The sequence below is a fragment of the Blautia sp. Marseille-P3201T genome, assembly GCF_900120295.1.
Classification (GTDB): domain Bacteria; phylum Bacillota; class Clostridia; order Lachnospirales; family Lachnospiraceae; genus Blautia.
On the sequence record NZ_LT635469.1, the window covers coordinates 288,358 to 519,043 of the forward strand.

The 230,686-nt window shown below is 38.3% G+C and carries 237 protein-coding genes, 4 tRNA genes, 5 pseudogenes, 1 riboswitch and 1 other annotated feature (2 of these 248 running past the window's edge); of the genes and pseudogenes, 219 read left to right on the forward strand and 27 right to left on the reverse strand.

Annotated elements, in window-relative coordinates; translation table 11 throughout:
* The 5 genes from BQ7352_RS06330 to BQ7352_RS06355 form a co-directional block, all read right to left on the reverse strand.
* Positions 1-553: the 5' portion of a Mu transposase domain-containing protein gene (locus tag BQ7352_RS06330; protein ID WP_072447383.1), read on the reverse strand. Its footprint begins 1,019 nt before the window's first position; the window shows 553 of its 1,572 coding nt (coding positions 1-553); it begins with the start codon at positions 551-553; its stop codon lies beyond the left edge, outside the window.
* Between the two features lie 669 nt (positions 554-1,222).
* Positions 1,223-1,309 (reverse strand) — tRNA-Leu (locus BQ7352_RS06340).
* 13 nt (positions 1,310-1,322) lie between these two features.
* Positions 1,323-1,404: transfer RNA gene (locus tag BQ7352_RS06345), tRNA-Tyr, on the reverse strand.
* Positions 1,405-1,596: 192 nt separating this feature from the next.
* The gene (locus tag BQ7352_RS06350) at positions 1,597-3,009 is read right to left on the reverse strand and encodes a uracil-xanthine permease family protein (RefSeq protein ID WP_072447950.1); all 1,413 of its coding nucleotides are present in this window, start codon (positions 3,007-3,009) and stop codon (positions 1,597-1,599) included.
* A 77-nt stretch (positions 3,010-3,086) separates the two neighbouring features.
* On the reverse strand, positions 3,087-3,647 hold the full coding sequence (locus BQ7352_RS06355; RefSeq protein ID WP_072447952.1) for a TetR/AcrR family transcriptional regulator: 561 nt from the start codon (positions 3,645-3,647) through the stop codon (positions 3,087-3,089).
* Between the two features lie 132 nt (positions 3,648-3,779).
* Between BQ7352_RS06355 and BQ7352_RS06360 the strand changes: the two genes are divergently transcribed.
* Positions 3,780-4,676 carry a DegV family protein gene (locus BQ7352_RS06360; protein ID WP_072447954.1) on the forward strand — a complete coding sequence of 299 codons (897 nt, stop codon included), beginning with the start codon at positions 3,780-3,782 and terminating at the stop codon, positions 4,674-4,676.
* A gap of 50 nt (positions 4,677-4,726) precedes the next feature.
* Here the strand turns inward: BQ7352_RS06360 and BQ7352_RS06365 are convergent, their stop codons facing one another.
* Positions 4,727-6,415, reverse strand: coding sequence for an ABC-ATPase domain-containing protein (locus tag BQ7352_RS06365; RefSeq protein WP_072447956.1), 1,689 nt, complete (start codon positions 6,413-6,415; stop codon positions 4,727-4,729).
* Positions 6,416-6,527: 112 nt separating this feature from the next.
* Positions 6,528-6,601 (reverse strand) — tRNA-Arg (locus tag BQ7352_RS06370).
* Positions 6,602-6,806: 205 nt separating this feature from the next.
* Between BQ7352_RS06370 and BQ7352_RS06380 the strand changes: the two genes are divergently transcribed.
* Entirely contained in the window at positions 6,807-7,400 is a 594-nt protein-coding gene (locus tag BQ7352_RS06380) for a hypothetical protein (protein WP_072447960.1), read from the forward strand.
* Between the two features lie 243 nt (positions 7,401-7,643).
* On the opposite strand, the gene BQ7352_RS06385 is transcribed toward BQ7352_RS06380, so the two are convergent.
* Positions 7,644-8,033: a metal-dependent transcriptional regulator gene (locus BQ7352_RS06385; RefSeq protein ID WP_072447962.1), complete on the reverse strand. Its 390-nt coding sequence runs from the start codon at positions 8,031-8,033 to the stop codon at positions 7,644-7,646.
* 152 nt (positions 8,034-8,185) lie between these two features.
* Between BQ7352_RS06385 and asnA the strand changes: the two genes are divergently transcribed.
* Together asnA and BQ7352_RS06395 are read left to right on the forward strand one after the other, a co-directional pair.
* Positions 8,186-9,193 (forward strand): aspartate--ammonia ligase, encoded by a 1,008-nt coding sequence (gene asnA, locus BQ7352_RS06390; RefSeq protein ID WP_072447964.1) that lies wholly within the window; start codon positions 8,186-8,188, stop codon positions 9,191-9,193.
* A 12-nt stretch (positions 9,194-9,205) separates the two neighbouring features.
* Entirely contained in the window at positions 9,206-10,267 is a 1,062-nt protein-coding gene (locus tag BQ7352_RS06395) for an ABC transporter substrate-binding protein (protein ID WP_072447966.1), read from the forward strand.
* A 114-nt stretch (positions 10,268-10,381) separates the two neighbouring features.
* Here BQ7352_RS06395 and BQ7352_RS06400 read toward each other — a convergent pair whose 3' ends face one another.
* Positions 10,382-11,122 (reverse strand): SH3 domain-containing protein, encoded by a 741-nt coding sequence (locus BQ7352_RS06400; RefSeq protein ID WP_072447968.1) that lies wholly within the window; start codon positions 11,120-11,122, stop codon positions 10,382-10,384.
* A 20-nt stretch (positions 11,123-11,142) separates the two neighbouring features.
* The gene (locus BQ7352_RS06405) at positions 11,143-12,510 is read right to left on the reverse strand and encodes an MATE family efflux transporter (RefSeq protein ID WP_072447971.1); all 1,368 of its coding nucleotides are present in this window, start codon (positions 12,508-12,510) and stop codon (positions 11,143-11,145) included.
* A gap of 175 nt (positions 12,511-12,685) precedes the next feature.
* Between BQ7352_RS06405 and BQ7352_RS06410 the strand changes: the two genes are divergently transcribed.
* The 5 genes from BQ7352_RS06410 to BQ7352_RS06430 all read left to right on the forward strand — a co-directional run bounded on the left by BQ7352_RS06410 (position 12,686) and on the right by BQ7352_RS06430 (position 19,058).
* A complete protein-coding gene (locus BQ7352_RS06410) occupies positions 12,686-13,504 on the forward strand; it encodes an FAD binding domain-containing protein (RefSeq protein WP_072448649.1) in 819 nt (272 codons plus the stop codon).
* Positions 13,494-13,964, forward strand: a complete 471-nt coding sequence (locus BQ7352_RS06415) for a (2Fe-2S)-binding protein (RefSeq protein WP_072447973.1) — start codon at positions 13,494-13,496, stop codon at positions 13,962-13,964. Before BQ7352_RS06410 ends, BQ7352_RS06415 begins: the two co-directional genes overlap by 11 nt.
* Complete coding sequence (locus BQ7352_RS06420) at positions 13,961-16,246, forward strand: xanthine dehydrogenase family protein molybdopterin-binding subunit (protein WP_072447975.1); 2,286 nt, start codon at positions 13,961-13,963, stop codon at positions 16,244-16,246. Before BQ7352_RS06415 ends, BQ7352_RS06420 begins: the two co-directional genes overlap by 4 nt.
* 70 nt (positions 16,247-16,316) lie before the next feature.
* The gene (locus BQ7352_RS06425) at positions 16,317-17,726 is read left to right on the forward strand and encodes an APC family permease (RefSeq protein WP_072447977.1); all 1,410 of its coding nucleotides are present in this window, start codon (positions 16,317-16,319) and stop codon (positions 17,724-17,726) included.
* Between the two features lie 63 nt (positions 17,727-17,789).
* Positions 17,790-19,058: a M18 family aminopeptidase gene (locus tag BQ7352_RS06430; RefSeq protein ID WP_072447979.1), complete on the forward strand. Its 1,269-nt coding sequence runs from the start codon at positions 17,790-17,792 to the stop codon at positions 19,056-19,058.
* 154 nt (positions 19,059-19,212) lie between these two features.
* Here BQ7352_RS06430 and BQ7352_RS06435 read toward each other — a convergent pair whose 3' ends face one another.
* Positions 19,213-19,617, reverse strand: coding sequence for a phosphate-starvation-inducible PsiE family protein (locus BQ7352_RS06435; RefSeq protein WP_072447981.1), 405 nt, complete (start codon positions 19,615-19,617; stop codon positions 19,213-19,215).
* A 289-nt stretch (positions 19,618-19,906) separates the two neighbouring features.
* Here BQ7352_RS06435 and BQ7352_RS06440 point away from each other — a divergent pair, with 289 nt between their 5' ends.
* The 8 genes from BQ7352_RS06440 (at position 19,907) to BQ7352_RS06470 (ending at position 27,070) form a co-directional block, all read left to right on the forward strand.
* Positions 19,907-21,277, forward strand: a complete 1,371-nt coding sequence (locus BQ7352_RS06440; protein WP_072447983.1) for a C40 family peptidase — start codon at positions 19,907-19,909, stop codon at positions 21,275-21,277.
* Between the two features lie 97 nt (positions 21,278-21,374).
* A complete protein-coding gene (locus BQ7352_RS06445; RefSeq protein ID WP_072447985.1) occupies positions 21,375-22,058 on the forward strand; it encodes a response regulator transcription factor in 684 nt (227 codons plus the stop codon).
* A 102-nt stretch (positions 22,059-22,160) separates the two neighbouring features.
* A complete protein-coding gene (locus BQ7352_RS06450) occupies positions 22,161-23,078 on the forward strand; it encodes an ABC transporter ATP-binding protein (RefSeq protein ID WP_072447987.1) in 918 nt (305 codons plus the stop codon).
* The gene (locus BQ7352_RS14790; RefSeq protein WP_242948545.1) at positions 23,071-23,250 is read left to right on the forward strand and encodes a hypothetical protein; all 180 of its coding nucleotides are present in this window, start codon (positions 23,071-23,073) and stop codon (positions 23,248-23,250) included. Before BQ7352_RS06450 ends, BQ7352_RS14790 begins: the two co-directional genes overlap by 8 nt.
* Positions 23,223-23,909 carry an ABC transporter permease gene (locus BQ7352_RS06455; RefSeq protein WP_242948546.1) on the forward strand — a complete coding sequence of 229 codons (687 nt, stop codon included), beginning with the start codon at positions 23,223-23,225 and terminating at the stop codon, positions 23,907-23,909. The genes BQ7352_RS14790 and BQ7352_RS06455 overlap by 28 nt, the downstream gene beginning before the upstream one ends.
* Positions 23,910-24,809, forward strand: coding sequence for a sensor histidine kinase (locus BQ7352_RS06460; protein ID WP_072447988.1), 900 nt, complete (start codon positions 23,910-23,912; stop codon positions 24,807-24,809).
* Positions 24,810-25,076: 267 nt separating this feature from the next.
* Positions 25,077-26,168, forward strand: coding sequence for an MFS transporter (locus BQ7352_RS06465; protein WP_072447990.1), 1,092 nt, complete (start codon positions 25,077-25,079; stop codon positions 26,166-26,168).
* Positions 26,169-26,221: 53 nt separating this feature from the next.
* Positions 26,222-27,070 (forward strand): FKBP-type peptidyl-prolyl cis-trans isomerase, encoded by an 849-nt coding sequence (locus tag BQ7352_RS06470; protein WP_072447992.1) that lies wholly within the window; start codon positions 26,222-26,224, stop codon positions 27,068-27,070.
* 108 nt (positions 27,071-27,178) lie between these two features.
* On the opposite strand, the gene BQ7352_RS06475 is transcribed toward BQ7352_RS06470, so the two are convergent.
* On the reverse strand, positions 27,179-28,363 hold the full coding sequence (locus BQ7352_RS06475) for an MFS transporter (RefSeq protein ID WP_072447994.1): 1,185 nt from the start codon (positions 28,361-28,363) through the stop codon (positions 27,179-27,181).
* A 195-nt stretch (positions 28,364-28,558) separates the two neighbouring features.
* Here BQ7352_RS06475 and clpB point away from each other — a divergent pair, with 195 nt between their 5' ends.
* The 44 genes and pseudogenes from clpB (at position 28,559) to BQ7352_RS06680 (ending at position 78,288) form a co-directional block, all read left to right on the forward strand.
* Complete coding sequence (gene clpB / locus BQ7352_RS06480; protein WP_072447996.1) at positions 28,559-31,150, forward strand: ATP-dependent chaperone ClpB; 2,592 nt, start codon at positions 28,559-28,561, stop codon at positions 31,148-31,150.
* Between the two features lie 12 nt (positions 31,151-31,162).
* Positions 31,163-31,336 (forward strand): DUF4250 domain-containing protein, encoded by a 174-nt coding sequence (locus tag BQ7352_RS06485; RefSeq protein WP_072447998.1) that lies wholly within the window; start codon positions 31,163-31,165, stop codon positions 31,334-31,336.
* 252 nt (positions 31,337-31,588) lie between these two features.
* Complete coding sequence (locus BQ7352_RS06490; RefSeq protein ID WP_072448000.1) at positions 31,589-32,257, forward strand: response regulator transcription factor; 669 nt, start codon at positions 31,589-31,591, stop codon at positions 32,255-32,257.
* On the forward strand, positions 32,254-33,267 hold the full coding sequence (locus tag BQ7352_RS06495; protein WP_072448002.1) for a sensor histidine kinase: 1,014 nt from the start codon (positions 32,254-32,256) through the stop codon (positions 33,265-33,267). Before BQ7352_RS06490 ends, BQ7352_RS06495 begins: the two co-directional genes overlap by 4 nt.
* A 95-nt stretch (positions 33,268-33,362) precedes the next feature.
* A pseudogene (locus tag BQ7352_RS06500) lies at positions 33,363-33,500 on the forward strand (ABC transporter ATP-binding protein); the annotation flags it as partial.
* A 326-nt stretch (positions 33,501-33,826) separates the two neighbouring features.
* On the forward strand, positions 33,827-33,964 hold the full coding sequence (locus BQ7352_RS14515) for a hypothetical protein (protein ID WP_159430634.1): 138 nt from the start codon (positions 33,827-33,829) through the stop codon (positions 33,962-33,964).
* Between the two features lie 4 nt (positions 33,965-33,968).
* Positions 33,969-35,084 (forward strand): DUF6017 domain-containing protein, encoded by a 1,116-nt coding sequence (locus tag BQ7352_RS06505; protein WP_072448005.1) that lies wholly within the window; start codon positions 33,969-33,971, stop codon positions 35,082-35,084.
* 33 nt (positions 35,085-35,117) lie between these two features.
* Positions 35,118-35,294, forward strand: a pseudogene (locus BQ7352_RS15145) (helix-turn-helix transcriptional regulator); the annotation flags it as partial.
* Positions 35,291-35,833 (forward strand): hypothetical protein, encoded by a 543-nt coding sequence (locus BQ7352_RS06515; RefSeq protein WP_072448009.1) that lies wholly within the window; start codon positions 35,291-35,293, stop codon positions 35,831-35,833. The pseudogene BQ7352_RS15145 and the gene BQ7352_RS06515, both read left to right, overlap by 4 nt.
* Positions 35,834-35,866: 33 nt before the next feature.
* A complete protein-coding gene (locus tag BQ7352_RS06520; RefSeq protein ID WP_083429865.1) occupies positions 35,867-36,793 on the forward strand; it encodes a ParM/StbA family protein in 927 nt (308 codons plus the stop codon).
* Between the two features lie 16 nt (positions 36,794-36,809).
* Positions 36,810-37,226, forward strand: a complete 417-nt coding sequence (locus BQ7352_RS06525) for a hypothetical protein (RefSeq protein ID WP_072448012.1) — start codon at positions 36,810-36,812, stop codon at positions 37,224-37,226.
* Between the two features lie 13 nt (positions 37,227-37,239).
* Positions 37,240-37,392 carry a hypothetical protein gene (locus BQ7352_RS14520; RefSeq protein WP_155512673.1) on the forward strand — a complete coding sequence of 51 codons (153 nt, stop codon included), beginning with the start codon at positions 37,240-37,242 and terminating at the stop codon, positions 37,390-37,392.
* Positions 37,393-37,522: 130 nt separating this feature from the next.
* Positions 37,523-42,958: a SpaA isopeptide-forming pilin-related protein gene (locus tag BQ7352_RS06530; RefSeq protein WP_159430635.1), complete on the forward strand. Its 5,436-nt coding sequence runs from the start codon at positions 37,523-37,525 to the stop codon at positions 42,956-42,958.
* Positions 42,959-43,105: 147 nt separating this feature from the next.
* Positions 43,106-44,230, forward strand: a complete 1,125-nt coding sequence (locus BQ7352_RS06535) for a radical SAM protein (RefSeq protein ID WP_083429866.1) — start codon at positions 43,106-43,108, stop codon at positions 44,228-44,230.
* The gene (locus tag BQ7352_RS06540; protein ID WP_072448015.1) at positions 44,211-45,272 is read left to right on the forward strand and encodes a DUF3991 domain-containing protein; all 1,062 of its coding nucleotides are present in this window, start codon (positions 44,211-44,213) and stop codon (positions 45,270-45,272) included. The genes BQ7352_RS06535 and BQ7352_RS06540 overlap by 20 nt, the downstream gene beginning before the upstream one ends.
* A gap of 12 nt (positions 45,273-45,284) precedes the next feature.
* Positions 45,285-45,533 carry a hypothetical protein gene (locus BQ7352_RS06545; protein WP_072448017.1) on the forward strand — a complete coding sequence of 83 codons (249 nt, stop codon included), beginning with the start codon at positions 45,285-45,287 and terminating at the stop codon, positions 45,531-45,533.
* Positions 45,523-46,440: a DUF5688 family protein gene (locus BQ7352_RS06550; protein WP_139148846.1), complete on the forward strand. Its 918-nt coding sequence runs from the start codon at positions 45,523-45,525 to the stop codon at positions 46,438-46,440. The genes BQ7352_RS06545 and BQ7352_RS06550 overlap by 11 nt, the downstream gene beginning before the upstream one ends.
* Before the next feature lie 230 nt (positions 46,441-46,670).
* The gene (dcm, locus tag BQ7352_RS06555; RefSeq protein WP_072448019.1) at positions 46,671-48,194 is read left to right on the forward strand and encodes a DNA (cytosine-5-)-methyltransferase; all 1,524 of its coding nucleotides are present in this window, start codon (positions 46,671-46,673) and stop codon (positions 48,192-48,194) included.
* Positions 48,195-48,265: 71 nt separating this feature from the next.
* Positions 48,266-48,532 carry a hypothetical protein gene (locus tag BQ7352_RS06560; protein WP_143143379.1) on the forward strand — a complete coding sequence of 89 codons (267 nt, stop codon included), beginning with the start codon at positions 48,266-48,268 and terminating at the stop codon, positions 48,530-48,532.
* A 173-nt stretch (positions 48,533-48,705) separates the two neighbouring features.
* Positions 48,706-49,029, forward strand: coding sequence for a plasmid mobilization protein (locus BQ7352_RS06565; protein WP_072448023.1), 324 nt, complete (start codon positions 48,706-48,708; stop codon positions 49,027-49,029).
* Between the two features lie 3 nt (positions 49,030-49,032).
* On the forward strand, positions 49,033-50,448 hold the full coding sequence (locus BQ7352_RS06570) for a relaxase/mobilization nuclease domain-containing protein (RefSeq protein WP_072448025.1): 1,416 nt from the start codon (positions 49,033-49,035) through the stop codon (positions 50,446-50,448).
* A complete protein-coding gene (locus BQ7352_RS06575) occupies positions 50,449-51,402 on the forward strand; it encodes a hypothetical protein (RefSeq protein WP_072448027.1) in 954 nt (317 codons plus the stop codon).
* The gene (locus tag BQ7352_RS06580; protein ID WP_021650614.1) at positions 51,403-51,822 is read left to right on the forward strand and encodes a hypothetical protein; all 420 of its coding nucleotides are present in this window, start codon (positions 51,403-51,405) and stop codon (positions 51,820-51,822) included.
* Positions 51,823-51,832: 10 nt separating this feature from the next.
* Positions 51,833-52,996 carry a PcfB family protein gene (locus BQ7352_RS06585; RefSeq protein ID WP_021650613.1) on the forward strand — a complete coding sequence of 388 codons (1,164 nt, stop codon included), beginning with the start codon at positions 51,833-51,835 and terminating at the stop codon, positions 52,994-52,996.
* 42 nt (positions 52,997-53,038) lie between these two features.
* Positions 53,039-54,382: pseudogene (locus BQ7352_RS06590) on the forward strand (VirD4-like conjugal transfer protein, CD1115 family); the annotation flags it as partial.
* Between the two features lie 582 nt (positions 54,383-54,964).
* On the forward strand, positions 54,965-56,785 hold the full coding sequence (locus BQ7352_RS06595; RefSeq protein WP_072448032.1) for a reverse transcriptase/maturase family protein: 1,821 nt from the start codon (positions 54,965-54,967) through the stop codon (positions 56,783-56,785).
* Between the two features lie 107 nt (positions 56,786-56,892).
* Positions 56,893-57,318: pseudogene (locus tag BQ7352_RS15215) on the forward strand (type IV secretory system conjugative DNA transfer family protein); the annotation flags it as partial.
* Between the two features lie 423 nt (positions 57,319-57,741).
* On the forward strand, positions 57,742-58,080 hold the full coding sequence (locus BQ7352_RS06605; RefSeq protein WP_021651237.1) for a hypothetical protein: 339 nt from the start codon (positions 57,742-57,744) through the stop codon (positions 58,078-58,080).
* Between the two features lie 47 nt (positions 58,081-58,127).
* The gene (locus tag BQ7352_RS06610) at positions 58,128-58,964 is read left to right on the forward strand and encodes a hypothetical protein (protein WP_025577460.1); all 837 of its coding nucleotides are present in this window, start codon (positions 58,128-58,130) and stop codon (positions 58,962-58,964) included.
* 56 nt (positions 58,965-59,020) lie between these two features.
* On the forward strand, positions 59,021-59,629 hold the full coding sequence (locus BQ7352_RS06615; RefSeq protein WP_021652487.1) for an MT-A70 family methyltransferase: 609 nt from the start codon (positions 59,021-59,023) through the stop codon (positions 59,627-59,629).
* Positions 59,630-60,130, forward strand: coding sequence for a PrgI family protein (locus BQ7352_RS06620; protein ID WP_021651665.1), 501 nt, complete (start codon positions 59,630-59,632; stop codon positions 60,128-60,130).
* A gap of 130 nt (positions 60,131-60,260) precedes the next feature.
* Positions 60,261-62,627, forward strand: coding sequence for a VirB4-like conjugal transfer ATPase, CD1110 family (locus BQ7352_RS06625; protein ID WP_072448037.1), 2,367 nt, complete (start codon positions 60,261-60,263; stop codon positions 62,625-62,627).
* 173 nt (positions 62,628-62,800) lie between these two features.
* Positions 62,801-62,923 carry a hypothetical protein gene (locus tag BQ7352_RS14970; protein WP_255610470.1) on the forward strand — a complete coding sequence of 41 codons (123 nt, stop codon included), beginning with the start codon at positions 62,801-62,803 and terminating at the stop codon, positions 62,921-62,923.
* Positions 62,907-63,428 carry a JAB domain-containing protein gene (locus BQ7352_RS06630; RefSeq protein ID WP_072448039.1) on the forward strand — a complete coding sequence of 174 codons (522 nt, stop codon included), beginning with the start codon at positions 62,907-62,909 and terminating at the stop codon, positions 63,426-63,428. Before BQ7352_RS14970 ends, BQ7352_RS06630 begins: the two co-directional genes overlap by 17 nt.
* A gap of 134 nt (positions 63,429-63,562) precedes the next feature.
* Positions 63,563-64,159, forward strand: a complete 597-nt coding sequence (locus tag BQ7352_RS06635) for a DarT ssDNA thymidine ADP-ribosyltransferase family protein (RefSeq protein WP_072448041.1) — start codon at positions 63,563-63,565, stop codon at positions 64,157-64,159.
* A gap of 15 nt (positions 64,160-64,174) precedes the next feature.
* Positions 64,175-65,215, forward strand: a complete 1,041-nt coding sequence (darG, locus tag BQ7352_RS06640; RefSeq protein WP_200791374.1) for a type II toxin-antitoxin system antitoxin DNA ADP-ribosyl glycohydrolase DarG — start codon at positions 64,175-64,177, stop codon at positions 65,213-65,215.
* Between the two features lie 94 nt (positions 65,216-65,309).
* Positions 65,310-66,650, forward strand: coding sequence for an LPD25 domain-containing protein (locus tag BQ7352_RS06645; protein ID WP_072448045.1), 1,341 nt, complete (start codon positions 65,310-65,312; stop codon positions 66,648-66,650).
* A gap of 108 nt (positions 66,651-66,758) precedes the next feature.
* Positions 66,759-67,616, forward strand: a complete 858-nt coding sequence (locus BQ7352_RS06650; RefSeq protein ID WP_083429885.1) for a phosphoadenosine phosphosulfate reductase domain-containing protein — start codon at positions 66,759-66,761, stop codon at positions 67,614-67,616.
* A 63-nt stretch (positions 67,617-67,679) separates the two neighbouring features.
* Positions 67,680-68,141, forward strand: a complete 462-nt coding sequence (locus BQ7352_RS06655) for a hypothetical protein (RefSeq protein ID WP_025577477.1) — start codon at positions 67,680-67,682, stop codon at positions 68,139-68,141.
* The gene (locus tag BQ7352_RS06660; RefSeq protein WP_072448049.1) at positions 68,131-70,227 is read left to right on the forward strand and encodes a C40 family peptidase; all 2,097 of its coding nucleotides are present in this window, start codon (positions 68,131-68,133) and stop codon (positions 70,225-70,227) included. Before BQ7352_RS06655 ends, BQ7352_RS06660 begins: the two co-directional genes overlap by 11 nt.
* Positions 70,228-70,239: 12 nt before the next feature.
* Entirely contained in the window at positions 70,240-70,446 is a 207-nt protein-coding gene (locus BQ7352_RS06665; RefSeq protein ID WP_055056107.1) for a DpnD/PcfM family protein, read from the forward strand.
* Positions 70,443-77,330 carry an N-6 DNA methylase gene (locus BQ7352_RS06670; RefSeq protein WP_072448051.1) on the forward strand — a complete coding sequence of 2,296 codons (6,888 nt, stop codon included), beginning with the start codon at positions 70,443-70,445 and terminating at the stop codon, positions 77,328-77,330. Before BQ7352_RS06665 ends, BQ7352_RS06670 begins: the two co-directional genes overlap by 4 nt.
* A 31-nt stretch (positions 77,331-77,361) precedes the next feature.
* Positions 77,362-77,970 carry a septation protein SpoVG family protein gene (locus tag BQ7352_RS06675; protein WP_072448053.1) on the forward strand — a complete coding sequence of 203 codons (609 nt, stop codon included), beginning with the start codon at positions 77,362-77,364 and terminating at the stop codon, positions 77,968-77,970.
* Between the two features lie 78 nt (positions 77,971-78,048).
* Positions 78,049-78,288, forward strand: a complete 240-nt coding sequence (locus BQ7352_RS06680; RefSeq protein ID WP_055056124.1) for a hypothetical protein — start codon at positions 78,049-78,051, stop codon at positions 78,286-78,288.
* Positions 78,289-78,341: 53 nt separating this feature from the next.
* Here BQ7352_RS06680 and BQ7352_RS06685 read toward each other — a convergent pair whose 3' ends face one another.
* The gene (locus tag BQ7352_RS06685) at positions 78,342-79,382 is read right to left on the reverse strand and encodes a sensor histidine kinase (RefSeq protein WP_072448055.1); all 1,041 of its coding nucleotides are present in this window, start codon (positions 79,380-79,382) and stop codon (positions 78,342-78,344) included.
* A 1-nt stretch (position 79,383) separates the two neighbouring features.
* Entirely contained in the window at positions 79,384-80,058 is a 675-nt protein-coding gene (locus BQ7352_RS06690; protein WP_055173314.1) for a response regulator transcription factor, read from the reverse strand.
* Positions 80,059-80,261: 203 nt separating this feature from the next.
* Here BQ7352_RS06690 and BQ7352_RS06695 point away from each other — a divergent pair, with 203 nt between their 5' ends.
* The 27 genes from BQ7352_RS06695 to BQ7352_RS06775 all read left to right on the forward strand — a co-directional run bounded on the left by BQ7352_RS06695 (position 80,262) and on the right by BQ7352_RS06775 (position 100,843).
* Positions 80,262-81,104: a zinc dependent phospholipase C family protein gene (locus BQ7352_RS06695; RefSeq protein ID WP_072448057.1), complete on the forward strand. Its 843-nt coding sequence runs from the start codon at positions 80,262-80,264 to the stop codon at positions 81,102-81,104.
* A 64-nt stretch (positions 81,105-81,168) separates the two neighbouring features.
* Positions 81,169-81,303 carry a hypothetical protein gene (locus tag BQ7352_RS14975; RefSeq protein WP_256280326.1) on the forward strand — a complete coding sequence of 45 codons (135 nt, stop codon included), beginning with the start codon at positions 81,169-81,171 and terminating at the stop codon, positions 81,301-81,303.
* 42 nt (positions 81,304-81,345) lie between these two features.
* Positions 81,346-81,480 carry a hypothetical protein gene (locus BQ7352_RS14980; RefSeq protein ID WP_256280327.1) on the forward strand — a complete coding sequence of 45 codons (135 nt, stop codon included), beginning with the start codon at positions 81,346-81,348 and terminating at the stop codon, positions 81,478-81,480.
* Between the two features lie 156 nt (positions 81,481-81,636).
* Positions 81,637-82,299, forward strand: coding sequence for an ABC transporter ATP-binding protein (locus BQ7352_RS06700; RefSeq protein WP_055173318.1), 663 nt, complete (start codon positions 81,637-81,639; stop codon positions 82,297-82,299).
* Positions 82,300-82,502: 203 nt separating this feature from the next.
* Positions 82,503-84,887 carry an ABC transporter permease gene (locus tag BQ7352_RS06705; protein ID WP_159430636.1) on the forward strand — a complete coding sequence of 795 codons (2,385 nt, stop codon included), beginning with the start codon at positions 82,503-82,505 and terminating at the stop codon, positions 84,885-84,887.
* Positions 84,888-84,952: 65 nt separating this feature from the next.
* On the forward strand, positions 84,953-85,087 hold the full coding sequence (locus BQ7352_RS14985) for a hypothetical protein (protein WP_256280328.1): 135 nt from the start codon (positions 84,953-84,955) through the stop codon (positions 85,085-85,087).
* Between the two features lie 14 nt (positions 85,088-85,101).
* A complete protein-coding gene (locus BQ7352_RS14525) occupies positions 85,102-85,239 on the forward strand; it encodes a hypothetical protein (RefSeq protein WP_155512147.1) in 138 nt (45 codons plus the stop codon).
* A 26-nt stretch (positions 85,240-85,265) separates the two neighbouring features.
* Positions 85,266-85,394, forward strand: coding sequence for a hypothetical protein (locus tag BQ7352_RS14990; protein WP_256280319.1), 129 nt, complete (start codon positions 85,266-85,268; stop codon positions 85,392-85,394).
* Positions 85,395-85,533: 139 nt separating this feature from the next.
* Entirely contained in the window at positions 85,534-86,196 is a 663-nt protein-coding gene (locus BQ7352_RS06710) for an ABC transporter ATP-binding protein (protein WP_072448061.1), read from the forward strand.
* The gene (locus BQ7352_RS06715) at positions 86,193-88,784 is read left to right on the forward strand and encodes an ABC transporter permease (protein WP_072448063.1); all 2,592 of its coding nucleotides are present in this window, start codon (positions 86,193-86,195) and stop codon (positions 88,782-88,784) included. Before BQ7352_RS06710 ends, BQ7352_RS06715 begins: the two co-directional genes overlap by 4 nt.
* Positions 88,785-88,848: 64 nt before the next feature.
* Positions 88,849-88,983, forward strand: coding sequence for a hypothetical protein (locus tag BQ7352_RS14995; RefSeq protein ID WP_256280320.1), 135 nt, complete (start codon positions 88,849-88,851; stop codon positions 88,981-88,983).
* Between the two features lie 91 nt (positions 88,984-89,074).
* Complete coding sequence (locus BQ7352_RS14530) at positions 89,075-89,212, forward strand: hypothetical protein (RefSeq protein ID WP_159430637.1); 138 nt, start codon at positions 89,075-89,077, stop codon at positions 89,210-89,212.
* A 16-nt stretch (positions 89,213-89,228) separates the two neighbouring features.
* Positions 89,229-89,357, forward strand: coding sequence for a hypothetical protein (locus tag BQ7352_RS15000; protein ID WP_256280321.1), 129 nt, complete (start codon positions 89,229-89,231; stop codon positions 89,355-89,357).
* Between the two features lie 137 nt (positions 89,358-89,494).
* Positions 89,495-90,529, forward strand: coding sequence for a radical SAM protein (locus BQ7352_RS06720; RefSeq protein ID WP_072448065.1), 1,035 nt, complete (start codon positions 89,495-89,497; stop codon positions 90,527-90,529).
* Complete coding sequence (locus BQ7352_RS06725; RefSeq protein WP_072448067.1) at positions 90,522-91,565, forward strand: S8 family serine peptidase; 1,044 nt, start codon at positions 90,522-90,524, stop codon at positions 91,563-91,565. The genes BQ7352_RS06720 and BQ7352_RS06725 overlap by 8 nt, the downstream gene beginning before the upstream one ends.
* A complete protein-coding gene (locus tag BQ7352_RS06730; RefSeq protein WP_072448069.1) occupies positions 91,522-92,463 on the forward strand; it encodes an ABC transporter transmembrane domain-containing protein in 942 nt (313 codons plus the stop codon). The genes BQ7352_RS06725 and BQ7352_RS06730 overlap by 44 nt, the downstream gene beginning before the upstream one ends.
* 5 nt (positions 92,464-92,468) lie before the next feature.
* Entirely contained in the window at positions 92,469-93,095 is a 627-nt protein-coding gene (locus BQ7352_RS06735; RefSeq protein WP_072448656.1) for an ABC transporter ATP-binding protein, read from the forward strand.
* A gap of 15 nt (positions 93,096-93,110) precedes the next feature.
* Positions 93,111-94,316: a radical SAM/SPASM domain-containing protein gene (locus tag BQ7352_RS06740; RefSeq protein ID WP_072448071.1), complete on the forward strand. Its 1,206-nt coding sequence runs from the start codon at positions 93,111-93,113 to the stop codon at positions 94,314-94,316.
* A 2-nt stretch (positions 94,317-94,318) separates the two neighbouring features.
* Complete coding sequence (locus BQ7352_RS06745) at positions 94,319-95,023, forward strand: hypothetical protein (protein WP_072448073.1); 705 nt, start codon at positions 94,319-94,321, stop codon at positions 95,021-95,023.
* 87 nt (positions 95,024-95,110) lie between these two features.
* On the forward strand, positions 95,111-95,779 hold the full coding sequence (locus BQ7352_RS06750; protein WP_072448075.1) for an ABC transporter ATP-binding protein: 669 nt from the start codon (positions 95,111-95,113) through the stop codon (positions 95,777-95,779).
* A gap of 17 nt (positions 95,780-95,796) precedes the next feature.
* Positions 95,797-98,400, forward strand: a complete 2,604-nt coding sequence (locus BQ7352_RS06755; protein ID WP_083429872.1) for an ABC transporter permease — start codon at positions 95,797-95,799, stop codon at positions 98,398-98,400.
* Positions 98,401-98,448: 48 nt separating this feature from the next.
* On the forward strand, positions 98,449-98,583 hold the full coding sequence (locus BQ7352_RS15005) for a hypothetical protein (protein WP_256280322.1): 135 nt from the start codon (positions 98,449-98,451) through the stop codon (positions 98,581-98,583).
* A gap of 18 nt (positions 98,584-98,601) precedes the next feature.
* Positions 98,602-98,739 carry a hypothetical protein gene (locus BQ7352_RS14535; protein WP_159430638.1) on the forward strand — a complete coding sequence of 46 codons (138 nt, stop codon included), beginning with the start codon at positions 98,602-98,604 and terminating at the stop codon, positions 98,737-98,739.
* Between the two features lie 99 nt (positions 98,740-98,838).
* Positions 98,839-99,495 carry a P-loop NTPase family protein gene (locus tag BQ7352_RS06760; RefSeq protein ID WP_072448077.1) on the forward strand — a complete coding sequence of 219 codons (657 nt, stop codon included), beginning with the start codon at positions 98,839-98,841 and terminating at the stop codon, positions 99,493-99,495.
* 14 nt (positions 99,496-99,509) lie between these two features.
* Positions 99,510-99,875, forward strand: a complete 366-nt coding sequence (locus BQ7352_RS06765) for a hypothetical protein (protein ID WP_143143382.1) — start codon at positions 99,510-99,512, stop codon at positions 99,873-99,875.
* A 96-nt stretch (positions 99,876-99,971) separates the two neighbouring features.
* Positions 99,972-100,301 carry a winged helix-turn-helix domain-containing protein gene (locus tag BQ7352_RS06770; RefSeq protein ID WP_055173346.1) on the forward strand — a complete coding sequence of 110 codons (330 nt, stop codon included), beginning with the start codon at positions 99,972-99,974 and terminating at the stop codon, positions 100,299-100,301.
* 62 nt (positions 100,302-100,363) lie between these two features.
* Complete coding sequence (locus BQ7352_RS06775) at positions 100,364-100,843, forward strand: hypothetical protein (protein ID WP_072448081.1); 480 nt, start codon at positions 100,364-100,366, stop codon at positions 100,841-100,843.
* 260 nt (positions 100,844-101,103) lie between these two features.
* Here BQ7352_RS06775 and BQ7352_RS06780 read toward each other — a convergent pair whose 3' ends face one another.
* Positions 101,104-101,757, reverse strand: coding sequence for a 4'-phosphopantetheinyl transferase family protein (locus BQ7352_RS06780; RefSeq protein ID WP_072448083.1), 654 nt, complete (start codon positions 101,755-101,757; stop codon positions 101,104-101,106).
* A gap of 248 nt (positions 101,758-102,005) precedes the next feature.
* On the opposite strand from BQ7352_RS06780, the gene BQ7352_RS06785 reads away from it, so the two are divergent.
* The 3 genes from BQ7352_RS06785 to accD are packed head-to-tail and all read left to right on the forward strand — an operon-like array spanning position 102,006 to position 105,457.
* Positions 102,006-102,422 (forward strand): acetyl-CoA carboxylase biotin carboxyl carrier protein, encoded by a 417-nt coding sequence (locus BQ7352_RS06785; RefSeq protein ID WP_072448085.1) that lies wholly within the window; start codon positions 102,006-102,008, stop codon positions 102,420-102,422.
* A gap of 11 nt (positions 102,423-102,433) precedes the next feature.
* Complete coding sequence (accC, locus tag BQ7352_RS06790) at positions 102,434-103,774, forward strand: acetyl-CoA carboxylase biotin carboxylase subunit (protein ID WP_072448087.1); 1,341 nt, start codon at positions 102,434-102,436, stop codon at positions 103,772-103,774.
* 27 nt (positions 103,775-103,801) lie between these two features.
* Positions 103,802-105,457 carry an acetyl-CoA carboxylase, carboxyltransferase subunit beta gene (accD, locus tag BQ7352_RS06795; RefSeq protein WP_072448089.1) on the forward strand — a complete coding sequence of 552 codons (1,656 nt, stop codon included), beginning with the start codon at positions 103,802-103,804 and terminating at the stop codon, positions 105,455-105,457.
* Positions 105,458-105,503: 46 nt separating this feature from the next.
* Here the strand turns inward: accD and BQ7352_RS06800 are convergent, their stop codons facing one another.
* Positions 105,504-105,851 carry a helix-turn-helix domain-containing protein gene (locus BQ7352_RS06800; protein ID WP_025578786.1) on the reverse strand — a complete coding sequence of 116 codons (348 nt, stop codon included), beginning with the start codon at positions 105,849-105,851 and terminating at the stop codon, positions 105,504-105,506.
* A 238-nt stretch (positions 105,852-106,089) separates the two neighbouring features.
* Here BQ7352_RS06800 and BQ7352_RS06805 point away from each other — a divergent pair, with 238 nt between their 5' ends.
* From BQ7352_RS06805 to BQ7352_RS06815, 4 genes are all read left to right on the forward strand, one after another.
* Positions 106,090-106,830 (forward strand): LytR/AlgR family response regulator transcription factor, encoded by a 741-nt coding sequence (locus tag BQ7352_RS06805; RefSeq protein WP_072448091.1) that lies wholly within the window; start codon positions 106,090-106,092, stop codon positions 106,828-106,830.
* Positions 106,808-108,109, forward strand: coding sequence for a sensor histidine kinase (locus BQ7352_RS06810; protein ID WP_072448093.1), 1,302 nt, complete (start codon positions 106,808-106,810; stop codon positions 108,107-108,109). The genes BQ7352_RS06805 and BQ7352_RS06810 overlap by 23 nt, the downstream gene beginning before the upstream one ends.
* Before the next feature lie 84 nt (positions 108,110-108,193).
* Positions 108,194-108,355 (forward strand): hypothetical protein, encoded by a 162-nt coding sequence (locus BQ7352_RS14540; protein ID WP_159430639.1) that lies wholly within the window; start codon positions 108,194-108,196, stop codon positions 108,353-108,355.
* A gap of 29 nt (positions 108,356-108,384) precedes the next feature.
* On the forward strand, positions 108,385-108,711 hold the full coding sequence (locus BQ7352_RS06815) for a carboxymuconolactone decarboxylase family protein (RefSeq protein WP_025578791.1): 327 nt from the start codon (positions 108,385-108,387) through the stop codon (positions 108,709-108,711).
* Positions 108,712-108,941: 230 nt separating this feature from the next.
* On the opposite strand, the gene BQ7352_RS06820 is transcribed toward BQ7352_RS06815, so the two are convergent.
* On the reverse strand, positions 108,942-109,466 hold the full coding sequence (locus BQ7352_RS06820; RefSeq protein ID WP_016289315.1) for a PadR family transcriptional regulator: 525 nt from the start codon (positions 109,464-109,466) through the stop codon (positions 108,942-108,944).
* A gap of 134 nt (positions 109,467-109,600) precedes the next feature.
* Between BQ7352_RS06820 and lanM the strand changes: the two genes are divergently transcribed.
* The 30 genes and pseudogenes from lanM (at position 109,601) to BQ7352_RS06975 (ending at position 140,028) form a co-directional block, all read left to right on the forward strand.
* Positions 109,601-112,567 carry a type 2 lanthipeptide synthetase LanM gene (gene lanM, locus BQ7352_RS06825; RefSeq protein WP_072448095.1) on the forward strand — a complete coding sequence of 989 codons (2,967 nt, stop codon included), beginning with the start codon at positions 109,601-109,603 and terminating at the stop codon, positions 112,565-112,567.
* Between the two features lie 102 nt (positions 112,568-112,669).
* On the forward strand, positions 112,670-114,067 hold the full coding sequence (locus BQ7352_RS06830; protein WP_072448097.1) for an MATE family efflux transporter: 1,398 nt from the start codon (positions 112,670-112,672) through the stop codon (positions 114,065-114,067).
* Between the two features lie 282 nt (positions 114,068-114,349).
* Positions 114,350-114,763 carry an IS66 family insertion sequence element accessory protein TnpA gene (gene tnpA, locus BQ7352_RS06835; RefSeq protein WP_200791357.1) on the forward strand — a complete coding sequence of 138 codons (414 nt, stop codon included), beginning with the start codon at positions 114,350-114,352 and terminating at the stop codon, positions 114,761-114,763.
* A complete protein-coding gene (tnpB, locus tag BQ7352_RS06840; protein ID WP_003023173.1) occupies positions 114,757-115,101 on the forward strand; it encodes an IS66 family insertion sequence element accessory protein TnpB in 345 nt (114 codons plus the stop codon). Before tnpA ends, tnpB begins: the two co-directional genes overlap by 7 nt.
* A gap of 151 nt (positions 115,102-115,252) precedes the next feature.
* Entirely contained in the window at positions 115,253-116,869 is a 1,617-nt protein-coding gene (locus tag BQ7352_RS06845; RefSeq protein ID WP_072446722.1) for an IS66-like element ISRgn2 family transposase, read from the forward strand.
* 586 nt (positions 116,870-117,455) lie between these two features.
* The gene (locus BQ7352_RS06850; RefSeq protein WP_072448099.1) at positions 117,456-118,655 is read left to right on the forward strand and encodes a macrolide family glycosyltransferase; all 1,200 of its coding nucleotides are present in this window, start codon (positions 117,456-117,458) and stop codon (positions 118,653-118,655) included.
* Positions 118,656-118,674: 19 nt separating this feature from the next.
* Positions 118,675-119,628, forward strand: a complete 954-nt coding sequence (locus BQ7352_RS06855; RefSeq protein ID WP_159430640.1) for a tetratricopeptide repeat protein — start codon at positions 118,675-118,677, stop codon at positions 119,626-119,628.
* 4 nt (positions 119,629-119,632) lie between these two features.
* Positions 119,633-120,454 (forward strand): cyclase family protein, encoded by an 822-nt coding sequence (locus BQ7352_RS06860; RefSeq protein WP_072448103.1) that lies wholly within the window; start codon positions 119,633-119,635, stop codon positions 120,452-120,454.
* 51 nt (positions 120,455-120,505) lie between these two features.
* A complete protein-coding gene (locus BQ7352_RS06865; protein ID WP_072448105.1) occupies positions 120,506-120,742 on the forward strand; it encodes an acyl carrier protein in 237 nt (78 codons plus the stop codon).
* An 11-nt stretch (positions 120,743-120,753) separates the two neighbouring features.
* On the forward strand, positions 120,754-121,230 hold the full coding sequence (locus tag BQ7352_RS06870; RefSeq protein ID WP_025578801.1) for an SRPBCC family protein: 477 nt from the start codon (positions 120,754-120,756) through the stop codon (positions 121,228-121,230).
* A gap of 115 nt (positions 121,231-121,345) precedes the next feature.
* Positions 121,346-122,602 (forward strand): beta-ketoacyl-[acyl-carrier-protein] synthase family protein, encoded by a 1,257-nt coding sequence (locus tag BQ7352_RS06875; protein WP_072448107.1) that lies wholly within the window; start codon positions 121,346-121,348, stop codon positions 122,600-122,602.
* 38 nt (positions 122,603-122,640) lie between these two features.
* Positions 122,641-123,879, forward strand: a complete 1,239-nt coding sequence (locus BQ7352_RS06880; RefSeq protein WP_025578805.1) for a beta-ketoacyl-[acyl-carrier-protein] synthase family protein — start codon at positions 122,641-122,643, stop codon at positions 123,877-123,879.
* Between the two features lie 39 nt (positions 123,880-123,918).
* Positions 123,919-124,362, forward strand: coding sequence for an SRPBCC family protein (locus BQ7352_RS06885; protein ID WP_072448109.1), 444 nt, complete (start codon positions 123,919-123,921; stop codon positions 124,360-124,362).
* A 105-nt stretch (positions 124,363-124,467) separates the two neighbouring features.
* Entirely contained in the window at positions 124,468-125,391 is a 924-nt protein-coding gene (gene fabD, locus BQ7352_RS06890; RefSeq protein ID WP_072448111.1) for an ACP S-malonyltransferase, read from the forward strand.
* A 39-nt stretch (positions 125,392-125,430) separates the two neighbouring features.
* Positions 125,431-125,760: a winged helix-turn-helix domain-containing protein gene (locus BQ7352_RS06895; protein ID WP_072448113.1), complete on the forward strand. Its 330-nt coding sequence runs from the start codon at positions 125,431-125,433 to the stop codon at positions 125,758-125,760.
* A 187-nt stretch (positions 125,761-125,947) separates the two neighbouring features.
* Positions 125,948-126,556, forward strand: a complete 609-nt coding sequence (locus BQ7352_RS06900) for a hypothetical protein (protein WP_072448115.1) — start codon at positions 125,948-125,950, stop codon at positions 126,554-126,556.
* A 356-nt stretch (positions 126,557-126,912) separates the two neighbouring features.
* Positions 126,913-127,545: a PBECR4 domain-containing protein gene (locus BQ7352_RS06905; protein ID WP_072448117.1), complete on the forward strand. Its 633-nt coding sequence runs from the start codon at positions 126,913-126,915 to the stop codon at positions 127,543-127,545.
* 96 nt (positions 127,546-127,641) lie between these two features.
* A complete protein-coding gene (locus tag BQ7352_RS06910; RefSeq protein WP_072448119.1) occupies positions 127,642-127,821 on the forward strand; it encodes a hypothetical protein in 180 nt (59 codons plus the stop codon).
* Positions 127,822-128,099: 278 nt separating this feature from the next.
* The gene (locus BQ7352_RS06920) at positions 128,100-128,456 is read left to right on the forward strand and encodes a helix-turn-helix domain-containing protein (RefSeq protein WP_021651039.1); all 357 of its coding nucleotides are present in this window, start codon (positions 128,100-128,102) and stop codon (positions 128,454-128,456) included.
* A gap of 26 nt (positions 128,457-128,482) precedes the next feature.
* On the forward strand, positions 128,483-128,938 hold the full coding sequence (locus BQ7352_RS06925; protein WP_072448123.1) for a sporulation initiation factor Spo0A C-terminal domain-containing protein: 456 nt from the start codon (positions 128,483-128,485) through the stop codon (positions 128,936-128,938).
* Positions 128,939-129,573: 635 nt separating this feature from the next.
* Positions 129,574-130,119, forward strand: coding sequence for a recombinase family protein (locus BQ7352_RS06930; RefSeq protein ID WP_101871518.1), 546 nt, complete (start codon positions 129,574-129,576; stop codon positions 130,117-130,119).
* A 26-nt stretch (positions 130,120-130,145) separates the two neighbouring features.
* On the forward strand, positions 130,146-130,373 hold the full coding sequence (locus BQ7352_RS06935; protein WP_143143383.1) for a DUF6870 family protein: 228 nt from the start codon (positions 130,146-130,148) through the stop codon (positions 130,371-130,373).
* A 150-nt stretch (positions 130,374-130,523) separates the two neighbouring features.
* Entirely contained in the window at positions 130,524-132,191 is a 1,668-nt protein-coding gene (locus tag BQ7352_RS06940; protein WP_159430641.1) for a recombinase family protein, read from the forward strand.
* Positions 132,184-133,875: a recombinase family protein gene (locus BQ7352_RS06945; protein WP_072448130.1), complete on the forward strand. Its 1,692-nt coding sequence runs from the start codon at positions 132,184-132,186 to the stop codon at positions 133,873-133,875. Before BQ7352_RS06940 ends, BQ7352_RS06945 begins: the two co-directional genes overlap by 8 nt.
* On the forward strand, positions 133,865-135,439 hold the full coding sequence (locus BQ7352_RS06950) for a recombinase family protein (protein WP_072448132.1): 1,575 nt from the start codon (positions 133,865-133,867) through the stop codon (positions 135,437-135,439). The genes BQ7352_RS06945 and BQ7352_RS06950 overlap by 11 nt, the downstream gene beginning before the upstream one ends.
* 135 nt (positions 135,440-135,574) lie before the next feature.
* The gene (locus BQ7352_RS06955; protein WP_072448134.1) at positions 135,575-136,045 is read left to right on the forward strand and encodes a hypothetical protein; all 471 of its coding nucleotides are present in this window, start codon (positions 135,575-135,577) and stop codon (positions 136,043-136,045) included.
* A complete protein-coding gene (locus BQ7352_RS14795; RefSeq protein WP_242948547.1) occupies positions 136,039-136,785 on the forward strand; it encodes a hypothetical protein in 747 nt (248 codons plus the stop codon). The genes BQ7352_RS06955 and BQ7352_RS14795 overlap by 7 nt, the downstream gene beginning before the upstream one ends.
* Positions 136,786-136,810: 25 nt before the next feature.
* Positions 136,811-137,332, forward strand: coding sequence for a DUF4314 domain-containing protein (locus BQ7352_RS15220; protein ID WP_072448136.1), 522 nt, complete (start codon positions 136,811-136,813; stop codon positions 137,330-137,332).
* A gap of 61 nt (positions 137,333-137,393) precedes the next feature.
* A pseudogene (locus tag BQ7352_RS06970) lies at positions 137,394-138,026 on the forward strand (ABC transporter ATP-binding protein); the annotation flags it as partial.
* Positions 138,016-140,028: an FtsX-like permease family protein gene (locus tag BQ7352_RS06975; RefSeq protein WP_072448138.1), complete on the forward strand. Its 2,013-nt coding sequence runs from the start codon at positions 138,016-138,018 to the stop codon at positions 140,026-140,028. The pseudogene BQ7352_RS06970 and the gene BQ7352_RS06975, both read left to right, overlap by 11 nt.
* 107 nt (positions 140,029-140,135) lie before the next feature.
* Here the strand turns inward: BQ7352_RS06975 and BQ7352_RS06980 are convergent, their stop codons facing one another.
* Complete coding sequence (locus BQ7352_RS06980) at positions 140,136-140,414, reverse strand: type II toxin-antitoxin system HicB family antitoxin (protein WP_072448140.1); 279 nt, start codon at positions 140,412-140,414, stop codon at positions 140,136-140,138.
* 201 nt (positions 140,415-140,615) lie between these two features.
* Positions 140,616-141,440 carry an Rpn family recombination-promoting nuclease/putative transposase gene (locus tag BQ7352_RS06985; RefSeq protein ID WP_072448142.1) on the reverse strand — a complete coding sequence of 275 codons (825 nt, stop codon included), beginning with the start codon at positions 141,438-141,440 and terminating at the stop codon, positions 140,616-140,618.
* Positions 141,441-141,664: 224 nt separating this feature from the next.
* On the opposite strand from BQ7352_RS06985, the gene BQ7352_RS06990 reads away from it, so the two are divergent.
* Entirely contained in the window at positions 141,665-143,311 is a 1,647-nt protein-coding gene (locus tag BQ7352_RS06990) for an ABC transporter ATP-binding protein/permease (protein ID WP_072448144.1), read from the forward strand.
* 55 nt (positions 143,312-143,366) lie between these two features.
* Here the strand turns inward: BQ7352_RS06990 and BQ7352_RS06995 are convergent, their stop codons facing one another.
* Positions 143,367-143,924, reverse strand: coding sequence for a helix-turn-helix domain-containing protein (locus BQ7352_RS06995; RefSeq protein ID WP_072448147.1), 558 nt, complete (start codon positions 143,922-143,924; stop codon positions 143,367-143,369).
* A 152-nt stretch (positions 143,925-144,076) separates the two neighbouring features.
* Here BQ7352_RS06995 and BQ7352_RS07000 point away from each other — a divergent pair, with 152 nt between their 5' ends.
* Genes BQ7352_RS07000 through BQ7352_RS07010 form a run of 3 tightly spaced genes read left to right on the forward strand, consistent with a single transcriptional unit; the run spans position 144,077 to position 147,682 of the window.
* Positions 144,077-144,856 carry a class I SAM-dependent DNA methyltransferase gene (locus BQ7352_RS07000; RefSeq protein WP_072448149.1) on the forward strand — a complete coding sequence of 260 codons (780 nt, stop codon included), beginning with the start codon at positions 144,077-144,079 and terminating at the stop codon, positions 144,854-144,856.
* Positions 144,857-144,860: 4 nt separating this feature from the next.
* Positions 144,861-145,742: an Hsp33 family molecular chaperone HslO gene (hslO, locus tag BQ7352_RS07005; protein ID WP_003022924.1), complete on the forward strand. Its 882-nt coding sequence runs from the start codon at positions 144,861-144,863 to the stop codon at positions 145,740-145,742.
* Positions 145,743-145,768: 26 nt separating this feature from the next.
* Entirely contained in the window at positions 145,769-147,682 is a 1,914-nt protein-coding gene (locus BQ7352_RS07010; protein WP_072448151.1) for an NAD(+) synthase, read from the forward strand.
* Between the two features lie 147 nt (positions 147,683-147,829).
* Here BQ7352_RS07010 and BQ7352_RS07015 read toward each other — a convergent pair whose 3' ends face one another.
* A complete protein-coding gene (locus BQ7352_RS07015; protein ID WP_072448154.1) occupies positions 147,830-148,261 on the reverse strand; it encodes a hypothetical protein in 432 nt (143 codons plus the stop codon).
* Positions 148,262-148,398: 137 nt separating this feature from the next.
* Between BQ7352_RS07015 and BQ7352_RS07020 the strand changes: the two genes are divergently transcribed.
* The 4 genes from BQ7352_RS07020 to addA are packed head-to-tail and all read left to right on the forward strand — an operon-like array spanning position 148,399 to position 157,170.
* Positions 148,399-149,268, forward strand: a complete 870-nt coding sequence (locus BQ7352_RS07020) for a DMT family transporter (protein WP_072448156.1) — start codon at positions 148,399-148,401, stop codon at positions 149,266-149,268.
* Positions 149,265-150,071, forward strand: a complete 807-nt coding sequence (locus BQ7352_RS07025; protein ID WP_072448158.1) for a Cof-type HAD-IIB family hydrolase — start codon at positions 149,265-149,267, stop codon at positions 150,069-150,071. The genes BQ7352_RS07020 and BQ7352_RS07025 overlap by 4 nt, the downstream gene beginning before the upstream one ends.
* A gap of 18 nt (positions 150,072-150,089) precedes the next feature.
* A complete protein-coding gene (addB, locus tag BQ7352_RS07030) occupies positions 150,090-153,524 on the forward strand; it encodes a helicase-exonuclease AddAB subunit AddB (RefSeq protein WP_072448161.1) in 3,435 nt (1,144 codons plus the stop codon).
* Between the two features lies 1 nt (position 153,525).
* Positions 153,526-157,170, forward strand: a complete 3,645-nt coding sequence (addA, locus tag BQ7352_RS07035) for a helicase-exonuclease AddAB subunit AddA (protein WP_072448163.1) — start codon at positions 153,526-153,528, stop codon at positions 157,168-157,170.
* A gap of 86 nt (positions 157,171-157,256) precedes the next feature.
* Here addA and BQ7352_RS07040 read toward each other — a convergent pair whose 3' ends face one another.
* Entirely contained in the window at positions 157,257-158,093 is an 837-nt protein-coding gene (locus BQ7352_RS07040; protein ID WP_072448165.1) for an AraC family transcriptional regulator, read from the reverse strand.
* 175 nt (positions 158,094-158,268) lie between these two features.
* Here BQ7352_RS07040 and BQ7352_RS07045 point away from each other — a divergent pair, with 175 nt between their 5' ends.
* The 12 genes from BQ7352_RS07045 (at position 158,269) to BQ7352_RS07100 (ending at position 168,861) form a co-directional block, all read left to right on the forward strand.
* On the forward strand, positions 158,269-160,446 hold the full coding sequence (locus BQ7352_RS07045) for an alpha-galactosidase (protein ID WP_072448167.1): 2,178 nt from the start codon (positions 158,269-158,271) through the stop codon (positions 160,444-160,446).
* A gap of 103 nt (positions 160,447-160,549) precedes the next feature.
* Positions 160,550-161,386, forward strand: a complete 837-nt coding sequence (locus BQ7352_RS07050) for a hypothetical protein (protein WP_072448169.1) — start codon at positions 160,550-160,552, stop codon at positions 161,384-161,386.
* 310 nt (positions 161,387-161,696) lie between these two features.
* The gene (locus BQ7352_RS07055) at positions 161,697-162,020 is read left to right on the forward strand and encodes a PadR family transcriptional regulator (RefSeq protein ID WP_072448171.1); all 324 of its coding nucleotides are present in this window, start codon (positions 161,697-161,699) and stop codon (positions 162,018-162,020) included.
* Positions 162,017-162,703 carry a DUF1700 domain-containing protein gene (locus BQ7352_RS07060; protein ID WP_072448174.1) on the forward strand — a complete coding sequence of 229 codons (687 nt, stop codon included), beginning with the start codon at positions 162,017-162,019 and terminating at the stop codon, positions 162,701-162,703. The genes BQ7352_RS07055 and BQ7352_RS07060 overlap by 4 nt, the downstream gene beginning before the upstream one ends.
* On the forward strand, positions 162,700-163,533 hold the full coding sequence (locus tag BQ7352_RS07065; protein ID WP_072448176.1) for a DUF4097 family beta strand repeat-containing protein: 834 nt from the start codon (positions 162,700-162,702) through the stop codon (positions 163,531-163,533). Before BQ7352_RS07060 ends, BQ7352_RS07065 begins: the two co-directional genes overlap by 4 nt.
* Positions 163,534-163,547: 14 nt before the next feature.
* Positions 163,548-163,733 carry a PspC domain-containing protein gene (locus BQ7352_RS07070; protein ID WP_072448177.1) on the forward strand — a complete coding sequence of 62 codons (186 nt, stop codon included), beginning with the start codon at positions 163,548-163,550 and terminating at the stop codon, positions 163,731-163,733.
* A gap of 69 nt (positions 163,734-163,802) precedes the next feature.
* Positions 163,803-164,006, forward strand: coding sequence for a small, acid-soluble spore protein, alpha/beta type (locus BQ7352_RS07075; RefSeq protein WP_072448179.1), 204 nt, complete (start codon positions 163,803-163,805; stop codon positions 164,004-164,006).
* A gap of 35 nt (positions 164,007-164,041) precedes the next feature.
* A riboswitch (cobalamin riboswitch) is annotated at positions 164,042-164,237 on the forward strand.
* A 555-nt stretch (positions 164,238-164,792) separates the two neighbouring features.
* Positions 164,793-165,674 (forward strand): ABC transporter ATP-binding protein, encoded by an 882-nt coding sequence (locus BQ7352_RS07080; RefSeq protein WP_072448181.1) that lies wholly within the window; start codon positions 164,793-164,795, stop codon positions 165,672-165,674.
* Complete coding sequence (locus tag BQ7352_RS07085; RefSeq protein WP_072448184.1) at positions 165,674-166,471, forward strand: ABC transporter permease subunit; 798 nt, start codon at positions 165,674-165,676, stop codon at positions 166,469-166,471. The genes BQ7352_RS07080 and BQ7352_RS07085 overlap by 1 nt, the downstream gene beginning before the upstream one ends.
* A gap of 48 nt (positions 166,472-166,519) precedes the next feature.
* The gene (locus tag BQ7352_RS07090; RefSeq protein WP_072448186.1) at positions 166,520-166,906 is read left to right on the forward strand and encodes a diacylglycerol kinase family protein; all 387 of its coding nucleotides are present in this window, start codon (positions 166,520-166,522) and stop codon (positions 166,904-166,906) included.
* A gap of 16 nt (positions 166,907-166,922) precedes the next feature.
* A complete protein-coding gene (locus tag BQ7352_RS07095) occupies positions 166,923-167,285 on the forward strand; it encodes a phasin family protein (RefSeq protein WP_072448188.1) in 363 nt (120 codons plus the stop codon).
* A complete protein-coding gene (locus BQ7352_RS07100; protein ID WP_072448191.1) occupies positions 167,278-168,861 on the forward strand; it encodes an ABC1 kinase family protein in 1,584 nt (527 codons plus the stop codon). The genes BQ7352_RS07095 and BQ7352_RS07100 overlap by 8 nt, the downstream gene beginning before the upstream one ends.
* 55 nt (positions 168,862-168,916) lie before the next feature.
* On the opposite strand, the gene BQ7352_RS07105 is transcribed toward BQ7352_RS07100, so the two are convergent.
* Both BQ7352_RS07105 and BQ7352_RS07110 read right to left on the reverse strand, forming a co-directional pair.
* The gene (locus BQ7352_RS07105; RefSeq protein ID WP_072448193.1) at positions 168,917-169,339 is read right to left on the reverse strand and encodes a hypothetical protein; all 423 of its coding nucleotides are present in this window, start codon (positions 169,337-169,339) and stop codon (positions 168,917-168,919) included.
* A 114-nt stretch (positions 169,340-169,453) separates the two neighbouring features.
* The gene (locus BQ7352_RS07110; RefSeq protein ID WP_072448195.1) at positions 169,454-170,512 is read right to left on the reverse strand and encodes an endonuclease/exonuclease/phosphatase family protein; all 1,059 of its coding nucleotides are present in this window, start codon (positions 170,510-170,512) and stop codon (positions 169,454-169,456) included.
* 140 nt (positions 170,513-170,652) lie between these two features.
* Positions 170,653-170,864: a binding site (T-box leader), on the forward strand.
* A 90-nt stretch (positions 170,865-170,954) separates the two neighbouring features.
* Between BQ7352_RS07110 and BQ7352_RS07120 the strand changes: the two genes are divergently transcribed.
* The 69 genes from BQ7352_RS07120 (at position 170,955) to BQ7352_RS07455 (ending at position 226,319) form a co-directional block, all read left to right on the forward strand.
* Entirely contained in the window at positions 170,955-173,600 is a 2,646-nt protein-coding gene (locus BQ7352_RS07120; protein WP_072448199.1) for a valine--tRNA ligase, read from the forward strand.
* 87 nt (positions 173,601-173,687) lie between these two features.
* Positions 173,688-175,769, forward strand: a complete 2,082-nt coding sequence (locus BQ7352_RS07125) for an LTA synthase family protein (RefSeq protein ID WP_072448201.1) — start codon at positions 173,688-173,690, stop codon at positions 175,767-175,769.
* A 134-nt stretch (positions 175,770-175,903) separates the two neighbouring features.
* Positions 175,904-177,205, forward strand: coding sequence for a bifunctional folylpolyglutamate synthase/dihydrofolate synthase (locus BQ7352_RS07130; protein WP_072448203.1), 1,302 nt, complete (start codon positions 175,904-175,906; stop codon positions 177,203-177,205).
* Positions 177,198-177,347, forward strand: coding sequence for a hypothetical protein (locus BQ7352_RS14630; protein WP_003022863.1), 150 nt, complete (start codon positions 177,198-177,200; stop codon positions 177,345-177,347). Before BQ7352_RS07130 ends, BQ7352_RS14630 begins: the two co-directional genes overlap by 8 nt.
* Before the next feature lie 9 nt (positions 177,348-177,356).
* Positions 177,357-178,850: a tetratricopeptide repeat protein gene (locus BQ7352_RS07135; protein WP_072448205.1), complete on the forward strand. Its 1,494-nt coding sequence runs from the start codon at positions 177,357-177,359 to the stop codon at positions 178,848-178,850.
* Between the two features lie 105 nt (positions 178,851-178,955).
* A complete protein-coding gene (locus BQ7352_RS07140) occupies positions 178,956-179,156 on the forward strand; it encodes a hypothetical protein (protein ID WP_143143384.1) in 201 nt (66 codons plus the stop codon).
* A 104-nt stretch (positions 179,157-179,260) separates the two neighbouring features.
* The gene (locus tag BQ7352_RS07145; protein WP_072448209.1) at positions 179,261-179,596 is read left to right on the forward strand and encodes an STAS domain-containing protein; all 336 of its coding nucleotides are present in this window, start codon (positions 179,261-179,263) and stop codon (positions 179,594-179,596) included.
* Positions 179,597-179,606: 10 nt separating this feature from the next.
* Positions 179,607-180,050: an anti-sigma F factor gene (gene spoIIAB, locus BQ7352_RS07150; protein ID WP_072448211.1), complete on the forward strand. Its 444-nt coding sequence runs from the start codon at positions 179,607-179,609 to the stop codon at positions 180,048-180,050.
* A 9-nt stretch (positions 180,051-180,059) separates the two neighbouring features.
* Entirely contained in the window at positions 180,060-180,773 is a 714-nt protein-coding gene (locus BQ7352_RS07155) for a SigF/SigG family RNA polymerase sporulation sigma factor (protein ID WP_072448213.1), read from the forward strand.
* A gap of 49 nt (positions 180,774-180,822) precedes the next feature.
* Positions 180,823-181,455, forward strand: a complete 633-nt coding sequence (locus tag BQ7352_RS07160) for a stage V sporulation protein AA (protein WP_072448215.1) — start codon at positions 180,823-180,825, stop codon at positions 181,453-181,455.
* Positions 181,455-181,874: a stage V sporulation protein AB gene (locus tag BQ7352_RS07165; RefSeq protein WP_072448217.1), complete on the forward strand. Its 420-nt coding sequence runs from the start codon at positions 181,455-181,457 to the stop codon at positions 181,872-181,874. The genes BQ7352_RS07160 and BQ7352_RS07165 overlap by 1 nt, the downstream gene beginning before the upstream one ends.
* An 85-nt stretch (positions 181,875-181,959) precedes the next feature.
* Positions 181,960-182,406, forward strand: coding sequence for a SpoVA/SpoVAEb family sporulation membrane protein (locus BQ7352_RS07170; RefSeq protein ID WP_072448664.1), 447 nt, complete (start codon positions 181,960-181,962; stop codon positions 182,404-182,406).
* A complete protein-coding gene (locus BQ7352_RS07175; protein WP_072448219.1) occupies positions 182,406-183,419 on the forward strand; it encodes a stage V sporulation protein AD in 1,014 nt (337 codons plus the stop codon). The genes BQ7352_RS07170 and BQ7352_RS07175 overlap by 1 nt, the downstream gene beginning before the upstream one ends.
* Before the next feature lie 11 nt (positions 183,420-183,430).
* Positions 183,431-183,787 carry a stage V sporulation protein AE gene (gene spoVAE, locus BQ7352_RS07180; protein WP_072448221.1) on the forward strand — a complete coding sequence of 119 codons (357 nt, stop codon included), beginning with the start codon at positions 183,431-183,433 and terminating at the stop codon, positions 183,785-183,787.
* A 183-nt stretch (positions 183,788-183,970) separates the two neighbouring features.
* Positions 183,971-184,705, forward strand: a complete 735-nt coding sequence (locus BQ7352_RS07185; RefSeq protein WP_072448222.1) for a tRNA threonylcarbamoyladenosine dehydratase — start codon at positions 183,971-183,973, stop codon at positions 184,703-184,705.
* A gap of 11 nt (positions 184,706-184,716) precedes the next feature.
* Complete coding sequence (murB, locus tag BQ7352_RS07190; protein WP_072448223.1) at positions 184,717-185,631, forward strand: UDP-N-acetylmuramate dehydrogenase; 915 nt, start codon at positions 184,717-184,719, stop codon at positions 185,629-185,631.
* Between the two features lie 8 nt (positions 185,632-185,639).
* On the forward strand, positions 185,640-186,530 hold the full coding sequence (gene rapZ, locus BQ7352_RS07195) for an RNase adapter RapZ (RefSeq protein ID WP_072448224.1): 891 nt from the start codon (positions 185,640-185,642) through the stop codon (positions 186,528-186,530).
* Positions 186,509-187,468, forward strand: coding sequence for a DNA-binding protein WhiA (gene whiA, locus BQ7352_RS07200; RefSeq protein WP_072448225.1), 960 nt, complete (start codon positions 186,509-186,511; stop codon positions 187,466-187,468). Before rapZ ends, whiA begins: the two co-directional genes overlap by 22 nt.
* On the forward strand, positions 187,465-187,728 hold the full coding sequence (locus BQ7352_RS07205) for an HPr family phosphocarrier protein (RefSeq protein ID WP_072448227.1): 264 nt from the start codon (positions 187,465-187,467) through the stop codon (positions 187,726-187,728). Before whiA ends, BQ7352_RS07205 begins: the two co-directional genes overlap by 4 nt.
* A 202-nt stretch (positions 187,729-187,930) precedes the next feature.
* Complete coding sequence (locus BQ7352_RS07210; RefSeq protein WP_072448228.1) at positions 187,931-189,304, forward strand: aminopeptidase; 1,374 nt, start codon at positions 187,931-187,933, stop codon at positions 189,302-189,304.
* A gap of 93 nt (positions 189,305-189,397) precedes the next feature.
* The gene (locus BQ7352_RS14545) at positions 189,398-190,621 is read left to right on the forward strand and encodes a hypothetical protein (RefSeq protein ID WP_072448229.1); all 1,224 of its coding nucleotides are present in this window, start codon (positions 189,398-189,400) and stop codon (positions 190,619-190,621) included.
* Between the two features lie 489 nt (positions 190,622-191,110).
* Complete coding sequence (gene rpsJ, locus BQ7352_RS07220) at positions 191,111-191,428, forward strand: 30S ribosomal protein S10 (protein WP_003022820.1); 318 nt, start codon at positions 191,111-191,113, stop codon at positions 191,426-191,428.
* Positions 191,429-191,572: 144 nt separating this feature from the next.
* A complete protein-coding gene (gene rplC, locus BQ7352_RS07225) occupies positions 191,573-192,202 on the forward strand; it encodes a 50S ribosomal protein L3 (RefSeq protein WP_072448230.1) in 630 nt (209 codons plus the stop codon).
* Between the two features lie 29 nt (positions 192,203-192,231).
* The gene (rplD, locus tag BQ7352_RS07230; protein ID WP_003022816.1) at positions 192,232-192,852 is read left to right on the forward strand and encodes a 50S ribosomal protein L4; all 621 of its coding nucleotides are present in this window, start codon (positions 192,232-192,234) and stop codon (positions 192,850-192,852) included.
* Entirely contained in the window at positions 192,852-193,151 is a 300-nt protein-coding gene (gene rplW / locus BQ7352_RS07235) for a 50S ribosomal protein L23 (RefSeq protein ID WP_003022812.1), read from the forward strand. The genes rplD and rplW overlap by 1 nt, the downstream gene beginning before the upstream one ends.
* Positions 193,152-193,371: 220 nt before the next feature.
* The gene (gene rplB / locus BQ7352_RS07240) at positions 193,372-194,217 is read left to right on the forward strand and encodes a 50S ribosomal protein L2 (protein ID WP_072448232.1); all 846 of its coding nucleotides are present in this window, start codon (positions 193,372-193,374) and stop codon (positions 194,215-194,217) included.
* Positions 194,218-194,231: 14 nt separating this feature from the next.
* Positions 194,232-194,513 (forward strand): 30S ribosomal protein S19, encoded by a 282-nt coding sequence (rpsS, locus tag BQ7352_RS07245; protein WP_003022807.1) that lies wholly within the window; start codon positions 194,232-194,234, stop codon positions 194,511-194,513.
* A 22-nt stretch (positions 194,514-194,535) separates the two neighbouring features.
* Positions 194,536-194,922, forward strand: coding sequence for a 50S ribosomal protein L22 (rplV, locus tag BQ7352_RS07250; RefSeq protein WP_003022804.1), 387 nt, complete (start codon positions 194,536-194,538; stop codon positions 194,920-194,922).
* An 11-nt stretch (positions 194,923-194,933) separates the two neighbouring features.
* A complete protein-coding gene (gene rpsC / locus BQ7352_RS07255; RefSeq protein ID WP_003022802.1) occupies positions 194,934-195,590 on the forward strand; it encodes a 30S ribosomal protein S3 in 657 nt (218 codons plus the stop codon).
* Between the two features lie 2 nt (positions 195,591-195,592).
* Positions 195,593-196,030: a 50S ribosomal protein L16 gene (rplP, locus tag BQ7352_RS07260; protein ID WP_003022799.1), complete on the forward strand. Its 438-nt coding sequence runs from the start codon at positions 195,593-195,595 to the stop codon at positions 196,028-196,030.
* A complete protein-coding gene (gene rpmC / locus BQ7352_RS07265) occupies positions 196,020-196,223 on the forward strand; it encodes a 50S ribosomal protein L29 (protein WP_003022797.1) in 204 nt (67 codons plus the stop codon). The genes rplP and rpmC overlap by 11 nt, the downstream gene beginning before the upstream one ends.
* Positions 196,224-196,262: 39 nt before the next feature.
* Positions 196,263-196,517, forward strand: a complete 255-nt coding sequence (rpsQ, locus tag BQ7352_RS07270; protein WP_072448234.1) for a 30S ribosomal protein S17 — start codon at positions 196,263-196,265, stop codon at positions 196,515-196,517.
* A gap of 21 nt (positions 196,518-196,538) precedes the next feature.
* Positions 196,539-196,907 (forward strand): 50S ribosomal protein L14, encoded by a 369-nt coding sequence (gene rplN, locus BQ7352_RS07275; RefSeq protein WP_003022791.1) that lies wholly within the window; start codon positions 196,539-196,541, stop codon positions 196,905-196,907.
* A gap of 12 nt (positions 196,908-196,919) precedes the next feature.
* On the forward strand, positions 196,920-197,225 hold the full coding sequence (rplX, locus tag BQ7352_RS07280; RefSeq protein ID WP_003022789.1) for a 50S ribosomal protein L24: 306 nt from the start codon (positions 196,920-196,922) through the stop codon (positions 197,223-197,225).
* A 21-nt stretch (positions 197,226-197,246) separates the two neighbouring features.
* Positions 197,247-197,786: a 50S ribosomal protein L5 gene (gene rplE, locus BQ7352_RS07285; protein WP_009246522.1), complete on the forward strand. Its 540-nt coding sequence runs from the start codon at positions 197,247-197,249 to the stop codon at positions 197,784-197,786.
* Positions 197,787-197,809: 23 nt separating this feature from the next.
* Positions 197,810-197,995 (forward strand): type Z 30S ribosomal protein S14, encoded by a 186-nt coding sequence (locus tag BQ7352_RS07290; RefSeq protein ID WP_003022786.1) that lies wholly within the window; start codon positions 197,810-197,812, stop codon positions 197,993-197,995.
* 227 nt (positions 197,996-198,222) lie between these two features.
* A complete protein-coding gene (rpsH, locus tag BQ7352_RS07295; RefSeq protein WP_003022783.1) occupies positions 198,223-198,624 on the forward strand; it encodes a 30S ribosomal protein S8 in 402 nt (133 codons plus the stop codon).
* Between the two features lie 297 nt (positions 198,625-198,921).
* Positions 198,922-199,461, forward strand: a complete 540-nt coding sequence (rplF, locus tag BQ7352_RS07300; RefSeq protein WP_072448237.1) for a 50S ribosomal protein L6 — start codon at positions 198,922-198,924, stop codon at positions 199,459-199,461.
* A gap of 17 nt (positions 199,462-199,478) precedes the next feature.
* Positions 199,479-199,847: a 50S ribosomal protein L18 gene (gene rplR / locus BQ7352_RS07305; protein WP_003022774.1), complete on the forward strand. Its 369-nt coding sequence runs from the start codon at positions 199,479-199,481 to the stop codon at positions 199,845-199,847.
* Positions 199,848-199,866: 19 nt separating this feature from the next.
* Positions 199,867-200,376: a 30S ribosomal protein S5 gene (gene rpsE, locus BQ7352_RS07310; protein WP_003022771.1), complete on the forward strand. Its 510-nt coding sequence runs from the start codon at positions 199,867-199,869 to the stop codon at positions 200,374-200,376.
* 13 nt (positions 200,377-200,389) lie between these two features.
* Complete coding sequence (gene rpmD, locus BQ7352_RS07315; protein ID WP_003022769.1) at positions 200,390-200,572, forward strand: 50S ribosomal protein L30; 183 nt, start codon at positions 200,390-200,392, stop codon at positions 200,570-200,572.
* A gap of 24 nt (positions 200,573-200,596) precedes the next feature.
* Positions 200,597-201,037: a 50S ribosomal protein L15 gene (gene rplO, locus BQ7352_RS07320; RefSeq protein ID WP_072448239.1), complete on the forward strand. Its 441-nt coding sequence runs from the start codon at positions 200,597-200,599 to the stop codon at positions 201,035-201,037.
* Positions 201,037-202,353, forward strand: coding sequence for a preprotein translocase subunit SecY (gene secY, locus BQ7352_RS07325; protein WP_072448241.1), 1,317 nt, complete (start codon positions 201,037-201,039; stop codon positions 202,351-202,353). The genes rplO and secY overlap by 1 nt, the downstream gene beginning before the upstream one ends.
* A 174-nt stretch (positions 202,354-202,527) precedes the next feature.
* Positions 202,528-203,172 carry an adenylate kinase gene (locus BQ7352_RS07330; protein WP_072448666.1) on the forward strand — a complete coding sequence of 215 codons (645 nt, stop codon included), beginning with the start codon at positions 202,528-202,530 and terminating at the stop codon, positions 203,170-203,172.
* Between the two features lie 2 nt (positions 203,173-203,174).
* On the forward strand, positions 203,175-203,930 hold the full coding sequence (gene map, locus BQ7352_RS07335; RefSeq protein ID WP_072448243.1) for a type I methionyl aminopeptidase: 756 nt from the start codon (positions 203,175-203,177) through the stop codon (positions 203,928-203,930).
* 11 nt (positions 203,931-203,941) lie between these two features.
* Entirely contained in the window at positions 203,942-204,208 is a 267-nt protein-coding gene (locus BQ7352_RS07340) for a KOW domain-containing RNA-binding protein (RefSeq protein WP_072448245.1), read from the forward strand.
* Positions 204,209-204,223: 15 nt separating this feature from the next.
* Positions 204,224-204,442 (forward strand): translation initiation factor IF-1, encoded by a 219-nt coding sequence (infA, locus tag BQ7352_RS07345; protein ID WP_003022750.1) that lies wholly within the window; start codon positions 204,224-204,226, stop codon positions 204,440-204,442.
* A 151-nt stretch (positions 204,443-204,593) separates the two neighbouring features.
* On the forward strand, positions 204,594-204,707 hold the full coding sequence (gene rpmJ / locus BQ7352_RS07350; RefSeq protein WP_003022746.1) for a 50S ribosomal protein L36: 114 nt from the start codon (positions 204,594-204,596) through the stop codon (positions 204,705-204,707).
* Between the two features lie 280 nt (positions 204,708-204,987).
* The gene (gene rpsM, locus BQ7352_RS07355) at positions 204,988-205,359 is read left to right on the forward strand and encodes a 30S ribosomal protein S13 (protein ID WP_003022736.1); all 372 of its coding nucleotides are present in this window, start codon (positions 204,988-204,990) and stop codon (positions 205,357-205,359) included.
* A gap of 72 nt (positions 205,360-205,431) precedes the next feature.
* Entirely contained in the window at positions 205,432-205,824 is a 393-nt protein-coding gene (rpsK, locus tag BQ7352_RS07360; RefSeq protein WP_003022734.1) for a 30S ribosomal protein S11, read from the forward strand.
* A gap of 18 nt (positions 205,825-205,842) precedes the next feature.
* Positions 205,843-206,436: a 30S ribosomal protein S4 gene (gene rpsD, locus BQ7352_RS07365; RefSeq protein ID WP_072448248.1), complete on the forward strand. Its 594-nt coding sequence runs from the start codon at positions 205,843-205,845 to the stop codon at positions 206,434-206,436.
* 40 nt (positions 206,437-206,476) lie between these two features.
* Positions 206,477-207,436 (forward strand): DNA-directed RNA polymerase subunit alpha, encoded by a 960-nt coding sequence (locus BQ7352_RS07370; RefSeq protein ID WP_072448251.1) that lies wholly within the window; start codon positions 206,477-206,479, stop codon positions 207,434-207,436.
* Between the two features lie 91 nt (positions 207,437-207,527).
* Positions 207,528-208,064 carry a bL17 family ribosomal protein gene (locus BQ7352_RS07375; RefSeq protein WP_072448253.1) on the forward strand — a complete coding sequence of 179 codons (537 nt, stop codon included), beginning with the start codon at positions 207,528-207,530 and terminating at the stop codon, positions 208,062-208,064.
* Positions 208,065-208,203: 139 nt separating this feature from the next.
* Entirely contained in the window at positions 208,204-209,124 is a 921-nt protein-coding gene (locus BQ7352_RS07380; protein ID WP_072448255.1) for a diacylglycerol/lipid kinase family protein, read from the forward strand.
* Positions 209,125-209,184: 60 nt separating this feature from the next.
* Positions 209,185-209,733, forward strand: coding sequence for a manganese efflux pump MntP (locus BQ7352_RS07385; RefSeq protein ID WP_072448257.1), 549 nt, complete (start codon positions 209,185-209,187; stop codon positions 209,731-209,733).
* Positions 209,734-209,839: 106 nt separating this feature from the next.
* A complete protein-coding gene (locus BQ7352_RS07390; protein WP_072448259.1) occupies positions 209,840-211,954 on the forward strand; it encodes a glutamine synthetase III family protein in 2,115 nt (704 codons plus the stop codon).
* Between the two features lie 260 nt (positions 211,955-212,214).
* Positions 212,215-213,135 carry an AAA family ATPase gene (locus BQ7352_RS07395; protein WP_072448261.1) on the forward strand — a complete coding sequence of 307 codons (921 nt, stop codon included), beginning with the start codon at positions 212,215-212,217 and terminating at the stop codon, positions 213,133-213,135.
* Positions 213,136-213,143: 8 nt separating this feature from the next.
* Positions 213,144-214,913 carry a cobaltochelatase CobT-related protein gene (locus BQ7352_RS07400; RefSeq protein WP_072448263.1) on the forward strand — a complete coding sequence of 590 codons (1,770 nt, stop codon included), beginning with the start codon at positions 213,144-213,146 and terminating at the stop codon, positions 214,911-214,913.
* Positions 214,914-214,992: 79 nt separating this feature from the next.
* Positions 214,993-215,679, forward strand: coding sequence for a WecB/TagA/CpsF family glycosyltransferase (locus BQ7352_RS07405; protein ID WP_072448266.1), 687 nt, complete (start codon positions 214,993-214,995; stop codon positions 215,677-215,679).
* 142 nt (positions 215,680-215,821) lie between these two features.
* The gene (locus BQ7352_RS07410; protein ID WP_072448669.1) at positions 215,822-216,910 is read left to right on the forward strand and encodes a PucR family transcriptional regulator; all 1,089 of its coding nucleotides are present in this window, start codon (positions 215,822-215,824) and stop codon (positions 216,908-216,910) included.
* Between the two features lie 24 nt (positions 216,911-216,934).
* Entirely contained in the window at positions 216,935-217,621 is a 687-nt protein-coding gene (gene ftsE / locus BQ7352_RS07415) for a cell division ATP-binding protein FtsE (RefSeq protein ID WP_072448268.1), read from the forward strand.
* Positions 217,611-218,522, forward strand: a complete 912-nt coding sequence (gene ftsX, locus BQ7352_RS07420) for a permease-like cell division protein FtsX (RefSeq protein ID WP_072448270.1) — start codon at positions 217,611-217,613, stop codon at positions 218,520-218,522. Before ftsE ends, ftsX begins: the two co-directional genes overlap by 11 nt.
* 18 nt (positions 218,523-218,540) lie before the next feature.
* Entirely contained in the window at positions 218,541-219,797 is a 1,257-nt protein-coding gene (locus tag BQ7352_RS07425; protein WP_072448272.1) for a murein hydrolase activator EnvC family protein, read from the forward strand.
* A 96-nt stretch (positions 219,798-219,893) separates the two neighbouring features.
* Positions 219,894-221,093: a S41 family peptidase gene (locus BQ7352_RS07430; protein WP_072448274.1), complete on the forward strand. Its 1,200-nt coding sequence runs from the start codon at positions 219,894-219,896 to the stop codon at positions 221,091-221,093.
* Positions 221,094-221,110: 17 nt separating this feature from the next.
* Positions 221,111-221,308, forward strand: coding sequence for a maltose acetyltransferase domain-containing protein (locus BQ7352_RS15225; RefSeq protein WP_072448275.1), 198 nt, complete (start codon positions 221,111-221,113; stop codon positions 221,306-221,308).
* Positions 221,277-221,564: a DapH/DapD/GlmU-related protein gene (locus tag BQ7352_RS15230; protein WP_330390422.1), complete on the forward strand. Its 288-nt coding sequence runs from the start codon at positions 221,277-221,279 to the stop codon at positions 221,562-221,564. The genes BQ7352_RS15225 and BQ7352_RS15230 overlap by 32 nt, the downstream gene beginning before the upstream one ends.
* Positions 221,565-221,844: 280 nt before the next feature.
* On the forward strand, positions 221,845-223,254 hold the full coding sequence (locus tag BQ7352_RS07445; RefSeq protein WP_072448277.1) for an MFS transporter: 1,410 nt from the start codon (positions 221,845-221,847) through the stop codon (positions 223,252-223,254).
* Positions 223,251-225,470: a glycoside hydrolase family 2 protein gene (locus BQ7352_RS07450; protein WP_072448279.1), complete on the forward strand. Its 2,220-nt coding sequence runs from the start codon at positions 223,251-223,253 to the stop codon at positions 225,468-225,470. Before BQ7352_RS07445 ends, BQ7352_RS07450 begins: the two co-directional genes overlap by 4 nt.
* A 105-nt stretch (positions 225,471-225,575) precedes the next feature.
* Entirely contained in the window at positions 225,576-226,319 is a 744-nt protein-coding gene (locus BQ7352_RS07455) for a peptidoglycan recognition protein family protein (RefSeq protein WP_072448281.1), read from the forward strand.
* Between the two features lie 194 nt (positions 226,320-226,513).
* Here the strand turns inward: BQ7352_RS07455 and BQ7352_RS07460 are convergent, their stop codons facing one another.
* The 3 genes from BQ7352_RS07460 to BQ7352_RS07470 are packed head-to-tail and all read right to left on the reverse strand — an operon-like array spanning position 226,514 to position 228,407.
* Positions 226,514-227,344 carry a hypothetical protein gene (locus BQ7352_RS07460; RefSeq protein WP_072448283.1) on the reverse strand — a complete coding sequence of 277 codons (831 nt, stop codon included), beginning with the start codon at positions 227,342-227,344 and terminating at the stop codon, positions 226,514-226,516.
* Positions 227,338-228,036 carry an ABC transporter ATP-binding protein gene (locus BQ7352_RS07465; protein ID WP_072448285.1) on the reverse strand — a complete coding sequence of 233 codons (699 nt, stop codon included), beginning with the start codon at positions 228,034-228,036 and terminating at the stop codon, positions 227,338-227,340. The genes BQ7352_RS07460 and BQ7352_RS07465 overlap by 7 nt, the downstream gene beginning before the upstream one ends.
* Positions 228,036-228,407: a GntR family transcriptional regulator gene (locus BQ7352_RS07470; RefSeq protein ID WP_072448286.1), complete on the reverse strand. Its 372-nt coding sequence runs from the start codon at positions 228,405-228,407 to the stop codon at positions 228,036-228,038. The genes BQ7352_RS07465 and BQ7352_RS07470 overlap by 1 nt, the downstream gene beginning before the upstream one ends.
* 166 nt (positions 228,408-228,573) lie before the next feature.
* On the opposite strand from BQ7352_RS07470, the gene BQ7352_RS07475 reads away from it, so the two are divergent.
* The 5 genes from BQ7352_RS07475 to bcp form a co-directional block, all read left to right on the forward strand.
* Positions 228,574-229,338, forward strand: a complete 765-nt coding sequence (locus BQ7352_RS07475) for a nitroreductase family protein (protein ID WP_072448288.1) — start codon at positions 228,574-228,576, stop codon at positions 229,336-229,338.
* A gap of 90 nt (positions 229,339-229,428) precedes the next feature.
* Positions 229,429-229,501: transfer RNA gene (locus BQ7352_RS07480), tRNA-Gly, on the forward strand.
* A gap of 306 nt (positions 229,502-229,807) precedes the next feature.
* Complete coding sequence (locus BQ7352_RS07485; protein ID WP_072448291.1) at positions 229,808-230,230, forward strand: PPC domain-containing DNA-binding protein; 423 nt, start codon at positions 229,808-229,810, stop codon at positions 230,228-230,230.
* Positions 230,231-230,303: 73 nt separating this feature from the next.
* Positions 230,304-230,642 (forward strand): cyclic-di-AMP receptor, encoded by a 339-nt coding sequence (locus BQ7352_RS07490; RefSeq protein WP_003022679.1) that lies wholly within the window; start codon positions 230,304-230,306, stop codon positions 230,640-230,642.
* Positions 230,643-230,676: 34 nt separating this feature from the next.
* Positions 230,677-230,686: the start of a thioredoxin-dependent thiol peroxidase gene (gene bcp / locus BQ7352_RS07495; protein ID WP_072448295.1), read on the forward strand. Its footprint extends 443 nt past the window's final position; only the first 10 of its 453 coding nucleotides appear in the window; it begins with the start codon at positions 230,677-230,679; the stop codon falls past the right edge of the window.

Sequence of the window (230,686 nt, forward strand, 5' to 3'; positions counted from 1 at the left end):
AGATCTCTGCATAAACAAGGCTGCTAAAACCAAGTGTAGTTGTAAAAATGTGAACTTTCCGAAGTTCGCCAGTTGTTGTATCCAATAGCAGTTCCGGCTGGTCACCTACCCAGTCAATATACATCTTTTCACCAGGGATCCGTTCCACAGGCATAGATGTTTTTGAAGTACCATAAGTATCTACCATAAAATCACGATACAGCTTATAAAACTGAGCAAGCTGGTAACCGTTAGGATGCTCTTTTTTATAATCAATCCATAGAAAACTCAAGTCAGCATGTTTTCCCATTTGGATCATCTGCTCATGTATTTTTTCAAAATCAGGCAGTGGAATATCCTTATGTCGAAGGTTTTCTTTTGGATAGATGAGATCAACCACCTTTGAGGCTGGCATTTGTCGAAGATCATCCAATGATAAGCCTGAATCCTTGTAGCGGTTCATGATCAATGCAATCCCGCTCCGTCCGATCCGGTAACGTTTTTGTACAGAGTCATAACTGACTTTACTGAGCCGAAGTTCTATGACTCCAAGAATAGTATTGTAGTCGTGCATAATAGTTCCTCCTTTGCACTGTGATGAATAATAGTTACATCACAATAATAAAGGAAAAACGTACCGTTTTGAGCAGAAAACGCGTACCGCTAAATCAGAATGAATGTACCGCCGATTTCAGAATAGGCGTACCGTTCGAGCAGAATTTGCAAACATGCTGGAAACACATCTAAGGGATGATAGCCTTTCGGTGCATTAGCAAACCTATCTATACTTGCTATACCACATAAATCTGCACCTAACGCAAACATTATTTCCTTTACCTCTTTACTAATCTCTGCATACCCTTTTTCATACTGTATTGCCTTTAAGTATAATCTGCTGTCATATTTCCTTGTTAATCTTTTTATTGGATATTCAGATATTTTCTATTAACATTTACTGCAATGAAGCTGGTGTTCCTTACCATTCCAGTCACAAAATCCGTTTCTACAATGCTTCCACAACCTTTGACGGGAATAATCTCACAACCTTGAGTTATTTAATGGGGCATAGCGAAACGGCAACCACACTTCACTATTTACGGAACGTCAACAAGAGGAAGAATGACCGCTTTGCTTTTCAAAGACTGGGGATTTCCTCATAAGGTGTTCAAAGGTGTTCAAACTTTTGGAAGCAAAAAAATAAGAGAAACGCTGTAAAATCAACGCTTCTCTCTCTTTTAACCAATGCCGCAGACCGGAATCGAACCGGTACGGGAGTATAAGTCCCGCAGGATTTTAAGTCCTGTGCGTCTGCCTGTTCCGCCACTGCGGCAAGTCTTTTATGATGGGCGATGGTGGATTCGAACCACCGAAGGCGTTGCCAGCAGATTTACAGTCTGTCCCCTTTGGCCACTCGGGAAATCGCCCATGTCATTTTGACTAAATAGAATTATAGCATAGTTTGTGAAAATTGCAAGTATTTTTTTACATACATAATTGTTTGAATTTTTGTGAAAATAAGAAGAGACTGTCGCTTCAAACATTATCCACAAGTATTCGGGATATGGTACTTAATGCGACAGCCTCTTCGGTTTTATGTATTATTTAGTGCCGAAATCTTTATTGTGCAGCTTCTTTGTCCTGTGGAATTGCAATATTTAAAATCATAGCAATAATTGCAGCAGGAACAATTCCTGAACCGCCAAAAATCAGTTCTACAAATTGAGGCAAGTTAGAGAGTACTTCAGTATTTGCTCCCAGACCATATCCAAGACCTAATGCTACAGATACAATGGTTACAGTACGATTGCTGACACCGTCTTTGGTTACAAGCTGAATTCCGCTGACAACAATAGAAGCAAACATCATAACAGCAGCACCACCAAGTACACTCTGTGGCATCATTTGCACAATTGCGGCTAATTTCGGGAATAATCCGCAGAGTACCAGAAAAATAGCTCCGGTTGAGATTGCAAACAGATTGACAATTTTGGTCATTGCAATCAATCCCACATTCTGGCTGAAGGATGTATTAGGAAGTACACCAAAGAATGCAGCAATAGAAGAACCAAGACCATCACAGATAACGGAGCCTGACAGTTCTTTATCTGTTGCCTCTCTTCCAAGACCGCCCTCTGTAATAGCAGAAGTGTCTCCAACTGTCTCTACAGCCGTTACAATAAACATGATCACAATTGGAACAATAGCGCGAAGATCAATCATATCCTTGCTGAACCCAAAAGGCATAAATGCAGGAACTGCAAACCAGCTTGCATCCCTTACTTTTGAAAAGTCAAGAACCCAGGAGCATGTTTTTGTGATGGTTTCCTGTGTGTTTGGATCAACATACTGGTAGGTTGTAGGTAAAATCATTCCCATAATTCCACAAACAATATAACCTACAATAATTCCGATTAAAATAGATGCTGTACTGGTAACGCCCTTTGTAAAGTGTTTTAACAGAATGATAGTTACAAGAACTACAGTTCCGACAAAAAGGTTGGGAAGAGAGCCAAAATCGCCATTGTTATTTCCCCCTCCAAAAGAGTTTATCCCAACAGAAATCAAAGAAAGTCCGATTGCCATTACTACAGTTCCGGTCACAAGTGACGGGAAGAAACGGCGAAGTGGTTTGAGAAAAAATCCTAATACGGTCTCAAATAATCCACCAATAAAACTGGCAAAAATGATAGCGCCATAGGTAACAATTCCCTGTCCCATGGTAGCTGCCACACCGCTGCATACTCCGATAAAACCGGAACTTGTTCCCATTACAATAGGAAGCTTTGCCCCCACCGGTCCAACAGTAAAAATCTGTAACAGTGTAATAATTCCTGCCATCAGCATCGCATTTTGAATAATTTGAAGCTGAAGTTCTCCGCTCAGAGCACATGCGCCGGTAATTAACAGAACAGGCGTTAAATTTCCTACAAACATGGCCATGACATGCTGCAGACCATATAAAATCGCCTGCCCAAGGGGAATTTTTCCTTCCAGCTCATAGGGACTGGAATAATTTTGTTTCTTTTGCATTTTCTTTTCTCCTTAGAATTGATATTCTCTTAATTTGTCCAACTAACACTCTATCATTGTTAAGAAAAAGAAGTCAATCATTTTGTAAATTTTTCTTCTCTTTTGTGGATTTCACAAAACCGGTGATTTTTAATATGGTTATAAATTAAAGAAGCAATTACCTCTGCGTCTTCTTTCATGTCTTCCTGGAGCCAGTGCATAAAGATGTTATACAAGGCACCGGAATAGTAGTAGAGTTCGTATCTTTCCAAAGAAGATGTGTTTTGTGTCTGCGTAACTTCTAACATATATAAATCAAGTCCATAGAGAAGAATTTGCGAGCGGTTTGCCTGTGTGATGCACTGTACATAGTCTTTGTACTTTTGAAGATATTTCATGCTGTTTAAAATGTGCTCGTAGGTCTGGAAATTAGAAGAGAAAGCAGGATCTTTTAAATCTTCTACATATTCCTTTAAAATCCGATACATGTAGTCTAATAAAATATCATCTTTAGATTTATAATTCCGATAGTAGGACATCCGGGAAACGCCGGCACGTTTTGTGATATCGGTGATAGAGATATCATTATAATTTTTTATATGCATAAGTTGGAGAAGTGCTTCCATGATACAGTTTTTTGTGAATTCTTTTGTTTCCATGAAACAAAAACCTCCTTTTTGTCACAGTTGGGCTGTTAGATATTGTTTTCGAGAATAGTAAATGTTACAATTGTAACATTTAGTAAAATCATATCAGAATAAAATAGGAAAAGCAAGAAAGGCTGGAAAGAAATGAAATTTGGAATTGTTACAGATAGCTCCTGTGATTTGCCGGAGAGTTATACAGTACAGGAAGAAGTCACTGTAGTATCTTTTTATGTTTCTTTTGATGGAGAAAATTATTTAAGAGAGGGTAAAGAAGCAGGGATTACAGAATTTTATCAGAAGATGGCAGATAATCCTGACTGCTACCCGAAAACCTCCATGCCCTCTGTACAGGATTATATAGATGCCTTTCTTCCGTTGGTGAAGAAAGGGTTACCGGTTTTATGTATTTGTCTTACTAAGAACTTTAGCGGTTCTATGCAGGCGGCAGTGAATGCTAAGGAAGCGGTAGAAGAAGAATTTCCTCAGGCAAAAATAGAGGTTGTAAATTCTCAGCTTGTTACAGCGCTGCAGGGACTTTTTGTAAAAGAAGCGGTGAAATTGCGAAATCAGGATATAGATTTGGAAACTGCAGTGGAAGCATTGAAAAAAATCAGAAATACAGGACAAATCTTTTTTACTACAAAGGATTTAAAGTATTTAGAACATGGCGGAAGAATTGGAAAAGCAGCCTGTCTTGCAGGCAGTATGTTGAATATTAAACCAATTCTCCGTTTTTGTGATGGGGAGTTGGGTTCTACAGAGCTTTGCAGAGGAAGAAAGAAATCCCTTCATAAAATTATTGAGAAATTTTTAGATTATGTAGAAAAAGAGAAAATAGATTTAAATCAATATACACTTGTTACAGGGCTTGGTCTGATGGTACCTGAATTTGATGCTTTCCAGGAAGAACTGCGAGAAGGCTTGAAAAATAAAGGATATAATATTGAAACGTGGGAAACTATGCAAATTGGAGCAACAATCGGTGTACACACAGGACCATATCCAATGGGACTTGGGATTTTGAAAAAATGTGAGATTTAAGTCAGAATAGGCTGTCGTATTGGAAATTCGACAGCCTATTCTGTATGAAATTATGGCCTTCGATATCGGTTGAAACAGGAAAAAATTTCTTCTGTGCGGGGAATAGCCATACCGCAGGGAATATAAGAACAGTTACAAATTTTACTGAAACCATCTTTTTCCAGAGAGTCTTGCAGCGTATGTACAATTTCTGCAAGAGTACGTTTTCCGTCAATCAGATGTTCCCGGGCATATTTTAATAATTCTCCCAGGGTGGCAGTTTGCTCCTTGTCTATCAGTTGTTCTATGTATCTTAAATCGACAATATCTTTTCCAAGAGAAAAAGCATCTTTACCCTGACATTTTATTTTAAAATCTTTGTAAGAAGATTTTTTGGTACTGCTCATAATGCGATGAGAAGACGGCATACAAAAATCAGCGGCGGCAGATGGAGGCAGGGGATATTTAGGGCAAAGTTTTTTGACTTTCTTTGTAATATCCATAGCCTGATAATTGTCCATTTGTATAATGGTGTCTGCAATATGAAAAAAAGCTCCGCAACTGCCGGCTACCAGGATGGTGGAAATATCTGCTTTGGCAAATAATTGTGCCGCACGTTCTAAAAATGGTGTAATTGGTTCTTTATCACGGCTGATGACTTGCTGCATAAAAGCATCCCGTACCATAAAATTAGTGGCAGAAGTATCCTCGTCCAAAAGGAAAAGTTTACTGCCAGCCTCTATGCCTTCTACAATTCCAGCTGCCTGAGAGGTGCTGCCGCTGGCATCTAAAGTAGAGAAACAATGCGTATCTTTTCCGTTAGGTAAATCATTGATAAAGAGGGAAATATCTACATCTTTAATAAAACGTCCATCTTCTGAGCGAAGCTTAACAGCGGATGCATCTGTAAGGACAAATTCTCTGCCATCACCGGAAATATGATTGTATACACCTGTTTCCAGTGCTGTTAAAAGTGTAGATTTTCCATGATAACCGCCGCCTGTAATCAGGGTAATACCCTTAGGAATTCCCATTCCTTTTATTGTGCCTTTATGAGGCAGTGAGATTTCTATGGCAAGAGACTCAGGTGATTGAAATGGAATGGCATTTTGAAGCGGTTTTTGGGAAATTCCGCTTTCTCTTGGGAGAATAGAACCATTTGCGAGAAAGGCAACAAGATGGCGTTTTTTTAGTTCCTGTCGCAGAAACTCCTGGTCTTCAGCGAGGAATACTATATTTTCAATGGTTTTGTGGGGAAGATTTTTATAAAGCAGTGCATTTTCCACACAAGCAGGAAGAAAATCAAAGAGAATTTTTTCCAGCTCAAAGGCATTGATAGTTCTTCCGTTAGCAGGAAAACCTACAGTAAAGCGAACAGTGATAAAGTCAGAGCTTATTTCACAGGCGCTTCTTTCCAGAACTTCTTGTCCGCAGTTGGTAGTGGAAATAGAGCCGCTTTTGCCAGAACCTTTTGCTTTAAAGCTGTAAACAGAAAGCTGATGGGAAAATTTCCGCAAAAGATAGTCCTGTACAGCAATTCGTATTGCTTTTGTGGAAAAACAATAATCAGGAAAATCAGCAAGTTTTGCAGGAACCTGAATACTCAGATGTGAAGGAGAGGCAAAAGGATCTCCCTGTACATGGTCTATGGAGAGCAGATAATATTTAAAATCGTAAATACCTTTTAAAGTTTTGTAAGCAGGATAGCTTTTTCGATTAATAGAAGAAAGCTGCTGTTTGAGTTGGTAGGAAGTAAACATAATAAAATCCTTTCATAGAAAATAAGAAAGAGGCTGTCGCATTAAGTGTAATTCTTGCGGTACGTTCCATACAACAAAAAAATCCCTTATATCCGAAGATATAAGGGATATACGTGCGTTAGAGGATTCGAACCCCCGACCTTTTGGTCCGTAGCCAAACGCTCTATCCAGCTGAGCTAAACGCACATTTGTTAGCTGACTGCCTCAGCAACAAAATTGATTATATGGCATAAAACTAAAAATGTCAATACTTTTTTTAAAAAAAATTTTAGGGAATTAAAAAAACCAGGGATTTTGTATGAAATATGCTGGAAGAATTGTAAAATACGTGATAAGATAATAAAAGATGCAGGGGATAAAATTTTAATTTTACATAAAGGGGAGAATATGCATGGAGAATGAAATTACATTTAAAACCTCAGTAGGAGGCTACAGACGAGATGAAGTTATTGAATATGTAGAAAGTATGAATGAAAAGATTTTTTACATGAAGAAAGAGCATGAAGATGCTGTGGCTAATTATAAAGTCAGAATTAAAGAATTAGAAGATCTTCTAAAACAAGGGGAAATAAATGAGGCTGCACTTATGGAGGAGAAGGGGGCAAAGCTTGAAGCTTGTGAAACAGAAAATACAAAATTAAGAGAAGAATTGGAAAAACTGGAAGAGCAGTATAAAGTGGTGCGTTCTGATGTGACAAAACTGGAAGCAGAAAAAAGAATTTTGAAGGATAAATTAGGACGGGAAGTTTTAAGACTTCGCACAGAAAATCAGGATTTAAAAGAAAAACTGCAGGAGGCAGAGAAGAATATAGGTTCAGAAGCAGATTATGAAGGAGTACGTGATGCTGTTTCAGAAGTACAGTATAAAATCGCAGAATACGTAAATATTATTAATAAAACTCAGCAGAGCCTTGCAGAAACATATCAAAAGATGAATGGAATTAAGAAAAAAGTAGCAGAACAATTGGAGAGTAGTAAAAAATAAAAATGTACTTGTAATGGCAGGGCAGATAGATATGGGGAAAATTATATTATTTCATGGTACACCGGATAAGGATACCGAAAATTTTATGCCTATTACCAATGGTACTATAATATGTCAAGTGCAGAGGTTATAAAAAAGTGCCTGTAGATTTTTTGAAAAAAGCTTATTATGGAAGAGCAACAGCTATCAACGAAATTGCTGATAGCTGTTGTTCTTTTGCATAGTAGACATTATGATGCCTATTTAATTTTCATTGTTATGTTTTTTTGCCATGTTTTGTGTATGCTGTTTAATTGCAAGAAAACTTTCCGTACTGATGACATGTTCCATGCGGCAGGCATCTTCGGAAGCCGTTTCAGGAGCTACGCCCAGTTTTATCAGCCATGTACTTAAGAGTTCGTGGCGCTCATATATTTTTTCCGCAATAGCAAGCCCGGACTCAGTAAGGGTGATATAGCCTTCCTGATTAACATTTATGTATCCGTTTAGTCGGAGATTTTTCATGGCAACGCTGACACTTGGTTTGGAAAAGGATAATTCATTGGCGATATCAATAGAGCGAACCTGAGGTTTGCGTTTGCTGATAACGAGAATAGTTTCCAAATAGTTTTCAGCAGATTCCTGTATTTTCATGCAGCGACTCCTTCCTTCAAAAATATACTGATATTAGGATACCATATTTTGCTAAGAAGTTCAAATGGATAAGAACTTGAAGGTTATTTATGTTTACATTCCAGATATTTTGTACTAGAATAAGACACATAATATTTGACGGAGGAAAGTAAATGGGAACAGTAATCATACCGAAAGACTATCATTCATGTTTATCCAGATACGAAACACAGGAAGCAATTGGAGCAATTAAAAATCTTATGCAGAAAAAACTGTGTATGGCATTAAAGCTGAAGAGAGTGACGGCTCCCTTATTTGTAGACCCTGCTATGGGATTAAATGACGATTTAAATGGCGTGGAGCGTCCTGTAAACTTTGATATTCCTGATGCAGGAACTACAGCACAGGTGGTTCATTCCTTGGCAAAATGGAAACGTATGGCGCTTTATCATTATGATTTTCATGTGGGTAAAGGGCTTTTAACTGATATGAATGCAATTCGCAGAGACGAAGAGTTGGATAACCTTCACTCAATTTATGTGGACCAGTGGGATTGGGAAAAAATTATTACAAGAGAAGAACGTACTTTGGATTATTTAAAGAGTACAGTACAGCGTATTGTAGGTACAATCTGCAATGCATTAGATGAAATAAAATACCAGTATGATAATCTGGACACAGAGCTTTGTAGAGATGTGACATTTATCACATCTCAGGAATTGGAAAATTTATATCCGTCTTTAACACCAAAGGAAAGGGAACAGGTATATACAAAGGAGCATAAAACAGTGTGTATTATGCAGATTGGGGATGTACTGGCTTCCGGTGAAAGACATGACGGAAGAGCTCCGGATTATGATGACTGGAAATTGAACTGTGATATTTTATTCTGGCACGAACCATTGCAGTGCGCTTTAGAGATTTCCTCTATGGGAATTCGTGTAGATGAAAAATCATTGGATGAGCAGTTAAAGAAAGCAGGGTGTGAGGAGAGAAGGAACCTTCCTTTCCATCAAATGCTTTTGAAAGGAGAACTTCCTCTGACTATAGGTGGAGGTATTGGACAATCCAGAATTTGTATGCTCTTCTTGGGAAAGGTGCATGTAGGTGAAGTTCAGGCATCTATCTGGGATGAAGAAACATTGACTGCTTGTAAAAAAGCGGGTATAGAAATTTTATAAAAGGAGAGCGAAGTGGAGCAGAAGACAAAAAAATGGCTTATTGCAGGGGCGATTGCTGCTGTAGTTGCAGGAACAGGGGTATATTATAGTAACATTTCTGAACCGAAGAAAGGAACGGATAAGAAACAAGAGGAAAAAGCAGTAGTAAAAGAAGAAATAGAGGAAACACAACAAGAGGAAAAATCTTACTATCCGCTGACCATAAAAACGATAGGACCAGACGGTAAGGAATATGAGACTGTTTACGAAAAACAGCCGGAAAAAGTTGTAGCTGTTTATCAGGGAAGTGTGGAAACGATGCTGGCTCTTGGCCTGGAAGACAAAATTGCAGCTGTTGCAGGGATAGAACAGCCGGTTTTAGAAGAATATCAGGAGTCCTTTGACAAGTTGAAAAATCTGGAGGAGTTTACACCTTCCAAAGAAACGATTACAGCAGAAGAACCGGATATGATTTTCTCATGGGTTTCTTATTTTGAGGAAAGCACGCTGGGAGAGCCACAGGAATGGCTGGACCAAAATGTGAACGTCTATATCAATACCAATACGGCATCTGAAAAAGATACGCTGGAAAACGAATATAAGGATATTGAAAATATAGGGAAAATCTTTCAGGTGGAGGAAAAGGCAGATAAGCTTGTAAAGTCCATGAAAGATAAGGTGAAAGAGCTTAAGAAAAAAGCAGATAAGATGGAAACAGTGCCATCAGTTTTGATTTTGGAAAAGGGAACAGATGGGTTTATTAATTACGGAGCAGACAGCCTTGCCGGAGATATGGTAACGCAGATTGGCGGAACTCTTGCAAAACAGGAGAGTGCAGTGATGACGGCAGAGGAAGTGGTTCAGGCAGATCCGGATGTACTGTTTGTTACATACACACCATATCTGGATGATGATGAAGAACTGATAAAAGAAGAAAAACAAGATTTGTTCTTGCAGGATGATACTTTTGCTGAAATGAAGGCGGTAAAGAATAATAAAGTAATTCCTGTAATGATGAACGAAATTTTTGCCAGCGGTGTGCGGACACAGGATGGGGTGGAAACATTGGCTGAGGGAATGTTTCCAGAACAGTAATATGAATTTTAGAGCTGTCGTATTAAGCAAAAATCAAGAATAGCTATACATTTTTGATATATGCTTAAATACGACAGCTCTAATATATTATTAGATAATGTAGGAAATGGCTCCTTAGTTTACATAATCTTTCCAGATATAGCCTTTCTGTCCTTCAAAATCGACCTCATACCAGCCGCTTCCATCTATGTTTGTAACGGTTACAGCAGCACCGCTCTGTAAAGTTCCCAGAATTTCAGAACCGCTTTTGGGCTCTGAGCGGACATATACACTGCTGGCAATAGTGGTTTCTTTGGAGTCTCCCACAGCAAATTTGCTGTCATCAGTTTCTTCCTTCTCATCCTCTTCTTTCTCATCTTTTTTGTCATTTTCTTTTGCCGGGACTTTTTCATCGTCCTTTTCTTTTTTATTCTCCTGCTTTTCAGTTTCCTGTTGTTTGTCATCTTCTTCTAAGACAACCGGAGAGCCCGTACTGTTTGGAATGCTTTCTTCTGCCTTTTTGGCCAGAGCCAGAACGCTGGAATTATCTTCGCTGGTAATGATTTTTCTTATTTTTACTTTGCTGGTATCTGTATTGTCAATGGCTCCTACATACATAAGTGTCACTTCATTACCGGGAATAATCCCATTTTCTAAGTCCAGTTGTGCCTTTTCACAATTATCAAAAGATAATTCTTTTCCATCAGAAGTTTCAATAGATATTTCTGTGCCGGTATACTTGAGCAATGTTCCGCTTAAAGAGGAAGAAACTGCGTCCAGTTCGGCTTCTTCAGACTCCTGAGAATTATCTTTTTGGCATGCTGAAAAAGATAAAGTAGTTGCTGCTGCCAGTAGTACAAGTAAAAATTTTTTCATAAACAAAACCTCCTATCTTGCTATGAATTTTCACGTTTTTCTAAGTGCTTGTTAAATAGTAGAAGAAAACCTATTGTTGACATAACTGCGGCAATTCCATCTGCCAAAGGCTGCGCATAGAAAGCGCTCTTTGCCCCAAAGAAAATAGGAAGAAGAATGGTAAAGAGCATGTAATTTCCTTTTCTGGCAAGAGAAAGAAACAAAGCTGTTTTACTTCTTCCAAGAGCTGTAAATCCATCTACAAATACGTATTGGAAGCTGAGAGGGACAATCATTAAGGTGAAAACCCCAATTCCCCATGTGCAAAGTTCAAGCTGCACCGGGTCTTTTGTGAAAATATGAATAAAATACTGAGGTACAATACGGGAAAGTATAAACATTAAGGTGGTAAAGCAAAGGCATAGAATTAAAATGTATTTTTCTGCTTTTTTAACACGCCTGATTTCCTTTGCACCATAGTTGTAACTTAAAATTGCCTGAGTACCGCTGGAAATTCCTAACATAGGACCGGTAATCAGCATCATAAAACTTTGCACAATCGTTGCACAGGTAATTAAAATATCTCCCTGGTCAGGACCGCCGAATTTTTGCAGAACAGAGTTCAACACAATAATAATCATGCTGTCTGTAGCCAGTATCAAAAATGGGGAAATTCCTAACATCAAAATTTTTCGCACAATAACAGGAGAAAAATTTCGTTTTTTCAGTAAAGTAATTTTAATAGGTACTTTTTTGCCAATTAAAAACAGAAAAGCGAAAGTACAGGATGCAAATTGTGCAATAACAGTAGCAATAGCAGCTCCTGCAACTTTCATATCGAGCAGGAAAATGAAAACAGGGTCCAGCACAATATTAGTAACAGCGCCTATTAAAACAGTGAGCATTCCTATTGCCGGAAATCCCTGACAGGTAATAAAATAATTCAGCCCAATAGCCATAAGGGCGAAAAATGTTCCTGCGGTGTAAATGGTAAGATAAGCATCTGCATAAGGGAAGGTTACAGGACTTGCACCAAACCAGTTGAGCAGATATTTTTTACTTACTAAAAATAATATAGTCAGTATGGCGGAAAAAAGAACCAGCATGGCAAAACTGTGGGCAAGAATGGACTCTGCCTGTTTTTTTCTTCCGGCACCCATACGCATGGACATTAAGATGGAACCGCCTAAACCGATCAGTGTACCGAAAGATGTCAATAGTGTAACAATAGGTCCACATACGCCGACACCTGCAAGGGCTGCATCTCCGATTTCTTTAATATTTCCAATAAACATTCGGTCAATGATACTGTATAAAACAGTGACAAACTGTGCAATCATAGAAGGGATTGCCAGCTTTAAAACCAGAATGGGAATTCGGTCTTTTCCTAAATCTGTTTGATGTTTCATTCTATCTTGTTCTCCTTCATGGTTATCTGTATTTAGATTTTAATACGAATTTGAAAAAAAGAAAAGAGAAAAAGCTTGCTTCCTGCAAAATGCCTGTGCTATACTGAATTCATGGGAAACACAACAAGGGGAGCACTGCGTGGGCAGTGCTTTTTATTATGATGAAGGAGCAGACATGTTAAAGATTAAAAATTATGTAAGACCGGAGAGTCTGGAAGAAGCGTATGAATTGAACCAGAAAAAATCTTCCTGTATATTAGGAGGAATGCTCTGGCTGAAAATGGGAAACAGAAATGTAGGAACAGCCATTGATTTATCAAAGCTGGGATTGAATGAAATTAAAGAAACAGAAGAGGAATTTCAAATCGGTGCAATGACTTCTTTAAGAGAGTTAGAAGTACATAAAGGTCTGGCAGCATATACAAATGGAGCCATGAAGGAAAGTCTTCGCCATATTGTAGGGGTGCAGTTTCGAAACCGCGCTACTGTAGGTGGAAGTATTTTTGGAAGATATGGATTTTCTGATGTACTCACCATGTTTTTGGCAATGGATACAGAAGTGGAGCTTTATAAAAGAGGCCGGATTTCTTTAAAAGAATTTGCTGCAGAAAAACCGGACAGAGATATTCTGGTTCGTCTTATTATAAAGAAAACACAGGCAAATATGGCATATATCAGTCAGAGAAACAGCAGTACAGATTTCCCTGTATTGACTTGTGCAGTTTCTGTAGAGCAAACCGGAAAGGTAAATATTGCAGTAGGCGCCTGTCCTTTCCGGGCAAAGCTTGTGGAAGACAAAGAAAATATTTTAAAAGGCTTTTTAGATATGAGTGATTTGCAGAAAGAAAAAGCAGCCTGTGACTTTGCTCTTTATGCGAAAGAGCAGGTAAGAACAGCGGGAAATATGAGAGCTTCTAAAGAATACAGAAGTCTTCTTGTTCAGGTTCTGGTAAAAAGAGCATTGTTAAAAGCAGGAGGGAAAAATGGAAATTAAATTTAAATTAAATGGAAAAGAAATAAAAGCAGAAGCAGAAGCAGATACTATACTTTTAGATTTGTTAAGAGAAAAGGGCTGCTATAGCGTAAAAAGAGGCTGTGAAACAGCAAACTGTGGGCTGTGTACAGTTCTTATGAATAAAAAGTCTGTACTTTCCTGTTCCATATTGGCAGTGCAGGCAGATGGACAGGAAATTGTTACACTGGAAGGAATGCAGAAAGAAGCAGAAGAATTCGGAGATTTTCTTGCCAATGAAGGTGCAGAGCAGTGCGGATTTTGCAATCCCGGTTTTATTATGAATGTATTTGCCATGTTAGAAGAAATAGAAGAACCTACAGAGGAAGAAATTCTGGAATATCTGGCAGGAAATCTCTGTCGTTGTTCCGGTTTTGTGGGACAGACAAGAAGTATTTTGAAATTTTTAGAATATAAGAAAGGGGGTAAAAAAGAAGTATGAGTTATGTAAATCAATCAGTACAGAAAAAAGATGCAAAAGCACTGGTTACAGGACAGCCGGTGTATACAGATGATTTAGCGCCTGCGGACTGTTTAATTGTGAAGGTGCTGAGAAGTCCCCATGCTCATGCCATAATAGAAGAAATTAAAACAGATATTGCGAAAAAAGTTCCGGGAATTGCCTGTATTCTTACTTATGAGGACGTACCTCAAAACCGTTTTACCATGGCAGGTCAGACTTATCCTGAATTAAGTCCTTATGACAGATTGATTTTGGATAAGCATTTAAGATTTGTAGGAGATGCTGTGGCTATTGTGGCAGGAGAAAATGAGAAAGCCGTGGATAAGGCTTTAAAACTCATCAAAGTGAAATATCAGATTTTAGAGTCTGTATTGGATTTCCACAAAGCAAAAGACAGTGAAATTCTTATACATCCGGAAGAAGACTGGGAAGCAAAAGTTCCTGTCGGTGCAGATAATCATCGAAACCTATGTGCATCCGGAGTGGAAAGCAAGGGCGATGTGGAGGCTCTTTTAAAGGAATGTAAATACGTGGTAGAGGGAACTTATCATACAAAAGCAAATCAACAGGCAATGATGGAGACTTTCCGTGCATATACTTATTTAGATCATTTTGGAAGATTAAATGTAGTTGCGTCCACACAGGTTCCTTTCCATATAAGAAGAATTTTAGGGAGAGCTCTGGGCATTGGTGCATCTAAAGTGAGAGTCATAAAACCACGTATCGGCGGCGGATTTGGAGCAAAACAGACTTCTGTAGCAGAAGTATATCCGGCTATTGTTACTTTAAAGACGGGAAAACCGGCTAAAATGATTTACTCCCGCTATGAGTCTCAGATTTGCTCTTCACCGCGCCATGAAATGGAAGTAAAGGTGCGTTTGGGAGCAGATGAAAAAGGACTGTTAAGAGCGATTGACATTTATACGCTTTCTAACACAGGCGCTTATGGGGAGCATGGCCCTACAACGGTAGGCCTGTCTGCTCATAAACCGCTGGGATTGTATCGAAATACGCAGGCATATCGATTTACTTATGATGTGGTATATACAAACCACATGTCAGCAGGAGCTTATCGCGGATATGGAGCAACCCAGGGGATTTTTGCAGTAGAGTCAGCCATTGATGAGCTTGCAGAAAAGATTGGCATGGATCCGGTAGCTTTTCGGGCATTAAATGTGTCAAGAGAAGGAGACGCTTTTGTAGGATATGACGGAAGTCCTGTGGTTACAAGCTGTACCTTGGACGAGTGTATAGCAAAAGCGAAAGAAATGATTGACTGGGACAAAAAATATCCCTGCTATGAGACAGAAGATGGAAAAATCCGTGGTGTAGGGGCAGCTCTTGCTATGCAGGGGTCTTCTATTGCCGGTGTTGACGTAGGTGGTGCAACTATTAAAATGGGTGAGGATGCTTCTTATACTTTAAGTCTTGGCGCTACAGATATGGGAACAGGCTGTGATACGATTTTGGCACAGATGGCAGCAGATATTTTAGAGACCAGACTGGAAAATATTGTAGTATTCGGTGTGGATACAGATATTTCCCCTTATGACTCCGGTTCTTATGCTTCTGCAACTACCTATGTTACGGGAATGGCTGTTGCAGATGCCTGCAGAGAACTTCGTCAAAAAATAAAAGAGCTGGGGGCACAGATATTAGATGTCCCTGTACAGGAAACAGAATTTGACGGACAGAAAGTTTATACGCTGGATGGAGAAAGAGAAATTTCTGCAGAAGAAATTGCAGTAAAGGGAACTTGCGGAAATAATCAGTCTCTTCATGTCACGGTTAATCGTTCTTCTGAAATTTCACCGCCGCCGTTTATGGCAGGAATGGCAGAAGTAGAGATTGACAGAGAAACGGGCAGCATTGAAGTGGTAGACTATGTAGCTGTAGTAGACTGCGGAACACCTGTAAATCCAAATCTTGCCAGAGTGCAGACAGAAGGCGGTCTTGCACAGGGAATTGGAATGGCTTTATATGAGGATATCCAGTATAACGAAAAAGGACAGATGCGAAATAATTCCTTTATGCAGTATAAAATTCCATGCCGTCAGGATGTGAAGAAAATTCGAGTGGAATTTGCTCCAAGCTATGAAAAATCCCATCCTTTTGGGGCGAAATCTATTGGAGAGATTGTAATTAACACCCCATGTCCGGCCATTGCAAATGCTGTATATAATGCAGTAGGACTTCGAATAAAAGAAATGCCTGTTACACCGGAGAAAATCGCAATGGGATTGTTGGAAAAGAAAATTTGACAAAAATTTGACGCTTTTAAAGGTATAATGAAAGTCACTAAAAATTTATTAGAAACAAGGAGAAGAAGTAATGAATAACCACAAAAGCGAAAAGAAAATTATGTGGTACAGCCTTGCTTTTATGGCCTTTTCTACAGTATGGGGATTCGGAAATGTAATTAACGGATTTTCTGAATATGGCGGTTTAAAAGCAATTGTTTCATGGGCATTAATTTTTGCCATTTATTTTGTACCATATGCGTTAATGGTTGGTGAAATGGGAAGTGCTTTCAAAGAAGCCGGTGGCGGTGTAAGCTCTTGGATCTTAGAAACAATCGGACCTAGAATGGCTTATCTGGCAGGATGGACCTACTGGATTGTGCATATGCCATATATTTCACAGAAGCCAAACGGCGCAGTTATTGCAACAAGTTGGGCAATCTTCAGAGATGCACGTATCAGTAAGATGGATGTAAAATTACTTGCGGTAATCTGTCTTGTACTGTTCCTGTTTGCTGTATGGGTAGCATCTAAGGGAATTGGTGTTTTAAATAAACTGACATCCCTTGCAGGTTCTACTATGTTTATTATGTCTATTCTTTTCATCGTCATGATGCTTGCAGCACCTGCAATCACAGGCGCAGATGTAATGGATATCGAATGGTCATTGGAAACGTTTATGCCTACATTTGACAGCAAGTTCTTCTTGAACTTATCAATTCTGGTATTTGCTGTAGGTGGATGTGAGAAGATTTCACCTTATGTAAATAAGATGAAAAATCCTGCAAAAGATTTCTCAAGAGGTATGATTACACTTGCCATCATGGTTACCGTATGTGCAGTATTAGGAACAATCGCATTAGGTATGATGTTTGATTCCAATAATATTCCACCGGACCTTATGACAAACGGTGCTTACTACGCATTCCAGAAATTAGGAGAATATTACCATGTTGGTGATTTCTTTGTAGTAGTTTATGCGTTAACAAACTTAATTGGACAGTTTGCAGTATTAATCCTGTCTATTGACGCACCTCTGCGTATGCTTTTAGACAGCGCTGATGAAAATTACATTCCAAAAGCTCTGTTTAAACAGAACAAACACGGCACATATACAAACGGACATAAATTAGTTATGGTTATCGTATCCTTACTGATTATTGTTCCTGCATTCGGTATCGAAAGTGTAGACGTGTTAGTAAAATGGCTTGTAAAAGTAAACTCTGTATGTATGCCTCTGCGTTACCTCTGGGTATTCGTTGCATATATTGCATTGAAAAAAGCAGGAGACAAATTCCATGCAGAATATCGTTTTGTTAAGAATAAAACAGTTGGTATTATCTTCGGTGTATGGTGCTTTGCGTTTACAGCATTTGCCTGCATCATGGGTATTTACTCAGAAGATCCATTCCAGTTAGTAATGAATATTGTAACTCCATTCGTATTAATCGGACTCGGATTTATTATGCCGGTTATTGCAAAACGTTCTAAAAACAAATAATTTTTAATAGTGCCCGGCTCTCAGGAGTACGGGCACTATGTATATAAGATAAGGAGGAAAAATATGTATCAGGAAACAGCAAAAGAACTTATTCAGTTTATCGAAAAAAGCCCAACTTGTTTTCATGCAGTAGCTTCCATGAAAGAAATTCTGGAAAAAGAAGGTTATACAGAATTAAAGGAAGCTGATAAATGGGAAATTAAAAAGGGCGGAAATTACTATGTAACAAGAAATGACTCTTCTCTGATTGCATTTTCTGTACCGGAAGGAGAAGCAAAAGGCTTCCGTATTATGGCAAGCCATAGTGACTCCCCATGTTTTAAAATTAAAGAAAATCCGGAAATGACAGTGGATAACAAATATGTGAAGTTAAATGTAGAGCGTTACGGCGGTATGATTTGTGCTCCGTGGTTTGACCGTCCTCTTTCTGTAGCAGGCCGTGTGATTGTAAAAGAAGACGGAAAACTGGTGACAAAGCTGGTTGATGTAGACAGAGATTTACTGATGATCCCAAATCTTGCTATTCACATGAACAGAGAAGTAAATGATGGGTACAAATACAATGCACAGAAGGATTTGCTTCCATTATTCGGAGATATTGCTGCAAAAGATACTTTTATGAAAACTATTGCTGAAGCAGCAGATGTAAAAGAAGAAAATATTTTAGGTCACGATTTATTCCTTTATAACAGAGAAAAAGGTTCTGTATGGGGAGCAAATGAAGAATATGTTTCTATCGGAAGATTAGATGATTTGCAGTGTGCATTTTCATCTTTAAAAGGTTTTCTGGCGGGAGAAAAGAAAGAATATATTGCAGTACATTGTGTTCTTGATAACGAAGAAGTGGGAAGCGGTACAAAACAGGGTGCGGCATCAACTTTCTTATATGATGTATTAGTTCGTGCAAATCAGGCTCTGGGACAGGATTATGAAAATTATTTAAGATATCTTGCCAACAGCTTTATGGTTTCTGCTGACAATGCACATGCAGTTCATCCAAACTATACAGAAAAGGCAGATCCTGTAAATCGTCCATACTTAAATGAAGGAATTGTAATTAAACACAGTGCAAATCAGAAATACTGTACAGATGGTGTTTCAGCAGCAATGTTTAAAGATTTATGTAATGAAGCGGAAGTACCTTTCCAGACATTTACCAACCGTTCCGATATTTTAGGCGGTTCTACACTGGGAAATATCTCTAATACAAAGGTTGCTTTAAATGCAGTGGATATTGGACTTCCACAGCTTGCAATGCATTCTCCTTATGAAACAGTAGGAGTAAAAGATACAGAATATCTGATTAAAGCAGCAACAAAACTATTCCGTTAATGTAAAGAAGCTGTCATTTTAAGTCGCATCGAGAATATCTATACATTTTGCGCTCAGTCTGCGCTCACTTTGAGCTTGTAATCTCAAAGAGTGCTCGACAAATTCGCTAAAAATGTATAGATATCTCTGATTGCTCTTAATGTGACAGCTCTTTCTAAAGTTTATCGTAAGTTTTTTCCTTATTTTCCGGAGCTTTTAAAAGTAAATATTTACGGATTGCAAAGATAACAGCAATTGCAACAACGCCGATGAGTGTTTCTATGGTATTGAGATGTTCTACCACCATTTGCCTTGCAATCGCAAACATCAAAACTTCCAGCAGATTTTCAGCGGTATGTTTTGCCAACATCTTTACAAATTCCACACCAATTAAGAGTGTCATAGCATTCCCCAGAAACTCAGTGAATTGTCCTGGTGTAATATCCAAAAGAGGGATACGGATAAAATTATAAAGCATTGGAATAATTAATGTAATAATTACAAGAAGCATCACAGCAGATAAAAATATTTCCGTATATCTGGATATTGTATAGATGATATCATTTAGTTTTCGCTTCATTTGACTCCTTTCTTAAAATAATCAGACATGCAAGAATTATGTAATAATTTGATAGATTTATCATATCACAAATTTTGGAAAAAACGAAGAAGATATAGGAAAAATAGGATAGTTATATCATATTTTTTTATAAATAATATGTAACAGAAATTTAAAAAATCCCAAGTTCACACTTGCCAAGGGGTAGAAATTATGATATTATATACAGGAAGTTCGAGAAATATTTCATAAATGTTACAGATATTAAGAAAGTAAGTATAAAATTGTTATTGGAGAGGTACATAAAAGTATGAAAAAAAGATTAGCATGTCTGTCATTGATTTTTGCTATGGCAGCGACACAAATTCTTCCAGTTTCAGCTGCAAGAAAAGATGATGTACAGGCTCAGAAATCAGAAACTCAGAGTAAACTTTCAGAGGCAGAAGAAAAAGCAGACAGCCTTGAGGCTGAGAAAAGCGCTCTTATGGGACAGATTAGTTCCTCTGAACAGGAGTTAGTAGATGTTCTTTCTCAGATTGATATTCTTGCCGGAGAAATTACAGATAAAGAAGCAGAAATTGAAAAAACAAAAGAAGACCTTGTACAGGCAGAGCAGAACCGAGATGAACAGTACGAAGCAATGAAGAAAAGAATTCAGTACATGTATGAAAACGGTGGAAGTGATGCTTGGGCACAGATTTTATTAGAGTCTGACAGTATTGCATCTATGCTTTCTAAAGTAGAAAATACAGAAAAAATGTATGCGTACGATAGAGCAGAATTAAAAGAAATGAAAGAAGCTGTTCAGGAAGTTAAAGATTTAGAAGAAAAATTGGAAAATGAAAAATCTGAATTGGAAACTGCTAAAGAAGAACAGGAAGGTATGAAGTCCTCACTTCAGACTAAGATTGATGATTTAAAAGCAAATGCATCTGACTATGAAGCTCAGATTGCAAATGTAAAAGCACAGGCTGAACAGTACAAAAACCTGATTGCACAGCAGACAGCAGAATTGGAACAAATTCAGGCACAGGAAGAAGCTGCAAGAAAAGAACAGGAAAAACAGCAGCAGGCTCAGCAGAATAATAACAAGAATAATAGCAGCAGTAATAAAAATAACAACAGTAATAAGAACAATAACAGCAATAACAATAGTAGCAACAATAATAACAACAGCAACAATAACAGCAATAACAATAACAGCAATAACAATAACAGCAATAACAATAACAGCAATAACAATAACAGCAGTAACAATAACAACAACAGTAATAACAGCAACAATAATAGCAGCAGCAGTTCAAAACCATCTTATGATAGTGGAACAGGTGCAGCAGTTGTAGCTTATGCAAAACAGTTTATTGGAAATCCTTATGTATATGGCGGAAACAGCTTAACAAATGGTATTGACTGTTCTGGATTTACACAGCAGATTTACGGACACTTCGGATACAGCCTTCCACGTACAAGTGGTGCACAGGCAAGCTCTGGTGTAGGTATTAATTATTCCCAGCACCGTGCGGGAGATTTAATTGTATATCCTGGTCATGTAGCAATTCTTACAGGAGATGGCGGAATTGTACATGCTTCTAACAGTGCTCCATATCCAAAGGGTGGTATTAAATATACTGCAAATGCATTATATAGAGATTACATTACAGTTAGAAGAATTGTTCAGTAATTAATTGCATAGTACATATTAGGGAGAAATACCAAAATGGTATTTCTCCTTTTATTTCATAGGAAAGTGTGTCCTATGAAACAAAAGGAGAAAAATGATGAAAGAAGATAAGAAAATATTAATTGTAGAAGATGACACAGATATAAATAATCTACTTTTTACAGCATTGAAGAAACAAGGATACACTGCCACGCAGGCATTTTCAGGAACGGAAGCAAAAATGGTGCTGAAAATGGATAACTTTGCATTAGTGTTGCTGGATTTGATGCTGCCGGGAGCACCGGGAGAGGAAGTTTTGGAATTTATACGGGAACAGGGAAACAGTTCTGTGATTATTTTGACGGCAAAAGATACCCTTGACGATAAGGTAAATCTTTTAATTGCAGGGGCAGATGATTATATTACAAAGCCTTTTGAGATACAGGAGGTACTGGCAAGAGTTCAGGTGCAGCTTCGCCGCGGTGTTCAAGAGGGAAATGGCAATGTGCTTTCGCATAAACAAATGGTACTGGATAGAGAAAGATTTCAAATAGAAGTAGAAGGAAAACCACTGGGGAAAATTACGAAACAGGAATTTTCTATATTAGAGCTTTTACTAAAGCATCCGAAACAGGTATTCAGCAAAGAAGATATTTTTGAATATGCGTGGGAAGAGCCTTATATGGGAGAAACAAAAACTTTAGATGTGCATATCAGCAATATTCGAAAAAAGATAAAAGAGGTAACAAAGGAAGAATATATAGAAACCGTATGGGGAATTGGATATCGGCTTCAGCAGTAATCTGCAGTTTCGCTCAAACTTTACTCTTTTTTTACTTTTGATTTGCGATTTTTTAGGATGAAAGAGATAGGATGAAAGCAGATAAGAAAAGGAGAAGTTATTATGAGTGAATATTTATTGCAGACCAGAGGGCTGACAAAACAATATGGACGCCATAAAGCAGTGGAAAATGTGGATATCCATGTAAAAAAAGGCGCGATTTATGGATTTATAGGAAGAAATGGAGCAGGAAAGAGCACCTGTCTGAAAATGATAAGCGGGCTTTCACGTCCAACAGCAGGTGAAATTGAACTTTTCGGATATTCAGGGAAGGAATTAAGAGATGTTCGTTCCAGAATTGGATGTTTAATTGAGATGCCAGGATTATATGGAAATATGACAGCATATCAAAATTTGAAAATAAAATGTAAAATGCTGGGAATTAACAAAGCCGGATATGTAGAAGATATCTTGAAAACCGTAGGGCTTGAAAAAACAGGAAGGAAAAAAACAAAACATTTTTCTCTGGGAATGAAGCAGCGTCTGGGAATAGGGCTGGCTCTTGTGGGAGAACCGGATTTGCTGGTTTTAGATGAACCCATTAATGGACTTGATCCTCAGGGAATTGTAGAGGTTCGCGATACCATACAGAAGCTTCGAGATGAGCGAAATATGACGATTTTAATTTCCAGCCATGTATTGGAGGAACTTTCAAAACTGGCAACCCATTATGGGATTATTCATAATGGAAGTCTGCTGCAGGAGCTTAGTCAGGAAGAACTGATAAAACGATGTTCAGAGCGCATAGAGCTGGAATTAGATTATCCGGAACAGGTGCTTCCTGTATTAGACAAAATGGGATTTACCAACTATCAGGTAATAGATAAACATCGTGTTTATATTTTTGAACGGTTGGAGGAGAGTGCTCTTTTAAATATGGAACTGGCAAAGGCAGGAATTTTAGTAAAGGGAATTTCGATTACCAGCGAAGATTTGGAAAGTTACTTTTTAAACCTGACAGGAGGTGCTCAGCATGCTTAAACTGATTAAAATGGATTTATATCGAATGTTTCATACAAAGGCTTTTTATATTATTTGGATTATTCTTGGGGTAGCTGTTATTTTTTCAACTACGATGTCAAAGGAAGACTATCAATATATGCAAGAGGAAGCGGCAAAGGGCAGTTGGAAAGCGTTTCAGAAGGGAATTTAAACGTTGGACTAAATGTTACAATTCCTACAAAACCCGGAGAAAAAGTAACGGTGTTTGATCAGGTTTTTGCTAATATGCAGTCAAAATTTGTTGCCTTGTTTCTGGTTATTTTTGCGGTACTGTTTTCTACAGCAGATATTACAAGCGGATATATTAAGAACATTGGAGGGCAGGTAAAAGAGAGAGGAAATCTTATTCTTTCAAAAGCAATTGTACTGTTGATTTATACAGGATTAACGTTATTTTTATATTTGGTTATACAGGCGATTTGTCAGTACGCTGTATTCGGAGCATCAAAATGGGGAGATATGGAAATGTTCTGGAGATATTTCGGAACGGAGGCAGTACTTCATTATGGTTTGGTATTGATTTGTATGGCAGTGGCAATTATTTTGAAAAACAATATGCTCAGTATGACTTTATCTGTGTGTCTGTGTGTAAATGTACTGACGATTGTATACAGTGTTGTGGATAAGGTTTTACGTGATATGGGAGTGAAAGACTTTAGTTTTATTGAACATACTGTCAGTGGAAAGATTTCTCTGCTTTCTATGACGCCGAAGGTTTCTGATTGCGTAAATGCAATTGGCATAGCCGGAGGATTTGGTCTTTTGGCAGTTCTTCTGACGATTTTGGTATTTCGAAGGAGAGATATATAGATGAAATTCTGGATTGGAATTTTAATTTTTATTATTTTATTGCAAACATATTTTTTAGTAAAAATGCAGCGGCAGATAGGGGATATCTGCCGCCAGCTTGCGTTCTTGATGAAACATGACAGTAATATGATGATTACTGCCAATATGAAGCGTGGCGGTTTTGAGAAGCTGATAAGTCTGCTGAATGAACTGTTTCAGATGCGAAGAAAGGAGCAGCAGGAATTTAAAGAAAAGGAGCAGATGATTGCAGATACTTATACAAATTTATCACATGATATTCGTACGCCGTTAACTTCCCTGAATGGTTATTTTCAGCTGATGGAAAGTGCCGGACCGGAAGAACAGAAGCATTATATGAAAGTAATACAGGAGCGAATTGAAAGCTTAAAGGAAATGCTGGAAGAATTATTTATGTTTACAAAGCTGAAAAACGACAGTTTTGTTTTGGAATTGAAAACCTGCTGTATTAATCGCATTTTAAAGAATACTATTTTTTCTTATTATGATGATTGGTCCAGACGCGGCATCTCTCCTGAAATCAGTCTGCCTGAAAAGCAGCTTTATATGGAGGGAAACGAAGCCGGACTAAAGCGAATGCTCCAGAATATTATTAAAAACGGCATGGACCATGGACAGGATAAGATAAAAGTTCAGCTTTTTGAAAGAGAAGGGAAAATTTGCCTTTGGATTTGTAATGAGGTGACAAATCCGGAAGAAATTGATGTATCCCGGGTATTTCAGAGGTTTTATAAGGCGGATGGAGCAAGAAGTAAAAATTCCAGCGGACTGGGGCTTTCTATTGCACAGGAATTTGTTCTGCGGATGAAGGGGGAAATTCATGCGGAAATTTCAGGGAACCAGTTCTGGGTAAAAATGAGCTTCCCCCAAAATGTGAAGTGATAAAAATTCGTTGCCAGTGAGAAGAATATATGGTAGAATAAGTGCAATTGATGTAATTTGAGATACGATTTAGAAAGCAGATTTTGCGGAAAGGAGCAAACTATGAGATGGAAAACAACGACGGTTCACCTTGCGAAAGGTACCTATATTGCTGTTTACAGGGATAGTGCGCTCTTTTTTAAGGAAAACAGTCTTTTGTGATTGCAACAACTATAAAAAGCCACTATCTCCTAATCAAGTAATTTATTTGAAAAGGAGATTTTTTTTATGCGTAAATTTAATATAAAACAGCAGATAGGTAAGTTATATTTAGTAACTTTTGTAGGCCATTTTCAGATTGCAGGAGCATCATGGGTTGCATTGCTGGCCATGAGGGGATTTTCTCTTTTGGAGATTGGAATGTTGGAAAGTATCTTTCATATTGTAAGCTGTCTGTTTGAAATTCCATCAGGCGTTGCAGCAGATGTTTTCGGACGCAAAAAGACTATGGTTATGAGTCAGCTTGCCTCTTTATTATCCGGTGTAATGATGGTTTTATCAGAAGGATTTTGGACAACGGCATTTGCCATAGGATTTAGCGCTTTAAGCTATAATCTGGCTTCCGGTACAAGAGAAGCACTGGCTTATGACAGTTTGAAAATGGCCGGAAAAGAGAAAGAATATAATGCGTTTGCGGCAACGGATATGATGCTTTACAGAATTACAAATTCTACGTCCACACTCTGTGCAGGCCTTGCATTATTTCTCGGTTTTCGAAAGGCTTATACGGTGGATATTCTTTTTACTTTGGCAGCTTTATTCATTGCATGCAGTTTAAAAGAGGTTACCATAGGAGAAAAAACAGGTAAAGAAAAGGTATCTTGCAGATTGGTGAATACAGTCAGAGAAAGCTGGCATTTTTTATTTTTTAATAAGAAGATTAGAAGTATTATGATAATTAATGCGGTTATAGGGGCTGTTTCCACACTGGTATTGTTCTTTTTGCAGGCAAAATTGCCGCTTTCAGGATTAAATCAGGGAATGCTTGGACCGGTTCTTTTCCTTATGGGAATGGGGGCTGCTTTGGGCTCTAAAGCAACGTCATTTTTTTCCGGTGTGTCTTATAAAAAGGTTGTGCTTATAAGCAGTTTTGGTGTGGCAGTTTCCTTTCTTATGACATTTACTCAAAGCCCTGCGTTGATGATTTGCGGTGGATTTTTAGGAGCATTTGTTGATGACTTTCTGGAAGTCAGGACAGACGTGCTTATTAATGAAATGATTTCATCAGAACAGCGTGCAACATTAATTTCAGTGAATTCTTTTACTTTTTCTATTGTTATGATTATTTTATCTACATGGATGGGGTGGATTATGGGATAGTTTTATGGTAGGATAGATATATATACCATGGAGAAAAAAGGAGAACAGCAAAGATGAAAATTGCAGTAACTTATGATAATGGAAACATATTTCAGCATTTTGGAAAAACAGAGTTTTTCAAATTATATGAAGTAGAGAATAATCAGGTGGTTTCAAGTGAAGTAATTAGTTCTAATGGCGCAGGTCATGGTGCATTGGCAGAACTTCTGGGCAATCAGTCTGTAGACTTGTTGATTTGCGGCGGCATTGGCGGCGGTGCACAGACAGCGCTGGCAGATGCAGGAGTTGAAATATGTTCAGGTGTGCAGGGTGATGTAGACCAGGCAGTGGAAGCTTATTTAAAGGGTGAATTAGTATCTGCAGGTGTAAACTGTGATCATCATCACGAGGAAGGCCATAGCTGCGGCAGTCATGAAGACGGACATTCCTGTGGTGGAAACTGCGGTGGTTCTTGTGGAGGACATGTACATTTGACAGGACGTAATGTGGGTAAGACCTGTCGTACACATTACAAAGGAACTTTTAATGATGGAACACAGTTTGACTCTTCTTATGATCGTGGGGAACCGTTGGAATTTATTTGCGGAGTAGGCCAGATGATCAAAGGGTTTGATGCAGCTGTCGCAGATATGGAAGTGGGACAGAGTGTGGATGTTCACTTAATGCCTGAAGAAGCTTATGGTATGCCGGATCCGGATGCAGTTTTTACTCTTGAAATCGCACAGCTTCCAGGGGCTGAAGATTTGGAAGCCGGTCAGCGTGTTTACCTGACAAATCAGTTAGGACAGCCATTCCCGGTAGTTGTTGTGGAAAAAACAGAGGCAACGATTACTTTTGATGCAAATCATGAAATGGCAGGAAAGGAATTAAATTTCCATATTGAATTAGTTGAAGTGAAATAAAACAGGGTACAAAAAACGGAGTTGTCGAATTAAACATTATCCCCAAATATTTATAAATATTCAGGATATGATTTAACACGACAACTCCGTTTTGATTTCATCTAATGTTTATACCGGAATGTTTTTCTTTCTTAATTTTCGAATATAGCTTACCAGCAGAACAATACAAATAAAATCTATGATTACAACGGCAATTATAGATTGCATACCGTAGTAAATTCCTGCTGTTTCTGCTATTTTACCGATAATGGAAGGCATGATGATTGCTCCTAAACTTGCAATAGTTAAGATAAAGCTCCATGCAAGTGCATACTTTTGAATAATACTTCCTGCAAAGGAAACAGTTGTAGGATAAAGCCCTGCCATGCTGAAACCGAAGCCCATAATACCTATGAGAATAAGTGGTGTTGTAGAGCTGGACAATAATAAAATCAGGAATGCTACCAGACCAAATCCCATGCAAAGGAGCAGCCATTCTTTATGTATTTTTGTAGAAAGCCATGCAGTTAAAAGTCTTCCTGCTAAAATCATAATCCATAAAACACTGGCAGTAGCCTGTGAAAGTGACTGTGGAAGTAATCCTGTGTCTTTAAAATAGGTAATCATCCAGCCAATGACACCCTGTTCTGCACATAAGTAGAAAAACATTGTCAAGGTACAGAGATAAAACAGAGGTTCCTTAAAAAATGCAAAGCTGGAAGCGGTTTTCTCCTTTGTTTCTGTTGTGAAATTTTCAGAAGTGGGGATAATAAAGTACATAATCCAGCTTAAAATTCCCATAATCAACATAAAATAACAGGCATAAATCCAGTTGTCAGGATTATTTTTTGTAAGAATAATCAGCAACAGTGGGAAAGTAAACGCACCAATGGCAAACATTGCATGAAGCCCGTTTAAAAGAGAAGCTTTCCCAGGAGCTAATTCATTAATGGATTGGTTACAAAAATTGCTGGTAGCTCCTCGTGCCATACCTGTTAAGAAAAAGGAGAGCGCCAGCAGGGAATTATTATCAGAAAAGATAATAATTAAAAAGGAAAGAGCGAAGAAAGCGTTAAAAAGCAAAATGCTTTTTTTCCTTCCCAGAAAAGCCGGTAATGCACCGGAGGCAAAGCTGGAAATCAGGTTTCCTACAGAATGAAGACTGACAATCATACCACAAAAGGCGTATTCCAGTCCTCTGGCATCTCTGATATAAGGAAGGAGAGAGCCAATAGACAATGCGAGCATACCGTTAATAATAAAAACACCGTAGCTGCATAAAAGTTGTTTGTTTTGAGTTTTACTACTGAACAATGTTACAAAATTCCTTTCTTTAAAATACAAAGTACTATATAGTCTAAAACAAGAGTGGAAGTTTGTAAAGGGATGTACGTTGTTTCGTTCATAAAGTTTTTATAATTATATTAGCACTCGATACTTGACCTGGCTAATAATTAGTGTTATAGTAGCACTAGAACAAAGAAATTAGCACAAATGGAGGGATTTTTTATGAATATCAGTAAATTTACGCAGAAATCACTTCAGGCTGTTCAGGATTTAGAGAAAACTGCTTATGAATTCGGCAATCAGGAAGTTGAACAGGAGCATTTGTTATACAATTTATTAAAGCAGGAGGACAGTCTGATTTTAAAACTTATTGAGAAAATGGAAATTCAAAAAGAACATTTTCTCAATCGGGTAGAACAGGCTTTGAATGCAAGAACAAAGGTATCAGGAGGACAGCCTTATATTGGACAATACTTAAATAAGGCTTTGGTAACTGCTGAGGATGAAGCCAGAAATATGGGAGACGAATATGTTTCCGTAGAGCATTTATTTTTGGCATTGCTGAATAATCCAAGCCCTTCTATGAAGAAAATATGGAATGAGTATGGGATTACCAGAGAACGTTTTTTACAGGCTCTCAGCACGGTGAGAGGAAACCAGAGAGTGACTACGGATAATCCGGAAGTAACCTATGACACCTTGAATAAATACGGACAGGATTTAGTAGAAAAGGCAAGAGAGCAGAAGCTGGATCCTGTAATCGGAAGAGATGCGGAAATTCGTAATGTAATCCGCATTCTTTCCAGAAAGACCAAGAACAATCCGGTGCTTATCGGTGAGCCAGGTGTTGGTAAAACAGCAGCAGTAGAAGGATTGGCACAGCGTATTGTCCAAGGGGATGTACCGGAAGGATTGAAAGACAAAAAAATATTTGCTTTGGATATGGGCGCTTTAGTTGCAGGAGCAAAATATCGCGGTGAATTTGAAGAAAGATTAAAGGCTGTTTTGGAAGAAGTACGAAAAAGTGAAGGTCAGATTATTCTCTTTATTGATGAACTTCACTTGATTGTGGGTGCAGGAAAAACAGACGGAGCTATGGATGCCGGCAATATGTTAAAGCCAATGCTGGCAAGAGGTGAGTTGCATTGTATCGGTGCAACTACTCTTGATGAGTATCGTCAGTATATTGAAAAAGATGCGGCATTGGAAAGAAGATTTCAGCCTGTAACAGTAGACGAACCGACTGTGGAAGATACCATTTCTATTCTGAGAGGACTGAAAGAACGCTATGAAGTCTTCCATGGGGTAAAGATTACAGACAGTGCTTTAGTTGCAGCAGCTACACTTTCTGACAGATATATCAGCGACCGTTTTCTTCCGGATAAGGCCATCGACTTAGTTGATGAAGCCTGTGCATTGATTAAAACAGAGCTGGACTCCATGCCTACGGAATTGGATGAAATGCGAAGAAAAATCATGCAGATGGAGATTGAGGAAGCTGCGTTAAAGAAAGAAGATGACAGATTAAGTCAGGACAGACTGGTAGACTTGCAGAAGGAAATGGCTGAGTTAAGAGATAGTTTTAATGCACAGAAAGCCCAGTGGGATAATGAAAAATCTACCGTAGAACGCCTTCAGAAGCTTCGTGAGCAGATTGAAGATATGAATAACAGAATTCAAAAAGCTCAGAGAAATTATGATTTAGATGAAGCAGCAAAACTTCAGTACGGAGAACTTCCGAAGCTGCAAAAACAGTTACAGGCAGAGGAAGAAAAGGTGAAAAATCAGGATTTATCTCTGGTTCATGAAAGTGTTACAGACGAAGAAATTGCCAGAATTATTTCGCGCTGGACAGGTATTCCGGTGGCAAAACTGACAGAGGGGGAAAGAACAAAAATCCTTCATCTGGAAGAAGAACTTCATAAACGTGTCATTGGTCAGGACGAAGGTGTGACAAAGGTTACTGATGCGATTATCCGTTCGAAAGCAGGTATTAAAGACCCTACGAAACCTATTGGTTCTTTCTTGTTCTTAGGTCCTACCGGTGTTGGTAAGACAGAGCTTGCAAAGACTTTGGCAGCTACGCTTTTTGATGATGAACAGAATATGGTTCGTATTGACATGAGTGAATATATGGAGAAATATTCTGTATCCAGACTGATTGGAGCGCCTCCGGGATATGTAGGATATGAAGAAGGCGGACAGCTTACAGAAGCAGTTCGCAGGAAACCTTACTCTGTAGTTCTTTTTGATGAGATTGAAAAGGCGCATCCGGATGTATTTAACGTGCTTTTACAGGTACTGGATGATGGTCGTATTACAGATTCTCAGGGCAGAACTGTGGACTTTAAAAATACCATTTTAATCATGACTTCCAACATTGGTTCTCCGTATCTTTTGGAAGGAATTGAGGAAAATGGTGAGATTAAACAGGAAGCAAGAGAAGCTGTGGAACGTGATTTAAGAGCGCATTTCAGACCGGAATTTTTGAACCGTCTGGATGAGATGATTATGTTTAAACCACTGACAAAAGAAAATATCGGAGGTATTGTGGAACTCCTTTTGGCAGACTTAAATAAGCGATTAAAAGATCAGGAACTGTCTATAGAATTGACAAAAGCTGCAAAAGATTATATTATTGAGGGCGGATATGATCCTGTCTATGGCGCTCGTCCGCTGAAAAGATATGTACAGAAATATGTAGAAACTTTAACTGCAAAGCTTATTCTTGCAGGAAATATAAGCGCAGGCAGCAGGATTGTCATTGATGTAGAAAACGATGAATTGGTTGCTCATGAGAAGTATGTAGAATAAAGGAGAAATGCAATGATACCGAAAGATCCAGTAATGCTTTTGAGTTATGTAAACACACAGCTTCGCGATTTTTATTCTTCTTTTGAAGGTTTATGCGAAGATAAAGGACTAAATGCAGAGGAAATTCAGATGAAGCTGTCAGGAATTGACTATGTTTATGATTTAGAGAGAAATCAATTTATTTAAAAGAAAATTGAGAGATATGGTAAAGAAGCTGTCGCTTTAAACACTATCCAAAAATATTTATACATTTTTAGCGAATTTGTCGAGCAGACTTTGAGATTATAGGCTCAAAGTGAGCGCAGACTGAGCGTAAAATGTATAGATATTCCGGATATGTATTTAATAAAACGACAGCTTCTTTTTTTCACATATCGGTTTTTGTATGGTATACTTTATGATAACAACAAAGTTTTTGTATGTAGTTTGAGGTAGGATATGAAGAAAATTACAGTAATAGAAGATGATAAAGTATTGAGGGAGGCGCTGACAGCCTTACTTTGTGAAAACGGATATGAGGTACAGCAGATTATAGAGTTTGATAAAACAGAACAGCAGATTGTAGAGAAAAATCCGGATTTAGTTCTCTTAGACATTATTCTCCCCGGCACAAACGGGCAGGAAATTTTAAGAAATCTGAGGAGAATTTCAGATGTTCCGGTGATTATGCTTACCAGCAAAACAGGAGAAACCGATGAAATTCTGGCCATGAGTTATGGTGCAGATGATTATATCACAAAGCCCTATAATCCGGCGCTTTTGCTGCTGAAAATAGAAGCGCTTTTTCGCAGATTAAAACCACAGGAAAAGCAGGAAGAGCTAGAATATAAAGGTGTGTTTTTAAATCTGTTAAAAAGTACCATGCGCTATCAGGATAAGGAAATCGTACTGTCTAAAAATGAGATTTCCATTTTTCATTACCTGTTAAAAAACAGAGGGAAAATTGTATCAAGAGATGAACTCATGGATTATTTATGGGACTGTAATGATTTTGTAGATGATAATACACTGACTGTAAATATCAATCGGCTGAGAAAAAAATTGGAAGAAATAGAACTGACAGATGTAATTGAAACAAGAAGAAGGCAGGGATATATCTTAGTATGAGCATAAAAGGATATTTAAAAGACCATGGAATTTGTATTCTGATTTTCCTGATATGTATGGGAGTTACGGAAGGGATTTTTCTGCTTTTTAATTTAAGTATTACTCTGCAGATGTTTGTTTTGACAGTTTTGTTTTTGGGAATTCTTGCAGCAGGAATTTATGATTATAACAGGAAAAAGGGATTTTATAGAGAACTGGAGCAGAAGCTTCAACAGCTGGAAGAAAAATATCTACTAATGGAAATGTTGGAAAAACCGGAATTTCTGGAAGGACAGATTTTTTATAATGTGTTATCGGAAATGCAGAAATCCATGAACGATGAAATTCTTGTTCAAATACGAAAAAACAATGAATTTAAACGATATATAGAAACATGGGTACATGAGGTAAAACTTCCTATTGCCAGTATTCGTCTTATTCTCCATGAATATAAAGACACATCAGCCAGAACTTTAAAGGAGCAGGTGGGGCGAATTGAAAGCTATGTAGAACAGGTGCTTTATTATCTTCGAAGTGAAGTGCCGGAAAAGGATTATAGGATTGCCCCACATTCTTTGAAAAAACTTACAGACCAGTCTATTTCTGAAAACAGAGATAGCTTGATTTTAAATAAAATAAAAATTTTGCAGGAGACACAGGATATTTCCGTGTACACAGATGAGAAATGGATACGGTTTATTTTGGGACAGATTATCAGCAATGCAGTGAAGTATAAGAAAGAAGACAGTATAATTCGGGTGTGGAGCCATCAGGAGGAAAAGCATAGATTTCTCCATATTTGGGACAATGGCATTGGGATTGCAGAGGAGGATTTGCCAAGAGTTTTTGAAAAGTCTTTTACCGGTAAAAATGGCAGAACACAGCAGGCGTCTACGGGAATGGGATTGTATTTATGTCACATGCTTTGCAAACGTCTGGGACATAGGCTGACAGTGCAGTCAAAAGAAGGAGAATACACGGAAATCACCATAGAATTTTACGACAATGAGTATTTAGATGTTTTGAAATAACCTTACAGCAATGTAAGGTTATTTTATACAAAGAAATGGTTTAGTCAGAATGGAAAAAGTATAATGATACTTGAAAAAAGAATGGGAGGTACAAAATGGGAACGCTATTAGAAGTTCAAAATCTGGTGAAATTTTATGGGAATAAGACGAGTCTTACAAAGGCAGTAAATGATATTAGCTTTCAGGTAAATAAAGGAGAATTTACAGCAATTATGGGTGCCAGCGGCTCGGGTGATTATGTTAAAATAAGACTAAGTTAGCAGATTCCTTATAAAATAAGGGCTCACGCCAATTTAGTCTTTTTTCTATTATACCATAAAAGGTAGAAAATTCATAGACCGGGAATGAATTTTTCATAGTAAAAATCAAATGGCAGGGGCTCTTAAAGATAGAAACCTATTGCTACTGGTCCTGTCAAAATTATATCCATTCTCACAGGCGGTCAAGTTTGTGAAAAACCATTCGGTTGCAATACATTGTAAAAAAATATGTTAAGGACTAGGTTAGTTAAAAGATTCTGTTAGCTGGCTTAGTCCTTTTTTCTTGGGAGGACGGAGCAATGATAAAGGTGATTATGATTGTTGGAATAATTTTTTTCCTCGTTTCGTTGTATGCGTGTCTGGTGGCAGGCAAAAGAGCAGATGAAGAAATAAGTGCTTTATTTGAAAAAGAAAAGAAGCAGAGGAGTGAGGAATAAACGTATGAATGGAGGTATTTATAGCACTGGAAATGAAATTGTAGATGAAAATGCAAAACTGAATATATCTGGAAATATCATTCCGCAGGTGTGGTATCGGACAATCATCAGAGAAAGTGGAAAGCCAAATCTGACAGCCATTATTATACTGGCAGATATTGTGTATTGGTATAAGCCTACAGAAATCAGAGATGAAGGAACCGGACAGGTCATTGGGGTGAGAAAGAAATTTAAGTCAGATCTTCTTCAGAGAAGTTACCAGCAGATCAGCGAACAGTTTGGGATTTCCAAAAAAGAAGCGACAAATGCAGTAGTATTTTTAGAGAAGCTGGGTGTGGTAAAACGGGTATTTAGAACCATTTCCATGAATGGGATTGTTGTAAATAATGTTCTGTATCTGGAATTGATCGTAGACCGATTAAAAGAATTGACTTATCCAGAAGAAACAGGAGCAGATCCGGTTTCCTTTGAAAAAAGAAGAGAGAAATCCAAAGCAGAGAAAATCAGTCCCCATACAGTCATAGAGGAAGAGATACATTTTGTAGAAGAGAGGGCTGTCCCTTTCCAAAGGGAGAGGGTGTCACCATTCAAAGAGAGAGCATACCCCCACAGGGAAACAGAGCCCTGGATACCCAAAGAGGTACCTCAGACCGATAGCGGGCAGACAAATACAGAGATTACTACAAAGACTACAGCAGAAAGTACCCAAAAGAATACAACAGAAATGGTGAATGGGTATAGAGATAATCCTATCTTATCCTATCAGGCAGCAGAAGAACAGTTCAAAGATCAGATTGATTATGATGCGATATGGATAGACAGACCTTTTGACAGAAAACTGCTTAATGAGATTGTAGGGCTTGCAGTAGATGTTTTGACGTCCAATGCAAAGACCATAAGGGTAAATCAGGAAGAACGACCTCTTGGCATTGTACAGGGAATGTATAAAAAGCTGGATAAGTTTACCGTAGAGTATGTGATAGACTCAATTAAGCAGTGTACAAGGAAAGCCAATAATATCCGGGCAGTGCTGCTTACCGCTTTATACAATGCCACATTGACAGCAAACAGCTATATATCCAATCTGTTTGCTTATCAGGAAGCTATCCCTCAGACGTAAGGAGCGTGATAGAAAGTAACAAAATTAAGAAAATTCAGGACAGCTCATGGATATACACAGATAGAACTTGCGGCTGTCTTGGGTATCAGTCTTCGGACGTATCAGAGGATTGAATACGGACAGCAAAAGCCCAATGTCTATGTAGTTGTCCGACTTCAGCGGTTATTTCAAAAAGATATTAGTGAGATTATGGAGGAATATACAGAATGAGGGAAGAAAGGTTTCGTATTCAGTGCCCCGAACATTTTCAGGTTGGAGATTCAGGGCGTTTTGAAAAACCTTCGCAGGATAAGGAGTCGGATTTTGTAGTAGATTATGCTCCGCCGGAAATGTTTGAAGCCGGGATTGTCTTACAGGAGATGGGGACGGAAGGAGATACTTATTGCACAATGTATGTCTATTTTGCCCCGGAGGAACACCTTCCGGTTTATATGGACAGCATGAAATACGATTTACAAAAAGTATCCATTCGGAAAATTTTTGTTGATACCGAGGAATACCTCATAAAAGTAAATGAGAAGACAAAAAAGTTTTATGCAGGTGAGGACGGTTGTTGGGGTTCTTATACGGAACTTTACCGGAAAGAGAATGGGGAACGTCTGACTGACGCAGTGATTGTTTTTCTGTGTATGCCAGATGAAATGAAGTTTCAGGAAATGGAAGCTGTGATAGGGGAACTGTTTGAAAAACTTCCTGTGATAGACAAAGAAAAGAAAGAAACAGGTCAAGAACCAAAGAGGACAAGATAAAATACAAACTATAACTTTCAGGAGGATAAGAACGTGGAAACTAAAATGATTATTGGAATTGATCATGGAAACCGTAACATGAAAACTGCAAATACGGTATTCTCAGCAGCAGTCCAGCCTTTGCAGGCAAGGCCGGACAGCCTGGAGCACATTTTGGAATACCAGAACCAGTTTTATTATGTGGGAGGGAAAGTGCCGGAAAAGGAGTGTGTGGATAAGACAGAGAATGAAAATTATTATCTTCTTACCCTTGCAGCACTGGCGCAGGAAATGCGCTGCCGGGGACTGACAGACGCTTCCGTAAAAATGGGAGCTGCCCTTCCGCCTAGAAGATTTCAGCAGCAGAAAGAAAGTTTCAAGAAATATCTGTTAAAGACAAAGGAACTGCATTTCCGTTATGAAGGAGTACATTATCATGTGTCTTTGGAAAATGTGTTTGTTTTTATGCAGGGGCATGTGGTGATCCATACGCTTTTAGAAGCAGTTCCCGGCTATTGCCTTTTAGTAGATATTGGTGGAGGAACTACCGACCTGGTAGAGTTTGTTGACGGAATGCCGGACGGGAAGTATTCGATTTCGGATAAGGCAGCTTTGTACTGTATCGGAAAAGTCAATGAGGAAGCCATTGCCAAAACAGGGGCAGGGGTACCGGCATACATTACAGAAGCATTTATGAGAACAGGAAGCTATGACTGCCCGAAGCAGTATCAGGACGTCATAAAAAACTGTTTGAAGTCCTACGCAGAGGAAATTTATGGTATCATACAGGCAAACCATTATAATCTGGATCTGACCAAAATGGTATTTATGGGCGGTGGTTCTTCCATTGTGGAGCATTTTGGAGCCAATGAGGGAAAAGATGTACAGTTTGTAACGGATATACATGCCAATGCAAGGGGCTGTGAAGAAGCAGTGAAAAGTATTATCCGGGCAAAACAGAGGAAAATGCGGACAGCATGATAGGAAGTGAAAACTTATGGATACGGAAAAAGTATATACAACTTCACTGCGGCTGTATAAAAGCAGACCGGTACATCATCAGGCTTATCGGTATCTGAAGGAGTATAACAAAGATATTTTCAAGACAAAAGACGATTTTATAGCAGAAGCAATCGTTTATTTTGCCAAGTATCTACAGCAGGAAGAAGAAGTACAGCAGATGAAACTATTAAATACCCTTCTGGAAAACCAGAAAGAACAATTTTGTAAAATCGTAAAAGAAGCGGTTTCAAAGGCACAGGAAGAAGCCTTTGAGAAGCGGGGTGTGCTGGAAAAGACCGTTCAGGGAGAACTTTCTGACGGTGGAACGATAGCAGAGGACAGGGAAAAGGAAGAAGCCTGTATGGAAAAAGATTTACGGTTTGCGGAATTTTATGGGGCATTTGAAGAATAAGGAGGAAAAAGATATGGCAGTAGGAAGAAGTGTATGGGAAGTTGTAAAAGGGATTTTCATTGCAGTGGGGAAACTGCTGTATCTGACAGGGAAACTGGTGATATGTTTGTTTCTGCTGGTTCTGCAGCTTGTTTTGGCAGTGTTCCATGCAGGGAGCAGGGAATAGAAAGGGGATTGACAGGTGCATTGGATACGGGACAGACCGTATACAAAAGATAGAAAAAAGAAGATAGAAAATGGAAAGCAGGCTTGTGTGGCCTGCTTTTTTTGACGAAAAAATGAAAAGGAGCAAAGCTATGATGAAAGGAAAAAAGAAAAGGCTGCTGGCTGGGACGCTGGCACTTCTTCTTAGTTGTTCTACGTTACTCAATACAGGGATCACCGCACTGGCTTCTGAACAGTCTGAGGAACATGCACAGATACAGGAAGTAAAACAGGAGGAGGCTGCTTCAGAAACATTACCGGAGTTGGAAGAGGTAAAGGAGCAACTAACAGAAGAAGAACTGGTGTATGCAGAGGACCTTACCATAAAAGCAGGAGAGTCCTTTGACTTGGAAACAGATTACAGGGGTTTTCAGAAAAATGATGAAAAAGTAAAGGTGACGTTTCTGAAAGCAGAAGGGGACTCCGGCAATTCTTTTGATTTCAATACCCCAGGTTCTTACCAGGCATTTTATCGTGTTGATCCGTTAAGCGGAAACCCTTCCTATCAGATTATGAGAAGAATTGTGGTAGAAGCAAGGGAAAACAGTACACAGGAACCCCAGGGAGAAGTAAGCCAGCATACCGAAGATGGCTCCGGTGAGGACGGTGAGGCGGACCCTGACCCGGAGATACCGGAGGTACTGACGGAAGAACCGGAAATGCCAGATGCAGGGGCAGAGTTGATTGATCTGACACCAAAAGAGGATAAGGGAATGTTCTTATCGGTTGTTCCGGCAGCAATGGAGCAGCAAAAAGGAAGCAATGTACATCTGGTACAGGGAGAAAAAATCCCATACCCTTCTAACGTGGGGAACTATTCTACTTCCTATTTCACTGTAAATGGCCATGTGGCATATTGTCTGGAGTCTATGAAGGCTTCCCCGCCGACCTCGGATTATGTAGCAAATGAATTTGAAAGCAACCCGGAATTGCAGAAAGTCCTTTATTATGGATATGGCGGTCCTGGGGACATTACCGGGGAGTATATGCCCTCTTTTGACTGGAAGACAAAGTATATTTTTACGCATTTAGCTGCCGCTTATTCTTATTGTGGCATGGACGGTTTTTATGGCTGTACCTTTGAAGATATTAAGGCAAGCGGTGTGTGGGGATATATCCAGCATATTTACAGCCTGGAAGCACCTCCGACAGCAGCAATCACGTTGTCCCCAAAGGAAGCAAAGGCTTATGAAAGTGGAAAGGAACAGCGTACCGGGGAGTTTACTTTAAAAGGTGACCATAGAAACTATATTACTTTAAAAATGCCAGAGAATGTGACTTATCACAGTGGAAGTACAAAACAGACAGGAACCGTAAAGATCAATGGGAATACCACATTCTATTTCAGCGCTCCCAAAACTGTAACGGGTACATGGAACAGCGGTAAGCTGAAAGGACAAATGGGAACCCAGTGGAAGACCTTAGTATTGTCTACGGGTTCTGGTTCCCAGGACATTGGGTATGGGGCATTTTTTGAAGAAGAAAGTGCTTCTGTGGAATTTACGGTGAAGTGGCTGGACCTGGCAAGGGTAAAGGTAACAAAAAAAGATAAGAACAGTAAAGTAAATCTGTCCGGCGCTGTTTTTGGTATTTATTCAGACAGTGCATGTAAAAATCTTCTTGTGCAGATGCCGGCCACAGACAGCAACGGTACTTCTGAGGTGGAGCTTCCGAAAACCCAGGATACGGTATATTTAAAAGAAATTTCTGTTCCAGAAGGCTATAAGCTGAATACAGAGTCTTTTAATGTGAAGCTGGAAACAGGAAAAACAACTTCTGTTGCAGTGACGAATGAGGAACAGAAAGGAAAAATCACAATCCGTAAAAAAGGTGAGGTTCTGACTGGAGTAACCGGAGAAGAGGGGAACCTGACTTTTGTATATGGAAATGCGGACTTTGCAGGGGCAGAATATAACATTTATGCGGCAGAGGATATTTACAGCCAGGATAAAGTGACGAAGGTGCATAAAGCAGGGGATCTGGTAGAAAGTCTGACAACCGGGGAAGATGGAAGTGCTGTTTCCAAAGAATTGTATCTTGGAAAATATAAGGTTGTAGAACAGAAAGCACCGGAAAATCTGGTGATTGGAAAAACAGAACAGGAACGTACCCAGTTTGTAACCTTGTCCTATGCAGGACAGAATGTAGAGTTATCCCAGGGGGAAACCACTTTTACCAATGCAAGACCGGAGATTTCCGTAAATGTAGTGAAAAAATCGAAACATGATGACGTTACCCTGGAGGGTGCGACGTTTGGATTGTATGCAGAAGAAGACCTGACAGCGGCAGACGGAAAGGTTCTTGTAGAAAAGGGAAGCCTGGTGGAACGTGCTGTTTCCGACAGGGAAGGAATGGCTGTGTTCCATGCGGATATTCCTTTGAATTTCCATTACAGCGTAAAAGAAATCCAGGCACCGGATAAGTATTATATGACAGATGAGGTGTATCGTTTCTTCTATGAATATAAAGACGACAGCACCTACACATATACTTTTTCCCATGATTTTAAAAATGAGGAAGTACGGGGAGAAGTTCATGTAAGTAAGATTGATCAGGATTCCCAGGGATTTATTTCCCAGGGTGACGCAACCTTAGTAGGGGCAAAATACGGATTATATGCTGCAGAAGATATTGAACACCCCAATAAGAAAGATGGGATTGTCCATAAAAAAGGGGAACTTGTAGCGCAGGGTACGATTTCCAGTGAAGGAACTGTAGATTTCAAAAACCTGTATCTTGGAAATTATTTCGTGAAAGAAATAGAGCCGGCAGAAGGGTATCTGTTAGATGAAACAGAGTATCCCGTAGAGGTTTCGTATGAAGGACAGGAGGTACAGATTGTACACCGGGAAGTAACTGTAAAGGAAACTGTAAAGAAACAGGCCTTTCAGCTTATCAAGATCTCAGAAGACGGGGAGCAGACAGAAACAGAACTGGTAGAAGGAGCTGGATTTAAGGTATTCCTCATCAGTGAGCTGTCTGGTGTAAAAGATGGAAGTTTGAAGCCGGGAAATGGTTCTTATTATACCCCGGAAGATTTTATCACCTATGATTACAGCAAAGACGAAACCGCTTCTTATTGGGAGAATGGTAAAAAGATTACGGTACCAGAGCTGTTTACAGATAAGAAAGGATATTTAAAGAGTCCAGAACTTCCTTATGGAACCTATGTGGTGTTTGAGTCTACAGTTCCGGAAAATTTAAAAGGGATTCGTCCATTTATCGTACAGATTTCAGAAGACAGCCGGGAACCCCAGGTATGGCGTGTGTTTGATGACCGTCCTTTGCAGTATTACTTCAAGATTGTGAAAAAAGATGCCCAGACGCAGAAGCCGGTGCTGGATAACAGTGCAGCTTATAAGATTTATGATGTGGAAGCAGAAAAATATGTGGAAATGATCGTAAGATATCCGAAAAAAGAAGTGGTATCTGTGTTCAGGACCAACGAAGAGGGATACCTGATTACACCGGAGCAGTTAAAATGTGGCACTTACCGGATTGAAGAAGTGGAAGCGCCGGAAAATTATGTACAGGTAGGATTTGAAAATGCCCTCTTAAAAGACGGAAAGGAAGTTCCACTGAATGAAGTTGCAGACGGAGGCACATACCAGGAGGCAAAGAAAGCGCCGATCACTATTACCGTAGATTCTGATACCGTACACCAGGTAGAAGAGGAAACCGGTAAATTTATTGTTGTCATTGAACAGTATAATGATGAAGCAGTAGGAAGCCTTACAATCCATAAAAAGGGAGAAAAACTTTCTGGTGCTTCTAAAGTAGAAGAAAAGTTCCTGACGAAGATGAAAAACGGTGTAGCAGGTTTCGTAAATCAGGTAAGCAGTTTCTTCACCGGGGAAGAAGTCATGGAAAAAGAGAAAGGTTATAAATTTGACTATGAAGAAGGGAATATGGAAGGTGCAGAATTTGCCATTCATGCAAAGGAAACCATTTATACCCCGGACGGACAGAAAGACGAAGCAGGAAACCGCATTGTAAAATATGAAAAAGATGCCCTGGTAGCCCGTATGGTAACAGATAAAGAAGGAAAGGCAGTCCTGAATAATCTTCCTATCGGAAAATACTATGTAGTGGAAGAAAAGGCAGGTCAGAACTGTGTGCTTGACCCGGAAGCAAAAGAATTTGAAATTGCATATAAGGGACAGGAAGTAGCAGTGGATTATGTAACAATGGAACTTACCAATCAGCGACAGAAAGTTTCCCTGAGTATTCTGAAGAAAGACGCAGAAACCGGAAAACCGCTGGAAGGAGTGGTATTCGGGCTGTATGCGCAGGAGGATATCAAAAATGCTGCCGGGGAAGTAGTTGTAGAAAAAGATGCCCTGATTGAACTGGGAACAACAGATGAAGAGGGCAAGCTGGTATTTCAGGCAGATCTTCCTCATGGAAAATATTATATTCAGGAAGTAGAGCATAAGCCGGGATACCTGCCAAATGATGAGGTGTATTCCTTTGATGCGTCTTATACAGACCAGACGCTTGAACTTCTCGCTTTTTCAGAAGAAATTTCTAATCAGCCTACCATTACAGAAGTTACAAAAGTAGATTTGACTGGCGGACAGGAAATTGAAGGTGCAAAAATGCAGATTTTAGATCAGGACGGAAAGGTGGTAGAAGAGTGGGTATCTAAGAAAGAACCTCATGTAGTCTATGCACTGGAACCAGGAGAATATGTACTGCATGAAGAACAGGCGCCTACGGAACAGGGATATGTCCGGGCAGAAGATGTGAAATTTGTTGTGGAAGAAACAGGGGACGTACAAAAAGTGAAAATGGAGGACGACCATACCAAAGTTTCGATTTCCAAAACAGATATTACAGATGGAAAAGAAATTGAGGGAGCGAAGCTGCAGATTCTGGATCAGGACGGGGAAGTGGTAGAGTCCTGGACCACAGGAGAGGAACACCTGATTGAGTACCTTCCGGTAGGTACTTATACTCTGCATGAAGAAGCGGCAGTTGATGGATATATTGTGGCTAATGACGTGGAGTTTACAGTAGAAGAAACGGGAGAAATTCAGAAGGTGAAGATGGAAGATGAGCGTGCTATGGGACAACTGGTTATTGTAAAGACCGATGCAGACAGTAAAGCGGCTCTGGAAGGAGTAGAATTTGTCCTCATGGAAAAGGAAACCGGTAAAGAAGTAGAACGCCTGAAGACTGGGAAAGATGGAAAAGCAGTTTCCAGCCTGCTTCCGATTGGAACTTATGAAAATGGTACTTTCAAAGAACCGATTACCTATGTGCTGAAAGAAACCGCAGCCTTAGAAGGATATGAGAAGACAGAAGAAGAGTGGGAGATTGTATTCAGCTACCAGAATGATAAAACACCAGTCATTGAAGTGGTAAAAGAAATCCAGAATAAAAAAATACCGGAAGCACCAGGTACCGTCAAACCGGGACCAAAAACCGGTGATGATACAAACTGGTTCCTGCCTTTGCTGGCTCTTGGTGTAAGTGCAGGCATGGTAGCAGGCTTACTTTATTACAGAAAAAGGCATAGGAAATAAAAATTAGTTTTTTAAACTTGGGAAAGGGCGGCTGCGGCTGTCCTTTCTTTGGCAATATGAGGTGAGAAGCATGGAAGAGAAAAAAAGAAAAGAAGTAAGTAAGCAGAGGCAGAAAACCGGAACTACCCGTATGGAAAGGAGCAGGCGTTGAGGATAGGGATTATAGATGCAGATCTTTTGTACCGGAAAAGACACCGGTTTCCGAACTTGGCATGTATGAAACTTTCCGCTTATTGGAAGGAGCGGGGATTTGAAACAGAGCTTCTTTTGGATTACAGCCAGGCTGGAGAATATGACCGGCTCTATGTATCAAAAGTGTTTACGGATACCTTTGTGCCGGAACATATTTTGACGAGGGAAACAACCATTTATGGAGGGACTGGATTTTTTTACGATAAAGCACCGGTACTTCCAGAAGCGGTTGAACACCATACACCGGACTATCATTTGTATGACCAGATGGTAAAAGAAAACAGTGCAGGAGAGAAAAAGAAGAAGGAGTTCCAATTTTATACGGACTATTCCATTGGCTTCCTCACCAGGGGGTGTTTTCGGAAGTGTAGTTTCTGTGTAAACAAAAATAGCACTGGTGCAGTAGCAGCAAGCCCATTGGAAGAATTTTATGATCCGTCCAGAAAGAAGTTATGTTTTCTGGACGATAACTTTTTTGCCTGTGCAGGGTGGGAAAAAATCTTTTCCAGTGTCCTGGAAACAGGCAGGCGTTTTCAGTTCCGGCAAGGGTTGGATCTGCGGATTATGCAGAAAAGGCAGATGGAACTTCTAGCATCAGGAAAATTGGATAATGGCATGATTTTTGCCTTTGACCATATCAAAGATCAGGAACTTATTGTAAGAAAACTGGAACTTTTGCGGGAAGTAATCCCAGTTCCTTACCAGAAAATTAAGCTGTATGTACTGTGCGGCTATGACTGGGAAGGAACCTGGAAAGCAGATTTTTGGGCAAAGGATATTCGGGACGTTTTCATACGGATTGAGATTTTGATGCGGTATAAGTGCCTGGCTTACTTGATGCGCTATGCAGCATGGGAACGGGCACCGGAGGTTTATAAGGGAATGTATATCAACCTAAGTCGTTGGTGTAACCAGCCGGCCCAGTATTCAAAAAAGAGCCTGCGGGAATTTTGTATCGGACAGGGGGAGCATAGTTCCTGCTTCCGCTACCTGACTGCTTTTGGAGCTCTGCACCCGGAAATGGCGCATTATCTGGATATGAAATATGAAGAGGTGCAGTATGGGAAAATTTACGGCTGAAGAAATTCAGATTGCAAAGGCAGTGGATCTAGTGGATTTGGCGGAGCAGATAGGGATTCCGCTGAAAAGAAAAGGCAGGTTTTATCAGGCAGTGGGTATGGACTCTGTGATGATCTTCAACCGGTCTTCCTGGTGCCGGTTTAGCCAGGGGGTAGGAGGTAGTACCATTGATTTTCTGGAATATTTCAGAAATATGGATTTTGTGGAGGCAGTCAAATATCTGCTGGAGTTTGCCGGATATATCCGTACTGAAACCATGCAAAAATTTCAACCGGAAAGACAGATTGGAATGACAAAAGATACAAAGAAGAAAAAAGAGATACCGAAAGAACCTTTTGTGCTGCCTCCAAAATCAGAAACCAGCCGCCGGTTATATGGATACCTTATGAAGCAGAGGAGACTGTCAAAGCAGGTGATCGACTTCTGGATAAAAAAGGGACTTTTATATGAAAGCGGAAAATATCACAATCTGGTTTTTGTAGGAAAAGACCCGGAAGGTGTCCCACGTTTTGCCAGCCAGAGAGGAACCCTGGATAAATACGGAAAACCCTTTAAAGGAGATGTTACTGGGAATGACAAAACGTATGGAGTTAATCTGGTAGACCGAAACAGTGATACGCTCTATGTATATGAGGCGGCGATTGATGCCATGTCCGATATGGAACTGCGGGGAGATTACCGGAACAATATCCTGGTACTTGGAATGCTTTCCGATGGTCCTTTGGAAAAGTTTTTAAAAGACTATTCCCATATCAGGAATATACAGTTCTGTCTGGATAATGACCCGCCGGGCAGACAAGCGGTAAAAAAACTGGCAAGAAAATATACCCTTATGAATTATGAGGTTTTTGTACGTCTTCCACCTATGGGAAAAGACTATAACGCTTTTTTGCAGTATAAAAAGGAAAACCAGGAGCTTTCCAGCCTGGTAGAAAAGGAAAGGGCGCTTCTTACCGAAACAAAAGGGACAAAAATACAAAAGATAGAAAAAATGGTAGGACACAGGAACATAGTACCATACCAGATAGCACAGGCAAGATAGGAGGGTATTCTTTTGGAAAATAGCTATGATGAGGAATGTTTCAAAAAATGGGAGATCGACGAATGCGAAGCGGAGATGGAAAAAGTAGTGCAGTGGATAGGAAAGAGGAAACTGCATGGACGTGTACGGGTTGCGTTTATCGAAGAGAGCTATGAGCGGCAGGGATACCGCATGGGGATACCCAGGCAGGTGTATGTGTCCAGGGTGCTGGCAAACATCAGGAAAGAAGAGGTTAGAAAGGGTGGGAAACATGGAGTTTGATATCTTTTATGAAAAATTGAAAAAGCAGATTTTGGAGATCGCCTCAGAAGAATTAGAAGGAAACATAGATTTTCGGATGGTATATAAAAATGGGCAACAGAACCAGGGAATTGTATTTTTTCCGGAAGGAAGTAATGTAGGAATCACTACTTATGCAGAAGATTTTTATCGTATGTATAAAGAAGGAATAAGTTTTCCTTCTATTATTGAAAGATATAAAGAAATGATTGATGAAGCAAAAGGAGAAATGCAGTTTGCAAAAAATATCCAGATTTTTGAGGCAAAGAAAGAAGATATTATACCTGCTTTTGTTCCTAAAGAAAGTTTGGAGATTAAACCTGAGTTGGCACATGTTCCATTTGAAAACCTGGAAATTATCTTTCGATGGAATATCCCTGGTACAGAGTATAGCGTAAAATTGCCGGAAGAATATTTCAACCACCATCAGATAGAACCGAAACAATTTTTGGAGGAACTTATCAATGATCCTTCTTTTAAAGATCAAACAGAAGTATTTTCAATTAGCAGACTTTTTGAAACAGGGGATACAGAGATACCGAAGGAACAGGAGATGTATTGTGTTACAAACCAAAATAAAAACTGGGGAGCTGCTTCTATTCTGAATAAGGATATCATGGATGAAGTTGCGGATTTTTTTGGTGGGAAAACCTATATCCTTCCTTCTAGTATCCATGAGTGTTTGGCAGTAGATACACATGTGTATACGGTTGAAGAACTTAAAACAATGGTTCGGGATATAAACAGTAAACCAGATTTGGTAGGGGCAGATTTTTTATCAAATGAGGTATATGTTTATGATAGTTATACAAGAGAACTAAAATTGGCAGGAGAACAAAGAACAAAGGAAATACAAAATCCTGAAAAGCAGGAGCCTATTAAGAGATAAGAAAACAGAAGAATGTGAAGGAGGTGATGCAGACCAACAGAATTTTTGACAGAAGGGTAAACTCTGGATACGGGAAGGGGTGATTCTATGATTGTAAGGTAATGCCAGATGGATATTTCGTTTGTAGCTGTGGATTTCTCATGAAGACTATAAAAAAATTTAGGAGACAGGAGGAAATAAGTGAGTAATCCTAGGTAAAATGTGTAGCTACACCTCATGAAACATGAGGAATGAAATATAGTTTGGTGAATTTTTGTGAGTTTGATAAATATGCAGCAAAGAGTTATTGTGCGATTCATGGTACAAGTGAAACATTGAATCTGGGAGATATTACAAAAGTGGACGAAAAGGAGATTGAACCGTTTAACATGATCTGCGGCGGAAGCCCCTGTCAGGATTTTTCCCTGGCAGGTAAGCAGGCAGGGGCGGTTTGGAAATGCCGAAGCTGCGGGCATGAGTATAACCCTCTGCAGGTACATTATTCTAAAAGGGACACCTGCAGCATGTGTGGTTCTCATGATATTGATAAAACACGTTCTTCCCTTCTGGTGGAATGGCTCCGTATGATACGGGGAGTAAAACCAGTATGGGGGATTTATGAAAATGTGAAAAATATTGTAGGAAAAAAATTCCGGGATACCACATTCCGGTTGTTTGAAGAAGAACTGCATGAATACGGATACCACACCTATTGGAGTGTTCTTAATGCAAAGCATTATGGAATCCCCCAGAACAGGGAACGGGTATATCTGATTTTGATACAGAAGGAAATGGATAATGGAACATTCCAGTTTCCAGAACCGCTGGAGTCCTTCCAGTGCCTTATGGATATTCTGGAGGATACGGTAGAGGAAAGATACTACTTATCCCAGGAAAAAGTACGCCGCTTGATTGAAGATATGGAAGAGAGAAAAGCGCTTTTGTTTGAGCCGGACGAAAAAAGCCTGAAGGCTTTTCGGGAAAATCGGGTAAAGCGAGCCGGAAATATCAAAGGGGTGTTTGAACAGACTGGACGGGTCTATCTGCCAGACGGGTGCTGCCCTACGGTAACTGCCTGTGGTGGTGGCGGGCAGCAGCCCAAAATTCTTCAAGTAGGAGATATTCATACCGGTTATGGTTCAAGCGGGGTTATTTATTCCCCTTTAGGAAGCAGCGGTGCGGTTTTAGCAGGACATGACCAGCCAAAGATTGTAGAAAAATACCCTGGAGCAATCCGGGGCAGGTATGATTCGGAAGGTCGGATTGTGCAGACTTTGGAACTGGGAGAAAAAGAAGTCTGCCATACCCTTACTTCTGTACAAAAAGATAATATCATTCTGGTACGTCAAAAGACACAGAAAGGTTATGAGGAATGTTTAGAAAATGGTGTTGTAAATCTTAGTTATCCGTCTGTGGAAAAACGGGGAAGGGTACAGGAGCATGGGGAACTCTGCCCTACGCTTACAACATCAAATGGAATACACCGTTTAGAGTCTTTGATCCGTATCCGGAGGCTGACACCTTTAGAGTGCTTCCGGCTTATGGGCTTTTCCGATGCGGATTTTTGGAAAGCAAAAGAAGCAGGCATAAGCAACAGCCAGCTTTACAAACAGGCAGGAAATTCCATTGTTGTTGATGTGCTGTACTATATTTTTCTGGAACTATACAAAGCCATGCCATATCTGTTTGAGAATATCCGGCTTTCTTCCTTTTTCAGTGGGATTGGAGCTTTTGAAAAGGCATTGGAGCGTTTGGAAGAACAGGTAAACCAATAATTTCATAAGAGAAACCCAAAGCGGCAAATGGTCCATAGAGAGTCTTCCCATACTTGGTGGAAAGAGAGAAATTGCGGAAGAAGAAGCAGCCTGCAGGGAGTCTGTGCAAAAGCGTTGATAGCAGAATGGAAGAACTGCTGTCACATCAGACACAGGAGGCTGACAGATTTGCTAACAGAACTGGGGTTTTGTTAGCAGAAACAGAAGTAGGAAGCGGAAAAACCGATAGCAGATGTTTAGAACTGCTATCGGTTTTTCTCTATATAGAACGCAGGTCTGCTATCAGTATCTGCGTTTTGCTATCTATTTTATCCGGGGTATTAGGGGGTGCCCCCTAACAAGATGGGATTTTGTACGGTAAAATCCGTATCTTGCAGAGGACTGGCATAGCCAGTCCGGACGCCGGGAAGTTATACAGTGACCGATAGCAGGTCTTAGGAGTTGACAGCAGATAGCGTTGAAGTAGAAATCGGTAGATGAAATCTGTGATAAAGATAAGGAAAGGGGGAGCATGAAAAAAGAAACAATGAAATGTAGAAAAGAAATCCGGCTGTATCGGTGGGAGCTGGAAGAGTTACAAAAACAGGCAGAAAAGATGGGGCTTTCTGATTCCCAGTATCTTCGTATGCTGATTACCAACCGCCCCAGGGATTACCCGGAAATCCGCAAGGAACTGGAACGCATGAACCAGGAAATCAACCGGATTGGTGTAAACATCAACCAGATTACCCATAACAATAACAGCGCCCTTTATTCCAGGGAAGATAAACACCGTCTGTATGTGTTTTTGAAGCAGATAAAAACACTGGTAAGCCAGGTGCAGGAAAGGCTGTAGGTTATGGCAATTACAAAGTGCCTGCACATGAAACAGGCAAAAACGGGTTATCCGGCAAAACATCTGGCAAACGGTCTTCGCTATATTATGAACCCGGAGAAAACAGAACATGGCCGCTATGTCTGTGGACATAACTGTATTCCTGAACAGGCATTATCCCAGATGGTAGATACTAAACGTCATTTTGGAAAGCTGGATAAAAGGCAGGGCTACCATTTCATTCTTTCGTTTGAGGAAGATGAGGTTTCGGAAGAAGAAGCCTTCCAAGTGGTAGGAGAGTTTGTGGCAGAATTTCTTGGAAAGGATTTTGAAGCGGTTTATGCAGTCCATAATGATACGGACCATATTCATGGGCACATTATTTTTAATTCAGTACGCTGTACTACGGGATATAAATACGATTATAAAAACGGGGATTGGGAAAACAGTATCCAGCCTCTGACCAACCGGATATGCAGGGAGCATGGTTTATCTGTGCTGGAGCTGGAAGAAGTAAAGGAAAAACGCAAACAAAAAGGACAGGAAGAAAAATCTCTTTCTGAACGGGACAGGCGGATCAGAAGAGATGTGGACCAGGCATTACAGGACGCAGGTTCTTATGAGGAATTTCTTGAAAATCTTTCCAGCATGGGATATGAGTTGCGGGGGAGAAAGCACCTTTCTGTTCGGGAACCCGGAGCAGGAAGGGCAAGACGGCTTGACCAGCTAGGGGAAGAATATACAGAGGAAAGGCTTCGGCAGCGTTTTGGACGCCTTCCAATCCCGGAAATGACCGGAGAGGAGATACCGATAGAATGGACGTATGTGTTTATCCCATACCGGGAGCGGCATTTGACCAGATACCAGAAGGAACGTTTTCTTCGCAGGTACCGGCAGGGGAAACCAATGGCAGACTCTAAAACCTGGAAATACAGGGTAGCAATCCATGAATTGAAAAAATTGCAGGAGGAATTTGATTTTCTGGCAGCTTATCGCATACAGGATAAGGCGCAGTTGAAAGCCATTTCTGATGCAACAAAGGAACAGCTTTGGGAAAACAGCAGGGCAAGAAAGCAGCTACGAAAAGAAATGGTTCCTTATGAGGAAATGCTTCTGCTTCTCAATAAGCTGCAGGAAAAACAGATGGAAGCAGAACTTTATCAGGAAGGGTATCAGGAATTTTTTCAAGACCACCAGACATACCAAAACCTTCTTGGGCAGTTAAAAGAAATGGGATATTCCTTGTCTGAGGCAGAACAGACAGACGCTTATTTCTTTGAGAAAGAGGAGCGTTTGCGGATCGAACGGAAAAAAATCTTAAAAGAAAAAAGGATTGCAGAGCGTCTGCGTGAAAAAGCAGAAGAAAAAGAAAACTTGGAAGCACAACAGAAGGAAAAGAATAGGGAAACGTCTGCAAGGGGCAGAAGAAAAGGAGGGTAAATGACAGTAGAAGGACAACGGTATCTGGAAGAATGCCGGAAAGTTTTAAAAGAAGAACAGATGGACGCAGTTTCTATGGGGCTGGATTTTGGTCTTCCTGTTTCGGATATCCAGAAGGTAGTTAAGAGTAACCAGGAAGCCCCGGTGATGAAAGCAATCATCATAGGGCTTATGGAAGGGATTGGGGAAATCGACTTTTTATGTGAAGGAAATTATAACCAGTTCCAGGTACGGGAAATCGTAGAAGGCTTAAAAAACGGGCTGGATCTGGAAGAGGTGAAAACCTATGCCGGAAATGAACTGCCGGCCAGTCGTATGCGGACCATGCGGATACAACTGGAAGAGTCAAAGGTAAAAAAAGAAGTTCCGAAAGATGAAGAAATGCGTTCTTATATGAAAAATCTTATGGGGATCATGGAACAATCCATTCAGCAGTTCCGGGAAAGCAATGACCGTTTTACAGCTTTGTCCTCTCTGGTAAAGGAGCATGTTGTTGAAGAGAAAAATCAGGAGATTAAAGACCTGTATGAGAACCTGCAATACAAAGATAAAAATATACAGGAATTAAGGGAAAAGCTGGCAAAGAAAGAGCAGGAAATTCAGGATCTGAAAAAAGAAGCAGAAAAATACAGGGAAAAAACAGAAGCTGTTTCCAGGGAAACAAAAGTGGTATTGGAAGAAAAAAGCATACAAACAGCAGAAGGGCTGCAAAAAAGTAAGCGCCGGCTGCTTGGGATTGCCATGCTTGGGAAAAAAGTACCCAAAAGTGTTGTGGAGAAGATCCTGGAATATAACCTGTCCGCAGAGCAGTTGGAAGAAATCCGCCAGTGCGTAGAAAGTGGGCTGGCAGATGCAGAAATCCTTCAGGTGATGGAGAACAGCCCTTCACCGGAGAGAATGAAAAAAATGAGGGAAATTATCCTTTTGATGCGGAAACGGAAGGCGGGTGTGTAAATGGCAGAACTTGAACATGTGGTAAAAACATTTTCCCTTTTGGAAGCTGCCGAAAAGGAACAGCCCTTTCTTACCAGGGAGCAGAAACAGGATTTGTACCGTATTGCTTTTCATAAGGAGTCTATGGAAGAGGTAGAAAAAATTATTTTGCAGTTACAGGCGCCTCATGCAGGAAAGGAAGAAAAAGAGCGTATCCTTTCTCATTACCTTGAACCGTTTTTTCAGGTTCCGGAAAATATTTTGCAGATTGAGAATTATATTTTTCAGCTTCAATATATGACCTATGAAAAGGAAAAAGCAAACCACATGCTGGCGGCTCTCTTAAAACAGGAAAATATCCAGTATGACCTGGAAGCCATGCTTACAGAAGGAAAAATAAAGGCGGCTGTTCCAGTAAAAAAGGACAGGGCAATGGGATAGGAGGGAGAGCATGAGTGAAATACAAGATGCGGCGCAGATCATTAAAGTTTCCTTTGAAGGCGCAGAAATCATTCTGAAAATGGGAAATACAGGCTGGCAGTTTGTAAAAGATATTTGTGCGGTATTTAAAAAAGTTCTGGACCAGGAAAAACTGTCAGGGAAAACTTCTGTACAAAAGCTCCTGAAAATGGGAGGCGATTTACAGGTTTTCCGTTTTGAAACAAAAGACCTGGAGCGGGTAAAAGCCCTGGCAAATAAGTATGGGATTTTATATTCCATTTTGCCGGATTTGAATGAGAAGGACGGTATGAGTGAAATTTTGTTCCATTCCCAGGCAGCACCCCGTATTCAGTCCATGATGGCAAAAATTGAACATTCCAATATTGGGACGTTAGATGAATACTATGAAAATGCAGAGCCGGATAAGGTGGAGCAGTTGGTAGAAGAAGTAAAAAAGCCTGCCCTGCCGGAGCCGAAGGAGTGTGAACTGGTTGCGCGGGAGCTGGCGAAAAACCAGGTGGAGAAGATCAGTGATGTCCGTTCCCGTCTGAATATGACCTGGCTTCAGATCTGGCCGATTATCTGCTACATGGAAGAACAGGGGATTTTGGAGAAAGGGAAGGAAGGTACGGTAACACTGACCAGGACACCGGAACAGATGGAAGAATTGGTAGATTCCCAGCAGTGGAAACAGTTGTTTGGGGAAGAGGAAGCCCAAAGACGCAGCACTGGAAGCAGCCAGGAAACAGAAGAAAAGATGCAGGTCATTCAGCGTATCCAAAAGGAGAAACGGAACAATCCAGGTGTGAATGCCATTACCATAGACCAGAAGCTGGTATATGAAGAAACAGAGCATCATATCAAAACCAGGATTCCGTACCGTAAGAATGAATTTATCTGGCTGGATAAATCGGAAATTAGCTGGATTAATGACCATAAGACGATTTTTGCAGGATTGGAAAAGAAGAAGGAGTATGCAATTTTAGACCTGGAGGACCGTTTTCTTAGAAAAACTTCGGGGGAAGATTTATATAGGGAAAGCTATGACCCGGTACACAGGGAACGTGCCAGACAGGAGCAGGAAAAGATACGCAGAAGAAGGGAGCAGAATTACAGGAAGGCACAACAGAACCTGGAAGCAGGGAGAAGAACCATACAGGGGCGAAGGAGGTAGAGAACCGGAGCAATTCAGAAAAAGAAGAAACAGTCCTGGGGCATGTATCTTATTGGTGGCATAGCTTCCGGCTATGGAGGTTATCTCTTGAACGTGTGTTATCAGCCCGGAAAGGATATCAATTATTTTTTAAACCGTCTGGATCAGGTGATGGTAGCCCCGTTTGCCAATTATTGGAACGAAACTTCCTTAAAAGCAATCATTTTGGGGATTTTTGTATATGTGATCGGTATGGTCATGTATGTCACCAGCCGGAAAAACTATATGCCGGGACAGGAATTTGGTACCGCTGTTTTTGCAGATCCGAAAAAAGTGGCAAAGCAGTTTGCGGATAAAGATGAACACAATAACCTGATCTTATCCCAGAATGTCAGGCTGTCCATGAATACCAGAAAGACCAGGAGAAACCTAAATGTCCTGGTAATCGGAGGAAGCGGCGCTGGAAAAACCTTGTTCATGGTGAAACCCAATCTCCTTCAGTTAAGCAGGGCTTCCCAGATCATTACAGATCCCAAAGGGGAGATTTTAAGATGCTGCGGAGGTATGCTGAAAGCGCATGGATACCGGATACGGGTGCTGAACCTGGTGGAAATGGAGCAGTCTAACGGATATAATCCATTCCGCTATATCCGCTCTGAAACAGATATTGTAAAACTGGTTACCAACCTGATCAATAATACCACACCGAAAAACGCACAGCCCAGTGATCCATTCTGGGAGAAAGCCGAGTCTTTGTACTTGCAGGCCATTTTTCTTTATGTGTGGCAGGAGTGTGAAATGGAGAAAAGGAATTTCCGTATGGTTCTGCAGCTTTTGAATGAGGCGGAAGTCCATGCAGACGGTTCCCCTTCTGATTTAGACCGGCGTTTCCGCAGACTGGAGAGAAAAAAGGGAAGCAATCACCCTGCTTTAATCCAGTATAATAAAGTGATCCGGGGTGCCGGAGATACGGTAAGGAGTATCATCATTTCCGCAAATGCAAGGCTGGGATTGTTACAGAACCCACAAATTTTGCGGATTCTGGATCATGATGAAATGGAGATTGAGGAGATTGGGCTTGGTGTTGACGGGGACAGAAACCGGAAGACTGCACTTTTTTGTGTAACGCCGGATTCGGATAAGAGTTATGCCTTTTTAATTGGTATGCTTTATTCCCAGATTTTCCAGGAATTGTATTACCAGGCAGACTTCCATTACAATGGAAAACTTCCCATTAACGTCAATTTTATGCTGGACGAATTTGCCAACGTGCCATTGCCAGATGACTACTGCAGCCTCCTTAGTACCATGCGTTCCAGGAATATTTCATGTACCATTTTTATCCAAAACCTTGCCCAGATCAAGGCTTTGTTTGAGAAAACCTGGGAAACCATACCGGGTAATTGTGTGCGCCCAGAAGTCGCCAGCGCAATATAAATTGGCGACGTGGTATTTACAGGATACCGCCTTTAGCAAGCGGTAGGTAAAAGTATCAGGTGATGAAAAATCACAACCTATTATTCTACAACTTATCCGAGAGGGGAAACCCGAAGGGGAGTGTAGCATGTTGTTGTTCCAGTTGGAACGTAAATAGGAAAGGCGCTAATCCTATGCGTCAGAATATTTAAGAATAAAAATCAGTGTATGAGGTACAAAGCTAAACTGCCTAAACGATAGCCAGAGTGGGGGAAACTGTGCCCCGCATACGAAAAGGATTGAAACGTATGCTTTTCATGTTGGTTTCATTTCGCAGTTATGAAAGCAAGCGATACTCATGAAAGAGCAACCGCAAGACAGCGGATAAATGGCGAAAGTCGGTGCCGACAACACTGAATGCTAATCCTGTATTTACTAACTGGGGATGACCTAAACCTGGTAACAGGCATGGTCACACAGCTCCCATAGTAGTCCGAGACGTTAATGACGTTCACATGGCGAAGGGGAGCAGCTTATCAGAAAATACTAAAATGAAGGAAGGTGCGAGAGGCATTGAGAAATCCAACTGAGGTATTGAAAAATTTGATGGAAAAGTCAAAGAATGAAACTTACAGATTTCAGAGATTATACAGAAATCTGTACAATCCGGAGTTTTATTGGCTTGCGTATAAAAATATCTACGCAAATGATGGCAGTATGACTGCCGGAGCTGATGGAACAACGATTGATGGCATGGGTAACAAGAGAATTGAGAGGATTATTTTATCCTTAAAAGACCGAAGTTACCAACCTAAGCCTGCAAGAAGAGAATATATTGCAAAGAAAAACAGCAGTAAAAAACGTCCTCTGGGTATTCAGTCGGGGGATGATAAACTCGTGCAGGAAGTCGTTAAGATGATTTTGGAGAGTATTTATGAGCCTGTGTTCAGTAATAAATCACATGGGTTCAGACCAAACAGAAGCTGTCAGACAGCACTGAAACAGATACAGAACACCTTTACTGGTGCGAACTGGTTTGTGGAAGGAGATATACACGCTTGTTTTGACAGTTTCGACCACCATGTAGTTATCGACCTCTTGAAAAAGAGGATTGATGACGAAGCGTTTATCCAGCTTATATGGAAATTCCTAAAAGCAGGATATATGGAACAATGGACATTCAACAGAACCTATAGCGGAGTGCCGCAGGGGTCGGGAGTCAGTCCAGTGCTGGCAAATATTTACCTTCATGAATTGGACAAATTTATGGAAAATTATGCAGAAAACTTCAATACAGAAGCTAAGAAGAAACATTTTTCTACTGCATATAAGTCCAGTGTCGGTAAGGCATACAGATATAGGAAAAAGGGCAGAGAGATATGGGATAGTCTGTCTGACGAAGAAAAGAAAATCAGATGCAAAAATCTTAAGGAACTGGAAATGATTGAAAAATCTACAACACCTTACGTCTATAACGACAGTAATTATAAAAGGGTGCAGTATACGAGATATGCGGATGATTTTATCATCGGGGTTATTGGTAGCAAAGCAGACGCAGAAGCTATCAAGAAAGACGTGAAAATATTCCTGCAAAAAGCATTGAAATTAGAAATGTCAGACACTAAGACAAAGGTTACGCACACTGGAGACAGAGCAAGATTTCTAGGTTACGACATTACGGTATCAAGAGTGCAGACGCTACAGAAGGCTTCTAACGGAAGGGTTCAGAGATGTCAGACAGGAGTTGTTAAACTGTACGTTCCACGCGAAAAATGGGTAGGTAAGTTAATTGAATACAAAGCAATGAAAATCAAAATCAACGAAAACGGAAAAGAGAGATTTGTAGCCCTTCATAGGGGAAAACTGGTAAACCAGAGCGATATTGAAATTCTCGCAAGATACAATGCAGAAGTCCGTGGACTATATAATTATTACACCATAGCGAATGACTCCTTTAAAATAGGGAGATTTGCCAATGTAATGAAATACAGCATGTATAAAACATTTGCGTGCAAGTATAAGACGAATGTTCATGAGATTAAGCGGAGATATTGCAGAAACGAATTATTTACAGTTGCGTATGAAACAAGGCAGGGAATGAAAACAACAACATTCTACAGGGATGGTTATAAACGGAAGGAATGTGCTACAAAGTTTGATAATGTAAGCGAGCTTCCGCAGTTTTCAAGATATGCCAAAACTAACACTCTCAAACAGAGAGTGGAACGTCATACTTGTGAATTATGCCAAAAAGACTGTAGAAATCTGGTAATACACCAAGTTAAGAAACTCAAAGATTTAAAGGGAAATACAGAGTGGGTATTACTCATGCGAAAAAGGAGACGGAAAACACTCGTGGTATGCCCCGAATGCCATAATTTAATTCATTCGTAACACCGCAAATGATAAGCGGAAAGCCGTATACATCGAGAGGTGTACGTGCGGTTTGGGAGGGAGTGGATGCAAGTCCTTTTCGAAGGATGAGCTGAAGCTTACCTCATGATTCCCTGGTATATCTTGGTGGGAATGAACAGTCCACGCATAAGTATATCAGTGAGTCCCTGGGAAAAGGAACCATTGATAAAAAAAGCAGTGGGGAAACCAAAGGCCGGCAGGGGAGCAGTTCCCGGAATTATGATGTGCTGGGGCGTGAGCTTTTGACACCGGACGAAACCCGAAAGCTGGATAACTCAGAGTGTATTTTGTTAATCAGGGGTTGTGATCCCATTATTGATAAGAAATACAATACGTTTGCACACTCCAGATTTTCGGAAACAGAAGATGGCGGGGCAGCGCCTTATATCCATGACAGAATGGCTGCAAAAAAACAGGCGGTACAGATTTTAAACGAAGAATCCCTGGATTATTATAAGAAGAAAAAGGAACAGGGAGAAGATGTTCAGATTGTGGAACTGTCTTTTGATGAAATTTTTTCTTATGAGCCTATTCCTAAGAAGATTTTTTCGGAGGAAGAGCTGAAAGAGAACCAGAAGAAGAGAACGGTAGAGGAGGTGAGGCCGCCGAAGAAAACGGAAAAACCGGTACAGACAGAGGAAGAAAAACTTTCTGAATTATTGGAAAGCCATGTTTATAATGAGGAACAGTTGGGAGAAATCATGCTTGCCATTGGTGCTGGAATTTCGTATGATAAAATCCTTCAAATGGCAGATACAAAAAACAGTGCTGAAAAGATGAAGGAAATCCGTAAAAAATTTACAAAAGAAACAGCCTCGGATTAAAGAAGGCAGATTTTTGGAAACCTGTAGTTTTTGCATTACGCAGGGCAGGTTTTTAAAAATCTGTCTTTTTGCGTAATGCGGTATCAATCACATGAAAAGGAGTAAAAAGATATGAAAATCAAAGAGGTTATCAGAAAGAAACAGAACCGCTTGAAAAAATCTCTACTGGGAGTCCTGGCAGTAAGCGCTGCCACTGTTTCCCTGTTCCCCCAGACTGTCATGGCTTCCGGGGTAAGTGACGTAACACAGCCGCTTATGAATTTAAAGACACTGGTGATCAGCATTATCGGTGCGGTGGGTGTGATTATCCTGGCAAAAAACGTGATGGAATTTGCACAGGCTTACCAACAGCAGGACAGTTCTTCTATGAACAGTGCCATTAAAGGAATTGTTGCAGGGCTTATTATGGCAGCCATTTCCTCCGTTCTTACTTTCCTGGGAATTAGCTAAAACCATTCTTCTTTTTGAGATAAGCAGATAAGAAGAGAGGTGAAGTGATGTTTAATTTAGGAGAGGCGATCCTTGCACTTTTGGAAATCGTGTTTGGATTTTGGAATAACCAGGTCAGCCTCGTATTTGAACTTTTAGGACAGTCCCCTACCGGATTCAAAGGAGGCGGGCCCTGGGGGATCATTGAAGGGATTGAACCCCTTTTTGTTGGGATAGGCTCTGCCCTGGTAGTCCTTTTTTTCGTCATAGGGTTTTGTGCAGAGTCGGTAGATATCCGGGAAGAAATCCGGTTTGAAGCAATTCTCCGTATGTTTATCCGGGTTGCCATTGCACAGTGGCTGGTATCTTATAACATTACCATTATGAAAGCCCTGTTTACTTCCTGTGGAAACCTGGTGGGGCATTTGGGGCAAAACCAGAGTGTGGAGTTATCCATTGACCCGGCGCAGGCAGAAGTGATTAAAGATTTGGGATTTGGAACCAGTATCGTATTTTTGATACTTGCTGTTTTCCTGTCTTTAATCGTTATTATCTGTGGTTTCTTCCTGCTGTACAATGTTTATTTCCGCTTTTTGAAAATCATGGTAATTGTACCTTTTGGGGCGATTGCCAGCAGTACCCTGGCTGGAAACCGGGGGCTTAGCAATACCTTTGTAGCCTATATGAAATATTTTATCAGTGTTGTTTTTGAGGCAGTCACGATGGCACTGGCAATCCTTTTGTGTAACCAGTTTATTTCTTCCGGTCTTCCGACCTTTACCGGAGATTATGAGGACTGGGCCAAAACCCTGATTTATTTGGGGGAAATGACCTTTACGGTTGCGCTGACGGTAGGCACTGTAAAAGGGGCGCAGAACCTGACTTCCAGGGCACTGGGATTGTAGTGTAAGGCAAAAAATAGCTTCTGTTTGGAAGATAGAAGCTCATAAAAAGGAGGATTATGAAAAAATATCAGGTTATCTATGCAGATCCCCCCTGGGCATACCGGGTGTGGAGTAAAAAGGGCAGTGGGCGTTCCGCAGAAAGCCATTATCCAACCATGAGCATGGAAGAAATAGAAAAGTTGCCGGTAGGGAAACTGGCAGATGAAAATTGTGCATTATTTCTTTGGATTACATTTCCACTTTTGAAAGAAATATGGAGAGTTGTAAAAGCGTGGGGATTTACCTATAAAACGGTAGCATTTGTTTGGATTAAGCAGAATAAGAAAGCGGATTCTTTATTTTGGGGCATGGGATACTGGACAAGAGCAAATGCTGAAATCTGTATTCTTGCAACAAAAGGAAGCCCAAAGCGTTATTCCAGGCGTGTGCATCAAGTCCTTATCACACATATCGAAGAACATAGTAAAAAGCCAGAGGAGGCAAGAAACAGAATTGAACAGTTAATGGGAGATGTCCCACGAGTTGAGCTATTTGCGCGTAGAGAAGCACCTGGCTGGGACGTATGGGGGAATGAAGTCGTGTGTTCGCCGGGAACAGAAGTTTTGCAGCATGAAACGGCTTCTATCTGCAAAGGACAGGAGCCGGTAAGAAGGGAGGACATGTAAATGGAGATTGAATTAAGTGAGGACCTACAGCATTATAAAGAATCCCTGGTTCTAGGACTTACAGCAAAACAGTTTTTGTTTTCGGCATTGGCATTGGGCGTAGGAACTGGGATTGTCCTGCTTTTGTATGAAAAAATCGGGATTACTTTGAGCTGTTATGTGGCAACCCCTTTTGTTGTACCTCTGGCACTGACTGGGTTTTATAACTATCATGGGCTGACATTCTGGCAGTTTGCAGGGAAGATGATTTATTTTTCCTTTTTTAACCGCCCTTTGGTGTATGGCTCTACGGAATCGGTGCAGGAACTGAAACAGATTTATATGGAAACCCGTCAGGAAGAAGAACGGGAAGTACAGCAAAGGAAAAAGGAACAGAAAAAAGAGAAGAAAGGTGGTGATGTCAACGTGGTGAAAAAGAAGGCAATCCGTATGGGGATCGTAACGGTAGTGATGATTGTACTTGGTACGGCAGCAGCGGTGTGGTATAAGATGTACCGTTGACCAGAATATGCAATCAAGGCGTGAAATAGCGCCTGCTCTCCATTTCAGGAGAGGGATACACAGACATGTAGCGGCAGATGGAAGCTGCTGTGTTTGTGGTCCCATCTGCCTGAAAGGAGGAAATTAGAGATTGTCAATTTTTTCAGATAAGTTTGACCAGTTAAAAAAAGCAGATAAAGCAGTAAAATCCCCGAAATATCTTCAGGAAGTCATGGGGATTGGGAGAATTGCAGAAAATGGCATTTTTGAAGTAGGGAAGGGGATATATTCCAGGACATACCGTTTTTTGGATATTAACTATGTAACCGCAGGTGCAGAAGAACAGATGCGGATTTTAAAGCAGTATTGTAAGACGGTAAATGCCATTGATGTATATTTTCTTATTACCATTTTTAATCGGAATAAAAATATGCAGGATTTCCGGGAGCATGTACTTTTCCAGGAAAAAGGAGATGGTTTTAACTGGCTGCGTGGAAGTTATAACCAGATTATTGAAAAGCGCATTGTAGATGGAAGGCAGGGGATTGAGCAGGAAAAACTGCTGACTGTATGTGTAGAACGGAAATCCTACGAACAGGCAAAAGCATTTTTTGCCACTTTTGAAGCTACCTTAAAACAGAACTTTGGAGAACTTGGTTCCTGCATTGAAGAATTAAATGCAGAAGAGCGGCTGCGGGTACTTTTCAATTTTTACCGTATAGGGGAAGAAGAACAATTCTCCTTTGATTTCAGACAGGCGTTAAAAAAGGGCGGTGATCCTAAAAATGATATTTCACCAGGGTATATGCAGTTTTACCCAGGTTATTTTGAAACGGAACGGAAAAAATGCAGGGCATTATTCATTAAAAAATATCCGTCTTCTTTATCGGATACCTTTTTAAATGAGATTACCAGTCTTCCGGTTCATAGCATCACTACAATCTGCATTGTACCAGTACCAAAAGAACTGGCAAATAAGGTTCTTCAGAAGAAATATCTGGGCATTGAAAATGATATTTTAAAGCAGCAGAGAGTCCGTAATAAAAATAACGACTTTTCCAGTGACATTTCTCATATCAAGAAAGTCCAGAAGGAGAAGATTGTAAATCTTATGGACGACGTGCGGGAAAATGACCAGAACCTGTTTTATACAGGGGTTAATTTCCTGATCATGGCAGAGGACAAGAAGGAGTTAGACAGTGTAACCGAAACCATTAAAAATATCGGCAATGGACGCATGTGCCAGATTGAAACCCACTATTATCAGCAGAGGGAAGCTATGAATACCATACTTCCAGTGGGAAACCGGCAGATCAGCACAATGCGGACCATGCTCACCAGGGATATTGCAGCCCTTCTTCCCTTTAATGTACAGGAATTAAACGAAAAGTCCGGCGTCTGCTATGGCATTAACCAGGTTTCTCATAACCTTTGCATTGGAAACCGGAAAAAACTGGCAAATGGAAATGGAATGGTATTCGGTGTCCCCGGCTCCGGAAAATCCTATTTCAGTAAGTCGGAAATGCTGCAGGTGTTCTTAGGAACAGATGATGATATTATCTGTATCGATCCGACACTGGAATATTTTGATATTGCAGAAGCCCTGGGAAACCAGGCGGCAATCATTAACCTGTCTACCTATACAAAGAATTACATCAATCCTTTGGAGATGGATGTCTGGGCGCTGGATTTAAACGATTCCCAGGGATATATCCGAGATAAAGGGGAATTTATGCTGGGGCTGTGTGAACAATGTTACGGGGATAATCTAAACAGCCGCCATAAATCCATTATAGACCGTTGTGTACGAAAGCTGTATATCGACATTGCAAAGGCAAGGGAAAAGCATATCCCTACCATGTCAGAATTTTATGAGTTATTGTTGGAGCAGCCAGAAGAAGAGGCAAAGGACATTGCTTTATCGTTGGAGCTGTTTGTAAATGGCTCTTTAAATATTTTCAATAACCATACCAATGTGAATGTACAGGCAAGGTTCATTGTCTATGGTACCAGGGACCTGGGGAAAGAGCTGGGAGCCATTTCCACTCTGGTCATGCTGGAAAATATCAGTGCCAGGATTGCAGAAAACGCAAAGAAAGGAAGGGCAACCTGGCTTTATATAGATGAGTTCCATACGGTTCTTGACCGGGAGTATAGTGCGAAATTTTTGTTCAGCCTCTGGAAAAAAGTGAGGAAGCAAGGGGGACTATGCACAGGAATCACCCAAAATTTGGTTGATATGCTGCAGAACTATACAGCCATGACCATGCTGGGGAACAGTGAGTTTATTGCCCTGTTAAAGCAGTCCAATGTAGACAGTCAGGAATTATCCACTGCAGCAGGAATTCCAGAAGCACAATTAAAATATGTAGATAATTCTCCTTCCGGTACGGGGATCATTAAGTATGGAAATACCTGTATTCCATTTGATAACCGTATGGAAAAAGAAGCCAATCCGCTGTATGCGCTTTTCAATACCAACCTTCACGAAAAGGCGTTGCAGACAAAGCAGGAGTAATGTAATCTGAAAGGAACTTTTTCTTTTATCTGTAAAGGAAAAGGTATGACAGACGAGAAAAAATTAGGCAACAGCAAAAATTATAAGTCGGTAAAGTAGAAAAAGGATAGGACAAAAAGAGTGCAGTGCTTTTATCAGGCACTCTTTTTGTATATCATGGGAAAGGTGGCAGAATGGCTGAAACATATCAAATAGAAATGAATTTAGAACAGTTGGAAAGACTTTTAAAAAATCTGCCGGAGGGAATTATGCTGGAGATTTGTTTTGGAAAGGAAGAACATGGAGAAGACACATAAAATAGATGTGGTAAGTATACGCCTGGTGGAAGAACCTCCTCTATACAGTAGTAAAGAATTAAAAAATCCCTGTGATGTGGCAGAACTCTTTCAGGATTTTTTAAAAGATTGTGACCGGGAAATGTTCTGTATTTTAAACCTTCGGACAAAAAACCAGGTTATTAATGTCAACGTAGTAGGTATGGGAACGTTAAATAGTGTACTGGTTCACCCAAGAGAAGTATTCAAATCTGCGATTTTATCCAATGCCAGCAGTATCATTTTGGCACATAACCACCCTTCTGGTGATCCAGAACCAAGCAGGCATGATATAGAAGTGACAAAGCGATTGGCAGAAGCCGGCAATCTTATGGGGATTGAGGTGTTGGATCATATCGTGGTGGCTGAGAACCGGTATTTTAGTTTCAGGGAAGAAAACATACTGCCAGAATACTTTCAAATGGAAGAAGTAGCAGCAGAGCAATCTCTTCCTTATGTAAAGAGTGAGAAAGAGAAGGTACGTTAATAGGATTGACGTATCAATACTGGAACCATATAATGGGTACAAAGGAAAATTTGTTTATGGAAACAAACACATTGACGGAACATACAAAAGCTCTGTGATTAAAGTTTAAAGTGTGTTATACTAGGAGGAGAACAATGGGATTAAAAGATGCGAAAGAAGGGAAACTTCTATATCATTTAACAGAGTTAAAAAACCTGGAATCGATCATTGACTTTGGACTTGTGCCAAGAAAGATTTTAAGGGAGAATACAGTAACGTTTGGAGATGTTGCAGATCCGGAAATTATACGTAAGAGAGAAGTTTTAGGATTGGACGGATATATTCCATTTCATTTTCACCCATATTCAGCTTTTGATGTGGCTGTGAAAAAAACGCATGTGGGCGAAGAAATGATTTATATTTGTATTACCAGAAGTTTGGCAAGACGCAATAATTTCCGTATTTTGCCTAAGCACCCATTGGCATTGGAAGAGTGCCAGCTATACGATTATGACGAAGGCTTTGAAATGATTGACTGGGATATCCTTACCAGAGTAGGGCAGAATGACGAGGACGCCAGACAGATAAAGATGGCGGAATGCCTGAGTCCATTGGTTATTCCAGTTGATGCTTTCCAGTGTATCTATGTTTCATCGAAAGAAACTGAAAACAAAGTAGCAGATATGCTCAAACAGAAAGGTGTTATCTTTCCACCGCCATTTATTACGGTGATGCCCCAGTGGTTTGAGTAACGAGAGGAGGTGGTTGTGTTGATTAAATACACAACTGGAGATATGTTTCAGTCTGGTGCAGAGTGTTTAGTTAATACAGTCAACTGTGAGGGCTACATGGGAAAGGGAGTTGCGTATCAGTTCAAGCTGAAATTTCCAGAAAATAATAAAGCCTATATAAAAGCCTGCAAAGATAAAACACTGCATGTTGGGACAATCCATACATTTGTAGAGAATGGTATTACGATTGTAAACTTTCCAACGAAAGATAAATGGCGTGAAAATTCTAAAATAAGCTATATAGAAACAGCGTTAGACGTTTTGGTAGAACGACTTCCGGGATTGCATGTGAAATCAGTAGCCATTCCACCGCTGGGGTGTGGAAATGGTGGTTTGGATTGGCAGACAGTAAAAGAACTGATACAAAAGAAATTAGAACCAATCGCTGATAATTTTACATTTTTGATTTATGAGCCCCAGAGAAATTATGTACAGAGGGCAGCGGTTGCGCCTAAACTTACAGCGGCCAGTTTAGTTCTGATGAAAATAAAAATGGGGCTGAACCGTTGTACAAAACTTCGTCTGCAAAAAGCCGCATATTTTATGAATTTGTATCTGGGAGAACCATATTTTTCGTTTCAGAAGTATAAATACGGTCCCTATGCTCATTCCATTGATATAGTTAGTAGAAATATCGGAGAGTATCAGAGTTTTTATGGCTTAAAAGATACGGAATCAACGTATCAGTTAGCTTATCAGGTAATCTGTAGTGAAAAAACAACAAAGTTATTAAATCGTCTTATGCCTGCAATCGAAAGAGCGGTTGCTTATGTGAATGAGATAGAAAGTGATCATGAATTGGAAGGACTTGCAACGGTAACTTATTTAGTCCAGACTTTTTCAAGGATTGATGCCAGCCAGATTGTATCTGAATTTAAACAGTGGTCAGAGGATAAGGCAGCCCGTTTTTCAGAAGATGAAATAAAGAAATATATGGAATGCTTAGAGCAGACCGGTGTGATAGAACGGGATATTACAGGAAGCTATTGCATTTCAGAGTATCTTTCTTACAGATAAAGAACAGTAGAAAAGAAAATAAGAAGTAACACAAAGAGCATTATCGCTAAAAACGGTAGTGCTTTTTTTGTGCGTGAAAAGGAGGTATTGCTACGTGGAAAACGGTGAGATGGGCGAGAATGCCACCGGACGTTTGGCAACGTATTATGTGGCAGAATGTATGGAATTTAACCGTTATGGAGAATACAGGGAGGATATTCAAAGTGCAGAAGAAGCAGTAAAGTATTATCAGAGTATTCCTTCTGAAAGGCTGAATGCAGGAAAAGGGATTGGGCTTCATGTGGAGGAGGAAGATGGTATTCCATTGGACTTTCCACTGGTTTCCGGCGGCAAGTTAGATGTGGATTTTTTAGGGGAAGTTTATGGTTTCAAGGAATACCCTGAGCTTTTAAGGGCTGCCAGGGAACTGAGCGCTTATCTTCCAGAAACAAAAGTCGTGGATACCAAAGGGATTTTAACAGAAAAGAGCATGGACGCTGCTGATTTTGCAGATGAAATGATAAAACTGGAAAAAAATCTTGATCCTGATTTTTACCATACCTTTTATCCGAAAGAAGCAGAACATAAGGAAGCTATTATATGGAAAGCCTTATGTCAAGACGGAAAAGAGGAATACAGCAGGTGGCTGGGAAGCAAGATATTTGAGCAGAAATCAGAACTGAAAGAACAGGCAGACAAGCTAAAAACAACACTGGAACAGGTAAAACTTATTCCGCCGGTGGACTTGAAACCTTTTGTGTATGTGCGGATCAGTGAACACCCGGATATTCCATTGGAAGAAGCCATGCCATTAAATCAAGCGGTAGAATTGTTCGGAAAGCTGGATCGGCAGGCAGTGGAAGAGAAAGATATGGCAGGTTATTACAAAACACATTTTGAAATCTGTTTTCTCTCAGAGAGGGAAGTCATGTCTTATACCGGGCGCCAGGATTTTGGTGACGGGGAAGGAAATCTGCTGGATCATGTAAAAGCATTTGCAGATTATTATCTCCATACAGAAGAAGGGCAGCAGCTTATGAAACAGACTGCCAGGACAACAGAAGAATGGAAACATGAACAACAGCAAATGAAATGGGTACTGGAGGAGATGCTTCCTGCCCTTCAGTATTTCTGCAACCTGGAAAAACTGGAAACAGCGGTTCTGGAAGAACAGGAAATAGAAAAGAAAGTCCCTTTGCTGACACAGGGGGACGCATCACGAAAGGCATATCAGGAAGCCATGCTTGCCTATGTCCGGGAAAGCAGGATTGCACTAAATACAGGGAAGGAGCTGCCTTGTATGCCGGATATCCGGGATTTTGCAACTGCCTGTCCGGACAAATCATACAGGGAACAGGTTATGGAGGAAATACGACAGGAAGCGGAGTCATACGGTATGACCGTAGAAGCGTATGCCGCAAATGGATATGAGCCGCCAAAAAGGGGCGGCAGATAACATTAGGAAAGGAGGCGGAGTTTTGGCCATGTAAAAGATATCTTCCCTCCTGAAACAGAATTGGATTTAGAAAAAACAGCGATAGAACGTATCCGCACTGCCAGCCAGATGTCCCTACAGCACTATGGGCTTCCTTTGGTCGTGACGGATAGTGGAGGAAAAGACAGCGCGGTATGCAGGGAACTGGTGCGGCGGTCCGGTGTGCCATTTGAACTGATGCACAACCTGACTACCGCAGATGCCCCACAAACGGTTTATTATGTAAGGGAGCAGTTTCAAAAAGCAGAACAGGCGGGGATTCCTTGTAGTATCAACAAACCTTATTATAAGGGGCAGCGGATAACCATGTGGAGCCTGATCCCCATGAAAATGATACCGCCAACCAGGACGGTACGTTATTGTTGTGAGATTTTAAAAGAGAGTGGGGGGACGGGGCGTTTCATTCTCACAGGTGTCCGGTGGGCAGAAAGCCGGAAGCGGAGAAACAGCAGAGGGATTTATGAAAATTTTGTTCCAAACGGAAAAGAAAGGGCAGTCATTTTAAATAATGACAATGATGATACCAGGCGGCTTTTTGAAGTCTGCAGGTTAAGGAGCAAACATGTATGCAATCCCATTATTGACTGGAGTGATCAGGAAGTATGGGAATATATCCGGTCTGAAAAAATCTCTGTGAACCCTCTTTACGAAATGGGATTTCACCGGGTTGGCTGTGTAGGCTGTCCTATGGCAGGAAAACAAAGATACCGGGAGTTCCACATCTTCCCGACCTATGAGAGGGCTTACCGGCGGGCTTTTGCTAAAATGCTGGAGTTAAGGAAAGCTGCAGGAAGGCAGTGCAATTCCCACTTATGGTCAGATGTAGATGCTTTTTTCCGTTGGTGGATGGAAGATCCTGGTATCCCCGGACAGTATGAATTGTCCTTTCATGAAGATACCAATGAGATTTATTATGACTATTTGTAGTGGAAGGGAGGAGGAATTATCGCAAAATATCAATTATCTTTTGGACTGCAGTATGAAGCCTGGATGCTGGAAATCCGTATTCCGGACTGGCTGGAGTTTCCTTCTAAGGAGCAGGCACTAAAATATGGTGAGCAAGCTGAGGTTTCCGTTTTCTTAAAAGCGGAAGCTATTTTTTTGCTCTTTGATGGCAGTAAGGAGAAGATTTTACCGCAGCAGACGGAACTTTATCAGTTTTCCTACCTGAAAGAAAAGACTTATGACAGACTGGGACCGCCACTTTCCCCGGAAGACATAGACCATTTGGTAGAAGTGGGGGAATTGGAGCAGGTACTGTTCAGTGAAAAATATATCCTGACAGAAGATGATTACCAGGAATTTTCCGGAAACCTTATGGAAGCCTTTCAGGAATTGGAAAAGGAGTACGGTCCACCACCCAGAGAAAAGGAACAGGGGTATCTGTTTCAGGCGCTCTGGTATCAGGCAGAAGAATTAAACCCCGGAGAGGGGGACTGCTTTGGAGATTAAGGTAAAAAAAGAAAAAGAGCCGGAGCTGAAATTAAAAAAAGAAGCCCAGGTGACGGTGCATAAGAAAAATCCTATTTTATCTGCAAAGGAAAAGAAAGCTGCTTTTACTTCTAAGCCGGTGGCTGATCTTTTAGGGCAGAGAAAGAAAAAAGAAGGGGCAGAAAAAGGGAAACAGCCGGAGCAGGGAAGAGAAGCGCTGTTTGAAAAACAAAAGGAAAAGAAAAAGCAGGCCGGGAAAGAGGCAGCAATCCGGGGAACTGCAGAAGATAGAAAACAAAATGGAAAGACCAAAAGTACCGTATCTGTACCGGGAACCTTACAGACGGATCAGATGAAACAGGGGGCAGCACCAAACAGCCAGCCCTCTGCTGGTTTCCGGGCAAAGGAACAGTACCGGAGGGAACAGGCTGCAAAGCTGGCGGAAACAAAGAAATCTTCCCTGGCGAAGCAGACTGCCATAAAGGGGGTACGCCGGGGAGAGGCTGCTATACTGACCCAGTTAGAAGGCGGGGAAGAAGTCAATGATTCCCTTTATGTCATGGGGACAGCAGCAAAACCGGCAGAAAAGCTGTGGAAGGACCGGAACTATAAAAAGGCAGAGCAGGAATTAAAGGTAAAACAGGCTGATGGGAAGATTACCAATAAGCAGTTTTACAAAGAAACAAAAGCAATGAAAAAGAAACAGATGGAGAAACAGAAAAAGCAGGCAGTCCGGCAGAGGAAAATCCAGTATATGATCAATAAGCTCACCGGAAATGGGCAGCAGGACAGTTTGGCACAGGTGGCAAAAGATATTGTAAAGATGAAAGCCTCTGTATTTATGCTGAAAGTGGTCCAGTTTGCCGGGGCGCTTTTAGCTCCGCTGTTTAGTATTCTGCTTGTGGTGGCAATTCCTGTAGTGATTATCTTTTTCCTCTTATACTGTTCGCCACTTGGTGCGTTCATGCCAAATCCGTCTGAGGAGAACCCTACCGTCCGGGAAGTTTTAAGCGGTTATTACATGGAATTTAATACAAAACTTGGACAGAATGGGGAAGATGGGGCAGTTACCTATCTCCATGAGAAAAATGGGAATTATGTGAGTAATTATTATGATACTTTAATGGTCTATATGGTGAAGTATGGAACCGGGGATATGGGTGTGGATATGGATCAGCGTCATAAGGACAAGCTGAAGGAAATCTTTGATGAAATGAACAGTTTTGAAAACACGACCATAACCACCACCATAAAGGCAGGGGAAAGTCTGGGAAATGTTGTCACCAGTGGTTACTGCCAGTGCAGTATCTGCTGTGGGCAGTGGGCAGGAGGACCGACAGCCTCCGGTGTCATGCCAAAACCGGACCATACCCTTGCAGTAGATGCACAAAATCCCTTTGTCCCTATGGGAACCAGGATCATTATGAACGGGATTGAATATACCGTAGAGGATACCGGGGCATTTGACCGGTATGGAGTACAATTTGATGTTTTCTGTGCGGACCATGCAACTGCGTCTGCCTGGGGACATCAGACTTTTGAAGCGTTTCTGGCAGATGGGGACGAAAATGAGATTACGGTAACAAAAAAGGGCTGCTACGTCAAGAACCTGAATTATGAGGACTATATTGCGCTTGGAAAGCTGACAGAAAAAGAAGAAGAACTGTTAAGGGAAGTCATGAGTGAGGAATTTAGAAATGAGATCCCTTCCTTTGGTGTAGGAAGTGACGTTGCAAATCTGGCTCTGACGAAGGTAGGCTGCAAATACAGCCAGGAACACCGGTATGAGGAAGGATATTATGATTGCAGTTCCCTGGTACAGCGGTTGTATCAGGAGGTAGGCATTTCCCTTCCGGCGATTGCCTCTACCCAGGGAGAATTTATGGTAACACATGGGTTGGAAGTTACAGAAGGCGAACTGGAGCCGGGAGATCTGATTTTTTATTCTTATGAGCAGAATGGGCAGTTCCGCAATATTTCCCATGTGGCAATTTATGTTGGTAATGGCAGAATGGTACATGCAGCCAACAGCAGACGTGGAGTAGTGAATGACCCGTTCAATCCGTCGAACATTGGGCTGTATGGAAGACCCAGCCGCTTGCAGTAAGAAAGGAGAAGCATGGACGAAAAAGAATATGAAGTGACCATAACAGAAGTCCTGGAGAAAAAAGTAAGATACCGGGGCAGGAATGAACTGGAGGCAACTGCAAAAGCAGAAGCAGATTACTATGCAGAAAAAATCGTGCTGGGGGCAGATGATTTTTCCTATCGTGATATTTCTGCAAAAGAACTGGTACCTGTAAAAGAAAGAAGGAACAGCAGATGAAGCATATCACAAAAGTACGGGAACTGTATGAGGAAACCATACACTGGATTTCAGAGTCGGAGGATTCCTGGAAAAATTTCCTTTCCTGCATGGGGCGTCTGTATCAGTTGGACTTCTTAAATACCTGTATGGTATATGCCCAGCGCCCAGATGCTTCCGTTCTTGCAGGATATGATGCCTGGCTGGAAATGGATTTGCCGGTTGCCAGAGGAAGTAAAGGAATTGCAGTATTTCCTTCCAAAATTTTCGGGGAAGGAGTTACCCATGTTTATGATATTCAAGATGTAAAGGGACAGGGAATCCGGCCCTGGAACTGGCAGGTGAATGGGACAAACCGCAGGCTGCTGGCAAGGGAGCTGTTCCCGGAAATCTACGAACAGGAAAAAAAGTTTAAAAATTCTTTAGACGCCTTTACAAGAACAAATGTTTGGTTTATGATAGAAGAGGAAGATGAAATTTTAAAATCCTTGCAGAAGCTGGCTGTCCTTACCGGAGAGGGACAGGAGGTAAAAGAAAACCAGATTACAGAGTTTCTTGTAAATAGTGTCTGTTATGCGGTGGAAAGCCGCTGCGGTATCCGAGATGACACCCTGGATTTTTCTTTTATCTGCGGTTTTTCAGAGAATGAGGAGGTTCTGTACCGGACAGGGCGGTTGGTATCCCATTTATCTGGGCGGATTGTGTTACAGATTGCAAGGACCATGAAGAACATAGACCTTGAAAGGAGGCAGTATTATGGAAGGGATCGCAGGAATCCAGTACAGGGAAATGAATGGCATACAGATACCAGTCTTAGAGGGCGTGATGAGCGAGGAGAAGATGCTGGCGTCCCTGAACCGTTACGGCAGGATCGCAGCACAGGAAATGAAGAGAACGGACCAGGCACAATACGAAATGATGCTCCTGTCCGGGAAACTGATGGAGAAACTTATGAAAATCCAGACAGAAGCGGAGGAATACCACGAGAAACTGGCAGAAAGTCTTTTGAAGACCTGGACCAGAGAGGACAGGATAGACCCTTACAACACGTTGGAAATGACCAACCTTCGGATACAGGCGGATATGGAAGCGCAGAAACAGGTTATGGAGGAGATCATTCACCCCAGGATCGGATAAAACAGGAAAAAACAGAAAAGGATACAGGGAAAGGAACTGCTTCGGCGGTTCCTTTTCTGTCTGGGGAGATAGAACCTGCACAGCCGGAAAACTGGCAGAAAGAGAAAATCCTTCTGGAAATGACAGAGCAGGAGATACCATATAAAATTTATGAGTTTTACCGGAACAATCCAGAGGAAACAGAACGGGAAGCCTATCTTTATGAATTGTATGGAGATGTAAAAAGAGAAGCCCATATAAAAGACGGTATCCTGATTGCAGAAAGCGGTTCCAGCGGTTTTTATATCCTTTGGAGTGAGGGAACTTCCATGAAGGAGGCGTTCTGGTACTGGGACGAGGTTTCTTTGGAAATTGGAAAACGGATTGAAAAAGGGACCTATCTTCCTCTGTTATCCGTATCGGAGGAAGCCTTAGAAAACGGGGAAGATATAGAGGAAGAAACCTTACAGCCAAAGAAGGCGCAGGAAGTGATTGAGGAAAAGGAACCAATCCCATTAGAAGAGATTGGCATAGCCTTTTATAAACAGAATATCCAGGCGGATATTTTAAAGAAAATGCTCTGTCTGGTCTATACGACCAATCAGCTACCGGAAGAAAAAGACCATTTTTTGAAGACGCTTTTGCTTCGGGAAGCACCGGAAGGCCAGCCTTATTATCTGGTGCGGACAGAACATGGAAATTATGAGCTTTGTATTCAGGAAAATGGGATTAAGATCACCCTGCCAGAAAGTCAGGACTTTCTGCAGGAACTTTCCTGGGATCAGTTTGGCGGGCTTACTGCACATCTTATAGAGGAGGACCAGATTGCCTATACCGAAGATTCAGAAACCTTAGAGCTGCAGGAGAATATGTACCGTCTGCTCCCCTGGTTTCCGGCATTATGGGAAGAATATAGCGAAATTCTAAAAAAGGAAGAGCTTTGGCAGGAAGGAAGAACCTCTGTCCAAACAGAAGGCAAGGTAGAAGCCGGAGATTATTATTACCCAGAAGGGTGGCTGCAGTTTACCGGTGGGGATAAAAGCCGGTATCAGAAAAATATCCGGGCGATCCGTATCTTAAAAACACTGGAGCAGGAAGAGAGAAACGCCACAAAAGAAGAACAGGAAATTCTTGCGGGGTATGTAGGGTGGGGTGGGCTGCCAAATGCTTTTAACAGTAAACGCCCGGAGTGGAAAAAAGAATATCAGGAATTGAAGGAACTGTTGACCGCAGAAGAATACGCCCAGGCAAGGGCCAGTGTCAACAGTTCTTTTTATACGCCGCCGGAAGTCGTGCGGGGTGTTTATAAAGCCCTGGAGCAGTTTGGATTCCAGAAGGGAAAAATTCTGGAACCGGCTATGGGGATTGGAAACTTTTTTCATGGTCTTCCGGAAAGTATGCAAAAATCCCAGCTTTATGGCGTGGAGATTGATGCCATAAGCGGAAGGATTGCACAAAAGCTCCACCCTTCAGCCAGTATCCAGATCAAAGGATTTGAAAAAACGGAATTTGAGGATAACAGCTTTGATGTAATTGTGGGAAACGTGCCTTTTGGGGACTTTCGCTTGTACGATCCCCGATATAAAAAGATGAAGCTGAAAGTCCATGATTATTTTATCCGGAAAAGCATGGACCTCCTTCGGCCAGGAGGCATTTTGGCAGTGGTAACTTCAAAAGGAACGTTGGATAAAAATGACAGTGCTGTGAGAAAAAATCTGGCAGAACAGGCAGACCTTTTAGGGGCAGTCCGGCTTCCGGCAGATTCTTTTGGAAAGAGCGCCAATACCGCAGTTACCAGTGACCTTTTGTTTTTTCAGAAAAAAGCAGAGCCTTCGATTGGGGAGCCGATCTGGACTTATACAGGGCTTACGGAAGACATGGTGCCGGTGAATGAGTATTATCTGGAACACCCGGAAATGATGCTTGGGAAAATGGTCTGGTTTGAACAGTTTTTCGGGAAAGATTCCAAATATACAGCCCTGGTTAATGAAGCGGAAGACTTTGACCTGGAAAAAGGAATTTTGGACGCAGTTGGAGAGCTTCCTAAAAACTGTTATGAAGAAAGCATAGCAGAAAAAAAGAAGGAAGAGCAGGACGTCTTAGCTGCTTCCCCAGAGATACCTAATTATACGTTTACGGTGATACAGGACGAAGTATATTACCGGGAAGGGGAGTCTTTATACCGGAGCCAGGCAAAGGAAAGTGTGAAGCGCCGGATACGTGCCATGCATAAAATCCGCCTTCTGGTGCGTGAAATTTTACAAATACAGCAGGAAAATTGTTCCGACCAGGAACTGAAAAACGCACAGGAACAGTTAAACCGTTTGTATGATGCCTTTGTGAAAACGCATGGATATTTCTGTGACCGGACAAATAAAATGGCGTTCCGGCAGGATAATGATTATCCCCTGCTTTCTTCCCTGGAAGTAGTTGATGAGGACAAAAATGTAACCAAAGCCGACATTTTTTATAAAAGGACCATACGCCCCAGAGATGTGATAGACAAAGTGGAAAATGCCCAGGAAGCGCTGCATATCAGTCTGTCAGAATATAACCGGGTGGATATTCCCTATATGCTTTCCCTTTATCCGGGAAACAGGAAAGAAATGCTCCAGGAATTAAAAGGGTTAATCTACCAGAACCCGGTACTGGCAAAGGAAGAAGATCCAAATGCAGGGTGGGAAACCGCAGATGAGTATTTAAGCGGCAATGTGCGTCAGAAGCTCCGTACTGCCAGGATCTATGCGCAGAACAATCCCCTGTTTGTAGACAATGTGGAAGCATTGGAAAAGGTACAGCCGAAAGACCTGACAGCGCCTGAGATCAGTGTAAAATTGGGAACAACCTGGATTGAAAATGAGGATTACGAACAATTTATCTATGAGCTTTTGGAAATCCCGGAGAACAACCAGAGAAACTATTGCGCTCATAGTGGACATGCCCTCAAGATTGAGCGCTTAGATGCAGATATGTCTTACCATATTGACAGGGGAAACTTTTTTGGAGGAACCATTCGTACCAGACAAACCTATGGCACAAGATTTATGGATGCGATCAGCATTATAGAGGAACTGTTAAACAGCCGGATTGTGACTATCAGGGACCGGGTGCAGGAAGGGGAAAAAGTACGTTATGTGATCAATCGGAAGGAAACCATGCTTGCCAGGGATAAGGCGGAGCAGATAAAAGAAGCCTTCCGGGACTGGATTTTTAAGGAGCCGGAGCGCAGAAAAAAATATGTGGATTTTTACAATGAAACCTTTAACTGCGACAGACAACGAAGCTATGATGGCTCTTATTTAAAACTGCCGGGACTGAACCCTCTGTTAAAGCTGCGTCCTTATCAGAAAAATGCTGTGGCAAGGGCATTGCTGTGTGGAGGAAATACCTTACTTGCTCATACGGTAGGCGCTGGTAAATCTCTGGAAATGATCTGCATCTGTATGGAGATGAGGAGACTGGGGCTGGCAACGAAACCCCTTCTTACCGTTCCGAACCACCTGACCTTCCAGATGGGAGCAGAATTTTTGCGGGCTTATCCAGATGCGAAGATCCTGATTACCAGAAAAGAAGATTTTCAGAAGGAAAACCGCAGGCGTATGATTGCCAGAATGGCAACAGGGGATTATGACTGTATTATTATCGGCCATACTCAGTTCCAGAGAATTGCCATTTCCCCTGACCGGCAAAGAGCCATGATAGAAGAGCAGGCAGAGCAACTGGTAGAAGCCATTAACCGGGCAAGGGAAGAAGAGGGAAAGAACTGGTCCATAAAGCAGATGGAAAGCAGAAAGAAAAAACTGCTAGAGAAAATCGAAGAACTGAACAATGAAGAAATCAAAGATGATGTGATGTACTTTGAAGAAACAGGCGTAGATGCCCTATTTGTAGACGAAGCACACCTGTTCAAAAACCTGGAAGTTTTTACAAAAATGAACAATGTTGCGGGTCTGGGTTCCAGAGGTTCCCAGAGGGCTATGGACATGCGCATGAAAATCCAGTACATCAACGAAAAAAATCAGGGAAGGGGCGTCATTATGGCAACGGGAACCCCTCTGTCAAACTCAATGGTGGAACTTTATGTGATGCAGTTATATCTACAGGAAAGGAGGCTTCATGAAAAGGGGATTTACCATTTTGACGCATGGGCTTCTGTGTTTGGGGAAGTAACCAGTTCCCTGGAATTGGCACCGGAGGGAACCGGTTACCGGATGCGGACCAGGTTTAATAAGTTTATCAATCTGCCGGAACTGATACACCTGTTTAAAGAAGTGGCAGACATCATTCTGCCTGATATGCTGGATATTAAGCGGCCAGAATTAAAGGACGGAAAATATAAGGTTGTAGTATCGGAAGCCTCTGATTATGTCAAAGAACGTATGCAGGAAATGGTGGAAAGGGCAGAAGCAATCCATAGAGGTGTGGTAGATCCAAAGGACGACAATATGCTCCGCATTACCGGGGAAGCAAGGCTTTTGGGTACAGATCCCCGGCTTTTGGACAGTTATGCTCCGGTAGATTCGGATTCCAAACTGAATAAAGCAGTAGAAAACATTTACCAGGAATATGTACAGTCCCAGGAACAGAAAGGAACCCAGATTGTTTTTTCGGATATTGGGACACCCGGACCTGGAAAAGCGTTTACCGTCTATGATTATTTAAAACAGGAACTGATTACCAGAGGTGTTCCAGAGGAAGAAATCTGCTTTATCCATGATGCAAAAACAGATGAACAGAGGGACCGCATGTTTTCTGATGTCAGAGCCGGCAGAAAAAGGATTATTATAGGAAGTACCGAAAAACTGGGGGTAGGAACCAATATCCAGACCAGAATGGTGGCGGCTCATCATATCGACTGCCCCTGGAAACCTTCTGATATTGAACAGCGGGAAGGACGTATTATCCGCCAGGGGAATGAAAATGAGGAAGTCAATATTTACCGTTATGTAACAAAGGGTTCTTTTGATGCTTATTTATGGGGCATTGTAGAAACAAAACAGCGGTTTATCAGCCAGGTATTTACCAGCCGGGAGCTGGCAAGGATCTGTGAGGATATAGATGAAACCGTATTAAACTTTGCAGAGATTAAAGCGGTAGCTTCTGAAAATCCCCTGATTATGGAAAAAATACAAGTAGATAATGAAGTGGCACGTCTGAGAATTTTAAAAGCGGCACATGAAGGGAAACGGTTTGCCCTGCAAGATGCGGTCACTTTCCAGTACCCGAAAAGGATAGAAAGCCTGAAGGGAGAACTGCAATTACTTCAAAAGGATTTGGAGCGCAGGAACCAGGCTATGGAAGTACAGCCGGGGTTTGCAATCACGCTGCAGGGAAAAGTTTATGAAAAACACAAAGAAGCAGGTGAGGTTCTGCGTGGGATCATAGAAGGGGTGACAGCTTTTACCAGGCACGAAGTCGGTATGTATAAGGGGTTTCAGGTATCTGTCCAGAATGATATGCTGGGGCCGATCTTGTTTCTTCAGGGAGAGAAGGAGTATAGTGTGGAGTTAAAAAGCAGTGACTCCGGTAACATGGTCCGTATAGAAAACCGCTTGAATGCTCTTGATAAAGCAGTAGAGGACGTTCAAAAAGAAATTAAGACCTGCGAAAATGAAATAAAAAATGCAAAGCAGGAATATGAAAAGCCTTTCCCGTATGAGGAGCTTTTAAAAGAGAATATTACCTGGCAGATGGAGATTGATGCAGAACTGGAAATCAAGGACCAGGAGGAGTGTGTGGAAGTGCAGGAGGAAACTAAAAATCTTCCATGCCAGACAGCAGTTCGGTAACGAAAAATAGAGTAGAAAAGGAGATCACAATATGGAATATAATATCAGAGTATATAAACCGGAATTGAAACAGGAAGAAGGAAAAATCAATAACCTGAAAGGATTTGCTACCATTACCTTTGATGAGGCCTTCTGTGTGAAAAGCCTTGCAATTAAAGAGTCCTCGAAAGGAAATCTGTATCTGGATATGCCCCGTTACAGAGATTATGAAACAGGGGAGTATGTTCCTTTTTTCCGGTTTACCGATAAGGAATTTCAAAAGGAAGTGTTGGATATCGTAAGGGAAGCCTATGAAAATATGACAGAAACGAAAACAGACTGCAAGGGCAGTTGGGGAGAGGAAGAGCTGTATTACAATCTGAGTGTAAATCCGGTACAGGGAAGCGATACATTTAAGGCAGATGTTGCCATTCGTCTGCAGGACGTATTGGCAATCCAGCAGCTTCATGTGATCCAGGCATGGAACGGAAAAACTTTTGTAGGTATGCCTCAGAAAAATTCTGCAAAAGGAGAGAGGGAGGACATTGCCCATGCAGTCAATGCAGAATTTAAGGCAGATCTGGAAAGTGCAATCATGGACGAATACAATAAAAAGATGGAATATGCCAAAAGCCAGAAACAGCAGCGAAGAGGGAGATAGGAGCGATTCATAAAAAGACTGGTATTTTTGGAACAATAATGGTAGAATGAAGAAAATATCAGCATGGGAGGAAACAGTATGCCAAGACGTAAAAAAGTAGAAAATCTTTCTCTTGAAGAAATGCTTATGAAGACAGAACAGGAGATTAAAACAACAGAGGCAGAATTAAAAGAACTGCGTTTGAAAGCAAAAGAACTTAGGAAGAAGATTGAAGATAAACAAAAAGATGAAATCTTTAGCGCCTTACTTGCTTCCGGAAAAACGGTGGAAGAGGTAATGACATATTTAAAATCCGGTAATGAAGAAAAAGCGGAATAAAATAAAGGAAAATGCCGTTACGGGTGATATTAAAACCTGTAGCGGCATTTTTCTTATTTAGGAGAGTCTGAGTTGATAAGCCAAACTTCAAAGGTACTGCCTACATGAAGGGTAGAAAACACGTGGATAAAGCCATATTGCCGGCTGATAATGTCTTGCGCCAGATGAAGCCCAACACCAACTCCCGGAAAGCTTTTGACAGAAGGAGAGCGGTAGAAGCGTTGGAAAAGTTTAGGGATTTCCGATTCTTTGATGCCGATACCGGAATCAGTGATTGCTATTTTGGTATAGTTTTCCAGGGTAAAAAGTTCTATGGAAATATGTCCATTTTCATTCGTGTATTTTACAGCATTATCCAGGATATTATACAGCGCTTCGGAAGTCCATTTGGGATCATGATACGCCTTAAAGTCTTCTGAATAATTAAAAGTTATTTGAATGTTCTTCTGATCAGCCGCTAAAACGATATTTTCCAGAGCCATGAGAATGGTGTCACCAATCGTTTGATAACTTGGGGATAGTTTTATCACACCTGTTTCCAAACGGGATATTTTTACAAGGGAAGAGATTAAAAATTCCAGCTTGTTCAGATGTGCAGTATTGGTGTGAAATAAGGTCTGTAGTTCCTGCGGTTTTGTAATGGCTTTTTCCATAGCGGACTCTGTCAGGCGCAGCGTGGTCATGGGGGTTTTTAACTGATGAGAAATATCAGAAATTAGCTGCTGGAGCTGTATCTTTTCGGCATTTACAGAATTTTTAGTGTTTTCCAATATACTGTACAGTCTTCCTAAATGATGGTTGATCTGTGATAGTAAAGTTTCGTCATACTTTTCATCAGGGGAAAAATAGGTTCCTTCAATCATACTGTCCAATGTTTTATGAAGTTCACGAGTAAACAAGGTGAGCTTGTGGAAAATCGTACAAAAGAGAATAAATACACAGATAAGCAGAAGGAAAGTGAAAATGGTAAAAAGCAAAAATACTTTAGGGTCTGACGTAAGTGTACGTAATATGATACAGGTTCCTGAAAATATCAACAGAAATAGCAGGGAAACTATAATATATACTTTTTTTAAAGAAAATGTTTTTTTCATATTAATCACCTATCCACATATATCCGGTTCCATAGATTGTTTTTATATAACGATGCCCGCTGGCTTCGATTTTCTTTCGGAGTCTGCTGATGGCAGTATTTAGGGAAGTATCACCTACAAAGTTTTCGGAGAAATCCCAGAGATGCTCAAGAAGCTGATCCCGTTTTAAAATATGCTTTTTATTCACAATAAAATATTGCAGAATACGGTACTCCAAAGGGGATAATTCCAGGGGAACTTTGTCCAGTGTCGCAGTCATTTGCGAGAAATTGATGCAGAGATTACCGTCTTCATATACGGTTTCCTTTTGTTTTTCTGTGATATATTTTGTTAAAACAGCTATTTTCTTTTGTAAGACGACAGGTGAAAAAGGCTTTGTAATATAGTCATCAGCACCCAGGTCAAATCCTTTCACTATGTCATTTTCTAAATCATTTGCGGTTAAAAAGATAATACTGGCAGTTGATTTTTCTTTCAACTCTGAATATAATTCAAATCCATTTCCGTCAGGAAGGTTAATATCCAAAATCAGAAGAATGTAATGATACTGTTTTAAATATTCAAAGGCTTCTTTTGCATTATATGCAGAGTCAACAGTATAGCCCGCTGTCCGCAAGTTATAAGCCAGGGTATTATTTAAGGAGAAATCATCTTCAATAATTAAGATACGGTGCATAGTTTCCCACTCCTTCTGTTCTAAATTTCTAAGTTTTTCTATACCATAAAGAGCGTTTACGGTTTTCAAGATGTATTATAATTGTAAAAAATACAAAAGTAAATAATGATTTTTTTAGATAAAATATTTTTTTAAATGCACTAATTGTAATAATTTGGTAAGAATCGGCGGATATACTGATAAGAAAAAAGGAGGTACTAGATATGAGGTGTAAAAAACTAGGGGTACTTTTGGCAATGGTTTTGGTAGGCGTTTCCGCAGCACCGGCATGGTCGGTATCGGCGGCAGAACCTCAGGGCTTACCGCAGCAGGTGCTGGATATTTCCAATGGTTCAGATGAAATTTACGGACCAGGTGCACCGATTGAGCATGTGGAAAATCCTGATGAGCGGTTTAGCAGTGGCGGGGTAGATCATACACATCAGTATATCGTATCGAATGCCTTGAAGATTTTAAATAATGATAAAGGTTCCAGCGTCTTAAATACAAAAGCTGCTATGATATGTGAATATACAGACTGGCCAGATGTATTAGGAAATGAAACCGATTACGGAACGTTTGCAGGACATTTCTATGATCCGGATACCGGAAAAAACTGGATGGGACAGAAAAATCCTACTGCACGAATCAGAGCAGAAACCTATTATCAAAGTGCAGTTGCAGCATATAAAGATGGATATACAGATAAGGCAATGGAGTACATAGGAAAAGGAACACATTATGTATCAGATTTGAATGAGCCACATCATGCGTCTAACCTGACAGCAGTAAACAGTAATCATTCAGATTTTGAAAAATATGTGGACAAACATCGTACCGAATATACCATAGCAGGGAACAGCTTTGGCGTAGATGTTTATAGTAGTGCTGAGAATACAGCGGTAGGAGATATGCTTTATAGCGCTGCAAAAGATGCTAAAGCACTGGCTGGAATGGCACAGAATAAAGATACCTATGACTCAGCCGGAAATCAGTCAGTCCAAAATGCAATAAAGACAGTAAGTAAGTACATTTACAAATTTGGTAAAGAAGTAGGTATTTATTAAATAAGATGATTTGTGGTGACGTCACACTTTAAAATCATAAAATATCAGAAAGGAGGAAGGGACAATGAAAGAACTGGAAAAGAAAATGCAGAACGAAAACTTTGATGTAGAAGTACAGTATTGTGATCCTGATAATTGCAAATATGATTGTATGGTTTCGGAAAATCATTGCAATTCGCATATTTCAACTTTGATGTAGAATCAATTTGAAAGGCTGAATATATGTGAAGGGGAACAAGAGATGAAAGAATTAGAAAAGAAAATGCAAAATGAGAATTTTGATGTAGAAGTACAGTATTGTGATCCTGACGATTGCACTCATGACTGTCTGATTGCACCAGATCATTGTAATACACATATTACACCTTATTGGTAAAATCCAATTAAAGTAGTTTCTGAATTTTATCAGTAAAATGAAGGGGACATTTTCTCTATTATGAGTTAAATGTCCCCTTTTTATTTTTTTTGTTTAGGTAATAATTCGGTAAGAATTAGGGGGTATGATAAATTAAAACAAGGAGAGGTGAGAAACATGGAATTGGTTAAAACATCAGATTTGAAAAAGTATTATCGTACCGGAGAGATTTGTGTGAAGGCATTGGATCAGGTCAATCTTTCTGTTGAAGAAGGTGAGTTTATTGCTGTTGTTGGGCCGTCAGGCTGCGGTAAGACAACATTACTGAATATGCTGGGCGGATTGGATAATCCGACAGAGGGAACGGTTCTGATACATGGAAAAGATATAACAAAAATGAAATCGGAAGAACTGACGGTATATCGAAGAAAACATATCGGATTTGTATTTCAGAATTATAATCTTCTTCAAACACTGAATGTAAAAAGCAATATATTGTTACCACTTTATTTAGGGAACAGTAAAATTGATGAAGCATATTTTGAAGAGATTGTAGAAATTCTGGGTATTAAAAATAAGTTGAAAAATTTACCGAACACCTTATCGGGCGGACAGCAGCAGAGAGTTGCCATTGCCAGGGCAATGATTACGAAACCAGATATTGTCTTAGCAGATGAGCCGACAGGAAACCTGGATAGTGAATCCAGTGAAGAGGTTCTTAGGCTGCTCAGGGAGTCAGGGGAACGTTACAATCAGACGATTATCATGATTACCCATAGTAGAGAAATCGCAGAAACTGCATCAAGGATTATAAGAATGAGAGATGGTAAAATCGTATGAGTAATGAAAAGAAAATAATCAAAGAAATGGTACAGGGTAATCTGAAGGTGAATAGAAAGAGAAATCTTCTTCTTGTATTGGCGATTACGTTAACTACCATTTTATTTACCTCAGTATTGGAAATTGGATTTGGCGGTATGCAATCTATTCAGGAAACACAGTTAAGACTTTCGGGATTAAAAGCAGATGCAGAACTTCGATACTTGAATAAAGAACAGTTTCAGGAAGTTCAAAATTCGGAGTTGTTTGAAAGCGTGGGAGGAAGGATTCCAATCGCATTTTTGGAAGGAGAAACAAAGCGACCTATTGAAATAGACTATCTAGATAAAGGTGGTATGGAAGCTTATTATCTTTCTTTGAAAGAGGGGAAGATGCCAGAAGATGAGAAAGAAGTGCTTTTATCTGAGCAAGCATTGGAAGAACTGGGAATAAAAAAGGAAGTAGGAAGTTATGTTCCGGTGTCTTTTACATTAAGAGGTCAAGAATATAATTTTGATATGCGATTGGCAGGTTGGTATACAGGAAATCCTAAGGCTGATTTTTTAATTGTATCAGAAACATTTTTAGAACACAATCCTGAAGTGACAAAGAATACTTATGATGATGATAAAGAAGTGTCCGGAACATATTATGCTAGCGTTTGCATGAAGAACACAAAAAATATCGAGCAAAACCTTAAAGAATATGTGAAAAGCCTTGGAGGACAAACTGAGGATTCTAATGGAAGAGAATATATTCACATAGCAGTGAACTATGTATTATATTCAGAAGATGGAAATACGGGATTGATTCTTTCGATATTCTTTTTTGCAGCGTTATTTATTTTATGTGGCTACCTATTGATTTATAATATTTTTGATATAGGTGTTATGCAGGATATTCAGCAATTTGGAATAATGAAAACAATTGGAATGACAGGTAAACAAATCAAGAGATTAATGCGAAGACAGATGCTTTTTTTATCTCTTATCGGTATTCCGATTGGCTTGCTTCTGGGATATGGGCTAGGTGTCCTTTTGCTACCAGTCATTCTGAAAAACTGGGAATATAGTGAGGAAGAACTTACCATTGTACAATCAGTGCATCCAGCTATTTTTGCTTTAACAATTATTTTTGTATTAATTACAGTATTCTTAAGCATGAGAAGACCTTCTCAAAAAGCGGCTAAGTATTCTGCAATTGAAACAGCAAAATATACAGAGATAAAGAAAAAAACCGCTGAAAAAGATATTCGTTCTATTAGAAACATAGCAAAGAGTAATTTGCAAAGGAATAGGAAAAGAACGACTTTAGTGTTTACTTCACTTATATTAAGTATTATCTTTGTTAACTCTTTATGGATTATTTCGAATAGTTTTGATGAAGAAAAATATATTAATGCACGAATGCGGAGGGACTATTTGATTGCATCTACAGACACTTTAAATCCGAGTGTTGGATATATTAGATCTTCGGCGGCATTGAACGAGGAGGTCATGGAACAAGTAGAGAAAAATTCTATAGTCCAAAATGGTACTAGATTATATAAAAATACAGTAGATAATTCTGACATAAGTTTTGAATGGGGCAATGAAGGAATTGAAATAAAAGAATATATGCCCAATGTAGAAGTTGATGGCGTAATTACAAATGAAGCAATAACAAATTATGGACAGGTAACATTGTCAAAGGATGAAAAAGCATTATGTAATGTGTGTGGTATTTCTGAGAATTTTGTTGATAAAATGGAAATTTTAGATGGGGAAAGCAATATTGCCACCATTAAAGAAAAGCTAAAAAGTGGGAACTATATTTTGGCTGCTGTTTCTAAAAATACAAAGGGTGGTTATAGTAGTCAGGCATTAGAGAATTTACCAGATATTGGTGAAATAGTGACGATTTATAAGAATGGAAAACCACTGAAGAAAGCAGAAGTGCTATCACAAATTTTGGTAGTGGATTCAGAACAGATATCAGGAGATAGTTTAACTGGTGATAATACTATTTTAGGACCTTGGTTTTATTTAGGAGAAGATTTATTTAAAGAATTGTATGGAGAAGGCAATTTAGTGAATTATTCTTTTGACGCAGATGAGAAAGATGCGCCTGCTGTACGAAGAATGTTGAACCAGATTTCACAAGAATTTTCAGATGTTGGATTTGAAACTACAGAGCAAAGGCACTCTGAAATCGAAAATTATAAAGCACTGGTCAGAATACTGTGTGTTTTAATCGGAGGAATTTTAGGTGTGATTGGAATTGTAAATCTTGTGAATATTATTTTTACAAATCTAATTGTGCGAAACCGAGAATTAGCAACATTTAGAAGCATAGGTGCAACAAAGAAACAGTTGCGTGAACTGATTATAAGGGAGAGTATAGGATATGTTTTCTATGCTGCAGTTGGTGGCTTTATACTTGCAACACTAATCGGCATGACAGCAGTTAGGGGGATTTGTTCTTCTGTTTGGCTTTTTACTTTTCAATTTACATTACTTCCAGCAGCTATTGTCATAGTGTTGTACTTAATAATAGCTGTTATTGCTTCTGAGGCAGGGATTTATTTTTGGGAAAAAGGAAGTATTACAGAACGCCTCAGAAATTTGTAGATAGGATGATTTACAGCATAAAAATGCTGATAAACCAGAAATATAAGTGAAAGGAGGCGGATAATATGTTAGAACTTGAAAAGAGAATGCAGGAAGAGCCTTTTGATGTAGAGGTTCAGTATTGTGATCCAGATGATTGTGCTCATGATTGTTTAACAGCACCTGGACACTGTAACACACATTTTACTTCAATGTTATAAGGAGGAACGTAACCATGAAAGAATTAGAAAAGAAAATTCAGGAATTAGGATTCGACGTAGAAACCCAGTATTGCGATCCGAGTGATTGCTATCATGACTGCTACGGTGAAGGCGTTAACAATTGTGATGCACATTTTACAGAAATTTGGTAAGACTGGAGGAACACTATATGGAAAAAATGGAGAAAAAAATCCAGGAAGTTGCATTTGATGTCGAAGTTCAGTATTGTGATCCAAGTGATTGTTATCACGATTGCAAACATGAAGGTGTCAATAACTGTGATGCCGATATGACAACAATCTGGTAAAAATTGACAAATTACAGAAAGTGGTTCTTGTTTTTAATGCAAGAACCATTTTCTAATTTTAGGATTAGATTTATTTTATGCCTGTAATAATTCAGTAAGGATTGTAGATTATATTAAAATAAAACATGAGGTGAGAAACATGGAATTGGTTAAAACATCAGATTTGAAAAAGTATTATCGTACCGGAGAGATTTGTGTGAAGGCATTGGATCAGGTCAATCTTTCTGTTGAAGAAGGCGAGTTTATTGCTGTTGTTGGGCCGTCAGGCTGCGGTAAGACAACATTACTGAATATGCTGGGCGGATTGGATAATCCGACAGAGGGAACGGTTCTGATACATGGAAAAGATATAACAAAAATGAAATCGGAAGAACTGACGGTGTATCGAAGAAAACATATCGGATTTGTATTTCAGAATTATAATCTTCTTCAAACACTGAATGTAAAAAGCAATATATTGTTACCACTTTATTTAGGGAACAGTAAAATTGATGAAGCATATTTTGAAGAGATTGTAGAAATTCTGGGTATTAAAAATAAGTTGAAAAATTTACCGAACACCTTATCGGGCGGACAGCAGCAGAGAGTTGCCATTGCCAGGGCAATGATCACGAAGCCGGATATTGTCTTGGCAGATGAGCCGACAGGAAATCTGGACAGTGAATCCAGCGAAGAAGTGCTTAGACTGCTCAGGGAGTCAGGAGAGCGTTACAATCAGACGATTATTATGATAACCCATAGTAAAGAAATTGCAGAAACAGCATCAAGGATTATAAGAATGAGAGATGGTAAAATCGTATGAGTAATGAAAAGAAAATAATCAAAGAAATGGTTCAGGGAAATTTGAAAGTACATAGGAAAAGAAATCTTCTTCTTGTATTGGCAATTACCTTAACGACCATTTTATTCACATCCGTATTGGAAATTGGATTTGGCGGTATGCAATCCATTCAGGAAACACAGCTAAAATTATCTGGAGCAAAATGGGATGCGGAATTACGATATTTGAATACTGATCAGTTTCATGAAGTAAATAATTCTAATTTATTTGAAACAGTTGGTTGTAGAATTCCTATTTCTTTTGTGAATGGAACGAAAAAACATTCAATTGAAATAGATTACTTTGATTCAAAAGGAATGGATTTATATTATCTTGATTTAGAAGAAGGAAAGCAACCAAAGGCAGCAAATGAAATTGTTGTGTCTGATAAAGCATTGGAAGAATTAGGAACACAGGCGAAAATAGGAGCTGAAATTCCGGTATCCTTTACTCTGCGTGACAAAGATTATACGTTTAATATGAAACTATCAGGCTGGTATAAAACTAATAAGAATACAAGTTATTTGATAGTTTCAGAAGAATTTTTGAATCAAAATTCAGATTTGCTACAAGTTTCTTATCAACAAGATGGAGAAACTGCTGGAACTTATTTTGCCAGTGTTTGCATGAAAAATAAAACCAATGTTGAACAATATCTTGAAGAATATGTTAAGGATCTAGGGGGACAGTCAGAGGATGCTCGGGGAAAAGATTTCATAAAAATATCAATAAATCCTATCAGTAATGCTGGAGAGAGCAACAGTGGGATTATTCTTTCCATTATTCTTTTCGGATGTTTGTTTGTGCTATGTGGATATCTTTTAATTTATAATATTTTTGATATAGGTGTGATGCAGGATATTCAAGAATTTGGAATGATGAAAACGATTGGAATGACCGGCAAACAGATTAAGAGATTAATGAGAAAACAGATGCTTTTTCTATCTTGTATTGGTATTACGATTGGTTTGTTGATTGGATATGGGTTAGGGGGACTGCTGTTACCTATTGTTTTGAAAAATTGGGAATATAGTGAAGAAGAGCTTACAGTTGTCCAGTCTGTACACCCGGCTATCTTTGTTTTAACAGTCGTTTTTGTATTGATTACAGTATTTTTGAGTATGAGAAGACCTTCCCGAAAGGCAGCCAAGTATTCTGCAATTGAAACAGCAAAATACACAGAGATAAAGAAAAAAACTGCTGAAAAGGATGTTCGTTCTATTGGAAATATAGCAAGGAACAATTTGCAAAGGAATAAAAAAAGAACAGTTTTAGTATTTACTTCCCTTATACTAAGTGTTATATTTGTGAACTCTTTATGGACTATTTCAAATAGTTTTGATGAAGAAAAGTATGTTAATGCTAAGATGCGTAGAGATTATTTAGTTGCATCTAAAGATGCATTAAACCCAGGCGTAGGATATGTCAAATCTTCTGCAGCACTGAATGAAGAAGCTATACAGAAATTAGAAGATAATTCTATGGTTCAAAATGGAACAAAATTATATAAGAATACGGTAGATAATGCTGATATAAGTTTTGAATGGGGAAGTGAAGGTATTGATATACAACAATACAGTCCCAATATAGAAGTTGACGGAGTAGTTACAAATGAAGCAACAACTAATTATGGTCCAATAACATTGGCAAAAGATGAGAGAGCATTGTGTAATGTATGTGGAATTTCTGAGAACTTTATTGACAAAATGGAAATATGGGATGGTGAAAAAGATCGTGCCACAATAAAAGAAAAATTAAAAAGTGGGAATTATGCTCTTGTAGCTTCTATGAAAAATGATAATGGAGTTCCAAATGAGAATCTTTTTAACAATTCGCCTGCCTTAGGGGAAGATATAGAGATATATAAAGCGGGAAAATTGATTAAAAAAGTAAAAGTGCTGGCTAGGATTGTTGTTATCAGGTCTGAAAGAGTAGTAGGTGGACACGCAACTGGAGGAGGTACTATTTTAGGTCCGTGGTTTTATTTAGGAGAAGATTTGTTTAAAGAATTATATGGAGAGGGTAATTTGGTAAATTATTCTTTTGATGCAGATGAGAAAGATGCTATTGCTGTGAAGAGAATATTGAGTCAGATCTCACAAGAATTTCCTGATGTAGGATTTGAAACAACAGAGCAAAGGCGTGCAGAAATCGAAAACTATAAAATGTTAGTTCGTATTTTATGTGTGTTAATAGGAGGAGTTTTAGGTGTAATTGGAGTTGTAAATCTTATAAATATTATTTTTACAAATCTAATCGTGAGAAATAGGGAATTAGCAACATTTAGAAGTATAGGTGCCACCAGGAAACAGCTTCGTGAATTGATTATGAGAGAAAGTGTGGGATATGTTTTTTATGCCGCAATCGGTGGCTTTATATTTGCTGCATTTATCAGTATTACTGTAGTCAAGGCAATATGTTTTTCCAACTGGTTTTTAGCTTTTAGATTTACATTACTTCCAGCAATTACCGTAATAATACTATATTTGATAATATCTATTATAGCTTCTGAAGTAGGAATTTATCTTTGGGAGAAAAAAAGTATTACAGACCGTCTTAGGAATCTGTAGATGAGGTGATTTACAGCATAAAAGTGCTGATAAACCAAAATATAAATGAAGGGAGGCGGAGAATATGTTAGAGCTTGAAAAGAAAATGCAGGAAGAGTTATTTGATGTAGAAGTTCAATACTGCAATCCAGATGACTGCGATTATGATTGCTTAATGACTGAAAACCACTGTAATACACATTGGACATCATTAAGGTAGAAGAAGGTTTTATGAATGCACTAAAAAGAAAACATATAAAACTGTATTCTATGATTTATGCAGCAATAGTAGATTAGAGGAGGAATGCTATATGGAAAAAATGGACAAAAAAATCCAGGAAGTCACCTTTGATGTAGAAGTTCAGTATTGTGATCCGAGTGATTGCTATCATGATTGTACTCATGAAGGAGTAGATAACTGCGATGCACATTTTACAAAGATATGGTAAGATGGAGGAACACGATATGGAAAAAAGAATTCAGGAAGCTACGTTTGACGCAGAAGTCCAGTATTGTGATCCAGATGACTGTTATTACGACTGTAAGCTGAATGTTCCCAACTATTGTAATGAGGTGGTAACATTATATTGGTAGAAATACCAAGAAAATTTAATGCCTGTCCCTGTAGGTCTTCCTGCAGGGACACTTTTGTATTTATACATATTTTCCTGGTGTAATAATTTGGTAAGATTTTGTAAGTATACTAATTCCATAAGAAAGGGGGAAACCGTATGAATATTACATTCTGGGTAACCGAAAAATGCAATTTAGCTTGTAAATACTGCTATGTACATAAGCAGCCCAAAACAATGACATTGGAAACAGCAGAACAGACAATCAAATATTTTACCGATAAATTTGATGAAACTGTTGCAGCAGGAAAACGGATTAATGTGGCTTTACATGGTGGTGAGCCATTACTGAATTTTGATGTTATTCGGTATATTGTAGAAACCTTAAAAGAGCGGTATGATGGTCATATCATTTTTACAATGACAACAAATGGAACAGTGTTTGAAAAGGATATTTATGATTTTATAAAGGGTAAGGTACAGATTTCTGTAAGCATTGATGGAAACAGGACAACAAATGATACAAACCGTATTTATCCAAATGGTGAGTCTTCCTTTGATAAAGTAATGGAAACCTTAAAATTTTTAAAAGAACAGGGTGAATATATCCGGGTCAGAATGACTGTCAATAAGGAAACTCTTCCGGCTATGGCTGAAAATTATATTTATCTGGATCAGATGGATATGGGAGTAGTAACTTTTGCATTAGATGCCGGAGCTGCATGGAACCAACAAGATATGCAGATATATTATGAAAACTACGAAAAAATCATGGATTACATGATAGAAAAAGATAAAAAAGCAGCGCAGTATTTATTGTTTAATATTAAAGAGGCAACCTTCAGAAGACGTACTGGCTGTGACGGTGGAACAAATACATTCCATATATCTGCGGATGGTGGAATTTACCCATGCGCATTAGCTGCTGATAAAGTGGATTATTGGCTGGGAGATGTTTGGAAAGGATTGCAACCGGAAAAACTAGAGGCTCTCCATAAGATTAACGAAATTCCAGTGACAGGGTGCGGAGATTGTACATTTAAACAGAATTGTTCCAGCCAGGTATGTAAACTGATTAATAAAGCATATACCGGAGATTACTATACTGTTTCTGCTTTCCAGTGCAATGAAAGAGATATTGTTTATCGGATTTATAAAAAGTACAAATATATATTGGAGGGATTCCATGTATAGTCCCAAAGTGGTAGTTGTAGACTCCGGTGTAGATACACAAAATCAGGAAATCATGGAGCATGTAATTCAGGGATTTTCTTTTCAAAAGAGTGCAGAAGAAGATGAAGTTATTGAAGAGGAAAATTTTGATGATGTTTTTGGTCATGGAACCAACTGCATTGATTGTATCTTACAATTTGCAGAGCAGGCACAATTTTATCCTATAAAGATTGTAAATGAATTAGGAAAAACGACCAGTTCGTTACTGCTTGCTGCGCTGGAAAAGTGCAGGGAACTACCGGTAGATCTTATTTGTTTAAGTCTTTCCGTAACACAAATGCTTGATCCTGCTATGGAAAAGGAATTGAGGGATATTTGTAATGACCTGGAAAAACAGGGAAAGATTATCTGTGCTTCGGAATGTAATAATGCAAAGGATACCATACCGGCAATTTATAAAAGTGTGATTGGCGTGGGAGAATTATTACCAGATGCAAAGAAAAAAGTTCTTGTAGACAGGGCGGCAAGCGTTCAGGTTCTGGCGGATATTTCACCGATATTTGTTGCAGGAAAATCTGGACGATATAATTTTTTTAAGGGGACTTCAAAGGGAAATGCTTATGTGGCAGGTCTTCTGGCCAGAGCTATGCAAACAGCACCGAATATAAAAAGCATACAGGAGGCATTAAACATACTGGAAAAGACAGATGATCCTTTAGAAGAAATTGATTTAGAGTGTGTAGGAAAGCTCCAGACTGATGAAGTGGGACAGATGATTTTGGAAAAAGTACATAGGAGATTGTTAGAGTTTGGCTGCACATCTTCCCTTGACGAAATCAGCAGGTATCCATTTCTTTCCCAAATTACAGGAGTGAATTTCTTTAATTTTTACGATTTTATCAGCGGGATATATAGGGAATTAAAAATTACGAAGTTGGATTATCATACCATAAAAGTAGGTGATGTTTGTACCCTGTATAATCTGGTTGAACATTTGAGAAGGAATGTGTGTTATGAAGAAAAAGAATGTTGTTTTGGAGCAGATACGAAAGTATAAATGGGGTTATCTGTTTGGGATTATATTGGTAGCTATGGACGCTATAGTGACCTATATTTATCCTCAGTTAATTACCAATATTCTGGATAAAGCGGTTCCGGCAAAAGATCCAGGGGCTGTGATTTCTAATGTTGCATATATGGCTATATGCCAGCTTGTATCTATTACAGTGGCATTGGCATTGAGTTATCTGTTTTGCAAAATGTCAAATGGTTTTATTGTTAAAATCAAGTTATTGCTGATACAAGCAATGTTTCAGGTTGATGGGAAGGAAATAGAGAAGAAATCAAATCTATTTATGACCAGCATGAATGCAGATGTTAATAACATAGAAATGTTATCTTCCCGTATGCTTTCTGATCTGCTGATACAAATTGTGACTGTGATTATTACAGCGGTAATTTTAATACAGATTAATCCGGTTATCTTTTGGTTTATGCTTTTGATTTATCCGATTCTTATTGCTATCCAGATTTTCTTTAACAAAAAAATCATGGGGCAGTCCAGAAAAGTAATGGGAAAAATGGATATTGGGAATGGTTTGATTAAGGAATTTGTGAGTAATCTTTACGAGTATCTGGCTTTAAATGGAAGAAATTATTATATAGATAAGTTTTGCAGGAATGAAACTTCTTTGCGAAATGAAATCCTAAAGCAAAATATGTTAATGGCCTATAATCGTTCAGTACCGCAGCTCATTAGTACCGCTACTTTTTTGATTGTATTGGCAATCAGTGGTGTTATGGTGATTAACGGACAGGTACAGTTTGGAGAGCTGACAGTGATTATTATGTACACACAAAGAATGTTTAATCCGTTGTCCTCAATCATGCTTGTAATTGGACAGTTCCAGAAGGCAAAAGTATCAATGGATCGAATTAATGAGATTGTAGGGTGAAGCAAATGGATATATCAAAAATTGAAATAAAAGATGTAAATTTCAGTTATAAAGATGTAAAAGTATATAGAAAAAATTTGAATATGTGTCTTGAGAAGGGCTCTATTTATCTGATTAAAGGGAAAAATGGTTCAGGAAAAAGTACACTGGCTGGTATCCTGTTAAAAATCTGGAATGACTTTTCAGGAACGATATTATTAGATGGGAAAAGCATTACTAATTTTTCCAGGGAAATACTTACAGAAACAATAGGAATTTGTTTTCAAAAGCCACCGATTTTTCGTGACACCATAAGAAATAACATTTCTCTAAACGACCCTATTCCAGTAGAAAAATATATTTCCTTATTATCATTTTATAAAGATTTGGAAGAAATGGGGCGTACATTAGAGTCGGAACTTATTGATACTGGAAGTGTTTCAGGCGGGCAGGCGCAGAAAATAGGTATTATCCGGACAGTGTGTAGGGAACGTTCTGTATATATTTTTGACGAACCTACATCAAACCTGGATAGTGTTTCTAAAAAAGAATTTTATGATATGATAGAACACTTGAAACAGAAGAGTATTATTATTTTATTTTCGCATGAAGTAGATGCAGAAAAAAATGCAGACTTTATCATTGAGTTGTAAAGGAGGGAACCGGATATGTATATGAGAAGTCCAAATGCAAAAGTTTTAGTACGTGAAGAAAGAGTTGTTTTATGTAACACCAGAAATGGAGGCTTTGTAAAAACCTCAGAGGCTTATTTTCAGTATCTGGAAAAATATCTGGAAGAGAACAATGGAGAGTTTACCATTGAGGAAGAAGATACTGTGGTAAAGAAAAATGCCTATAAGTTATTTCAGGAGCTGTGCCGGATTCATTTTTATATTTCGGAAGAACAGATGAAAAATGAGATAACCTATCCGTATCAGATCGTATATCTTTCTTTGACCAATAGGTGTAATCTAAGATGTAAACATTGTGTGGCGTCTGCCTGCATAGAAGAAGTAGATCACATGAATACGGAAGATTGGAAAAAGGTAATTGATCAGGTGGTGGTTTTAAATCCAGAACAGATTAACCTGACCGGTGGGGAACCGTTAATCCGTCCTGATTTCTGTGAGATATTGGAATATTTAAGAGCAAATTATAAAGGTGCAATTACCTTGTCTACAAATGCGTTACTGTTGAATGACCGGCTTATGGAAATCATTAAAAAGAATGTTGATGGTGTTTCTGTTAGTCTTGATGGTTTTGATTCCTATAGCTGCACAAAAGTGCGAGGAGAAGGGATTTATGACCGGGTGATTGCCGGGATCAAAAAATTAAAAGAAGCTGGAATGGAAAAAGTATCTGTTTCCATGTTGGAAACAAAATACACCTATGGACATGATCAGGACTTTTATAAATTATGTGAAGAGTTAGATGTAAAACCATTGATCCGAAGATTTGCTCCTTCAGGAAGAGGAGAAGAGAACCAAAGAGAATTACTTCCACCAATGGAATACATAGAGAAATTGGAAAAGCAGCATTTAAGATGTGCATTATGTCAGCCTGGTAAAAAAGAGTTAAATATCAGTGAAAACGGAGATGTATATCCTTGCGCTCCACTTAGCAATTTAGAAAATCTTTTTATGGGAAATCTGCTGGAAACACCGATTACAGAAATTATTGAGAACCCGGCATGGAAAGAGGAATTGGAAAAGTTAAGACCTTGGAGAATGGAAAAATGTAAGGACTGTGATGTGAACCTGTTTTGCCATTCTTGTATCAATTTTACTCTGGGAATGCAGAGTGATGAGGAAATCTTCCAGAAGTTTTGTGAAAAACAAAAAGGACATTTAGAAAAATTATTATGGGGGAATTAGTTATGAAGAATAGAAAAAGACTTTTAAAAACAGTAGGGTTATTAACAGCAGCTACAGTGATGACCGTATCTTTCAATGCAGAAAATGTTCTTGCTTACTCAACAGGGGAAGAGGCTGCTATCGCAGTTTCAGAGGAAGATCCATACGAAAATGTTACGAAAATCAATTTGAAGGATATGTTTAACCAGAACCAGGAGGATTACTACGTTTATTTTTACATGGTTCAGTGTCCGTTTTGTAATCAGGTGAAAGATAAAATGCTGAATTTTGCGGCAGAAAATGATAATGTATATTTTGTAGATTATGCTTTAAGAGAAAACCGCCCTTTACAGAAATATAACTGGACGGAAACGCGATCCAAATATAACAAAAAGATAGGATATGTGGATAGTGATGGAAACAAGGTATTTTTACCAGGCGAATCGGAAGAAAAATATCAAAATATGAAGAATGATTATGGAAAACGTATGCGCTTTAATTTTGTAACCATTACTCCAGAGGATATTCCGGCATTCCCTGGTTCACAGGTAGGGGATATCTATACGGATATTCAGACACCAGAAATTGATTATGCTTCTATTACAAAATACGAAGATATGTTAATTGCAGGAGTTCCGGCTTTATATCGAATTACAAATGGAAAAATTACAGAATTTTATTTTGACTCTGTAGAAATAGAGGAGTTTTTCAATAGCATGGGAAGGTGAGATTATGGATATAAAGGAAATCTTAAACCCTATATGGTTATGGATTTATAGAAGCTAAAAGAATTGCGGGATGGAGGAATCGACAGTATGGCCATACTTGAAACAACGGACTTGAAAAAGTATTACGGTTCAGGTGAAAATATCACGAAAGCATTGGACGGTATTTCATTGAAAATAGAGGAAGGTGAATTTGTTGCTATTGTAGGCGTTTCTGGAAGTGGAAAATCCACGTTACTAAATATGATTGGAGGATTGGATATCCCCACTTCCGGAAATGTCTTAGTAAAGGGAAAAAACATAGGGCAGCTAAACGAAGAAGAATTAACAATTTTTCGTAGAAGGAATATTGGATTTGTTTTTCAGAATTACAATTTAATTCCGATATTAAATGTCTATGAAAATATTGTTTTTCCAGTAGAGCTGGATGGGAATGAAGTGGATCAGGAGTTCCTGGATAAGATTATCACGATTTTAGGAATTGATAAAAAACTGGAAAATTTACCAAGCGATTTATCGGGAGGACAGCAGCAGAGAGTTGCGATTGCCAGAGCTTTGATTACGAAGCCTGCTATCGTCTTGGCTGATGAACCGACAGGAAATCTTGATACGCAGTCAAGCCTTGAAGTGATGGGATTGTTAAAGCAAACCAGTAAGCGGTTCTGTCAAACTATTGTTATGATTACCCATAATATGAATTTAGCACAAATGGCAGATAGGATTATCAGAATTCAAGATGGAAAGATTATGGATATATAATAACAGGAGGGGACAGCGTGTATTCGACCAGAAACAAGAAATGTATGCTGAAACTAGCAAAGAAAGATTTCTTGAAAAATAGAACAAGAAATATCGTTGCTGTTTTGGCCATGATCTTAACAACGGTATTATTTGCTACCCTAATAACAACGGGGGTAGGAGCGTATGAGTCAGTCCAGCTTACTTTGCAGAAACAAAAAGGAAGTAAAGCAGATGCTGATATACGTTACATGACAGAGGAACAGTTTGAAAAATTATCAAAAGATGAAAGAGTTGATTTTGTCGGTCTTAGAAGACCGATTGGATTTTTAAGCAATGCGAAAACACATAATATAGAATTAGATTATATGGATTCTATTGAGCAGGAATTGACCTTTTCCGTTCCTATATTAGGTTGTGCGCCTACAAAAGAAAACGAAATTGCAACAACGGATAGAGCATTAGAAAGTTTGGGAGTAGAGCCTAAAGTAGGCGCAGAAGTTGAAATAGAATTTGAATTGCGAGATCAGACTTATCAATATAAAATGGTTGTTTCTGGAATATGGGAAGCATCAAATTCACAGAGCAGTCTGATGTTAGTATCAGATAAATTTATGCAGGCAAATGAAGAAATATTTCCATATACCTTTGACAAAGACAGGCAATATGCCGGAACATATTTTTCAGATGTAGCATTTAAAAATACCAACAATATGGAAAAGCAGCTCCACGATATTGTGTTGAGCCTGGGTGGAAATCCGGAAGATGCCAATGCAGAAAACTACATTGCTTGTGCAGTTAACAGAATTACCAATCCGGAAATGAATGTATCTGTACTTTTTATCGGTTTGGTTTTTGCACTGCTTTTTGTATTCGCAGGTTATTTACTCATTTTCAATATTTTTGAAATTTCTGTTTTACAAGATGTACAGAAGTACGGTTTATTAAAAACAATAGGAACTACTCAAAAACAGATAAAGTTTTTAGTCCGTATACAAACATTGTGGCTATTGCTGATTGCGCTGCCATGTGGATTATTAATAGGATATTTTCTTGGAAAGGCAATCTTGCCATTTGCGATTGGATTTATTACGAATGAGTATTCAAATCTATCGGTAGAGGTTTCGCCAAATGTAATTATTTTTATTGGGGCAGCCATTTTTACAATCTTTACTGTATTAGTCAGTGTAAGAAAACCAATCAATATAATTTCTAAAATTTCTCCTATAGAAGCTCTCAGATATTCAGAGAAAAAGGAGAAAGGTAAGAAAATAAAGCATACAAAGAAAATTTCTGTTTGGAGATTAGCCTTATCAAATGTGAAGAGAAAGAAGAAAAGAAGCATATTTATTGTTATATCCATGACACTTTGCTGTATGCTGCTTAATTCTACTTTAATTATAGTAAATAGCATTGATATTGACAAAGCGGTAAAAGAACAGTGCGCAGCAGATGTGGTAATTGCGAATGGAAATACCTTTAATAACCTTAAAGGCTATATACAACATACGGACAGTCTTGATGAAAACATAGTAGAACTGATCGAAAATCAGTTTGAAATGGAAGATAAAGGATTTATATATAAGAATACTTTAGATGACAGAGATATTACGATTGATTATGGACTGACGTATAATAAAGAAGATGTGGTAAAAGAAGATGGAAAAGCCGGTATCATGGTGGATCAATATTATATTCCGTTAGGATATGATGACTTTCCGGTATGTAATGTATATGGCTGTAACGAAAATGTCTTCCAGAGATGTGATTTTCTGAAAATAGCAGGTGATCTTTCAGTTACAGAGTTATATCAAAAGCTGGAAGAAGGAAATTATGTTGTTGAAGCAGTACGAAAAAAGCAAGGACAGTCTTCAGTAAATGCAGAGGATTTTCAATGTGAAATCGGAGATAAAATCAAAGTTCACAGTAACGGAGAAGAAGAACGTGAGCTTGAAGTGATTGCTCAGATGAGTGTGACTTCAACGGAGTATGAAGTCCCTAATGTGACAACAGGAATTACCGCTGTTGGAGGGGACGCTCCCATGTTTTATATTTCAGAGAACACATTTAAAAATATATACGAAAATCCTTCTTTGATGAGTTTTTCGTTTAATGTAGATAAAGAAGAATTAGTAGCGGTTACAGAACAACTAGAAAAACTTGTTGAACAGAAAGAAGGCGAAATCGGCTGTAGTTCAGTTATAATGCTGAGAAATAGTTTGAGCGGTATTAAGGATACTGTTTATATTATCGGTGGATTTATTAGTATGATTCTGGGCATTTCAGGATTTATTAACTTTATAAATCTGATGATTACAAATATCATAACACGAAAAAAGGAATATGCAGTAATGCAAAGTATCGGTATGACAACAAAGCAGTTGATTAGGCTTATTGTGAATGAAGGATTGTTATATGCTTTGTCTTCGACGGTATTAGGAATTGTACTTTCTGCTTTAGTAGACAGTACAATGGTAAAAATAATCTGTAATGCAATTTGGTTTATGACCTATAAATTGCTACTATGGCCGGCGATAACGTTATCTGTTGTAACTATAATTCTTTCGGGAGTTATTCCTGCAATTGTGTTTAAATCTTTCAATAAGGAAAGCATTGTAGAAAAAATAAGAAAAGATTTTTAAGTTGTCATTTGACAATTTTAAAATAATTTCATGAAGGGAGGCATCACTATGATGAATATGGAGCCAAAAGCACAGGAAGAAGAATTTGACATTGAAGTTCAGTATTGTGATCCTGATGATTGTTTGAGTGACTGTGTTGTAGAGGAAAATATCTGTACAGCAGTAGTAACTGGTTGGTTGTAAGCGTAAAGGAGAAAAAATATGGGTGAAGTAGAGAAAAAAATGCAGAAAGCAACATTTGATGTGGAAGTGCAATATTGTGATCCTAATGATTGTCTTCATGACTGTGTTCAGAGTGGATACAATAACTGTACAGCAGTAGTAACCGGTTGGTTATAAAATTTAAAAACACAAATGAAGCAAAAGGAAATGCACCAGATAAAACCATAAGGGATAGTTTTCTGGTGCATTTCCATTATAGAAAAGGAGAGAAGAACTATGTATCCATTTCTAGTTGAAAATATGGCAGATGAGGAAGCCTATATACAAAATTTAAACATTGAGGTAAATTCCAAAGAAGTTTGCTATTTTATGTGTGGGGAAAAGTTTGGACGGATACTTTTTGAAATCTTTTGCGGATATAAAAAACCGAAAACAGGAGAGATATTTGTATGTAATAAAGACTGGCTTGATTTGGACGAAAATAGTCGTTCTCTTTTAAACAGGCGCTTGTTTGGAATAGCAGCAGAAGAGTTTCCGCTGATTGAATTTATGACGATTGAAGAAAACATTTCTATGCCAAGTCTGTTAGATGGAGATAAATCCAATATAGAGGAATTGGTTAAGGCTTTTGACATAGGGCACTTATTACAAAAATATCCTTCGGATCTTAATCATAGAGAAAAAATGAGATGTATCTGTGCGCGTGCCTTTTCCGGAGGCAGGAAGGTTGTTGTGATATTCGATTTATTCAAAAGAATGCAAGAGCAGAGCAAGGCAGAACTTGCAATACTTACTTATCATGCAGCAAAAAGTTTGGGAATATCTGCTCTTTACATAAGTGAAGATTTAGACGAAAATTATGGCGCTTATGATCTTATATACAAATACCGACCGGAGAAAAAGGAATTTTCTATTATTGATTATCGTGCATGAATGGAGCTGTAGAAATGGAACGTGATAGAGAATGTAGACTGCTGTTAAATGATTTGAACGATATTCTTTCTGAACAATGTTTGGAACAAAGAGTTAGGTGCAGGTATTTGAATGATCCGGTGCAAGAGTTGGCAGAGTGTATCAATCAACTGCTGGATATTTGTGAGAGGGCAGTAACAATGACACTGGATATAGAAAATGATTATCGTACTATGCGGGCGGAACTGCAGAGCAATATCCGAAATCCGCTAAGCTGCATAAAAACAAGTTGCTTTCTAATCAATTCACTTGCAGAAAAAAATATCCAGTCTGAAAAGCTCCAAGAGTATCTTCAAATTATAGAAAAGGCAGCGGAGGATATAGAGAGTACATTAAAATAACTGATAATTGAAGAAGTGCTGGGCGGGAAGTTTTCGTCCAGTATTTCTTTCTGGAATGAGAAAAGTTGAATTTACAAATCAAGAGGAGGCATACACATGAAGTATGTTTTTCCAGAATATAAAGAGAATGTAGTGTTGGGCAATGGGAAATTACAGTTAAATCCAATGTCCTATCAGGTTATCTACGAAGGAAAGGAGATAGACCTGACACCCAGGGAATTTGAAGTTTTATACCTACTGGCTTTAAAGCCAAACTGGGTAATGCCAAAGACAAATATTTATCATTCTGTATGGGGGATTCATTATCATGATGATCAGATACCATACAGAACAGTAGAATATGTGATATGGAAGATAAGAAAAAAGATGGGATATGATATTATCGAAACGCTGGTCAATGTGGGGTATCGGTTGAAAAAGTTATAGTTTTCGGGAGATATAATTGAGATGAAATGGTATGTTATTATTATTAATGGAGGATTTATTACATGAACGGAAATAAAAAAAGTGCAAAACAGTATCACCAATCTGTAATTACTGCTTTAGAAAAAAAAGTAAATGACATGAAAGATTCCGCTTATTCAGGATTGTATAGTGAAATAGCGTTTATCATTGGAATAGCAGTTATCATGATAGATACCTTTTTTCCACCAGAGGAAACGAAAGCTAATTGCGTATGGAAGATAATACTGATAGCTGTATCTATAGTCTGTATGTTTTATTTCGCTAAAAAAGTGAAAACAGTGAATGAAGTGGAAGAAGAGAAAAAGTTTTGGCCGAATTTTTTTATTCAATGGGCAACAAGTTTAGGGTATATAAATATGCCTGTAGCAATGATAGCTATTTTGGTAACATTTGATAAGGGCAAAGCATGGACATTATTTATGATGGGGGTTGCTGTAATTTTGACAGGTTTAACTTTAATAGAAGCACTTGTAAAAACTTCTAAAATTGTAAAAAGGTTGTAAGAGAAAATAAAATTGATTAAAAAATTGTATCACGTTTCCCAGCATCTTCACAATGCCATAGAACAGGTATGTGTAATAAAAGGGAACTGGAGTTTGGCGATGAGATGTATCACATAGAGGAAAAATAGAGCAGATATGAGGAGGACATAGCTGCTTTTACTATAGGGACTAATTGAAGATACAGAATTTAAAAAAGTTCATAATAAAGGTTAGACAGATTTACAGGAAATAGAATTTTTACATATCCTGTAAATCTGTTTTTATATCGGTATAAAATAATTTTGGACTTCCGTTTCTGACAATTTTATTAAGGAGCGTTCAGATACATTTTTCCCACAAATACAATACATATAATGGTCTTCTTGCCAGGTGTAAAATAATTTAGATAAATCAGGATTTAAAGAGTTGCATTGGGTTGCAGTACCAGTAAGACCGATTCTAAGCATTTTATAATAGGCTTCTTTTTGCGTCCATATTTTGTAAAATCTAAAAATTCGTTCAACATCTGAGGCATTGCTAATGTATTGAATTTCCGGTTGACTGAAAATGAGATCCATAATATCAAATGGTGGATAAGATATTTTTTCTACATCGGCTCCAACTGGAGAATTAGCTGATATACAACTGATTATAGAACCATTTGAATGAGAAATACTGAAGTCATATTTAGGCTTAGATAAAAATAGCGGCTTGTGATTTTGAGAATATGAAAAGTATAATTCGGTATGCTTCAAACCAGATATAGTGCTTAATCCGATACGAGTAATAAGAGCAGAATAAAGAGAAAGTTTTTTGTCAAGTACATGAAAATATTGGTTTATTTTCTTTCTTCGTTCTTTGGAAACAAATTGCATTAAATCAGAATCTATATTTTTCCATTCGAGTGAAATAGTTGATAAATACAGCACTAGCACGAGTAAATCCTCCCTAAGTATAATAATGAGCAGTTTACCATAGGAACAGAAAAATTTCAAATGCAAAATGAGCATCTTATAAGGATATTTCTGTGTAATAAAGACAAAAATATGCAAGTAAATCCAAAATCGTCTATAAGAATATAAAATATGCTATGTTAAAAAAAGTATAAAAGATAGCGTAAGAAAAGGGAATATTCTATCTAATAATCTTATTCTTATAACATCATGTAATATGGAGGCAAGGAATGAAAACAGAAGAAATTGTACACTTATTAGAAAATGTATACAAATATAATATATCAGAGCTTAGTATAAAAAGTGGAGATGAGAAGATTATCATCAAAAATGGCATTGATGAAAGGGCAGTTGATACTGTGGAAACTGTAACTGAAAGAATAGAGGGTGAAAGTAAAAATAGAATTGATGAAGAAAATATTATAAAATCACCCTTGGTGGGGCGTTTTTATGCAGCCCCTGCTATCGGAAGTGATAATTATGTTAAAGTGGGAGATAAAGTAGAAGAGGGGCAAACACTTGCTATTATCGAAGCAATGAAATTAATGAATGAAATTAAGAGTGAATATAGCGGAACTATTAAAAGCATATTAGTAAAAAATGAAGAACTGGTGGAGTATGGACAGCCCTTATTTGTTTTAGTTTGAAAGGAGTTTTTATGTTTGAAAAAATACTTATTGCTAATAGAGGAGAAATAGCTGTACGAATTATAAAAGTATGTAAAGAGATGGGAATTAAGTCTGTAGCTATATATTCAGAGGCAGATAAAGACGCTTTACATACAAAAATGGCAGATGAGGCGATATGTATAGGACCTGCACCGTCAGGAGATAGTTATCTCAATATGGAAAATATTATTAGTGCAGCTGTAGGAACAGGAGCTCAGGCAATTCACCCAGGTTTTGGATTTTTATCAGAAAATAGTCTTTTTGCGGAAAAGTGCAAAGTATGTAATATTACATTCATTGGTCCAACACCAGAAGTGATTTGTAAAATGGGAAATAAAGTTGAAGCACGTAATATGATGAGAAATGCGGGAGTTCCGATTATATCAGGAAGCAGGACTCCCGTTTTTGATGTGTGTGAAGCAAAAAAAGTGGCATTAGAGCTTGGATTTCCAATTATGATAAAGGCAGCAGCAGGTGGTGGCGGAAAAGGTATGAGGATATCCAATACAGAAGATGATTTTAATGAAAACTTTGTAACAGCCCAGATGGAAGCTAATAGTTCATTTAGAGATGGAACGATGTATTTAGAAAGGTATATAGAAGCGCCAAATCATATAGAATTTCAAATACTTGCAGATAAATATGGAAATGTTATACAGTTGGGAGAAAGAGATTGTTCTATTCAAAGGCATCATCAGAAAATTATTGAAGAAGCTCCTAGCCCAAAACTATCGGTAAAATTAAGAAAAGAAATGGGAAATATAGCGATCAAAGTTGCAAAAATTGTAAACTACGAAGGTGCAGGTACAGTAGAATTCTTGCTTGATAAGTTCGGAAAGTATTATTTTATTGAGATGAATACACGTATTCAAGTAGAACATGGAATTACAGAGATGATATCTAATGTTGACATTGTTAAGGAACAGATAAAAATTGCAGCAGGCTATTCGCTTGAGTTTAAGCAAGAAAATATCTTACTGCAGGGTCATGCTATCGAATGTAGAATTAATGCGGAAAATCCGAAGATGGGTTTTGTCCCATGTCCTGGAAAAATTAATAATGTTTATTTTCCAAGTGGTAATGGTGTTCGCATTGATACTGCATTATTTAATGGTTGTAGTGTTTCACCTTTTTATGATTCTATGCTTGCAAAAATTATAGTGTATGATTCAGAACGAAAAAAGGCTATTAGAAAAATGAAAAATGTTTTAGAAAAAATAAAAATAGACGGAATTATAACTAATTTAGAATTTCAAAATGCTATTCTAAATCACCGCGATTTTGAAGAAGGGAATTTTACAACGGACTTTATTGTAGATAAGTTTAGCTGATAATAAAGAAATAAGAGGAATGACATTATGAATGACAAAGATAATCGAACAGATAGAAATAAAGAAAATATACCAGCAGTACCACCTGGAATGTGGATTAAGTGTACGAAATGTGGAAAATTGATTTATAGAAAAGAGTTAGAAAAAAATAAATTTATTTGTATGAAATGTGGAAAATATTTTAGAATGCCTTCGGAAAATAGAATTTTGGATATTATAGATGAAGGATCATTTGTTGAACTGTTTACAGATGTATTGGATAAAAATCCAATTGATTTTCCAGGATATAGTGAAAAAAAAGAGATAATTAAAAAGGAAACTAATTTAGAGGAAGCTGTTATTACAGGAAAAGCGTCAATAGGGCATATAGAGGTTATGCTTGGTGTATGTGATACAAGATATCTGATGGGAAGTATGGGGTATATTGTAGGCGAGAAAATAACAAAATTATTCGAAAATGCAACCAAAGCCCAGCTACCAGTTATTATGATTAATTGTTCAGGAGGCGCACGTATGCAAGAAGGCATCATATCCTTGATGCAAATGGCAAAGACAGTAGATTCGGTAAAACAACATTCAGATGCGGGGTTATTGTATATATCAGTTTTGACAGATCCGACAACCGGTGGGGTGGCCGCTAGTTTTGCTATGTTAGGTGATGTGATATTGGCTGAACCAAATTCATTAATTGGGTTTGCGGGTCCACGAGTAATTGAACAAACTACAAAACAGAAGTTGCCTGTAGGATTTCAAACCTCAGAATTTTTATATGAACATGGATTCCTTGATATGATTGTTATAAGAAGAGAATTAAAGGAACGTATCTATGAAATTCTTAAAGCTCACCAAAAGCCAAAGGTTATAGAAAGAAAACGTAAAACAATTTCTGTGTGCACTTTTTGTGATTATAAGGACAGTTGGAAAAAAGTACAATTATCAAGAAAAATAGATAGACCGACGACAGTAGACTATATCACCCATGTATTTGAAAGATTTATAGAATTTCATGGAGACGGTGAAACCGGAGAGGATCAAGCAATAATTGGAGGTATAGCCTTTTTAGATAATATTCCAGTTACAGTTATAGGACATCAAAAGGGAAAAACGACAGAAGAAAGAATTATTAGAAATTTCGGAATGGCACACCCTGAAGGATATAGAAAAGCAATTCGTCTTATGAAAGAAGCGGAGAAATTTAGAAGACCAATTATAACATTTATAGATACACCTGGTGCAGCATGTGGAGTTGAGGCTGAAAAAAGAGGAGAAGCATCTGCAATAGCAAAATGTATATATGAAATGTTCAATTTAAAAGTGCCGATTTTGAGTATACTTATAGGCGAAGGTGGGAGTGGAGGAGCTTTAGGTTTAGCTGTTGCAAATGAGGTTTGGGCTATGGAAAATTCTACATATTCAATACTTTCTCCAGAAGGTTTCGCTTCTATTTTATGGAAAAATGAAAAACGTGCAAAAGAGGCAGCAAACCTTATGAAAATGACGGCAAAAGATTTATTAGATTTAGGAGTGATTGAGAAAATATTACCAGAAGGGAATGGAGCATCAGAGTTCAAAGTAATTACAGATTTTCTACAAGTTCAAATTCTTGATTTTATATATAATATGTCCCTTAAAAATGAAGATGAAATAGTGGCTTCAAGAGAAACAAGATTTAGAAGTTTTTAGATAGAGTTGATAAAGACTGAAGCGAAAAAACTTCAGTCTTTATTGATTATTTTAAGTTGCGATTATGTAAAGAGATAAGTGTATTTTTTACTAGGTCATGTATAAAGCATATTTCTTTAGTTGAACAGTTTTTTAAAAGTAGAGAAATTTCTGTTTCATATACATTTGATGCTTGATTAATGCAGTCACATAATAATTCATCGGCAGATACATCAAGAGCATTTGCAATAGAAATAAAGGTTGTTAAACTTAGTTTGGTACAGCCTGTTTCAATATGCGAAATGTGTGTTGTTCCAACATCTGCTTTTTCTGCCAAAGCTTCTTGGGTAAGATTCTGGGATAGGCGTTTTTCACGAATACGTTTACCTAGGTTTACAAAATTGTTATCTTTCATAATTGCACCTCCATGATTATATGTGTATTGTATGTGCAACCAAAATATTTCTTAATAACCTATATGTGCATATAGACTAAATAATGATAGTTTTAAGATGTTTAGAGAGTGTATGAAATAAAGCACATGGAATATATATTATTTAATCGGATTGCACTAATAAGATATGTAAACTATTTGGTAGAATCGCTAAAATCATGTTCACAGAAAGAAAAAAAATAAGGCAGAGGTGATAAATATGCCAAGAATAGCAATTGTAGATGATCAGGAAGAGTATTTAGAAGAAATTTGTAATTTAATAGAGAAGTTTTATTTTAAAAATGGAATTCCATACGTTGTGAATACTTTTTCAAATGCACAGTTGTTACTATACGAAATGGAAGAAAAATTGTATTTTGATATTTATCTATTAGATATTGAAATGCCTGGGATAAACGGACTATCTTTAGCTGAAAAAATACGTTCTATGGATGATGCAGGATATATTGTGTTTATCACGTCACATTTAAAATTTTTAATAAATGGATATGATTATTTTGCATATCAGTTTATCCCTAAAAATAATTTGAAAAAGAAGTTGATATCGACATTAGAATCATTACAAAAAAGGCTGGATATTGAAGAAGAAAAGTTTTATCAAATATGTACTAATCATAGATATGAGAAAATTTTATATAAGGATATCTATTATGTGTATAAAGATGAAAAATATGCGATTTTTGTTACCCAAAACGGAAATATACCTATACGAGAAACCTTGAAGAACATTTATAAAGATTTAGAACAAAAAGAATTTATTTTTATAGATAGAGGATACATTGTTAATGTCGTACACATTATGAGTTTATATAAAAATACTATTTACTTGCGTAATAGTAAAAATCTTAAAATTAGTAGAACATATACTGAAGAGGTAAAAAAGAGAATTCACACTTATTGGAAGGAACACACAACAAATGGAAGAGATATACATACTTAATGTACTCCAATATTTACTAGGATATTTTGAGATTTATATGTGTTTTGAGATACTCCGAAAAGTTTATAAAAAGGAAAATACAAAGATAAAACAATGTTTTGAAATATTGATTTGTATAAGTTTGGCAGTAATAGAAGCTATTAATCGTAGCTTTCGATTATATTCTATTTTATTAATTGCTGTTGTTATAATCGTAATAAGTATAACGTTCTCATTGATTTATAAAATCAAATTACGATATACATTGCTTCATACCTCATTGTATTGTTTGAGTTTAGAATTATTAGATCTATTTATCATATTCACAATGGGAATAGTGTTACATAAAGAGGATTTGGGGATTATTATAGGAAGACGAAACAGTATATCCAGAATATTGGCATTGTTTTTGGGAAGAGCTTTAATGTTTCTAATTTCCTTAGCCATAGTGAGGTATAAAGAACTTATAGATAAAAACCGCATAGGATCACTCGTGTTGATTTTGTTATCGGAAATTATCGGAGTTATATATTTTCAATCAGTGTATGCAGGCGATTCTATTCCTGATTTAGCAAAAGGATATTATATGTATTTCGTTATCATTATTTTAGCGATAATGTTTTTTGCTATATATTCGATTTATAGAAGTGCGTTGGAAGAAAGTAAAATTATTAAATTGAGAAATCGAATGTTGGAACGTAATTATGAAGATCTTAAAGTATATTATAATGATTCTCGAACTTTATTTCATGATTATAGAGCCCATATTACTTTGCTGCAAAAATATTTGGAAGAAAATCAAATAGATAAAGCCTGTTTATATCTCAATAGTATTAATAAACCACTTGCGGAATTGGAAAAGAAAATTTATACAGGAAATGCAGTTATTGATCTGGTAATGAATTATAAATTATCAGAACTAAAAGAAAAGAATATTAAAATAGAATATGATATTATGCCAATCGATTTTGGCAACTACCATTTTGAAGAAAGTGATATATTTGTTATTTTATACAACTTGTTCGATAATGCTATAGAAGCTTGTGAAAATATCTACACAAGAGAAAAATGGATTTATTTATCATTAAGGCTTATTAATAATATGTTTATGCTTTGTATACAAAACAGCTACGAAATCGAGCCTAAATACGAAAATGGAGAACTTTTAACTATAAAAACAGATAAGCATTTTCATGGAATTGGTATGAAGAGTGTGAAGAAAATTGTTGAAAAATATGAAGGACAGTTAGAATATGATAATAAGCAAAATATATTTGAAGTTAGCATAACCCTTTTTTGAAGGTCAAAAAATTGTAAGTTAAGACATAATACTGACAAAATCTAAAAATATGGTATTATTTTAATAATCAAAGGAGGAGAAAAAATGAAAACATGTTCAGAAAGAAATGAGCAGCGGATAAATAGTTTACAATTATCAGAAAGTTTGGAAGACGAAATAAAGGAACTTGATGGAAAGAATGTAGAAGCAGGAGATGTTATTTTTACTACAGATACATCTTCATTTCTTACAATAGTTTGCTGCTAAAATATTTTTAAATAAAAGGAGATATTAATATGGAAAATGAATTTACCGGTTTTAATTGTTTTATGGAAGAAAGTAGCGAAGTAGGTAAGGCATATATTGACATGATTTTGCAGCAGGAAAAGGCAAGTGCATTGGATAATAAAACACGTGAATTAGCGTATATTGCAGTGCTTGCAGCTACAGGAATTATGGGTGGTTTGCTTTATCATGTACAATCTGCTAAAAAGTTAGGCGCAAGTCGTGATGAGGTAAAGAGTGCAATACTGGTGGGATTACCGGCTGTCGGATTGACCATTATTGATCCGTTGGAAGCCGCTCTTAAAGCCTTTGACGGAAAATCAGACCAAATCCTTTGATTAAAAAGAAGAAGAGCCTATCACATAGTGATAGCTCTTCTTCTTTTGTTTCTATAGAATTTTAAAAGTTTTAAGATATACGAAAAATTGCCCATCTTGTTTCTGTGAAGGTTATTCAATAAAATGGATCCGGGACAGTAAGAACATATGGTAAGGTTGAGGATTATTCTTAAAATTAAGTAAGTGACAAATGGGGGAAGGTTTGTGGTTTCTTCCTGGAATATTTGTTTTTAAAAGACGTTTGGTAAAGTGGCAATCCAATTTTCAATTGCTTGGACTAATATAAGTTGCTGTTGTAGAACGGCCATACCTGCAGTTGGAATTTCAGGTTTTTGCTCTTTGGAATTAATATTATCTTCTAAATATGCTTTCAGTATTTCAATGTTATTTTTTATATCAGAAAGGCATTTTTTTTGCTTATCAGGAGAAAGATTATTTATATTTACTATTACTGCATTAAAATCCAGAAAGATGTGAATTGGTTTAGAAGAAATATCAAGCATTAACTTCTCAAATTCTTTCTCCCCTGTATCTGTTAAAGTATAAATAGCCTTTTCTGGCATTTTTCCTTCTTTAATCGTAGTTCCTTTTATAAGGCCTTTTTCCTCTAATTGAAGAACTTTTTTATATATAGAAGGGGTACTAATTTTTACCCATTTGGATATATTACGATATTCTACAAGTTTTTGAATATCATAAGCGCTTAAAGCTGATGTCTTTAACATACCTAATACAATTAAATCAATGGTTGCCATGCTGACCTCCTATCCTTGACATATACTATATATTATAGTAGTATAGTTGTTGATTTGGTTATAAATTATACTACTATAATTTTACGGTGTCAATACAAATAGAAAATAACAAATGATTTATTGGGTGAATATAAATGAGAGAACGCTATTTATTTGAAAGAAAATATATAAGAAAAGATAATGAGTTAAAAATTCCTTCTAAATGGGAAAAATTAATAGGAGAAGATACAGTTAAGATACTTTGCAAAGAGTATAAAGAGATTTCTTCTTTTTTTTCTGAAAATACTCAATATTATGAACAGGAAGCTCCCTCAAATGTTGAGTATATGGAAATTTTAGAAATGTATTTAGCAGGGAGTTATAAAAGCGAAATCATTATAGAAAATACAATGAAAGATAAATTGTTTTTTACATTTTATATACCATTTTTTAAACTAGCCCGATATTATTCAAGAAAAAAATATGGAGATATTTTAGAAAAATATTTTTCTAAAGGAATTTATGAGGAGTTATATTCGGCCTTAGCTTGCGTGGCAACCAGGGTTTTAGTTAATGAAATACAGTTTCTTGAAAACAAATTGGTAGGAAAGAATGCAAATGAAAAATATTCTACATATGTTAAAATGTATTTAAGTAATGATGAATATATAGAGGAGCTTTTTCAGTTTTACCCTCTGTTATTAAGATGTATTTTAGAGAAAATTTGTAGTGTCGTAGAGTTTTATCATCAATTGATCAGTAGATGGGAAAAAAATGTAATAGAAATAAAAAAATGTATAAATATAGATAATACCGAGATTACAAAAATTAAGAAAGTAGGGGATAATCACAGAAATGGAAAGCATACGGTGAAAATTTTTTTGAAAAACGGAAATGCTGTATTTTATAAACCAAGAAATTTGAGGATATCAAAAATTTATTATGAATGCTTAAATATATTATATGAATATGTAGGATTGTCATGTTTTAAATATAGAATAGCAGATTTTGGAGAGTATGGTTGGGAAGAAGAAATAAAATATCAAAAATGTAAAAATAAAGATGAAGTAAAAAATTATTATGTTAGAATGGGGTGTCATATTGCACTGAGTTACATATTAGATATTCAGGATTTCCATTATGAAAACTTGATTTCTCATGGGGAATATCCTGTGTTTATAGATATTGAAGTGCTCTGTGGACATATCACAAAAAATTATATTCCGTTGACCGCTAACGAGAAAGCAAAATTATTTGTAGAAAATTCAGTATTAGGAAGTGGGATTTTACCAAGGGGGAATAAGGAGATGGATATATTTTGTGCTTTAAGCGGAAAAGGCGGAATAAAAACTGGGAGAAAAAGATTGATCCTGATAAATTCCAAAACTTCAGATATGAAATTTGTATACAAAGATGCAAAAACGAAGAAAGGATATAATAGTCCACAGATAAATCATAAAGAATATAGATATAATGGATTTGTAGATGAGATTTGTCTGGGATTTAGGAAAAGCTATGAATATATCTGGAAAAATAATAAGATTTTTGAGGGACGATTTCAAAACTTTAGTTCCAGAATGTTGTATAATCATACTCAAAACTATTCTAAACTTATTCAATTATCATATCACCCTATGTTTATGACAGATGGAGGAGAAAGACAGCTAATCCTTTCAAAAAATTTCTTCTTCCATATACGAATTAATCCAAAAAATGGAAAAGATTTATTTGAATCAGAGTTATATGCTATGCTTAAAGGAGATATTCCTTACTTTAGTTTTTTATCGAATAAAAAAGAATTGTATATGGATAATCATCAAATGATCAAAGAATATTTTACCATTACACCAGAGCAGTATATTAAAATGCGGATTAAATCATTATCTAGCCAGGATTTATATATTCAACAATATTTATTAAATAACGCTATAAAAGGATCAACAGTTCATTTGGAAAATCGAATGGATTATATGCATGATACAAATTTTTCCGTTATTAAAATATGCAAACAGATTGCTGATTATCTTATGAAAATAGGGATAAAGAATAGTTTAAAAACAGATATTAATTGGATTATTTCCTTGACTGGTACCATACATATATCAGATATGTTTTTATATGAAGGAATTGCTGGCATGATAGTTTTTTTTGCAGCATTAAATGAAGTAGCACCAACAAGAGCATATTTAGAAGTACAGAATATTTTATTGAATAAGTTGCTAGAATATACAATGAATAATTCTTCTTCAAAGGCGTATTCAGGTGCATTTTGTGGTGAGGCATCTATTATTTATACATATTTGGTATTATATAAGATAAGCAACGAAGAAAAATATATAAAATATGCAAAAATACATGAAAATAAGTTGTTTGCTAGTTTGGAAAAAGATAGGATGGGAGATTTGCTATATGGTAATGCCGGTGCTGTCATAATATATTTAAATATGTATGAATTAACAATGGATAAAAAATATATTTTGCGTGCTGAGATTGCGGCGAATTATATTTTGAAAAATTTGAAAGAAACGTATAGCATATTTAATAATATTGAAGGTAATAAAATTTCTCGGCTGGATAGGGGGATTGCACATGGAGGTAGCGGATATAGTATTTGTTTTACCAGATTATTTGGAAAGACAAAGAAGAGGAAATATCTAAACATTGCATTGGAGCTATTAAAGTATGATATTAAAAGAAATAAAAAAGAGAATAAAAGAAGTAGAAAGATATATTGGTGTCATGGGGCAGCAGGAATAGTATTGGCGCAGCAAGAAATATTAAAATATATTGAAGATGGTTCATATCAGCATATTTTTGAAGATTATCAGACAAAAATTAGCATGATAGAAAATAATTTTAATATAGAACTGGATAGTTTATGCTTATGTCATGGGATTTTAGGAAATATTATGATTATAGAGCAATTAACAGGAAAAATTCCGTGTGTACCTTGGACAAGCTCTCTGAGTAAATTAAATTATTTTATAGAAAAAAATCTGTGGACAAATTTAGAAAATAGTAATCCAGGATTCATGATGGGATTGGCAGGAATTGGATATGCAGTGCTGTATTTAAATCAAGATACTAAAAAATTTCCTAATATTTTAAAACTAGAACTCTAAAAAACTCTTCAAGAAATAAGAAAATTTCTTGACTAATACTATAATTTATAGTAATGTAATAGATGTCACTGTAAATTATAGTATTAGAAAAGGAGTGGAAAAATGAAAGGACATAACAAAAAAATGGAATTATTAGGGAGTGCACCGATTCCAAAAGCGTTATTGGCAATGGGAATTCCAACTATGATAGGAATGATGATCAGTGCAATTTACAATTTGGTAGATGCCTATTTTGTTGGAGGCTTGGGAACGAGCCAAATGGGTGCGATTTCAGTAACGTATCCTCTAAGTCAGGTGATTGTTGGGTTAGGACTATTGTTTGGTAATGGCGCAGGCTCATATATTTCTAGGCTGCTAGGGCGTGGGAATAATGATGATGCTAAAAAAGTTGCGAGTACAGCCTTATACAGTGGTCTTTTACTTGGAATTATTTTCATAATTGGCACGTTAGCTTTTCTTGAGCCAATTCTGAGGTTTCTTGGTACAACAGAAAGTATCATGCCATATGCGATTAAATATGCAAGAATTTTTATTGCTGCATCTATTTTTAATATTTTCAATGTGATGATGAATAATATTATAACAAGTGAAGGTGCGGCTAAAATATCTATGTTTGCAATGTTGTCAGGCGCATTATTAAATATGATTTTAGATCCTATTTTTATAAACGTATTAAATATGGGCGTTACAGGAGCTGCTATTGCTTCAGCTATAGGACAGGCTCTTTCAACAGTTGTTTTTCTTTCATATATTCTTATGAAAAAAAGTATTTTTACATTTAAGATTAAAGATTGTTGTTATTCTAAGGAAAATATGAAGGAAATTTTGAAGATAGGAGTACCAACATTAGTATTCCAGTTATTGACAAGTTTATCAATAATTTTAATTAATAATCAGGCCAATGCTTTGAGTGTAACACATACAAAAGAATATGTAGATTCAGTAATTGCCGGAATGGGAGCTGTAACAAGAATAGTTTCTATGGGAAGTTTAATGGTATTTGGATTTATTAAAGGTTTTCAACCAATTGCAGGATATAGTTATGGAGCAAAAAATTTTAAACGACTAAATGAATCAATTAAAACATCTATTTTGTGGTCAACTGTGTTTTGCGTGCTTTTTGGATTAATATTAATTTTATTCCCTGCAACAATTATTTCTAAATTTACAGCAGGAGATATGGAACTTGTTAGAATAGGGCAGGCTTCACTCAGAGCAAATGGATTTTCTATTATGCTTTTTGGATTCTATACGGTGTATTCTTCTCTATTTCTTGCATTGGGTAAAGGTTTAGAAGGATTTATTTTGGGAGCCTGTAGACAAGGAATTTGTTTTGTACCAATTATATTGTTATTGCCGAGTCTGGTAGGAATAAATGGTATCTTATATGCACAGCCAATTGCAGATCTTATTTCTGCAATTATCACAGTGTTTATGGCCATAAATTTACACAAAAGCTTGGAAAAGGAAAGACTTTTATATATTAAAAATAAAGAATAATGATAGGATATGCCTTATTACTTAAAAATGTTTTATTGATATAAAAGTAAAAAAATTGAGAATTAACAAAAAAATAGCAGGATATAATTTTCATAGTTATATCCTGCTATTTTTTTGATTCTAAATAATAAATAGTAAGCGCAAAATAATTCGACGGATTGTGTTGCCCTAAAAATGAATCCATAATAATCATTAGAAAATGCAAGCATTTCACTTTATCTTCTCTTGCCAGAAATGATAGATGCGAGCATTTTACTCTATCCGATTTATGGAGGTGTGCTCATGAGAAGCAAAAGAATACCTGCCAAAGAACAATACCGTCTCATCATGGAATGCCGTCAAAGTGGATTGACAGATCATCAATGGTGTGTGGAACACGACATCAAACCGGGGACTTTTTACAACTGGGTAAAAAGGCTGCGTCAGAAAGGTTGTGTGGATTTGCCAGCGTCAACCGGACGCAGCTATCGTGCACCGGAAAGCCAGGAAGTTGTCAGAGTGGATTTTCATGATACTGACCCGCTCCCATATGAACAGCCATTCAATGTGATTCCGGTAGCTACGGAAAGAAATAACCTTTCCGTAGCAGAGCCAATGAAGCTGTCTGTAGGAAGCTTCCATCTAACAATACCAAATGGAACAGATCCTCAGCTTCTGGCTCAAACGCTCCGCATTGTGAAGGAGTTGGAATGTTAGGGGATATCACAGCCGCCGATGAAATCTATATCGTAACAGGCAGAACGGATATGCGGAAATCCATTGACGGGCTGTGTGCTATTGTAGAAGAACAACTCCATATGGATCCAAGGCGAAGCGCCCTGTATCTTTTCTGTGGAAAACGTTGTGACAGGATCAAAGCTTTGCTCTGGGAGTCTGACGGATTTGTGCTGCTGTATAAACGCATGGAAGTCCAGGGCAGGTTCCGCTGGCCCAGAAATCAGCTGGAAGTAAAGCAACTGACCTGGCAGCAATTCGACTGGCTCATGTCCGGTCTTGAAATCGAACAGCCAAAGGCATTCAAACCTACGCAATGATCGTGTAAAAACTCTATGCCAACCAACAAAAATGGAGAGCTTTCTACACCCTGTATCATGTCTGCAATCCCTTGTAAATACTGGATTTTCTGCTTCTTTTTCATTGCTTTTTATGGTATAATAAGAGCAATGAAAAAGGAGCAGAAGACATATGGCCGATAATTCAAAAGATTCAAAAATCCTTGCGTACAAGGACATGATCAACCAACTGAATAAGACGATTTCCGCACAGACAGAACTGATCCAGTCTTTACAAAAAACATTGGAAGCAGACCGTCTGGAAAAAGAAAACCTTCGTCAGCAGATTGAATATCTCACGAAGAAACTCTTTGGTACTTCCAGTGAAAAACGGAAAGATATCGATGGTCAGCTGAATCTTTTTGATGAAGCCGAGCAGGAGGCAGATCCGACATGGAAACAGGAACTTCCTGATGACATCACTGTTCCGGAACATAAGCGAAAAGCACGACGGACACATGCAGATCTCTTTAAAAATGTCCCTTCCTGCGACGAGATCATTTCTCTTCCGGAGGAGGAGCGAAACTGTCCAACCTGCGGAACACAGATGGAATGTATTGGGAAAGAATTCGTCCGCCATGAATTCCGGTTTACCCCTGCCAAAGGGAAAGTAGTAAATATCTATCGTGAAACCTATAAATGCCCGGAGTGTGCCATATCAGAGGAACACCCGGATGATCAGACATTTGTCAAAGCGCCTGTCCAGGAACCATTGATCCCAGAAAGTTATGCATCGGAATCCGTTGTAGGATGGGCAATGCACCAGAAGTACCAGAATGGTCTGCCATTAAACCGGCAGGAATCGGAATGGAAGCAGCTGGGTGTCCCATTAAGCCGGGCTACGCTTGCTAACTGGATCATTTACTGTGCCGAGAATTACCTCTGTCATGTTTATGATTATTTTCACCGTCAGTTACGGATGCGTAAATATCTGATGGCAGATGAAACCCGGGTTCAGGTACTGAATGAGCCGGAGCGCAATCCTGAAACAGATTCCTGGATGTGGCTCTTCCGCAGTGGAGAAGATGGACTTCCGCCGATCCTGCTCTATCATTACACAGAGACAAGGGCAAAGTTCCATGCGGCATCTTTCCTGCAGGGGTTCCGTGGATATCTGGAGACCGATGGATACCAGGGTTATAACGATCTGCCGGATATCAAACGCTGCTCTTGCTGGGCACATGTGAGACGTTATTTCACAGATGCCATACCGAAAGGGAAAGAGTATGATTACAGCCTTCCGGCAGTGCAGGGAGTACAATTCTGCTCCAAGCTGTTTGATTGTGAGCGGTACTCAAAAGCAAAAAATCATACTGCGGAGCAGAGAAAACAGTTCCGTCTTGAAAAGGAGAAGCCGATACTGGAGGCATTCTGGAATTGGCTGGATCAACAGCGTCCAAATAAGGGAACCCGTTTGGCGAAAGCGGTGAACTATGCCCAAAATCGGAAAGACACCCTGATGACCTATCTGGAAGACGGTCATTGCAGTTTATCCAATAATCTTAGCGAGAATGCAATCAGACCATTCACTGTTGGCCGGAAAAACTGGCTGTTCAGTGCCAGTCCGAAGGGAGCTGCCTCTAGCGCTATTGTGTATACAATGGTTGAGATGGCAAAAGCGAATGACCTGAATACCTACAAATATCTGACATACCTCTTATCACAGCGGCCAGACGCTAAAATGTCAGATGAACAGCTGGAACAGCTTGCCCCATGGAGCGAGACTGCGAAAGCGAACTGTCAAAACTAAACATAGAGTAAAACGCTTGCATCTATCATTTTGGTGCAAGCGTGATTCATGGGCAGCGTAGCAATATTTTGCGCTTACAATAAATATGCCATATACAAAATAGAGTAAGACACTTTCTCTTTAAAAAATGTCATTAATTTTTTTAAGAAAATAAAGGAATATCCTGAATAGCTTTTCGACACCCGTCTGGTGATATAGAAAGCACGTTTGAGGGTCTTTTTTTGTTCTAAATTATTCCTTTTATGAAGAAATGGTTCAAGGTTATTATGCAGTGCAAATATGATAAGACATTGATAAATATCTCATAGAAATGTATTAATGATTAAATACAAAAAGGTGGTTTTCGAGTACTATAATTTTGATTTATAAATTTCCGGATCTATGATTTCGAGTCATCAAATATTCAATAAATGGGTGACAATGCACAGTGTTTTATAGACACAATAAATATTTACATGGAAAGGACAATATATTGCAGATTAGGACATTTTTACCTATATATAGAAAAATAGTGATATTTTTTAGTGGACATAGAGTATTGTTCAAAGAAAATTATTCAGAGAAATATATGGGAAGAGGTAAAAAAATGTCTAAAGTATTATTTTTGAATATTCCTTCACATGGGCATATAAACCCAACATTAGGTTTGGTGGAAGGATTAGTGAAACAGGGAGACGAAGTTTTATATTTTACTACAGAAGAGTTTAGAAAGAAAGTAGAAAGTATGGGAGCAACATTTATAAGTTATGGCTCAAAATCTGATTTTTTTGTTCCTAAAAATAAGAAACCAGGAAAATCAATTCTTGACGATTTGTTAAATAGAATAGATGAGGTGCTGAATAGAGCTGATATTATCGAATATATTTTAAAACAAATTCAAGGAATGAAATTTGACTATATTATCTATGGCTCAATGTTTCCATACGGAAATGTAATATCTCAGATATTAAAAATCCCGGCTATCTCTTCTTTTGCTGTATTTGCGAAACCAAAAGTTTTTATGGAAAAAGGAAATGAAGAGTTTATAAAAAATCATAAAGCTACAGGAACATATCAGAGACTCTATATGAAATTAGAAACTTTATATGGGGTACAGATGCCCCCAATGTTAGATCTGTTTTTTAATAAAGGGGAATTAAATATTGCATATACATCTGAATTATTTGTTTCTAACATAAAAGAAGAATATGATGATAGTTTTCTTTTTATCGGTCCACCAGTTTATGATAGAAAAGAAAAAATTGAATTTCCATTTGAGAAAATAAACGGTAGAAAAGTAATATATATTTCTTTGGGGACAGTATTTAATAGTATTGACACCGAACTGTATGAAACATTTTTTAAAGCATTTTCTGACTATGACGGGATAGTCATAATGAGTGCGTTTAAAATGGACATATCAAAATTTCATATACCAGAGAACTTTATTGTACAAAATTATGTGCCACAGTCAGAAATACTTAAATATGTGGAGGGGGCAATAACTCATGGAGGAATGAATAGCACAAGTGATTTAATATATAATAATGTACCATTTGTGACAATTCCCATAGGCGCTGATCAAAGATATATTGCTAGTAGAGTTTCAGAGCTAGGAGCTACTATTTGTTTAAATAAAGATAATATATCGCCCCAATTACTATCGGACTCCATGAAAAGAGTAATTACGGAAAGAAAATATAGAGAAGCGGTAGAAAAAATTTCTATTTCTTTTAAAGATGCAGGAGGATATAAAAAGGCATTAATGGAGATAAGTAAATTTAAAATTTTACATAGTATAGAATAAATAAGGTAAGGTGTTACGTATGCAAAAATTCTCAGAAGATCTTACAATGGCGCATGAATACTACAGGGAACAGGATTATAAAAATTGTTTAAAAGTATATGATATATTGTTTCATAAAGGAGAGCAGCTTTCAATAAGTGAGCTAAAAGAATACGCAATTTCTCTGCAAAAGAATATGAGATATTTTGAGAGCATTGAAATAGCAAGAAAAATTTTGGATAAAAAAAGAGTAGATATAGATATATTTTTAAACATGTGCATTTGCTTAGGAAAAATTGGAAAATATCCTGATGCGCTTGAGTATTATAATAAAATCTTGAAAATAAATAAAAATTATAATATTCAGATTGGCTATTATGCATATTTGTTAGGACAAGTGGGAAAAAACGAAATGGCAGATTTTTATTATAAAATTGCTATTGATATAGAGCCAGATAATGCATGGTATATAAGTCATTACGCTTTTTTTCTTCAAAAAATAAAAGAGTATAGTTGGTCAGAGTATTATTATAAAATAGCGCTAAACAAAGATAAAAATAACAGTTGGCTATCAAAACGTTACGCATATTTTCTTAAAGAATTAAAAGGAAAAGAAAAAGCGTATTCCTATTATGAGCAGTTGTTTTGCGAGAATCCTTATAATTATAACTATTATATAAATGCAGCAGAATTAGCATTTATATCAAATGATATAGAAGAATCTTTAAGGTATCTGGAAAAGGCAAACTCCATTAATAAACCTAAAGTTATGGAAATTATACTTCGATTTTATTGGGCAATATATTATATTTTGTCTGATGATTTGGAAGAATTCGAGAAAGAAACATTAGCACTAAAAGCTTTGCGCAGACAATATACAGGGTTTATTCATAGAGATTTGACAGATCTCAGTTTTTATATTTCAAACAATCTGAATGAGATTAAAAAACAAAAATATGAATATATTTCTAGTATTTTGTATAAGGGGGAATAGCAGTATGAAAATAATAGATCTTAGTTTTAATGTTGAGCCAAATCTTTCTGAACCTATGTCAATCAAAATAAAAACAAGACCACATTCAGGGGGCTCTAAATTTGGAAGAAAAATAATATTTATGGGAAAACGTAGTTTGAAAGATAAGGCAATGGCAGTGATTCATTATATGTCAGGGAAAGAACGTATAACTAAAAAAAGCTTTCCTGATCAAGAGTTTATCAACGAACAAAGGATTTCATTGTCTGTTCATACAGGAACACATTTAGATGCTCCTTCACATTTTGGAACAAAATGTGAAGGAAAAAGACCTAAAACAATAGATGAAATACCATTGGAATGGTGTTATGGAAATGGAGTTGTATTGAATTTTTGCAATAAAGGTCCATGTGAAGAGATTAGTGTTGAAGATGTAAAAAAGGAGTTAGAAAGAATTGAATATTGCCTTCAAGAAAACGATATTGTTCTGATAAGAACAGATACGGATAAAAAGTGGGGTAAGCCAAATTATTTTTATGAAGCTCCTGGCATGTCAAGAGAAGCAACAAAATTTTTAGTTGAAAGTGGTGTGAAAATAATAGGTATAGATTGTTATTCATTAGATAAACCATTCATGGCTATGGTAAAGCAGTATTATAGAACGAATGACAAAAAATGCTTATGGCCAGCTCATTTTTATGGACGAGAAAAAGAATATTGCCATATTGAAAGGCTTACAAACTTAGATAAGATCCCAATGAATTATGGGTTTAAGTTTTGTTGTTTCCCTATTAAATTAAAAGAAATGGGAGCTGCATGGGTTAGAGCGGTAGCTATTATTGAATAGTGAGATTTAACTGATTATTCAGTTAAAATATATAAAAATGGAGGTATAAAAATGGAACAAAAAATTTACGAAATTTTAAAAGAGAGGTTTGGTATTGAAGACACAATTAACTCAGATACAGATTTAGTTAATCAATTGGGATTTGAGTCTATTTCATTAGTAGAGTTAGCAAGTGTCTTATCAAAGGAAACTGGCGTTAAAGTTACTCATAGTCAAGCAATAAAATGGACGACAGTTAAATCTATTCTGTCAACACTTGCTACAAATAGTAAAGATAACAATGCATAAGGAGATTTTTTATGGGATATACAGTTAATTCTATCATAATAAAAAAAGAGATAAACGAACTGTTCGAGATTATTAATGATGTTAGAAATTGGCCGGAATTACATAACTATCAAGATGTAAAAATACTTGAAAAAAAGAAATTGCTAGATGGAAGGAGAAAGATTGTTTTTCAAGTTACGGGGAATAAAGAAGAGGAACCGGTTGAAATTTGGACATCTCAGAGAATTATAGATGTTACTAATATGTGTGCACGAGGGGTAAGACTAGAGCCTATGTACCCATTTAGACATTGGATACTTGATGTTGTTTTATCAGTAGAAAAAGAAGGAACAAAAATGACTTGGATACAGGACTTTAGTATGGATAAAAATTCAGGATTTACTGAAGAGGCTGTTGAAGAAATGATTAATAAAGGCAGTAAGAAAGAACTTCAAATTTTTAAGGAAAAAATTGAGAGTGGCATAGTTAGCAGCAAGACAGAATTATAATAAAATATCAATAAAATGGCAAGGAAAGATTTGTGAATTGTGCTTGGAATTTTTTGAAAATCTTTTATGCCATTTTATTATTCTGTAAATAAAGATATATTATAAGGAGATTCAGATGAGAAGAGTTGTCGTAACGGGGATAGGACTAATTACGCCTATAGGCATAGGAAAAGAAGAATTCTGGAAAAATAATAAAGAAGGAAAAAGTGGTATATGCGATATGCCAGAACTGGAAAAATTCGGTTTTGAATCTAAGGCTTACGGTTATGTGAAAAATTTTAAGCCAGAGCAATTAGGATTAACATTACGTGAAATTAGAAGAATGGATAGGATTACTCAATTTGGAGTTTTATGTACAGATCAAGCTGTTAAAGATTCAAAAATAGATTTATCTAAAATAGACAAAAATAGAGTAGGCGTTAATATTGCAAATGCAGTAGCAGGCACAAAATTCATGGATGAAGAATTTTCAGTTTTAACCAATAATGGAAAAGAGGTGGTAAATCCGGAAGATATATCACCTTATGCATATGCACGCTCTATGCCTAATACAACTTCAAATGAAGTATCATATCGTTATGGTTTTAATGGAACCTGTTGTACAATGGCAACAGGATGTACAACAGGAATTGATTCTATAGGATTTGCGTATGATCAAATACGGTGTGGGGAATTGGACGTAATGATATGCGGAGCGGCTGAGGCTCCAATAACGCCTATAACTATTGCTGCCTTTGAAGCAATAGGAACACTTTCTACAAATAATAATCCGCCAGAAAAGGCCTCCAGACCTTTTGATGATACAAGAAATGGATTTGTTTTAGCGGAAGCAGCAGGGATATTAGTTTTAGAAGAACTTGGACATGCTTTAAATAGAGGTGCACATATCTACGGAGAAATTGCGGGATATGGTTCAGTAAATAATGCCATGCATATGACAGGTTTGAAGCCAGATGGTGAGGATTTATCAAGAGCAATAAAAATTGCAATAGAGGAAGCTAATATCACACCATTTGAGATTGATTATATCAATGCTCATGGTAGTGGAACCAAACAAAATGATATAAATGAAACAGGCGCCTATAAAAAAGTATTTGGTGAGCTGGCCTATAAAATACCGATGAGTAGTACAAAATCAATGACAGGTCACCCTCTTGGTGCGGCTAGTGCAGTAGAAGCAATTGTTTGTTGTCTGGCATTGGAAAATAATTTTATGCCACCTACAATTAATTATAACAAGAAAGATGCACTATGTGATTTGGATTATATACCCAATTGTGGAAGAGAAAAAAATTTAAATGTTGTTTTAACAAATGCCAGTGGATTCGGTGGACTTCATGCAGCCATGATTTTAAAGAAATATATAGACTAATTGATAATAGTTGTTATTGAATAAAAAGGAGTATACAGATGAATAGACGAAGAGTTGTCATAACAGGATTGGGAGTGATTTCACCATCAGGAAATGATGTGGAAACATTTTGGGAATCGTTAAAACAAGGTAAATCAAGTATAGGCCCAATTACGAAATTTGATACAAGCGATTTTGATGTAAAAATTGCTGGGGAAGTAAAAAATTTTGACATTAAGAAATATGGATTTCCATTTATGCTTACTAGGCAATTAGATGAATTTACACATTATGCTATGGCTGCAACAAAGATGGCTTTAGACGATTCTATGATAAATCTTGAAATGGTTGATAGAACCAGAATGGGGGTTTTTGCAGGCAATTGTCTTGGAGGAGTTGGGTTTGGTGAGAAAGAATTGTATAATTTATATAGAGAAGGTTGGCAGTGTGTAAGTCCCTATCAGTCTATTTCATGGTTCTATACTGCACCACAAGGACAAATCTCAATTTTTTACAAATTAAAAGGTTATAGTAAAACTTTTGTAGCAGATAGAATAAGTTCTGATGTTGCACTGGGGTATGCATATCAATCGATTATGTTGAATCGTTTAGATACTTGTTTGGTTTGCGGCACAGAGGCTGGAGTATTTCCATACGGAATGTCACTGTTTTCAAGTAGTGATGTTTTATCAAAAAAACGAGATGCTTGTTATTGTCCATATGATTTAAAAAGAAATGGAATGATTCTTGGGGAGGGGGCAGGTACCTTAGTAATTGAGGAATTAGAACACGCATTAAAGCGCAATGCGCCAATATACGGTGAAATTCTTTCCTTTAGTAATAATTGTGATGGGGTTCATCATAAAGAAAAAAATAAAAATGGAAAAAAATATAAAGAGGTAATAGAATCTTGCATTAGAAAAGCAAATATATCGTATGATGAAATTGATTATATTAATTTAGATGGTGCTGCTCTATGGGAAGATGATGTCATTGAAACAAATGTATTAAAGGAAATTTGGGGAAAAGAAATTGGTACAGTATCTTTAAGCTGTCCTAAATCAATGTTTGGAAACACTTTTGGGGCTGCTGGAGCATTAGATGCAATTATTAATTGTTTGGCAATCAAAAATAACACAGTACCTCCCACAATAAATTATGAGGATCAGGATTCAAATTGTGATTTGAATTATACACCTAATAAAGCTTTGCATAGAAATATCAATACAGTATTACAAATTGCAAGGGGGAGAGGGGGAATTAATAGTGCTATGCTCCTTCGTGAATTTAAAGAATAGTATAGAAATTGGCATGTTATAGAAAAGAGGTTATGGAGAGTGCCTGTAATAAAAAAGGAGATAATTTTAAAAGGTACAACAAAAGAGATATTTAAAAGAATGTCTGAGTATAGCTTTATTCAAGAAATGAATTCGTCTGCAAATGTATGTACAAAAATTATTTTTAAAAAACCAAGAATCATCAGATATGGTATAGAAGTAAAGAATGTTGGGTATTGGGAATCTGAAAGGGTATTTATACCAGAAAAAAATGTAATTATTACACAGCGTAAAGAACCGATGGGACCATTTAAATATTTAGTTGTTATCTATGTTTTAGAAAAAGATAATCAGGGAACAAAATTTACATATATTGAAGAATTTGACGTATGTGATAATTATCAAAATGAAGTAGAAAAAATTTATTCCGACATTTCAAAAAAAGTAAATCCCATTTTACAAAAGATCACAGATTATTTTAATTCGGAACATATTTTGCAATAAGTACTATTGATAAGAGGGATTGGTAAATATGGAATAATAAAAACTCTTGTATTGTAGATGAAGCAATACGAGAGTTTTTATACATAAGAGTATAGGAGGTTCGTTATGGCAAAAAATATTGCATTTGTTTTTCCGGGACAAGGTGCACAATATTCTGGTATGGGAAAAGATTTTTATAATCAATATGAAAAAGCAAAACAAATTTATGATTATGCATCTGAAATTTGTAATATAGATGTAAAAAAAATCTGTTTTGATAGTTCTGACAGTAGAATTCATGAAACAAAATATACACAAATTGCAATTTTTACTACGTCATTAGCAATTTTAGAATGTGTACATGAAATGGGTGTCACTTCAACTGTTAATGCTGGGTTAAGCTTAGGTGAGTATACTGCATTGGCAGCATCAAATGTGATTGATATAAAAGACTTATTTTTATTAGTCAAAAAAAGAGGAAAATATATGCAAGAGGCTTTCCCGACAGGCGGTGCAATGGCTGCGGTTATTGGCCTTTCTGAAAGAGAGGTGGTGGCAATTTGTAATCAGATGAATGGTAATATATACATTGCTAATTATAATTGTCCCGGACAAATAGTCGTAACAGGGGAAAAGGCTATAGTGGAAGCATCGTATGAAATATTTCAAAAAAAAGGAGCAAAGATGGTTTTACCGTTAAATGTTAGTGGACCATTTCATTCGCCATTATTAGAAACGGCTAAAAAGAAACTTGAAATTAGTTTGAAAGATGTACAAATTAATAATTTTATCATTCCCTATGTATCAAATGTTAATGCAAAATATATTAATTATAGTTGTGATATTAAATCATTACTTTCTGAGCAAATTGTTTCTTCTGTGAAATGGCAACAGAGTATAAAAGAAATGATAAGACAGGGGGTAGATTTGTTTATTGAAGTAGGTCCGGGATCAACATTGACAAATTTGATTAGAAAAATTGACCCTGGCGTAGAAGTGCTAAATATTCAAGCTGTGGGAGATATGAAAACTTTGTTGAAAGTTAATTGAAGTTATTATAGAAAACAATAGTGTAATAGAGGAAGAAAAATGAGAAATGTTTTTCCAGAATATAAGTCAGATGTGATATTGGGAAATGGGGAATTGCAATTAGATCCTATGTCCTATAATGTGTTTTATAAAAAAAGAGAGATAAATTTGTCACCGCGAGAGTTTGAAGTCCTTTATCTTTTAGCTCAAAGACCTAATTGGGTCATCCCAAAGAAAAATATTTACTGTTCCGTTTGGGGAAGTAATTATTATGATGATCAGATTCCGTATAAAACAGTGGAACACGTAGTATGGAAGATACGAAAAAAGATGGGGCGTGATATTATAGAAACATTGATCAATGTAGGGTATAGACTAAAAAAGATGTAAAGGCAGGATCGTGTGAGTAAAAGTTTTGATAATCTGATTGAATTTTTTGAAGATACGCCATATAATATGGGCAACTATAAGAAGGCGCGTACATACATCATTTGCCTAAATATCACGTTGTGACAGGAAACGGAGATAAACCCTTACAGAGCTTTTCAGGATAATCAAAAGAAAAAGGAGGCTGACTATGAACATATATGAAGAAATAGATCAGGAAACAATGATGTTGCTTTTAGATTCCTTGTGTAAACGGACAGTGGAGGGAAAACAGATATGGGAAAATATGGAGTATAATCCTATTTCCTTTTTACAGAAAGATATTTATGAAAAAGAAGGTACCTGTATATCACAAATGTTTGAAGCAACAACGGTGTTCAACGGTATTGAATATGAATTAGAACTTTCAGAGTCAATCGACCTTCCGTCTAGTAAGGGAGATATTTTTGGAACAATTTCTTATGAAACTGAGAACGGAGAAGAGAATACGTATGATTTCTCTTTGGCTTTTGACGTAGAGAAATATGATGATGCAAACGCGGAAGAATTGCAGGGTATTTTTGGAAATTCAATCATTGTACAGTTTACAGATGCAATGGTGGGAGTATTTGAAAATTCAGATGCGGTAGCTGAGGGATTTGCTTATGCAAGATACTTTCATCAAACAGGAATTGATCCGGAATGGGAAACCAATCCTCTTGTGAAACTGGGGGAGAAACTGATGAAAGAGCACGCAATGCTGGATTTTCATAAAATAGTATTGGATATAGATTATAGAAAAAGTTTATTGAAACGATAAGGAACCTGCTATAATAGGATACAAATTTGTGGGAAACTATTGATATTTTTTAGGGTATCGCATATAATATAGTTAAGCTAAAAGGCTTCGTGTAGCGGCACGTAAAAGCTGTACTGTGCCCGGGCAGGGTAATTACTGGGACTATTTGATACTCGGAAGGGTATTACGCCCACACCAGGGAGATACGGTGAGTCCGCGCCGGGGACTCAATGATACCGGCGACATTTTAGACATTCGGAAGGATGTCGCGGCTGACAGCCAGCATAAAACCGCTTTTTAAGATTATTGGCGCTGGATAACAAAAAAGTTGTCCAGTGCTGTTTTTTTATACTATAGTGATGATTGGGAAAAAATAGATGGGAAAACAACAGGATAGAGAGAAAATTGTACAGGAGATTAAAGTGGCTGCTGATCTGTATAGGAAGCATTTAGTAGGTAAAAGATTTCTATATGTATTTGAGGGCAGATATATTGAGGTGCTTTATAAAGCTGCCAATTTTAGACACTTGACAGGTGTGGCTACGAACCTTTCAGCAAAAAAGTTTTATAGTTATGCGGCAAAAAAGATGCTTCAGGCTTCGCAGATATTTTTTACACCGCAGCATCCGTTTGCGTTGTGTAAGCGTAAGATTAAGCATATCGGACAGATTGCAATGCTGGCTGGCTCAGAAGGATTTATGTTGGAAGAGATTGTTACAAACACGAGAACTTATAAGTTTGGCACAACGGATCTTAATTTTACTTTATGTTTAAATAAAGAGTATGATGATAAGGGGCAGCAAAAGGGCGATTGCTTTGTAGTAGAATCGTTGCGAGATGAAGATTGCTTTTCTAAAAGTAGAACAGCCTATACAGTAACTCATATTTTTTCAGCACCGAATGATGCGAAAAAATATACAAATTTATTGTTTTTAGATGAAAACGCAACGATAGACGGTCTTCCAGATGAAATTAAAAATATGTTGGATCAAACTTTATTACATAAATAAAAATGGAGAGTACAGGTCTTGGCGTATGGAAAATACTACAGGACTTTCTTGCAAAAGAATTTTTTTAAGACATGAGAGAAAAGAGGTGTTTTCTATATGGCTACATCAAGTATCTTTACAGAGTTTGTGATTGAAGATCCTCAAAAGGCAGAAGCATTTATTAATGCGCTGGAAATGTCCAGTCAAGACCCAATATGGAGCCCATCTGCCACGTCCATTCCCATATTAGAAAGTGTGGAAGAGATACGGAGGTTTCTGGAAAGAAAAAACAAGTAAGCCTATGTATTGGCAAATATCTTAGATAAATAGAAGCTATTGGAGAGGAGTCGATATGTGACATTCTCTCCTTTTTTATGCCTAAATGAAGAGATAATGCAGTGCTTTTTCGTAAACGGTGCAAAAATCGTTTTCAATGCGTTCAGATATAATAAATCTCTAAAACAAAAAAAGGAAAGAAATGGTAATGAAACGGGGAAATCTTGCCCCCATAGTCCATTACCAGGGAAAGGATTTGTAATTATAATAGAGCCTGTAATCAACGAGGAGATAAAAGAATGCAGAATGAACTTTATATTGTAGCAGATGCCATAAAAGCCTTGCGGGAAGCCAGGGGGCTGACCCAGGAGCAGCTTGCGGAGAAAGCGGATATTTCTGTATCACATTTGGCAAAGATTGAAACACATGCCAGACTTATGGGAATGAAAACTTATATACGGCTGCTGGAAGCTATGGATATTCCCATAAAAGAACACTTCATACACATGGGAACAGCGAAAAAAGATATGATGCTGAAGGAGAAAATCTGGTATCTGGTACAGGATTGTGATGAAAGAGAAACCAGCCTTTTGATTTATTCCATAGAGGGAATTAAGAAAGGGCTAAAGGAATATCAGCAAGACAGCAGGAAGTGAGAATACAGATGGGGAGGAAAAGGGAAATGTTATCAAGAGAAAAGGTAGAAGCAGTATTATTTAAAATGGGAATGCCGGCCAATGTAAAAGGATTTGGTTATATCGTGGACTGTGTTCTGATCCTGGAGAAAGACAGCAAGATCAAAACCACATATCTGTACTTTAAGGTAGCCCAGCAAAATGGCACGACAGGGCAGCGGGTAGAACGGGCAATCCGCCATGCGTTTGATATTGTCCGAAGCTGCAGAGGTGATTATGATGTGGTGAACCATTATATCGGTTTTATCAACTGTGCCAATTCCCCTTCCTTATCCATGCTTACAATGAAGATACGGGAGGAAGCACTGGAAGTACCGGAACCAAAACCGGAAAAGAAAGAAGAGAACGTGATTACGGGAATTACCGAAGACCGGCTTTTGGAGTTGATGCGGCAGGCATATACGGAATTTTGGGCAGATATGATTATCCGGTTAAAAAAATAAAGAGAAATGCAGACCGAAAACAGTCTGCCAAAACACATCAGGGTTATGGTGTCTTTTGGCAGGCTGATGTTTTCAGCCGGGAAGAACCTTGAAAACTGAATATCAGTATGGTGATATTTTTTTAAAACAAACGTGTCATTTCTGACGCTAATCTATAGAAATATCTTAAAGGACACAAAACATTTCGGCACATTCTATTTTGTATGATGCAGGGTCATGAGCTGTGCGAAGATACATTTGTCCGCATTGACAGCAGGTAAGGCAGAAAAGAAGCGGATCAAACAAGGAATCGTAGAAGATGAAGGAAAAGTGTGAGCAGCGCCCGGACATAGGCTGTGGGTGGCAGGCAGTCTGAAAGCCGAATGATAATGATACCTTTGCATAAAACACTGCAACCAGGGTAGCGTCTGGGACATGCTGCAGCGGGAAAGGGTGCTGCAGGGTGTCAGGCGGCCAGCCGGGCCGGTCCTACATGCTCCCGTTCACACCGGGGTGAGAAAATAAAAAACATGCTGGCAGGGAAAGCCCTGCCGGTATGGTGTGTAAAATGGGTTCATTTTAGGGCTATGGGGAAACGCCGGTTTCTTTATAGCCCTGGAATGAAAACAGGAGCCAAAGAAAGAGGAGGCAGAGCAATGAATAGAGAGATGTTACAGAAACTGTTTTCAGAAGATAAAGAGGTCTTTCAGGGAGGAATGTTATTCCCTGCATGGATCTGCAAAGGAAAAAAAGAGATAGAAAATAGGAACAGTCCCCAGCGGGCGGCAGTGTATCTGGATATTCCCATTCCATGTGCCGGGCTTTTGTATTATGAAAAAGAAAAAAGCCTGCATTACTGTGAACAGCAGACTTACCATGTGGTTACTTTACTGGAAGGTGTAGGGTGTGGTAATTCTATAGAAAAAGAAAACTGGCAGAGACTGGCAGTGCTTGCAGGAAAAGGCATGATTGACGTGATTGTGGTATCCGGGCTTAGCAGGTTATCCTATTGTCCGGAGGAAATTTTACAGACTATGGAACTGCTCCAGGCTTTCCAGGTGCAGATCGACTGTATCGGTTATGGGATTTTAGATTATGCCAGACTGAAACAGTATTTAATGCACACCTGGGAGAAACAGGAACAATTTGAGCAGGACTTAGATGCGTATCTGTGCAGTTGCTGTACCAGGGAAGGGATATAATGCTCTCGCGGGAAGAACTGCTGAAGATGCGGGAAATGACGTTTGAGGACATTGACCCGAAAGAGATACAAGATGTAGAGAAACTGAAGATTGATGTAAAAAAGAGCAAACCGGAGAAGGTTCGGGAAATCCTGGAGTCCGGAAAGAACCCTTATTTTCTGAAATATAAGGGGATTACCATAAAGATTGGGTTTGCTTCTACCAACCGTACCATAGAGGAAGCCATGCAAAGCCTTGTGCAGATGAAATGGTAAAGCCACGACAGGGATAGGGAAGAAAGCGGATTGTTGGCAGATTACAGGGTGGACAAACCTTCTGGACTATGGTAGGATGATGGCAAGGACCTAGTAGCCTCTATCATTTAGGGAATCGGCTGACGAATCTAAATGATAGGAGCGAATACAATGAAAAATCAAATACTTAAAAAAATCTATCGTGCGGTTGTTTACCTGCGCCTTTCTGACGAAGATGGTGATAACAGGGAAAGCGACAGCATATCAAACCAGAGGATACTAATCCATAGCTTCTTAAAGAGCCACCCTGAAATTCAGGTGGTAAAAGAATGTGTAGATGATGGATATACAGGCACAAACTTTAACCGCCCCGGTTTTCAGGAAATGCTGCGTATGCTGGAAGAGGGGGAAGCAGACTGTATTATTGTCAAAGACCTTTCCCGTTATGGAAGGGACTTTTCCGGTGTTTTACAGTATGTGGAACGTATCCTGCCGAAAATGGGTGTGCGCCTGATCCTTGTCAATGACAATTATGACAGCCTCACGCCAAATCGTGATTTCCTTACCCTGAGATTTAAAAGTTTAATCAATGACCTTTATCCTGCGGATACCTCCAAAAGTGTGCGCTCTCATTTGTATGTCAAAATGACAGCCGGGCAGTGTGTAGCGCCTTTTGCTTTTTATGGTTATCTGAAATCCGAAGAGGATAAACATAAGCTAGTTATGGACGAAGTGGCAGCTTCTGTTGTACGGGATATTTACCACATGAAAATGCAGGGCTGCAGCCTAACGGATATATCCGAAGAATTAAACCGGCGTGGGATCTTGACGCCTCTTCGGTATAAGCAGGTATATTTAAAACAGAAATTAAAGACAGGGTTCCGTCTGACGGAAAAACCGGTCTGGATGCCAACTATGGTGCGTCGTATCCTTCTTGATGAACGCTACACCGGAGTGCTGATACAGGGAAAAACCACAACGCCCAACCATAAAGTAAAGGTTGTGATCCACAAAGAGGAAGCTGAGTGGATACGGTATGAAAATGCCTTTGAGCCGGTTATCAACAGACACCAATATGAAGTGGTGGGCAACCTGATGAAAATGGATACCATGAGAGGGGCAAAGGGGCTGGCGCTTCTTTCCGGCCTGGTAAAATGCGGGGACTGTAAAGAAAGCATGGTGCTGAAAAGCCCGGATAAAGTCCACCACTATTATGTATGTTCGACTTCCCTTTATGAAAAGCAGTGCAGTTCCCATAGTATCAGTGAGAAAAAACTGGTAGGGGCTGTGACAGAAGCAATCCTGCATTATATTTCTGTTCTGGTGGAACTGAAGGAGATATTGGCGTATGTAAAAACTGCCTCAATCCCAAGACAGCGGCTTTTGGAAGAAGACAAAAAACTGGAGATGCTAGAAAAGGAGAGCCAGAGGATCTTAAACATTAAAGTAAAACTGTATGACAGTTTTGCAGAAGAAATCCTGGACCGGACAGAATTTGAAACCTTCAAAGCAAAGTATGACCAGTCTTTAGAGGAAATCCGGCAGGCAATGGAGTGCCAGCAAAGGGAAATCCGAAACCTGCAGGAAACCCTTGAAAAACAGCAGGAGTGGCTGGAATATTTTCTGGAATACCAGGACCGGACGGAAGTGGACCGCTTAATGCTGGTAAATCTGGTCAAACGGATTGAGGTATATGAGCAGAAGCGCATTATCATTCATTTTTGGTTTGAAGATGAATTTGAAAAGGCATTGGGACTGCTGGAAACAGTAAACAGGGCAAAGCCGGATCAGCGTGTGGAAGCCTTCCTGAAAGGAAAGGGGGCGGAAGCAAGTGCCTAAGGTAAGCAAAAGAGGACAGAAAAGACAAAACAGCAAGCCGGAAATGAAGTATCTGAGAACCTATATTTATGTAAGGCTTTCCGAAAAGGACGGAGGGCATGGCAGAAGGGATTCCATTTATATCCAAAAACAGATTTGCGAAGACTACGCAAAGAAACACCCGGAAATGCTGGTGGTAAAAGTCTATGCGGATAATGGTGTGACAGGTACAACGTTCCAAAGGGACGCATTTGAAGAATTGATGGAAGATGTAGCAAATAAAAAGGTTGATTGCATCATTGTAAAGGATTTTGCCCGGTTTGGAAGGGACGCCTTAAATGCTGTCGATTTGATTGATGTGATTTTCCCAACCTTAAATATCCGGTTTGTTTCCGTTATGGACGAATATGACAGTGCAAACCCGGCTTGTGTAGAAGACCGGACCACCAATATTTTGAAGCACTTTATGAATGATTATTATGCCAGGGAAGTTTCAGAGAAACTGGTACAGGCACACCGGCTGTCCAGGGAACGGGGAGAGTTCTGGGGTTCCAGACCTCCTTATGGATACCAAAGGGCAGAGGAAAACAGCAAGAAGCTGGTGCCGGAACCAGAGGAAGCAGAAATAATCCGGCAGATTTTTTACTGGTATGTGTTTGAAGAAATGTCAAGCTATGATATAGCAAGGGAACTGAATGGAAGAAAGGTATTAGGACCGGAGGACAGCTATCAGAAAAGGAAACAGGGAAAGGAGCCGGAAAAAAGGCGGTTATGGAGATCAGACGGTATCCGGAAGATTTTACAGAACCCCGTTTATATAGGCGCTGCTGTTTATGGGAAAACAAAACAGATGCTTGCGCAGAATATTCCCCTTCAGATGATACCAAAAGAGCAGTGGGAAGTGTGTGAAAATGCCTGGGAAGCAGTTGTGGAACAGGCGATTTATGAGAAAGCACAGGAAATTGCAAAGGAACGCTGGAAAGATACATTAGATAACTGGGCTGCAAACCCAAAAGAAAAGCAGGGGGCAGATGGTCCTTTTAAGGGAAGGATTTTCTGCGGACATTGCGGAAGACGTCTTGGAAGGGGCAGGAATGGTGGCAATGAGAAACATAAATATATGGCTTATAAATGCCCGTCCTTTTCCCTTACCGATCATACGGAATGTTTCCGGGCAGTGAATGAAATCTACATCAATCAGGCAGTCAAGGCAGCACTCCGCTATCAGATCCAGCTTGCTGTGGAAAGTAAGAAGACCTATGGTGCTGAGTTTTATCAGAAGCTGGAGCAGGAGGTAGCAGAAAAAATAAAAAGTGCCAGACAGAAGTATGAGAAATATGGAAGAAAACTGGAAACCTTGTTCGAGCATTATGCTACCGGGCTGTTGGACTGCAAGGAATATCAGGAGATTAAAGCAACCTATCAGGAAGAACAGCAAGCAGCCAGACAGAATATGAAGCAGATACAGCTACGTGGACAGCATCTATTAGATCAGGTGAAGGCAAGAATGGACTGGACAGAGGAACTTCTAAAGTACCAAAGGTTCCGGAAGATAGAGAAAGGGATTGCGGACCGCTTTATTGAAAAGATTACGGTATATTCCAAAGACTATGTGGAAATCGTGTTCTGGTTTGGGGATTTATTTGAAAAAGAGCTGGAAAAAGAACTGGCCAATATGGAAGGAGGTCTTCCGTATGCAGTATGATTTTCTTTTTGCTTATCTGCGTCTTTCCAGAGATGATAAAGAAAAAATGGAGGAAAGCAACAGCATTAAAAATCAAAGGCTTTTGATCCAGCATTTTGTAGAAAAACAGCCGGAATTTGCAGGGGCAAAGGTTTTCTTCTTCGTAGATGACGGTTACAGCGGTACAACCTTTGACCGCCCGGAATTTAAGCGCATGATAGGGCTGATCACCAGGAGAAAACGGATCTGTATCATTGTCAAAGATTTGAGCCGCCTGGGAAGGGATACCATAGAAACACAAAACTATATCGAAAAAATATTTCCGTTCCTTGGGGTGCGCTTCATTTCAATCAATGATTTTTATGACAGCAGCCAGAAACCTTCTGAAAGAAAGGATACGGAGATTAAATTTAAGAACCTGATCAATGGGATTTATCCCCAGATTTGTTCCGACAATATCAAAAAAGTCATGAGGAAGCAGGCTGAAATGGGACAATATCATGGTTCAATCCCAACATACGGATATTGCTTCCATGACGGGGTGCATACAAAACTTCATCTGGATACGGAGGCAGCCTCCATTGTGAGAGGGATCTTCGACCAGAGGTTAGCAGGAATGAGTTATGCAGACATTGCCAGGGCTCTGAACGAAAAAGAACTTGAAACACCTACGGTATATCTACAAAGGAAAGGCTGGGCACCGGAATCAAAGAAATCCGTACAGTTCTGGGACGGAAATTTAGTGAAACAGATTTTATTTAATCCGGTTTATGCAGGACTGACAGTAAGAGGGAAAACAGAAACCAGGGTTCCGTCAAAAAGAGAGTGCCGGTATATTCCAAGAGAGGATTGGATTTGTGTAGGAGGAAGACATGAAGCGATTGTAACGGAACAGGAACTCCAGAAGGTTCAGGACATGGTAGAGAAAAGGAGAAAATATTATGGGAGGACACCGTCTCCTGAAAATATTTTTTCAGGCCTGATCCGTTGCGGACATTGTGGTCGGAAAATGAGAATACGGGTGGCATATAAAGAAAAACCGATTTATTGTGGAAGCACTACAACAGCCCCAAATGCTTCCTGTTATCCAAAGAAATATAAGCAGAAAGAGTTGGAAGAACTGGTGCTAATTATGATAAGACAGCAGGCAGCCCTTGCAGAGGATACCATAAAGCAGTTAAAGAAAGCCAATCAGACTTTGAATATTCCGAAACTCCGGTATCGGAAAAAGCAATATGAAAAGAAGTTGGCGCTTTGTAAACAGGAGAAAATGGAACTGTATGAACAATATGCAGAAGAACATATTTCTTTGAAGGATTACCTGGCACGAAAACAAACCTGTATGGAGAAAACAGCAGCTTATCAGCAAAAGATACAGGAGATAGAAGCAAGGATTTTAAAAGGGGAGGAGGAAAAACAAAAGGAGAAATCAGAAGGACTGCAACTTTTTGTAAAATATCAGGGATTGGAAGAGCTGTCTTATGAAGTTCTGCATGAGCTGATAGAAGTCATAAATTTTTATGATCCGGAACATATTGAAATTGTATGGAAATACAGGGACGAATTTCTGAAAGCAGTAGGATAAGAAAGAACTGGGAGAGCTTATTGTCCTAGATTCCGGTAGAGAAAAAGATTTCATAAAAGAGGAGGAAAACGCTGCGGTGTCTTCCTCTTCTTTGGTATTAGGAGAAAATTTGGCAAAGAAGATGGGGGAAGAGCCATGTATCTTGAAACATATTCTATGGAAGAACTGATGGAACTGATAGAAGAGAAAGGGTATTGCTCTGTGGAGGCAGTAGAAATCCTGAAAGAAATGGAACAGGCAAAAAAAGGGTATGATTTTTTACTCCGGGATTGTGAGAAAAAAGCGTGGAAAACAGACCAGGTGGTAGTTGATTATTACCGGCATCTCTTAGAAGAATTGCGGAAAGCGTTGCCCTATGATGCTATGGGAGGACAGCACACGATTCCGATTTTGGTGTTACAGGAGTTCCGTAAACCGGACATTGTAGAAAAAATCAGGGATTTTATTGGCTGTCAGGCTGGATTTTCCGATCATGCTCTGTTACAAGAAATACAAAAATTTATGACCGTACATCTGGACCCGCAGGGAATTATCCTCTATATGGACGTATTGGGAAACCAGCCGGCGGCAAGAAATGTTTACAAACAGGGAGGACAAATATGGTAAAAGAAAGAGTATTGGCGGTTCCGGATACAAGTATTTTTATTGCAGAGCTGCCGGAAGCGACCAGAAACATCATACGGAAAGATTTAGAAGAACACGCAAGAGAACATCATTACCGGCTGGAATGGGATCTGGAAAATAAGGATTATATGGCAATGGGCCAGAGATTTTACGATATAGAAGGCATTTATATGGGAACATATCTGCATTTCTGTAAGGAAGGAGAAGATGTAGAAGCCTATGAAAGAAGCCTGAAAAGAAACATTTCTATCAAATTGTACCAGGACGAGGTAGAAAAGCTTTGCATGAAGTCTGGAGTTGTTGGATTATCAATCAGTGAACTGTTTGAAAACTTTGTTGCCGATTTGATTTGCGGTACACATACCAATGGATCTGATGAGCGCATGTATATTGAGCAGTGGTTTGAACGGTGTTATTTCAGCATTATGCCAGAGAAAACTTTTTTATCTTATCTGCTTGAAATGCAGGAAGTAGACAGCGTTTTGGAATGTTGGGAAATCTTGCAGGAATTGAAGGGTCTGGACGAACCAGACAGTTATGACAAAGAGGAACTGGAAATCCAGCAGAACACTTTGGAAGAGTATTTTCAGGAATATAGAACCTATACAAGAGAACCGGCAGAAGAGCAGTTGGAAGCTGCTATGGAAAAAGTGTTGGAATGGAATAAAGAAAGAGAGCATTTATTGGAGGGGACTGTTCCAGAGAAGTCTTTGGGGCGGTAGCCGGATTAGAGAAAGGAAGAAAACAGTGATAAGTAATGCGGAGAGAATTGTGTTAAGGAATATGTACCCGCCAGGGTGCCGGGTAGAATTGGAAGATATGGAGGCTGATCCGTATGTAAAACTGAGTCCCAGTGATTTAGGAACTGTACAGTTTGTAGATGATGCCGGACAGATCCATGTATCCTGGGATTGTGGACACAGCCTTGCTATGGTGTTTGGTGTAGATCATTGCAAATGTGTTATGAGAGAGGAACGCTTGCAGGAAATATTACAGAGAGTACAGGCTATGCCATTTGAGAACTTGGAAAAAATGGAACTATATATTAGGGAAAAATTATCCGGGGCTTTCCCCAAAATCAGCTTTCAGAAAAAAGAAGGGCAGGAGGTTCTTGTAGATATGGGAGTTGCTGCATTTATGAAAAAAGGTCTTGGTGTGGCAATTCAATATGAAACTGACAGTCAGCAGCACATCTTCATAAAAAAGATGGAAATCCAGGGACAGGAGTTGGAAAGGAAAAATCCTTTTCCAGTACAGAAGAAACGATAAGAATGGTTTCTTTTAATTGCAAAAATCGACAATTTTTTTTGGATATAACTTGACAGGATAGGGAAAGACAACGCTTTTAAACTGTATTTCCACTATTGATAAGGTGACAAGCGGTCATGTTTTGCTGGAAGGGCAGGATATTACAAAGTTAAAAGGTAATGCACTGATGAAATTTCGAAGAGAACAGCTGGGATTTATTTTTCAGGATTTTAATCTCCTAGATACTTTAAATGCTTTTGACAATATTGCTCTTGCTCTTCAGATACAAGGGAAAAAACCAGAAGAAATTAAGAAGAGAGTAAGAGAAATCAGCGAAAAACTGAATGTGGCGGAAATCTTAAAGAAATATCCTTATGAAATGTCAGGCGGGCAGCGTCAGAGAATTGCCTGCGCAAGAGCAATGGTGACGGAGCCTTCTTTGATTTTGGCAGATGAACCTACAGGAGCTTTGGACTCTCAAAGTGCAGGAATGTTTCTTGGCAGTTTACAGTATATGAATGAGGCAATGCAGGCTACTATTTTAATGGTAACCCACGATGCTTTTTCTGCAAGCTATGCAAAGCGTGTTCTGTTTATGAAGGATGGCAAGCTGTTCCACGAGCTGCGAAAAGGAAACAATGACAGGAAGGAATTCTTTAATGAAATTATTCATGTGATTTCACTTCTGGGAGGTGACTTAAATCATGTTGTTTAATCTATCCAGAAAGAATTTTAAGAAGAGTATTCGGGATTATTCGGTATATTTTTTTACGTTGATTTTAGGCGTGGCAGTTTTTTATATTTTTAATGCTATTGAAACCCAGACAGCCATGATGGAAGTGACAAAGGCAAAGGCAGAAATTATTGATATGATGAACAGCGCTTTAGAGGCTGTCAGCATATTTGTGTCTTTTATTTTAGGCTATCTGATTGTATATGCCAGCCGCTTTATGTTAAAAAAGAGAAAAAAAGAATTTGCAGTTTATCTTACATTGGGTATGAAGAAAACACAGATTTCGGGAATGCTGTGGATAGAAACGGTCTTTATGGGGATTATTTCATTGGGAGCAGGGCTTCTTGTGGGAATTGGACTTTCTCAGTTCATGTCCCTTTTTGTGTCGAAAATTTTTGAGGCAGATTTATCGAAATTTGTATTTACCGTGTCAGGAAAAGCGATTGTGAAATCCGTGTTTTATTTTCTGGTGATTTATATTGTAGTGATGATTTTAAATACATGGGAAATCAGCCGTGCCAGACTGATTTGTTTTTTGACTGCTGAGAAGAAAAAAGAGAAGAACATCTTGAAAAATCCAATTCTCAGTGTTTTGATTTTTATTCTGGCATGGGTGATTTTAGGATATGCCTATTATAATGTAACTGGCAATGCACAGACGCTTACTACAGAAGTAGATGTGTTTACCCAGATTATTTTGGGAATTATCGGAACTTTTCTGGTATTTTGGTCTGTTTCAGGATTTTTTGCAGCAATGGCAGGAAAAGTGTCAAAGGTGTATTATAAGGGATTAAATTCTTTTGCCGTAGGAGAGATTTCCAATAAATTAAATTCCATGGTAGTGTCTGCAACCATTATCTGTCTCTTGCTTTTTATGACAGTTTGCATTATTACATCTGTTTTTACCAGAAAAGCTTATAAAGATAAATTGGTAGATGAGCTGGCGCCTATGGACATTTCTATGGAAAAAGTTGTGGGAGAGGACCACAAGAGTATTGAGGATGTATTTGAAGAAAAGAAGATATCTATGGATGCTTTTTGTGATATTACAGAAGCATATTCTTTCAACAGTGAAGAAATTACAAATGCAGCTGTTTTAGGAAATTATTTGCTGGAGAATATGGATAAATATGGACAAGAGTATGCCAATACTCCGGTGGAAGTCATGAAAGTGAGTGATTATAATAAATTTGCCGAGATGTACAACAAAAAGACGTATAGTCTGAAGGAAAACGAATATCTGATTGTGGCAAATCAGGAGAGTTCTGTGAAACTGTTTAACAGCGGATTGAAAGAAAATCAGGAGATTAGTTTTCAGGAAAGGACATACCACGCAAAAGAAACCGTTTGTCAGGATGGATTTATGATGATGAGTTATGAAAAATATAATATGGGAATTTTACTCCTTCCCGATGAAGTGGATTTATCACAATGCAGTCAGTATCGCAATTATATTGCCGCCAATTATAAAAATGACAGTAAAAAATTCAGAACTATGGTAGATAAGCAGATTTCCAATAACATGAAACATTCATGGGAAGCTACTTATCCGGTTGTTACTGCCACACGTTCCAATATTATTGATGACAGTATTGGTACAAGCGCCATGTATATTTTCTTAGGGATGTATCTGGGAATTAGCTTTTTACTTTCAGGAGCGGCGATTTTGTCCTTAAAAGTGCTTTCTGATGCAGCAGACAGTAAGGATAAATATGAAATTTTGAGAAAACTGGGATGCGAAGAAAGAAAAATCAGAGCTGTTGTATGGAAACAAAACAGTATGTTTTTCGGTTTGCCTGTTTTGGTGGCGAGTATTCATTCCATTTTCGGTATTCAGGTATGTAATCAGCTGCTTTCGATTTACGGAGAACAGAGCATTTTGCCGGGACTTACTGCAACCGTGCTGTTGGTATTGTTTTTCTATGGAGGATATTTCCTTATTGCTCAGATGTGTTCGTTGAGAATAATCAGAGGTGAAAAATGATGATTAGGGTTCGTGGTTATTGTAAATATGTAAACATCATAGGGCGAAGAGGCTGTTGCACTTAATACAACAGCCTCTTCTGTAATAAAACTTATTTTCAAAAATTTTTATTCGTCCCAGCCTTCATAAAAACGGATATTTACGGAAATATTTCTTACAATATCCCCTTCCTTTAAATTCATATCACTGACGTCTGAAACAGAAGGCAGGGAACAGTCTTCTTCAGAAAGCTCAAGGCTAATCCAGTTGTAAGCGGCTTCATTGGCATCGTCAACAGCATCTTCTAAGGTGTCGCCCTTTGCATAACAACATTCTAAATCAGGAAAATACCCCTGATAACTTCCATCATCTGTTTTGCTGAAAACAGCAGGATATATAAATTTCATAATAATCTCCCTTCTAAGTCTAAAACAAGATAAGAAAAGTATATAACAAAAAAGAATAGGATACAACAATAGAATTCCTCTGTATTTTTTGAAATTTTGCCTGAAATGGCATTGAAAAGTTTAGAGTTGCCCGCAAACCTTGGAAATATTCAATGTTTGCGGGTGATTTGAATTGTTTTTGTGTTATAGATTATTCAAGTATTACATTTTAGAAATAAATTCATCCAGTGATTGGACGGTTAATGCTGTCTGCATCCAAGTTTCAACTACTTCTATATCCTGCTGCTCTTGTAAAGTTTTTAAAAGAGTGTCAGGTAATTGTCCGAATTTTTCTAAGGTCATCTGAAGCATTTTCTTTGCCATTTTTAGTTGACCTTGCTGCATACCTTCTTTTCTTCCCTCTCTGCGTTCATCTTGCATCAATAATTCCAAAAGCATAAATCTCTCCTCCATTTCCCTGCTCCCCTTGATATGGGTGACTGATTTCTGCACTTGCCTTACATAATCATCTTGAAAATCCTTTTGACTTTCTTTTAAGTCTGCATGTACAAATCTCAGAAAAGAAACCAGCTCCTTTGGCACATCTTCTTCATCTTCTCCACAGGTGTTCAGGAACATAATACAGCGTCCGTCTTTTAAAGATACCTTTTTAGTTTCTTCACAAGCTGTGCGAAAAGTATATCGGTATTTCCTTTCACCAAAAGGATCAAAGTCGCAGAGAAAAATTACATAGCTATCAGGAAGTTCTTCATATTCACATCCCTTTGCTAAAAGCTCCATATCCATCTGGCTTTGATAATAACGACTTCTGCGACCAAGAGCCGGCTGTTTTAGCACCTGCATCTCTACGTTATAACGTGTATTGTTTCCATCTTTTGCATAAACGTCTAGTCGTACGCCTTTATACTCCGGATGATAAACAATACTTTTCTCTGTACTGATTTCTACATGGGCGATTTTAATAGAAAGAGCACGCTCTAAAAAGCCTTTGCAATTTTCTTCATCTGACATGACTGCTGCAAACATAAAATTATTTTTGATTGTAAGATTTTTAATAAGGTATTCATATTTTTTCCTCCATCTTACAGAGGAATTCTATGAAGTAAAGTATAGCAGATAAAAAAAGGACTTACAATCATTAAAAAATATATTAACACAGAAATATATTTTTCGCTGTGCAACATTTAAACTTGACAATACATGATATGTAACGTTATATTATATATAATAAAAAGTGGGAGGTAATTGATATGAAAAAATTTCATACGGAAATTAATAAAGTATTTTTGCAGTTTAGAAAAAAGCAAATCCTTACCATAGCACTTTCTGCTCTTATGGTATTGTCCAAATTTTTGCTTTTAATGATTATGCAGAAAGCAGTAGACAGTATTACCAGCAATAAGCTTGAAGTGACGATTGGTTATTTAAAAGAAAGTATGCTGTTGATTTTTGCATTTTTTTTGATTAATTGTATTTTTCAATATTTTTTCAGGGATTTGGAATATACATGTCATTATGCTTTGGTGAAAAGTCTTTTTGGAAAAGCAGTAGATAAAAAATATATTTTTCATGAAAAACATTCATCTACATTATTATTATCTATGATTAAGGAAGACAGCAAATTTATTTCTGACTGGAAAAGTATTGGATTAATCGCAGTAATTAGCAATGCAATTACTTTAGTTATAGCTTTTGTGATTTTGTTTTATTATAATGTTCTGATTACCGTATTTATTTTGGTAATTATTATAACCTGTTTTGCTCTTACTCATTATATCAGCAAAAAAATCGGAAATAAGACTTATGATTTGCAGATTTCTAATTCTGAGATGAACCAGAGAATTATGGAGTCCTTCAATGGAATAAAAGACATAAAGCAGTATCGAAAAGAGGATTTTTTTAAGAAGCAATTAGATGGATTTATTGACAGAGATACTTATCGGCATAGCAAAAGCATTTCCAGACTTTCCGCAGTTTTTACGTCTATTTATGCAGTTTTGACAACAGCATTACCGATTTTGGCATTGATAGCAGGGGTGCTTTTGATTTTAGCCGGACAATTTACAATTGGGCAGTTAATTACTACTTATGCACTAATTGGGAATTTACAGGAACCGGTTTTGGCTATTCCGGAAATGTTAAATCAGCGCAGACAGGCATTATCTATTCAGGAAAAAATTATGGCAATTTTAGAAAAAGAAGATGCCATATATTTGAAAAATACTTTAGATAAATTACAAGAATTTTCTATGGACTCGAAAGAGTATCAGTTTGAAGATGGGAAAACGATTTTAAAGAACCTTAAACTGGTGATAAAGAAAGGAAACCACATTCTTCTAAAAGGTGAGAGCGGAAAAGGGAAAACAAGTGTATTAAATTTAATTTCCAGATTTTATAGCACACAGGGGCAGGCAATTACCATGATGTATAACCAGATTTCTATTGATGCTATTTCTCCTGACAGTTACTATGAGCATGTAATACAGGCACAGCAGATACCATATATTTTCAAAGCTTCTTTATTTGATAATATAGCATTAGGTGAAAGTTATAGAAAAGAAGATGTGAAAGAAATACTTCAAGTTGTGTGTCTGGAAGAACTGGTACTGGAAAAGGGAATTGATTATCAAATTGAAGAAAAGGGAGAAAATCTTTCAGGAGGTCAGAGACAGAGAATTGGAATTGCAAGAGCATTGATACGAAAGCCGGATATACTTATGCTGGATGAACCCACCAGTGCTTTAAATGAAGAATTGTCAAAGATTTTGGTAAAACGTGTTGTGGAGTATTGTATTCAAAATGAAATTGCCTTAATCACTGTCTCACACAGCGAAGTATTTGAAGAATATTATGAGACAAGAGGATATGAAAAAGTTGAGAAGATAATACTGCAATAGAGGTGTATTAAGCGGGAGACTGTCGCTTCAAACAGTACTCCCGAATAACAGCTCCTTATAATTTATGCGTGATAAGGGCATATTCCCAAGGGTTTGTATTTTCTTCTTTTGTGCTGTGTTCTTTTAAAAAGTCGTAAATTTGGTTCATGAGTAATGCAGCATCTTCATCCGATAAAAAAGCAATGCCGGTCAGAATATTGCCATGGAGGCAGGAGGCTTCTAAAAGCTGTTCTTCATTTTCGCATTCCGGTACATGCTCATGAAAAGTTTTGAGACATCTTTCAAGGATGCTTCGTACATCATTTTCCAGAATTAAATCACGTTCTTTTTGAAGTTCTGTTCCAGAACCTAAACTAATCATTGCATCGGTCAAACGAAAAAAACGGGCACAAATTCCTCGGATTTGTTCGGTATGATCCAACGCTACCACACCAATGGACTCTAGCTTTTTTATATGAAATTGAATAGAAGAAGCTGAAATGCCAAGAGCATTAGAGAGGTATTTCGGCGTAACGGGAACACCGGCACGCTGCATTTCATGAAGAATTTCCTGACGAACAGGGTTCATGTAAATTTCCAATTCTTTTTTTGTTCTGAGTATGATTGTTTCCATAGTCACTCCTAATTTATAATCCACGAATATACTTCTATAAAATATATTTTTATAAAATGTATTATAACATGGTGTACAGAGCGCTTCAACAGTTGCAAGGTGTTTCAGTTCATGATAGTATAAAGAGATTAGGAAAGTAAAGGAGAACAGACATGAGTTCTTATGAAAGTTTTGCCAGTGTGTATGATATGTTTATGGATAACATTCCATACAGAGAATGGTGCAGATATTTAATCGGTCTGTTGCAGGAATATGGCGTACAGGATGGATTGGTTTTGGAATTAGGATGTGGCACAGGGAAAGCCACAAGACTTTTATCAAGAGCAGGCTATGATATGATAGGGATTGATAATTCTCCCGATATGCTGGAGATTGCTCTTGAAAAAGAAGGAAAGACAAAAGACGATATTTTGTATCTTTTACAGGATATGCGCTCTTTTGAATTATATGGAACAGTGCGTGCGATAGTTTCTATATGTGACAGTATAAATTACGTCATTGAGCCGGAGGATTTGCTTAAAGTATTTAAATTAGTCAATAATTATCTTGATCCGGGTGGGGTATTTATATTTGACATGAATACCAAATATAAATATGAAGAAATTTTAGGTGAGTGTACCATTGCAGAAAACAGGGATACAGCCAGCTTTATCTGGGATAACTATTATGACTGTGAAGAACAGATTAATGAGTATGATTTGACATTATTTATTCCGGAGGAAGAAGCAGGAAAAAATATGTACAGAAAGTACGAAGAAATTCATTATCAGAGAGCTTATGATATGGAAGAAGTAAAAAATCTTCTGGCAAAGGCAGGTATGGAATTTGTAGCTGTATACGATGCTTTTACTCATCGACCACCAAGAGCAGTCAGTGAGAGAGTATATATCATAGCAAGAGAAAAAGGAAAAACAAGACAACAGGAGAAATAGAAATATGAAAGATTATATTGTAAGAGCTACCGCAGCGAACAGCCAAATTCGTGCGTTTGCCGCTACAACAAGAGAAATGGTAGAATTTGCCAGAGCAGCGCACAATACCAGCCCTGTGGCAACGGCTGCACTGGGACGTCTTTTGACAGCAGGTTCTATGATGGGAATTATGATGAAAGGTGAGAAAGACCTTTTAACCTTGCAGGTAAAAGCAGGAGGTCCTTTAAACGGGATGACGGTGACGGCAGACTCAAAAGGAAATGTAAAGGGCTATGTGGGCAATCCAAATGTGGTTATCCATGCCAATGAAAAAGGCAAATTAGATGTTGCAGGCGCAGTAGGCGTAGGTTTTATGAATGTTATTAAGGATATGGGATTAAAAGAGCCGTATGTAGGGCAAACTGTTTTACAGACCAGTGAAATTGCAGAGGATTTAACGTATTATTTTGCCACCAGTGAACAGGTTCCGTCCTCCGTGGGACTGGGCGTTCTTATGGAAAAGGACAATACGGTGAAGCAGGCAGGGGGCTTTATTATTCAGCTTATGCCGTTTACAGAAGAAGCAGTAATTGAAAAATTAGAAGAAAATTTAAAAAATGTAACCTCTGTAACAGAGCTGTTGGAAAAAGGTCATACACCGGAAAGTCTTCTGGAAACACTTCTTGCAGGATTTGATTTGGAAATCAATGAAAAAGTACCTACCCAGTTTCATTGTAATTGTACAAAAGAAAGAGTAGAAAAAGCATTGATCAGTATCGGAAGAAAAGAAATTCAGGAACTGATTGATGAAGGAAAAGAAATTGAAATGAATTGTCATTTCTGCAATAAGAATTATATTTTTACAGTAGAAGAATTAAAGAATATTTTAAAAGCGTGCAGAAAATAAAAGAAGCAGGAAAGGTGTGGTAAGTAATGAAGGATGGTTTCATAAAAGCAGCAGCAGCAACACCACAAATTGAAGTGGCAGATTGCATCCATAACACACAGGAAATTATAAAAAAAGCAAAAGAAATGAGTGCAGAGGGAGCCAGAATTCTGGTGTTTCCTGAGCTGTGTATTACAGGCTATACCTGTCATGATTTATTTTTTAATGAGACTTTATTACAGTCAGCAAAGAAACAGCTTTTGGTTTTAGCAGAGGAATTAAAAGATACAGAGGGACTCATTTTTGTAGGACTTCCTTTGGAATATAATGGGAAACTTTATAATACGGCAGCGGCAATTAACAGAGGAGAAATTCTGGGAATTATTCCAAAACACAGCATTCCTAATTATGGTGAATTTTACGAAGCAAGGTATTTTACATCAGGCAGAGATATAGAAGGCGAGATAAAACTGGGAGATAAAATGGTTCCTTTCGGAAGTAAGGTGTTGTTTGAATGTGAAGAAATGCCTCAGCTTTGTATTGCAGCAGAAATCTGTGAAGATGTATGGACACCTGTATCACCGGGATTGTTTCATGCTATGGCAGGAGCTAATGTAATTGTAAATCTCTCTGCCAGTGATGAAGTCGCAGGAAAATCCGAATATCGCAGAGATCTGGTAAAAGGTCAGTCAGCAAGACTTTTGTGTGGGTATATTTATGCTACTGCAGGAAATGGTGAGTCTACACAGGATTTGGTTTTTGGAGGTCAGAATTTAATCTGTGAAAATGGCAGTGTTCTTGCAGAAGCACAGTTATTTAAAAATGAAACGATTTATGCAGTATTAGATGTCCAGAAACTTCGTGGAGAGAGAAGAAGAATTTCTACATGGATGGAGGAGAAAGGAGAGAAGCATCTTCATATTTCCTTCCATTTACCAATGGAAGAAACAGAACTGCAAAATAATTTTGCAAAAAATCCTTTTGTTCCGGATTGTGATTTGGAGAGAGCAAAAAGATGCGAGGAAATTCTTACCATACAGGCAATGGGACTGAAAAAGAGAATGGAGCACACAAGATGCAAATCAGCTGTTCTGGGTATTTCAGGCGGTTTGGACTCCACGCTTGCACTTCTGGTTACTGCAAGAGCCATGGACTTTATGGGATTGGACAGAAAAAATATTACGGCAGTGACAATGCCATGTTTTGGAACTACAGACAGAACATATACAAATGCCTGTGAGCTTACCAAACGTCTGGGGGCAGAGCTTTTGGAAGTAGATATTAAAAAGGCTGTTTTGCAGCATTTTGAGGATATTGGTCACGATTATAATGTGCATGATGTTACTTTTGAAAATGCACAGGCAAGAGAGAGAACCCAGGTTATTATGGATATTGCAAATCAGCAGGGCGGTATGGTAATCGGAACGGGAGATTTCTCAGAGCTGGCGCTTGGATGGGCAACTTATAACGGAGACCATATGTCTATGTACGGTGTAAACGGCGGTGTGCCAAAAACCATGGTTCGCCATTTGGTTCGCCATTATGCGGATACCTGCAAAGAAGAAAAGCTTGCAGAAATTTTAAGAGATGTTTTAGATACACCGGTAAGTCCGGAATTACTGCCTCCAAAGGAAGGGGAAATTGCACAGAAAACAGAGGATTTAGTAGGACCTTATGAGCTTCACGACTTTTTCCTCTATTATATGCTGCGTTTTCATTTTTCACCTTCTAAGATTTACCGTATTGCCAAGAAAACCTTTGCGGGAATTTATACAAAAGAAGAAATTTTAAAATGGATGAAAAAGTGCTATTGGAGATTTTTCTCACAGCAGTTTAAACGTTCCTGTCTGCCGGATGGACCAAAGGTAGGAAGCGTATCGGTTTCACCGAGAGGAGATTTGCGTATGCCAAGTGATGCCTGCGTGAGAATTTGGATGGATGAAATAGAAAAATTAAATTAAAAAATTAAGAGCTGTTACATTAAGAATATGGATACATTTTAGGCTCAGTTTGCGCTTACTTTGAGCTTGTAATCTCAAAGTGTGCTCAACAAATTCGCTAAAAATGTATCCATATTCTCACTATCTACCTAGTGGAACCGCTTTTTTTTATTTTCTGGCTTTTTCTAAGGCACTGTCGATGGCTTCTAAAAGCAGCATAGAGGTGTACTTGTTTTCCTCAGAATAGGTGATGTTTTCTGTGGACTGTGATGTATAAATCTGGTCGGAGAGTGCATCAAGGGCAGGCTCTACCAGGGGATACATGGCAGTGGTGGTTTCACTGAGATTGACAAGGGAAATAGAATTAATGTGGTTTTCATCTACAGTAACCTCCACGTCAAAGGTATTGTCATTTAGAGTAATAGGGCTGGTGTAAACACCTGCATGATATATAGCATCTGCACTGGCAGGATCTGCATTTTTATTTTTTCCAAACATTAAAAAAAGCAAAACGGCCAGTACAACGGCCAAAACTACAAAAATCCCGGTATAAATAACTTCCTTTGTATGTAAAACGACAATTTTAGTTTTTGAACTCATGGCTGCACCTCCCATATTCCTTTTTATAGCATATTACAGAAATAAGAAAAATATACCTGATAATTTCAACTGCTTTCATTGGAATTTAAAAGAAATTCATGATAAAATGGACACCGAAAGGAGAATAGACACTTATAATGAACATGAAAAAACAATACAAGGGAATTTTTTATATTATTTTATCTGCATTTTGCTTTTCTCTTATGGACATGTTTGTTCGTATGTCAGGGGATTTACCTTCTATACAGAAAAGCTTTTTCAGAAATATTGTGGCGGCAGTTTTTGCCTGTGCTTTCGTATTAAAAGACAGAGAAGCCTTTCAGTGGAAGAAAGGAAGCGGGAAATATTTAATTTTACGATCGATGTTTGGAACATTGGGAATTTTATGTAATTTTTATGCCATTGATCATCTGGCATTAGCAGACGCATCTATGCTGAATAAAATGTCCCCATTTTTTGTAGTGATTTTCAGTTTTTTACTTTTAAAAGAAAAAGTGACAGTGACACAGACGCTTTTAGTTATCGGCGCTTTTTTGGGAAGTTTGTTTGTAGTAAAACCTACGATTTCTAATCTGGATTTAGTACCGTCTTTAATTGGACTTTTAGGAGGTCTGGGGGCGGGGGCTGCATACACTATGGTTCGAAAATTGGGAACCATAGGAGTAAAAGGGCCTTTTATCGTATTTTTCTTCTCCACTTTTTCCTGTGTAGTTACATTGCCGTGGCTGATTTTTGATTATCATGTCATGACTTTGGCACAGATTGTTATCCTGTTGATGGCAGGGCTTTGTGCAGCAGGAGGGCAGTTTGCTATTACCGCAGCATATTGCTATGCGCCTGCCAGCGAAATATCAATTTATGATTATACAAAAGTTATTTTTTCCATGATTTTAGGATTTATTATGTTTCAGCAAATTCCTGATTTTTACAGCTGGATTGGATATATAATTATCTGCTTTATGGCTGTTCTTATGTTTTTTTATAATAAAAAGAGAGGTACAAAATGAGATATAAATTATTAGTCTTAGATATTGACGGAACGGTAACCAATTCCAAGAAGCAGGTTACAGAGAAGACGAGAAATGCAATTTTAAATTTGCAAAAAAGGGGAATTCCGGTAGCAATTGCGTCAGGGAGAGCTCCACAGGGAATTTATTCTGTTGCCAAGACATTGGAGCTTGATAAATTCGGAAGCTATATTATGCCTTTTAACGGAGCCAGAATTGTAAATTTTCAAACAGGAGAATGTATTTACTCAAAGACACTTCCGCTGCATCTGCCTGCCAGATTATGGAAAGACGCAGTGGAGAACGGAATTGGTATTGTAACTTATGATGAGAAAGAAGTTATCGCAGGGATGAAACCTGATAAATATATGCTCCTTGAGGCAAAAATCGCAGGAATGCCTATTGCATATCATGAAGATTTTAATACTTATGTGGATTTTCCGGTAAATAAATGCCTTATGACAGGAGAACCGGAAGATTTGGAGGCATTAGAGCCTGTATTTGCGCAGAAATATTTTCATGAGGCGCAGATTTTCCGTTCAGAACCATACTTCTTAGAGGCTACACCCAAAAATGTAGATAAAGCCTACTGTCTGAAGCATCTTTTGGAAATACTGGGAATTCAGAGAGAAGAAATGGTTTGCTGTGGTGATGGATTTAATGATATTTCTATGATACAGTATGCCGGACTTGGTGTGGCAATGGCAAACGCTCAGGAAAAGGTAAAGGCAGTGGCAGATTATGTTACCCTTTGTGACAATGACCATGACGGAATTGCGGAGGTTATTGAAAAGTTCTTTTAAAAGCAGCAGGAGGTTTTTATGGCATTACAATTTATTTTCGGCGGAGCAGGTGCAGGAAAATCTTATTATCTTTACAACAAGATTATACAGCAGTCCATAGAAAATCCGAAAAAACAGTATTTGATTTTAGTACCGGAACAGTTTACTATGCAGACGCAAAAAGAGCTGGTTACCATGCATCCTAGAAAGGGAATTCGCAATATAGATGTACTGAGTTTTGAGCGTCTGGCATTTCGTGTGCTGACGGAAATGGGAGAGAGCCAGAGAACACTTTTAGAGGAAACAGGAAAGAGCATGGTCCTTCGGAGAGTTGCTCAGGAAAAGAAAAAAGAGTTGAAAATACTGGGTGCGAAAATGGACAAGCAGGGTTATGTTTCCCAGATGAAATCCATGGTATCAGAACTGCGCCAGTACGAAATTTCCACAGAAGATCTAGAGGATGTACTGGAAGATTTATCGTCTTCACCGGAGCTGTATTATAAATTGCAGGATATAAAAACATTATATCAGGGATTTTTTGACTATCTGGAAGGCAGTTTTATTACACAGGAAGAGGTGCTGGATGCCATGGGCAGAGTAGCGCCCCAGTCGAAAAAATTAAAAGACAGTGTGCTTGTTTTGGATGGATATACAGGATTTACACCTATTCAGCTCCAGCTTTTGGAAACGCTTTTAGGAATTTGTGAAGAGGTTTATGTGACAGTTACTGTTGCGGCAGGGGAAGACCCTTATAAAATGGGAAGTCCTCATGAATTGTTTTATCTTAGTAAACAGACGGTGGCAAGTCTTTTAAGAATTGCAAAAGACAAGAAAATAAGCTGGAAGGAATATTGGATACCGGAAGGAAAGGGGGAGTATCGGGGCAGATTTAAAGATAATCCCCCTATGGTTTTTCTGGAAAAGAATGTTTTCCGATACAGAAGGAAAAAATATCTAAAACAACAGGATGCAGTTCAAATTTATGAAGCCCAAAATCCGGCCAGTGAAATGGAAATGACAGCAGGAGAAATCCGTCGTCTGGTGAGAACGGAAGGGTATCGATACAGGGATTTTGCAGTAATTACAGGTGATATGCAGGTCTATGCGCCGGCAGCTGCAAGAGCCTTTGCGCGGTATGAAATTCCCTGTTTTATTGATGAAAAACATTCGGTATTTCTCAATCCTTTTGTGGAATATCTGCGGGCAGCTGTAGATATGATTGTAGAAAATTTCAGCTATGAAAGTGTATTTCGTATGCTGCGATGTGGGTTGAATGATATTTCTGCAGAGGAAGCAGACCGTTTGGAAAATTATGTGATTGCCATGGGAATTCGCGGTTTTTCCCGCTGGCATCAGGAATGGGTGAGAAGTTATCGGGGAGAAAATCCGGAAGAATGTGTACAGATTGATAAAATAAGAGCAAGTCTTGTGGAAAAATGGGAGCCTTTTTATAAGAAAATGAAGACACCGGATGCTTCTGTGAGGACCTATACGGAAGCACTGTATCAGTATATAACGGCAAATAAAATTCAGGAAAAATTAAAAGAATTTACAAAGAATTTTGAAGCAGAGGGCAATCTTTCTCTGGTAAAAGAATACAGCCAGATTTATGAAATTGTCATGAACTTACTGGATAAGCTGGTGGAAATATTAGGAGATAAAAAGGTTCGTATTCGGGAATTTAAAGAGATTTTGGAAGCAGGACTTTCAGAAGCAAAGGTGGGAATTATTCCTCCGGCTTATGACCAGGTTTTAGTAGGAGACATGGAGAGAACACGATTAAAAGACATTAAAATTGTGTTTTTTGTAGGGGTAAATGAAGGGAAAATTCCAAAGGAACAACAGGCAGGAAAGCTGTTATCGGATTTAAACAGAGAGGAGCTAAAGGGCTCTTTAAAAGAAAGAGGTTTGTCCTTAGCGCCTACGGCAAAGGAAAATCTCTATACGCAGAAGTTTTATCTCTACTTAAATCTTACAAAACCCAGTGAAAGAATTTATCTTTCTTACAGCCGATTGAGCAGCAGCGGAGAGGCAATGTCACCTTCTTTTTTAGTTGCACAGATACAAAAACTGTTTCCTGATGCCATGAGGGAGTGGGATGTTCCACTATTTGCTGAAAGCAAGTACGGAGCCTTGGACAGATTGTCAGAAGAAATGCGAAAACAGGACAGGACATCTCCTGTATTTGAAGAACTGATGAGCTGGTTTACCTCCCAGAAGGACTATGGAGAGCTTGTCAACAGGCTGATTGATGCTGCATATTATGTAAATCCACAGGAAAGTATCAGTAAAGGCGTGGCAGAAGCTCTTTATGGAACAGAGCTTTCCAACAGCGCCAGCAGGCTGGAGCAGTTTGCAAAATGTGCCTGTTCCCACTTTTTAAGCTATGGATTGATGCTGCGGGAACGTGTCCGCTATGAGTTCAGTATGGCTGACATGGGTACACTTTTGCATAACAGCCTTGATTTGTTTGCACGAAAAGTGCGGGAACAAGGGAAAAGCTGGGTGGATTTGGAAGATGAAGAGAGAGATACTCTGGCAGAAGACTGTGTAACGGAAGTTGTGGAAAAGTCAGGGGAAACCATTTTATTAAGCAGCGCCAGAAATGCTTATACCATTAACCGTGTGAAACGTATGGTAAAACGAAGTGTGTGGGCGTTGCAAAAGCAGTTAAAACAGGGAGAATTTTATCCTGCCCTTACGGAGTGGGCTTTTGGAGAAAAAGATAATATAGACAGTCTGAATTTTGATTTAGAGTCAGGACAAAAACTGCATTTGAAAGGACGAATTGACAGAATTGATGTGTGTCAGGATAAAGAAAATCATCTCTATGTAAAGGTCATTGATTATAAATCAGGAACAACTCAGCTTGATTTGATAAAGCTTTATTACGGACTTCAAATTCAGTTAGCGCTCTACTTAAATGCAGCTATTGAGCTGGAAAAAAAGCGTTTTCCGGACAAGCTTGTACAGCCGGCAGGAGTGTTTTATTATAATACGAAAGACCCGATTTTAAATAAAGAAGATGTGAAAAATCCGGAAAATCCACAGGAGGAAATCTTAAAGAAATTGAAGATGGACGGAATTTGCAGCGCTGAGCCAGAAATTTTGCAAAAGCTGGATAAAAATCTGGCAGCAGGAAAAAGTGTGGAGTCTTTTGCAGTGCCTGTAAAATATACGGCAAAGGGGACTTTTTCCAGTAATTCCAAGGTGGCAAATCAGGAAGAATTTGCTATTATGATGGATTATGTACAGGACAAGGCAAAGAAAATCGGCAGGGAGATTTTAAAGGGAAATACCAGTGTAAATCCTTTTGAACGGCAAAAGGAAAATGCCTGTGAATATTGTCCATATAAAGAAGTTTGCGGATTTGATGAAAAACTTCCGGGATATGGATACCGCAGGCTGGAAAATTACAAGTCTGAGGAGCTGTGGCGGTTAATGAAAGATGAAATGGAAAGGAGGGAAAAGTAAGATGGGTGTTTCATGGACAGAGGAACAACAGAAGGTCATTGATACCAGAAACTGCAACATTCTGGTAAGTGCGGCAGCAGGGAGCGGTAAAACAGCTGTTTTAGTGGAACGAATTATTCAAAGGATTACAGATAAAAACAATCCTGTGGATATTGATGAGCTTTTAATTGTGACTTTTACAAGAGCAGCAGCAGGGGAGATGAAAGAACGTATCCGACAGGCGATTGAGAAAAAACTGGAAGAAAATCCGGAGGACGAACATCTGCAAAGACAAAGCACTTTGGTGCATCATGCGCTGATTACCACCATTGACAGTTTTTGCTCTTATATTGTGAAAAATTATTTTCATCTTATTGACTTAGATCCTTCTTTTCGTATGGGAGATGAAGGGGAAATGCGCCTGCTGCAGGCAGATGTGGCAGATGCTGTCTTGGAGGAAGCATACACAGAAGAAGCCCCTTCCTTTCTTGCTTTTGCAGATGGATTTGCAGGAGGAAAGACAGATAAGAAAATTCCGGAAATGATGATAAAATTATACAGCTTTTCTATGAGCTATCCTTATCCGGAAGAATGGCTTTTGAACTGCCGTAAGGCTTATGAGGTAAAAACCTTAGAGGAGCTGGAAAATGCAGAATGGATGAAGCTTATAAAAAATGAAGTGAAACAGGAAATAAAAGAAGCTTCCATGTTGTTAAAGCAATCACTGGAAATTTCAAAAGAGCCGGATGGACCTGTTTTTTATCTTGGACTTTTGGAAGATGAAGTTTCAGCATTGGAAAAGTTAGAGCGGACAGAAAACTTTTTTGAATGGAAGGAAATGCTGGATAAACTGGAATTTAAGCGGCTTCCGGCGGGGAAAAAGGCAGAAAAAGAGCTGGTATCAGAAAGCAGGCAGGAGCTTGCAAAAAACCTGCGAAGTGAAGCAAAAGACCAGATAAAAGCTTTAAAAGAGCGATATTTTCAGGAAACGGCAGAGGAAATGCTGGAAAATCTTCAAAGAGCAGGAGAACCGGTAGGCGTTTTAATAGATTTGACTTTGGCATTTATGAAGCTGTACAGGGAAAAGAAAAAAGAAAAGAATATTCTGGATTTTGGAGATTTAGAGCATTATGCTTTGGAAATTCTCATCAACCATACAGAGGAAAAAGATGAGCGAACAGACGCAGCCAGAGAATTGTCAAAGAAATTTGCCGAAATTATGATTGACGAGTATCAGGACAGTAATCTTGTGCAGGAAAAGCTTTTAACATCTGTTTCAAAAATCGAAGACGGAATTTACAATATTTTCATGGTGGGAGATGTGAAGCAGAGTATTTACCGTTTTCGCCTTGCCAGACCGGATTTATTTATGGAGAAGTTTAAAACCTACCCACAGGAAGCGGGGAAAGACTGTCTTCGTATTGATTTGCATAAGAACTTCAGGAGCAGGGCAGAGGTTTTAGAAGGTGTAAACTACCTGTTTTATCAGATTATGGGAGAAGATTTAGGCGGTGTAGAGTATGACAGCACAGCAGCTTTATATCCGGGAAGAACGTTTCCGCCTAAACAGGAAGAAGAAAGTGAGCCTGCAACAGAAGTCCTTCTTTTAGAAGACGAGGAGGAGAATACAAGAGAATTAGAGGCAAGAATGGTTGCTCTTCGTATTGGAGAATTAGCAGGGAAATATCTGGTTTTAGATAAGAAGACAGAGGAATACAGACCGGCAAAATATTCAGATTTTACCATTTTGCTTCGTACCATGTCCGGTTGGGCAGAAACCTTTAAAAAAATTTTAAATTCCTGTGGAATTCCTGCCAGTGTTACTACAAAAACAGGGTATTTTTCTGCTCAGGAGGTAACCACTGTTCTGGATTATCTGAAAATTCTGGACAATCCTATGCAGGATATTCCACTTGCAGCAGCCCTTCACGGACTGCCTGAGGGATTTAGCTTTCAGGAACTGGCAGAAATCAAGGTGCTGGGTATGGAGAATGAGAAAACCGGATTTTACGAAGCGCTGCTTTTGGGAGAAAATCTTTCTTCTCCCTTAGGAGAAAAAATACGCAGATTTTTTGCTGTTTACAGAGAACTTCGCAGAAAAGTTCCCTATACACCTATGCATGAATTGATTTGGGATTTTTATGATGCCACGGATTTCCTGGTATACCAGCAATCATTTGTATCTGGGGAACAAAGAAAAGCTAATCTGCTGATGCTGGCAGAAAAGGCAAGAGATTACGAAAGCACCAGTTATCGAGGACTGTTTAACTTTATCCGTTATATCGAAAATCTGAAAAAATATCAGGTGAATTTCGGGGAGGCTAATACGCTTTCAGAAAATGAAGATACGGTGCGTATTATGAGCATTCATGGGAGTAAAGGTCTGGAATTTCCCATTGTGTTTGTTTGTGGAATGGGAAAACAAATCAATATGCAGGACGCCAGGGAGAGCATTGTCCTTCATCCTGATTTGGGCATTGGTTCTCCTTATGTAGATACCCAGCTTCGTATTCGTACACGAACAATCCTGCAAAAAGCAGTACAAAGAGAAATTTTGCTGGAAAGTTTGGGAGAAGAACTGCGTATTCTTTATGTGGCATTGACAAGAGCAAAAGAAAAACTCATTCTCACCGGTGTGACATCGAAACTGGAAGATACGTTAAAGCACTTTGAAATGTTGAAAAAACAAGAGGAAGAAAGACTGCCTTACGGACTAAGAGTAAAAGGAAAGAGTTATCTGGACTGGGTGCTTGCAGCGCTGGCAAGACACAGGGCAATGAAACCTTTTTATGAAATGTATAATCTTTCCGTGTATCCTTTCAACGAAATGTATGACAGAGAACCTGATTTTACAGTGAGACAAGTGCAGCCACTGGAACTGGTATTAGATGAAGCACAGCTTCGCACAGAAGAAATGTTGAAAAAGGGAGAATTACTTTTGTGGGACAGCAATGAAGTCTATGATGAAAAATGGCACGAACTTTTCAAAGACAGCTTTTCTTATGAATATCCTTATCAGGCAGAAGGCACTATTCCGGCAAAACTTACGGTATCTGAAGTAAAACGAATGCAGAATGCAGATATAGAAGAAAGTGAAATGCTTTTGGAAGAGGAAACAGAGGAAATCGTGCCTTTATTTATGCAGGAAACAAAGAAAGAATTAAAAGGCGCTGCAAGGGGAACACTGTACCACAGAGTATGGGAAAATCTGGATTATGAAAAAATAGATACAAAAGAGCAGATAGAAGAGCAGTTGGAAAATATACTGACAGCAGAAGAAAAGAAATCTATATGGATACCTGATTTTTATCGTTTTGCGAAAAATCCTCTTGCGGTCAGAATGAAAGAAGCTGCGCAAAAAGGGCAGCTATACCGAGAACAGCCCTTTGTGATTGCCATTCCTGCAAATCAGATGAAAAAAGAGTATGAAACGGAAGAAGAAATTTTGGTACAGGGGATTATAGATGCCTATTTTGAGGAAGAAAACGGTCTGGTTCTGGTAGATTATAAGACAGATAAAGTTCAAAAAGGACAGGAAAAAGAGCTGATAGAAAAATATAAGGTGCAGATGCAGTATTATAAAAAGGCGCTGGAAATGATTACCGATAGAAAGGTAAAAGAAGTCTATATTTATTCATCGGGACTGGGAAAAGCGGTGTTGGTGTAATCACCTGAGTTTAAGCCACTCTAACGGAATAAAAACCCCCATGAGATGCCGCTCATGGGGGGGTTGTGTGTAGTCCAATGGACCTTTTATCCATTTCGCCACTCTCTGGGTGAAATTCCGTAGACATTTTTAAACGCACGGGAGAAGTGCAGGGGATTACTATATCCCACAGCATTTCCAATATCCGCAATAGAAAGTGTGGTCAATTTCAGCAGCTCAGTGGCTTTTACCATTCGATAATTCATTAAAAATTCCTGAGGGGAACGCCCAACGGAATTTCGAAAAATTTTACCCAGATAGCTGCGGTTAATCCCACAAACTTCGGCTATTTCTTCGATGGAAATATTATTCTGAAAATTCTGTTCTATATAGTGAATGGCTTCTTGTATATAATAATCGCTCATTTTGCTGCTTTGTGTCAGTCGTGTGGATTTTGCAGACTGAACAAAATAATCAAAAAACAGGTAAAGATGTCCTAAAAGATGAAAGGAGGACTCTTTGGGATGAGCAATAATATATTCTAATTCTTTTATCATTTGTTCCCGTAAATCTTTGGAATGCGTTCGATATACCGGATGATCGGTGGAAAAATCAGTAAGGGAAAGCGCTTCCTTTACTCTCAAACCATCGAATTCAATCCATAAATATTCCCATGGAGAATGTTGATCTGCATAATAGGTTGTAATCTGGCCGGGAAAAATCAGAAATCCCTGCCCGCTTTTTACAGAATAAGTTTGGGTTATTCCTTTTGCATCATCTGCCATTAGAGTTCCTGTTCCGGAAAGAACGTAATGAAATAAGTAGTGATTTCTGGTAACGGGACCAAAGGAATGACAGGGAGTACAGGCTTCCCGTCCACATTGGAACATGCCCAAATCTATAAAATTTTCATTTGGAAAAATATTGAAGAAAACGTTTCCCATATATAGCTCCTTTTGAATATAGCAAAATACGTTATAATAATATTATTATACTACAGAATTAAGCATTGTGGTATAAAAGTGCTATATTTAGATATTTATAAGTTGCAAATTGGTATGCTATAATCTGTTCATAAAAATCAGTGTGTAAAAAGTAACTTTAGGAGGAAATGAAAATATGGCAATAAAAGCAGAAAACAATGTTTTTTCTTTGGAAACAGCTCATACCCTTTATCAGATGAAGGTAGATATGTTTGGTGTATTAAATCATTTATGGTATGGAGCAAAAACAGATTGCTGTATGGACTATTTGTTGGATTATCCTGATTTGGGATTTTCGGGAAATATTTACGAGGCAGGAGATAACCGCAGCTATTCCTTAAACACAAGACCTTTGGAATACGGAGCAGAGGGTGTGGGAGATTTTCGTGTACCTGCAATTTCTGTTACTCACGAAGACGGAAGTACAGCTCTTGACTTACGTTTTCAAAGCTATGAGATAAAAAGAGGAAAATATAAAATACAGGGATTGCCTGCGGTGTATGCAAAAGAAGATCAGGCAGAAACTTTGGAGATTATTCTAAAAGATACAGCAACAGAAACATTGGTGACGTTGCTTTACGGGGTGATTTCCGAGGCAGATGTGATTACCAGAAGTGTAATTGTGACAAATCAGGGAAAAACACCTGTTATATTAAATAAAGTGCATAGTTTTGCCATGGACATTCCTTATGGGGACTGGGAATGGATACATTTTCATGGCAGACACGTAATGGAACGTCAGGCAGAGCGAGTACCTCTTATCCACGGTATTCAGGAGAGCAGCAGCACAAGAGGAACTTCCAGCCACCAGCAGAACCCCACAGCGCTTTTATGTGAAAAAGGATGTACAGAGACAACAGGATTTTGTATGGGAATGGCTTTGATGTACAGTGGAAGCTTTCAGACACAGGTACAGTTGGATGAACTTGAACAGGTTCGTATGACTATGGGAATTCATGCAGATAATTTTGCATGGACATTAAAGGAAGGAGAGAGTTTTTATGCACCTGAGGTTATCCTGTCTTGTTCAGATGAGGGTATGGGAGAACTTTCTCGCCGTTTTCACCATATTATCCGCAATCATGTGTGCAGAGGTCAATATCAGTTATCAAGCCGCCCTGTTTTAATTAACAACTGGGAAGCCACATATTTTGATTTTAATGAAGAAAAAATTGAGAAGATTGCAAGGCAGGCAGCAGAGCTGGGTATTGATATGATGGTTCTGGATGATGGATGGTTTGGAAAAAGAGACAGCGATACTTCCGGTTTGGGTGATTGGTTTGTCAATGAAGAAAAACTCAGAGGCGGTTTAAACACATTAGTAGAAAAGATTAATCATATGGGTATGAAGTTTGGTCTGTGGTTTGAGCCGGAAATGGTTTCGGAAGACAGTGAATTATACCGAACACACCCTGACTGGGCAATTCGTATTCCGGGGAGAAATCCTTCACGGAGCAGATATCAGCTTGTTTTAGATATGGCAAATCCTGAAGTGACAGAGTATTTGTATGAGACAATCAGTAAAGTTTTGAGAGAAAATCATATTGAATATGTGAAATGGGATATGAACAGGAGTATCTGTGACTGGTATACTAAGACATTACCAGACAGCCGTCAGAAAGAAATGCCACATAGATATGTTTTAGGGCTGTATGAACTGCTGGAGCGATTGACAGGAGAATTTCCTCATATTCTGTTTGAAGGATGCAGCGGTGGAGGCGGCAGATTTGATGCAGGTATGTTATATTACTGTCCGCAGATCTGGTGCAGTGATGATACAGACGCACATGAAAGAACGTTTATTCAGTACGGAACCAGCTTTTTCTATCCTATTTCAGCAGTAGGTTCTCATGTTTCAGCAGTGCCAAATCATCAGACAGGAAGAAGTACTTCTATTGAGACAAGAGGTACAGTAGCCATGGCAGGCAGCTTTGGATATGAACTGGACTTAAATATTTTAAGTGAGGAAGAGAAACAGGAAGTTGCCAAGCAGATAAAAACTTATAAAGAGTATCAGCCCCTTATTCATAATGGTTTCTATTATCGTTTGAGTAATCCACATAAAGAAAATATGGCTGTATGGGAATTTGTATCACAGGATGGAAAGGAAGTATTGGTGCAGGGCGTGGTATTTCGTGCAAAACCAAATACTTTGCGCATCAGGATACGGCTTGCAGGGCTGGAAGAGGGAATGTATGAAGTTCTCGGTACAGGAGAAGTTTATACAGGAAAAGCACTGATGACAGGTGGAATTTTACTGCCTAAAGTAAGCGGGGATGATGTGTCCTTTGAATTCTATTTGAAGAAAAAATAAAATTTACTGTGGTAAATTGTAATGCATTCCTTTTCCTGAATTACTATGATATAATTCTACTACAGAAAAGTGTATTTATTCAGTGGAAAGGGGGAAATACAATATGAAAAAATTTATAGGTGTAGTTGGCATCGGGCTTATCTGTTGTTTGATACTTGTTGTCTTGTGGAAAGGAAAAAATCCGGAAGGAAATGAGGAAGAAATAGATGAGCAATATCAGTATGAACCATATGAACTGCATGAAGATACATCGTTTTCTCAAGTTAAAAAAAATCCCAAAGGAAACTGGGTGCAAGCAGATGAAGGCTGGCGTTATCAGTATGAAGACGGAGCGTTTGCCACAGATACGTGGATAGCTCTGGATGGAGAAAGGTATCACTTTGACAAAGATGGCTGGATGCAGGTAGGTTGGATTGAAGTAGATGGGAATGATTATTATCTAAATGAAGATGGAGTAATGTTGCAAGATGCATTTACCGAAGATGGATATTATTTAAACGGAGATGGAATTCGAACCTCTGATCAATTGATGGAAGGAGATGGAATTACTTATATGGTTGATACGGATCCAAGAGGGCAGGACTCTTATTGGGATATGTATTATTATGATATTCCTACGTCTAATCATTATGAATTGCATGAAGGAAAAGTTTTTGAGGGATGGGAAAATCCTTTAACACCGGAAATGTTACATAAGATTGATATGGAGGCAGTTGAGGAGAATAGTATCATTCTGGATCATAAGAATTACAAAGATGGGTATTCCCCATCAATGCGATTTATAGATTATGATGAGACAAAGAAAAAGGCTGTTGTAATAGGACAGTATACAAAATCTGTATATCAGAACGTAGAAGAGTGTATCGGAACGTATTTAACGAGAGAATATAATCTGGAAACAGGAGAGTTAATCCAAGAAACTGAAGATCAATTAAAATAATTGTATGAAAGTACAGAATTTCGTTCATATATTTGTGAAGGGCAGAATTCGAAGAGATAATGGATAGAATGGAGGGAGAGTTGTATACGATTGGGGATGTTCCGCAAGATGAAGTATAATATATAATGTGAAAATTGAGAAAGAGGGATTGCGCTTAACCGTGCAGTCCTTCATTTTTTTCTTTAAAAATTCTTTCGAATTTCTTTTATAAAATATCATTGACAAAATAATATTATATATCGTATAGTATTAAATATAAAATAGTATTGCGTATAAAACAATATTATAGCAATAGAAACGAGGTGAAGTTATGGTTTTTAATACAGGCGCCGCCCTCTTAGATGCTATTGTACTGGCAGTTGTATCCAATGAGAGTGAAGGGACTTACGGGTATAAAATTACACAGGATGTCCGTCAGGTTCTGGATGTTTCAGAGTCTACCCTTTATCCGGTACTTCGCAGACTTCAAAAAGACGAATGTTTGGAAACCTATGATAAAGAATATGGTGGCAGAAACAGGAGATATTATAAAGTGACAGAAAGAGGAAGAGTGCAGTTGGATTTATATCGCGTAGAATGGAAAAGCTACTCAACAAAGATAAGTACATTGTTTGAGGGAGGAATAGGGAAATGATGAGAAGAAAGGAATTTTTAGAGCAGTTAGAACGACTGCTGTGGGATATACCGGAACAGGAGAGAAAAGAGGCATTGGAGTTTTATGAAAATTATTTTGACGATGCCGGAGAGGAAAACGAAGCAACTGTTATTCAGGAACTGGGAAGTCCGGGGAAAGTTGCAGCAACGATTAAAGCGGATTTAGACGAAAACGGCAGTGAACATGGAGAGTATCGCGAAACGGGTTATACCGATGAACGTTTTGAAGAAAAGAATATGCCGGATATACAAAGCGAAAGAGCAGCACAAAAACCAAAAAGAAGCAGTTTATCATGGGCATTGATTTTATTATTGGCGGTTATAACTTCACCTGTCTGGGGTGCATTGCTATTAGCAGGGCTTGGACTGATTGCAGCAGTTGTGGGAGCAGCAATTGGTGTGGCCGCAGCATTATTCTTTGGATGTATTGGCCTTTTAATAGGAGGTGTAATCTGTCTGGGCGTGTCTATATCACAGCTTCCGGCTGTTCCTACAGCAGCGTTGGTGGCAGGAGCAGGACTTTTAATGATTTGTATCGGTTTTCTGCTGCTACTTGGATTTTTGTGGCTGGCAGTAAAAATATTTCCAATATGTTTTCGTTGGGGAATTGATTTTATACAAAGAATTTTGCACAAAAGAATTTCAGGAGGTGAAAGAAAATGAAAAAATTTACAAAAATTGCATTGATTGTAATACTTGTTACCGGTGTGATAGGTGGATGTCTCATGGGCGCCGGATTAGTATTTGGAGGTTCGCTTAGAAGTGTTAATGGAAATTTTGGCAATAGTCGTCTGTACCATTTTCTTTGCAGAATGGACAGAGAACTGGATGATGACCACTGGGATATAGAAGATGATTTTGATGATTACCATCACAGAGGAAAAAACTTGGGACAATCTTCTGAAACAACAGAAGGTTCTGTTTCACAAAGCTTTCCGGCTTCAGAAGTAGAGAGTCTGGATATTGAAATGCATGTGGGAAAAATAGAAATCAGAACTATGCAGGAAGATGAAATCAGAATATCCGGGTTATCAGGCTCTGATTTGATAGAGTTTGATGCAGAGGACAGAGAAGTTGTATTAGAAAAACCTTACAATGATTATGGAGTACAAGAAACAGTAGTTATTGAAATTCCGGAAAACAAGGTATTTTCATCTTTTGATGCTCATGTAGATGCAGGACAATTTGCTGTGTCAGGAAAACTTTCTGTAAGAGAATGTGATTTATCTTTGACATCCGGGGAAATAAAAATGGATCTTTTAGATGCACAGGAAACAGATGTTGAAGTGGTATCAGGCAATATGGATATTACACATACAGGAAAATTGGAAGATTATGCAGTGTCAGTACAGCGTGCAAGTGGGCAGCTTCTGTTAAACGGAGAGGAGTATGCAGGGACTGCCAATGCCAGATATGGTACTATGGGAAGTATGAAAAAAATTGATATTGAAAGTACTTCAGGAAGTATAGCTGTTAATTTTGAAAACAAGTAAAGGGAGAGATTATTATGTCGGATAAAAGATTATATCGTTCATCAACAAATTATATGTTAGCAGGTGTTTGTGGAGGTATTGCAGAGTATTTTAATATTGACCCTACATTAGTTCGTCTAGCCTGGATTATCCTTACCTGCATGGGATTTGGAACAGGAATTATTGCTTATATTGTTGCAGCAATTGTAATTCCAAAATAAAAGTGCAGTTTTTGTATAAAAATTAAAATCAGGGCCATACTCCAAAGAAGAAAGGAGTGTGGCTTTTTTATGTCAGCAAAAAAAGAAGAAAAAATTGATTTAAATAATATTCCGGAAGAAGAAAAAGTAAAGTATGAAATTGCAGAGGAATTAGGACTTTTAGATAAAGTTTTAGACAGCGGATGGAAAAGTCTGTCGGCCAAAGAAACAGGGCGTATAGGCGGACTTATGACAAAGCGAAAAAGGGAAAATGAGAGAAAGAAAAATGCTTGACTGTGAATAGGGAGAATGGTATTATGATGTTGTATAATTCCATAAACCTATTAAGTGCATCTGCGTTGACCGCACAACGCCGGTGAAAAGGGAATCAGGTGAGAGTCCTGAGCGATCCGGTCACTGTATTTGGGGAGCAATGCTTCAAAAGTCCATTGTATATAAATACGAGAAGGAGAAGCAAAGCAATGAACCATGAGTCAGGAAACCTGCTTAATAGCAGTAAGGTGAAAACTTCCGTGCAAAGTTTGGATCCCTCATACTGTGAGATACAGTAGATGACTCCACTTTCATGATGAAGGTGGTTTTTTTATGGAATGCCGAAAGGTAAGAACCTGAACTTATAGAATTATGCATTGATTAAATGGCAGGTGGGGTGTCCTGCTTCTGCTATCCTGTTTTACAAAGTTTTGTTTTCCCGCAACAGACAAAACGGCGCATCCTCCGCAGGAACAGAATAATTCGTGACTAAAGTCAGGGCACTTCATCAGAAAACAATATTTCATATTTTTTATAGGGCTGTGTATCGAGAGATATGCAGTCTTTTTATTTCATAGGAAATTGCGTTCTATGAAATAAAAAATGCTCCGCAAGGATGCGCAGCTCGCGGAAATGAAATTATCACTTTGTGAACCGCTCGCGCGCGGAGATTGTGCTTTTGCACAATCTTTTTTATGTATAGGAAATTCTGTCATAATATTCTTACTCTTGTACAGGAAACTTTGCTTTTGTATAATAAGAGAAAATAATGGAAAATAGAGGGTAAAACCAGTAGGAGGGGAATTGATGGCTGTAATAGAAATTGATAAATTAACCAAGGATTATGGAAATAAAAAAGGAATTTTTGATGTGTCATTTTCTGTAAATAGAGGTGAAGTTGTGGGATTTTTAGGTTCTAATGGTGCAGGAAAAACGACAACTATCAGACATCTTATGGGATTTATAAGTCCACAAAAAGGAAGAGCACAGATTTTAGATATGGATTGTTTTTGCAATGCCTCTTGTGTCCAGGAACAGGTAGGATATCTTCCGGGAGAAATTGCCTTTATGGACAATATGTCAGGCAAAGAGTTTATTGAATTCATGGCGAAAATGAAGAAGATTAAAAATCTGACCTATGCGAGAGAACTAACGGAATATCTGGAAATCGATACGCGGGTTAAGATAAAAAAGATGTCTAAGGGTATGAAGCAAAAAATAGGACTTATTATTGCCTTTATGCAGAATGCGCCGATTTTGATTTTAGATGAACCAACAACGGGTCTGGATCCAATTATGCAAAATAAGTTTGTGGAGTTGATTAAAAGGGAGAAAGCTTCAGGAAAGACGATTTTAATGTCATCTCATATCTTTGAAGAAGTAGAAAATACATGTGACAGGATTGTCATGATAAAAGATGGAAAAATTGTTGCAGATAAAAATATAGACAAAATCAAAAACAACAGAATTAAGCACTATGAAATTACTTTTTCCAGTACGAAAAGTGCAGAAGCTTTTCAAGGGTTTTATTCCAACAGCAAACGAGAGGATAATAAGGTTTGTTTATCTTTAAAAGGACAGATTAATGAATTGCTTTGTCAGTTGAAGGAATATGATATACAGGATATTAATGCCAGAAATCAGACACTTGAAGAAGTATTTTTACAGTATTACGGGGAGGAAAAGTAATGAGTATACCGTTGTTAAAAAGAGAAATAAGGTCAAATTATAAAATCTTGCTGTTGTTTATGGGGATTGTTACTCTTTATTCCAGTATTATTACTGCAATGTATGACCCGGAAGTGGGAGCTGGAATTAACGCTATGGCAGAGAGCATGCCGGAATTTTTTGCTGCATTTGGCATGGAAAATCCGGGAGTTACTTTGCTGGATTTTTTGAATAATTATTTATATGGATTTATTTTACTTATTATTCCGTTTATTTACATCATTATTATGTGTTACAAATTAGTTGCTAAGTATATGGAAAAAGGTTCTATGGCATATTTATTGAATACGCATTATAGTCGAAGTAAAATTATTGTTACACAGTTTGCAGTCCTGATTTCAGGAGTGATTTTACTGGTTTTATATGCTGTAGTTCTAATCTTAGTATGCAGTGAGATTATGTTTGAAGGAGAATTGGAGATTGAGAAATTTCTTGTGTTGAATTTTGGACTGGTTTCTCTGGAAATATTTTTGGCTGCGATGTGCTTTCTGTTTGCCTGTTTGTTTAATGAAATGAAGTTTTCTGTTGGTCTGGGAGCAGGAATTGGACTGGGATTTTTCTTAATTCAGATGCTTTCGCAGGTAAACGAAGATATTGAATTTTTAAAATACTTTACTCCACTGACGCTGTTTGATGCTGAAAAAATAATAGAATATGATCGTGTTGGATTTGTGTATATAGGGATATTGTGGTTCTTAGCAGGGGCATTCTTCATAATAGGAATAATAGGATTTAAAAAACGGGATTTGCCTTTGTAGAAAAATGAAGTATAATAAAAGTATGCTAATGGGACGGGAGGCGATACCATGGACAGGAGTAGAAAACAGCCGCTGTATAAGAGCTTCGGATATGCGTTTGAAGGTATATTTGCAGTCATCAAAAAAGAGCGAAATATGAAAATTCACTGTTGTGTGATGATTTTAGTCCTGATAGCAGGGATTATTCTTCAAATTCCTCTGTGGAAGTGGTGTGTATGTTTTTGCCTGTTTGGCCTGGTAATGGCATTGGAACTGGTAAATACAGCAGTAGAGGCAGTGGTAGACCTTGTAACAAAAGAATATAAGCCATTGGCGAAATTGGCGAAGGATGCGGCAGCAGGAGCAGTACTGATTGCAGCTATCATGTCGATTTTTGCAGGATTGGCTATGTTTGTTCCGGAAGGAATGCGATTTTTACAGGAAGTAATCGGATGAAAGGAGAAAAAATATTATGGATGGAATTGGTGAAAATGTAAAGAAAATTTTATTGGCGGGAATTGGAGCAGTTGCAACCACAGCAGAGAAGTCGAAAGAAATTCTTGATGAAATGGTAAAAAAGGGAGAGTTAACCGTTGAGCAGGGGAAAGTACTGAATGAAGAACTGAAACATAATATGAAACAGACGGTTAAGGAGAATGTACATGTGTCAGTAAAGGTATCCAAGCCGGAAGACCTGGATGAACTTCTTGAAAAAATGACTCCGGAGCAGGTTGCCTTGTTGAAAGAACGTATTGATAAATTGAATGGGGAGGCTAAGGAGGATATTACAGAAGAAACAGAAACAAAAGAAAAGGAAGATACGGCCAATGAATAAACAGGAGTCTTCAGAGTATAAGAGCAGACTTCGGGAGATGACGGCAGTATTACACAAACATGGGATTACCCGTGGAGTTACTCCGGAAAAATTGAGATTGATTTTAGAAGATTTGGGCCCAACGTATATTAAAATAGGACAGATTATGTCCATGCATTCGGATATTCTTCCTAAGCGATATTGTGAAGAACTGATGCGGTTACGTTCAGAGGTAGCGCCAATGCCATTTGAGGAGGTTGAAGAAATACTTCAGGACTCATATGGTATGGATTGGAGAGAAATTTTTCAGAGTATTGAAGAAACACCGTTGGGTTCTGCTTCCATTGCACAGGCTCATAAGGCTGTATTGAAGGATGGCAGACCGGTGGTTATGAAAATTCAGCGCCGTGGAATTTATGAAACCATGGCGCGGGATATTGTACTGTTGAAACGTGCAGTGAAAGTACTTCCTCCGGTCAGTTTAAAAGATATGGTAGATCTGGATATGGTATTGGATGAGCTGTGGGCTGTTACAAGAGAAGAAATGAACTTTTTGACAGAAGCAGCGAATATGGAAGAATTTGCACGGAAAAATCAGGATGTTTCTTTTGTGGGTGTGCCGATTTTATACCAAGAATATACAACGCCCCATGTTCTGGTTATGGAGTATATTGACGGATTTAGTATTGATGATAAAGAAACATTGCTGGCAGAAGGCTATGATTTGAAAGAAGTCGGCAGTAAACTGGTAGATAATTATATCAAACAGGTAATTGAGGATGGATTTTTTCATGCAGATCCTCATCCGGGTAATTTGCGTATTCGTGATGGGAAAATTATCTGGATTGATATGGGAATGATGGGACGTTTATCAGAAAGAGACAGAGAATTTCTGGAGCTGGCAGTCAGAGGAGTAGCAGTCAATGATGTTGGTATGATACAGGAAGCAGTTATGGCTTTGGGAGAATTCAAAGAAAGACCGGATTCGAGTACTTTGTATGAAGATATCAGTACTTTGCTTGGGAAGTATGGCACAACAGAGATAGGAGAAATTGACATTGCACAGGTCATGATGGATTTGATGGATGTTATGAAGGAAAACAAAATCGTGATGCCACATGGTCTTACCATGCTTGCAAGAGGATTGACGCACATGGAAGGAATTCTTGCAGATATTTCTCCGGACATTAATATGATTGGGATTGCAGCCACGAGGATTAAAGGGGATTTGCTCCATACAATGGATTGGAAAAGGGAGATAAAAAGGAATGGAAAGCTTTTATATCGTTCTTTGCACAAATCCATAGAATTGCCTGCACTTCTTTCAGACATTATGCATGGATATTTGAAAGGGCAGACAAGGGTGAACTTGGATTTGCATGCCTCCAGAGAACTGGAACAGCTATTACGAAGACTTATTCGAAATATTGTTATGGGATTGTGGGTTATGGCATTGCTGATCAGTTCCAGTATTATCTGTACCACAGATATGAAGCCTAAAATATGGGGAATTCCGGCAATCGGTGCAATTGGATATTTGATTGCATTCTGTATAGTAATCTATGTCTTTTTAAAACATATTTTTTCCAAAAAGTAAAGAAAACGGAGTTAGCGCATTAATATCTAAAGAGCTAGCTCCATTTTTAGAAATATTATTCCAATGTAAAACGAAACTCAAATGGAACGTTATCAAGATTTGCTTCTGAGTCTTTACATTGAAACAGCAAAACTGTTTTTGAAATGCAAGGGAAATCTGTAATGGATTGCGGAGACTCCCATGTACATTTTTGGTTATAAATTTCAGAGAAAACCACATCTTGAATTGACTCAATGTCATAATCTTCGTTGTATAAAAATTGTTCTGCATCAGAGGATGAAAAGAGCCAAGTTGCAGCATCGTAGCTTAGAATATTGTTTCGTTTAGTAAATTTTGAAATGTGTTTTTCAATAACAGATACTTTGGCAAAAAGTTTATCATCTATCTTTGGATATTCCAGTGTACATATCGTAAGTTCATCTGAATACAGATAAATTTTATTATTTGTACTACCTTCTTGAGCAGCTATTTTTTCCATATCTAAATTTTTATATTCTGTAAATCTCTGTAATATAAGAAAGAAAATAATAGCAATGGTGACAACTGGAATTGCTGATAGGAAGAGTATTTTCTTTTTGATTTTAATCCCCCCTTACTTTAAAGAAATTTCCATCTGAACCGGCTGATGGTCGGTGTATTCAAAGTCTGTGTTGATAACGGAAATATCAGAAACTTTTATATTATCTGATACAATAAAGCCGTCAATCACGTAAACTTGTGAAGTTTTATAAGAGCCGGTGTAAGGCGCATTTAAAAGCCGGCAGGTAGGATAAGTGTCATCAACTGCAAAGGAAAAATGTTCCGGGAGCGTATCTTGGCTGATAATTCCGGGAACCCAGTTTTCTGTGTTGGTAATGGGATATTTGTCCATTCTCTCAAAGGTCTGGTTAAAGTCGCCTCCTGCAATAACGTAGTTTCCCGCTTCATATTCTTTGGAGAGCTTTTCAGCCAGCATTTTACTCTGGGCAATTTTTCCGTCTCCGTCATCATAAGCCTCCAAATGGAAGTTAATCAATACCAGCTCTGCGTCAGTACCTTCCAGTGGAATGCGTGTTTCCTGCATACAGCGTTTTAAGTTACATGTTTTTACAGGCCATGAGAAAGACTCAGGAAGTGCAAGGCGGGCAGCACTGTTTACCTGTAAATCTGTCATGGTGAAAATACCGCTGTTTACTTTTCCAATGGGCGGAAGGGGATAAGGAACAAAATCGCATTTAAAGTTACAAGCAAAAATTCCTTCCATGTCTAATGCATTCTTTAAATATTCTGTTTCATCAATATGAAAAGAACGTTTAGAGTCTTTGTCCACCTCCTGAAGAAAGTAAACATCAGCAGGATTTTCCGTAAGAACCTTTTCAATACCTTTTAAGTTTACTTCTACCTGTTCTTTCTTGTCAGGCTGTACTTCGGAACCGCCGTCCATGAAGAAATCTTCGCTTTTATCAAGCCCTGCATATCCGATGTTGTAAGTCATAATACGCAGAGAGTCATCTAAAGACAGTGTACGGGTATTTTTTGGCACTTTTAGAGCTTCTTCTTTTTCCGGACGATATTCCCGAATGGTAAGCCAGAGAACCGCACAAATTAATAAAATAAGGATAATCAGAAAAACAATTCCCAATCCTTTGAAAAATTTTGAAAATTTTGGCATAAAGCACCTCCCATGGTGGAATTAATTATATATAGATTTTAACATAACCGAACAGGAAAGAACAGTTTTAATATTGGTTAGAAAGATTTTAGAATTTCCTGTCTTGACAAATCAGGTGTTTGTGCTTATGATAGAACGAAGTAAAGGTAGAGAGAAAGAGGAGTACATTCAGGGAACTTGCAGAGAGAGCGGCTCATCGGCTGGAAGGCGGCTCAAGGGAAATGGATGGAAGGTAGCTTTTGAACCGGAAGGCTGAAGGAGAAAACTTTGGTAGGCTTTCACGCATCGTCAGCGTTAAAGGACTTTTGAGTGATAAATAAAGGTGGTACCGCGATGAATAATCGCCCTTTGTAACTATTTTATAGAAAAAATGGTTATGAAGGGTATTTTTTATATAATAAATTCTTTTTTACCCTTCATAATCAGAAAAGAGGAGGAAACCATGAGCAAGGAACTTGCAAAGACTTATGATCCAAAAGGATTAGAGGATCGTATTTATCAAAAATGGCTGGATAACAAATATTTTCATGCAGAGGTAAACAGAGACAAAAAACCATTTACCATTGTTATGCCGCCGCCAAATGTTACAGGACAGCTTCATATGGGACACGCATTGGATGAAACCATGCAGGATATCCTTATTCGTTTCAAAAGAATGCAGGGATATGAAGCACTGTGGCAGCCGGGAACTGACCATGCAGCTATCGCTACAGAAGTAAAGGTTATTGAAAAATTAAAAGAGCAGGGCATTGATAAGAATGAAATCGGCAGAGAAGAATTTTTGAAACATGCCTGGGAATGGAAAGAAGAATACGGCGGAAAGATTATCAATCAGTTGAAAAAGCTGGGTGCTTCTGCTGACTGGGACAGAGAACGTTTTACTATGGACGAAGGCTGTTCCAAAGCAGTACAGGAAGTTTTCATTAAATTATATGAAAAAGGATATATTTACAAAGGTTCCAGAATTATTAACTGGTGTCCTGTATGTCAGACTTCTATTTCTGATGCCGAAGTAGAACACGAGGATCAGGACGGATTTTTCTGGCATATTAATTATCCGGTAGCAGGGGAAGAAGGACAGTTTGTAGAAATCGCTACAACAAGACCGGAGACTTTATTAGGTGATACTGCAGTTGCAGTTAATCCGGAAGATGAGAGATACAAACATCTGGTTGGAAAGATGCTGAAACTGCCTTTGACAGACAGAGAAATTCCTGTAATTGCAGATGAATATGTTGACAAAGAATTTGGAACAGGATGTGTAAAAATTACACCGGCTCATGACCCTAACGACTTTGAAGTTGGAAAACGTCATAACTTAGAAGAAATCAACATTATGAATGATGATGCGACTATCAATGAGCTGGGCGGAAAATATGCAGGTATGGATCGCTATGAAGCCAGAAAGGCTATGGTAGCAGATTTGGAAGCACAGGGACTTTTAGTAAAAGTTGTTCCTCATTCCCACAGCGTTGGTACACATGACCGCTGTAAGACAACGGTAGAACCTATGATTAAGCCACAGTGGTTTGTAAGAATGAAAGAAATGGGAGAAGCTGCCATTGAAACTTTGAAAAACGGAGAATTGCAGTTTGTTCCGGAACGCTTTGACAAGACCTATATGCACTGGCTGGAAAATATCAGAGACTGGTGTATTTCCCGTCAGTTATGGTGGGGACACAGAATTCCTGCATACTATTGTGATGAATGTGGGGAGACTGTAGTTGCAAGAGAAATGCCGGAAAAATGTCCAAAATGCGGATGTACACATCTTCATCAGGACGAAGATACACTGGATACATGGTTCTCTTCAGCTCTTTGGCCATTCTCAACATTAGGCTGGCCGGAAAAGACAGAGGAAATGGAATACTTCTATCCAACAGACGTTCTGGTAACAGGATATGATATTATTTTCTTCTGGGTAATCCGTATGGTATTCTCAGGTCTGGAACAGACAGGCAAGACACCGTTCCACCATGTTTTAATCCATGGTCTGGTAAGAGACTCTCAGGGACGTAAGATGAGTAAATCTCTTGGAAATGGTATCGACCCACTGGAAGTTATTGATAAATATGGAGCAGATGCTCTTCGTCTGACTCTAATGACAGGCAATGCACCGGGAAATGATATGCGTTTCTATTGGGAGCGTGTAGAAGCAAGCAGAAACTTTGCAAATAAAGTATGGAATGCATCCAGATTTATTATGATGAACCTGGAAAAAGCAGATATTCCGGAAAATATTGATTTACAGACATTAACAGGTGCAGATAAATGGATTTTATCCAAAGTAAATACACTGGCAAAAGAAGTAACAGAAAATCTGGATAAGTACGAACTTGGAATTGCAGTTCAGAAAGTATATGACTTTATCTGGGAAGAATTCTGTGACTGGTATATTGAAATGGTAAAACCACGTCTTTACAACGATGAAGATACTACAAAGGCAGCAGCGCTTTGGACATTAAAAACTGTTTTAAGTAATGCATTAAAGCTGCTTCATCCATATATGCCGTTTATTACAGAAGAAATTTACTGTACACTTTGTCCGGAAGAAGAGTCTATTATGATTTCTGCATGGCCGGAGTTTACAGAAGAATGGAATTTTGCAGCAGATGAAGAAGCTGTGGAAACAATTAAGGAAGCCGTAAGAGGAATTCGTAATGTTCGTACAGGTATGAACGTTCCACCAAGTAAAAAAGCAAAGGTGTTCGTTGTTTCTGAAGAAGAAGGAGTCAGAAGCATATTTGAAAACGGAAAAGTCTTCTTTGCTACACTTGGTTATGCAAGTGAAGTTTTCGTACAGGCTGACAAAGAGGGAATTGCAGAAGATGCAGTATCAGCGGTAATCGGAAATGCTGTTATTTATATGCCGTTTGCAGAACTGGTAGATATTGAAAAAGAAATTGAGAGATTGAAGAAAGAAGAAGAAAAACTGGAAAAAGAACTTGCACGTGTAAATGGTATGCTGAATAATGAGCGTTTCATTAGTAAGGCACCGGAAAGCAAAGTGCAGGAGGAGCGTGAAAAGTTAGAACGCTATACAAATATGATGGAACAGGTAAAAGAGCGTTTAACACAGCTTCAGTAATTCTTTAGGCACAAATCAGGGACAGAAGGATAAGGCTTCTATAGTCGTACACCCCTGTTCTCATTGCTATTAAGGAGAATAAATTGTATGAAAGAAATAAAAAAAGTATTTTGTCTGAAATACCTCAATATGTTTTCTGTTCCTTTGCAAATGCTGGCAGTCTGTATCGGATATTTTTTCATTGAAGCAATGTCCAGACATTCTATATGGAATGCATGGGAATTTTTACAGGAACGCCCACTGGTATTCTTTTACAATGCATTTTTAATTTTTACAACGACACTGATTGTATATCTATTTCGAAGAAGAGTATTTGTGAGAACAATTTTGACAATTTTCTGGCTGGGACTTGGAATTATTAACGGTGTGCTGCTTACAACACGTGTCACTCCATTTACAGGACCAGATTTACACATGATTACAGATGCTTTTCAGATTGCAGACAGATATTTGTCACCATTCTTTTTTGGCGTGGTGGTGGTAGTGGCAATTATTGCGGTAATCGGACTGGTGCTTTTATTTTTTAAGGGACCGAAGTATCAGGGCAAACTCAGTTATAAAATGAATGTACCATTGATTATTGCAGGGGTATTGGCATTTTCAGGAATAACAAAACTAGCGCTGGAAAAGAGAGTGCTTTCTAATTATTTCGGAAATATTGCTTTTGCTTATGAAGATTACGGATACCCTTATTGTCTTGCAACTACCGTATTTAATACAGGAATTGCATCTCCAAGAGAATACTCAAAAGAGGTAATAGACGAAATTAAAAAAAATGAGGAAGTATTGCCGGAAACAGGAGAAAAAAGACCGAATATTCTGTTTTTGCAGTTAGAGTCTTTCTTTGATCCTACTTTAGTAGAATACTTGGAGGTTTCCGAAGATCCAATTCCAAATTTCAGAAAAATGATGAATGATTATTCTTCCGGTTATTTTAAGGTTCCTTCTGTTGGAGCCGGTACTGCGAATACAGAGTTTGAGTCTATTACCGGAATGAGTATGCGTTATTTTGGCCCGGGAGAGTACCCATATAAAAGTATTCTGAAAGAAACTACCTGTGAAAGTGCTCCCTATGTGTTAAAAGGGCTGGGTTATGGAACTCATGCAATCCATAATAATGAAGCAAACTTTTATGGAAGAAAAAATGTTTTTGCTAATCTGGGGTTTGATACTTTTACTTCTGAGGAGTATATGTCATCACAGGATGATACCAATCCCAATGACTGGATGCGTGACAGAAACCTGACCAGATATATTTTAGAAGCAATGGAGTCTACACCGCAGCCGGATTATGTATACACGATTTCTGTACAGGGACATGGCGATTATCCTGAAGAGCCGGTACTGGAAAATCCCAAGATTACAGTGAAAGGCTCAAGTACTCAGGCAGAAAATTATAAGTGGGAGTATTATTGTAATCAGATTTATGAAATGGATCAGTTTGTAAAAGAGCTGACAGATGAGCTTTCTAAGCTGGATGAAGATGTTGTACTGGTAATGTACGGGGATCATCTTCCAACCATGGGATTAAAGGTTACTGACGTGAAGAATAAATATCTTTTCCAGACACAGTATGTCATCTGGGATAATATGGGACTGGAAAAGAAAGATAAAAATCTGGCAGCATATCAGATGGCAGCTGAAGTAATGGACAGAGTGGGCATTCATGAGGGTAATATTTTCCGTTTCCATCAGGCAAGAAGAAATACGAAAAATTATCAGGTGGATTTAGAAACTTTGCAGTATGATATTTTATATGGCAAGAAATATATATATGGAGGAAAAAATCCTTTCCAGAGAACAAAAACACATTTGGGTGTAAAGGAAGCAGAACTTCATGGAATTGATACGCTGGGGGAAACACAATATTATATTAGAGGCGCCAATTTTACTCAGTCATCCTTTATGGAAATTAACGGGGAATTGGCAGAGGCAAATTTTGTAGATGAAAATACATTGTTGTTGTTAAATGCCGCCCTAAAAGAAGGTGATATTGTGGATGTGGCAATGCGAAGCAACAGTTCAACTCACAAGGTATTAACAAGAACAGAGAAGTATATTTATCATGAACCAGTCGAAGGAAGTTCAAGCGCAGAGCTGGAATTGATTGTTACAGAAGAACCGGAAACAGGTGTAACAGAGGAAAGTCAGAAGGAAAAAGAAGAATAAAAGAAAATTTTTCTAACCGACATAATTTGCTTGCATATTCTTTTCACTCCATTATAATGGTAATTGATATGAGGCTACCGCATTAGGCAAAGTCTTAGTGCGGTAGCTTATATTTTCAGAACAGGAGGGATAGCTTGTTTACTTATGACGAAGCGGTAAATTATATAGAGGATATACCGAAGTTTACAACGAAAAATAAATTAGAACACACCAGGAAATGCCTGGATATGCTGGGCAGCCCTGATAAAGATAGAAAAATTATTCATGTTGCAGGAACGAATGGAAAGGGGAGTGTCTGTGCTTTTCTTTCTACTATGCTGGAAGAGCATGGCTTTCGATGTGGTTTATTCACATCTCCTCATCTTGTAAAGATTAATGAGCGTTTTCAGATTAATGAGATAATGGTTTCCGATGAAGCTTTTGTAGAAGCTTTTTTGCGTGTGAAAAAGCTGGCAGATGAGCTTTTAGAGGCAGGAGATTATCATCCTACTTATTTCGAATTTCTTTTCCTTATGGGAATGGTGATTTTCCAGAAGGAAAATGTGGATTATATCATTTTGGAAACCGGTTTAGGTGGAAGACTGGATGCTACAAACGCTGTATTAAATCCTATTGCATGTGTGATTACGTCCATAAGCCTTGATCATGTAGAATATCTGGGAAATACCATTGCACAGATTGCAGGAGAAAAAGCGGGAATTATAAAGCCCCAGGTGCCGGTAATCTTTGATGGAAATAATCAGGAAGCAGCAGAAGTGATAAAAAAGAGAGCGCAGGAATTGGAATGTCCCTGGTGTGAGGTGAAAGAAGAAAATCAGAAGCTTTTAGATTTTACACCGGAAGGAATTCGCTTTATCAGTCAGTCAGCTGTCTATGGAGATACAGAGTTGTTTGTTCCTTTTACTGCAAAATATCAGATGATGAATGCTTCTCTGGCATTGGAAACCATGGGTGTTTTGAAGAAGTATCATGGTATGGAAAAGATGGAACTGGTACAGGGTATGAAAAATACTCACTGGCAGGGGCGCATGGAAACCATACTTCCCGGTGTCATTGTAGATGGAGCGCATAATGAAGACGGCATTGCAAAGTTTGTAGAAACTGTACGCCATTTCCAGAAAGATTATGAAATTACGCTGCTTTTTACAACAGTTTCAGATAAAGAGTTTCCTGATATGATTGCTAAAATCTGTGACGGGCTTCACTTTGAAAATGTGGTGACAACAGAAATATGGGGCAGCAGAAAGCAGTCTGCTCTGGAGCTTGCAGGACTTTTCAAGGAAAACGGATGTGAAAATGTTCTGGTGGAAACAAATCCGGAGAAGGCTTTTGAAAAAGCGTATAAATTGAAGAAAGACGGGCTGTTGTTTGTGGTTGGTTCTTTATATCTTGTAGGGGAGATTAAGGACTATGTAAGGAGGAGAGTACATGATTAATTACGAGGAGGAACTGAAGAAGTTTCAGCCGTGTTTAGATGTAGATGATGCAGAAGGAGCAATTTATAAACAGGATTTGACAGATGTTATTGATATTTTAAAAGAAATGATGCGAGATAATCATAAAACATCAGAGAAATAGGAGAAGACTATGAATTGTGTTGTATGTCAAGCAGTATTGACGGCTTCTGACTATTGTCCGAAATGCGGATGTAATGTAAAGGCACTGAAGAAAATCGATGCTTTATCCAATTTTTATTATAATCAGGGGCTTGAGAAAGCTCAAATTCGAGATTTGTCAGGGGCCATTACCTGTCTGAAGCGAAGCCTGAAAATGAATAAAATGAATATACAGGCAAGAAATCTTCTGGGACTGGTATATTTTGAAACAGGGGAAGTGGTGGCTGCTTTAAGTGAATGGGTAATCAGCAAGAATATGATGCCGGAGGGAAATCTGGCAAGCACATATATTGACAAGCTGCAAAAAAATACCAATCGCCTTGATATGATCAATACAAGTATTAAAAAGTATAATCAATGTCTGGAATATTGTAGAAACGGTAATCCGGATATGGCGAAAATGCAGTTAAAGAAAGTGCTTACCAACAATCCAAAGCTGATTAAGGGGTATCATTTACTGGCACTTTTATATATTCATGAGGGTGAGTATGAAAAGGCCAGAAAACAACTGAAAACAGCGGCAAAAATTGATAAAACCAATACCACAACTCTTCGCTTTTTAAGAGAAATTGAGGAGCAGACAGGAAGAGCTACGAATTTGGACTCGCGATTTAAGATAAGAGAGAAAGAGGAAGAAAAGCAAAACGGAAGTGTTGTATATAAGTCCGGCAATGATACCATTATTCAGCCGCCGGAATATAAGGAAAAGAGTATTACAAATACACTGGTCAATCTGCTTTTGGGACTTTTAGTAGGTGCAGCAGCTCTTTGGTTTTTGATTGTGCCTGCAAAGACGCAGAAAATCAATCAGGAAGCGAATAAAAAGGTTGTGGAATACAGTGGGAAAATGGCAACCTTATCTGCAGAACTTGCACGTATGCAGGAGGAGATGGACGCTTCAACAGAGTCTGTAAATACGGCGCAGACCCAAATTCAGGAGGCAGGAGAAAAGGCTGCGGCTTATGAAAATCTTATAAAAGCATGGCAGGCTCATCAGGAAGGGAATTCCGATACAGCAGCCAATGCCATTGAAGGAGTCAACGCAGAACTTCTTTCTGTAGAAGCCAAAAGTATGTACGACAGCATTATGAAATCTGTAGGCTCTATGGTGCGTAAAAAATATGTGAATGAAGCTTCCGCTGCTGTGGAAAGCGGAGATTATGATACTGCTATTGCCAGTTTGGAAAAAGCTTTGAATATTGGAAAACAGGATAGAAATACCATGTTCCAGTTAGCACAGGCTTATGATAAAAAAGGTGATACAGAAAATGCAAATCAGTGGTATCAGAAAATTATAGATGAATTCCCCGGAACAAAGGCGGCTTCTGATGCCAAGGATTATCTGGAGGCGAATGGCGGTTCCGCCCAAGCTCCATCAGAAAGCGAAGGAGATGGAGAAGCCCCAACAGAAGACGGGGGACAGACAGATGGAGAACTACAGTCAGGAGAAACTATAGAAGAATAAATACAGAAGAAAAACCTTGGAGAAAAGGCGTGTACGAGAAGTATGCGTCTTTTTGCTGTTTTACATAATGAATATATGTTTCAGAAGTGCAGGCGTAGCTATTCCATGGCAAACGCAGTTATTTTCTTGTTTTTCTGCACCATTTATGGATATTTTGTCCGCCAAACTCGTGCTGACGCACTCAGACACGGTTCCCAAAATACCATTATGCTCGAAAAACTGCGAAAATATTCTGCATTGTTTGCCATTGGAATACTGAGCCTGCATCTGGAAATGGATATAAGTTATTTATGCAAAACAGCGTAGAGATTTCTAAATCATTAGTTGAATTTGTCTATACAAAATAGTAGTAAATAAATCTTAGTATTAAATATAAGTATAATAGTTGAAATGAAAGGGTGACAGTGAAGATGGAGGATAGAATTAAGAAGCGTGGAAATCAGTTGATTGTGTATGTCCCAAAGGAGTTAGACCATCATTTTGCAGAGCAGATTACGCCGCAGGTTGACAGGGAACTGGAAAAGGGGTTGATAAAGCAGCTGGTTTTTGATTTTTCGGAAACCAGTTTTATGGACAGTTCAGGAATTGGGATGGTAATGGGAAGAAAGCGTATTCTAAGTTACAGTAAAGGGACAGTTGTTGCTATTCATGTGAATGACAGAGTTTTAAAAATTATGCAGCTTTCCGGTATTTACAAACATATTGAAATCAGTCAGGAACCGGTATGGAATTATAGAATGAGATAAGGGGGAGAATATGAACGGGGATAACAAAATGGTTCTGAAAGTAGAGAGCCGTTCTTGCAATGAAGGACTGGCAAGAATTGCAGTGGCTGCGTTTACTACGCAGCTTAATCCTACATTAGAAGAGGTAGCAGATATTAAGACGGCAGTATCAGAGGCAATTACAAATTGCATTGTTCATGCATATCAGAGGGAAACAGATATGATTACGATAGAATGCAGACGACATCAGAGAGAATTGACCGTGTTGGTACAGGATAAAGGAAAAGGGATAGAAGACGTAGAACAGGCAATGCAGCCGCTTTTTACTACAAAACCTGAGCAGGACAGATCAGGAATGGGATTTGCATTTATGGAAGCATTTATGGATGAGGTTTTGGTAGAGTCTAAGCTTGGAGAAGGAACAACTGTAACTATGAAAAAAACAATAGGCAGACAGAAAGATGTCTTTGAGTAGGAGGGCTGTATGGATGATATCCTTGCCCTTATCGGGCGTGCACACCAGGGAGATAAGAGCGCAAGAGATATACTTACAGAAAAAAATATGGGACTGGTACATAGTATTGCCAGAAGATTTCAAAACAGGGGGGCTGAGTTGGAGGACTTGATACAGATAGGCTGTATCGGGCTTTTAAAGGCCATAGATAAATTTGATTTAAGCTATGAAGTGAAATTTTCCACGTATGCAGTGCCTATGATAACAGGAGAAATTAAGCGTTTTTTAAGAGATGACGGTATGGTAAAGGTAAGCCGGTCTTTAAAGGAAGCAGCGGGAAAGGCTTATGCAGTAAGGGAAGAATTATTAATGAAAACAGGACAGGAGCCATCTACGGAGGAAATAGCAAAGGAACTGTCTTTATCAAAAGAAGAATTAATTATGGCAATGGAGTCTTCGGCACAGGTAGAGTCTTTACAGAAAACCATTTATCAAAGTGATGGCAGTGATATTGCTTTGGAGGACAAACTGCCTTATGAAAAAGATGAACAGGAGGAAGTTTTAGACAAGCTTCTTTTAGAAGATATACTGGGGAGTCTGAATGCAAGGGAAAGAGAACTGATTTACCTGCGATTTTTCAGAGAAAAGACACAGACCAGTATTGCTCAGATAATGGGAATGTCTCAGGTACAGGTTTCCAGATTGGAAAAGAAAATTTTAAAAGCGCTGAGGGAACGGATATAATGATGAAATTCGGACATAATACTCCTTAGTAATGTAAGGAGGTTGTCAGATGAGCGAAATCTTATATATACAGACAGAGAAAAATGTAGAAGTACAAAGTCCTGAAGTTTATTTGCAGGATGTGGCAAAACTTACGTGCAGTGATAATAAGGTTTTAAACAGGAACAAAGTAAGAAAAGTTTTTTCCATTCCAAATGGGACGCCGGGCAGATATGTGATTTCAGCTGTGGATTTAGTCCATGCCGTGGCAAAAGAAGAACCTAATGTAGATGTAACCCATATTGGAGAAGCAAATTTTGTGGTTACTTATGAAAAAGCAAAGCATCAACAAAAATGGTATAGCTGGTTAAAGACTTTATTTGTCTGCGTGCTGACTTTTTTTGGAGGTGCTTTTTCTATTATGACCTTTAATACTGATGTAGATACAGCGAATTTATTTTCTAAAATTTATACACAGTTTACAGGGGAGATAGCTGCAGGTCCTACGATTTTAGAATTCACTTACTCTGTGGGGATTGGAATTGGTGTTATCTTTTTCTTTAACCATTTTGGGAAAGGTAAGCTTACGCAAGATCCAACACCGGTGGAAGTTCAGATGCGGTTATATGAAGATGATGTGAATAAAACTCTTATTGCGGATAAAAATCGCAGCAGGAAAACACAGAAGGGGGAAAAATCTTAATGTGGCAGGGAGAAATTCTGGCGGGTATTGCAGGTATCTGCGGCGGAGCAGTAGTGGCAGTGGCTTTGGCGGCGTTTATAATAGAGTTGGGAATTATTCCAAGGTTCGCTGGGATTACGCATACGGCGGACCATATTTTCTTATATGAAAATTGCCTTATACTGGGAAGTTTTCTGGGAAATCTGGTATATATTTATCATCTGTCTGTACCACTTGGGAAAGTTTTTGCAGGTTTGACAGGGATTTTTTTCGGAATGTTTTTAGGCTGCTGGATTATCGCCCTTGTGGAAGTTATTAATGTATTCGCTGTAATGGCAAGAAGGCTGGGGTTGAAAAAAGGAATTGGCTGGATTGTAATCTGCATTGCAGCCGGAAAAACTCTGGGGAGCCTTTTCCAATTTTGGACAATGGGACGTTGAGCCTATATTTAAGGAGAAGTTTCAATCCGTTTGCATAAGATTGGAAGATACTCCGCATAATAGGCTTAAAGGTGGTGAATGGAAAATGGATGCAAAACAATATGAAAAATATGTAAAGGAAAAGACACCGACGCATAATTTGTTTTTAAATATGTTAGGGGCTTTTGTGAGCGGAGGAATGATTTGTACGTTGGGACAGTTGATTTTAAATATTTGTAAAAATATAGGACTGGATAAAGAAATCAGCGGCAGTTGGACTTCGTTGATTTTAGTTTTAATCAGTGTGCTTCTGACAGGATTTAATATTTATCCTAAATTGGCGAAGTGGGGCGGGGCAGGAACGTTAGTTCCGATTACAGGATTTGCCAATTCTGTGGCAGCGCCTGCTATTGAATACCAAAAGGAGGGGCAGGTTTTCGGCATTGGGTGTAAAATTTTTACTATAGCAGGACCTGTTATTTTATATGGGATTTTAACTTCTTCCCTGTTGGGGCTGATTTATTATTTTTTGCATATATGGGGGATTGTGTGATGGAACAGATTGTAGGAAAACAGAGTATACAGTTTCAGCGTGCCGCCCATATATTAAGTGCGGCATCAGTTGTAGGAAAGAAAGAAGGAGACGGACCTCTTGGAAAGTATTTCGATAAGGTAGGAGAGGAAGATGGGCTTTTTGGATGTACTTCATGGGAGGAGGCAGAAAGTAATCTGCAAAAAGAAGCGGTTACGCTGGCTCTTGAAAAAGCGGAGCTTGAAAAGTGGCAGCTGCGTATGATTTATGCAGGAGATTTATTAGCTCAGACCATAGCTTCTTCTTTTGGAATTATGGGATTTCATACTCCAATATATGGACTTTATGGAGCATGTTCTACTATGGGAGAGGCACTTTCGCTTTCTGCTATGGCAGTTGCAGGGGGATATGCACCTTATGTAGCTGCTGTTACATCCAGTCATTTTGGCAGTGCAGAGAAAGAATTTCGTTTTCCCTTAGGTTATGGAAATCAACGTCCTTTATCTGCTACATGGACTGTGACGGGAAGCGGTGCCTGCATCCTGGGGACTAAAGGAGGAAAGGCGAGAATTGCAGGGATTACAACAGGGAAAATTGTGGACTATGGATTTAAAGACTCTTTAAATATGGGAGCCTGTATGGCACCGGCTGCCTGCGATACTATTTATCAAAATCTCATGGATTTTAATCGCCTTCCTGAAGATTATGACAAAATTATTACCGGAGACTTAGGAGAAGTAGGTCAGAGAATTCTCTTTGATTTGATGAAAGAAAAGGGATTTGATATTGAAAAGCAGCATATGGACTGCGGCATTGAAATTTTTGACCAGAATACGCAGGATACCCATGCGGGAGGAAGCGGCTGTGGCTGTGCTGCAGTTACTTTTGCCGCCTATATTCTTCCTAAAATAGAAAAGGGGGAATGGAAGCGTATTTTGTTTGTGCCTACAGGTGCGCTGCTTTCAAAGGTCAGTTTTAATGAGGGAAAAAGCGTGCCGGGGATTGCGCAGGCGGTGATTATTGAACATTGTTAGGAGAAGAAATTATGGAATACATCAATGCGTTTTGGGTGGGAGGATTGATTTGCGCTTTGGTACAGATCCTCCTGGAAAAAACAAAATTGCTTCCGGGAAGAGTAATGGTTTTGCTGGTGTGTGCTGGAGCAGTACTGGGAAGTTTTGGAGTTTATGATAAAATTATTGAATTTGCAGGAGCAGGGGCAAGTGTGCCTTTGCTGGGATTTGGAAATACACTTTTTAATGGCGTGAAAAAGGCAGTTCTGGAACATGGTTTTTTGGGGATTTTCATGGGTGGATTTACTGCAAGCGCAGTGGGAATTGCGGCTGCGTTGATTTTTTCCTATCTTGCCAGTCTGATTTTTAAACCAAAGATGAAAAACTAAGCTATACTTTTTAGTTAATCAATAGTATAATGATAGTGTTTAGCTTAAATTATGAAAATAAAAGTTTTGTATGAATTGTGTATTGTATCATTCTGCTGGTCAATTGACAAAATGTGAGTGATACAGTACACTGCATTTTATTTAATAATTTATAAAAAATGTAGTAACAGGAGGAAACGGAAAATGCTGCATGCATTCTCACGTTCAGAAGAACTATTAGGAAAAGAAGGACTTCAGATACTTGCCAATTCCAAAGTTGCGGTTTTTGGCATTGGAGGGGTAGGCTCTTATGTGGTAGAAGCGTTGGCAAGGGCAGGGGTAGGAAACCTGACTTTGGTAGACCATGATGAAGTGAGCCTGACAAATCTTAACAGACAGTTGGTTGCTCTTCGTTCAACCATGGGCAGAAAAAAGGTATCCGTGGCAAAGGATAGAATTATGGATATTAATCAGGATGCGGTAGTACATACTTATGATACCTTTTTTAATGCAGATACAGCACAGCTATTTGATTTTTCGGGATATGATTATATTGTGGATGCGGTTGATACAGTTTCTGCAAAGCTGCTTCTGATAGAGAAAGCAAAGGAAGCAAATATACCGGTGATTTCCTGTATGGGAACCGGAAATAAATTAAATCCATCCTGTTTTCAAATTGCAGATATATCAAAGACAAGTGTATGCCCTCTTGCAAAGGTGATGCGTACAGAACTGAAAAAGAGAAAGATTAAAAAAGTAAAAGTTTTATTTTCGACAGAAACAGTACATAAGGCGAAAAAAGGGGAACCGGTGGAGGTAAGAAGTGCAAGCAAGCGGCCTGTTCCGGCCAGTGTGTCTTTTGTACCAGGCGTGGCAGGACTTATGATAGCCGGAGAAGTTATCAAGGATTTGGTTTTTGGAAAGGGTAAAAGAGGATAAGAGGTATAAGCATGGAAAATAACAGCATAGAGAATATATTTTGCGCTACTTTAGGCAGTGATAATGTCAGATTGCATGAGCCGATGAAAAAACATACTACTTTTCGAATTGGAGGCCCGGCAGATTATTATCTTTGCCCTCACAGCATTGAGGAACTGCAAAAAATTCTTCAGATATGCAAGGAAAAGAAAATAGAATTCTTTATTTTGGGAAATGGAAGCAATCTTCTGGTAAGTGATAAAGGATATCGAGGTGCAGTAATCCAGTTGTGGAAGAACTTTAGTGATATTACAGTAAAAGGAACCACGATTATTGTGAAGGCAGGGGCTCTTCTTTCAAAAATTGCTGCAGAAGCGTTAGAGGAAGGCCTTACAGGTATGGAATTTGCATCTGGAATTCCGGGAACCATTGGTGGGGCAACGGTAATGAATGCAGGCGCTTACGGTGGTGAGATGAAGAATATTATTAAAGAGGTAACAGTTCTTACTCAGGAAGGTGAGCTGTTGACTCTTTCTAATGAGGAAATGAAGCTGGGATATAGAACCAGTATTGTCAAGGAAAAGGGATATGTGGTAGTTTCTGTAGTTTTACAGCTGAAAAAGGGCGATAAAGAAGAAATACGAAAAGTTATGGAAGATTTGAAGGAAAGACGTGTGACAAAACAGCCTTTAGATATGCCAAGTGCAGGCAGTACCTTTAAAAGACCGGAAGGATATTTTGCGGGTAAATTGATTATGGATGCCGGGCTTCGCGGATTTTCTGTAGGCGGTGCACAGATTTCGGAAAAACATTGTGGTTTTGTAGTGAATAAGGGTGATGCGACTGCAGCCGATGTTCTGGGACTTATCAGGGAAGTGCAGAAAAGAGTAGAGGAGCAGTTCCACGTTACTTTAGAGCCTGAAGTGAAGTTTTTAGGAGAATTTTAGGAGGAAGTATGCGGTTTGTAATTGTGACGGGAATGTCAGGTGCCGGAAAAAGTACAGCGCTTAAAATGCTGGAAGATATGGAATATTTTTGTGTAGATAATCTTCCGGTTATGTTAATTGAAAAATTTGTGCAGCTTTTAAGAGAAGGCGGATCAGGAGAAATTGAGAAAGTTGCAGTAGGTGTGGACATTCGTAACGGAAAAGCATTAGATGAATTGGAAACAGTGCTTGAAAATATTAATTTTTCAGGAGTGGGAATTGAAATTCTGTTTTTAGATGCAGATGATGATGTTCTGGTAAGACGATATAAAGAGAGCAGACGAAATCATCCTCTGGCAGCCGGCAGCAGGGTAGATGACGGAATTCGTAAAGAAAGAGAAAAACTGCGTTTTTTAAAAGAATATGCAGATTATATTTTGGATACCAGCAAACTTTTGACAAGAGAGCTGAAGGTTGAGCTGGAAAAGATTTTTGTGGAAAACGGAAGCTTTAAAAACCTTATGGTTACAGTGCTGTCCTTTGGTTTTAAGTATGGTATTCCTCAGGATGCGGACCTGGTATTTGATGTGAGATTTTTGCCAAATCCTTATTATATTGAGGAACTGCGTCCTTTAAGCGGAAATGACTCTCCTGTCAGTGATTATGTTATGAGCTTTGATCTGGCTCACGAGTTTTCAGATAAGCTGGAAGAAATGATCCGCTTTTTAATTCCCAATTATATTACAGAGGGGAAAACACAGTTGGTAATTGCTGTAGGCTGTACCGGCGGGAAACATCGTTCTGTAACTCTTGCAAATGAGCTTTACCGAAGATTAGGCGAAAATGAAGAATATGGAATTCGTGTAGAACATAGAGATATAGAAAAGGATGGGAAAAAATGTCTTTCTCCGGAAGTGTAAAGGAAGAATTACTTCGCTATGAGGACAGTGCAAGGCATTGCTGTATCGCAGAACTGGCTGCCATGATTGCTTTTCATGGAGAAATTATGCCCATGCCACAAGGACGGTTAATCCTTTCGATATCTTCGGAAAATGAAAGTATTCTTAGAAAAGTCTTTACATTACTGGAAAAAACGTTTACAATGGAAGTCAAAGTTTCTACTGATAGACAGATCGTCAGGAAAAACAACAGATTTACTATTAACATAGATGATACAGAATTGACCGTTAAAATCTTGCAAGCGGTAAAACTGCTTAGCGCTGACCGAAGACCTGTAACGACAAATGCTCTGGTCAATCCCATCATCATTCAAAGGAGCTGCTGTAAACGTGCATTTCTAAGGGGTGCATTTTTATGTGCCGGCTCTATTAGCGACCCCGAAAAGTTTTATCATTTCGAGGTGGTCTGTACAACACAGGAAAAGGCACGACAGATGCAGGAGCTTATACAATCATTTGGCATTGATGCCAAAATTGTAAAGCGAAAAAAGTATGAAGTTGTTTATGTGAAGGAAGGAGCACAAATCGTAGAACTTTTAGGTCTTATGGGAGCAGGGGTATCTCTGATGAATTTGGAAAATGTCCGGATATTAAAGGGGATGCGAAATACTGTAAACAGAAAGGTAAACTGCGAAACAGCAAATATTAATAAAACTGTAAATGCAGCGGTGAAGCAGATGGACGATATTATATATATCCGTGACACTGTAGGGCTTCACAGACTGCCTGAAAATCTGGAGGAAACAGCTTTATTGAGATTGGAATATCCGCAGGCATCCTTAAAAGAATTAGGCAGTTTACTGTCTGCCCCGGTAGGCAAGTCGGGTATTAACCACAGATTAAGGAAAATTTGCAGCATAGCAGAACAGCTCAGAGGATTCAAGGAGGAACAGGTATGATTAGGAAACCAATTACCATCGGGATTTCAAACGGTCTTGAAGCAAGACCAATCGCAATGCTCGTACAGGTGGCAAGTCAGTATGCCAGCAACATTTATTTAGAGAGCGAAGCAAAAAAAGTAAATGCAAAGAGCATTATGGGAATGATGAGTTTGGGATTGGACGTTGGTGAGAGTATAACAGTTTCTGTCGATGGCGTGGATGAAGAAGAAGCCATGAAAAGTATTGAAGAATACTTGAGTAAAAAAGAAGAAATATAAGCTCTGCATACCGAAAAAGAAAATAAAGAGGGAGATGTGGCATGGAGCTGCGTCTCCTTTTTTATTGCATAGGAAATTGCGTCCTATACAATAAAAACGCTCCGCAAGGATTGCATTATGGTGAATAGAGGCAAGCTATCTTGCAATTGGAACAAAGATGTAGTAAAATCGAGAAAGATGAAAGAACAGGAGGTTTTTAGACATGAAAACAGAAAATGCGTGGAAAAAGTATACAGATACAACAGAGGTATTTCAGTTTAACGAAAAGTATAAAGCTTTTATCAGCAACTGCAAGACAGAGCGTGAGTGCATTTCAGAAATGATTTCTCAGGCAAAGGCAGCAGGTTACCGTAACCTTGACGATATCATTGCAAATAAAGAAACCTTGCAGGCAGGAGATAAAGTATATGCCAATAACATGGATAAAACTCTGGCGATGTATATTATCGGTGAAGAACCTATGGAAAAGGGCATGAGAATTTTAGGCGCTCATGTGGACTCTCCTCGTATTGATTTAAAACAAAATCCGTTGTACGAAGATCAGGAGCTGGCTCTTTTAGATACACATTATTATGGTGGTGTAAAAAAATATCAGTGGGTAACAATTCCGTTGGCATTACATGGTGTTGTTGCTAAGAAAGACGGACAGATGGTTCAGGTTGTGATTGGTGAAGAAGAAACAGACCCTGTTTTCGGTATTTCTGATTTGTTAATCCATCTTTCTGCCAAACAGCTTCAGAAACCGGCAGCAGAAGTGGTTGAAGGAGAAAATCTCAATGTGCTGGTAGGAAGCATTCCTCTTTCCGGCGAGGAAGAAGAGCCTGTAAAAGCACAAATTCTTCAGATTTTAAAAGAAAAATATGATATGGAAGAAGAAGATTTTCTTTCTGCAGAATTTGAAGTTGTTCCTGCAGGAAAAGCCAGAGATTATGGATTTGACAGAAGTATGATTATGGGATACGGACATGATGACAGAGTTTGTGCATATCCATCCTTTGAAGCAATGCTGGCACAGGATAAAGTAAAATATACAGCAGTGTGTCTTTTGGTAGATAAAGAAGAAATCGGAAGTGTAGGAGCAACCGGAATGCAGTCACGTTTCTTTGAAAATGTTACTGCTGAAGTAATGCATGCGGCAAATCAGTATAGCGAACTGCTTTTACGCAGAGCACTGAAAAATTCTATGATGCTGTCTTCTGATGTAAGCGCCGGATTTGATCCAAATTTCCCGGAAGTAATGGAAAAGAAAAACTGTGCGTACTTAGGACATGGAATTACGTTTAATAAATATACAGGTTCCAGAGGAAAAAGCGGATCTAATGATGCAAATCCGGAATACATAGCAAAACTGCGTAAAGTTATGGATGACAATCATGTGGCATTCCAGACAGCAGAGCTTGGAAAAGTAGACCAGGGCGGCGGCGGAACAATCGCTTATATTCTTGCAAACTATAATATGGAAGTAATTGATTGTGGTGTACCGGTATTAAATATGCATGCGCCATGGGAAATTGCAAGTAAAGTGGATATTTATGAAGCATATAGAGGTTATTGTGCATTTCTGAAAGATATGTAAATATAAATTTGCTCTATACATCTTCGCTAAAAGATGTTAATATAAATATATTATGAAACTATGCGGCGAAGCTGTAAAGTAAGGAGTACACAAATGTCAAAAGTATTAAAATTCATTGTGAACCTGGTGGTTCTCTTATCCATAGTCGTAGCGGCGGCTCTTTTGGTGCCTCCTTTGTTAGGTGTGGATACTGTTATAAATGATAACTCAAATATAGAAACAAATCTTCCTGTGGGAACAGTTGCGTATGGCAAACAAATTGATGTAAAAGAGCTGGATAAGAAAGATAAAATTATTTATATGGAAGGTTCAGCACAGTACGTATATGAAATTCAGGATATGGATACAACAGCAGGTGCTTATACGGTAAAGGATGTATATAATAAGAATAGTGATACAGAAAGCATTATGCTGCAGGAAAAAGTATCTAAGGAAGTGATAGCCATTCCACTAATCGGATATGCAGCGATTGCCCTGCAGAGTAAAACCGGCTTAATGGTTGTGGGAGCGGTAATTGTTCTTCTGATTATTTTATTTGTTCTCTCAGAAGTTCTTCGCAGAGGTGATGATGAAGAAGATGAAGAGGATGAAGAAGAATACGAAGAAGACGATGAGGACGACGAGGAAGATGATGAACCGGGATATTGGGAACGCCGTCGTTTGAAGAAAGAGGAGAAACGCCGTCAAAAAGAAGCTGAGTATGAGGATGAAGAGGAAGACGAAGACGACGAGGAAGATGATGAGCCGGAATTAAGCGCCAAGGAACGTCGACGTTTGAAAAAAGAAGAAAAGCGGAGACGTAAATTAGCGAAAAAGGGACTTCTGGAAGAAGATGAAGAAGAGGATGAAATAGAAGAACCGCAAGAAATGTTCCAGCCGGAAAATACACCTTCTGAAACAGTACAGGAAATTCAAGGGTTTGATGAAGCAATGAAAGATGCAATGTCTTCTATAGCATCCGGGGTTGCACAAGTGAGTGAACCGGAGAACGTTCCTGATGCAACGATGGTCATGCCTGATGCTGAAGAACTGGAAAAGGCTGTACAAGAAGCTGAAATCGAAGAGGAAGAGGAAATCGATGCTTCGGAAAACAGTGTTGCAGATGATACTGGAGATACTATAATAATAGAAGAAACAGAACCAGAAGAAATTGAAATGGAAGAAGTGGAAGAGCCTCCTGTAAATGCCGATGCAGTTCCGAAGACACCAAGTGTGGAAGAGTTATTGGCAAAAGCAGCAGCTATAGGTGAACAGCCTGAGGTTAAGAAGGATGAAGAAAACGATGTAACACTTCTTGATTATTCTGATCTATTATAAGCAGGAAAGAAACGCTATATTGATAATGCATGGCATTGTTGATATAGTGTTTTTTTATTTCATAGGAAATTGCATCTTATGAAATAAAAAATGCTCCGCAAGGATGCGCAGCTCGCGGAAATGAAATTATCACTTTGTCACCCTATGCAGGCGGAGAATGGAATGTATTTTACCAGAAAAATAATGTATTGAAAAAAATACAAAAAAATACAAAAAGAATTGTAAAAAACACTTGCAATATGGAAAAACTTCCATTATACTTACTTGTGCTGTGACATGATAGCTATGAAGTGTGAGGTTGCTGCCTTTGGCAGGTTTTCCACGGAGCGAATGTCAAGTTAGGAAACTGACGACAAGTCACTGTATTACATCTAAAGACTTACCACTAAGGGTGGGAGTGTGTGCAGTTTTGAGATGACACACACGGGAATGTGTACAGTCGCCGCTTGTCGTACTAATTAAAAGTGCGAAAAGGAGGAGACTTTTTTTATGGCAAGTCAAGTAATGAGAATCACTTTGAAAGCTTATGACCATCAGTTAGTAGATGCGTCAGCAGGCAAAATTATCGAAACTGTTAAAAAGAATGGAGCAACTGTTAGTGGACCGGTACCACTTCCTACAAAGAAAGAAGTAGTAACAATCTTACGTGCAGTTCACAAATATAAAGACTCCAGAGAACAGTTCGAACAGAGAACTCACAAAAGACTGATCGATATCATTGCACCAACACAGAAAACTGTTGACGCTCTGGCACGTCTTGAAATGCCAGCTGGTGTTTACATTGATATCAAAATGAAACAGAAATAATTATTCTGTTTAAGGTTAAGAGAGATTATCCTTACAAGGTTGATATAGAAGCAATGCTTTAAGCATCCACTTATGTTAACTGTTTGTCTAGGATGATTGCACATCACAGTGTAATCCGCTGTAGATTCACAGGAGGTAAAAAGAATGAAGAAAGCAATCTTAGCTACTAAAGTCGGAATGACTCAAATCTTCAACGAAGACGGAGTTTTAACTCCAGTAACTGTATTGCAGGCTGGACCTTGTGTAGTAACACAGGTAAAGACACAGGACAATGACGGTTACGAAGCAGTACAGGTTGGATTTGGCGACAAGAGAGAAAACATTGTCAACAAACCAATGAAAGGACACTTTGAAAAAGCTGGTGTTTCCTGCAAGAGATTTGTCAGAGAATTAAAATTAGAAGGCGAATACACATTAGGACAGGAAATCAAAGCTGATATCTTTGCGGCAGGTGACAAAATCGATGTTACTGCAACAAGCAAAGGTAAAGGATTTCAGGGCGCTATCAAAAGACATGGACAGTCCAGAGGACCTATGGCTCACGGTTCTAAATACCATCGCCATGCAGGTTCAAACGGTGCTTGTTCTGATCCTTCTAAAGTATTCAAAGGAAAAAGAATGCCAGGACATATGGGACATGTAAGAGTAACTGTTCAGAACTTAGAAGTTGTAAGAGTTGATGCTGAAAACAACTTACTGTTAGTTAAAGGTGCAGTACCAGGACCTAAAAAATCCTTAGTTACAATCAAAGAAACAGTTAAATGCGGTAAATAAGTTTTCGTTGGAAAGGAGGACCACATAAAATGGCAAACGTATCTGTTTATAATATGGAAGGCAAAGAAGTTGGAACAATGGAATTGAACGATGCTGTGTTCGGTGTTGAAATCAACGATCACTTAGTACATTTAGCTGTTGTTCGTCAGCTTGCAAATAATCGTCAGGGAACACAGAAAGCAAAAACACGTTCTGAAGTTTCCGGTGGCGGAAGAAAACCTTGGAGACAGAAAGGAACTGGTCATGCAAGACAGGGTTCAACAAGATCTCCACAGTGGGCTGGTGGTGGAGTTGTGTTCGCACCAACACCAAGAGATTACTCTCTGAAAATGAACAAAAAAGAAAGACGTGCAGCTTTAAAATCTGTTCTTACAAGCAGAGTACAGGAAAACAAGCTTATCGTTCTTGATGAACTGAAATTAGACGAAGTAAAAACAAAAGCAATGCAGAATGTTTTAAATAACTTAAATGTTTCTAAAGCATTAGTTGTTTTAGCTGACAATGATGCAAACGTAGTATTATCTACAAGAAACATCCCTGATGTTGTTACAGCATTACCAAATACAATCAATGTATACGATGTTCTGAAATACAACACAGTAATCTTAACAAAAGCTTCTGCTGCAGCAATTGAGGAGGTATACGCATAATGGCAAATGTAAAGTATTATGATGTAATCCTGAAACCAGTTGTAACTGAAAAAAGTATGGCTGCTATGGGCGAGAAAAAATATACTTTCTTAGTTCACACTGAAGCAAACAAAACAATGATCAAAGAAGCTGTTGAAAAAATGTTTGAAGGAACAAAAGTAAAAAGCGTTAACACAATGAACTTAGACGGAAAAACAAAAAGACGCGGTATGACTTTTGGTAAAACAGCGAAAACAAAGAAAGCTATCGTTACATTAACAGAAGATAGCAAAGATATTGAAATCTTTGAGGGGTTATAAGACTTGGCGAAACAGAGCCGAAGGCGATAGATGAGCCTTAGTCGGACCCCGTTCACGAACCTTAATGAGGATGAGCGTGAGCGAAAGCCGAATTTAGTTGAGTGAACAAACCCGTTAAAAATATAGACAAGCAGTCGAGAAAAAATAATCCGATATTTGGCTGCGGCAAAGAAACACCAGGATGAGTTGAAACTGGTGGATTATGAAAGGAGAGCTAGTAATGGGAATTAAAACATATAGCCCATATACACCTTCCAGAAGACACATGACAGGTTCTGATTTCTCTGAAATCACAACTTCTACACCGGAGAAATCTCTGGTAGTGTCCTTAAAGAAAAATGCTGGACGTAATAATCAGGGTAAAATCACAGTTAGACACCGCGGAGGCGGAAGCAGAAGAAAATATAGAATTATCGACTTCAAGAGAAGAAAAGATGATGTGCCTGCAGTTGTTAAAACAATCGAATACGATCCAAACAGAACAGCTAACATCGCTTTAATCGCTTATACTGATGGTGAAAAAGCATACATCTTAGCTCCTGAAGGATTAAAAGTTGGTATGAAAGTTATGAATGGTGCTAACGCAGAAGTTAGAACAGGTAACTGCTTACCATTATCTGAAATCCCAGTTGGTACAATGGTACACAACGTTGAACTGTATCCGGGAAAAGGCGGACAGTTAGTTCGTTCCGCTGGTAACGGAGCACAGTTAATGGCAAAAGAAGGTAAATATGCAACACTTCGTCTGCCATCTGGTGAAATGAGAATGGTTCCATTAAACTGCCGCGCTTCTATCGGCGTTGTAGGAAATGGCGAGCACAGCCTTATCAACATTGGTAAAGCAGGACGTAAACGTCACATGGGTATCAGACCAACAGTTCGTGGTTCTGTTATGAACCCGAATGACCATCCACATGGTGGTGGTGAAGGTAAGACTGGTATCGGACGCCCAGGTCCATGTACACCATGGGGCAAACCAGCTCTTGGCTTGAAGACAAGAAAGAAAAAGAAACAGTCTAACAAGTTAATCGTAAGAAGACGAGATGGTAAAACATTAGCTAAATAGTAGGAGGTAAGACAATGGCTCGTTCATTAAAAAAAGGACCGTTCGCAGATGAAAGCTTACTGAAAAAAGTAGATGCTATGAATGCTGCTGGAGATAAGACAGTTATTAAAACATGGTCACGTCGTTCCACAATTTTCCCTTCTTTCGTTGGACACACAATTGCTGTTCATGATGGAAGAAAACATGTGCCAGTATATGTAACAGAAGATATGGTTGGTCACAAACTCGGTGAGTTCGTAGCAACAAGAACATACAGAGGACACGGAAAAGACGAGAAAAAATCAGGTGTTCGCTAATATTTGAAAGGAGGCTTTTATCATGGCAAAAGGACATAGAAGTCAGATTAAAAGAGCAAGAAATGCTAATAAAGATACAAGACCGTCTGCAAAATTATCCTACGCAAGAATGTCCGTACAGAAAGCTTGCTATGTACTGGATGTAATTCGTGGTAAAGATGTTCAGACAGCACTGGGTATCTTAACATACAACCCAAGATACGCTTCCAGCGTAATCAAAAAATTATTAGAGTCAGCAATCGCAAACGCTGAAAATAACAATGGTATGAATCCGGAAAATCTTTACATTGCAGAGTGCTACGCTAACAAAGCACCTACAATGAAGAGAATTAAACCAAGAGCTCAGGGTAGAGCTTACAGAATTGAAAAGAGAAACTGCCATATCACTGTTGTGTTGGATGAAAGATAAGGAGGACTATCATGGGACAGAAAGTTAACCCACACGGACTCAGAGTCGGAGTTATCAAAGACTGGGATTCCAAATGGTATGCTGAAGGCGATTTCGCTGATAACTTAGTAGAAGACTATAACATCAGAACATACCTGAAAAAGAAATTATACAGCGCAGGTGTTTCCAAGATTGAAATCGAAAGAGCATCTGACAGAGTGAAAATCATTATCTACACTGCTAAACCAGGTGTTGTAATTGGTAAAGGCGGAGCAGAAATTGAAAAAGTTAAAGTTGAATTACAGAAATTCACAGATAAAAAATTAGTTGTTGACATTAAAGAAGTAAAAAGACCAGACAAAGATGCTCAGTTAGTAGCTGAAAATATTGCATTACAGTTAGAAAACCGTATTTCTTTCCGTCGTGCTATGAAATCTACAATGTCCAGAACAATGAAAGCTGGTGCTAAAGGTATTAAAACAGCTGTATCCGGACGTCTTGGTGGTGCTGATATGGCTCGTACAGAGTTCTACAGCGAAGGAACTATTCCACTTCAGACATTAAGAGCAGATATCGACTATGGTTTCGCTGAAGCAGATACAACTTACGGCAAAGTTGGCGTAAAGGCATGGATCTACAATGGCGAAGTACTTCCAACAAAAGGAACTAAGGAAGGGAGCGATAAATAATTATGTTAATGCCAAAAAGAGTTAAACGTCGTAAACAATTCCGCGGATCCATGAAAGGAAAAGCATTAAGAGGAAATAAAATCAACTACGGTGAATTCGGTTTAGTAGCAACAGAACCATGCTGGATCCGTTCCAACCAGATCGAAGCAGCCCGTGTTGCCATGACTCGTTATATCAAACGTGGTGGTAAAGTATGGATTAAAATTTTCCCAGATAAACCAGTAACAGCAAAACCAGCAGAAACACGTATGGGTTCCGGTAAAGGTGCCTTAGAATACTGGGTAGCAGTTGTAAAGCCAGGCAGAGTAATGTTTGAAATCGCAGGTGTTCCGGAAGAAACAGCTCGTGAAGCGTTACGTCTTGCGATGCACAAATTACCATGTAAATGTAAAATCGTTTCTCGTGCAGACTTAGAAGGCGGTGATAACAGTGAAAATTAAAAATTATGTAGAAGATTTAAAGACAAAATCAGCTGCAGAATTACAGGAAGAATTAGTAGCTGCTAAAAAGGAACTCTTTAACTTGAGATTTCAGAATGCAACAAATCAGCTGGACAACACAAGCAGAATTAAAGAAGTTCGTAAGAACATCGCTAGAATCCAGACTCTGATTGCTCAGAAGGCAAATGCATAAGGAATTACTTCCTCATAAATAGAAAGGAGCAGCATAATCGTGGAAAGAAATCTTAGAAAAACACGTGTTGGTAAAGTTGTAAGCGACAAAATGGACAAGACCATTGTTGTAGCTATTGAAGACCACGTTAAACATCCTCTTTATGGAAAAATCGTAAAGAGAACATATAAATTAAAAGCGCATGATGAAGAAAACACATGCAAAATCGGTGATACTGTAAAAGTTATGGAAACAAGACCATTATCTAAAGATAAAAGATGGAGACTTGTTGAAGTAGTAGAAAGAGCAAAATAATTTGTAAGGAGGAATCTAAGCATGATTCAACAGGAAAGTAGACTTAGAGTCGCTGACAATACAGGTGCAAAAGAAATCCTCTGCATCCGTGTTTTGGGTGGTTCTACTAGAAGATATGCTAACATCGGTGATGTAATCGTTGCTACTGTAAAAGATGCAACACCAGGCGGTGTTGTGAAAAAAGGCGATGTTGTGAAAGCCGTTGTTGTTCGTAGTGTAAAAGGTGTTCGTCGTAAAGATGGTTCTTACATTAAGTTCGATGAAAACGCTGCTGTTATCATCAAAGATGATAAAACACCAAAAGGAACTCGTATTTTTGGACCAGTAGCCAGAGAGCTTCGTGATAAACAGTTTATGAAAATTGTTTCCTTAGCTCCGGAAGTATTATAGGAGGTAAGCCTGATGTTTAAGATTAAAAAAGGTGATACTGTAAAAGTTATCGCTGGTAAAGATAAAGACAAAGAAGGAAAAGTAATCTCTGTTAATCCGAAAAAAGGCGCTGTTCTGGTTGAAGGCGTAAACATGATCACAAAACACACAAAACCATCCATGGCTAATCAGCAGGGCGGTATTGTAAATAAAGAAGCTTGGATTGATGCATCTAACGTAATGGTTATGCATGAAGGAAAAGCTACCAGAGTAGGCTTTAAAGTTGAAGATGGTAAAAAAGTGCGTGTTGCTAAAACTACAGGCAAAGTAATCGATTAATAAGAGAGGAGGCCATTTAAAGTGAGCAGACTGAAAGAAATGTACAAAAATGAGATCGTAGATGCTATGATCAAAAAGTTTGGTTATAAGAATATCATGGAAGTGCCGAAACTCGACAAAATCGTTGTTAACATGGGTGTAGGTGAAGCCAAAGATAACGCTAAATTGTTAGACGCAGCTGTAGCTGATATGGAATTAATCACAGGTCAGAAAGCTGTTACAACAAAAGCAAAAAATTCCGTTGCTAACTTCAAAATTCGTGAAGGTATGCCAATCGGTTGTAAAGTAACATTAAGAGGCGAAAAAATGTATGAATTTGCTGATCGTCTCATCAACTTAGCACTGCCTCGAGTACGTGACTTCCGCGGCGTTAATCCTAATGCTTTTGACGGCAGAGGAAACTACGCATTGGGAATCAAAGAGCAGTTAATTTTCCCTGAAGTGGAATACGATAAAGTCGATAAAGTAAGAGGTATGGATATTATTTTCGTAACTACTGCTAAAACAGACGAAGAAGCTCGTGAATTATTGACATTATTTAATATGCCATTTGCAAAGTAAGATAAATTTAGGAGGGAAAATTCATGGCTAAAACAGCAATGAAAGTTAAACAGCAGCGCAAACAGAAATTCTCCACAAGAGAATACAGCCGTTGCCGTATCTGTGGACGTCCACATGCTTACTTGAGAAAATACGGTATCTGCCGTGTTTGCTTCCGTGAATTAGCATACAAAGGACAGATCCCAGGAGTTAAAAAAGCAAGCTGGTAAACCGAAAGCAACTTAGTGAGACATCGCCCTTCGGCGATGCTCGAACTTAGTGCGAGGTTGTTCGCAAATCTTAACGAAGCCGAGCCAAAGGCGAAAGCTGAGTTTAGCTGAGCGAACATACCCCTTCTTTAGGTGTCGGGGAACATACCTAAATGAAACCTAAAGAGGATTTCAAATAAAACAAAAAATATATTACATGAAAAGTCTAAAAACAGGAGGAAACTATCATGACAATGAGCGATCCAATCGCAGATATGCTTACAAGAATTCGTAACGCAAATACTGCTAAACACGATACAGTAGATGTTCCAGCATCTAAAATGAAACTTGCTATTGCAGACATTCTGTTAAAAGAAGGTTACATTGCAAAATATGATGTTCTTGAAGATGGAGCATTCAAAACAATCCGCATCACATTAAAATACGGTGCAGACAAAAATGAAAAAATCATTACAGGTCTGAAGAGAATTTCTAAACCAGGTCTTCGTATTTACGCTGGAAGCCAGGAAATTCCAAGAGTATTAGGCGGATTAGGAATTGCAATCCTTTCTACAAACCAGGGAGTTATCACAGACAAAGAAGCTAGAAAACTTCACGTAGGCGGAGAAGTTTTAGCATTTGTTTGGTAGGCATTGAACACTTAGCAAGTACAAGCCGAAGGCGAAGTACGAGGTTAGTGTGAAAGCCCATCTCGAACCTTAGCGAAAACGCAGTTTGAGCTTAGTTGAGAGATGTTTCCGCTAAAGTAGAAAAACATACCCCTTTTAGAGTCTGATGAAACAATCAGAATGTGTCCAAGCGAGTTTTTTATTATGTCCAAGCGAGAGGATAACAGGACTTTGTCCTTTATCATATAAATGCAATACTGAAAACAGAAGGGAACCATAATCGGCCCTTCCGAAAATCTAAGTAAGGAGGAAATTGGTATGTCACGAATTGGAAGACTGCCTGTAGCTGTTCCAGCAGGAGTAGAAGTTAAAATTGCTGAGAACAACGTAGTGACTGTAAAAGGTCCTAAAGGAACACTTGAAAAAGCGTTACCTGTTGAAATGTCAATCAAATTAGAAGATGGTCATGTAGTTGTTACAAGACCAAGCGACTTAAAGAAAATGAAAGCTTTACATGGTTTAACAAGAACATTGATCCAGAATATGGTAATCGGTGTTAGCCAGGGATATGAAAAAACTCTGGAAGTTAACGGTGTAGGTTATAGAGCAGCAAAACAGGGTAAAAAATTAGTTTTGAACCTTGGTTACTCTCATCCAGTAGAAATGGAAGATCCAGAAGGATTAGACTGTAAAGTAGACGGAAACAAAATCATTGTATCCGGAATTGACAAAGAAAAAGTTGGCCAGTACGCTGCTGAAATCAGAGATAAGAGAAGACCTGAACCATACAAAGGTAAAGGTATTAAATATGCTGATGAAGTTATCAGACGTAAAGTTGGTAAAACTGGTAAGAAATAAGTAAGGAGAGTGTAAAAATGGTTAGTAAAGTATCAAGAGCGAAAGTTCGCGCAAAAAAACATAGAAGATTACGTAATCATCTTAGCGGTACATCTGCTACACCACGTTTAGCAGTATTCCGCAGCAATAATCATATGTATGCTCAAATTATTGACGATACAGTTGGAAGAACTCTTGTTTCTGCTTCTACAACACAGAAAGAAGTAAAAGCTGAGTTAGAAAAAACCAATAACGTTGATGCAGCAGCATACTTAGGAACAGTAATTGCTAAAAGAGCAATTGAAGCTGGTATTAAAGAAGTTGTTTTCGACAGAGGCGGCTTCATTTACCATGGAAAAGTTAAAGCATTAGCAGACGCAGCAAGAGAAGCTGGGTTAGAATTCTAATAAGGGAGGAAATGAACACATGAAACGTTCTATCATTGATGCTAGTCAGTTTGAATTAGAAGAAAAAGTAGTGTCAATCAAGCGTGTAACAAAGGTTGTTAAAGGTGGTCGTAACTTCCGTTTCACAGCTTTAGTTGTTGTTGGTGATGGCAACGGACACGTTGGCGCAGGTTTAGGTAAAGCAACTGAAATTCCTGAAGCAATCCGCAAAGGAAAAGAAGATGCTATGAAAAAATTAGTTACAGTAGCAAGAGATGAAAACGGAAGTATTACACATGACTTCATCGGAAAATTCGGAAGCGCAGAAATGCTGCTGAAGAAAGCTCCAGAAGGTACTGGTGTTATCGCCGGAGGTCCAGCTCGTGCAGTTATTGAACTTGCAGGTATTAAGAATATCCGTACAAAATGTATGGGTTCCCGTAACAAACAGAACGTAGTTCTCGCTACAATCGCAGGTTTAAGCCAGTTAAAGACTCCGGAAGAAGTTGCTAAACTTCGTGGAAAATCTGTAGATGAGATTTTTGCATAGGGAGGATTAGAAAATGGCAGATAAATTAAAAATCACTCTGGTGAAATCTACAATCGGTGCTGTTCCGAAACATAAAAAAACAGTAGAAGCTTTAGGTTTAAAGAAACTTAACAAAACAGTTGAAATGCCTGACAATGCTGCAGTTCGTGGTATGATTCAGCAGGTAAGACACTTAGTTAAAGTAGAAGAAATCTAATTAATATAAGAAGGAGGTGCCATCATGGAATTATCAAACTTAAGACCAGCTGAAGGTTCCAGACAGAGCGATAACTTCAGACGCGGTCGTGGACATGGTTCAGGTAATGGTAAGACAGCAGGTAAGGGCCACAAAGGTCAGAAAGCACGTTCAGGTGCAAAAAGACCAGGATTTGAAGGTGGTCAGATGCCTTTATATAGAAGACTTCCTAAGAGAGGCTTCAAATGTAGAAATTCTAAAGAAATCATTGCAGTAAACGTTGATATCTTAAACAGATTTGAAGACGGTGCTGATGTTACACCAGCAGCTTTATTAGCTTCTGGAGCTATCTCCAAATTAGGAGATGGCGTTAAACTTCTGGGTAATGGAGAACTTACTAAGAAGCTTAATGTTAAGGTTAATGCTGTAAGCGAAACCGCAAAAGCTAAAATTGAAGCCGCAGGTGGAACAGTAGAGGTGATCTAATGCTCAAGACTCTTAAGAATGCCTTTAAAATTAAGGATGTAAGACGTCGTCTTTTCTATGTATTTCTGATGCTGGTGGTTGTGCGTATTGGTTCACAGCTTCCTATACCAGGAGTAGATAGTAATTATTTCAAAAATTGGTTTGCGAGCCAGTCCAGTGATGCGTTCAATTTCTTTGACGCATTCACTGGCGGTTCCTTTACCGAAATGTCAATTTTTGCATTGAGCATTACACCATATATTACATCTTCTATTATCATTCAGCTTTTAACCATTGCGTTTAAGAGTCTGGAAGATATGCAGAGAGATGGTGAAGAAGGCAGAAAGAAATTAACAGCTATTACGCGTTATGTTACAATCGGACTTGCTTTATGCCAGTCTATTGCTATGACAATCGGATTTGGTAATAAAGGACTTATTCCAGATATGAACTTTTTAAAAGGTGTTGTAGTTGTATGCTGCCTGACTGCTGGTTCAGCAATGCTTATGTGGATTGGGGAACAAATTACTGAAAAAGGTGTGGGAAATGGTATTTCCATCATTTTGATGATTAATATTGTATCCAGAATTCCAAGTGATTTGGTAACTCTTTTTGAACAGTTTGTTAAAGGGAAAACAATCGCAAAAGGTGCTTTAGCAGCACTTATTATTGCAGCGGTAATTCTCGTTGTAGTAGTACTGGTTTTAATCTTAAACGGTGGTGTAAGAAAAATTCCGGTACAGTATTCCAAAAAGATGGTGGGAAGAAAAGTTATGGGTGGACAGTCAAGTTCTATTCCATTGAAAGTAAACACAGCAGGTGTTATTCCTATTATCTTTGCTTCCTCTTTAATGTCTTTCCCAGTCATTATTATGACTTTAATGGGTAAAACAGGAGGAAAAGGTATTGGAGGACATATTTTAAAAGCCCTCACTTCCAACAATTGGTTTAATCCAAGCGAACCAGTGTATTCTATCGGATTGATAGTTTATATTTTATTAGTTATCTTCTTTGCATATTTCTATACATCCATTACTTTTAATCCTATGGAAGTAGCTGATAATATGAAAAAGCAGGGTGGATTTATTCCGGGTATCAGACCTGGTAAACCAACACAGGAATACCTTGAGCAAATCTTAAGTTACCTGATTTTCATCGGTGCAACAGGTCTGGTAATTGTAGCTGTTATTCCATTCTTCTTTAATGGAGTATTCGGTGCAAATGTTTCTTTTGGTGGAACATCTTTAATCATTGTGGTTGGTGTTGTACTGGAAACATTAAAACAGATTGAGTCCCGTATGTTAGTCCGTAACTATAAAGGATTTTTAAGCGAATAATGTAGATAGTATATTTTATGACCGTCGCAGGGAGAGCAGAAGTTTTCTGTTGTTGCGGCGGTCTTTTAAAATGATATATTTATATATAGCGAAAAATGCTTCTATGGTGTATGATTATATATGTATGAGTCTATGGAAGAAGCATTGCTTATATTCAGAAAGGGGAAGATTAATATGAAAATTATCATGTTAGGTGCACCTGGAGCAGGAAAAGGTACACAGGCGAAAAAGATTGCGGAAAAATATGGAATTCCTCATATTTCCACAGGAGATATTTTCAGAGCAAACATTAAAAATGGCACAGAGCTTGGAAAAAAAGCAAAAACTTATATGGATCAGGGACTTTTAGTACCGGATGAATTAACTGTTGACTTGGTAATTGATCGTGTTGCAAAAGAAGACTGCAAAAACGGATACATTCTGGATGGTTTCCCAAGAACAATTCCTCAGGCAGAAAGCCTTGATGCAGCGCTCTCAAAAATGGGAGAAAAAATTGATTATGCGATCAATGTAGAAGTTCCGGATGAGAATATTGTAAAACGTATGTCTGGAAGACGTGCATGCTTAGGATGTGGAGCTACATATCATGCGGAATTTAATGCACCTAAAACAGAAGGTGTATGCGATGCATGTGGTGAAAAGCTGGTATTAAGAGATGATGATAAAGAAGAAACTGTTTTAAAACGTCTTGGTGTTTATCATGATCAGACACAGCCTCTCATCGACTACTATGCAAAAGCAGGTGTTATGAAAGAAGTAGATGGTACAGTTGATTTGGAAGATGTTTTCCAGGCAATTGTAAATGTGTTAGGAGAGTAAAAATGTCAGTAACAATTAAAACTGCCAGAGAAATTGAACTAATGAGAGAGTCCGGAAGACTTCTGGAAAAAGTACATGATGAGCTTGGTGAATTTATTAAACCGGGAATTAGTACTCTGGATATAGACCGGTTAGGCGAAAAGCTTATCAGAAGTCTTGGCGGTATTCCTAATTTTCTTAACTATAATGGTTACCCGGCATCTATTTGTGTATCTGTAAATGATGAAGTGGTACATGGTATTCCAAATAAACACAGAATTCTTCAGGATGGAGATATTGTCAGCCTTGATGCAGGACTGATTTATAAAGGATATCATTCTGATGCAGCACGTACTTATGCAGTAGGTACAATTTCACCGGAAGCACAGAAGTTAATTGATGTAACAAAACAGAGCTTTTTCGAAGGAATAAAGTATGCAAAAGCTGGCAATCATTTACATGATATTTCTGCTGCAATCGGCGGATATGCAGAGAAATTCGGCTATGGTGTTGTACGCGATTTAGTAGGACACGGCATTGGAACACACTTACATGAAGATCCACAAATTCCTAATTTCCCTCAAAGACGCAGAGGTATACGGCTAGTTCCGGGTATGACGCTGGCCATTGAACCTATGATTAATATGGGGCGGGCAGACGTGGAATGGCTGGATGATGACTGGACTGTTGTAACTCAGGACGGTTCTTTATCAGCGCATTATGAGAATACAATTCTGATTACAGACGGCGAGCCGGAAATTCTCACCCTGAGTAAATAACAGGAGGCTTTATGCGAGAATTTGAAAAAGGTATGCTTGCCAGATCAAAGGCAGGGCATGATATTGGAAAGCTGTATGTAGTGATGCATGTAGATGCTGAATATGTTTATCTGGCAGATGGGATACACCGGACTGTGGATAACTTAAAAAAGAAAAAAAGAAAACACATTCAGATCATATATAAGATCCCTTCTGTTTTGCAGGAAAGAATACAGGGAAATAAAGAAATGCAGAACGAACATATTAAAAAAGCCATTAAAGATTATGAAAACGATTAACAGGAGGTTTAGTCTATGTCAAAGGCAGACGTTATTGAAGTAGAAGGAACAGTGTTGGAAAAATTACCTAACGCTATGTTTAAAGTAGAACTGGAAAACAAACATGTGATTTTAGCTCATATCAGCGGAAAATTAAGAATGAATTTCATTCGCATTCTTCCGGGAGATAAAGTTACGATTGAAATGTCACCTTATGATTTAAGTAAGGGAAGAATTATCTGGAGAGATAAATAAGATAGAGAAGCTGATGTTCTTTTTCTATATATGAAAGAACATTGGCTTTTTCTATTTAAAAATGGAAAAATCTTAAAAAAGTGCTTGCAATCTTGCTGCATAGGTGCTATTATATAAAGCGTACTTTTATGCTCAGAAAGGAGGAAGAACAGTGAAAGTTAGATCATCTGTAAAACCAATTTGCGAAAAGTGCAAGGTTATTAAAAGAAAGGGAAGTATCAGAATTATCTGTGAAAACCCAAAACACAAACAGCGCCAGGGTTAATTTCAAGTATAAATGAAATGTATGACGATTAGTTTGTGAAAATTTTAGTGCGGCTGCAGTATGAACCACCAGGGTGCGTTGTTCGTACTGATTAAATATAGTAATATTATCACGTTAACTGTTTTACCGAGAACAGGATAAAATATTGCTTAATACCGGTATCCGCCAAATGCCGGAAAGGCTGCGTAAAATTATTTTTGCGGCTGGATATGTAAAACCCCGTCAGTTTTATATATCTCAATTAGGAACAATATTAACAGAAAAATGGAGGAACAAATACATGGCTCGTATAGCTGGTGTAGACTTACCAAGAGAAAAACGTGTTGAAATCGGATTGACTTATATCTACGGAATTGGTAGAGTAACTTCAAACCGTATTCTTGAAAAGGCAGGCGTAAATCCTGACACTCGTGTCAGAGACGTTACAGACGAAGAAGTAGGAAAAATCCGTGATGCTATCGAAGAATTACAGATTCCGGTAGAAGGTGATTTAAGAAGAGAAATCGCTTTAAACATCAAGAGACTTCAGGAAATCGGATGCTACAGAGGTATCCGTCATCGTAAAGGACTTCCTGTTCGTGGTCAGAAGACTAAAACAAATGCAAGAACAAGAAAAGGTCCTAAGAGAACTGTTGCTAACAAGAAAAAATAATAAGTAACAGCTTAAATAAGATTGAGAATTACTATTAAGTTTGAATATTAGAGAAAGTAGGTTAGTTTAAAAATGGCTAAAGTTACAAAAAAAGTGACAAAAAAGCGTGTTAAGAAAAACGTTGAACGCGGACAGGCACATATCCAGTCTTCTTTCAATAACACAATCGTTACATTGACAGATGCTGAAGGTAATGCTTTATCATGGGCAAGTGCCGGTGGTCTGGGATTTAAAGGTTCAAGGAAATCTACTCCATATGCAGCTCAGATGGCTGCAGAAACAGCAGCAAAAGCAGCTGTTATTCATGGTCTGAAGACTGTTGACGTTTTTGTAAAAGGACCTGGTTCAGGTAGAGAAGCAGCAATCCGTGCATTGGCAGCTTGTGGTATCGAAGTTACAAGTATCAAAGATGTAACACCAGTTCCACACAACGGTTGTCGTCCACCAAAACGTAGAAGAGTCTAATTAGGAGGTCAAAGAATCATGGCAGTAAATAGAGTACCAGTTCTGAAAAGATGTAGATCATTAGGTCTTGATCCTGTATATTTAGGAATTGACAAAAAATCTACTAGACAGTTAAAAAGAGCAAATAGAAAAATGTCTGAATACGGACTTCAGTTAAGAGAAAAACAGAAAGCTAAATTCATTTACGGCGTTCTGGAAAAACCTTTCCGTAACTACTACAAAAAAGCAGACCAGAAACCAGGACAGACAGGTGAAAACCTGATGATCATGCTGGAAACACGTCTGGATAACGTAGTATTCCGTATGGGACTTGCCAGAACAAGAAAAGAAGCAAGACAGATCGTTGACCACAAACATGTACTGGTTAACGGAAAACAGGTTAATATCCCATCTTACTTAGTAAAAGCTGGCGATGTTATTGAAATCAAAGAAAAATGCAAAGGTTCTCAGAGATATAAAGATATCCTTGAAGTAACTGGCGGACGTTTAGTTCCAGCTTGGTTAGATATCGATCAGGAAGCTTTAAAAGGTGAAGTAAAAGCACTTCCTACAAGAGAAGAAATCGACGTACCGGTTGATGAAGTGTTAATCGTCGAGTTATATTCTAAATAATTAAAAAGTGAAATTGTGCACGTAGCAAGGAGGGCTTTGCATGTTCGATTTTAACAAACCCAAAATTCAAATCACAGAAATGTCTGATGATAAGAGATATGGGAAATTCGTGGTAGAACCTCTGGAAAGAGGATATGGTATTACTTTAGGTAACTCTTTAAGAAGAATTATGCTGTCTTCTTTACCGGGTGCTGCAGTAAGCCAAGTGAAAATTGATGGTGTTCTTCACGAATTCAGTTCTATTCCAGGTGTAAAGGAAGATGTTACAGAAATCATCATGAACCTGAAAAATCTGGCAATTAAGAACGTAAGTGACAGCAATGAACCAAAAACTGCATATATTGAGTTTGAAGGTGAAGGTGTTGTGACTGGTGCTGATATTCAGGTAGACCAGGATTTGGAAATTTTAAATCCTGACCTGGTAATTGCTACTTTAAATGGTGGTGCAGACTGCAAATTCAATGCAGAGCTGACAATTACAAAGGGACGTGGATATGTAAGCGCAGACAAAGGAAAAACAGATGACATGCCGATTGGCATGATTGCAGTAGATGCAATCTATACACCGGTTGAACGTGTAAATATGGCTGTTGAAAATACCCGTGTTGGTCAGGTTACAGACTATGATAAACTGACACTGGATATTTATACAAACGGCACACTGGATGCAGACGAGGCTGTCAGCCTGGCTGCAAAGGTACTGAGCGAGCATTTAAGCCTCTTTATTGATCTTTCTGAAAGTGCAAAGACTGCTGAAGTCATGATTGAGAAAGAAGACAATGAAAAAGAAAAAGTTCTGGAAATGAATATTGATGAGTTAGAATTATCTGTTCGTTCCTATAACTGCTTAAAACGTGCTGGTATCAATACAGTAGAAGAACTTTGCAATCGTACTTCTGAAGATATGATGAAAGTTCGTAATCTGGGACGTAAATCTTTAGAAGAAGTTTTAGCAAAATTAAAAGAATTAGGCTTACAGTTAAATCCAAGCGAAGAGTAAGCCTCTGATATAAATTTATGGAAGAAAAGCAATACGTCAGTAAGTCCGAAGAAGCATGGCGTATTGTTCCACAAATGGAGGAAAATCTAAAATGGCAAAATATAGAAAATTAGGCAGAACTGCTGACCAGAGAAAAGCTTTACTTAGAAATCAGGTAACAAACTTATTATATCATGGAAGAATTGTTACAACTGAAACAAAAGCAAAAGAAGTTCGTAAAATTGCTGATGGTTTAATCGCTATGGCAGTTCGCGAAAAAGATAACTTCGAAACAGTAACAATTACAGCAAAAGTTGCTCGTAAAGATGCTGAAGGCAAGAGAGTAAAAGAAGTTGTAGATGGTAAAAAAGTTACTGTATACGATGAAGTACAGAAAGAAATCAAGAAGGATGCTCCTTCCAGATTACATGCCAGAAGACAGATGTTAAAAGTTCTTTACCCAGTGAAAGAAGTTCCAACAGCTGCAGCTGGTAAAAAGAAAAACACAAAAGAAATCGACTTAACAGAAAAATTATTTACAGAAATCGCACCAAAATACGCTGACCGTAATGGTGGTTATACAAGAATTATCAAAATCGGACCACGTAAAGGTGATGCTGCGATGGAAGTAGTTCTGGAATTAGTATAATATCAGAATAATAAAACGAGCCAAGATGCAAAATGTGTCTTGGCTCATTTTATTTCGTACAGTCTAAGTCGTTTTGCTTGTTTAATTTGTTCAAAAGTAGTAAAATAATAAATCGAAGAAATGACAGGAGGACTGTGGTATGGGAAAAAAAATGCTTTTTATATTTAATCCAAGATCAGGAAAAGGAAGTATTAAAAACCGCCTGATGGATATTCTGGATATTTTCGTGAAAGGTGGATATGAAATTACCGTTCACCCTACACAGGCCTATATGGACGGATTAAAGGTAACAAAGAGGAAAGCGGGAAATTATGACATTGTAGTTGCCAGTGGCGGTGATGGGACTCTTGATGAGGTAGTTACCGGCATGCTCATAGGAGGACATCAAGTCCCTATTGGCTATATTCCGGCAGGAAGTACCAATGATTTTGCCAATAGCCTTCATATATCAAAGAATATGCTGCAGGCAGCAACGGATATTGTAGAAGGAATTCCTCATGCTTTTGATGTAGGGGGATTTAATGACGATTATTTTGTATATATTGCAGCTTTTGGACTTTTTACAGATGTTTCCTATGAAACAAATCAGGATATGAAGAACATTTTGGGACATGCAGCTTATATATTAGAAGGAACACAGCGACTTTTTAATATTAAATCTTACAATCTTCATGTGACAAGTGATTATATGGATCTGTCAGGAGAATTTATTTTTGGTATGATAAGCAATTCTACTTCTGTAGGAGGATTTAAACGTCTTACAGGACCGGATGTTATGTTAGATGATGGGGTTTTTGAAGTTATGTTTATCCGAAGACCAAAAAATATTTTAGAATTAAATGAAATTATTGCGTCACTTGTCGGAACCAATGACTCAAAAATGATTGAAGTGTTTAAGACAACAGAGTTAACAATAGAATGTGAAGAAGAGATTTCATGGACATTGGATGGAGAGTTTGGAGGACAGCATAAAAATGTTCAGATTAAAAACCTGAAGCATGTAGTTCAGATTATGTTGGCGAAAAATGATCAGGTGCCATTAATCAATCCGCCGGAATAAAAACCTGTTCCTGATTTTGTCATATAATAATAAAAACAGGCAAAACAGGTGAATAACAGGATGGAAATGATAATCAAAGAAATAGTATTGATTTTTGTACTGACCACAGACTCTTTTGTGGTCAGTTTTGCTTATGGAATGAGAAGAGTAAAGATGCCTTTTAAAATTGTGGCAGGTATGAATGTGATTATGAGTGGATTGTTAGGAATTGCCTTGCTGACAGGCAGTTTTCTTTCAGGTTTTTTTTCTGAAAATGTAACAACATATCTGGGGGCAATTCTTCTTACAGGAATTGGTTTATATCGAATTTTAAGTTTTTTCTTTCAAAAAGAAGAAAATCAGGAAATATATAAAGCGCTTACCACCGGAGAAGGATTTACACTGGCATTTTTGCTTTCTTTGGACAGTCTGGCTGTGGGAGTAGGAACCGGTTTGGTTCAGGCAGGGCAGTTATTTCTGGCAGCAGGAACTTTTATTGGTGGAATACTCATGATGGAACTGGGATGGAAATTGGGATGTGCTTTTCGTAAGACTGCACAGAGAGATTTATCATGGATAAGTGGAGTGTGTCTTTTGCTTTTGGCTATGGGCTTTTTGTGGAAAAGATAAAAAATACTTGCAATATAGCGGTTTTTGAGGTATCTTAAAAACAGTTTTACGACTAGAAATGGATTGGGGAGCAGTTTAAATTGCAATGAGAGGAAGGAACGAAAGAATGAGCGAGTATATCGATGTATCAGAAATTTTTGGTGAGGACGTTTTTAATGATGTGGTTATGCAACAGCGTCTTCCTAAGAAAGTATATAAAGATTTGAAGCAGACAATTCTTGAAGGAAAAGAATTATCTCTGGAGATGGCTGATGTAATTGCCCACGAAATGAAGGAATGGGCTATTGAAAAAGGCGCAACTCACTATACCCATTGGTTTCAGCCTTTGACAGGAGTGACTGCTGAGAAACATGACTCATTTATTACAGCACCCCTTCCAAATGGAAAGGTATTGATGAGCTTTTCAGGTAAAGAGTTGATTAAAGGTGAGCCGGATGCCTCTTCTTTTCCGTCAGGAGGCCTGAGAGCTACTTTTGAAGCAAGAGGATATACTGCATGGGATTGTACTTCTCCGGCTTTTGTACGTCATGATGCAGCAGGAGCTACTCTGTGTATTCCAACAGCATTTTGTTCTTATACAGGAGAAGCCCTGGATCAGAAAACACCTTTGTTGAGATCTATGCAGGCAATTAATACACAGGCTCTTCGCTTAATCCGTTTGTTCGGCGATACTACTTCTAAAAAAGTAACACCATCTGTAGGGGCAGAACAGGAGTACTTTTTAGTAAGTGATGAAAAATTCAGACAGAGAAAAGACCTGGTTTTTACAGGACGTACTTTATTTGGCGCTATGCCTCCAAAAGGACAGGAATTGGATGACCATTATCTGGGAGCAATTCGTCAGAAGGTTTCTGCGTATATGAAACATGTCAATGAAGAACTCTGGAGACTTGGGGTAACTTCCAAGACACAGCACAATGAAGCTGCTCCGGCACAGCATGAGTTGGCGCCTATTTATGCAGAAGCAAACGTAGAGGTTGACCACAATCAGATTGTTATGCAAACTTTGAAAAGAGTAGCTTCTCAGCATGGTATGAAATGCCTTCTTCATGAAAAGCCATTTGCAGGAGTGAATGGTTCAGGAAAGCACAATAACTGGTCTCTTACTACAGATACGGGACATAATCTTTTGGAGCCGGGAATTACACCTCATGATAATATTCAGTTTCTTCTTGTGTTAAGCTGTATTTTGAAGGCAGTAGATGATCATGCAGCTCTTTTAAGAGAGTCAGCTGCAGATGTGGGAAATGACCATCGTTTAGGTGCAAATGAAGCGCCGCCGGCAATTATTTCTGTATTCTTGGGAGACCAGCTTACGGATGTTATGAACCAGCTGATTACCACAGGTATGGCAAATCACAGTATTGGAATGGAAAAGCTGGAAACAGGTGTAAAGGCAATTCCTGAATTTATGCGTGATACAACGGACAGAAACAGAACCTCACCATTTGCATTTACAGGAAATAAATTTGAATTTCGTATGGTGGGATCCAGAGACTCCATTGCACCGGCAAATGTAGTGCTGAATACCATTGTAGCCCAGGCATTTAAAGAAGCCTGTGATGTTTTAGAAAGCGCAGAAGATTTTGATGTAGCAGTTCACGATTTAATGAAAAAGAACTTCACAGAGCATCAGCGTATTGTATTTAACGGAAATGGTTATTCACAGGAATGGGTAGAAGAAGCTGAAAGAAGAGGACTTCCAAATCTTAGCTGTATGGTAGAAACGATTGAAACACTTACCAATGAAAAAACAGTGGAACTTTTTGAAGAATTTGGTGTGTTTACAAAAGCAGAATTAGAGTCCAGAAAAGAAATTAAATATGAAGCTTATGCAAAAGCAATAAATATTGAAGCAAGAACCATGCTGGATATTGCAGGAAAGCAGATTATTCCGACAGTTATCAAATATACAAAACAGTTAGCAGACTCTATTAATGCAGTGGTTGCAGCAGGTGTTTTAGAGGTGGAGGTACAGACAGATTTATTGAATGAAACTTCTGCACTTTTAAAAGAAACAAAAAATGCTCTTGGCCATTTGAAAGAAGTGACAGAAAAAGCAGCCGCTATGGAAGATGGTAAAGATAAGGCATTCTATTATCGTCAGCAGGTAATTCCGGCAATGGAGGCGCTGAGAAAACCGGTAGATGAACTGGAAATGATTGTGGATAAAGAAATCTGGCCAATGCCGTCTTATGGTGATTTATTATTTGAAGTGTAAATGATAAGGGAGTTATTTCTACTAAGTGCGTATCGAGAACATTGATATATTTTACGCTCAGTCTGCGTTTCCTTTGAGCCTGTGGTCTCAAAGTGTACTCGACAAATTCGCTGAAAATATATCAATATCTCTAATACGCTTAGTGTAATAACTTCCTTTTGTATATGTGGAAGGTTTGGGATTTCTCCGGCAAATGTAGGGAGAGACTGAGAGAAAAAGGTTTGCAAAACAATGAGAAGATAGAAAGAGGAATTAGCAGTATGAAGGAATTGGAGTTTTTAAGGGAACAGCAGGTGGATAAGGGACTGATAGAGGGAGTAGAGGAATTTCGCTGTAAGTATCCTGTGGAAGAAAGGGAACAGGGCAGGGTAAATTGTCCCGATATGTATTTTTATGGCAGGGAAGTACTGGAAATGGGAATAGCTGCTTTGCTTCAGGGAGAAAATTTACTGCTTACAGGAGCAAAGGCAACGGGAAAAAATATTTTAGCAGAAAATTTGGCATGGATTTTCGGACGCCCTGTATATAATGTTTCTTTTCATGTAAATACAGACAGCGGTGACTTAATTGGAACGGATACTTTTGTGAACAATGAAGTGCAGCTTCGGAAAGGAAGCATTTACCGATGCGCTCAGTATGGCGGCTTTGGAATTTTAGATGAAATCAATATGGCAAAGAATGATGCAGTATCAGTACTTCATGCGTCTTTGGACTACAGAAGAAGCATTGATGTTCCGGGATATGATAAGATTGACATCCATGAAGCCGCCAGATTTATTGGAACTATGAACTATGGATATGCGGGAACGAAAGAGTTAAATGAAGCGCTTGTTTCCCGTTTTATGGTAATTGATATGCCGCCTCAGGATGAAGAAACATTGGATTATATTTTATCTTCTAAGTTTCCCACATTAAAGGAAAATGCAAAAAAACAGTGGATTGGACTTTTTATGGATTTACAGTTAAAAGCACAAAACAGCGAAATCAGTACAAAAGCTCTGGACCTTCGAGGGATTTTAGGAGCATTAAAGACTATACAACAGGGGTTAAAGCCAAGGCTTGCCGTACAGATTGGTGTAGTTAATAAATGCTTTGATGTTTTTGAAAAAGAAATTGTACAAGATGTAGTGCTTACCAGAATTCCTGACACATGGGATACACAGGATGTATTTGAGAAATAGAGGGCATTATGGAAGAATTTGAATTGGAATTGGAAAACAGAATAAAAAACCTCATGTGGACGGTCAGTGGTGACTATTCCCTGGAATTTAAACCGGATTTGGCAGCCTTTGCAAAATCAAAATACGTAGCGTTGTATGATGGAATTAAGCAGGGTGCCTTTGCCAGATATTTTGATAGAGAAGAATATTCTCTTTATTTGGTAAAGAAGATCTATCTTCATGCGATGGAAGCTCCTTTAATGGATTTAGCTCAATTGTGCATTGAATTTGCAGTTTCAGGGAAAATTATAGAGGAACGAGAAGGCGTTTCTAATATCAGAAGATGTGCCTGTGAGGATATTCTGGATATGGACTTTCATAAATTAACAGGAAATCCTGCAGGTAAATTAAAAGCAGCCCTTTTCCGTGAAATTTTAAGTGGGAAAGGAGCAGCAGAGGCAAGACAGCGGCATTTTATGGATATGGTGCAGGAGCTTTCCGAGGCAGAGGATACTATGGAGCTTATTCAGACTACAGATCAGTTATATAATGAACTGATTGATCCGTATTTTGAAAGAAATCAGGGAGATTTAGCCAGGGTGTTGTCTGTAACTTTAGAAGAACTGGCAGAATTTTCATGGGAGGACTTTTTGGAAGAAGAGGCTCTGGAAGATACCCTGGAAACTTATCTGGATAAAGTTACGGAAAATATGACAAATCTGGATACGCGGGATACAGAAATAAAAGAGGAACCAGACCAAAGAAAGGAAGAAAATTCCAAACATATTCTGGTAGTAGATGAAAAAGCTTTAGAGAAGATGTATTCCTATGTGGAACGAAACTATGGAAAGACGTATTTGACCGAGAGTGAGGAAAAGAAAATCAATGCGCTTGTATGCAGAGGAATACATAGTGACTGCAGCCTTTATTTTACAAAGGGAGTTTTAAAGGATCCGGTACTTCGCAATTATCAATATGAGTATGCCAGAAAACAAAAGGGAAAAAATCTTTATGAATATCACGATAATCATAGAGTCGTAAAAAATAACATTCGTCTACTTACAGATATGCTTAAAAAAACTCTTACTATGAGAGATGAAAAAGAAGAAATTTTGTCAGACAGAGGTAAGCTATTGCCTTCCAGACTTTGGCGTATTGGAAGAACCGGCAATGCACAAGTCTTTAAAAGAGAACTCTATGAAGACAGCAGCAGCTTTGTGGTAGATGTTTTAATTGACGCCAGCGGCTCTCAACGGTCCAGACAGGGGCAGGTTGCCATTCAGGCATATATTTTAAGTGAAGCGTTAAGTAATGTGGGAATTCCTCATAGAGTAACTAGTTTTTGTACTTTTTGGGATTATACCGTATTACACAATTTTCGAGATTATGATGCAGACAGAACAGAGAACAGCAACATTTTTGAATATGTAACCTCTTCTAATAACAGAGATGGACTTGCGATTAAAGCTGTGGAATATGATTTGCTGCAAAGAGAAGAGGAACATAAAATCCTGATTGTTTTAAGTGATGGAAGACCTTATGACGTAATCTTAAATCGCCCAAATGCCAGAAATCCAAAGCCTTATCATGGGGATTATGCTGTTAAAGATACAGGGTTTGCAGTGAGAAGACTTCGCAATCAAGGAGTATGTGTACTGGGAGTCTTTGCAGGAGAAGAAAAGGATTTACAGGCAGAAAAGAAAATTTTTGGAAAAGATTTTGCATATATACGGGATATTTCCGGATTTTCACCTGTTGTAGGCAGGTATTTAATGAAACAGTTGGAAAAAAATACTTGATAATTGAAAAAACTTCTGCTATATTAGTATAATATGTTTAAAAATACTGTATTCGGGATGAATTCCCCAGAGGATAGTAATGAGCGAAAAAATAAAAATAATGGGAATTTCTGTTGAAAAGTGCTATGCTGAAGATGTTATAGAAAGTATTAATCAGCAGTGGTATCAGGAAACTTTGGCCACTTATGGAGTATTGACCATGAACCTTTTGCTGGCAGCTCAGCAGGATGAAGAATTAAAAGAATATATAGAAACCTTAGATAAAGCAGTGGCAGATGAGCCGGAAATCGTAAAGGCAGCGGGACTTGAAGATCAGAAGTGGGAAGATGATATTTCAGAACACGGCTTTTTTGGAACGGTATTCTGGCTGCTGAACCACTATAAAAACGAAATTTTTCTTTTAGGAGAAAATGAGGAAGATACGGAAAAATTATATGGGTATCTTCAGGAAAAATATCCGGACATAGTTATACTGGGCAGAGATTTTCTGATGGGAGAGGAAGCAGACCAGGTAGATAAGGTTATAAATGAAATTAATACCTGGAATCCTCAGGCAGTTTTAAGCTGTTCCAGAGTCTATGATTTGGAGAGATTTGTAAAAAGACATCGAAAAAAAATTAATACAAAGGTGTGGTTCAGCTTAGGCAGCTGCCTGGATATTTTTCGTGAGGGAAACAAAAAACCCAGCTGGCTTAATCGCTTTATAGAGAAGAACAGCTTCAAAAAAATGGTATCAAAATACAATGAAGACATGGAGAAAATGTGAATAAATTGTTACATTTTGAAAAAAAGATGTAATATATTGCATTTTCTCTTTCTTTTTTTTGGATTTTGTATTAGTATATATAGTAGGGTTTTTATGGGAGATGCAATAATAAAATAACTATATGATGAAAGAAGGAGAAAACATGATATCAAACCAGATACTGCAAAATACATTGGATGGACTTAAGGGAATATCCAGAACAGATTTTTGTGTGACAGATATGGAAGGAAAAGTTTTGGCGTCTACTTTTTCCGGTAGTGTGTGCGGACAGGAAGAGGTAGCTGCGTTTGCCAATTCTCAGGCAGACAGCCAGGTAGTGAAAGGAAATCAGTACTTCAAAATATACGATGACCATCAATTAGAATATGTTTTAGTGGTAAGCAGCGCAGGGGATGATGCTTATACATTAGGAAAACTGGTGGTATTCCAAATTCAGGGATTACTTACAGCATATAAGGAAAGATTTAATAAGGATAATTTTATTAAAAATCTTTTGTTAGACAACCTGCTCTTGGTAGATATTCATAATCGTGCAAAGAAACTGCACATTGAAGTAGATGTACGCAGAGTTGTGTATATATTAGAGAGCAGTCAGGACAAAGATTATGGTTCTCTGGAAAATATTAAAAATCTTCTGGGAGGAAAGCCGGGGGATTTTGTTACAGCAGTAGATGAAAAAAATATTATTATTGTCAAAGAACTGGGAGCTTCTGACGGTTATCCTCAGCTGGAGAGAACAGCCAATAATATTTTATCTGTACTTGGTGTTGAAAAAGATGGAAAGACACATATTGCCTATGGAACCATTGTAAAAGAATTAAAAGAGGTTTCCCGCTCCTATAAAGAAGCGAAAATGGCTCTTGATGTAGGTAAGATTTTCTTTGGAGAAAGAGAGATAATTGCATACAGCTCTCTTGGAATTGGAAGGCTTATTTATCAGCTTCCTATCCCTCTTTGTAAAATGTTTATTCGGGAAATTTTTGATACACATTCTCCTGATGACTTTGATGAAGAAACACTTACCACAATTAACAAATTCTTTGAAAACAGCTTAAATGTTTCCGAAACTTCCAGACAGCTGTATATTCATAGAAATACACTGGTATATCGTCTGGATAAACTGCAGAAGAGTACAGGCCTGGATTTGAGGGTTTTCGAAGATGCTATTACATTTAAGATTGCATTGATGGTAGTGAAGTATATGAAGTACATGGAAACACTTGATTACTAAGGAACAGGAAAACAGGAGGTTATTATGATTGATTTAAAAGGCGTGAGTAAATCATATAGCAAAGGTCAGCCGGCCATTGATAATATGACGCTTCACGTGGATAAGGGTGAATTCGTATTTATTGTAGGAAACAGTGGTTCCGGAAAATCAACTCTCATCAAACTGCTGTTGAAGGAACTGGATCCTACAAGTGGAACGATTACAGTCAACGGACAGGTCCTTAACAAGTTGAAACGTAGAAAAGTAGCGAAGTATCGTAGAGGAATTGGAGTTGTATTTCAGGATTTCCGTCTTTTAAAAGACAGAAATGTATATGAAAATGTAGCTTTTGCTCAGCGTGTTATTCAGCGTCCTACTCGTATTATTAAAAAGCGGGTACCGGAAATGCTTACACTGGTAGGACTGGCAGAAAAGTATAAATCAAAGCCAGATCAGCTCTCCGGTGGAGAACAGCAGAGAGTTGCCCTTGCAAGAGCGCTGGTAAACAGACCAAATCTTTTGCTGGCAGATGAGCCTACAGGAAACTTAGACCCTAAGAACTCTTTTGAAATTATGAAACTTTTAGAGGAAATCAACGAAAGAGGTACAACAGTTCTGGTAGTTACACATAACAGAGAAATTGTCAATGCATTTAAAAAACGCGTAATTACCATGAAGAAAGGCGTCATTGTAAGTGATGAACAAGAAGGTGAATATCTGAATGAGAATTAGTACGATTGCTTATGTATTAAAACAGGGATTTAAAAATATATGGAGAAATCTGCGATTTTCTCTGGCATCCATTGCAACTATGTCAGCATGTATCTTTTTATTCGGATTGTTCCTTGCTATTATTATGAACTTTCGCTATATCGTAGATACTGCGGAAGAAGGCGTTGCAGTTGTCGTTTACTTTGACAAAGGAATTAAACAGGAAGAAATTGACCAAATCGGAGCAGATATTAAGAAACAGCCGGAGGTTGCAAAGGTGGACTATATTTCTGCAGACGTAGCATGGGATGAATTTAGCGAAGTATACTTAGGTGGAGACGAGGATATGGCAGAAGGATTTAAGGATCAGGATAATCCGCTGGCGAATTCCGCACGCTTTGATGTATATCTGAAAGAAGTCGAAAGTCAGGCAGATCTGGTAAAGCATATTGAGGGACTGGAAGGTGTCCGGGAAGTAAAACAGTCAAAAGAAGCGGCAGATATGTTGTCTACTTTTAATAAACTGGTAGGATATGTGTCCATTGTTATCATTTTAATTCTTCTGGCAGTGGCATTCTTCTTGATTAATAACACGATTACTATGGGTATCTCCATTCGACAGGAAGAAATTGGTATTATGAAACTTATTGGAGCGACTGACTTCTTTGTCAGAGTACCGTTTGTCATTGAAGGTATTCTTCTGGGTACGATTGGTGCAGCCCTTCCAATGGGAATTTTATATATGATTTATGAAAAAGCAGTAGAATATGTAATTACAAGATTTAACATTTTGGGAGGATTTCTTCAATTCCTGGATGTGTGGGAAGTATTCCGCTTCTTATTGCCAATCGGAGTAGGTCTTGGTATTGGTATTGGTTTAATCGGAAGTATTGTTTCCCTTAGAAAGCACTTAAAAGTATAAAAAAAGTGGGAGGGACGCATGAAGATAAAAAATAGAAAAACTGCCATATTATTAGCAGGCTGTCTGACAGTTTCTAATGTACTTTCTGTATTTGCGGCAAATGAAACAGAAGTAAATAAGAAAAAAGCAGAATTAGAAAGTCAGATAGCAGATAAAGAACAGCAGGTAAGCTCTTTGCAGCAGCAAAAAAATGATGTGCTGTCTGCGATTAAGAAATTAGATGAAAAACATGCCAAAGCACAGGAAAATCTGGAGTCTTTAACAAAACAGATTGAAGAAAAAAATTCCGAAATTGAAAAAAACAGTGAAGAGTTAGAAAAGGCAAAAGAAAAAGAAGCAATCCAGTATGAAGATATGAAAAAGAGAATACAATATCTTTATGAGGCAGGAAATATTTCTATGATTTCTGTTATTCTGGGTGCAGACGATTTTGCAGAGGCGTTAAGCAGAACAGAAAATTTTCGACAGCTTACTTCTTATGACAGAAAGCAATTAGAAGAGTATAAGAAAACCTGTAAGAAAATTGAAAATCTGGAAAAAGATTTAAAAAAAGAAAAATCAGATTTAGAAAGTTATAAACAATCGGCTGAAGAAGAAAAGAGTAATATTGAAACTTCTATCAGTAAAAAGCAGGCAGAAATCAGTCAGTTTGAAGCCGGAATTGATGCTGCGGTTATGGCACAGTCTGATCTTGAAGGAGAGTTAGCTATTCAAAATGAGATTTTGAAACAGTTAAAAGAAGAGGTACAAAATACAGCAGGCCAGGGCAGTTCTTCTTCCTCTTCAGGTGAAAGTACAAATTCCAATCAGAATAAGACAGAACAGTCACAGCCAGAAACAAAGCCGGAAACAAAACCGGACAGCGGTCAGTCAGACAGTAGTGGTTCTGCACAATTTACATGGCCGTGTCCAGCTTCTCATAATGTAACAAGTCCTTTTGGAGACAGGAATTCACCTACGGCGGGTGCATCCAGTAATCATAAAGGAATTGATATTGGGGCTGGCAGTGGTTCTTCTATTGTGGCTGCTGCATCAGGTACTGTAACAGTTTCTACATATTCTGAGTCGGCAGGAAACTATGTTACCATTGATCATGGAAATGGTTTCCATACAGTTTATATGCACGCATCTGCGCTTTATGTGAAAGCCGGACAGAAGGTAAGTGCCGGTCAGCAGATTGCGGCAGTAGGTTCTACAGGATATTCAACAGGACCGCATCTTCATTTTGGTATTATGAAAAATGGAGTATATGTTAATCCTATGAATTATTTTTAAGATAAGGGGGCTGTTATGCAGTCCTCTTTCTCTATTTCATAGGAGATTGTGCTGTTGTGTAATCTTTTTTGAGAATAATATTTAAGGAGTAAGAAAATGGAACGAAAAAAATTTATGAAGGGATTTCTTTTGGGAATTGTACTGACACTTCTTGTAGGTGGTGCAGGTTTAAAAATTTATGATTATACAGAGGAAAAAGGCAGAGAAGATGATGCTGTAAATAAAGACTTTGTGGAAAAAGCAAAGGTGCTGGAAGAAATCATTGATGATGAATTTACCGGTGAAATTGATAAAGACCTTATGGAAACCGGTATGTATAAGGGAATGATGGCAAGTCTTGGAGATCCTTATTCTGCATATTATACGAAGCAAGAATATGAGGAATTAAATACAGAAACCAGCGGATTATATAAAGGTATCGGAGTAGTTATGCAGATGCAGATGGATACCGGTATGGTAAAACTGGTAAGATGCTACGAAGATGCACCGGGAGCAAAGGCAGGACTTTTGCCGGATGATATTCTTATAAAGGTGAATAATGAAGATATTACAGGTATGGAGCTTTCAGAGGTAGTAGAGAAAGTAAAAACATCAGAAGGAGAAGTTGCACATCTGACAATCGCAAGAGAAGGAGAGAGTGACTATCTGGAATTTGATGTTCCTTTGGAAGAAGTAAACATTCCTGTAGTAGAGCATGAAATGCTGGAAGATAATGTGGGATATATTTCATTATATGAATTTACAGAACAGACAGAAAGCCAGTATTTAGAAGCACTTGAGGATTTGAAAAATCAGGGAATGGAACGTCTCATAGTAGATGTAAGAAATAATCCGGGAGGGCTGTTAACATCTGTATGCGATATTTTAGATGATATATTACCGGAAGGGCTGATTGTATACACAGAGGATAAAGATGGAAAACGTCAGGAAGTTCATTCTGATGATGAAAGTAAGCTGGATATTCCTTTGGCAGTCCTGATAAATGGAAACAGCGCCAGTGCATCGGAAATTTTTGCAGGGGCAATACAGGATTATGGCGTGGGAACAATTGTGGGAACTACAAGTTTTGGGAAAGGAATTGTGCAGAGTTTAATTCCTCTTACAGATGGAAGTGCAGTAAAAACAACTACAGCAAAATACTATACACCAAACGGAAGATGTATTCATGGTACAGGAATTGAGCCGGATGTAGAAGTAGAATTATCAGAAGAATTACAAAAAAAGACAGTTCTGACATATGAGGAAGACAGCCAGCTGCAGAAAGCAGTGGAACTGGTAAAAGAAATGGAAAAATAATGCAGGGGAGAAAAACAATGACAGAGAGAGAACGTATGGAAAAAGGAATTTTATATGATCCTGCAGATGAGGAAATTATGGCAGAGCAATTTCCTTATCTGGACGCTTTGAAGGAATTTAATGAACTTCCTTCCAGTGAAGTAGAAAAAAGGGAAAAACTGATGAAGGCAATGTTTGCCAAATGTGACCATTGCCACTGCGGCACATCCCGTTAGGCCGGATTTAAGACGCAGAGGTATACAGTTTAATCGTCCTGTTCATATTGGCGATAATGTTTGGATTGGAGCCGGAGCGATTGTTCTTCCCGGTGTCACCATTGGAGAAAATTCTGTTATCGGAGCAGGAAGTATTGTCACAAAAGATATTCCGGCGAATGTAGTAGCTGTGGGAAATCCATGCAGAGTACTGAGAGAAATCGGAGAAAGAGATAACGAATACTTTTATAAAGATTTAAAAATTGATATGGAATAGAAAATTTTAAAAACAATATAGCCTGAATTTACAATGTATGAAACTTGTAAATTCAGGCTATATTATTTTTAAGATACCAAGGTCAGAAGGGTATAAACCATGTTGTGCTGGCACAAAAGTGGTTTTATTCCTTTCTGACCTGCCCCTAAATGAGAATAAAAGTGAGACGTAAGTCACACGATATTCGAATTTGGGGCAGAATTGTGAGAGTGCGAAGCACGAAACAATTCGTCAGGTATCTTTTGACTTTAAGATACCAAATAAAATAAGGAGCAGAATAATGGGACGAATTGAAACAGAAAAGAATACGTTTGGAATAAAGGACAAAATCGGCTATATGTTTGGTGATTTTGGAAATGACTTTACTTTCCTTTTTGCCAGTGTATTCTTAATGGTGTTTTATACAAAAGTGTTGGGGATTAGCGCGGGTATGGTGGGAACTTTGTTTCTGGTTGCGCGGTGCGTAGATGCTTTTACAGACATTACGATGGGAAGAATTGTAGACCGAAGCAAACCTTCAAAAGACGGAAGATTTCGTCCGTGGATTTTGAGAATGTGTGGTCCTGTGGCGCTTGCCAGTTTTTTAATGTATCAGGGAGGGATGAAAGATGCACCCCAAGGATTGAAAATTGCCTATATGTTTGTGACTTATATTTTATGGGGCAGTATTTTTTATACGGCAATTAACATTCCCTATGGCTCTATGGCATCTGTACTGAGTCCTGATGCAGATGACAGAGCTTCTCTTTCAACCTTTCGAAGTGTAGGCGCAGTACTGGCTCAGCTGATTGTAGGGGTGGGTGCGCCTTTGTTGGTATATACAACAGACGCTGCAGGAAATCAGGTGGTAAATGAGGAACGTTTTACCATAGTTGCAGGTGCTTTTTCTGTTGCTGCGATTATTTGCTATCTGTTGTGCTATTCGATGACTACGGAACGTGTAAAAATAGAAAGGCAGGAAATGAAGGAAGATACAGGATTTCTAAATACAGTAAAAAGTCTGCTTTCTAACAGGGCTCTTTTGGGGATTATTCTTGCTGCATTATTTTTGCTGGTAGCGCAGATAATGACACAGTCTATTAATCAGTATCTTTTTATTGACTATTTTAAGAATAAAGAAGCTCTTTCCATTATGACATTGGCAGGTGTTTTGCCATCCTTAGTTTTGGCACCTTTTGCAGTACCCATGTCTAAAAAATTCGGGAAAAAAGAAATCGGAATTTTTGGCTGTCTGTGCGGTGCTGTTTCCTGTTTTTTTCTCTTTTTTCTTCATACAAAATCAGCGGCACTTTATATAGGAATTAATGTTCTGGGGTTTTTGGGATTTGGTATTTTTAATTTGATTTTATGGGCGTTTATTACAGATGTTATTGACGATCAGGAAGTACGGACAGGTAAGAGAGAAGATGGAACTATTTATGCAACCTATTCTTTTGCGCGAAAGATTGGACAGGCATTTGCAGGAGGTTTAGGAGGTTATGCTTTGGGGATAATTGGGTTTGACTCAGGTAAGACCGTACAGAGTCAGGAAGTTCTGGATGGGATTTATAATATTGCAACGTTGCTTCCGGGAATTCTTTATCTGGGAGTTGCTATTAGCCTGCTCTTCCTCTATCCATTGAATAAAAAACAGGTAGAAGAAAATATAGCAGCGTTAAAACAAAAAAGAGAACAGGAGAGTGCAAGATGAGACAGGCAATCAGTATCAATGAAAAATGGGCATTTACCAAAGATACAGATGAAATTCCAGAAGAAATGCCGGAGAGATGGTGCTGGGTACATTTGCCACATACATGGAATAACATAGATGGGCAGGATGGAAACAATGATTATTATCGTGGAACAGGGTATTATGCGAAGATGATTAAGAAAGCAGAACTCCCACAGGCAGATAAATATTTTCTGGAAATTCTGGGAGCAAACTCTTCTGCAAAGGTATATATAGACGGAGAAAAACTGGCACATCATGACGGAGGATATTCTGCCTGGCGTGTGGATATTACCAATGCATTAAAAGAAGAAAGTCTTTTAGTGATTACCGTAGATAACAGCAAAAATGATTGGGTATATCCCCAGCAGGCGGACTTTACCTTTTATGGCGGGCTGTATCGAGATGTAAATATTATAGCAGTTTCGGCCTCTCATTTTGATTTGGAATATTGTGGCGGAGAGGGTATTCAGGTAACACCTGTTCTGCAGGGAGAAGATGCAGAGATTACCATAGAGACATGGGTTACAGGAAAAAGAGAAGGACAAAATCTTGTATATAAAATTCGTGACAGAAAAGGACAGATTGTGGCACAAAAAACCTGCTCTGTAAAAGACCGGAAAATTCAATTAAAAATAGAAAATGTTCATCGCTGGAATGGACGAAAAGACCCGTATCTTTATTATGCGGAGGTTGAATTGATAGAGAATGGTGAAGTTTTGGATAATGTGTATACCAGATTTGGATGTCGTACTTTTGAAATTCATCCGGAAAAAGGATTTTTATTAAATGGGGAAAGCTATCCATTAAGAGGAGTATCAAGACATCAGGACAGATGGGGGATTGGAAATGCCCTGTTGCCAAAACATCACAAAGAAGATATGGATTTAATCTGTGAACTGGGGGCAACAACCATACGTCTGGCACATTATCAGCACGACCGGTATTTTTATGATTTATGTGATGAGAGAGGAATGGTTGTATGGGCTGAAATTCCTTATATATCTGCACATTTACCAAATGGAAAAGAAAATACTATTTCTCAGATGAAAGAACTTATTATACAGAATTATCATCATCCCAGTATTGTTGTCTGGGGACTTTCTAACGAAATTACCATGCAGGATGCAGATGAAAAAGAATTGTTGAAAAATCATGAAATTTTAAATGATTTGTGTCATGAAATGGACAGCACAAGGCTGACTACTATGGCAGTGGTATCCATGTGCGATATTCATCATCCTTATATTCAAATTCCAGATGTGGTTTCTTATAATCATTATTTTGGATGGTATGGAGGAGATGTATCCATGAATGGCCCATGGCTGGATAACTTTCACAGAGAATTTCCTCAAATTCCTATTGGCGTCAGCGAGTACGGCTGTGAGGCGTTAAACTGGCATACTTCAGAACCGCAACAGGGAGATTATACAGAGGAATATCAGGCATATTACCATGAGGAATTGATTAAACAGCTATTTACAAGGCCATATCTTTGGGCAACGCATGTCTGGAATATGTTTGATTTTGGAGCGGATGCCAGAAATGAGGGAGGAGAAAACGGACAAAATCATAAAGGTCTGGTTACCTTTGACAGGAAATATAAGAAGGATGCTTTTTATGCATATAAGGCATGGCTTTCTAATGAACCTTTTGTGCATGTTTGTGGAAAACGTTATGTAAATAGAACGGAAGAGAAGACTAAGATAACAGTATATTCTAATTTTCCGGAGGTAACCCTGTATTTAAACGGACAGGAATATCAAAAACAAGTAAGTGATGAACATTTCTTTTATTTTACTGTTCCGAATAAGGGCGAAACGGTTATTACTGCAAAAGCAGGAGCTTGTAAAGATCAAAGTTTTATTCGAAAGACAGAGAAGTTTCATGAGGAATATCGTTTAAAAGAAAAGGGAGCAGTGTTAAACTGGTTTGATATTACAGAAATTAAGGGATATTATTCCTTAAATGACAAAGTTTCGGAAATTTTAAAATCTTCACAGGGAAAAGAATTACTTAATCATATTTTAGAAAAAATTCTAAATAAAAAAGTGGAACAGCAAGGAATGATGCAGATGCTGGGAGGCTTTACTATGCTTAGAATGATTAACACCATGGGAGCTATTGGTGGAAAAATGACAAAAGAAGAGTTATTAGAGTTTAATAGCAGATTAAATCAAATTAAGAAAGAAAATTAAATAAAACTAAATTATGGGAAGAATTACTTGACATATGAAAAAAGTATGTACACAATGAAAAAGTAGCAGCTTGAGAAGAGTGTTTTAGTCAGGAGTGTACATAAGATGATATTACAGAAAAAGAAAAAAGATGAGGAAGCTTTAGATTTTGAAAGCAGAAGGCAGCAGCGCAGAAAAAAGAGAATAAAACAGCGCAGGCGGAGAATTTTCTTGTTTTTGCTTTCTATTCTTACGGTTCTGCTGCTCTTTTTCCTTGCAGATAAAGTGAAAAGCAAAATAGAAGAACGCAGGCTTTTAAAAGCCAGAAATGAGTCGTTTGTAGGAGCGCCGCCTTTTGACGTAGATTTAATAGAACCAAATGAATATTCCAGACCTGGGACACCTTTAGAAAAAATAAAGGGCATTGTCGTGCATTATACAGCAAATCCGGGAAGTACGGCAAAGAACAACAGAGACTATTTTGACGGATTAAAGGAAAGCCATGAGACAAAAGTCAGCAGTCATTTTGTTGTGGGGATTGATGGGAAAATCGTTCAGTGTATTCCAAGTACAGAGGTAGCTTATGCTTCAAACTCCAGAAATGATGACACACTGTCCATTGAGTGCTGTCATATAGATGAGACCGGAGAGTTTACCGATGCGACTTATCTCTCCCTTGTTCGCTTGACAGGATGGCTTTGTTATCGATTTAATCTTACAGAAGAAGATGTAATTCGCCATTATGATGTGACAGGAAAGATATGTCCGAAATATTATGTGGAAAACCCAAAGCAATGGGAGAAGTTTAAAAAAGATGTAAAAACACAGATAAAAGAAGTAGAAAAAGAAGTAAAAGAAAGCGAAAAATAGGGAACTGAAGCTTTCACGATAAGTGCATATTCCCGATATTTATACATTCTACGCTCAGTCTGCGCTCACTTTGAGCTTACAATCTTAAAGTGTGCTCGACAAATTCGCTAAGAATGCATAAATATATGGGAATAATGTTTTAAAGTGACAGCCACAGTTCCCTTTTTACCAGTATAGAGGTATAAATATTTTGTTTAGTCCAGATTTAATTTTTTTGTAAGAATATATCGGCTTCCCATAAAGAAGATGACGGAAAAGAGAATATTCCATACAAGGGTGAAAATCATCAGTCTGCCACTGTAAACAGAGAGATTGTCCTGTGTGAGATTTGCCTGCATAAATGGGCTTAATCCGGGGATAATAAGAGTTATCATGGTATTGAGCAAGCCCAGTATAATATTCAAACCAAAGAAAGAGAGGATGGTTCCCAAAACTTTATGGCTTTTAAACAGGTTTCCCAGACACATAGAAAACAGAAGGAGCAAAGGATAAAATCCAAAATGTTGTATTATGCCATCTAAAACAGCAACAATTTTTGCTAACTGGTCTGTGACTCCAAAGCTTCCGGATAAAATTTGAAAAACAGTAGAAGTATTTTCTAAAAGTATGGGTAGAGTCTCTTTGTAGGAAATTAAAAGTAATACAGAGAGCACAACACAAATAAAATCAATAATACTCCATGTCCAGATGACAAAAACTTTTGACCAGAGAAGCTGAGTTGGTGTAACTGGCAGAGTATGCGTCAAATAGCCTTCATCAGAAAAAAGATTTTTCTGAATACGAATTCCCAAATATACCACGGTTCCAATGATGATGGCAAAAATAAATAATGCGTAGCCCAGAAAATAGAAACTAATTGCAATACCCCAAAGATTTGAAACTTCAAAAGTTTGGAGAGTCTCGCCGCCTTTTAGGAGAGAAAATCCTATGCGTCCCACCAGACTATAGACAAGCAGTACAGCATGTAAAATCACCAGCAGCAAGGAAACCGATTTTAAGTCGTATTTATATAATTTTTTTAACATTTGAATACCTCCCTAAATAAAGAGTCTACGGATTTTCCCTGATTAAAACGAATGTTATCTACACTGTCAGAAAGGCGTATCTGACCATTTTGTATAAATACTACGTCATCTAAAATATTTTCCACATCTGAAATTAAATGTGTAGAAATAATAATGCTTGCGTTTTCATCATAATTATTCAGTATAGTAGAAAGAATATAATCTCTGGCAGCAGGGTCGACTCCGGCGATTGGTTCGTCCAGACAATACAGGCTCGCTCTGCGGCTCATAACCAGAATAAGTTGGATTTTTTCTTTTGTTCCCTTTGACATTGTGCGTAAACGGTCCATTGGATTGATGTTTAGATGCTTTAACATATCGTAAGCGCGGCTTCTGTCAAAGTCACTGTAAAAATCAGCAAAATAGTTAATAATTTCAGAAACTCGCATATGCATGGAGAGGTAGGTACGCTCAGGAAGATAGGAAACAATCTTTTTTGTCTCTATTCCGGGTGTATGTCCATCTACGAAAATAGAACCTTCTGTAGGAACAAGAAGTCCGTTTAACAACTTAATCAGTGTGGTTTTTCCACTTCCGTTGGGACCTAAAAGTCCGATGATTTTTCCTCGTTCTAAGGAAAGATTTATTTTATTCAGAGCAATTTTATTGTCATAACATTTTGTAAGATTTCGACATTCTAAAATAGGGTTCATCATTCTTCCTCCTTAACCTGAATTTTTTCAATAAGCTGGATAATGGTTTGCTTACTGTAACCCAGATGTTCCATTTTTTGAAGAAACTCTTTCACCTGCTGGGATGCAATTTGTGTTTTAACCTGTTCAATCATAGACAAATCCTCCGTAATAAATCGGCCACTGGTTCTCTGACTGTATAAAAGTCCTGTATGTTCCAGTTCGGAAAGGGCTTTTTGCATGGTATTGGGATTAACACCGGCAGTTTGAGCCAATTCACGAACAGAGGGAAGCTTTGAACCGGGAGCATAATTTCCTGATATAATATCAGAAGTGATGTGTTCCATAATCTGAGTATAAATAGGATACTCAGGATTTAAGTTCCAAGACATCTGTCAACACCTCCTGTAAAAGCAGTAAATTGTACTACTGTATTATTTGATTAGTACAATAATACAAAGATTGTAAGAATTTGTCAACAGAAATTTTAGAAAAAAATTATTGCATTTCAAAATTTATATGTTACAATATTGTTACATAGAGATTAAGGGTGAGAATATGAATTTATATGAAGCAATTTTTTTAAGAAAATCCGTACGAAGTTATGAAATGGAACCCATATCTCCTGAGATATTACAAGAGATACAGGAGTTTTATTTACAAATTGAAGGGTTAAACCCAGGTATTCGTACAGAGATTTCTATTATTGATAATACAAAGGGACAAAATAAAAGGATGCACTTTTTAGGAGTAAAAGCACCATATTATATTGTATTTTATTCAGAGGAGAAAGATTTGGCTCAGATGAATGCAGGATATATTATGGAACAGCTTGCTTTATTCTTGTGTACAAAAGGTCTGGGAACCTGTTTTTTAGGAAATGTAAAACCTAAACTGGGAAATCCTCACAAGGGTGATTTAAAATTCATGATTACGATGGCATTTGGAAAAAGCAAAGGCAGTTATACAAGAAAGCCGGTGGATGCAAAACGCATGGATTTGAAAGAACTTTGTGTATATAAGGAAGTGCCGAGACAATGGATGAAGCAGCTTTTGGAAGCGGCGCGGCTTGCACCTTCCAGTTATAACAGCCAGCCATGGCGGTTTGTAGTGTATGATAATCGTATCCATGTGTTTGCAAAGAAACATAATTTGAACCATCTGGGAAAATATGAGGAGATGAATTTCGGCGTGATGTTTTCTCATTTAATGGTGGTAGCGGAGGAACTTTGGTTGGATGTGGATTTAATCCGTCTAGAAGATATTACGCATAAAAACTTTCCAAATAATCAGTATGTGCTTAGTGCAATTTTACGTACCTGAGAAAAATAAAAAAATTAAAAAAAGTATTGACAGATATGGAAACATATAGTATATTATACTTCGTGCTTGAGAGATATTTCAACACGATATGCGCGAGTGGCTCAGTTGGTGGAGCGCGACCTTGCCAAGGTCGAGGCCGCGGGTTCGAGTCCCGTCTCGCGCTTTTTTTATTTCTTAAAAAATAAGAAAACGCAGGACATTTCTTAGGAAGTGTCCTGCATTTTTTCTGTCAGATTTTCTTTAACATAGAAGCATATTTTTCTTGTTCATCTTTTGGTGTTTTAAGCAGAAGCATAGCCTGTTCAGCATCTATTTTCAAAGAGTCCATGAGATTTGAGAGATACCTCCTTGTCTTAAACTTAGTATAAGACAGCCCATACAGAAGTACAAGGGGAAAACAGAAAAAGAGCATGACGGATAACCTTGTGAATGGTATAATCATCAATAACAAAAACAGGAGGTTGTGCTTATGGAATACAGAAAATTTCAAAATAAAATTATTGTAAGAATGGACAAGGGTGAGGAAATTTTGGAAAAAGTCCGTGAGGTAGCAGAAAAAGAAAAGATTAAATTGGCAGACATCAGCGCACTGGGAGCTGTCAGGGAATTTACTGTAGGTGTTTTTGACACGGAAGCGAAAGAATATCATGCAAATGAATTTAAAGGAAGTTTCGAAATTGTTTCTTTAACAGGAACCATTAACACCATGAATGATGAATTTTACTGCCATCTTCATATGAGCGCAGGAAATGAAAAAGGACAGGTGTTCGGAGGTCATTTAAACAGGGCTATTATCAGTGCAACGTGTGAAATGATTATTACGTTAATTGACGGAAGAGTAGACAGACGATTTGAAGAAGAAGTAGGATTAAATCTGTTTCAATTTCAGTAAATGTGGAAATATTTTTAAAACTGTGGTACAATATGTGCATAAAAGGACTCAATGTTAAGGAGGTAATTGCTTTATGAAAATGATTTTTGCGATTGTACGAAAAGAAGATGAGGGATTTGTAATAGAGCGATTAAATAAAGAGAAAATCAGTGTGACAAAGCTTTCCAGTACAGGTGGATTTTTACGTAAAGGAAATGCAACATTGATGATTGGTACAGAGGATGAACAGGTAGATACGGTACTTCAGATTATTAAAGAAGAATGTTCCAGACGTCAGGAAGTCATGATGAACCCTGCTTATTCTGCCGGCACAAAAGGTCCTGTTATGGGATATGCAGCTCCGCCGGTAACCATTGAAGTAGGCGGTGCAACGGTATTTATTGTAAATGTAGAACAATTTATTAAATTATAGAGAAACCTGATAGGGCATAGGAGAGTGAAAAAATATGTTAGAGA

What these genes read in the sequence shown, in the direction of transcription:
- tnpB (WP_003023173.1), top strand. Translation starts at nt 114,757, where the DNA reads ATGTTAGGGGATATCACAGCCGCCGATGAAATCTATATCGTAACAGGC.
- BQ7352_RS06770 (WP_055173346.1), top strand. Translation starts at nt 99,972, where the DNA reads ATGAAGTATGTTTTTCCAGAATATAAAGAGAATGTAGTGTTGGGCAAT.
- BQ7352_RS06630 (WP_072448039.1), top strand. Translation starts at nt 62,907, where the DNA reads ATGGAGAAGACACATAAAATAGATGTGGTAAGTATACGCCTGGTGGAA.
- BQ7352_RS07380 (WP_072448255.1), top strand. Translation starts at nt 208,204, where the DNA reads ATGGGAAAAAAAATGCTTTTTATATTTAATCCAAGATCAGGAAAAGGA.
- BQ7352_RS06585 (WP_021650613.1), top strand. Translation starts at nt 51,833, where the DNA reads ATGAGTGAAATACAAGATGCGGCGCAGATCATTAAAGTTTCCTTTGAA.
- BQ7352_RS07175 (WP_072448219.1), top strand. Translation starts at nt 182,406, where the DNA reads ATGGAACAGATTGTAGGAAAACAGAGTATACAGTTTCAGCGTGCCGCC.
- BQ7352_RS06570 (WP_072448025.1), top strand. Translation starts at nt 49,033, where the DNA reads ATGGCAATTACAAAGTGCCTGCACATGAAACAGGCAAAAACGGGTTAT.
- BQ7352_RS06695 (WP_072448057.1), top strand. Translation starts at nt 80,262, where the DNA reads ATGAGGTGTAAAAAACTAGGGGTACTTTTGGCAATGGTTTTGGTAGGC.
- rpsM (WP_003022736.1), top strand. Translation starts at nt 204,988, where the DNA reads ATGGCTCGTATAGCTGGTGTAGACTTACCAAGAGAAAAACGTGTTGAA.
- BQ7352_RS06415 (WP_072447973.1), top strand. Translation starts at nt 13,494, where the DNA reads ATGGAAATTAAATTTAAATTAAATGGAAAAGAAATAAAAGCAGAAGCA.
- BQ7352_RS06975 (WP_072448138.1), top strand. Translation starts at nt 138,016, where the DNA reads ATGTTGTTTAATCTATCCAGAAAGAATTTTAAGAAGAGTATTCGGGAT.
- dcm (WP_072448019.1), top strand. Translation starts at nt 46,671, where the DNA reads ATGAAATATAGTTTGGTGAATTTTTGTGAGTTTGATAAATATGCAGCA.
- BQ7352_RS07475 (WP_072448288.1), top strand. Translation starts at nt 228,574, where the DNA reads ATGAATTTATATGAAGCAATTTTTTTAAGAAAATCCGTACGAAGTTAT.
- BQ7352_RS06430 (WP_072447979.1), top strand. Translation starts at nt 17,790, where the DNA reads ATGTATCAGGAAACAGCAAAAGAACTTATTCAGTTTATCGAAAAAAGC.
- BQ7352_RS06360 (WP_072447954.1), top strand. Translation starts at nt 3,780, where the DNA reads ATGAAATTTGGAATTGTTACAGATAGCTCCTGTGATTTGCCGGAGAGT.
- BQ7352_RS06380 (WP_072447960.1), top strand. Translation starts at nt 6,807, where the DNA reads ATGGAGAATGAAATTACATTTAAAACCTCAGTAGGAGGCTACAGACGA.
- BQ7352_RS07140 (WP_143143384.1), top strand. Translation starts at nt 178,956, where the DNA reads ATGGCAAACGCAGTTATTTTCTTGTTTTTCTGCACCATTTATGGATAT.
- BQ7352_RS06400 (WP_072447968.1), bottom strand. Translation starts at nt 11,122, where the DNA reads ATGAAAAAATTTTTACTTGTACTACTGGCAGCAGCAACTACTTTATCT.
- BQ7352_RS07340 (WP_072448245.1), top strand. Translation starts at nt 203,942, where the DNA reads ATGCGAGAATTTGAAAAAGGTATGCTTGCCAGATCAAAGGCAGGGCAT.
- BQ7352_RS06515 (WP_072448009.1), top strand. Translation starts at nt 35,291, where the DNA reads ATGAGGGAAGAAAGGTTTCGTATTCAGTGCCCCGAACATTTTCAGGTT.
- BQ7352_RS07145 (WP_072448209.1), top strand. Translation starts at nt 179,261, where the DNA reads ATGGAGGATAGAATTAAGAAGCGTGGAAATCAGTTGATTGTGTATGTC.
- rpsC (WP_003022802.1), top strand. Translation starts at nt 194,934, where the DNA reads ATGGGACAGAAAGTTAACCCACACGGACTCAGAGTCGGAGTTATCAAA.
- BQ7352_RS06385 (WP_072447962.1), bottom strand. Translation starts at nt 8,033, where the DNA reads ATGAAAATACAGGAATCTGCTGAAAACTATTTGGAAACTATTCTCGTT.
- BQ7352_RS06420 (WP_072447975.1), top strand. Translation starts at nt 13,961, where the DNA reads ATGAGTTATGTAAATCAATCAGTACAGAAAAAAGATGCAAAAGCACTG.
- BQ7352_RS06605 (WP_021651237.1), top strand. Translation starts at nt 57,742, where the DNA reads ATGAAAATCAAAGAGGTTATCAGAAAGAAACAGAACCGCTTGAAAAAA.
- BQ7352_RS06665 (WP_055056107.1), top strand. Translation starts at nt 70,240, where the DNA reads ATGGACGAAAAAGAATATGAAGTGACCATAACAGAAGTCCTGGAGAAA.
- BQ7352_RS06445 (WP_072447985.1), top strand. Translation starts at nt 21,375, where the DNA reads ATGAAAGAAGATAAGAAAATATTAATTGTAGAAGATGACACAGATATA.
- BQ7352_RS06730 (WP_072448069.1), top strand. Translation starts at nt 91,522, where the DNA reads ATGAAGAAAAAGAATGTTGTTTTGGAGCAGATACGAAAGTATAAATGG.
- BQ7352_RS14970 (WP_255610470.1), top strand. Translation starts at nt 62,801, where the DNA reads ATGGCTGAAACATATCAAATAGAAATGAATTTAGAACAGTTGGAAAGA.
- BQ7352_RS06810 (WP_072448093.1), top strand. Translation starts at nt 106,808, where the DNA reads ATGGAAGAGATATACATACTTAATGTACTCCAATATTTACTAGGATAT.
- BQ7352_RS14540 (WP_159430639.1), top strand. Translation starts at nt 108,194, where the DNA reads ATGAAAACATGTTCAGAAAGAAATGAGCAGCGGATAAATAGTTTACAA.
- rpsD (WP_072448248.1), top strand. Translation starts at nt 205,843, where the DNA reads ATGGCAGTAAATAGAGTACCAGTTCTGAAAAGATGTAGATCATTAGGT.
- BQ7352_RS15005 (WP_256280322.1), top strand. Translation starts at nt 98,449, where the DNA reads ATGATGAATATGGAGCCAAAAGCACAGGAAGAAGAATTTGACATTGAA.
- BQ7352_RS06650 (WP_083429885.1), top strand. Translation starts at nt 66,759, where the DNA reads ATGTCCCTACAGCACTATGGGCTTCCTTTGGTCGTGACGGATAGTGGA.
- BQ7352_RS06995 (WP_072448147.1), bottom strand. Translation starts at nt 143,924, where the DNA reads ATGGAAACAATCATACTCAGAACAAAAAAAGAATTGGAAATTTACATG.
- BQ7352_RS06610 (WP_025577460.1), top strand. Translation starts at nt 58,128, where the DNA reads ATGTTTAATTTAGGAGAGGCGATCCTTGCACTTTTGGAAATCGTGTTT.
- BQ7352_RS07085 (WP_072448184.1), top strand. Translation starts at nt 165,674, where the DNA reads ATGAGTATACCGTTGTTAAAAAGAGAAATAAGGTCAAATTATAAAATC.
- BQ7352_RS06530 (WP_159430635.1), top strand. Translation starts at nt 37,523, where the DNA reads ATGATGAAAGGAAAAAAGAAAAGGCTGCTGGCTGGGACGCTGGCACTT.
- BQ7352_RS06830 (WP_072448097.1), top strand. Translation starts at nt 112,670, where the DNA reads ATGAAAGGACATAACAAAAAAATGGAATTATTAGGGAGTGCACCGATT.
- BQ7352_RS07410 (WP_072448669.1), top strand. Translation starts at nt 215,822, where the DNA reads ATGATATCAAACCAGATACTGCAAAATACATTGGATGGACTTAAGGGA.
- BQ7352_RS06690 (WP_055173314.1), bottom strand. Translation starts at nt 80,058, where the DNA reads ATGCACCGTATCTTAATTATTGAAGATGATTTCTCCTTAAATAATACC.
- BQ7352_RS06940 (WP_159430641.1), top strand. Translation starts at nt 130,524, where the DNA reads ATGAAAAATCAAATACTTAAAAAAATCTATCGTGCGGTTGTTTACCTG.
- BQ7352_RS06435 (WP_072447981.1), bottom strand. Translation starts at nt 19,617, where the DNA reads ATGAAGCGAAAACTAAATGATATCATCTATACAATATCCAGATATACG.
- BQ7352_RS06465 (WP_072447990.1), top strand. Translation starts at nt 25,077, where the DNA reads ATGCGTAAATTTAATATAAAACAGCAGATAGGTAAGTTATATTTAGTA.
- rpsK (WP_003022734.1), top strand. Translation starts at nt 205,432, where the DNA reads ATGGCTAAAGTTACAAAAAAAGTGACAAAAAAGCGTGTTAAGAAAAAC.
- BQ7352_RS07430 (WP_072448274.1), top strand. Translation starts at nt 219,894, where the DNA reads ATGGAACGAAAAAAATTTATGAAGGGATTTCTTTTGGGAATTGTACTG.
- rpsJ (WP_003022820.1), top strand. Translation starts at nt 191,111, where the DNA reads ATGGCAAGTCAAGTAATGAGAATCACTTTGAAAGCTTATGACCATCAG.
- BQ7352_RS14795 (WP_242948547.1), top strand. Translation starts at nt 136,039, where the DNA reads ATGGTAAAAGAAAGAGTATTGGCGGTTCCGGATACAAGTATTTTTATT.
- BQ7352_RS06850 (WP_072448099.1), top strand. Translation starts at nt 117,456, where the DNA reads ATGTCTAAAGTATTATTTTTGAATATTCCTTCACATGGGCATATAAAC.
- rplW (WP_003022812.1), top strand. Translation starts at nt 192,852, where the DNA reads ATGGCAAATGTAAAGTATTATGATGTAATCCTGAAACCAGTTGTAACT.
- BQ7352_RS06740 (WP_072448071.1), top strand. Translation starts at nt 93,111, where the DNA reads ATGTATATGAGAAGTCCAAATGCAAAAGTTTTAGTACGTGAAGAAAGA.
- BQ7352_RS06805 (WP_072448091.1), top strand. Translation starts at nt 106,090, where the DNA reads ATGCCAAGAATAGCAATTGTAGATGATCAGGAAGAGTATTTAGAAGAA.
- BQ7352_RS06635 (WP_072448041.1), top strand. Translation starts at nt 63,563, where the DNA reads ATGGGATTAAAAGATGCGAAAGAAGGGAAACTTCTATATCATTTAACA.
- BQ7352_RS06410 (WP_072448649.1), top strand. Translation starts at nt 12,686, where the DNA reads ATGTTAAAGATTAAAAATTATGTAAGACCGGAGAGTCTGGAAGAAGCG.
- clpB (WP_072447996.1), top strand. Translation starts at nt 28,559, where the DNA reads ATGAATATCAGTAAATTTACGCAGAAATCACTTCAGGCTGTTCAGGAT.
- BQ7352_RS07390 (WP_072448259.1), top strand. Translation starts at nt 209,840, where the DNA reads ATGAGCGAGTATATCGATGTATCAGAAATTTTTGGTGAGGACGTTTTT.
- BQ7352_RS07490 (WP_003022679.1), top strand. Translation starts at nt 230,304, where the DNA reads ATGAAAATGATTTTTGCGATTGTACGAAAAGAAGATGAGGGATTTGTA.
- BQ7352_RS06980 (WP_072448140.1), bottom strand. Translation starts at nt 140,414, where the DNA reads ATGAAATTTATATATCCTGCTGTTTTCAGCAAAACAGATGATGGAAGT.
- BQ7352_RS06725 (WP_072448067.1), top strand. Translation starts at nt 90,522, where the DNA reads ATGTATAGTCCCAAAGTGGTAGTTGTAGACTCCGGTGTAGATACACAA.
- rpsS (WP_003022807.1), top strand. Translation starts at nt 194,232, where the DNA reads ATGGCTCGTTCATTAAAAAAAGGACCGTTCGCAGATGAAAGCTTACTG.
- BQ7352_RS07445 (WP_072448277.1), top strand. Translation starts at nt 221,845, where the DNA reads ATGGGACGAATTGAAACAGAAAAGAATACGTTTGGAATAAAGGACAAA.
- lanM (WP_072448095.1), top strand. Translation starts at nt 109,601, where the DNA reads ATGAGAGAACGCTATTTATTTGAAAGAAAATATATAAGAAAAGATAAT.
- BQ7352_RS06450 (WP_072447987.1), top strand. Translation starts at nt 22,161, where the DNA reads ATGAGTGAATATTTATTGCAGACCAGAGGGCTGACAAAACAATATGGA.
- BQ7352_RS14535 (WP_159430638.1), top strand. Translation starts at nt 98,602, where the DNA reads ATGGGTGAAGTAGAGAAAAAAATGCAGAAAGCAACATTTGATGTGGAA.
- BQ7352_RS14980 (WP_256280327.1), top strand. Translation starts at nt 81,346, where the DNA reads ATGAAAGAATTAGAAAAGAAAATGCAAAATGAGAATTTTGATGTAGAA.
- BQ7352_RS06655 (WP_025577477.1), top strand. Translation starts at nt 67,680, where the DNA reads ATGCTGGAAATCCGTATTCCGGACTGGCTGGAGTTTCCTTCTAAGGAG.
- BQ7352_RS06710 (WP_072448061.1), top strand. Translation starts at nt 85,534, where the DNA reads ATGGAATTGGTTAAAACATCAGATTTGAAAAAGTATTATCGTACCGGA.
- BQ7352_RS06750 (WP_072448075.1), top strand. Translation starts at nt 95,111, where the DNA reads ATGGCCATACTTGAAACAACGGACTTGAAAAAGTATTACGGTTCAGGT.
- BQ7352_RS07100 (WP_072448191.1), top strand. Translation starts at nt 167,278, where the DNA reads ATGAATAAACAGGAGTCTTCAGAGTATAAGAGCAGACTTCGGGAGATG.
- BQ7352_RS06785 (WP_072448085.1), top strand. Translation starts at nt 102,006, where the DNA reads ATGAAAACAGAAGAAATTGTACACTTATTAGAAAATGTATACAAATAT.
- BQ7352_RS06540 (WP_072448015.1), top strand. Translation starts at nt 44,211, where the DNA reads ATGGGAAAATTTACGGCTGAAGAAATTCAGATTGCAAAGGCAGTGGAT.
- BQ7352_RS07465 (WP_072448285.1), bottom strand. Translation starts at nt 228,036, where the DNA reads ATGAACCCTATTTTAGAATGTCGAAATCTTACAAAATGTTATGACAAT.
- BQ7352_RS07040 (WP_072448165.1), bottom strand. Translation starts at nt 158,093, where the DNA reads ATGGGAAACGTTTTCTTCAATATTTTTCCAAATGAAAATTTTATAGAT.
- rpsH (WP_003022783.1), top strand. Translation starts at nt 198,223, where the DNA reads ATGACAATGAGCGATCCAATCGCAGATATGCTTACAAGAATTCGTAAC.
- BQ7352_RS06880 (WP_025578805.1), top strand. Translation starts at nt 122,641, where the DNA reads ATGAATAGACGAAGAGTTGTCATAACAGGATTGGGAGTGATTTCACCA.
- BQ7352_RS06905 (WP_072448117.1), top strand. Translation starts at nt 126,913, where the DNA reads ATGGGAAAACAACAGGATAGAGAGAAAATTGTACAGGAGATTAAAGTG.
- rplN (WP_003022791.1), top strand. Translation starts at nt 196,539, where the DNA reads ATGATTCAACAGGAAAGTAGACTTAGAGTCGCTGACAATACAGGTGCA.
- BQ7352_RS14995 (WP_256280320.1), top strand. Translation starts at nt 88,849, where the DNA reads ATGTTAGAGCTTGAAAAGAAAATGCAGGAAGAGTTATTTGATGTAGAA.
- ftsX (WP_072448270.1), top strand. Translation starts at nt 217,611, where the DNA reads ATGAGAATTAGTACGATTGCTTATGTATTAAAACAGGGATTTAAAAAT.
- BQ7352_RS06405 (WP_072447971.1), bottom strand. Translation starts at nt 12,510, where the DNA reads ATGAAACATCAAACAGATTTAGGAAAAGACCGAATTCCCATTCTGGTT.
- BQ7352_RS07050 (WP_072448169.1), top strand. Translation starts at nt 160,550, where the DNA reads ATGAAAAAATTTATAGGTGTAGTTGGCATCGGGCTTATCTGTTGTTTG.
- ftsE (WP_072448268.1), top strand. Translation starts at nt 216,935, where the DNA reads ATGATTGATTTAAAAGGCGTGAGTAAATCATATAGCAAAGGTCAGCCG.
- BQ7352_RS07485 (WP_072448291.1), top strand. Translation starts at nt 229,808, where the DNA reads ATGGAATACAGAAAATTTCAAAATAAAATTATTGTAAGAATGGACAAG.
- BQ7352_RS07290 (WP_003022786.1), top strand. Translation starts at nt 197,810, where the DNA reads ATGGCTAAAACAGCAATGAAAGTTAAACAGCAGCGCAAACAGAAATTC.
- BQ7352_RS06875 (WP_072448107.1), top strand. Translation starts at nt 121,346, where the DNA reads ATGAGAAGAGTTGTCGTAACGGGGATAGGACTAATTACGCCTATAGGC.
- BQ7352_RS07075 (WP_072448179.1), top strand. Translation starts at nt 163,803, where the DNA reads ATGTCAGCAAAAAAAGAAGAAAAAATTGATTTAAATAATATTCCGGAA.
- BQ7352_RS06900 (WP_072448115.1), top strand. Translation starts at nt 125,948, where the DNA reads ATGAACATATATGAAGAAATAGATCAGGAAACAATGATGTTGCTTTTA.
- BQ7352_RS14515 (WP_159430634.1), top strand. Translation starts at nt 33,827, where the DNA reads ATGATAAAGGTGATTATGATTGTTGGAATAATTTTTTTCCTCGTTTCG.
- BQ7352_RS07170 (WP_072448664.1), top strand. Translation starts at nt 181,960, where the DNA reads ATGGATGCAAAACAATATGAAAAATATGTAAAGGAAAAGACACCGACG.
- BQ7352_RS15225 (WP_072448275.1), top strand. Translation starts at nt 221,111, where the DNA reads ATGACAGAGAGAGAACGTATGGAAAAAGGAATTTTATATGATCCTGCA.
- rplB (WP_072448232.1), top strand. Translation starts at nt 193,372, where the DNA reads ATGGGAATTAAAACATATAGCCCATATACACCTTCCAGAAGACACATG.
- rplD (WP_003022816.1), top strand. Translation starts at nt 192,232, where the DNA reads ATGGCAAACGTATCTGTTTATAATATGGAAGGCAAAGAAGTTGGAACA.
- BQ7352_RS07400 (WP_072448263.1), top strand. Translation starts at nt 213,144, where the DNA reads ATGGAAGAATTTGAATTGGAATTGGAAAACAGAATAAAAAACCTCATG.
- BQ7352_RS06355 (WP_072447952.1), bottom strand. Translation starts at nt 3,647, where the DNA reads ATGGAAACAAAAGAATTCACAAAAAACTGTATCATGGAAGCACTTCTC.
- BQ7352_RS06745 (WP_072448073.1), top strand. Translation starts at nt 94,319, where the DNA reads ATGAAGAATAGAAAAAGACTTTTAAAAACAGTAGGGTTATTAACAGCA.
- accD (WP_072448089.1), top strand. Translation starts at nt 103,802, where the DNA reads ATGAATGACAAAGATAATCGAACAGATAGAAATAAAGAAAATATACCA.
- BQ7352_RS14530 (WP_159430637.1), top strand. Translation starts at nt 89,075, where the DNA reads ATGGAAAAAATGGACAAAAAAATCCAGGAAGTCACCTTTGATGTAGAA.
- BQ7352_RS07155 (WP_072448213.1), top strand. Translation starts at nt 180,060, where the DNA reads ATGGATGATATCCTTGCCCTTATCGGGCGTGCACACCAGGGAGATAAG.
- BQ7352_RS07105 (WP_072448193.1), bottom strand. Translation starts at nt 169,339, where the DNA reads ATGGAAAAAATAGCTGCTCAAGAAGGTAGTACAAATAATAAAATTTAT.
- BQ7352_RS07110 (WP_072448195.1), bottom strand. Translation starts at nt 170,512, where the DNA reads ATGCCAAAATTTTCAAAATTTTTCAAAGGATTGGGAATTGTTTTTCTG.
- BQ7352_RS07405 (WP_072448266.1), top strand. Translation starts at nt 214,993, where the DNA reads ATGAGCGAAAAAATAAAAATAATGGGAATTTCTGTTGAAAAGTGCTAT.
- BQ7352_RS06845 (WP_072446722.1), top strand. Translation starts at nt 115,253, where the DNA reads ATGGCCGATAATTCAAAAGATTCAAAAATCCTTGCGTACAAGGACATG.
- BQ7352_RS06565 (WP_072448023.1), top strand. Translation starts at nt 48,706, where the DNA reads ATGAAAAAAGAAACAATGAAATGTAGAAAAGAAATCCGGCTGTATCGG.
- BQ7352_RS06955 (WP_072448134.1), top strand. Translation starts at nt 135,575, where the DNA reads ATGTATCTTGAAACATATTCTATGGAAGAACTGATGGAACTGATAGAA.
- BQ7352_RS14525 (WP_155512147.1), top strand. Translation starts at nt 85,102, where the DNA reads ATGAAAGAATTAGAAAAGAAAATTCAGGAATTAGGATTCGACGTAGAA.
- BQ7352_RS06425 (WP_072447977.1), top strand. Translation starts at nt 16,317, where the DNA reads ATGAATAACCACAAAAGCGAAAAGAAAATTATGTGGTACAGCCTTGCT.
- BQ7352_RS07455 (WP_072448281.1), top strand. Translation starts at nt 225,576, where the DNA reads ATGATATTACAGAAAAAGAAAAAAGATGAGGAAGCTTTAGATTTTGAA.
- fabD (WP_072448111.1), top strand. Translation starts at nt 124,468, where the DNA reads ATGGCAAAAAATATTGCATTTGTTTTTCCGGGACAAGGTGCACAATAT.
- BQ7352_RS07055 (WP_072448171.1), top strand. Translation starts at nt 161,697, where the DNA reads ATGGTTTTTAATACAGGCGCCGCCCTCTTAGATGCTATTGTACTGGCA.
- spoVAE (WP_072448221.1), top strand. Translation starts at nt 183,431, where the DNA reads ATGGAATACATCAATGCGTTTTGGGTGGGAGGATTGATTTGCGCTTTG.
- BQ7352_RS07470 (WP_072448286.1), bottom strand. Translation starts at nt 228,407, where the DNA reads ATGTCTTGGAACTTAAATCCTGAGTATCCTATTTATACTCAGATTATG.
- BQ7352_RS06855 (WP_159430640.1), top strand. Translation starts at nt 118,675, where the DNA reads ATGCAAAAATTCTCAGAAGATCTTACAATGGCGCATGAATACTACAGG.
- BQ7352_RS07210 (WP_072448228.1), top strand. Translation starts at nt 187,931, where the DNA reads ATGAAAACAGAAAATGCGTGGAAAAAGTATACAGATACAACAGAGGTA.
- rplV (WP_003022804.1), top strand. Translation starts at nt 194,536, where the DNA reads ATGGCAAAAGGACATAGAAGTCAGATTAAAAGAGCAAGAAATGCTAAT.
- tnpA (WP_200791357.1), top strand. Translation starts at nt 114,350, where the DNA reads ATGAGAAGCAAAAGAATACCTGCCAAAGAACAATACCGTCTCATCATG.
- BQ7352_RS14520 (WP_155512673.1), top strand. Translation starts at nt 37,240, where the DNA reads ATGGCAGTAGGAAGAAGTGTATGGGAAGTTGTAAAAGGGATTTTCATT.
- asnA (WP_072447964.1), top strand. Translation starts at nt 8,186, where the DNA reads ATGGGAACAGTAATCATACCGAAAGACTATCATTCATGTTTATCCAGA.
- BQ7352_RS14975 (WP_256280326.1), top strand. Translation starts at nt 81,169, where the DNA reads ATGAAAGAACTGGAAAAGAAAATGCAGAACGAAAACTTTGATGTAGAA.
- BQ7352_RS06760 (WP_072448077.1), top strand. Translation starts at nt 98,839, where the DNA reads ATGTATCCATTTCTAGTTGAAAATATGGCAGATGAGGAAGCCTATATA.
- BQ7352_RS06820 (WP_016289315.1), bottom strand. Translation starts at nt 109,466, where the DNA reads ATGGCAACCATTGATTTAATTGTATTAGGTATGTTAAAGACATCAGCT.
- BQ7352_RS07060 (WP_072448174.1), top strand. Translation starts at nt 162,017, where the DNA reads ATGATGAGAAGAAAGGAATTTTTAGAGCAGTTAGAACGACTGCTGTGG.
- murB (WP_072448223.1), top strand. Translation starts at nt 184,717, where the DNA reads ATGGAAAATAACAGCATAGAGAATATATTTTGCGCTACTTTAGGCAGT.
- addB (WP_072448161.1), top strand. Translation starts at nt 150,090, where the DNA reads ATGGCATTACAATTTATTTTCGGCGGAGCAGGTGCAGGAAAATCTTAT.
- BQ7352_RS07330 (WP_072448666.1), top strand. Translation starts at nt 202,528, where the DNA reads ATGAAAATTATCATGTTAGGTGCACCTGGAGCAGGAAAAGGTACACAG.
- rplR (WP_003022774.1), top strand. Translation starts at nt 199,479, where the DNA reads ATGGTTAGTAAAGTATCAAGAGCGAAAGTTCGCGCAAAAAAACATAGA.
- BQ7352_RS07460 (WP_072448283.1), bottom strand. Translation starts at nt 227,344, where the DNA reads ATGTTAAAAAAATTATATAAATACGACTTAAAATCGGTTTCCTTGCTG.
- BQ7352_RS07185 (WP_072448222.1), top strand. Translation starts at nt 183,971, where the DNA reads ATGCTGCATGCATTCTCACGTTCAGAAGAACTATTAGGAAAAGAAGGA.
- BQ7352_RS06765 (WP_143143382.1), top strand. Translation starts at nt 99,510, where the DNA reads ATGGAACGTGATAGAGAATGTAGACTGCTGTTAAATGATTTGAACGAT.
- BQ7352_RS06365 (WP_072447956.1), bottom strand. Translation starts at nt 6,415, where the DNA reads ATGTTTACTTCCTACCAACTCAAACAGCAGCTTTCTTCTATTAATCGA.
- BQ7352_RS07045 (WP_072448167.1), top strand. Translation starts at nt 158,269, where the DNA reads ATGGCAATAAAAGCAGAAAACAATGTTTTTTCTTTGGAAACAGCTCAT.
- BQ7352_RS07125 (WP_072448201.1), top strand. Translation starts at nt 173,688, where the DNA reads ATGAAAGAAATAAAAAAAGTATTTTGTCTGAAATACCTCAATATGTTT.
- BQ7352_RS07385 (WP_072448257.1), top strand. Translation starts at nt 209,185, where the DNA reads ATGGAAATGATAATCAAAGAAATAGTATTGATTTTTGTACTGACCACA.
- BQ7352_RS06860 (WP_072448103.1), top strand. Translation starts at nt 119,633, where the DNA reads ATGAAAATAATAGATCTTAGTTTTAATGTTGAGCCAAATCTTTCTGAA.
- BQ7352_RS07205 (WP_072448227.1), top strand. Translation starts at nt 187,465, where the DNA reads ATGATTAGGAAACCAATTACCATCGGGATTTCAAACGGTCTTGAAGCA.
- BQ7352_RS06925 (WP_072448123.1), top strand. Translation starts at nt 128,483, where the DNA reads ATGTTATCAAGAGAAAAGGTAGAAGCAGTATTATTTAAAATGGGAATG.
- BQ7352_RS06670 (WP_072448051.1), top strand. Translation starts at nt 70,443, where the DNA reads ATGAAGCATATCACAAAAGTACGGGAACTGTATGAGGAAACCATACAC.
- BQ7352_RS06910 (WP_072448119.1), top strand. Translation starts at nt 127,642, where the DNA reads ATGGCTACATCAAGTATCTTTACAGAGTTTGTGATTGAAGATCCTCAA.
- BQ7352_RS06490 (WP_072448000.1), top strand. Translation starts at nt 31,589, where the DNA reads ATGAAGAAAATTACAGTAATAGAAGATGATAAAGTATTGAGGGAGGCG.
- BQ7352_RS06440 (WP_072447983.1), top strand. Translation starts at nt 19,907, where the DNA reads ATGAAAAAAAGATTAGCATGTCTGTCATTGATTTTTGCTATGGCAGCG.
- BQ7352_RS06580 (WP_021650614.1), top strand. Translation starts at nt 51,403, where the DNA reads ATGGCAGAACTTGAACATGTGGTAAAAACATTTTCCCTTTTGGAAGCT.
- BQ7352_RS06680 (WP_055056124.1), top strand. Translation starts at nt 78,049, where the DNA reads ATGCCAAGACGTAAAAAAGTAGAAAATCTTTCTCTTGAAGAAATGCTT.
- addA (WP_072448163.1), top strand. Translation starts at nt 153,526, where the DNA reads ATGGGTGTTTCATGGACAGAGGAACAACAGAAGGTCATTGATACCAGA.
- BQ7352_RS14990 (WP_256280319.1), top strand. Translation starts at nt 85,266, where the DNA reads ATGGAGAAAAAAATCCAGGAAGTTGCATTTGATGTCGAAGTTCAGTAT.
- BQ7352_RS06950 (WP_072448132.1), top strand. Translation starts at nt 133,865, where the DNA reads ATGCAGTATGATTTTCTTTTTGCTTATCTGCGTCTTTCCAGAGATGAT.
- BQ7352_RS07020 (WP_072448156.1), top strand. Translation starts at nt 148,399, where the DNA reads ATGAACATGAAAAAACAATACAAGGGAATTTTTTATATTATTTTATCT.
- BQ7352_RS07450 (WP_072448279.1), top strand. Translation starts at nt 223,251, where the DNA reads ATGAGACAGGCAATCAGTATCAATGAAAAATGGGCATTTACCAAAGAT.
- BQ7352_RS06525 (WP_072448012.1), top strand. Translation starts at nt 36,810, where the DNA reads ATGGATACGGAAAAAGTATATACAACTTCACTGCGGCTGTATAAAAGC.
- map (WP_072448243.1), top strand. Translation starts at nt 203,175, where the DNA reads ATGTCAGTAACAATTAAAACTGCCAGAGAAATTGAACTAATGAGAGAG.
- BQ7352_RS07025 (WP_072448158.1), top strand. Translation starts at nt 149,265, where the DNA reads ATGAGATATAAATTATTAGTCTTAGATATTGACGGAACGGTAACCAAT.
- BQ7352_RS07095 (WP_072448188.1), top strand. Translation starts at nt 166,923, where the DNA reads ATGGATGGAATTGGTGAAAATGTAAAGAAAATTTTATTGGCGGGAATT.
- BQ7352_RS06715 (WP_072448063.1), top strand. Translation starts at nt 86,193, where the DNA reads ATGAGTAATGAAAAGAAAATAATCAAAGAAATGGTTCAGGGAAATTTG.
- BQ7352_RS06675 (WP_072448053.1), top strand. Translation starts at nt 77,362, where the DNA reads ATGGAATATAATATCAGAGTATATAAACCGGAATTGAAACAGGAAGAA.
- BQ7352_RS07370 (WP_072448251.1), top strand. Translation starts at nt 206,477, where the DNA reads ATGTTCGATTTTAACAAACCCAAAATTCAAATCACAGAAATGTCTGAT.
- BQ7352_RS06505 (WP_072448005.1), top strand. Translation starts at nt 33,969, where the DNA reads ATGAATGGAGGTATTTATAGCACTGGAAATGAAATTGTAGATGAAAAT.
- BQ7352_RS06800 (WP_025578786.1), bottom strand. Translation starts at nt 105,851, where the DNA reads ATGAAAGATAACAATTTTGTAAACCTAGGTAAACGTATTCGTGAAAAA.
- rplX (WP_003022789.1), top strand. Translation starts at nt 196,920, where the DNA reads ATGTTTAAGATTAAAAAAGGTGATACTGTAAAAGTTATCGCTGGTAAA.
- BQ7352_RS06815 (WP_025578791.1), top strand. Translation starts at nt 108,385, where the DNA reads ATGGAAAATGAATTTACCGGTTTTAATTGTTTTATGGAAGAAAGTAGC.
- BQ7352_RS06575 (WP_072448027.1), top strand. Translation starts at nt 50,449, where the DNA reads ATGACAGTAGAAGGACAACGGTATCTGGAAGAATGCCGGAAAGTTTTA.
- BQ7352_RS06985 (WP_072448142.1), bottom strand. Translation starts at nt 141,440, where the DNA reads ATGTTTGCAGCAGTCATGTCAGATGAAGAAAATTGCAAAGGCTTTTTA.
- BQ7352_RS07160 (WP_072448215.1), top strand. Translation starts at nt 180,823, where the DNA reads ATGAGCGAAATCTTATATATACAGACAGAGAAAAATGTAGAAGTACAA.
- BQ7352_RS06870 (WP_025578801.1), top strand. Translation starts at nt 120,754, where the DNA reads ATGGGATATACAGTTAATTCTATCATAATAAAAAAAGAGATAAACGAA.
- BQ7352_RS06620 (WP_021651665.1), top strand. Translation starts at nt 59,630, where the DNA reads ATGGAGATTGAATTAAGTGAGGACCTACAGCATTATAAAGAATCCCTG.
- rplC (WP_072448230.1), top strand. Translation starts at nt 191,573, where the DNA reads ATGAAGAAAGCAATCTTAGCTACTAAAGTCGGAATGACTCAAATCTTC.
- secY (WP_072448241.1), top strand. Translation starts at nt 201,037, where the DNA reads ATGCTCAAGACTCTTAAGAATGCCTTTAAAATTAAGGATGTAAGACGT.
- BQ7352_RS06350 (WP_072447950.1), bottom strand. Translation starts at nt 3,009, where the DNA reads ATGCAAAAGAAACAAAATTATTCCAGTCCCTATGAGCTGGAAGGAAAA.
- rapZ (WP_072448224.1), top strand. Translation starts at nt 185,640, where the DNA reads ATGCGGTTTGTAATTGTGACGGGAATGTCAGGTGCCGGAAAAAGTACA.
- BQ7352_RS14545 (WP_072448229.1), top strand. Translation starts at nt 189,398, where the DNA reads ATGTCAAAAGTATTAAAATTCATTGTGAACCTGGTGGTTCTCTTATCC.
- BQ7352_RS06700 (WP_055173318.1), top strand. Translation starts at nt 81,637, where the DNA reads ATGGAATTGGTTAAAACATCAGATTTGAAAAAGTATTATCGTACCGGA.
- BQ7352_RS06685 (WP_072448055.1), bottom strand. Translation starts at nt 79,382, where the DNA reads ATGAAAAAAACATTTTCTTTAAAAAAAGTATATATTATAGTTTCCCTG.
- BQ7352_RS07070 (WP_072448177.1), top strand. Translation starts at nt 163,548, where the DNA reads ATGTCGGATAAAAGATTATATCGTTCATCAACAAATTATATGTTAGCA.
- BQ7352_RS14790 (WP_242948545.1), top strand. Translation starts at nt 23,071, where the DNA reads ATGCTTAAACTGATTAAAATGGATTTATATCGAATGTTTCATACAAAG.
- BQ7352_RS14630 (WP_003022863.1), top strand. Translation starts at nt 177,198, where the DNA reads ATGATTAATTACGAGGAGGAACTGAAGAAGTTTCAGCCGTGTTTAGAT.
- BQ7352_RS07065 (WP_072448176.1), top strand. Translation starts at nt 162,700, where the DNA reads ATGAAAAAATTTACAAAAATTGCATTGATTGTAATACTTGTTACCGGT.
- BQ7352_RS07120 (WP_072448199.1), top strand. Translation starts at nt 170,955, where the DNA reads ATGAGCAAGGAACTTGCAAAGACTTATGATCCAAAAGGATTAGAGGAT.
- BQ7352_RS06930 (WP_101871518.1), top strand. Translation starts at nt 129,574, where the DNA reads ATGAATAGAGAGATGTTACAGAAACTGTTTTCAGAAGATAAAGAGGTC.
- BQ7352_RS06935 (WP_143143383.1), top strand. Translation starts at nt 130,146, where the DNA reads ATGCGGGAAATGACGTTTGAGGACATTGACCCGAAAGAGATACAAGAT.
- rplF (WP_072448237.1), top strand. Translation starts at nt 198,922, where the DNA reads ATGTCACGAATTGGAAGACTGCCTGTAGCTGTTCCAGCAGGAGTAGAA.
- BQ7352_RS07015 (WP_072448154.1), bottom strand. Translation starts at nt 148,261, where the DNA reads ATGAGTTCAAAAACTAAAATTGTCGTTTTACATACAAAGGAAGTTATT.
- BQ7352_RS06865 (WP_072448105.1), top strand. Translation starts at nt 120,506, where the DNA reads ATGGAACAAAAAATTTACGAAATTTTAAAAGAGAGGTTTGGTATTGAA.
- BQ7352_RS07135 (WP_072448205.1), top strand. Translation starts at nt 177,357, where the DNA reads ATGAATTGTGTTGTATGTCAAGCAGTATTGACGGCTTCTGACTATTGT.
- spoIIAB (WP_072448211.1), top strand. Translation starts at nt 179,607, where the DNA reads ATGAACGGGGATAACAAAATGGTTCTGAAAGTAGAGAGCCGTTCTTGC.
- BQ7352_RS06550 (WP_139148846.1), top strand. Translation starts at nt 45,523, where the DNA reads ATGGAGTTTGATATCTTTTATGAAAAATTGAAAAAGCAGATTTTGGAG.
- BQ7352_RS06735 (WP_072448656.1), top strand. Translation starts at nt 92,469, where the DNA reads ATGGATATATCAAAAATTGAAATAAAAGATGTAAATTTCAGTTATAAA.
- BQ7352_RS07010 (WP_072448151.1), top strand. Translation starts at nt 145,769, where the DNA reads ATGAAGGATGGTTTCATAAAAGCAGCAGCAGCAACACCACAAATTGAA.
- BQ7352_RS06470 (WP_072447992.1), top strand. Translation starts at nt 26,222, where the DNA reads ATGAAAATTGCAGTAACTTATGATAATGGAAACATATTTCAGCATTTT.
- BQ7352_RS06990 (WP_072448144.1), top strand. Translation starts at nt 141,665, where the DNA reads ATGAAAAAATTTCATACGGAAATTAATAAAGTATTTTTGCAGTTTAGA.
- rpmD (WP_003022769.1), top strand. Translation starts at nt 200,390, where the DNA reads ATGGCAGATAAATTAAAAATCACTCTGGTGAAATCTACAATCGGTGCT.
- BQ7352_RS07090 (WP_072448186.1), top strand. Translation starts at nt 166,520, where the DNA reads ATGGACAGGAGTAGAAAACAGCCGCTGTATAAGAGCTTCGGATATGCG.
- BQ7352_RS06895 (WP_072448113.1), top strand. Translation starts at nt 125,431, where the DNA reads ATGAGAAATGTTTTTCCAGAATATAAGTCAGATGTGATATTGGGAAAT.
- BQ7352_RS07395 (WP_072448261.1), top strand. Translation starts at nt 212,215, where the DNA reads ATGAAGGAATTGGAGTTTTTAAGGGAACAGCAGGTGGATAAGGGACTG.
- rpsE (WP_003022771.1), top strand. Translation starts at nt 199,867, where the DNA reads ATGAAACGTTCTATCATTGATGCTAGTCAGTTTGAATTAGAAGAAAAA.
- hslO (WP_003022924.1), top strand. Translation starts at nt 144,861, where the DNA reads ATGAAAGATTATATTGTAAGAGCTACCGCAGCGAACAGCCAAATTCGT.
- BQ7352_RS06920 (WP_021651039.1), top strand. Translation starts at nt 128,100, where the DNA reads ATGCAGAATGAACTTTATATTGTAGCAGATGCCATAAAAGCCTTGCGG.
- BQ7352_RS06720 (WP_072448065.1), top strand. Translation starts at nt 89,495, where the DNA reads ATGAATATTACATTCTGGGTAACCGAAAAATGCAATTTAGCTTGTAAA.
- BQ7352_RS14985 (WP_256280328.1), top strand. Translation starts at nt 84,953, where the DNA reads ATGTTAGAACTTGAAAAGAGAATGCAGGAAGAGCCTTTTGATGTAGAG.
- BQ7352_RS07080 (WP_072448181.1), top strand. Translation starts at nt 164,793, where the DNA reads ATGGCTGTAATAGAAATTGATAAATTAACCAAGGATTATGGAAATAAA.
- BQ7352_RS06615 (WP_021652487.1), top strand. Translation starts at nt 59,021, where the DNA reads ATGAAAAAATATCAGGTTATCTATGCAGATCCCCCCTGGGCATACCGG.
- rplP (WP_003022799.1), top strand. Translation starts at nt 195,593, where the DNA reads ATGTTAATGCCAAAAAGAGTTAAACGTCGTAAACAATTCCGCGGATCC.
- BQ7352_RS07165 (WP_072448217.1), top strand. Translation starts at nt 181,455, where the DNA reads ATGTGGCAGGGAGAAATTCTGGCGGGTATTGCAGGTATCTGCGGCGGA.
- BQ7352_RS15000 (WP_256280321.1), top strand. Translation starts at nt 89,229, where the DNA reads ATGGAAAAAAGAATTCAGGAAGCTACGTTTGACGCAGAAGTCCAGTAT.
- rplO (WP_072448239.1), top strand. Translation starts at nt 200,597, where the DNA reads ATGGAATTATCAAACTTAAGACCAGCTGAAGGTTCCAGACAGAGCGAT.
- whiA (WP_072448225.1), top strand. Translation starts at nt 186,509, where the DNA reads ATGTCTTTCTCCGGAAGTGTAAAGGAAGAATTACTTCGCTATGAGGAC.
- BQ7352_RS06495 (WP_072448002.1), top strand. Translation starts at nt 32,254, where the DNA reads ATGAGCATAAAAGGATATTTAAAAGACCATGGAATTTGTATTCTGATT.
- BQ7352_RS06485 (WP_072447998.1), top strand. Translation starts at nt 31,163, where the DNA reads ATGATACCGAAAGATCCAGTAATGCTTTTGAGTTATGTAAACACACAG.
- BQ7352_RS07000 (WP_072448149.1), top strand. Translation starts at nt 144,077, where the DNA reads ATGAGTTCTTATGAAAGTTTTGCCAGTGTGTATGATATGTTTATGGAT.
- BQ7352_RS07375 (WP_072448253.1), top strand. Translation starts at nt 207,528, where the DNA reads ATGGCAAAATATAGAAAATTAGGCAGAACTGCTGACCAGAGAAAAGCT.
- BQ7352_RS06460 (WP_072447988.1), top strand. Translation starts at nt 23,910, where the DNA reads ATGAAATTCTGGATTGGAATTTTAATTTTTATTATTTTATTGCAAACA.
- infA (WP_003022750.1), top strand. Translation starts at nt 204,224, where the DNA reads ATGTCAAAGGCAGACGTTATTGAAGTAGAAGGAACAGTGTTGGAAAAA.
- BQ7352_RS07425 (WP_072448272.1), top strand. Translation starts at nt 218,541, where the DNA reads ATGAAGATAAAAAATAGAAAAACTGCCATATTATTAGCAGGCTGTCTG.
- accC (WP_072448087.1), top strand. Translation starts at nt 102,434, where the DNA reads ATGTTTGAAAAAATACTTATTGCTAATAGAGGAGAAATAGCTGTACGA.
- BQ7352_RS06775 (WP_072448081.1), top strand. Translation starts at nt 100,364, where the DNA reads ATGAACGGAAATAAAAAAAGTGCAAAACAGTATCACCAATCTGTAATT.